Annotated in this window: 215 protein-coding genes, 1 tRNA gene and 1 pseudogene (2 of these 217 only partly in view); 153 read left to right on the top strand and 64 right to left on the bottom strand. The window is 39.1% G+C overall.

Annotation, left to right across the window (positions count from 1 at the left end):
- From PSF86_RS09670 to PSF86_RS09640, 7 genes are all read left to right on the top strand, one after another.
- Positions 1-597, top strand: partial view of a tRNA1(Val) (adenine(37)-N6)-methyltransferase gene (locus PSF86_RS09670; RefSeq protein ID WP_277899873.1) — the 3' portion only. It extends 123 nt beyond the left edge of the window; the window shows 597 of its 720 coding nt (coding positions 124-720); its start codon lies off the left edge, out of view; the stop codon is at positions 595-597.
- A 316-nt stretch (positions 598-913) separates the two neighbouring features.
- A complete protein-coding gene (locus tag PSF86_RS09665) occupies positions 914-3,976 on the top strand; it encodes a SusC/RagA family TonB-linked outer membrane protein (protein ID WP_277899872.1) in 3,063 nt (1,020 codons plus the stop codon).
- 18 nt (positions 3,977-3,994) lie between these two features.
- The gene (locus PSF86_RS09660; protein ID WP_277899871.1) at positions 3,995-5,491 is read left to right on the top strand and encodes a RagB/SusD family nutrient uptake outer membrane protein; all 1,497 of its coding nucleotides are present in this window, start codon (positions 3,995-3,997) and stop codon (positions 5,489-5,491) included.
- Between the two features lie 225 nt (positions 5,492-5,716).
- Positions 5,717-8,002: a GH92 family glycosyl hydrolase gene (locus tag PSF86_RS09655; RefSeq protein WP_277899870.1), complete on the top strand. Its 2,286-nt coding sequence runs from the start codon at positions 5,717-5,719 to the stop codon at positions 8,000-8,002.
- A 97-nt stretch (positions 8,003-8,099) separates the two neighbouring features.
- Positions 8,100-10,484 carry a GH92 family glycosyl hydrolase gene (locus PSF86_RS09650; protein WP_277899869.1) on the top strand — a complete coding sequence of 795 codons (2,385 nt, stop codon included), beginning with the start codon at positions 8,100-8,102 and terminating at the stop codon, positions 10,482-10,484.
- A gap of 45 nt (positions 10,485-10,529) precedes the next feature.
- Positions 10,530-12,272: a GMC family oxidoreductase gene (locus PSF86_RS09645; protein ID WP_277899868.1), complete on the top strand. Its 1,743-nt coding sequence runs from the start codon at positions 10,530-10,532 to the stop codon at positions 12,270-12,272.
- Between the two features lie 12 nt (positions 12,273-12,284).
- Positions 12,285-12,998 (top strand): gluconate 2-dehydrogenase subunit 3 family protein, encoded by a 714-nt coding sequence (locus PSF86_RS09640; RefSeq protein ID WP_277899867.1) that lies wholly within the window; start codon positions 12,285-12,287, stop codon positions 12,996-12,998.
- A gap of 72 nt (positions 12,999-13,070) precedes the next feature.
- On the opposite strand, the gene PSF86_RS09635 is transcribed toward PSF86_RS09640, so the two are convergent.
- Positions 13,071-13,529: a hypothetical protein gene (locus PSF86_RS09635; RefSeq protein ID WP_277899866.1), complete on the bottom strand. Its 459-nt coding sequence runs from the start codon at positions 13,527-13,529 to the stop codon at positions 13,071-13,073.
- 206 nt (positions 13,530-13,735) lie between these two features.
- Between PSF86_RS09635 and PSF86_RS09630 the strand changes: the two genes are divergently transcribed.
- From PSF86_RS09630 to PSF86_RS09600, 7 genes are all read left to right on the top strand, one after another.
- On the top strand, positions 13,736-14,914 hold the full coding sequence (locus PSF86_RS09630) for an acyl-CoA dehydrogenase family protein (RefSeq protein WP_277899865.1): 1,179 nt from the start codon (positions 13,736-13,738) through the stop codon (positions 14,912-14,914).
- 124 nt (positions 14,915-15,038) lie between these two features.
- Positions 15,039-16,301, top strand: coding sequence for a Y-family DNA polymerase (locus PSF86_RS09625; protein WP_277899864.1), 1,263 nt, complete (start codon positions 15,039-15,041; stop codon positions 16,299-16,301).
- Positions 16,301-16,738 (top strand): LexA family protein, encoded by a 438-nt coding sequence (locus PSF86_RS09620; RefSeq protein WP_277899863.1) that lies wholly within the window; start codon positions 16,301-16,303, stop codon positions 16,736-16,738. The genes PSF86_RS09625 and PSF86_RS09620 overlap by 1 nt, the downstream gene beginning before the upstream one ends.
- A 26-nt stretch (positions 16,739-16,764) precedes the next feature.
- Complete coding sequence (locus PSF86_RS09615) at positions 16,765-17,223, top strand: hypothetical protein (RefSeq protein ID WP_277899862.1); 459 nt, start codon at positions 16,765-16,767, stop codon at positions 17,221-17,223.
- Positions 17,224-17,308: 85 nt separating this feature from the next.
- Positions 17,309-18,073 carry an exodeoxyribonuclease III gene (locus PSF86_RS09610; protein ID WP_277899861.1) on the top strand — a complete coding sequence of 255 codons (765 nt, stop codon included), beginning with the start codon at positions 17,309-17,311 and terminating at the stop codon, positions 18,071-18,073.
- Between the two features lie 6 nt (positions 18,074-18,079).
- Entirely contained in the window at positions 18,080-19,039 is a 960-nt protein-coding gene (locus PSF86_RS09605; protein WP_277899860.1) for an OmpA/MotB family protein, read from the top strand.
- A gap of 102 nt (positions 19,040-19,141) precedes the next feature.
- Entirely contained in the window at positions 19,142-20,182 is a 1,041-nt protein-coding gene (locus tag PSF86_RS09600) for an NADP(H)-dependent aldo-keto reductase (protein ID WP_277899859.1), read from the top strand.
- A gap of 218 nt (positions 20,183-20,400) precedes the next feature.
- Here PSF86_RS09600 and PSF86_RS09595 read toward each other — a convergent pair whose 3' ends face one another.
- Positions 20,401-21,186: an META domain-containing protein gene (locus PSF86_RS09595; protein WP_277899858.1), complete on the bottom strand. Its 786-nt coding sequence runs from the start codon at positions 21,184-21,186 to the stop codon at positions 20,401-20,403.
- Positions 21,187-21,197: 11 nt separating this feature from the next.
- Positions 21,198-22,559 carry a DNA repair protein RadA gene (gene radA, locus PSF86_RS09590; RefSeq protein ID WP_277899857.1) on the bottom strand — a complete coding sequence of 454 codons (1,362 nt, stop codon included), beginning with the start codon at positions 22,557-22,559 and terminating at the stop codon, positions 21,198-21,200.
- Between the two features lie 173 nt (positions 22,560-22,732).
- On the opposite strand from radA, the gene PSF86_RS09585 reads away from it, so the two are divergent.
- Positions 22,733-23,245 (top strand): DinB family protein, encoded by a 513-nt coding sequence (locus PSF86_RS09585; protein WP_277899856.1) that lies wholly within the window; start codon positions 22,733-22,735, stop codon positions 23,243-23,245.
- Positions 23,246-23,269: 24 nt separating this feature from the next.
- On the opposite strand, the gene PSF86_RS09580 is transcribed toward PSF86_RS09585, so the two are convergent.
- The 6 genes from PSF86_RS09580 to panC form a co-directional block, all read right to left on the bottom strand.
- On the bottom strand, positions 23,270-24,415 hold the full coding sequence (locus PSF86_RS09580; protein WP_277899855.1) for an alpha/beta hydrolase: 1,146 nt from the start codon (positions 24,413-24,415) through the stop codon (positions 23,270-23,272).
- Between the two features lie 196 nt (positions 24,416-24,611).
- Positions 24,612-24,857, bottom strand: a complete 246-nt coding sequence (locus PSF86_RS09575) for a hypothetical protein (protein WP_277899854.1) — start codon at positions 24,855-24,857, stop codon at positions 24,612-24,614.
- Positions 24,858-24,877: 20 nt separating this feature from the next.
- Positions 24,878-25,021, bottom strand: a complete 144-nt coding sequence (locus tag PSF86_RS09570; RefSeq protein WP_277899853.1) for a hypothetical protein — start codon at positions 25,019-25,021, stop codon at positions 24,878-24,880.
- 242 nt (positions 25,022-25,263) lie between these two features.
- Positions 25,264-26,241, bottom strand: coding sequence for a lysylphosphatidylglycerol synthase transmembrane domain-containing protein (locus PSF86_RS09565; protein WP_277899852.1), 978 nt, complete (start codon positions 26,239-26,241; stop codon positions 25,264-25,266).
- A gap of 1 nt (position 26,242) precedes the next feature.
- Positions 26,243-26,593: an aspartate 1-decarboxylase gene (gene panD, locus PSF86_RS09560; protein ID WP_277899851.1), complete on the bottom strand. Its 351-nt coding sequence runs from the start codon at positions 26,591-26,593 to the stop codon at positions 26,243-26,245.
- 12 nt (positions 26,594-26,605) lie between these two features.
- Positions 26,606-27,454, bottom strand: a complete 849-nt coding sequence (gene panC / locus PSF86_RS09555) for a pantoate--beta-alanine ligase (protein WP_277899850.1) — start codon at positions 27,452-27,454, stop codon at positions 26,606-26,608.
- Between the two features lie 108 nt (positions 27,455-27,562).
- Here panC and PSF86_RS09550 point away from each other — a divergent pair, with 108 nt between their 5' ends.
- From PSF86_RS09550 to PSF86_RS09520, 7 genes are all read left to right on the top strand, one after another.
- Positions 27,563-28,372 carry a glycogen/starch synthase gene (locus PSF86_RS09550; RefSeq protein WP_277899849.1) on the top strand — a complete coding sequence of 270 codons (810 nt, stop codon included), beginning with the start codon at positions 27,563-27,565 and terminating at the stop codon, positions 28,370-28,372.
- Positions 28,373-28,385: 13 nt separating this feature from the next.
- Positions 28,386-30,035 carry a BamH family beta-barrel-assembly machinery protein gene (gene bamH / locus PSF86_RS09545; RefSeq protein WP_277899848.1) on the top strand — a complete coding sequence of 550 codons (1,650 nt, stop codon included), beginning with the start codon at positions 28,386-28,388 and terminating at the stop codon, positions 30,033-30,035.
- Between the two features lie 16 nt (positions 30,036-30,051).
- Positions 30,052-31,899, top strand: coding sequence for a glutamine--fructose-6-phosphate transaminase (isomerizing) (gene glmS, locus PSF86_RS09540; RefSeq protein WP_277899847.1), 1,848 nt, complete (start codon positions 30,052-30,054; stop codon positions 31,897-31,899).
- An 86-nt stretch (positions 31,900-31,985) separates the two neighbouring features.
- Entirely contained in the window at positions 31,986-34,733 is a 2,748-nt protein-coding gene (locus tag PSF86_RS09535) for a TonB-dependent receptor (protein ID WP_277899846.1), read from the top strand.
- A gap of 22 nt (positions 34,734-34,755) precedes the next feature.
- Positions 34,756-36,252: an SGNH/GDSL hydrolase family protein gene (locus tag PSF86_RS09530; protein WP_277899845.1), complete on the top strand. Its 1,497-nt coding sequence runs from the start codon at positions 34,756-34,758 to the stop codon at positions 36,250-36,252.
- A gap of 556 nt (positions 36,253-36,808) precedes the next feature.
- Positions 36,809-38,317, top strand: a complete 1,509-nt coding sequence (gene atpD, locus PSF86_RS09525) for a F0F1 ATP synthase subunit beta (RefSeq protein WP_277899844.1) — start codon at positions 36,809-36,811, stop codon at positions 38,315-38,317.
- Positions 38,318-38,407: 90 nt separating this feature from the next.
- A complete protein-coding gene (locus PSF86_RS09520; RefSeq protein WP_277899843.1) occupies positions 38,408-38,686 on the top strand; it encodes a F0F1 ATP synthase subunit delta/epsilon in 279 nt (92 codons plus the stop codon).
- A gap of 57 nt (positions 38,687-38,743) precedes the next feature.
- Here PSF86_RS09520 and PSF86_RS09515 read toward each other — a convergent pair whose 3' ends face one another.
- The 4 genes from PSF86_RS09515 to PSF86_RS09500 all read right to left on the bottom strand — a co-directional run bounded on the left by PSF86_RS09515 (position 38,744) and on the right by PSF86_RS09500 (position 41,688).
- A complete protein-coding gene (locus PSF86_RS09515; RefSeq protein ID WP_277899842.1) occupies positions 38,744-38,947 on the bottom strand; it encodes a helix-turn-helix domain-containing protein in 204 nt (67 codons plus the stop codon).
- Positions 38,948-38,949: 2 nt separating this feature from the next.
- The gene (locus PSF86_RS09510; RefSeq protein ID WP_277899841.1) at positions 38,950-39,507 is read right to left on the bottom strand and encodes a DUF2975 domain-containing protein; all 558 of its coding nucleotides are present in this window, start codon (positions 39,505-39,507) and stop codon (positions 38,950-38,952) included.
- A 108-nt stretch (positions 39,508-39,615) separates the two neighbouring features.
- On the bottom strand, positions 39,616-40,296 hold the full coding sequence (locus PSF86_RS09505) for a response regulator transcription factor (RefSeq protein WP_277899840.1): 681 nt from the start codon (positions 40,294-40,296) through the stop codon (positions 39,616-39,618).
- A 24-nt stretch (positions 40,297-40,320) separates the two neighbouring features.
- Positions 40,321-41,688, bottom strand: a complete 1,368-nt coding sequence (locus tag PSF86_RS09500; RefSeq protein ID WP_277899839.1) for a sensor histidine kinase — start codon at positions 41,686-41,688, stop codon at positions 40,321-40,323.
- 136 nt (positions 41,689-41,824) lie between these two features.
- On the opposite strand from PSF86_RS09500, the gene PSF86_RS09495 reads away from it, so the two are divergent.
- A complete protein-coding gene (locus PSF86_RS09495) occupies positions 41,825-42,241 on the top strand; it encodes a hypothetical protein (protein WP_277899838.1) in 417 nt (138 codons plus the stop codon).
- A 71-nt stretch (positions 42,242-42,312) separates the two neighbouring features.
- Positions 42,313-44,790, top strand: a complete 2,478-nt coding sequence (locus tag PSF86_RS09490) for a DUF5916 domain-containing protein (protein ID WP_277899837.1) — start codon at positions 42,313-42,315, stop codon at positions 44,788-44,790.
- Here PSF86_RS09490 and PSF86_RS09485 read toward each other — a convergent pair.
- Positions 44,785-45,324 (bottom strand): GNAT family N-acetyltransferase, encoded by a 540-nt coding sequence (locus tag PSF86_RS09485; protein ID WP_277899836.1) that lies wholly within the window; start codon positions 45,322-45,324, stop codon positions 44,785-44,787. The two genes, PSF86_RS09490 and PSF86_RS09485, sit on opposite strands and share 6 nt — an antisense overlap.
- The gene (locus tag PSF86_RS09480) at positions 45,309-47,090 is read right to left on the bottom strand and encodes a M61 family metallopeptidase (RefSeq protein WP_277899835.1); all 1,782 of its coding nucleotides are present in this window, start codon (positions 47,088-47,090) and stop codon (positions 45,309-45,311) included. The genes PSF86_RS09485 and PSF86_RS09480 overlap by 16 nt, the downstream gene beginning before the upstream one ends.
- A gap of 103 nt (positions 47,091-47,193) precedes the next feature.
- Between PSF86_RS09480 and PSF86_RS09475 the strand changes: the two genes are divergently transcribed.
- From PSF86_RS09475 to PSF86_RS09440, 8 genes are all read left to right on the top strand, one after another.
- A complete protein-coding gene (locus PSF86_RS09475; protein ID WP_277899834.1) occupies positions 47,194-48,366 on the top strand; it encodes an aminotransferase class I/II-fold pyridoxal phosphate-dependent enzyme in 1,173 nt (390 codons plus the stop codon).
- A gap of 38 nt (positions 48,367-48,404) precedes the next feature.
- Positions 48,405-49,055, top strand: coding sequence for a dethiobiotin synthase (bioD, locus tag PSF86_RS09470; protein ID WP_277899833.1), 651 nt, complete (start codon positions 48,405-48,407; stop codon positions 49,053-49,055).
- A gap of 141 nt (positions 49,056-49,196) precedes the next feature.
- The gene (bioA, locus tag PSF86_RS09465) at positions 49,197-50,465 is read left to right on the top strand and encodes an adenosylmethionine--8-amino-7-oxononanoate transaminase (RefSeq protein WP_277899832.1); all 1,269 of its coding nucleotides are present in this window, start codon (positions 49,197-49,199) and stop codon (positions 50,463-50,465) included.
- Positions 50,466-50,504: 39 nt separating this feature from the next.
- On the top strand, positions 50,505-51,092 hold the full coding sequence (locus PSF86_RS09460; RefSeq protein WP_277899831.1) for an SET domain-containing protein: 588 nt from the start codon (positions 50,505-50,507) through the stop codon (positions 51,090-51,092).
- Between the two features lie 196 nt (positions 51,093-51,288).
- Positions 51,289-52,446, top strand: coding sequence for a beta-ketoacyl synthase N-terminal-like domain-containing protein (locus PSF86_RS09455; protein ID WP_277899830.1), 1,158 nt, complete (start codon positions 51,289-51,291; stop codon positions 52,444-52,446).
- Positions 52,447-52,721: 275 nt separating this feature from the next.
- Complete coding sequence (gene bioB / locus PSF86_RS09450; RefSeq protein WP_277899829.1) at positions 52,722-53,822, top strand: biotin synthase BioB; 1,101 nt, start codon at positions 52,722-52,724, stop codon at positions 53,820-53,822.
- 131 nt (positions 53,823-53,953) lie between these two features.
- On the top strand, positions 53,954-54,820 hold the full coding sequence (locus PSF86_RS09445; protein WP_277899828.1) for a cupin-like domain-containing protein: 867 nt from the start codon (positions 53,954-53,956) through the stop codon (positions 54,818-54,820).
- A 20-nt stretch (positions 54,821-54,840) separates the two neighbouring features.
- A complete protein-coding gene (locus PSF86_RS09440) occupies positions 54,841-55,191 on the top strand; it encodes a YciI family protein (protein WP_277899827.1) in 351 nt (116 codons plus the stop codon).
- 60 nt (positions 55,192-55,251) lie between these two features.
- On the opposite strand, the gene PSF86_RS09435 is transcribed toward PSF86_RS09440, so the two are convergent.
- Complete coding sequence (locus PSF86_RS09435; protein WP_277899826.1) at positions 55,252-55,725, bottom strand: regulatory protein RecX; 474 nt, start codon at positions 55,723-55,725, stop codon at positions 55,252-55,254.
- 466 nt (positions 55,726-56,191) lie between these two features.
- Between PSF86_RS09435 and PSF86_RS09430 the strand changes: the two genes are divergently transcribed.
- A complete protein-coding gene (locus PSF86_RS09430; RefSeq protein ID WP_277899825.1) occupies positions 56,192-57,292 on the top strand; it encodes an acyltransferase family protein in 1,101 nt (366 codons plus the stop codon).
- Positions 57,293-57,425: 133 nt separating this feature from the next.
- Here the strand turns inward: PSF86_RS09430 and creD are convergent, their stop codons facing one another.
- Genes creD through PSF86_RS09415 form a run of 3 tightly spaced genes read right to left on the bottom strand, consistent with a single transcriptional unit; the run spans position 57,426 to position 59,723 of the window.
- The gene (gene creD, locus PSF86_RS09425; protein WP_277899824.1) at positions 57,426-58,772 is read right to left on the bottom strand and encodes a cell envelope integrity protein CreD; all 1,347 of its coding nucleotides are present in this window, start codon (positions 58,770-58,772) and stop codon (positions 57,426-57,428) included.
- Between the two features lie 52 nt (positions 58,773-58,824).
- Positions 58,825-59,112 (bottom strand): winged helix-turn-helix domain-containing protein, encoded by a 288-nt coding sequence (locus tag PSF86_RS09420; protein WP_277899823.1) that lies wholly within the window; start codon positions 59,110-59,112, stop codon positions 58,825-58,827.
- A 2-nt stretch (positions 59,113-59,114) separates the two neighbouring features.
- Positions 59,115-59,723, bottom strand: a complete 609-nt coding sequence (locus PSF86_RS09415) for a hypothetical protein (protein WP_277899822.1) — start codon at positions 59,721-59,723, stop codon at positions 59,115-59,117.
- 148 nt (positions 59,724-59,871) lie between these two features.
- On the opposite strand from PSF86_RS09415, the gene PSF86_RS09410 reads away from it, so the two are divergent.
- From PSF86_RS09410 to PSF86_RS09390, 5 genes are all read left to right on the top strand, one after another.
- A complete protein-coding gene (locus PSF86_RS09410; RefSeq protein ID WP_277899821.1) occupies positions 59,872-61,194 on the top strand; it encodes a gluconate:H+ symporter in 1,323 nt (440 codons plus the stop codon).
- Positions 61,195-61,212: 18 nt separating this feature from the next.
- Positions 61,213-62,559: an alpha-L-fucosidase gene (locus PSF86_RS09405; protein WP_277899820.1), complete on the top strand. Its 1,347-nt coding sequence runs from the start codon at positions 61,213-61,215 to the stop codon at positions 62,557-62,559.
- Between the two features lie 22 nt (positions 62,560-62,581).
- Entirely contained in the window at positions 62,582-63,049 is a 468-nt protein-coding gene (locus PSF86_RS09400; protein WP_277899819.1) for a RidA family protein, read from the top strand.
- Between the two features lie 83 nt (positions 63,050-63,132).
- Complete coding sequence (locus PSF86_RS09395) at positions 63,133-64,245, top strand: D-TA family PLP-dependent enzyme (protein WP_277899818.1); 1,113 nt, start codon at positions 63,133-63,135, stop codon at positions 64,243-64,245.
- A 168-nt stretch (positions 64,246-64,413) separates the two neighbouring features.
- Positions 64,414-65,484, top strand: coding sequence for a dipeptidase (locus PSF86_RS09390; RefSeq protein WP_277899817.1), 1,071 nt, complete (start codon positions 64,414-64,416; stop codon positions 65,482-65,484).
- Between the two features lie 55 nt (positions 65,485-65,539).
- Here PSF86_RS09390 and PSF86_RS09385 read toward each other — a convergent pair whose 3' ends face one another.
- Positions 65,540-67,087, bottom strand: coding sequence for a ribonuclease E/G (locus PSF86_RS09385; RefSeq protein ID WP_277899816.1), 1,548 nt, complete (start codon positions 67,085-67,087; stop codon positions 65,540-65,542).
- Positions 67,088-67,436: 349 nt separating this feature from the next.
- A complete protein-coding gene (locus PSF86_RS09380) occupies positions 67,437-67,757 on the bottom strand; it encodes an HU family DNA-binding protein (protein WP_493559035.1) in 321 nt (106 codons plus the stop codon).
- 103 nt (positions 67,758-67,860) lie between these two features.
- Between PSF86_RS09380 and mutY the strand changes: the two genes are divergently transcribed.
- The 4 genes from mutY to gldD all read left to right on the top strand — a co-directional run bounded on the left by mutY (position 67,861) and on the right by gldD (position 71,381).
- Positions 67,861-68,898: an A/G-specific adenine glycosylase gene (gene mutY / locus PSF86_RS09375; protein ID WP_277900211.1), complete on the top strand. Its 1,038-nt coding sequence runs from the start codon at positions 67,861-67,863 to the stop codon at positions 68,896-68,898.
- Positions 68,899-69,011: 113 nt separating this feature from the next.
- Positions 69,012-69,488, top strand: coding sequence for a single-stranded DNA-binding protein (locus PSF86_RS09370; protein WP_277899815.1), 477 nt, complete (start codon positions 69,012-69,014; stop codon positions 69,486-69,488).
- Between the two features lie 25 nt (positions 69,489-69,513).
- Complete coding sequence (locus tag PSF86_RS09365) at positions 69,514-70,833, top strand: gliding motility-associated protein GldE (protein WP_277899814.1); 1,320 nt, start codon at positions 69,514-69,516, stop codon at positions 70,831-70,833.
- Entirely contained in the window at positions 70,830-71,381 is a 552-nt protein-coding gene (gldD, locus tag PSF86_RS09360) for a gliding motility lipoprotein GldD (RefSeq protein ID WP_277899813.1), read from the top strand. Before PSF86_RS09365 ends, gldD begins: the two co-directional genes overlap by 4 nt.
- Before the next feature lie 28 nt (positions 71,382-71,409).
- On the opposite strand, the gene PSF86_RS17860 is transcribed toward gldD, so the two are convergent.
- From PSF86_RS17860 to PSF86_RS09335, 6 genes are all read right to left on the bottom strand, one after another.
- The gene (locus tag PSF86_RS17860; protein WP_407933324.1) at positions 71,410-71,571 is read right to left on the bottom strand and encodes a DUF3667 domain-containing protein; all 162 of its coding nucleotides are present in this window, start codon (positions 71,569-71,571) and stop codon (positions 71,410-71,412) included.
- Between the two features lie 358 nt (positions 71,572-71,929).
- Positions 71,930-72,352, bottom strand: coding sequence for a hypothetical protein (locus PSF86_RS09355; protein ID WP_277899812.1), 423 nt, complete (start codon positions 72,350-72,352; stop codon positions 71,930-71,932).
- Positions 72,353-72,364: 12 nt separating this feature from the next.
- Positions 72,365-73,612: a PepSY-associated TM helix domain-containing protein gene (locus PSF86_RS09350; protein WP_277899811.1), complete on the bottom strand. Its 1,248-nt coding sequence runs from the start codon at positions 73,610-73,612 to the stop codon at positions 72,365-72,367.
- Between the two features lie 3 nt (positions 73,613-73,615).
- On the bottom strand, positions 73,616-75,952 hold the full coding sequence (locus PSF86_RS09345; RefSeq protein WP_277899810.1) for a TonB-dependent receptor: 2,337 nt from the start codon (positions 75,950-75,952) through the stop codon (positions 73,616-73,618).
- Positions 75,953-75,968: 16 nt separating this feature from the next.
- Positions 75,969-76,979: a transporter family protein gene (locus PSF86_RS09340; RefSeq protein ID WP_277899809.1), complete on the bottom strand. Its 1,011-nt coding sequence runs from the start codon at positions 76,977-76,979 to the stop codon at positions 75,969-75,971.
- Between the two features lie 238 nt (positions 76,980-77,217).
- The gene (locus PSF86_RS09335; protein WP_277899808.1) at positions 77,218-77,541 is read right to left on the bottom strand and encodes a hypothetical protein; all 324 of its coding nucleotides are present in this window, start codon (positions 77,539-77,541) and stop codon (positions 77,218-77,220) included.
- 148 nt (positions 77,542-77,689) lie between these two features.
- Here PSF86_RS09335 and PSF86_RS09330 point away from each other — a divergent pair, with 148 nt between their 5' ends.
- From PSF86_RS09330 to PSF86_RS09295, 8 genes are all read left to right on the top strand, one after another.
- Positions 77,690-78,574 carry a DMT family transporter gene (locus PSF86_RS09330; protein ID WP_277899807.1) on the top strand — a complete coding sequence of 295 codons (885 nt, stop codon included), beginning with the start codon at positions 77,690-77,692 and terminating at the stop codon, positions 78,572-78,574.
- A gap of 137 nt (positions 78,575-78,711) precedes the next feature.
- The gene (locus PSF86_RS09325; protein ID WP_277899806.1) at positions 78,712-79,173 is read left to right on the top strand and encodes a DUF4199 domain-containing protein; all 462 of its coding nucleotides are present in this window, start codon (positions 78,712-78,714) and stop codon (positions 79,171-79,173) included.
- A 95-nt stretch (positions 79,174-79,268) separates the two neighbouring features.
- A complete protein-coding gene (gene rplU / locus PSF86_RS09320) occupies positions 79,269-80,033 on the top strand; it encodes a 50S ribosomal protein L21 (RefSeq protein WP_277899805.1) in 765 nt (254 codons plus the stop codon).
- Positions 80,034-80,065: 32 nt separating this feature from the next.
- Positions 80,066-80,326, top strand: coding sequence for a 50S ribosomal protein L27 (gene rpmA, locus PSF86_RS09315; RefSeq protein ID WP_277899804.1), 261 nt, complete (start codon positions 80,066-80,068; stop codon positions 80,324-80,326).
- A gap of 156 nt (positions 80,327-80,482) precedes the next feature.
- Positions 80,483-82,084, top strand: a complete 1,602-nt coding sequence (locus PSF86_RS09310; RefSeq protein WP_277899803.1) for a tetratricopeptide repeat protein — start codon at positions 80,483-80,485, stop codon at positions 82,082-82,084.
- Between the two features lie 168 nt (positions 82,085-82,252).
- Positions 82,253-85,123 carry a TonB-dependent receptor gene (locus PSF86_RS09305; RefSeq protein WP_277899802.1) on the top strand — a complete coding sequence of 957 codons (2,871 nt, stop codon included), beginning with the start codon at positions 82,253-82,255 and terminating at the stop codon, positions 85,121-85,123.
- Between the two features lie 89 nt (positions 85,124-85,212).
- Positions 85,213-86,217 carry a phytase gene (locus PSF86_RS09300; protein WP_277899801.1) on the top strand — a complete coding sequence of 335 codons (1,005 nt, stop codon included), beginning with the start codon at positions 85,213-85,215 and terminating at the stop codon, positions 86,215-86,217.
- Between the two features lie 66 nt (positions 86,218-86,283).
- Positions 86,284-86,871 carry a DUF3332 domain-containing protein gene (locus PSF86_RS09295; protein ID WP_277899800.1) on the top strand — a complete coding sequence of 196 codons (588 nt, stop codon included), beginning with the start codon at positions 86,284-86,286 and terminating at the stop codon, positions 86,869-86,871.
- 54 nt (positions 86,872-86,925) lie between these two features.
- On the opposite strand, the gene PSF86_RS09290 is transcribed toward PSF86_RS09295, so the two are convergent.
- Entirely contained in the window at positions 86,926-89,184 is a 2,259-nt protein-coding gene (locus PSF86_RS09290; protein ID WP_277899799.1) for an acyl-CoA dehydrogenase family protein, read from the bottom strand.
- Positions 89,185-89,319: 135 nt separating this feature from the next.
- On the opposite strand from PSF86_RS09290, the gene ruvB reads away from it, so the two are divergent.
- The 23 genes from ruvB to tsaB all read left to right on the top strand — a co-directional run bounded on the left by ruvB (position 89,320) and on the right by tsaB (position 115,779).
- Complete coding sequence (gene ruvB, locus PSF86_RS09285) at positions 89,320-90,342, top strand: Holliday junction branch migration DNA helicase RuvB (RefSeq protein ID WP_277899798.1); 1,023 nt, start codon at positions 89,320-89,322, stop codon at positions 90,340-90,342.
- Positions 90,342-91,289, top strand: a complete 948-nt coding sequence (gene queG, locus PSF86_RS09280; protein WP_277899797.1) for a tRNA epoxyqueuosine(34) reductase QueG — start codon at positions 90,342-90,344, stop codon at positions 91,287-91,289. The genes ruvB and queG overlap by 1 nt, the downstream gene beginning before the upstream one ends.
- Before the next feature lie 223 nt (positions 91,290-91,512).
- Positions 91,513-93,798: an NADP-dependent malic enzyme gene (locus PSF86_RS09275; protein WP_277899796.1), complete on the top strand. Its 2,286-nt coding sequence runs from the start codon at positions 91,513-91,515 to the stop codon at positions 93,796-93,798.
- Between the two features lie 86 nt (positions 93,799-93,884).
- The gene (ruvA, locus tag PSF86_RS09270; RefSeq protein ID WP_277899795.1) at positions 93,885-94,466 is read left to right on the top strand and encodes a Holliday junction branch migration protein RuvA; all 582 of its coding nucleotides are present in this window, start codon (positions 93,885-93,887) and stop codon (positions 94,464-94,466) included.
- A gap of 5 nt (positions 94,467-94,471) precedes the next feature.
- Positions 94,472-101,578: a T9SS outer membrane translocon Sov/SprA gene (sov, locus tag PSF86_RS09265; RefSeq protein WP_277899794.1), complete on the top strand. Its 7,107-nt coding sequence runs from the start codon at positions 94,472-94,474 to the stop codon at positions 101,576-101,578.
- Between the two features lie 73 nt (positions 101,579-101,651).
- The gene (gcvH, locus tag PSF86_RS09260; RefSeq protein ID WP_277899793.1) at positions 101,652-102,035 is read left to right on the top strand and encodes a glycine cleavage system protein GcvH; all 384 of its coding nucleotides are present in this window, start codon (positions 101,652-101,654) and stop codon (positions 102,033-102,035) included.
- Positions 102,001-102,396: a VanZ family protein gene (locus PSF86_RS09255; RefSeq protein ID WP_277899792.1), complete on the top strand. Its 396-nt coding sequence runs from the start codon at positions 102,001-102,003 to the stop codon at positions 102,394-102,396. Before gcvH (PSF86_RS09260) ends, PSF86_RS09255 begins: the two co-directional genes overlap by 35 nt.
- Before the next feature lie 64 nt (positions 102,397-102,460).
- Entirely contained in the window at positions 102,461-103,171 is a 711-nt protein-coding gene (locus tag PSF86_RS09250) for an energy transducer TonB (RefSeq protein WP_277899791.1), read from the top strand.
- A gap of 110 nt (positions 103,172-103,281) precedes the next feature.
- Complete coding sequence (locus tag PSF86_RS09245) at positions 103,282-104,061, top strand: energy transducer TonB (RefSeq protein ID WP_277899790.1); 780 nt, start codon at positions 103,282-103,284, stop codon at positions 104,059-104,061.
- A 64-nt stretch (positions 104,062-104,125) separates the two neighbouring features.
- Complete coding sequence (gene cyoE / locus PSF86_RS09240; RefSeq protein WP_277899789.1) at positions 104,126-105,031, top strand: heme o synthase; 906 nt, start codon at positions 104,126-104,128, stop codon at positions 105,029-105,031.
- Positions 105,031-105,612 (top strand): cytochrome c oxidase subunit 3, encoded by a 582-nt coding sequence (locus PSF86_RS09235; RefSeq protein WP_277899788.1) that lies wholly within the window; start codon positions 105,031-105,033, stop codon positions 105,610-105,612. Before cyoE ends, PSF86_RS09235 begins: the two co-directional genes overlap by 1 nt.
- Before the next feature lie 50 nt (positions 105,613-105,662).
- Positions 105,663-106,640, top strand: coding sequence for a cytochrome c oxidase subunit 3 (locus tag PSF86_RS09230; protein WP_277899787.1), 978 nt, complete (start codon positions 105,663-105,665; stop codon positions 106,638-106,640).
- 18 nt (positions 106,641-106,658) lie between these two features.
- Positions 106,659-107,006, top strand: coding sequence for a cytochrome C oxidase subunit IV family protein (locus tag PSF86_RS09225; RefSeq protein ID WP_277899786.1), 348 nt, complete (start codon positions 106,659-106,661; stop codon positions 107,004-107,006).
- Positions 107,007-107,083: 77 nt separating this feature from the next.
- Positions 107,084-107,764 (top strand): hypothetical protein, encoded by a 681-nt coding sequence (locus tag PSF86_RS09220; RefSeq protein ID WP_277899785.1) that lies wholly within the window; start codon positions 107,084-107,086, stop codon positions 107,762-107,764.
- A complete protein-coding gene (locus PSF86_RS09215) occupies positions 107,754-108,437 on the top strand; it encodes an SCO family protein (protein WP_277899784.1) in 684 nt (227 codons plus the stop codon). The genes PSF86_RS09220 and PSF86_RS09215 overlap by 11 nt, the downstream gene beginning before the upstream one ends.
- Before the next feature lie 2 nt (positions 108,438-108,439).
- Positions 108,440-108,973 carry a DUF420 domain-containing protein gene (locus PSF86_RS09210; RefSeq protein WP_277899783.1) on the top strand — a complete coding sequence of 178 codons (534 nt, stop codon included), beginning with the start codon at positions 108,440-108,442 and terminating at the stop codon, positions 108,971-108,973.
- Entirely contained in the window at positions 108,963-109,193 is a 231-nt protein-coding gene (locus PSF86_RS09205) for a hypothetical protein (RefSeq protein ID WP_277899782.1), read from the top strand. The genes PSF86_RS09210 and PSF86_RS09205 overlap by 11 nt, the downstream gene beginning before the upstream one ends.
- Before the next feature lie 188 nt (positions 109,194-109,381).
- Positions 109,382-110,086 (top strand): ABC transporter ATP-binding protein, encoded by a 705-nt coding sequence (locus PSF86_RS09200; RefSeq protein ID WP_277899781.1) that lies wholly within the window; start codon positions 109,382-109,384, stop codon positions 110,084-110,086.
- On the top strand, positions 110,076-111,305 hold the full coding sequence (locus PSF86_RS09195; RefSeq protein ID WP_277899780.1) for an ABC transporter permease: 1,230 nt from the start codon (positions 110,076-110,078) through the stop codon (positions 111,303-111,305). The genes PSF86_RS09200 and PSF86_RS09195 overlap by 11 nt, the downstream gene beginning before the upstream one ends.
- A gap of 3 nt (positions 111,306-111,308) precedes the next feature.
- Positions 111,309-112,565, top strand: a complete 1,257-nt coding sequence (locus PSF86_RS09190) for an ABC transporter permease (RefSeq protein ID WP_277899779.1) — start codon at positions 111,309-111,311, stop codon at positions 112,563-112,565.
- An 11-nt stretch (positions 112,566-112,576) separates the two neighbouring features.
- Positions 112,577-113,698, top strand: a complete 1,122-nt coding sequence (locus tag PSF86_RS09185; RefSeq protein WP_277899778.1) for an efflux RND transporter periplasmic adaptor subunit — start codon at positions 112,577-112,579, stop codon at positions 113,696-113,698.
- A 29-nt stretch (positions 113,699-113,727) separates the two neighbouring features.
- Positions 113,728-115,086, top strand: coding sequence for a TolC family protein (locus PSF86_RS09180; protein ID WP_277899777.1), 1,359 nt, complete (start codon positions 113,728-113,730; stop codon positions 115,084-115,086).
- 21 nt (positions 115,087-115,107) lie between these two features.
- The gene (gene tsaB, locus PSF86_RS09175; protein ID WP_277899776.1) at positions 115,108-115,779 is read left to right on the top strand and encodes a tRNA (adenosine(37)-N6)-threonylcarbamoyltransferase complex dimerization subunit type 1 TsaB; all 672 of its coding nucleotides are present in this window, start codon (positions 115,108-115,110) and stop codon (positions 115,777-115,779) included.
- 3 nt (positions 115,780-115,782) lie between these two features.
- On the opposite strand, the gene PSF86_RS09170 is transcribed toward tsaB, so the two are convergent.
- Positions 115,783-116,595: a mechanosensitive ion channel family protein gene (locus PSF86_RS09170; RefSeq protein WP_277899775.1), complete on the bottom strand. Its 813-nt coding sequence runs from the start codon at positions 116,593-116,595 to the stop codon at positions 115,783-115,785.
- Positions 116,596-116,768: 173 nt separating this feature from the next.
- The gene (locus PSF86_RS09165; RefSeq protein WP_277899774.1) at positions 116,769-116,969 is read right to left on the bottom strand and encodes a dodecin family protein; all 201 of its coding nucleotides are present in this window, start codon (positions 116,967-116,969) and stop codon (positions 116,769-116,771) included.
- A gap of 192 nt (positions 116,970-117,161) precedes the next feature.
- On the opposite strand from PSF86_RS09165, the gene PSF86_RS09160 reads away from it, so the two are divergent.
- The gene (locus PSF86_RS09160) at positions 117,162-119,426 is read left to right on the top strand and encodes an inorganic phosphate transporter (protein ID WP_277899773.1); all 2,265 of its coding nucleotides are present in this window, start codon (positions 117,162-117,164) and stop codon (positions 119,424-119,426) included.
- A 186-nt stretch (positions 119,427-119,612) separates the two neighbouring features.
- On the opposite strand, the gene PSF86_RS09155 is transcribed toward PSF86_RS09160, so the two are convergent.
- The gene (locus PSF86_RS09155) at positions 119,613-120,533 is read right to left on the bottom strand and encodes a NifU family protein (RefSeq protein WP_277899772.1); all 921 of its coding nucleotides are present in this window, start codon (positions 120,531-120,533) and stop codon (positions 119,613-119,615) included.
- Between the two features lie 88 nt (positions 120,534-120,621).
- Between PSF86_RS09155 and PSF86_RS09150 the strand changes: the two genes are divergently transcribed.
- The 5 genes from PSF86_RS09150 (at position 120,622) to PSF86_RS09130 (ending at position 123,756) form a co-directional block, all read left to right on the top strand.
- On the top strand, positions 120,622-121,617 hold the full coding sequence (locus PSF86_RS09150; RefSeq protein ID WP_277899771.1) for a PorP/SprF family type IX secretion system membrane protein: 996 nt from the start codon (positions 120,622-120,624) through the stop codon (positions 121,615-121,617).
- 27 nt (positions 121,618-121,644) lie between these two features.
- Positions 121,645-122,157: a gamma carbonic anhydrase family protein gene (locus PSF86_RS09145; RefSeq protein WP_277899770.1), complete on the top strand. Its 513-nt coding sequence runs from the start codon at positions 121,645-121,647 to the stop codon at positions 122,155-122,157.
- Positions 122,158-122,302: 145 nt separating this feature from the next.
- A complete protein-coding gene (fabD, locus tag PSF86_RS09140) occupies positions 122,303-123,178 on the top strand; it encodes an ACP S-malonyltransferase (RefSeq protein WP_277899769.1) in 876 nt (291 codons plus the stop codon).
- A 186-nt stretch (positions 123,179-123,364) separates the two neighbouring features.
- On the top strand, positions 123,365-123,526 hold the full coding sequence (locus tag PSF86_RS09135; protein ID WP_277899768.1) for a DUF1328 domain-containing protein: 162 nt from the start codon (positions 123,365-123,367) through the stop codon (positions 123,524-123,526).
- 41 nt (positions 123,527-123,567) lie between these two features.
- Positions 123,568-123,756, top strand: a complete 189-nt coding sequence (locus PSF86_RS09130) for a hypothetical protein (RefSeq protein WP_277899767.1) — start codon at positions 123,568-123,570, stop codon at positions 123,754-123,756.
- A 76-nt stretch (positions 123,757-123,832) separates the two neighbouring features.
- Here PSF86_RS09130 and PSF86_RS09125 read toward each other — a convergent pair whose 3' ends face one another.
- Positions 123,833-124,024, bottom strand: a complete 192-nt coding sequence (locus PSF86_RS09125) for a hypothetical protein (protein WP_277899766.1) — start codon at positions 124,022-124,024, stop codon at positions 123,833-123,835.
- Between the two features lie 299 nt (positions 124,025-124,323).
- Between PSF86_RS09125 and PSF86_RS09120 the strand changes: the two genes are divergently transcribed.
- The 8 genes from PSF86_RS09120 (at position 124,324) to PSF86_RS09085 (ending at position 132,345) form a co-directional block, all read left to right on the top strand.
- The gene (locus PSF86_RS09120; protein WP_277899765.1) at positions 124,324-124,716 is read left to right on the top strand and encodes a hypothetical protein; all 393 of its coding nucleotides are present in this window, start codon (positions 124,324-124,326) and stop codon (positions 124,714-124,716) included.
- Positions 124,717-124,828: 112 nt separating this feature from the next.
- Complete coding sequence (locus tag PSF86_RS09115) at positions 124,829-127,054, top strand: TonB-dependent receptor (RefSeq protein ID WP_277899764.1); 2,226 nt, start codon at positions 124,829-124,831, stop codon at positions 127,052-127,054.
- Positions 127,055-127,356: 302 nt separating this feature from the next.
- On the top strand, positions 127,357-127,998 hold the full coding sequence (locus PSF86_RS09110) for a hypothetical protein (RefSeq protein WP_277899763.1): 642 nt from the start codon (positions 127,357-127,359) through the stop codon (positions 127,996-127,998).
- 44 nt (positions 127,999-128,042) lie between these two features.
- Positions 128,043-128,495 (top strand): DUF1569 domain-containing protein, encoded by a 453-nt coding sequence (locus PSF86_RS09105; RefSeq protein ID WP_277899762.1) that lies wholly within the window; start codon positions 128,043-128,045, stop codon positions 128,493-128,495.
- Positions 128,496-128,651: 156 nt separating this feature from the next.
- On the top strand, positions 128,652-129,473 hold the full coding sequence (locus PSF86_RS09100; protein ID WP_277899761.1) for a helix-turn-helix domain-containing protein: 822 nt from the start codon (positions 128,652-128,654) through the stop codon (positions 129,471-129,473).
- Positions 129,474-129,544: 71 nt separating this feature from the next.
- On the top strand, positions 129,545-130,114 hold the full coding sequence (locus tag PSF86_RS09095) for an NAD(P)H-dependent oxidoreductase (RefSeq protein ID WP_277899760.1): 570 nt from the start codon (positions 129,545-129,547) through the stop codon (positions 130,112-130,114).
- 402 nt (positions 130,115-130,516) lie between these two features.
- A complete protein-coding gene (locus PSF86_RS09090; RefSeq protein ID WP_277899759.1) occupies positions 130,517-131,728 on the top strand; it encodes a site-specific integrase in 1,212 nt (403 codons plus the stop codon).
- Positions 131,729-131,973: 245 nt separating this feature from the next.
- A complete protein-coding gene (locus PSF86_RS09085; protein ID WP_277899758.1) occupies positions 131,974-132,345 on the top strand; it encodes a YkvA family protein in 372 nt (123 codons plus the stop codon).
- 47 nt (positions 132,346-132,392) lie between these two features.
- On the opposite strand, the gene tnpA is transcribed toward PSF86_RS09085, so the two are convergent.
- The gene (gene tnpA / locus PSF86_RS09080; RefSeq protein ID WP_277899757.1) at positions 132,393-132,836 is read right to left on the bottom strand and encodes an IS200/IS605 family transposase; all 444 of its coding nucleotides are present in this window, start codon (positions 132,834-132,836) and stop codon (positions 132,393-132,395) included.
- Between tnpA and PSF86_RS17855 the strand changes: the two genes are divergently transcribed.
- The 31 genes from PSF86_RS17855 to PSF86_RS08930 all read left to right on the top strand — a co-directional run bounded on the left by PSF86_RS17855 (position 132,786) and on the right by PSF86_RS08930 (position 166,916).
- Positions 132,786-133,271: a DUF6660 family protein gene (locus tag PSF86_RS17855; protein ID WP_407933318.1), complete on the top strand. Its 486-nt coding sequence runs from the start codon at positions 132,786-132,788 to the stop codon at positions 133,269-133,271. The two genes, tnpA and PSF86_RS17855, sit on opposite strands and share 51 nt — an antisense overlap.
- 98 nt (positions 133,272-133,369) lie before the next feature.
- A complete protein-coding gene (locus PSF86_RS09075; RefSeq protein WP_277899756.1) occupies positions 133,370-137,833 on the top strand; it encodes a CusA/CzcA family heavy metal efflux RND transporter in 4,464 nt (1,487 codons plus the stop codon).
- An 11-nt stretch (positions 137,834-137,844) separates the two neighbouring features.
- A complete protein-coding gene (locus PSF86_RS09070) occupies positions 137,845-139,077 on the top strand; it encodes an efflux RND transporter periplasmic adaptor subunit (protein WP_277899755.1) in 1,233 nt (410 codons plus the stop codon).
- A gap of 190 nt (positions 139,078-139,267) precedes the next feature.
- Entirely contained in the window at positions 139,268-139,606 is a 339-nt protein-coding gene (locus PSF86_RS09065; RefSeq protein WP_277899754.1) for a P-II family nitrogen regulator, read from the top strand.
- A gap of 13 nt (positions 139,607-139,619) precedes the next feature.
- Positions 139,620-140,036, top strand: a complete 417-nt coding sequence (locus PSF86_RS09060) for a Fur family transcriptional regulator (protein WP_277899753.1) — start codon at positions 139,620-139,622, stop codon at positions 140,034-140,036.
- Between the two features lie 9 nt (positions 140,037-140,045).
- On the top strand, positions 140,046-140,477 hold the full coding sequence (locus PSF86_RS09055; protein WP_277899752.1) for a Fur family transcriptional regulator: 432 nt from the start codon (positions 140,046-140,048) through the stop codon (positions 140,475-140,477).
- A 15-nt stretch (positions 140,478-140,492) separates the two neighbouring features.
- On the top strand, positions 140,493-140,849 hold the full coding sequence (locus tag PSF86_RS09050; RefSeq protein ID WP_277899751.1) for a SpoIIAA family protein: 357 nt from the start codon (positions 140,493-140,495) through the stop codon (positions 140,847-140,849).
- Between the two features lie 2 nt (positions 140,850-140,851).
- Positions 140,852-141,748 (top strand): cation diffusion facilitator family transporter, encoded by an 897-nt coding sequence (locus PSF86_RS09045; protein ID WP_277899750.1) that lies wholly within the window; start codon positions 140,852-140,854, stop codon positions 141,746-141,748.
- 10 nt (positions 141,749-141,758) lie between these two features.
- Positions 141,759-143,723, top strand: a complete 1,965-nt coding sequence (locus tag PSF86_RS09040) for a heavy metal translocating P-type ATPase (RefSeq protein ID WP_277899749.1) — start codon at positions 141,759-141,761, stop codon at positions 143,721-143,723.
- Between the two features lie 369 nt (positions 143,724-144,092).
- The gene (locus tag PSF86_RS09035; RefSeq protein ID WP_277899748.1) at positions 144,093-144,509 is read left to right on the top strand and encodes an HYC_CC_PP family protein; all 417 of its coding nucleotides are present in this window, start codon (positions 144,093-144,095) and stop codon (positions 144,507-144,509) included.
- A 135-nt stretch (positions 144,510-144,644) separates the two neighbouring features.
- Positions 144,645-148,472 (top strand): efflux RND transporter permease subunit, encoded by a 3,828-nt coding sequence (locus tag PSF86_RS09030; protein ID WP_277899747.1) that lies wholly within the window; start codon positions 144,645-144,647, stop codon positions 148,470-148,472.
- A complete protein-coding gene (locus PSF86_RS09025; protein ID WP_407933323.1) occupies positions 148,472-149,701 on the top strand; it encodes a TolC family protein in 1,230 nt (409 codons plus the stop codon). The genes PSF86_RS09030 and PSF86_RS09025 overlap by 1 nt, the downstream gene beginning before the upstream one ends.
- 3 nt (positions 149,702-149,704) lie before the next feature.
- Positions 149,705-150,271 (top strand): helix-turn-helix domain-containing protein, encoded by a 567-nt coding sequence (locus PSF86_RS09020; RefSeq protein ID WP_277899745.1) that lies wholly within the window; start codon positions 149,705-149,707, stop codon positions 150,269-150,271.
- A gap of 67 nt (positions 150,272-150,338) precedes the next feature.
- Entirely contained in the window at positions 150,339-152,759 is a 2,421-nt protein-coding gene (locus tag PSF86_RS09015) for a multicopper oxidase domain-containing protein (RefSeq protein WP_277899744.1), read from the top strand.
- Between the two features lie 11 nt (positions 152,760-152,770).
- On the top strand, positions 152,771-152,974 hold the full coding sequence (locus tag PSF86_RS09010; protein ID WP_277899743.1) for an SHOCT domain-containing protein: 204 nt from the start codon (positions 152,771-152,773) through the stop codon (positions 152,972-152,974).
- A gap of 56 nt (positions 152,975-153,030) precedes the next feature.
- Positions 153,031-153,351: a four-helix bundle copper-binding protein gene (locus PSF86_RS09005; RefSeq protein WP_277899742.1), complete on the top strand. Its 321-nt coding sequence runs from the start codon at positions 153,031-153,033 to the stop codon at positions 153,349-153,351.
- Between the two features lie 119 nt (positions 153,352-153,470).
- Positions 153,471-154,061: a DUF3347 domain-containing protein gene (locus PSF86_RS09000; RefSeq protein WP_277899741.1), complete on the top strand. Its 591-nt coding sequence runs from the start codon at positions 153,471-153,473 to the stop codon at positions 154,059-154,061.
- Positions 154,062-154,514, top strand: coding sequence for a heme-binding domain-containing protein (locus PSF86_RS08995; protein WP_277899740.1), 453 nt, complete (start codon positions 154,062-154,064; stop codon positions 154,512-154,514).
- 197 nt (positions 154,515-154,711) lie between these two features.
- On the top strand, positions 154,712-154,849 hold the full coding sequence (locus PSF86_RS08990; protein ID WP_277899739.1) for a hypothetical protein: 138 nt from the start codon (positions 154,712-154,714) through the stop codon (positions 154,847-154,849).
- 15 nt (positions 154,850-154,864) lie between these two features.
- The gene (locus tag PSF86_RS08985; RefSeq protein WP_277899738.1) at positions 154,865-155,530 is read left to right on the top strand and encodes a DUF2231 domain-containing protein; all 666 of its coding nucleotides are present in this window, start codon (positions 154,865-154,867) and stop codon (positions 155,528-155,530) included.
- 53 nt (positions 155,531-155,583) lie between these two features.
- Positions 155,584-156,813 carry a permease gene (locus PSF86_RS08980; RefSeq protein WP_277899737.1) on the top strand — a complete coding sequence of 410 codons (1,230 nt, stop codon included), beginning with the start codon at positions 155,584-155,586 and terminating at the stop codon, positions 156,811-156,813.
- Positions 156,814-156,815: 2 nt separating this feature from the next.
- Positions 156,816-157,373, top strand: a complete 558-nt coding sequence (locus tag PSF86_RS08975; RefSeq protein ID WP_277899736.1) for a helix-turn-helix domain-containing protein — start codon at positions 156,816-156,818, stop codon at positions 157,371-157,373.
- A 77-nt stretch (positions 157,374-157,450) separates the two neighbouring features.
- Positions 157,451-160,192, top strand: coding sequence for a heavy metal translocating P-type ATPase (locus PSF86_RS08970; protein ID WP_277899735.1), 2,742 nt, complete (start codon positions 157,451-157,453; stop codon positions 160,190-160,192).
- Positions 160,193-160,210: 18 nt separating this feature from the next.
- A complete protein-coding gene (locus PSF86_RS08965; RefSeq protein ID WP_277899734.1) occupies positions 160,211-160,699 on the top strand; it encodes a DUF305 domain-containing protein in 489 nt (162 codons plus the stop codon).
- Positions 160,700-160,719: 20 nt separating this feature from the next.
- Positions 160,720-162,453, top strand: coding sequence for an efflux RND transporter periplasmic adaptor subunit (locus PSF86_RS08960; RefSeq protein ID WP_277899733.1), 1,734 nt, complete (start codon positions 160,720-160,722; stop codon positions 162,451-162,453).
- A gap of 44 nt (positions 162,454-162,497) precedes the next feature.
- Positions 162,498-162,989 carry an asparaginase domain-containing protein gene (locus tag PSF86_RS08955; RefSeq protein ID WP_277899732.1) on the top strand — a complete coding sequence of 164 codons (492 nt, stop codon included), beginning with the start codon at positions 162,498-162,500 and terminating at the stop codon, positions 162,987-162,989.
- A gap of 5 nt (positions 162,990-162,994) precedes the next feature.
- Positions 162,995-163,915: a helix-turn-helix transcriptional regulator gene (locus PSF86_RS08950; RefSeq protein WP_277899731.1), complete on the top strand. Its 921-nt coding sequence runs from the start codon at positions 162,995-162,997 to the stop codon at positions 163,913-163,915.
- 180 nt (positions 163,916-164,095) lie between these two features.
- Entirely contained in the window at positions 164,096-164,935 is an 840-nt protein-coding gene (locus PSF86_RS08945; protein WP_277899730.1) for an RteC domain-containing protein, read from the top strand.
- A 294-nt stretch (positions 164,936-165,229) separates the two neighbouring features.
- Entirely contained in the window at positions 165,230-165,514 is a 285-nt protein-coding gene (locus PSF86_RS08940) for a helix-turn-helix domain-containing protein (protein ID WP_031428464.1), read from the top strand.
- Positions 165,515-165,517: 3 nt separating this feature from the next.
- Entirely contained in the window at positions 165,518-166,270 is a 753-nt protein-coding gene (locus tag PSF86_RS08935) for a hypothetical protein (protein WP_277899729.1), read from the top strand.
- Positions 166,254-166,916: a P-loop NTPase family protein gene (locus PSF86_RS08930; protein WP_277899728.1), complete on the top strand. Its 663-nt coding sequence runs from the start codon at positions 166,254-166,256 to the stop codon at positions 166,914-166,916. Before PSF86_RS08935 ends, PSF86_RS08930 begins: the two co-directional genes overlap by 17 nt.
- A gap of 75 nt (positions 166,917-166,991) precedes the next feature.
- Here the strand turns inward: PSF86_RS08930 and PSF86_RS08925 are convergent, their stop codons facing one another.
- From PSF86_RS08925 to PSF86_RS08910, 4 genes and pseudogenes are all read right to left on the bottom strand, one after another.
- Positions 166,992-167,198 carry a GDCCVxC domain-containing (seleno)protein gene (locus PSF86_RS08925; protein ID WP_277899727.1) on the bottom strand — a complete coding sequence of 69 codons (207 nt, stop codon included), beginning with the start codon at positions 167,196-167,198 and terminating at the stop codon, positions 166,992-166,994.
- Between the two features lie 12 nt (positions 167,199-167,210).
- A pseudogene (locus tag PSF86_RS08920) lies at positions 167,211-168,558 on the bottom strand (dihydrolipoyl dehydrogenase family protein).
- A gap of 1 nt (position 168,559) precedes the next feature.
- Entirely contained in the window at positions 168,560-169,162 is a 603-nt protein-coding gene (gene merTP, locus PSF86_RS08915) for a mercuric transport protein MerTP (protein WP_277899726.1), read from the bottom strand.
- Positions 169,159-169,533, bottom strand: coding sequence for an ArsR/SmtB family transcription factor (locus PSF86_RS08910; protein WP_277899725.1), 375 nt, complete (start codon positions 169,531-169,533; stop codon positions 169,159-169,161). Before PSF86_RS08910 ends, merTP begins: the two co-directional genes overlap by 4 nt.
- Positions 169,534-169,718: 185 nt before the next feature.
- Between PSF86_RS08910 and PSF86_RS08905 the strand changes: the two genes are divergently transcribed.
- On the top strand, positions 169,719-172,070 hold the full coding sequence (locus PSF86_RS08905; protein ID WP_277899724.1) for a TonB-dependent receptor: 2,352 nt from the start codon (positions 169,719-169,721) through the stop codon (positions 172,068-172,070).
- Between the two features lie 12 nt (positions 172,071-172,082).
- Entirely contained in the window at positions 172,083-173,132 is a 1,050-nt protein-coding gene (locus tag PSF86_RS08900) for a PepSY-associated TM helix domain-containing protein (RefSeq protein WP_277899723.1), read from the top strand.
- A gap of 121 nt (positions 173,133-173,253) precedes the next feature.
- Here the strand turns inward: PSF86_RS08900 and PSF86_RS08895 are convergent, their stop codons facing one another.
- Positions 173,254-173,913, bottom strand: a complete 660-nt coding sequence (locus PSF86_RS08895) for an N-acetylmuramoyl-L-alanine amidase family protein (RefSeq protein WP_277899722.1) — start codon at positions 173,911-173,913, stop codon at positions 173,254-173,256.
- Positions 173,914-174,102: 189 nt separating this feature from the next.
- Here PSF86_RS08895 and PSF86_RS08890 point away from each other — a divergent pair, with 189 nt between their 5' ends.
- A complete protein-coding gene (locus PSF86_RS08890; protein ID WP_031428457.1) occupies positions 174,103-174,390 on the top strand; it encodes a hypothetical protein in 288 nt (95 codons plus the stop codon).
- On the opposite strand, the gene PSF86_RS08885 is transcribed toward PSF86_RS08890, so the two are convergent.
- Positions 174,370-174,570 carry a hypothetical protein gene (locus tag PSF86_RS08885; protein ID WP_277900220.1) on the bottom strand — a complete coding sequence of 67 codons (201 nt, stop codon included), beginning with the start codon at positions 174,568-174,570 and terminating at the stop codon, positions 174,370-174,372. The two genes, PSF86_RS08890 and PSF86_RS08885, sit on opposite strands and share 21 nt — an antisense overlap.
- Positions 174,571-174,698: 128 nt before the next feature.
- Here PSF86_RS08885 and PSF86_RS08875 point away from each other — a divergent pair, with 128 nt between their 5' ends.
- From PSF86_RS08875 to PSF86_RS08845, 7 genes are read left to right on the top strand one after another with little or no spacing between them, the layout of a single operon-like run.
- Entirely contained in the window at positions 174,699-177,101 is a 2,403-nt protein-coding gene (locus PSF86_RS08875; RefSeq protein ID WP_277899721.1) for a TraG family conjugative transposon ATPase, read from the top strand.
- Between the two features lie 4 nt (positions 177,102-177,105).
- On the top strand, positions 177,106-177,675 hold the full coding sequence (locus tag PSF86_RS08870) for a TrbJ/VirB5 family protein (RefSeq protein WP_277899720.1): 570 nt from the start codon (positions 177,106-177,108) through the stop codon (positions 177,673-177,675).
- Between the two features lie 2 nt (positions 177,676-177,677).
- Complete coding sequence (locus PSF86_RS08865) at positions 177,678-178,520, top strand: hypothetical protein (RefSeq protein ID WP_277899719.1); 843 nt, start codon at positions 177,678-177,680, stop codon at positions 178,518-178,520.
- Positions 178,521-178,530: 10 nt separating this feature from the next.
- The gene (locus PSF86_RS08860) at positions 178,531-179,145 is read left to right on the top strand and encodes a conjugal transfer protein TraK (protein ID WP_277899718.1); all 615 of its coding nucleotides are present in this window, start codon (positions 178,531-178,533) and stop codon (positions 179,143-179,145) included.
- A 54-nt stretch (positions 179,146-179,199) separates the two neighbouring features.
- Entirely contained in the window at positions 179,200-180,129 is a 930-nt protein-coding gene (traM, locus tag PSF86_RS08855; protein WP_277899717.1) for a conjugative transposon protein TraM, read from the top strand.
- Positions 180,126-180,959, top strand: a complete 834-nt coding sequence (locus PSF86_RS08850) for a DUF4138 domain-containing protein (protein ID WP_277899716.1) — start codon at positions 180,126-180,128, stop codon at positions 180,957-180,959. Before traM ends, PSF86_RS08850 begins: the two co-directional genes overlap by 4 nt.
- A gap of 7 nt (positions 180,960-180,966) precedes the next feature.
- On the top strand, positions 180,967-181,332 hold the full coding sequence (locus tag PSF86_RS08845) for a hypothetical protein (RefSeq protein ID WP_277899715.1): 366 nt from the start codon (positions 180,967-180,969) through the stop codon (positions 181,330-181,332).
- A gap of 5 nt (positions 181,333-181,337) precedes the next feature.
- On the opposite strand, the gene PSF86_RS08840 is transcribed toward PSF86_RS08845, so the two are convergent.
- The 16 genes from PSF86_RS08840 to PSF86_RS08765 form a co-directional block, all read right to left on the bottom strand.
- A complete protein-coding gene (locus PSF86_RS08840; protein WP_277899714.1) occupies positions 181,338-182,126 on the bottom strand; it encodes a nucleotidyl transferase AbiEii/AbiGii toxin family protein in 789 nt (262 codons plus the stop codon).
- Complete coding sequence (locus PSF86_RS08835) at positions 182,123-182,911, bottom strand: type IV toxin-antitoxin system AbiEi family antitoxin domain-containing protein (protein WP_277899713.1); 789 nt, start codon at positions 182,909-182,911, stop codon at positions 182,123-182,125. The genes PSF86_RS08840 and PSF86_RS08835 overlap by 4 nt, the downstream gene beginning before the upstream one ends.
- Before the next feature lie 68 nt (positions 182,912-182,979).
- A complete protein-coding gene (gene arsB / locus PSF86_RS08830; protein ID WP_277899712.1) occupies positions 182,980-184,017 on the bottom strand; it encodes an ACR3 family arsenite efflux transporter in 1,038 nt (345 codons plus the stop codon).
- Position 184,018: 1 nt separating this feature from the next.
- Entirely contained in the window at positions 184,019-184,399 is a 381-nt protein-coding gene (gene gcvH, locus PSF86_RS08825) for a glycine cleavage system protein GcvH (RefSeq protein ID WP_277899711.1), read from the bottom strand.
- A gap of 11 nt (positions 184,400-184,410) precedes the next feature.
- Positions 184,411-185,184 carry a metallophosphoesterase family protein gene (locus PSF86_RS08820; protein ID WP_277899710.1) on the bottom strand — a complete coding sequence of 258 codons (774 nt, stop codon included), beginning with the start codon at positions 185,182-185,184 and terminating at the stop codon, positions 184,411-184,413.
- Between the two features lie 20 nt (positions 185,185-185,204).
- Positions 185,205-185,672, bottom strand: a complete 468-nt coding sequence (locus PSF86_RS08815) for a DUF6428 family protein (RefSeq protein WP_277899709.1) — start codon at positions 185,670-185,672, stop codon at positions 185,205-185,207.
- 46 nt (positions 185,673-185,718) lie between these two features.
- The gene (locus PSF86_RS08810) at positions 185,719-186,048 is read right to left on the bottom strand and encodes an ArsR/SmtB family transcription factor (RefSeq protein ID WP_277899708.1); all 330 of its coding nucleotides are present in this window, start codon (positions 186,046-186,048) and stop codon (positions 185,719-185,721) included.
- A gap of 57 nt (positions 186,049-186,105) precedes the next feature.
- Positions 186,106-187,686 (bottom strand): type IV secretory system conjugative DNA transfer family protein, encoded by a 1,581-nt coding sequence (locus PSF86_RS08805; protein ID WP_277899707.1) that lies wholly within the window; start codon positions 187,684-187,686, stop codon positions 186,106-186,108.
- Between the two features lie 9 nt (positions 187,687-187,695).
- Positions 187,696-188,727 (bottom strand): MobB family relaxase, encoded by a 1,032-nt coding sequence (gene mobB / locus PSF86_RS08800; protein ID WP_277899706.1) that lies wholly within the window; start codon positions 188,725-188,727, stop codon positions 187,696-187,698.
- 11 nt (positions 188,728-188,738) lie between these two features.
- Positions 188,739-189,119 (bottom strand): BfmA/BtgA family mobilization protein, encoded by a 381-nt coding sequence (locus PSF86_RS08795; RefSeq protein ID WP_277899705.1) that lies wholly within the window; start codon positions 189,117-189,119, stop codon positions 188,739-188,741.
- Positions 189,120-189,551: 432 nt separating this feature from the next.
- Entirely contained in the window at positions 189,552-189,749 is a 198-nt protein-coding gene (locus PSF86_RS08790) for a hypothetical protein (RefSeq protein ID WP_008615565.1), read from the bottom strand.
- Positions 189,750-189,771: 22 nt separating this feature from the next.
- Positions 189,772-189,978 (bottom strand): DUF6876 family protein, encoded by a 207-nt coding sequence (locus PSF86_RS08785; RefSeq protein WP_277899704.1) that lies wholly within the window; start codon positions 189,976-189,978, stop codon positions 189,772-189,774.
- A complete protein-coding gene (locus tag PSF86_RS08780) occupies positions 189,971-190,153 on the bottom strand; it encodes a DUF6876 family protein (protein WP_277899703.1) in 183 nt (60 codons plus the stop codon). The genes PSF86_RS08785 and PSF86_RS08780 overlap by 8 nt, the downstream gene beginning before the upstream one ends.
- Positions 190,154-190,232: 79 nt before the next feature.
- Positions 190,233-190,577, bottom strand: a complete 345-nt coding sequence (locus PSF86_RS08775; protein ID WP_277899702.1) for a single-stranded DNA-binding protein — start codon at positions 190,575-190,577, stop codon at positions 190,233-190,235.
- A gap of 849 nt (positions 190,578-191,426) precedes the next feature.
- Positions 191,427-192,587, bottom strand: a complete 1,161-nt coding sequence (locus PSF86_RS08770) for a restriction endonuclease (RefSeq protein ID WP_277899701.1) — start codon at positions 192,585-192,587, stop codon at positions 191,427-191,429.
- Between the two features lie 109 nt (positions 192,588-192,696).
- Positions 192,697-193,533 (bottom strand): DUF932 domain-containing protein, encoded by an 837-nt coding sequence (locus tag PSF86_RS08765; RefSeq protein WP_277899700.1) that lies wholly within the window; start codon positions 193,531-193,533, stop codon positions 192,697-192,699.
- 315 nt (positions 193,534-193,848) lie between these two features.
- Here PSF86_RS08765 and PSF86_RS08760 point away from each other — a divergent pair, with 315 nt between their 5' ends.
- The 5 genes from PSF86_RS08760 (at position 193,849) to PSF86_RS08740 (ending at position 197,784) form a co-directional block, all read left to right on the top strand.
- A complete protein-coding gene (locus PSF86_RS08760) occupies positions 193,849-194,196 on the top strand; it encodes a hypothetical protein (protein ID WP_277899699.1) in 348 nt (115 codons plus the stop codon).
- Between the two features lie 3 nt (positions 194,197-194,199).
- A complete protein-coding gene (locus tag PSF86_RS08755; protein WP_277899698.1) occupies positions 194,200-195,201 on the top strand; it encodes a type II TA system antitoxin MqsA family protein in 1,002 nt (333 codons plus the stop codon).
- A 237-nt stretch (positions 195,202-195,438) separates the two neighbouring features.
- The gene (locus tag PSF86_RS08750; protein ID WP_277899697.1) at positions 195,439-195,882 is read left to right on the top strand and encodes a multiubiquitin domain-containing protein; all 444 of its coding nucleotides are present in this window, start codon (positions 195,439-195,441) and stop codon (positions 195,880-195,882) included.
- A gap of 2 nt (positions 195,883-195,884) precedes the next feature.
- A complete protein-coding gene (locus PSF86_RS08745) occupies positions 195,885-196,256 on the top strand; it encodes an E2/UBC family protein (protein WP_277899696.1) in 372 nt (123 codons plus the stop codon).
- 7 nt (positions 196,257-196,263) lie between these two features.
- Positions 196,264-197,784, top strand: a complete 1,521-nt coding sequence (locus tag PSF86_RS08740) for a ThiF family adenylyltransferase (protein ID WP_277899695.1) — start codon at positions 196,264-196,266, stop codon at positions 197,782-197,784.
- Positions 197,785-197,943: 159 nt separating this feature from the next.
- Here PSF86_RS08740 and PSF86_RS08735 read toward each other — a convergent pair.
- Positions 197,944-198,025: transfer RNA gene (locus tag PSF86_RS08735), tRNA-Leu, on the bottom strand.
- A gap of 246 nt (positions 198,026-198,271) precedes the next feature.
- On the opposite strand from PSF86_RS08735, the gene PSF86_RS08730 reads away from it, so the two are divergent.
- From PSF86_RS08730 to pth, 3 genes are all read left to right on the top strand, one after another.
- Positions 198,272-199,213, top strand: a complete 942-nt coding sequence (locus tag PSF86_RS08730) for a ribose-phosphate pyrophosphokinase (protein ID WP_277899694.1) — start codon at positions 198,272-198,274, stop codon at positions 199,211-199,213.
- Between the two features lie 23 nt (positions 199,214-199,236).
- Positions 199,237-199,872 carry a 50S ribosomal protein L25/general stress protein Ctc gene (locus PSF86_RS08725; protein WP_277899693.1) on the top strand — a complete coding sequence of 212 codons (636 nt, stop codon included), beginning with the start codon at positions 199,237-199,239 and terminating at the stop codon, positions 199,870-199,872.
- Between the two features lie 80 nt (positions 199,873-199,952).
- Entirely contained in the window at positions 199,953-200,567 is a 615-nt protein-coding gene (gene pth / locus PSF86_RS08720) for an aminoacyl-tRNA hydrolase (protein ID WP_277899692.1), read from the top strand.
- A 3-nt stretch (positions 200,568-200,570) separates the two neighbouring features.
- Here pth and PSF86_RS08715 read toward each other — a convergent pair whose 3' ends face one another.
- Both PSF86_RS08715 and PSF86_RS08710 read right to left on the bottom strand, forming a co-directional pair.
- The gene (locus PSF86_RS08715; protein WP_277899691.1) at positions 200,571-201,272 is read right to left on the bottom strand and encodes a fibronectin type III domain-containing protein; all 702 of its coding nucleotides are present in this window, start codon (positions 201,270-201,272) and stop codon (positions 200,571-200,573) included.
- Positions 201,273-201,277: 5 nt separating this feature from the next.
- Positions 201,278-205,096 carry a reprolysin-like metallopeptidase gene (locus PSF86_RS08710; protein ID WP_277899690.1) on the bottom strand — a complete coding sequence of 1,273 codons (3,819 nt, stop codon included), beginning with the start codon at positions 205,094-205,096 and terminating at the stop codon, positions 201,278-201,280.
- 310 nt (positions 205,097-205,406) lie between these two features.
- On the opposite strand from PSF86_RS08710, the gene PSF86_RS08705 reads away from it, so the two are divergent.
- The 12 genes from PSF86_RS08705 (at position 205,407) to PSF86_RS08650 (ending at position 217,012) form a co-directional block, all read left to right on the top strand.
- Entirely contained in the window at positions 205,407-206,345 is a 939-nt protein-coding gene (locus PSF86_RS08705; protein ID WP_277899689.1) for a bifunctional riboflavin kinase/FAD synthetase, read from the top strand.
- On the top strand, positions 206,335-207,666 hold the full coding sequence (locus PSF86_RS08700) for an HTTM domain-containing protein (RefSeq protein ID WP_277899688.1): 1,332 nt from the start codon (positions 206,335-206,337) through the stop codon (positions 207,664-207,666). Before PSF86_RS08705 ends, PSF86_RS08700 begins: the two co-directional genes overlap by 11 nt.
- Positions 207,667-207,800: 134 nt before the next feature.
- On the top strand, positions 207,801-209,072 hold the full coding sequence (gene serS, locus PSF86_RS08695) for a serine--tRNA ligase (protein WP_277899687.1): 1,272 nt from the start codon (positions 207,801-207,803) through the stop codon (positions 209,070-209,072).
- A gap of 342 nt (positions 209,073-209,414) precedes the next feature.
- Positions 209,415-211,160, top strand: a complete 1,746-nt coding sequence (locus PSF86_RS08690) for a tetratricopeptide repeat protein (RefSeq protein WP_277899686.1) — start codon at positions 209,415-209,417, stop codon at positions 211,158-211,160.
- Positions 211,161-211,248: 88 nt separating this feature from the next.
- On the top strand, positions 211,249-211,560 hold the full coding sequence (locus PSF86_RS08685) for a DUF4286 family protein (protein WP_277899685.1): 312 nt from the start codon (positions 211,249-211,251) through the stop codon (positions 211,558-211,560).
- Positions 211,561-211,647: 87 nt separating this feature from the next.
- Positions 211,648-212,511 (top strand): 16S rRNA (adenine(1518)-N(6)/adenine(1519)-N(6))-dimethyltransferase RsmA, encoded by an 864-nt coding sequence (rsmA, locus tag PSF86_RS08680; RefSeq protein ID WP_277899684.1) that lies wholly within the window; start codon positions 211,648-211,650, stop codon positions 212,509-212,511.
- A 57-nt stretch (positions 212,512-212,568) separates the two neighbouring features.
- Positions 212,569-213,924 carry a magnesium transporter gene (gene mgtE / locus PSF86_RS08675; protein ID WP_277899683.1) on the top strand — a complete coding sequence of 452 codons (1,356 nt, stop codon included), beginning with the start codon at positions 212,569-212,571 and terminating at the stop codon, positions 213,922-213,924.
- Between the two features lie 212 nt (positions 213,925-214,136).
- Positions 214,137-214,598: a hypothetical protein gene (locus PSF86_RS08670; protein ID WP_277899682.1), complete on the top strand. Its 462-nt coding sequence runs from the start codon at positions 214,137-214,139 to the stop codon at positions 214,596-214,598.
- Positions 214,599-214,708: 110 nt separating this feature from the next.
- Positions 214,709-215,644, top strand: coding sequence for a 2-hydroxyacid dehydrogenase (locus tag PSF86_RS08665; RefSeq protein ID WP_277899681.1), 936 nt, complete (start codon positions 214,709-214,711; stop codon positions 215,642-215,644).
- A 50-nt stretch (positions 215,645-215,694) separates the two neighbouring features.
- Positions 215,695-216,153 (top strand): DUF1801 domain-containing protein, encoded by a 459-nt coding sequence (locus PSF86_RS08660; protein WP_277899680.1) that lies wholly within the window; start codon positions 215,695-215,697, stop codon positions 216,151-216,153.
- A gap of 89 nt (positions 216,154-216,242) precedes the next feature.
- On the top strand, positions 216,243-216,614 hold the full coding sequence (locus PSF86_RS08655) for a TM2 domain-containing protein (protein ID WP_277899679.1): 372 nt from the start codon (positions 216,243-216,245) through the stop codon (positions 216,612-216,614).
- Between the two features lie 86 nt (positions 216,615-216,700).
- Entirely contained in the window at positions 216,701-217,012 is a 312-nt protein-coding gene (locus PSF86_RS08650) for an ArsR/SmtB family transcription factor (protein ID WP_277899678.1), read from the top strand.
- A 41-nt stretch (positions 217,013-217,053) separates the two neighbouring features.
- Here the strand turns inward: PSF86_RS08650 and PSF86_RS08645 are convergent, their stop codons facing one another.
- The 3 genes from PSF86_RS08645 to PSF86_RS08635 are packed head-to-tail and all read right to left on the bottom strand — an operon-like array spanning position 217,054 to position 220,677.
- Positions 217,054-218,886, bottom strand: a complete 1,833-nt coding sequence (locus tag PSF86_RS08645; protein WP_277899677.1) for a lysophospholipid acyltransferase family protein — start codon at positions 218,884-218,886, stop codon at positions 217,054-217,056.
- A gap of 58 nt (positions 218,887-218,944) precedes the next feature.
- Positions 218,945-220,195, bottom strand: coding sequence for an aspartate kinase (locus PSF86_RS08640; RefSeq protein ID WP_277899676.1), 1,251 nt, complete (start codon positions 220,193-220,195; stop codon positions 218,945-218,947).
- Positions 220,195-220,677, bottom strand: a complete 483-nt coding sequence (locus tag PSF86_RS08635; RefSeq protein WP_277899675.1) for a GNAT family N-acetyltransferase — start codon at positions 220,675-220,677, stop codon at positions 220,195-220,197. Before PSF86_RS08635 ends, PSF86_RS08640 begins: the two co-directional genes overlap by 1 nt.
- Before the next feature lie 114 nt (positions 220,678-220,791).
- On the opposite strand from PSF86_RS08635, the gene fbp reads away from it, so the two are divergent.
- Positions 220,792-221,799 carry a class 1 fructose-bisphosphatase gene (gene fbp, locus PSF86_RS08630; RefSeq protein ID WP_277899674.1) on the top strand — a complete coding sequence of 336 codons (1,008 nt, stop codon included), beginning with the start codon at positions 220,792-220,794 and terminating at the stop codon, positions 221,797-221,799.
- 48 nt (positions 221,800-221,847) lie between these two features.
- Here fbp and PSF86_RS08625 read toward each other — a convergent pair whose 3' ends face one another.
- Entirely contained in the window at positions 221,848-222,279 is a 432-nt protein-coding gene (locus tag PSF86_RS08625) for a tellurite resistance TerB family protein (protein ID WP_277899673.1), read from the bottom strand.
- 274 nt (positions 222,280-222,553) lie between these two features.
- Between PSF86_RS08625 and PSF86_RS08620 the strand changes: the two genes are divergently transcribed.
- Positions 222,554-223,003, top strand: coding sequence for a ferritin-like domain-containing protein (locus PSF86_RS08620; RefSeq protein WP_277899672.1), 450 nt, complete (start codon positions 222,554-222,556; stop codon positions 223,001-223,003).
- Positions 223,004-223,178: 175 nt separating this feature from the next.
- Positions 223,179-227,561, top strand: a complete 4,383-nt coding sequence (gene dnaE, locus PSF86_RS08615) for a DNA polymerase III subunit alpha (RefSeq protein ID WP_277899671.1) — start codon at positions 223,179-223,181, stop codon at positions 227,559-227,561.
- A gap of 19 nt (positions 227,562-227,580) precedes the next feature.
- On the opposite strand, the gene PSF86_RS08610 is transcribed toward dnaE, so the two are convergent.
- Complete coding sequence (locus PSF86_RS08610) at positions 227,581-229,482, bottom strand: redoxin domain-containing protein (RefSeq protein WP_277899670.1); 1,902 nt, start codon at positions 229,480-229,482, stop codon at positions 227,581-227,583.
- Between the two features lie 117 nt (positions 229,483-229,599).
- On the bottom strand, positions 229,600-230,022 hold the full coding sequence (locus PSF86_RS08605) for a 3D domain-containing protein (RefSeq protein ID WP_277899669.1): 423 nt from the start codon (positions 230,020-230,022) through the stop codon (positions 229,600-229,602).
- A gap of 254 nt (positions 230,023-230,276) precedes the next feature.
- Between PSF86_RS08605 and trxA the strand changes: the two genes are divergently transcribed.
- Together trxA and PSF86_RS08595 are read left to right on the top strand one after the other, a co-directional pair.
- A complete protein-coding gene (trxA, locus tag PSF86_RS08600; protein ID WP_277899668.1) occupies positions 230,277-230,594 on the top strand; it encodes a thioredoxin in 318 nt (105 codons plus the stop codon).
- A gap of 91 nt (positions 230,595-230,685) precedes the next feature.
- Position 230,686, top strand: partial view of an HIT family protein gene (locus tag PSF86_RS08595; RefSeq protein WP_277899667.1) — a 1-nt sliver only. It continues 389 nt past the right edge of the window; just 1 of its 390 coding nucleotides falls inside the window; the start codon is cut by the window's right edge — 1 of its three bases falls inside, at position 230,686; its stop codon lies off the right edge, out of view.

Raw genomic sequence — 230,686 nt, 5'->3', positions numbered from 1 at the left:
GTTTTGGATATAGGTGCTGGCACCGGGCTGTTGTCTTTAATGATGGCACAAAGAAGTACCGCAGAACTTATCGATGCCATTGAAATAGACGACAATGCCTATGAGCAGTGCACGGAAAATTTCGAAGCATCGGCATGGAACGACCGTCTGTTTTGTTATCATGCGGGATTTGATGAATTTGTAGACGAAATAGACGATAAATATGATTTGATTATATCCAACCCACCATTTTATTCTGAAGCGGTAACTTCTGGCAGCATGCAAAGAGATGTGGCCAGGAACAACTTTTCATTACCCTTTGACGAATTGATGAAAGGGGTGGCCAAATTGCTGGATCCCAAAGGCACATTTAATGTTGTTGTCCCATACAAAGAAGAAGCAAATTTTAGAGAAATAGCCTCAAAATATAAGCTCTTCCCTTCCCGAATTACACATGTAAAAGGCAATGTTGCCGCCGAAACCAAACGAAGCCTGTTGGAGTTTACATTTTCTAAATTGCCTAATTGTGTAAAAGATGAGCTGGTTATAGAGCATGCAAGACATGAGTATACAGCTGATTATGTTCAACTTACAAAAGATTTTTATTTAAAAATGTAGCATACCGGAGGAATTAAATTTATTTACGGATATATTGTTATAATTCATCTTTTGTTATATGAAATTGATTTTTCTTTAAAATTAATGGAATTATTTTGTGACAATCTTATTTTTTCGTAATATAGCATTTCATACTAAATCGTTTTAACACAAAATGGTCCTAACCGGCTGTTTTTTTAGCGGTCTCGGCTAAATCGTTTTAGCAATTGTTAAAAAATCAACTATATAAATGGTAGTTGAAAGTTGCGAAACCGATGGTTGTTGCGCTCTATAATAAAACGTTTTAGTATAATGTAATTTTTAACTAGCTACACAAATGAAAACAAATCTATTCAAGAGGTTTGTGTTACCAATTGCATTGTTATGCTTTGGGTATACACAGGCACAGACAGTCTCAGGAACTGTATCAGATGAAAATGGCCCGCTACCGGGCGCAAACGTATTGGTTAAAGGAACAACCAATGGAACTCAAACAGATTTTGACGGAAATTACCAGCTTGCAGACGTACCAGACGATGCTACACTGGTTTTCAGTTATGTCAGTTTTAAAACAAAGGAAGTTGCTGTTAACGGACAAACGACAATTAACGTTACACTACAGCCAGATACACAAGCGTTAGACGAAGTTGTGGTGGTAGGTTACGGTACGCAGCGTAAATCAGACCTAACAGGTTCTGTGTCAACAATAAGTAGTCAGTCGATAGAGGAAATGCCTACTACAAACCCGGAGCAGGCCTTAGCAGGTAGGGCTGCTGGGGTTAATGTATCGACAAACTCGGGAAGACCAGGGGGAAATACAAATGTAAGAATACGTGGTAATAACTCCATAAATGCAAATAATTCTCCTTTATATGTTGTTGATGGTGTAATTGGAGCTGGACCGATAAACTACTTAAACCCTAATGACATAAAGTCAATGGAGGTGTTGAAAGATGCTTCGGCTACGGCAATATATGGTGCTAGAGGTGCTAATGGTGTTATTATTGTAACTACAAAAAGGGGATCGCAAACCGGAGGTCAAGTAAGTTATGATTCTTTTATTAGCATCGGGGAAATGGTAAGAAAGCTCGATGTGCTTAATTCCGAAGAATTTTTACAAGTTGAAATGAACTCATATAATAATGCCCAAAAATACGACCCTGTCGGTTGGGCTAATGGAAAGTATGAGAATCCAATGAACTACAGGAGCGACAGGACTCTATTTGATGCTGAAGGTAATCCGTTGTACGATACAGATTGGCAAGAAGAAGCTACTAGGACTGCTATAACACAGAACCATAACTTGTCTTTTACGGGAGGAAATGAAAAAACTTCTTATGGGTTGTACTTAAACCATTCAGATCAAGAAGGGCTTCTTTTAGAATCTTATTTAAAAAGGTATTCTGGAAGGTTAGTGCTTGATGGGCAAGTAAAAGATTGGCTAAAAGTTGGAGGGAGCTTCACTTTTAACAATGTAGAAGAAAATAGAGTTGATGGTGGCGTTGGAGGTTTAACGGCATTAAGAATGATGGTTGAAACATTGCCGATTGTGCCTGTTAAATACCCTGATGGAGAATATGGAACAAATGCCGATTATCCAAATATGGAGGGTGGTGAGAATCCCGTTAATATTCTTTTAAACCGTACCAATATATTAAAAACACAAACTTTCTTAGGAGACGTATATGCAAATATTAATATAACCGATAACTTAGAATTAAGAAGTAGTTTAGGGGCTAATATTAATAATATACAAGATGATTATTATTCAGGAAGGGACCTAAATAATCTAAGCGCCAATGTTCAAGGTGAGGCAGCTATTAGAAATACAAGAACAAACTATTGGCAATTTGAGAACTATTTAACGTATAACTTGGAAATTAACGAAAATAATAAAATTACAGCGTTAGGTGGTTTGAGTTGGCAACAATACGATTATTTTACTTCACGCGGTGGGTCTCAAGGGTTCACAGATGATTTTTATCAATACAATAACTTAGGTGTAGGCGCCAATCCATTAACTCCAGAGTCGGACACGTATCAATGGACCCTTAACTCTTTCTTCGGAAGGGTTAATTATAACTTAATGAATAAGTATTTGTTCACTGTAACGGGACGTTTGGATGGTTCTTCAAAATTTGGAGAAGATAATAAGCGGGCATTCTTTCCTTCGGCAGCATTTGCATGGAAGGTTTCGGAAGAAGATTTCTTGAAAGACAGTGAGGCCATCTCAAACCTTAAATTTAGAACAAGTTATGGTGAAACTGGAAACTCTGAGATTGGAGTATACCAGTCTTTGGCTAGCTTGGGGTCAAATACCGCAGTTTTGGGAGGCGAAAGATATCCTGGGGTAGGAATCGGGACGCTTGCAAATCGCAATTTAAAGTGGGAAAAAACTGCACAGTTTGATGCAGGTATAGAATTAGGGCTATTTAATAACAGAATAGAACTGGAAACTGATGTTTATTACAAGAAAACAACAGATATGTTGCTAAATGCTCCTATACCTACGTCAAGTGGTTACTCAAATATTTATTCAAACATAGGTAGTATGGAGAATAAAGGTTTGGAATTTACCTTAAATACCATAAATGTACTTACAGACGATTTTTCTTGGTCAACTACATTCAATATATCATTAAATAAAAACGAAATATTGGCATTGGGCGAAGAAGATGATGATATTTTCCCAGGCCCAGGATTTTTGTCTGATACAAATATTTTAAGAGTAGGCGAATCGGTTGGCTCTTTCTATGGTTTGGTAAGAGAAGGTACATGGGGAAGCGATGAAGCCGATGAGGCAGCTGTATATGGGTTGTTGCCGGGAGATATTAAGCATAAAGACTTAAACGATGATGGAGAAATAAATGCTGCAGACCGTGAAATAATTGGAAACGGTTATCCAAAAGGGTTTGGATCCTTGTTTAATACATTTAAATACAAAAATTTAGACTTAACATTAGACCTTCAGTTCTCTTATGGAAACGATGTTTTAAATTTGTCCAGACACTCTGGCGAGGATAGAACCGGACAAGCAAATAGTTATGCTACTGTGTTGGATGGATGGACTCCAGACAACCAAGATACCATGATAGCACAAAACAGACCGTCAAGTGCTTATTATAGGTCGACTATAGATTCCCATATGGTTGAAGACGCTTCTTTTATTAGAGGTCGTAACTTGATATTAGGTTATAATTTTTCACAAGATATACTGGATAAATTTAAGCTTAAAAGACTGAGATTATATGCATCTGTTCAAAACTTCTTTTTGGTAACAGACTATACAGGATATGATCCAGAAGTAAGTACATATGGAGACGCTTTTTCTCAAGGAATTACATTCTTTGATTATCCCAAGCCTAGAACATTTACATTAGGATTGAATCTTACTTTTTAAATAGAAAAACTAATAGTGATGAAAATTAACAAAACATATATCAACATTCTACTTTGCCTAGTTTTATTGGGGGCGAGTAGTTGTTCAGATTTTTTAACTGAGGATAATAAATCTGATTATACCCAAGAAAATTACTTTCAAACAAGAGAGCAAGCAGAATCTGCAATAAACACACTATATGCTTCATTGAGATTTGTAAGTGATGGTTCAGGAACTTATGGGGAAAGCCCATTCATGATGTTAGAGTTTATAACAGGTTTGTGCAATACTGAAGTTGGTCAAAGTCAGTTCAATAATGCATATAGAAACTTGACGGCCAACTCGGAAGATTCATATGTGTTGTCATGGTGGCAAAATTCATATAGAGCAATAGCAAACGCAAACCTAGCGATATCTAGAATTCCGGAGATTGATATGCCCCAAAGTGACAAAGATGATTTGATAGCTCAGGCAAAGTTTATACGGGCGTTTTATTATTTCCATTTGGTGAGGTTGTTTGGAGACGTGCCGTTAATTGTAGAACCGGTAGACGCCTCTTCAGAATTGCTATATCCAGCTAGAAGCTCACAACAAGAAGTTTATGACGCTATTGTATCCGATTTGACGGATGCTGAAAAATCTGGACTTCCTTTTTCTGATCCCTCAGGGCGCGTAAGCCAAGGAGCAATTAAAACCCTTTTATCTAGTGTGTACCTTACAATGGCTGGATATCCATTACAGGCAGGGGATAATTACTACAAATTGGCAGCCGATAAAGCAAAAGAAGTAATAGATAGTAATGCTTTTTCTCTTTTTGAAGATTATGACCAGTTGCATGATCCAGCAATAACAAATACAGGTGAGCTGATTTTTCAAAGCCAATATTTGGTTGGGTTTGCAACAAGTGGATTAACTGCTTGGATGTTGCCTAGATCTAGAGGGATATCTCAATTCTCTGATGAATATGGGGCATTATATCCTACCCAGCAATTTATAGATGCACATGAAAGCGGAGATAAGCGTTTAGAAGAACAGGAATTTTATTACACAAAGTATCCTTCTATTGAAGATCCAAATGATACAGTAGACTTTAGTGCAACTTATATCTACAAATATTTTGATGAAGATGCTGTGTTAAGAACAGCTCAAAGTAGTTTGGGGTGGACATTCTTTAGATATGCCGAGGTTCTTCTTACATATGCCGAAGCTGGGTATAAAGCTTATGGCGCAACAGCAGAAGTGCTTGATGCAATAAATCAAATAAGGGAAAGGGCAAATTTGCCTCTTTACGATGCCAGTATTACAGAAGAAGATATTTGGAAAGAAAGATTTTATGAGCTTTCTTTCGAAAATAAATATTGGTTTGATATGGTGAGGAGAAGAAAGGCGTTGAACCTTGAAACGGGTGTTTTTGAAGATTATGTCGGACATGAATTTTCTTATGGCCCTACTTTAACCGAAAAATATTTGTTGTTCCCTATTCCGTTAAGAGAAGTAAACAACAACAAAGAACTAACACAAAATCCAGACTGGTAAAACATTGTTCTTTATAATTAGTTAGTTGAGGATCCTCCCGTTTTTAGAATTAAAAGCGGGAGAATCACTTTTTTAGAGGGGTTTTCAATGGGAAAGGAGTATTTTTATAAATCAATTTAAAACAAAAGGACAGGCCCTTTTCAAGGCTAATTAAATTTTGAATATCGACCGGAATTACAATAGCGGCACATTACCCAACCGTTGAAAAACAATAAACAATAACAGATGAAATCTTTATCAATTACAATTTTTCTACTTTTTTGCGGCTTTTCTTTTGGCCAGCAACAACAAATTAACGCCATAGACAACCCAATAGATTACGTTAACCCGCTTATGGGGACAGATTCTAAGCCGAGCATGTCCAACGGAAATGTATATCCGGCCATTGCAATGCCTTGGGGCATGAATTTTTGGACACCGCAATCGGGAAAAATGGGCGATGGATGGGCCTATGTCTATGATGCTGATAAATTAAGGGGTTTTAAACAAACACATCAACCTTCCCCGTGGATGAACGATTATGGCCAGTTTGCCATTATGCCCGTTACGGGTAAGCTCGTTTTCAATGAAGATGAAAGGGCAAGTTGGTTTTCGCATAAATCAGAAATTGTAAAACCGCATTATTACAGTGTATATCTGGCAGATCACGATGTAACTACCGAAATTACCCCAACCGAAAGGACAGCACGTTTTAGGTTTACTTTCCCGGAAACCGATAGCTCTTACGTGGTTATAGATGCATTGGATAAGGGCTCGTATATTAAAATTCTCCCGGAAGAAAACAAAGTTATAGGGTACACAACTAAAAATAGCGGTGGTGTTCCAAAAAACTTTAAAAATTATTTTGTAATTGAGTTCGATAAGCCTTTTGCCAACACACATACTTTTAATGGCGGAAATTTAAGCGGTGACATGGAGGCAGAAGCCGATCATGTGGGCGCCGTAATTGGCTTTAAAACCAATAAAGGTGAAATTGTAAACGCAAGAGTAGCTTCTTCTTTTATTAGCCATGAACAGGCGGCCCTTAATTTAAATGAAATCGGGGCTAAAGACTTCGATGCCTTAAAAGCTGAAGGGAGGAAAATTTGGAACAAAGAGCTAAACCGAATTAAAGTCGAAGGCGGCTCCATAGATCAATTCCGTACTTTTTACTCCTGCTTGTACAGGTCGCTGCTTTTCCCAAGAAAATTCTTTGAATATGATAAAGACGGGAACGTGGTACATTATAGCCCCTACAATGGAAAAGTGCTTCCGGGATATATGTTTACCGACACCGGGTTTTGGGACACCTTCCGTTCGTTATTTCCTTTCTTGAACCTTATGTACCCAGAATTGAACAACCAAATGCAGGAAGGCTTAGCAAATGCATACAAAGAAAGTGGTTGGTTGCCGGAATGGGCAAGCCCAGGTTTGCGCAACGTAATGGTCGGGAACAACTCGGCTTCTGTAGTTGCAGATGCTTACCTAAAAAATAAAAACGCCAAATACGATATTGAAACATTATATGAAGCCGTAATACACGGGGCCAACAATGCAGGGCCACTAACTGCTGTTGGGCGTGCCGGAGCATCATATTACAAAGAATTAGGTTATGTGCCTTACGATGTTGATATTAATGAAAATGCTGCTCGGACTTTAGAGTATGCTTACGATGATTTTGCCATTTATCAATTGGCAAAAGCCCTTGGAAAACCTAAAAAAGAAATCAAACTTTACAAAAAACGCAGCTTAAACTATAAGAAATTATTTGATCCCGAAACAAAATTAATGCGTGGAAAGAACAAAAATGGCGACTTCATGGCGCCCTTTAACCCATTTAAATGGGGCGATGCCTTCACCGAAGGAAATAGCTGGCATTACACATGGTCTGTTTTTCACGATATTCAGGGGTTAATGGACCTCATGGGGGGCAAGGAAGCATTTGCTGCCCAATTGGATGAGGTGTTTTCATTGCCACCTGTTTTTGATGAAAGTTATTACGGGGGCGTAATTCACGAAATCCGTGAAATGCAAATAGCCAACATGGGGCAATATGCACATGGAAACCAGCCCATCCAGCATATGATATATTTATATGATTTTGCCGGACAACCCTGGAAAGCGCAATATTGGATCCGTGAAACAATGGACAGGATGTACCGACCAACTTCAGATGGATATTGTGGAGATGAAGATAATGGCCAAACATCAGCATGGTACGTGTTTTCAGCGATGGGCTTCTATCCTGTTTGTCCTGCTACCGACGAATATGTAGTAGGAACGCCTTTGTTTAAAAAAATGACATTGTCGCTTCAAAATGGTAAAGAAGTTACTATAAATGCACCTACAAACGACCATGAAAATAAATACATCCAGAAGATGACTTTCAACGGAAAGGAATATTCAAAAAATTATGTTAGTCATCAAGAACTAATGAAAGGCGCAACAATAGATTTTGAGATGGGTACCGCACCAAACAAAAAAAGAGGTACAGCAAAAGAAGATGCACCTTATTCATTATCAAATGAATAATAAAAAGCTTCATATAAAATTATTGAGTTGATAATTCTACGAATGCTGAAAAAGTGATAAATTGGAGCGAAGTTGAAAATAGAAGTAATAAATTAAAATGAAAAGATTTCGACAATATATAGGCGGAGCTATTATAAAGGGTTTCGCAATGGTTGTTATAATAACTGCGGTTGGATGTTCTTCAGAAGAAAAAAAAACAGGTGCTAATGGAACATCAGAAACCAAAAATTTTGATGAAAAAGATTTGGTACAATACGTAGACCCCATGATTGGCACCGCCAAAATGGGGCATACCTATCCCGGCGCCACCGTTCCTTTTGGGAGTATACAGTTAAGTCCGGATACCGATACGATTCCGTATGGGGTAGATGGGCATTACAATCCGGATGTGTATAGATATTGCGCAGGATATCAGTACGACGACCCTACAATCGTAGGGTTCAGTCATACGCATTTTAGCGGTACGGGCCATTCTGATTTAGGAGATTTCCTTATTATGCCAACAACCGGGGAGCTCCAAATGAATCCGGGTACCGAAACCAATCCCGATAGTGGCTATCGTTCCCGTTTTTCTCATGATAAGGAAGATGCCGAGCCGGCTTATTATAGTGTAATTTTAGACGATTACAATATTAAGGCCGAATTAACGGCAACTACCCGTGTGGGAATGCATCAGTATACATTTCCAAAGTCGGAGCAGGCGCATATCATTTTAGATTTAACATCGGGGATCTATAATTACGATAACAAAAATGTATGGACCTTTGTACGCGTAGAAAACGATACACTGGTAACAGGTTATCGCCAAACCAATGGGTGGGCACGGACCCGTACCGTTTATTTTGCCATGAGTTTTAACAAGCCTGTTGCCAAATATGGGCAGGTTAATTATGACAATAATGTGTATAAAGGGTTTTGGAGAAAGTTCGACCAGAACACAAACTTCCCCGAAATGGCCGGCGAAAACTTAAAAACATATTTCGATTTTAATACTTCTGAAGGAGAAAAAATAAAAATCAAATTTGCCATATCACCGGTTAGTACAATAGGGGCCATTAAAAATATGAAAGCAGAAATTCCGCATTGGGATTTTGATAAAGTAAAAACAGAAAGTCAGGAAAAATGGAACAAAGAGCTTAATAAAGTTCAAATAGAGCCCATAAACAATGCCGAAATGATTAACTTTTACACCGCCATGTATCATGCCTTTTTAGGGCCAACCGAATATATGGATGTAGATGGAAAATACCGTGGATTGGATATGAACATTCATCAAGCCAACGGGTTTACCAATTATACAAGTTTTTCGCTTTGGGACACATACCGGGCCTTGCACCCATTGTTTAATGTATTACAGCCCAAACGAAATTCAGACATGATTAATTCCATGATTGCACATTACGATCAAAGCGTGCATGGAATGTTGCCTGTATGGTCGCATTATGCCAACGAAAACTGGTGCATGATTGGTTACCATAGCGTGTCGGTTATTGCCGATGCCATTGTAAAAGGCAATACAGGTTTCGATGCCAAAGCAGCTTTGGCCGCTAGTGTACACACGGCTAAAGTGCCCTATTACGACGGATTGAAATATTATATGGAAAAAGGCTATGTTCCAGAAGATAAAAATGGAGCTTCGGTTTCTAAAACCCTGGAATATGCATACGATGATTGGGCCATAGCACAGGCAGCCAAAAAAATGGAGAATGAAGCCGTTTATGATGAATTTATAAAGCGTTCTGAAAATTATAAAAATGTATTTGATAAAAACAGTGGTTTTATGCGTCCTAAATTAGACGATGGCTCTTTCAAGAAACAATTCGATCCATTGGATACGCACGGGCAAGGTTTTATCGAAGGAAATTCATGGAATTATAGCTTGTATGTGCCGCACGACCCTAAGACCATAATAGAATTGATGGGCGGAAAAAAGCAATTTTCGCAACATCTGGATTCGTTGTTTTCCATGGAATTGCCCGATAAATATTTTGCCAATACCGAAGACATTTCCAGAGAAGGGATAATAGGGAATTATGTACATGGTAACGAGCCCTCTCACCACGTAGTTTATTTGTACAATTGGACAGATACACCATGGAAATCGCAGGATAAAATTAGGATGATCCTTAAGGCCATGTACCAAGCAAAAGAAGATGGATTGGGCGGCAATGACGATTTTGGGCAAATGAGTGCCTGGTACATTTTTAGTACGCTAGGATTTTACCCCGTAGCACCGGGATCTGATGTATATGCTCTTGGGAGCCCAGCCATGAAAAGTGCAAAAATTCAACTGGAAAACGGCAATACTTTTACAGTCGTAGCCGAAAATCAATCAGAAAAAAATGTGTTTGTCGATAAGGTAACCCTTAACGGAAAGGAACTAAAAGCACCTTTTATAAAACACAGCGATATAATGCAGGGCGGGGAATTGCATTTTTATATGAGCAATAGCCCCAACAAAAACCTGTATACAACCAACTAAGCATAGAAAGAACGTAATAGAATATTAATTAAACACAAACTCAAAATGTCTTTTCAAATTAAAGAAGCTTCCAAAGTCTACGATGTACTTATTGTAGGATCGGGAGCGGGTGGTGGAATGGCTACAAAAATACTTTCTGAAGCTGGCTTTAACATAGCGGTTTTAGAAGCAGGTCCAAATTTCGACCCCGCCAACCCAGAACAACAAACTCAGTTTAAATGGCCATACGAATCGCCGAGAAGAGGGGCAAGTACTACCCGTGCCTTTGGTGATTTTGACATGGCCTACGGAGGGTGGGAGCTGGACGGAGAACCGTATACACATAAAAATGGAACTAAGTTCGATTGGTTCCGTTCCAGAATGTTGGGTGGTAGAACCAACCATTGGGGGCGTATATCGCTTCGCTTTGGACCTTTGGACTATAAAAGAAAAGATTTCGACGGTAAGGGAGACAATTGGCCTATTGGCTACGAAGATGTAAGGCCTTATTACGATAAGGTTGATAAACTAGTGGGTGTTTTCGGTACCAAAGAGAATATTCCAAACGAGCCCGATGGATACTTTTTGCCGCCCCCAAAACCGCGTTTGCACGAATTGTATTTACAAAAAGCAGGCGGGAAAATGGGGCTTCCTGTAATTCCTTCCAGATTGTCCATCTTAACCAAACGTGTTGATAATCGCAGAGGTGCTTGTTTTTATTGTAGTCAATGTTCGCGTTCATGCAGTATTTATGGAGATTTTTCGTCTTCTTCAGTACTTGTAAAACCCGCGTTGGAATATGACAATGTAGACCTGTACGTAAATGCAATGGTACGTGAAGTTTTAACAGACGATAGCGGCAAGGCAACAGGCGTTTCATATGTAAATAAGGAAGACCTTCAAGAATATACCGTAAAGGCCAAAGTGGTTATTTTGGCGGCAAGTGCTTGTGGTTCTGCCCGAATTTTACTGAATTCAAAATCAGAAAGGTTCCCTGAAGGATTGGCAAATTCAAGTGGTGTTGTGGGAAGATACCTGCACGATTCCACCGGAGCATCAAGATCGGCTATAATTCCGGAGTTAATGGATAGAAAACGTTATAACGAAGATGGAGTTGGCGGAATGCACATGTACGTGCCATGGTGGCTAAACGATAAGAAAAACCTAGGCTTTTCTAGAGGATACCACATTGAGTTTTGGGGAGGCATGGGCATGCCTTCATACGGAGCAGGGATGGGCATTCAAAACCTAAATGGAAGATTTCAGCGCAAAGGTGAAAACAAGAAGAAGGCAGGAGGATATGGTGTAGGGTTAAAAGAAGACGTCTACAAATATTACGGAGCCATGGTTGGAATGGCCGGAAGGGGCGAAAGTATCCCTCAAAAAGATAATTATTGTGAGATAGATCCTAATGTAGTTGATAAATTCGGTATTCCTGTACTTCGTTTTAACTACAACTGGACAGACGACGAGCGTAAACAAGCCAAGCATATGCAGGATACCTTTGAAGAGCTGTTCCATAACATGGGCGCTACGCCACTTGGCGATAAACCGGGCGAAGAAAGCGACCACGGCTTGGAAGCTCCCGGTAGAATTATTCACGAAGTAGGTACAACCCGTATGGGAGACGATCCTAAAACCTCTGTATTGAACAAGTACAACCAAGCACACGATGTCCCCAACTTATTTGTAATGGACGGTGGTGCTTTTGTATCGCAAGCTGATAAAAACCCGACATGGACTATCTTGGCCCTTGCCTGGAGAGCATCAGAGTATTTGACCCAAGAGATGAAAAAAATGAATATTTAAAACATTAGAATCATGGATAGAAGAAAAAGTTTAAAGGCTATGGTAGCTGGAACCGTAACATCCGGATTTATGTTTTCGGCATGCCTCACGGATTCCGAAGAAAAAACGATTGCCAAAACCGATGCCCCTGCCGATAGTGACAATAATTACGACACTACCCGGACTGTCGAGGAATTAGCTCGCGAAAAGGAATTAAGGGACCAAAAATACTTTAACGACCACGAACTGGAAACACTTACCGTTCTGGCCGATATCATTATCCCCGCAGAAGGAGAATATCATGCGGCCAGCGAAGTGGGCGTAGTCGACTTTATAGCATATATTGTGCTTGACATGCCGCACCATCAATTGCCATTACGCGGCGGAATTATGTGGATAGACCATGAAAGCAATAAGCGCTACAATAAAGTGTTTAAAAACGCTTCAAAAGAAGAACAGATCGCCATTGTGGACGATATTGCCTATCCAGAGGAAGTAAAACCGGAACACGTCCAAGGGGAACGCTTTTTCTCTCGGTTAAGGGACCTAGTTTCAACAGGATATTTTACCAGCAAGGAAGGAATTGAATATCTGGGCTATGTTGGTAATACACCAAATGTTTGGGATGGTGTTCCAGACGATGTATTGTCACAGTACAACATGAAATACGACCAGCGTACACTGGATGTGTGTATTAAACCGGAAGAGCGCCAAGAAATAGCCAATTGGGATAATTACGAGGTGTAATTATCATATAAATAGAAAAGAGTTTTAGAATGAGTTTAATACTAAAGAGTGTCCAAAATTTTTGGATGCTCTTTATTCTTTTATAAAGGTTCTTGTACTTACGTGGTGATATACATCATCAATATCCTTTTGTTTGTAATCGTTAACAGTGGTAAGCTTGTTTTCATTGATGGTATACAACAAAGCAATTACGTTTTTATCATTGTGAACGCTTCCGTAGGTAAGAATTACTTTATCCCCCTCAACGGTATAAGTTCCCTTTTTGGTTGTTTTTTCCAAGGAATTATTTTGTATATCTTTTGAATGTTCGTTTTGTATAAAATTTCCATTTTTCCTAAATACCATATAAAACGCATTGTCGCCGTTGTAAGAAAAATCATCTTCATTTATCAGTTTGTCATTCTCATAAAGCTTTTCGGTATATGTAAGGGCTTTCCATTTTCCAACAATATTATGGGCGCCCTTTTTATCGGGCGTATCAATATTTAATGTGGCGGCAATTTTAGACAGTATGGAAGTAAGTTTATTCATATGTTAACTAGTGAAAGGGGCTATGCAATCTTACTTAAAATATTTATCAACAGCAAGAAAATTTTTCTATATATGACTTAAAATTATATTAAAAATTTCCCATACTTGTCTTATTTGCACGATATTGCCTTAGTTTTATAAATATAACACCAAGACCTTGTTTTGTTAAATTACTTATATTTATATTTGAGAAAACCAATTTCGCAATGAAACCAGACCTTTTTGAAGCACCCGATTATTATAATTTAGACGACCTTCTTTCAGACGAACATAAATTGGTTCGCGATGCGGCCAGAACATGGGTGAAGAAAGAAGTATCTCCTATCATTGAAAATTTTGCCCAAAAAGCAGAATTTCCAAAGCAATTATTAAAAGGATTGGCAGAAATAGGGGCTTTTGGGCCCTATATTCCGGAAGAATATGGAGGGGCTGGTCTTGACCAAATAAGTTATGGCCTCATTATGCAGGAAATAGAACGTGGCGATAGCGGTGTACGTTCAACAGCATCAGTTCAATCGTCTTTGGTAATGTACCCCATTTGGAAATATGGAACTGAGGAGCAATGTAAAAAATATCTGCCAAAATTGGCTACGGGCGAATTTATGGGGTGTTTTGGCTTAACCGAGCCCAATCACGGTTCGAATCCGGGTGGAATGGAAACGAAGTTTAAAGATGCTGGGGATTATTATGTGTTGAATGGTGCCAAATTATGGATTTCCAATGCACCTTTTGCAGATATTGCGGTGGTATGGGCAAAAAACGAAGAAGGTCGTATTCATGGTTTAATAGTAGAACGGGGCATGGAGGGCTTTTCTACGCCGGAGACACATAATAAATGGTCGCTTCGTGCTTCGGCAACCGGAGAACTTATCTTTGACAATGTAAAGGTCCCCAAAGAAAATTTATTGCCGGGTAAAAACGGATTGGGCGCACCGCTTGGCTGTTTAGATTCGGCACGTTATGGAATAGCCTGGGGCGCCATTGGCGCAGCAATGGATTGCTACGATACGGCATTGCGTTATGCCAAAGAGCGAATTCAATTTGACAAGCCCATTGCCGCTACACAATTGCAACAAAAAAAATTGGCCGAAATGGTCACTGAAATAACAAAGGCACAACTGTTGGCCTTTCGTTTGGGGCAGCTAAAAAATGAAGGACGTGCAACCACTGCCCAAATATCGATGGCCAAACGCAATAATGTAGCAATGGCTTTAAATATTGCACGTGAAGCACGACAAGTATTGGGGGCCATGGGAATTACCGGAGAATATAGCATTATGCGCCATATGATGAATTTGGAAAGCGTAATTACATATGAAGGCACACACGATATTCATTTATTAATTACAGGAGCCGATATTACCGGTGAACAAGCATTTAAGTAAGTTGGGTTAAAAGAGAAGAATTAAGGGGTTAAGCGCTACATTTTTCGGAGGTATATTTTAATCGTATCCTCCATAGTCCATAGCAACATAGCATAATAAAATCCCAAATCAGTATCTTTGCATTATGTATGCTTTGGTAGATTGTAATAATTTTTATGCTTCATGTGAGCGGGTGTTTCAACCGCATCTCAATAATAAACCTATAGCCATACTTTCCAATAATGATGGGTGCGTAATTTCCCGAAGCGATGAAGCTAAAGAGCTGGGATTACCCATGGGAGCTCCGGCTTTTAAGTATAAAAGTTTTTTTGCTGAAAAGAGTATTCATGTGTTTTCTTCCAATTATCCGTTGTATGGCGACATGAGCACACGGGTGATGAATATTTTACGGCAATTTACCCCATTGGTGGAACATTACAGCATAGATGAAGCTTTTCTAAAGTTTGATGTTGATAAGGCAACCGATTATACTTCCGTAGGAAAACAAATAAAAGAACGTGTTTTTAAATGGACGGGAATGCCCATTAGCATCGGGATAGCCCGTACCAAGGCCTTGACCAAAGTGGCCAATAAAATTGCCAAGAAATATAAAGACAGGACAAATGGCGTTTATGTAATAGATGCTGAAGAAAAACGCATTAAAGCATTACGATGGATCGCAATCGAATCGGTTTGGGGTATTGGAAGAGGGCACAGTAAACGATTGCAATCAAAAGGCGTAAAAACGGCTTTCGATTTTACATTGTTAAGCGATGTATGGGTGCGCTCAGAAATGGGAGTTACGGGACTTCGTTTGAAAAAGGATTTGGAAGGACAGCCCACATTAGAATTGGAGAATGATGTTACGGCACCCAAAAAAGCCATTGCAACTACCCGAAGTTTCGAATATACATATTCCAACCTGGATAACCTTAAAGAACGCATTTCTACCTTTGCCGGAAGTTGTGCAGAGAAATTGCGCAAACAACATAGCAGTTGTAATTTTATGTATGTTTTTTTAAAGAGCGATCGGCATAAAGCAGATGAAGAACAGCACCGCGGCGGACTTTTGGTTACCTTGCCCTATCCTACCGATTCGTCGCTTACCTTGGTAAAATATGCAGTGAACGCCGTAGAGGGCATTTATAAATATGGAATAAAGTATAAAAAAGCAGGGGTAATTGTTTCCGGGCTGGTGCCCACCAATGCACGTCAGCTGGATATGTTCTTGGAAGAAGACCCCAAACACCACAGTTTGATGAAAATCATAGATGGCATCAACAATAAGTATGGAACCCTTAAAATAAAAATTGCCAATCAAGATTTAAAGCGTACCTGGAAAATGCGCCAAGAACATCTTTCGCCAAGATATACTACCAATATAGACGAAATAATACGGGTGAAATAATGGATGACAAAAAAAGAAATCTTCAATTTTTTAAACCGGACAAAACAACCCGGTCGTCATTAGAATTGGTAGATGGCGGGATTTCCGCCGGATTTCCATCGCCTGCCGAAGATTTTAAGGAAACACGCATAGACCTCAATAAAGAACTAATAAAAAATACCGAAGCAACCTTTTATGCACGTGTGAGCGGTCAATCTATGGAAGGTGCCGGCCTCGACGATGGCGACCTTTTAATAATTGATAAAAGTTTGGAGCCTATTGATGGAAAAATAGCCGTATGCTTTATCGATGGCGAATTTACCGTAAAACGGTTAAAAATAGGGAAAGAAGGATTGCTTTTAATGCCAGAAAACAAAAAGTATAAGCCGCTAAAAATAGAAGAAGAAAACAAGCTTATTATATGGGGCATAGTTACCTATGTTATTAAAAAAGTGTAGGGTTTTTAATTATAAAAGAAATAAGCATGGACGCGTTTATAGGAATCTCGATTATTGCTTTTCTAACATTTTTTTTCTTAAAATGGATTTTGAAGAAATTAAAGGTTGGAAGTAAAAACAGTAGGAATTCCACGGCTATTTTTTCAGCATTAATAGCAAGTCCTTTTATTTATTTTGGCATTATTTTTTTATGGATGTTTTCGGCCTCGTATTACCCTTCAGAAGAATTTTATAAAAAGGAATGGGATACAAATGTCGAAGAAAGATATAAAATGTCTAAACATATTATAGAAAGCCAAATGTTAATAGGTAAAACCAAAGCAGAAATAATAGTCTTGTTGGGAAAAGAATTTTATATATATAATGAAAATCATATAGCTTATACCCTTGGTTTTGTGCCGGGATTATTTAATATAGACCCAGATGTTTTAGATGTAATTTTTAAAAATGGAAAAGTAATTGAAGTAGCACAGCACGAATCCTAAATAATTTATCTTCTTATCAACAACGCTATTACTTTTTCTTAAACTATCCTTATTTTAGCTTTTTTACATTTAAATATTTAGGAGAGTGAAAATTATATCGTACAACGTAAACGGAATACGCGCAGCTATTAATAAGGGATTTTTAGATTGGCTACAATCGGCCGACCCAGATGTAATATGCTTGCAGGAAATAAAAGCAAACAAAGAGCAACTGGACCTTTCGGTTTTTGAAAATGTCGGTTATCCGTATCATTATTGGTACAGCGCCGAAAAAAAGGGGTATAGCGGGGTTGCTATTTTGTCCAAAACCCAGCCCAATAGCGTAACCTATGGAACAGGAATCGATTATATGGACGCCGAAGGAAGAAACCTGCGCGCCGATTTTGATACATGCTCGATTATGAGCCTTTACTTACCGTCGGGGACCAACATTGCCCGGTTGGAACATAAATTGACGTACATGGCAGATTTTCAAAAATATATAAATGCACTGAAGCATGAAGTTCCTAATTTGATTATTTGTGGCGATTATAACATTTGTCACGAAGCCATAGACATTCACGACCCGATACGAAATGCCAAGGTCTCCGGTTTTTTACCGGTGGAAAGGGAATGGATTGGCGAATTTATCGACAGTGGATTTATCGACAGCTTTCGTTTTTTCAACAAAGAACCACATAATTATAGTTGGTGGAGCTACCGTGCCAATGCTAGGGCCAATAATAAAGGATGGCGTATAGACTACAACATGGTAGCCAAACCCTTACAAGAAAAGTTGAAAAGAGCCGTTATATTACCAGAGGCAAAACATAGCGATCATTGCCCTATTTTAGTTGAAATAGAAGATTAATTTAATATGATAAAGAAAGTTTTTATAGGATTGTTCCTTGTAGCAATAAACGCATCCTGTGTATCTTCAAAGGTATATAACGACCTTCAGGGCAGGTACGATGCTTTAAAAGAAGAAAAAGAAAATCTTTCGGCAGAAAACCAACAATTGGATACCGATAACAATCGGTTGCAGAACGATCTTGACGCGCTTCAGAAAAAATATGATAAAGTTTTGGCCGAACGCAATCAATTACAGCAAGATTATACGGCCACAAAGAATAATTTAGACAATCTTCAGGCTTCCTATAATGCATTGGAAAAAAACAGCAGTGCAGCAATTGCGGCCAATTCTGAAAAAAACAGGGAACTGCTCCGCCAATTGGAAGAGAAGGAAAAAGCCCTGGCCGCAGAAAACGCAAGGCTTGAAACACTTAAGCAACAGCTGGACGCGCGGTCTAAAAGGGTAGACGAACTCGAAGGGCTTATTGCCGCTAAGGATGCGGCCATGAAAAATTTAAAAGATGCCATTTCCAGGGCATTGCTTGATTTTGAAGGAAAAGGGCTTACCGTGGAACAACGCGGCGGAAAAGTGTATGTTTCCATGGAGAATAAATTATTGTTCCAAAGTGGTAGTTGGGCGGTAAATGCCAATGGTCGCAAGGCGGTACAACAATTAGGGAATGTGCTCGCCCAAAACCCGGATATAAATGTGCTTATTGAAGGACATACCGATAATGTGCCATACAGGGGCAATGGACCTTTGCAAAACAATTGGGATCTTTCTACAAAAAGGGCAACTTCCATTGTACAGATTTTACAGGAAAATAGCCAAATAGACCCTGCAAACCTCACCGCGGCGGGAAGGGGCGAATATGTGCCGGTTGCCAGCAATACAACTACCGAAGGGAAAGCAAAAAACCGTAGGATTGAAGTAATCTTGACACCAAAGCTCGATGAGGTTACCAAACTGCTAAACGATATGTAGGAATTACTATTCCTTAATTTTGTATTTTTGAGAAGATTTCTGAAAGTGGAGTTTTTACAATCCCTTTTAGAAATCTTCTTTCATTATAAAAAATCGCATTCAATGAAGTATACAAAACTACCCAACTCCAATATAGAAGTAAGTAAAATTTGCCTCGGGACCATGACATGGGGTAAACAAAATACCAAAGAAGATGGCCATGAACAAATGGATTATGCCTTGGCAAACGGGGTGAATTTTTTTGACACGGCCGAATTGTATGCAATTCCGAAGGAAAAAGAAACACAGGGCGTAACCGAGACAATTATTGGAGAATGGTTTAAAAAAACCGGAAATCGGGATAAAATCGTGCTGGCTTCTAAAATTGCCGGCCCATCCGAGTTTAACGAGCATTATATACGCAACGGCGGCTTTACCAAAAAAGCATTTAACGAGGCTATACATACAAGCTTACAAAGACTGCAAACCGATTATATCGATTTGTACCAATTGCATTGGCCCGACCGAAAATCCAATTTTTTTGGCAAACGCGATTACCAATATGACCAAACCGAGCAATGGAAAGATAATATCCATGAAATTTTAAATATTTTGGAAGGATATATAAAAGAAGGTAAAATTAGGCACATTGGACTTTCAAATGACGTACCGTGGAGCGTAATGCGCTATCTGGAAGAAAACAAATACAATGGCCTACCACGTATTGCAACAGTTCAAAACCCATATAATTTATTGAATAGGACTTATGAAATTGGCCTTGCAGAAATATCAATGAAAGAAAATGTTGGGCTACTCCCATATTCTCCTTTGGCCTTTGGAAGGCTTACCGATAAATTTATCGAGAAAAAAGGGATAGAAGATGCAAGGATTACCTTGTTTCCCGAAATGGGCAGATACAATGGTGAAAATGCCTTAAAAGCCACGCAAAAGTATTATGCATTGGCCAAAAAACACAAGATTTCCATGGCTACTTTAGCTTTGGCATTTGTAAATTCCCGGCCTTTTGTTACCAGTAATATTATTGGAGCTACCAAAATGGATCAGCTTAAGGAAAATATAGCAAGTATCAACATGGAATTGGATGCTGAAGTTATAAATGAAATTAACAGCATACACGCAAGCATTCCAAATCCCGCGCCATAGAAGTTAAAAACTAATACTTTTGAAGGTTGCTAAGTTGCTCTGTTTTTAATTAACATGGGTTCTTCGGCATGTTTGTAGTTGAGATATAGTTGGTTGCAAATTACCAATGTACGGTCGAGCTATTGGCTTCATAGTTGTTTTTAACATAGAGGTTTTTAAAACACACCTTAAATCGAAACTCAGGTTAATGAAGACTTTTTTTCAGCTGAATCTAATCATCAATCTACTTTTCTAAAAGTAAGTGTATGTTCTGCTGAAGTAAGGGTTAAAATGAGGTTTTTATATTTGTAGTGAAACTTCATATTGTTTACAATCTGCAAAAACTGGGTTTCAAGTTCGGCATTCGGGCACATCATTTTTGTGCTGGCCAAAGCCCCAATTGCAAGCGAGTCCTTTTCAACCACCAGTGTTCCGTTAATACGGTTGCAACCACCAAACCCAAAAACTTGTCCGTTTCTTAAATTGAATTCCAAATTAGGGCGTTTCATGGTTTTATCTATTGCCTTGCCATCAATGGTTTCCAATGCCCAGATATCGTTTAGCCTATAATCGCCAATATATTTTCCGCAGCCTTCAAAAGTTTTGTAATTTTCCATGTCTTTTTCTTTGGCTTCGATATAGACTTTGTATGAAAAATCTTCGTTGGCATTGGTAATGCAGGGCTTTTTAAAGATTGTTACCTGCAAAATACCCGCTTCTGTTTCTGCCAAATAGTTTAAAGCATTTGTGTCTTGAGGAATGTTTGGCTCCGGTACCGGGGTTGTTAATTTTTTTGGTCTATCGAGCGATGTAAAATTCATGGCATTATCAAAATCTATCAACAGGCTCCAGGATGGGTTGTCTCCCGAAGCAATAAAATCTACACCTTCCGGGATTTTGGTTTTTTCTTTTTGGGTTATTTTTACCACTTCTTTGGTTTCAAAAGTGTTTTTTTGATTCTTTTTAGCGTCTTTACAAGCCATTAGGCTTACAATTACTACAAATGTTACTATAACTTTTTTCATCATTACATATTTTATCCAAATAAATATCCGACTACATCTTCAATTTTACTAACCTTTCTAATATTTATTTTTGGATTTTTAATTGCTATTTTATTCAGTTTAGATACAAAAATAGTCGAAAACCCTAATTTTTCGGCTTCCAGAATTCTTTGTTCCACACGTTGCACTGGTCTTATTTCCCCAGCAAGGCCTATTTCGGCGGCAAAACAAATATCTTTTTCTATGGCAATATCTTCATTGCTGGAAAGTATGGCAGCAACAACGGCCATATCTATTGCGGGTTCGTCTATGGAGATACCCCCGGTAATATTTAAAAAAACGTCTTTTGCGCCCAGTCTAAACCCTGCACGCTTTTCCAGTACAGCCAAAAGCATGTTCAGGCGTTTTACATTGTAGCCCGTGGTGGTGCGTTGGGGCGTGCCATATACAGCCGTGCTTACCAGCGCCTGTACTTCAATCATTAACGGGCGCATGCCTTCAAGGGTTGCGGCAATAGCCGTGCCACTGAGGTCTTCTTCGGTTTTGGAGATTAATATTTCAGATGGGTTGCTTACCTCCCGGAGCCCTTTTCCCAGCATTTCGTATATGCCAAGCTCGGCCGTAGAGCCAAAGCGGTTTTTTAAGGAGCGTAAAATGCGGTAAACATGATTTCGGTCGCCTTCAAACTGAAGTACGGTATCTACCATATGCTCCAATATTTTGGGACCGGCAATGTGCCCATCTTTGGTGATATGCCCAATAAGTATTACGGGCGTACCCGTTTCCTTGGCAAATTTTATGAGCTCGGAAGTGCATTCGCGAATCTGGCTGATGCTTCCCGCAGACGATTCTATATAATCGGTATGCAGGGTTTGGATGGAATCTATAATTAAAATATCGGGCTCGATACCTTCAATTTGTTTATAAATATTCTGTGTTTTGGTTTCGGTAAGGATGTAACATTGCTCACTGTCGGGAAAAATACGTTCGGCACGCATTTTTATTTGTTTCTGGCTTTCTTCTCCCGAAACATATAAAGTTTTAAACGGCAAATGCAATGCTATTTGCAACAGGAGGGTACTTTTGCCTATGCCTGGTTCTCCGCCCAAAAGGATTACTGAACCCGGAACAATGCCACCTCCCAGCACACGATCGAATTCCATGCCGCCGGATGACATGCGCATTTCCTGCGAACCGTCTATTTCTTTAATTTTTAGCGGTTTTGCGGTTCTTTTAGATGAAGTGTCAGTGGTTTTCCAACCTTTTTTGTCTTCTTTTTGTACAATTTCCTCTACAAGGGTATTCCATTCTTTACAAGAAGAACATTGCCCTTGCCATTTAGCGTATTGAGCGCCACAATTCTGGCAGAAAAAAGTTGTTTTTACCTTTGCCATTCGGGTTTTTAATTTTTAAAGCTGAAAGATACAAAGAAGATAAGTAAGTTTTGAGTTACATGCCCGTACCAATGAATAAAAACAGTTTATGTTTTGTGAAACTGTAATAACCAAACAAAGATGAATAGTTAAAAATAGCTATATTCAACTAATAAAAAATAGACAAAAGACTTATGTGTGAAATTAAAGAAATAAACAAAAGATATATAGATTACGCTACCTATAATATTTGGGCCAATAATAGATTGATAACGGATCTAACATTATTAAACGACAAGCTTTTATACAAGGAATTTGTGGGAAGTTTTCCTACCATATGCGCTACTGTTAAACATATTTGGTATGCCGAAACAATATGGCTTTCCCGTTTAAAAGGAGATGGAAACGGTGCAGAAGCTGTTACAAGTTTTTCAGGAGACAATAAAGCGCTTTTTAGTCAATGGCAGGCAACGTCTAAAAATTTCAAAGAATTTACAGAAACCGTAGATTTGGAAAAAGAAATTCAATTTGAAAGCAAAGGCGATAATTTTTCAATACCATCAAGAGAAATCATACAAACGGTTTTTAACCATGGTAGTTTCCATCGGGGGCAAGTAGTTATGATGCTACGCCAATTGGACGTTGCCAAAATACAGCAAACAGATTATATAGAATGGGTTCGGGAAAAGGCACGGGGCAACATTTAAATTTTTTGTGAACCTTCAAAAAAATCACCAACCAAAATCGGCTTTTAAGGCATCGATGCGTTCCAGAGCCAAATCTTTGGTAGCAAAGTCTATTTCGGGCATGCCAAAAGCCTTTTCGTAGGTTCGCATAGCCTTTTTGGGTTCGCCCATTTGCTCAAAGTATTCGGCTTCCCAAAAGAATCCGAGCATGGTGTCGGGGTATTCCTTTTTTGCAATCTTGCTTAATTCGTTTAGAGATTCCAGGTCTTCTTTCTTTTTAGTGGCCGCATAAATTGCCATCATATCGTTAAGGCTTACCTGCTTTTTAAAGCCAAACAAGGTTTCAATGGTGTTGTATTTGTTGGTAAGGTAATCAATTACAGGTCCTTCATAAGCCAATACATCTTTTTTGTATTCTTCTACACTTATGGGCTTATAAATGGTAAAGAATTGATCCAGCGCTTTCGGGATGCCGTATGAAGCCACGCTGAAATGGCTGGCATTGGTAAAGTTATCATAATAATAATGCAAATTATCGTTGGTGTACCCTTTCATCTGGTTATTAAAAACATTGATGCGTTGCTGGCTTTCTTTAGCGTCGTGTTCCCCGGTAGCCAGGTAATAAAAAATCATTTCCTGAAGCTCGCTCAACCTTTTAGGGGTATTGCTTTCCATGGTCGGGGCAAATGTAGGAGAAAGAATTACGTAGGCATTAAACAATGGATTGTCCTTAAACAAATAATAATCGGCAAAATTGGCAGTAACGCCATGTCCAACAATTGCCTTGAAATTTGCAAGGTTGTAGTTTTTTTCAATCATCGGTATAAGCTCCATGCCGATAAATTCAAAGAAGGCATTTCCTTTTTTGTCCGGAAGCCCGTTTTCATCACTGTAAAAGCAATCTTCGTATCGGGTTTCATTTTGGTCAATTCCTACAATGATACTCTTGGGCATTTCATCTTTGTAGGTATAAAATTTAGCATTGCCCACTACCAGGTCGAATAGGTAATCGGCATCCAGAACAACAATAAGGGGATATACTTTTTCTGCTGAATAATCTTCGGGAACATACAAGCGTACATTTCTTTTTTCGCCTAATTTATATGAATCTAAAGAAGTGGTGGTAACCTGTGCAATGGCATTAAAAGCACATAAAATGATAAGGCCACAGCATAATGCGAACTTTTTCATAGTAAAATGGAATTAGATTTGGTGACCGAAAGATAAAAAATTATTTGCTTTTATGGCATGTTGAAAGAAAAAGAAACGCCACACCACCAAAAATTACGACAAATAGCTATGAAAAAGCTTTAGGGATGTACAACAAGGGCAAGAGTGATGAAATAAAGGCTAATAACCAAAGTCTGCTTTTAACTTATCTATGCGCTCAAGAAGAAACTCTTTGTCGAGAAAATCTATTTCTTCCAATACAAATGCTTTTTCGTACATGTGGATGTTCTTTTTTTGCAATCCTGCTCAATCCGTTTAATGACACCCATTCTTCCTTTTTCTTAATGCCTGCATAAATGGCCATCATGTCGTTGATGCTGACTTGATTTTTTAATCCGTATAAGGTTTCAATATCGTTGTATTTTTTGTTGTAGGTATAGAATTTTACATTGTCCACTAGCATATCAAACAAATAGTCGGCATCTAACACAACAATAAGGGGTATGTTTTTTCTTTGGAATAATCTTCGGGAACATAAAAGCTAATTTCCCTTTTCTCGTTCAGTTTGTACGAATCGCCCGTAACCAAGGTCACTTGCGCCTGAATTTGAACACTCAAAAAACTCATAAAAATATATACTATAACCGATTTAATAAAATACTGATTAACAATACTTAAATATGTGAATGTCGCTTATATTTTACACAAAAATAGTAATATGTATTAATTTTAAAATCAGCATACTGTTGTTTTGTATCAGTTTAGGCTGAACAAGGGCATTACTACGATTCAGAAATTTTAAAATCAATTATTTAAAAGGGAAGGATTAATTTATAAAAAACCAAGGGCTTGTTCTAAGTGCCCCCCTTTTACTTACTCGCTTTTTTCGAAGAATTGTATATAGGAAGAAAAAGAAACGACAATGCGCCAAAAATCACGACCATTAATGTCTGTGCGCTCCACATAATCCAACCAAAAGCATCTCCGGAAGCTTTGCCAATACCATAAATAAGCAATATCTTGCTTACCGCTAGCGGGTACAGGCCAATACCGCCATTTGTAGCGCTCATGGCAAAGGCGCCGGCAACAAAAGCTGCCAAAATAGCACTTATGGGCAGGTTTAAGGTTTCGGGAAGGGAAAATTTAATAACCCAGAACATGGCAATGTACAATGTCCAGATACAAAGCGTATAGAAAAGGAAAAGCCATTTGTCCTTCATTTTAAAAATACTGGTAAGACCTTCTATGATACCAAATACAAAGGTTTTTATTTTGGCCAGAAAGCCGCTTTTTGCCCTTTTGATCAGCACCAAAAAAGTTATGCCAATTGCCGCGGCGGCAACTCCTAAGAGAATTAATTGTACATAATTAATGTTTTTGCTCAGGAAAAAATCGGCAATAATTTCTGTTTGCAGGATTCCGGTTACCAAAACTACCAGAAGCAACATGATAACATCTATAACGCGTTCGGCTATGATGGTGCCAAAGGCTTTCTGGAAAGGGATTTTTTCGTAGGTACTAATGGTGGTGGCCCTTAATACTTCCCCAGAACGGGGAACGCCAAGATTTGCCAAATAAGCCACAAAAATAGCCATGATGTTATTGGCAAGACTGGGTTTGTAGCCCATGGGGGCCAATATTAAATTCCACCGCAGTGCCCGCGATAAATGGCTTAGGAAGCCCAAAAGTAATGAAACCAATACCCAGACGTAGTTGGCTTCTTTTACGGCGTTTATAATATTGGTACGGTCTTCGGGCGTGGTATGCGAGTACGAATACCAAATTAAAAAAACTCCCAGCAATAGTGGGAGTGTGTTTTTAAGTATGTTGACAAGCTTTTTATTCAACTTATGTAAGGGTATTGTCTTTTTCGTTCGGGAAAATAATGGAAGGCTTAAAGTTTTTTGCTTCTTCAAAATCCATGATTCCGTAAGAAATAATAATAATAACATCACCACGTTGTACACGGCGGGCAGCAGGGCCGTTCAACGTTATTTCGCCACTGTTTTTAGTTCCTTTAATGGCATATGTTTCGAGCCGTTCGCCGTTGTTGATATTGACAATCTGTACTTTTTCGCCTTCAATAATGTTGGAGGCTTCCATCAGCGCTTCGTCAATGGTAATGCTCCCTATATAATTTAGGTCGGCACCGGTAACCGTAACTCTGTGAATTTTAGACTTTACTACTTCAATTTGCATGTTACAAAGGTATTAATTTAGAGCAACATTATCTATTAGCCTTATGTCATTTGCATAAACTGCAACAAAAAGCCGGTAGTGTTTGTTTTCTTCTTTCGTTTTAACAGGTTTTAACGTATTTTCATCAGCAATCTCAGCATATTCCAAGCTTAAGCTTGGATTATTGCTAAACATGCCTTCAATCCATTTTACCGTATCTTCTGCACTTTCTGTGCCAAACTTATTTTTGGCCGCTGTGATGGTTTTGTATATAAACGAAGCTTCTTCGCGCAGCTCGGCAGAGAGTCTTTCATTACGGGAGCTCATGGCCAGTCCGTTTGCTTCCCTGCTAATGGGGCATCCAATTACATTAACGGGAATGCGGTGCTTTTGCACCATTTTTTTAATGATTTGGAGCTGCTGAAAATCTTTTTCACCAAAATAAGCATTATCGGGCATGACGATACTAAATAATTTTTTTACAATCGTTCCAACACCGTCAAAATGGCCGGTCCTGAACTTTCCTTCCATTTCATGTTCCAAACCATCAAAATCAAACTTTTCCGATGCAATATTGTTATCGTAAATTTCATGGGCGTTTGGAGTAAAAACAACAAGGTTGTGACTTAAATCTTCAAGAATTTTTAAATCTTTTTCCATTGTTTTAGGGTATTTCTCAAGATCCGTTTTATTGTCAAACTGTGTGGGGTTTACAAAAATACTCACAACAACAATATCGTTTTGGTTTAAAGCATTGTGTACCAGTGACAAATGACCTTTATGAAGGGCGCCCATAGTGGGGACCAAACCAATGGTTTTATGTTCCTTTTTTTCCTTTTGAAGGAATTGGGTTAATGCTTCTTTTTGATTAAAAATTTGCATTTTATAAAAAATTAACAGCGTGCAAAGCTATATAAATTAAACTAATTAGGCATATTTTTTGTATTTTTGCATGCTTTAACCCTTAGTCTAAAGAAACAAATTGATTTTATGACAGACAAAAGAGTATTATTTGTCGCTTCTGAAATGGTTCCTTATTTACCTGAAAATGAAGTGTCATCAATGGCTTATGAGAGTCCAAGAATGGTGAATGACAGAGGAGGACAAATACGAATCTTTATGCCTCGTTTTGGTAATATTAATGAAAGAAGGCATCAACTGCACGAAGTAATTCGCTTATCGGGAATGAATTTGGTGGTAAACGATATGGATATGCCGCTTATCATTAAAGTTGCCTCTATTCCCAAAGAAAGAATCCAAGTTTACTTTATAGACAACGAAGAATACTTTAAAAGAAAGGCAACTTTTACCGATGAAGAAGGTAATTTATTTCCCGACAACGATGAACGCGCAATTTTCTTTGCCAAAGGGGTTGTGGAAACGGTAAAAAAACTCAATTGGAATCCAGATATTATCCATGTTCATGGATGGATGGCTTCTTTATTGCCGTTGTACCTTAAAAAATATTACGCAGACGAGCCCCTTTTTGCAGAAAGTAAAATAGTTACGTCTGTATACAACAAAGGTTTTGAGGGAACGTTAGATAAAGAAATGTTGGCGAAAGTTAAATTTGATGGTATAGAGGAAGGAGCAATAAAAGCACTGGAAGACCCTACGTACAGCAATGTTTTAAAAGTTGCCGTAGATCATTCGGATGCGGTAGTTGTTGCCTCTGAAGAACTCCCCGACGACCTAAAAAAACATATCGACTCGCTTTCAAAACCAGTACAGCCTTATGTTTCAATTTATGAATTTGAAGAGGCGTACAATCAATTTTACGAAACAAAAGTATTAAGTTAATCCAGCGGATACAATGAAGAAGATTTTTAAAGGAAGTTATATGCTTACGGCACTACTTGTAACGGGTAGTGTTATTTTTTTTACAGCATGTGAAAGAGACTACAATACCATTGGCGTAGACCTTATAGACGATGGAAGCACGGTAACAAATAGTGTAAAATACGATGTGTTTACCTATAACCGAAAACTGGAAAGTGTAAGGACAGATGGCCTTACGGCCTATCAACTGAGCGACTTTAACCAGCCCGTATACGGACTTGAGCAAACATCGTTTGTGGGCCAGATGCTTTTAGGTACGACTGATCCAACTTTTGGAGAAAAGAGCCAGATCGATGAAAATGCCGAAGGACAGGAAAACGAGCGTGCAACGGCAGTATATTTATACATTCCTTTTTTCAGTACGGCGTTAACCGATACCACCGATTTGGACGAAAATGAACCAAAACCCTATCGTATAGATTCAATTTACGGGAACCGAAACACGCCTTTTACGTTAAAGGTACAGGAATATACCAAGTTTTTACGTGACCTTGACCCCGGGTCAAATTTTCAAGATGCCCAGGAATATTTTTCAAGCGAAGACCCTACGTCTTTTGTGACTACTGTTTTGTATGAAGACAGTTACACAATAGACGAAGAGGAAATTTTATTTTTTAACGGGGAAGACGATCCCGATACTGAAGATGAAGACGAGTCGGTTACCGTTCCTTCAGAAAGACTTTCACCTGGAATATGGGTTGAATTGGATAAACAATTTTTTCAGGAAAAAATATTGGACAATGAAGGGGCGAGCGTTTTGGCCAGTCAGAACAACTTCAAGGAATTTTTGCGCGGGCTTTATATTTCCATGGAATCTGCCAACCACGAACTGGCAATGCTCTTAAATGTAGCAAACGCATATGTAGAAATTCAATATGACTACGATACAACAAACGATGATGATGAAGCCGTTGTGGAAAACTCGACTTTTAAGTTAAGCTTGAACGGTAACAAGGTAAATTATATAGATGAAGCCGCATATCCTGCCACTGTTTTAGATCAGTTTAACAATGCCAATGCTTCAAATTTATATGTACGGGGCGGAAGTGGGACATATGTAGAGTTGGACATGTTGGGCGGTCAAGACCCCGATGTTGCATTTCAAGAAGCCGAAGAAAATGATTGGTTAATAAACGAGGCAAACCTTGTTTTTTATGTAGATGAAGAAAGCCTGACAGAGGAGTCAAAATTAACCCTGCCAAAACGATTGTATTTGTATGATCTCAGCAATGAAAGGGTTTTGGTCGATTATAATAACGTTTTGGACACAAATACAGGTATAGATTCTACCACTAAGACTATATTTGGGGGTATATTGGATGCAGATAATGAAAAAGGGATTCAATATAAGTTTAGGATTACAGAATATATAAATGATATTATCCGTAAGGATTCAACCAATACACGATTGGCCTTGACAACGACTAATAGTATCTTAAACTCAACGAACGTTTCAGCATATAAGGTTCAAGATGGTAGTGCAGAAACCGACGAAGACCTAAAAATAAAAATTCCCCAAGCCTCCATACCAAACCAATACGGAACTGTGTTGTTTGGAAACAATGCAGGTAATGATAAAAAGTTACAATTAGAAATTTTTTATACCAAACCAAAAGAAGACTAAATAAAACTTAAAAAAAATGTGTGGAATTGTAGGTTATATAGGTGCACGGCAAGCATATCCAATTATTACCAAAGGCCTTGAAAGGTTAGAATACAGAGGGTATGACAGTGCAGGGATTGTTCTTTACGATGGTGAAGACACAAATTTGTGCAAAACAAAAGGGAAGGTAGCCGATTTAAAAGCTAAGGCAGAAAGCGAAAATACAACCAATGGAAGTATTGGCTTGGGCCATACCCGTTGGGCAACGCACGGTATCCCAAACGATGTAAACGCACATCCGCATTATTCAAATTCCGGGAACTTGGTGATAATCCATAACGGAATTATAGAAAACTACGGATCTATAAAAAAAGCACTCCAGAAAAGAGGCTATAAATTTGAGTCTGATACCGATACCGAGGTGTTGGTGAACTTAATTGAGGACATCAAAAAAAATGAGAACGTAAAATTAGGAAAAGCAGTTCAAATAGCTTTAAACCAAGTAATAGGGGCTTATGCGATTGCAGTTTTCGACAAATCTAAACCCGATGAAATAGTAACGGCTAAATTAGGGAGCCCATTGGCCATTGGTGTGGGCGAGGACGAATTTTTTATCGCCTCCGATGCTTCTCCTTTTATTGAATATACCAACAATGCCATTTATCTGGAAGACGAGCAAATGGCCATCGTCCGTCTGGGACGCGATGTTAAAATACGGCAAATAAAAGACGATAAGGCGGTAGCCCCATATGTGCACGAGCTTCAGTTGAGCCTTGAGCAAATTGAAAAAAATGGGTACGACCATTTTATGCTGAAAGAAATCCATGAACAGCCCGAAGCGATAAAAGACACTTATCGGGGTCGTTTAAGGATAAACGAAGGCATTATAAAAATGGCCGGAATAGAAGATAACCTTGAAAAAATATTAAAGGCCAACAGGATAATTATTGTGGCCTGCGGGACATCGTGGCATGCTGGTTTGGTGGCCGAATATATTTTTGAAGACTTGGTGCGTATTCCCGTTGAGGTCGAATATGCATCAGAATTTAGATATAGAAACCCCGTAATTACTTCAAACGATGTGGTTATTGCCATATCGCAATCTGGGGAAACTGCCGATACACTGGCTGCTATAAAATTGGCCAAACAAAACGGAGCTTTTGTATTTGGCGTATGCAACGTGGTAGGATCTTCTATCGCAAGGGAATCCCATGCAGGGGCCTATACCCATGCCGGACCAGAAATCGGGGTAGCTTCAACCAAAGCGTTTACAACACAGATTACTGTTTTAACATTGATCGCCTTGAAGTTGGCACAGTCTAAAGGGATGCTTTCCAAAACAGAATTTCAGCAATACCTTGCAGAAATGGAGGCCATTCCTGCCAAAGTGGAGAAATGTTTAAAAATAGACGACCATGTAAAATATATTTCATCAATATATAAAGACTCTCCTAATTTTCTGTACTTGGGAAGGGGTTACAACTTCCCGGTAGCATTAGAAGGTGCTTTAAAGCTTAAGGAGATTTCTTATATCCATGCGGAAGGATATCCGGCCGCCGAAATGAAACACGGGCCTATTGCCTTAATTGATGAACAGATGCCGGTTGTAGTAATTGCTACCAAAAAAGGGCATTATGAAAAAGTGGTAAGTAATATTCAGGAAATCAAATCCAGAAAAGGAAAAATCATCGGAATTGTTACCGAAGGCGATGAGGAAGTTCGTTCAATGGCCGATTTTGTCATCGAAGTGCCTGAAACATTAGAAGGCTTGACGCCATTGTTAACTACAATTCCACTGCAATTGCTTTCTTATCATATTGCAGTGATGAGAGGGTGTAATGTAGATCAACCCCGTAATCTTGCAAAATCTGTAACGGTTGAGTGAATGAGTGATAATTTCGTAATTTTTTAATTAAAAAGTTACGTAATTGAAAAAATATGTATATTGTTCTTATCAAAAACTAACATATTATGATAAGAACAATTTTTTTTGTGCTCACTTTTCTCTTTAGTGCATTGGGAGTTGCCCAGACTACTATTTCCGGAAAAGTGGTTGATGAACAAAACCAGCCCATTCCCGGAGCAAATGTGCAAGTGATGGGAACAACAGTTGGAACCGTAACCGACTTTGAGGGGAATTTTTCACTATCAATAGAAGATGAATATCCGTTCAATATTAAAGTTTCTAGCATTGGCTTTGCTCCGCAAACGATTGCGTTGTCAACGGCACGGTCATTGCAAATTCAACTAAAAGAAGAAACTACCAACTTGGGAGAAATTGTTATCTCGGCATCGAGGACACCCGAACGTATTTTTGAGTCGCCCGTTACAGTGGAACGATTTGGCCTGAAAGAAATAAAAAATACGGCTTCTGTCGATTTTTACGATGGCCTGGAAAATCTTAAGGGGGTAGATATCAATACCAATAGTTTAACCTTTAAATCAATTAACACCCGTGGATTTGCGGCTTTTGCCAATACACGTTTTGTCCAGTTAATTGATGGAATGGACAATGCGGCACCGGCCTTGAATTTTCCTTTGGGTAATTTATTGGGAATGACAGAGATAGATGTGCAAAGCGTGGAATTATTGCCCGGTGCATCGTCTGCCTTGTATGGAGCCAATGCGTTTAATGGAATTTTGTTTATGCGGAGTAAAAGCCCGTTCGATTTTGAAGGAATAAGCGCTTATGCCAAATCGGGAATGACATCACAAGAAGCTGCCGGAGATAATGTTTTTTGGGACTTGGGAATACGCGTTGCCAAAAAGTTTTCTGATAAATTTGCCGCCAAAGCCAACTTTTCTTATTTAAAAGGAACCGATTGGTTTGCGGTAAGTCAAGAAAATGTACTAAATCCGGGAACTGGTCGTGAAATGCCCGATTACGATGGGTTAAACGTATATGGCGATGAGGTAAGCACCAATATTCGCGCTGTAGGTATTGCCCTTGCAGAAAACGGGATCATTCCGGAAGGAGCGGTTAATTTACTGCCCAATGAAAATGTAAGTAGAACAGGTTATCTTGAAAGCAACTTAACAAATTACGAAGCAGAGAGCGTAAAGTTTGATGCAGCGTTACATTATCGCCCATTTGCCGATGATTTGGAAATTATTTACCAAGGAAAAATTGGTAAGGGAGCTACTATTTATCAAGGTTCCAATAGATATTCATTGAAAAACTTCTTCTTGCAACAACACAAAATAGAAGTCCGTAATGACAATTTTTTTGTAAGAGGATATATGACCGATGAGGATGCGGGAGATTCCTACGATATGCGATTCACCGGGATTAACGTAAATCGTTATTGGAAGGGAGACCAACAATGGTTTGGCGAATATGCAGGTGCATATGTGCAAGCAACTTTAAGTGGGGCATCCAGCGAACAAGCGCATACAATTGCCAGGCAAACGGCCGACACAGGCAGGCTTATTCCAGGGACGCCGGAATTTCAACAGGCATTTAATACCGTAACTACCAATCCCGATTTGGCTTCCGGGTCTCAGTTTAGGGACGGATCGCAATTGTACCATGCAGATGCCAATTACAACTTTTCGCATTTGGTTGATTTTGCCGACATTCAAGTGGGCGGTTCTTTTAGGACGTATCGTTTGAATTCCTTCGGAACTATTTTTACTGATTACGATGGCCCCATAAGTTATAATGAATTAGGGCTGTATACGCAAATTCAAAAACAATTAATGGATGAGCGGTTGAAGCTTACCGGTTCGTTGCGTTATGATAAATCCGAATTGTTTAACGGGCAGGTAACGCCCCGTTTTTCTGTGGGATATACAGCAGGCGAAAATAGAAACCACAACTTTAGGGCATCTATACAAACGGCCTTTAGAAACCCGACCACACAAGATTTATATATTGGGTTAGATGTAGGAAGGGCTATATTGGTAGGTTCGGCCGAAGATAATCTGGACAGATATGTACGCACCTTTGACGTAAATAATCAAGCAGCCAACGGCGGAAACCCTACTGCAACCATAAGTGGAAGAAATGCTTACGAAAATTCATTTTCCGCAGCTTCGGTCCAGGCAGGTGCTCCGGTAGCTTCAGATGTCGATTTGGTAAAACCGGAACAGGCCATTGCATACGAGATTGGCTATAGAGGTCAATTAGGGAAAGTAAGCATTGATCTAAGCGGGTATTACACCGATTATACCGACTTTATTGCAACTCAAAATGTAGTTGCTCCATTATACGGAGAAGTTGGAGACAATTCGCAATCATTGGTAGCCATACAAAGTGGCGACTATAAAGTGTTTCAAACCTACACCAATGCAAAATCCGGTGTACAATCGTATGGAGCTTCTATTGCTGTTTCGACTAAAGTTTTTAATGGATTTGATTTAAGCGGAAATTACACCTATGCCGATTTTGATCAAGACGATCCCGAATTTAGAGCGGGATTTAATACGCCAAAACATAAATTCAAAGCTTCTTTTGGGCATACAGAACTGGTGAAGAATTTTGGGTTCAACTTTAGTTACCGGTGGAGCGATGCCTTTTTCTGGCAGGCAGGTTTTGGCGATGGAAACATCCCTTCGATTACGGTTATGGACGCACAGTTAAACTATACAGTGCCAAGCATAAAATCTATTTTTAAGGTGGGTGCCGCTAACCTGTCTGGAGAAGAATATTACACTGCTTACGGAACAGGGTTAATAGGAACACAACTCTACGTGTCTTGGACAATCAATAACTTTTAAGCTAATTATAATACGATATTTTATGAATACCAACTATATAAGTTTGCTATTGCTGTTGCTTTTAGGATTATATTCCTGTAGCTCTGATGACGATTCCGGAACAATGCACGGTCCTGAAGAAGAATATTCTGCCGGAGCAGCCGATTTTTCAAATTATGTGTCGGTGGGAAATTCCCTAACCGCTGGATATACCGATGGGGCTCTTTTCATTGCCGGACAAACAAATTCGTTGCCCAATATATTGGCAACACAATTTTCTTTAGTGGGAGGAGGAGAATTTAATCAGCCCTTAATGAACGGTAATTTGGGAGGATTGCTTTTAGGGGGTAATCCTTTGCCCGGATTTGAAAACCGACTGTATTTTAATGGCTCGGGCCCGGTACGCTTACCGGGCATGCCAACTACCGATATATCGCAAATACTTTCGGGGAACTATAATAACATGGGGGTCCCGGGTGCTTTAAGTTATCATTTGGTAATACCGGGTTATGGTAATATCGCTGGGCTACAAACTGGGAGCGCCAATCCCTATTTTGTGCGTTTTTCGTCAAGCCCATCAACCAGCGTTATTGCCGATGCGGTTGCGCAAAACCCTACTTTTTTTAGCCTTTGGATAGGGAACAATGACGTGCTGGGCTATGCTACTGGCGGGGGCGTTGGTATAGATCAAACGGGCAACCTTGACTTTACCACCTATGCCACCAACGATATTACCGATCCAGATGTGTTTGCGCAAATGTATGCCAATATTGTTTCTCAATTGGTGCAAAACGATGCTAAGGGAATTGTGGCCAATATTCCAGACATAACATCGATTCCTTATTTTACAACCGTGCCTTATAACGCCATTCCTTTAGATGAAAATACTGCCGATGCCATTAATGGGGCTTACGCTGCATATAATGGCGGATTGGTGCAGGCGCAAGGTTTTGGTTTGATTACTGCTGAAGAAGTAGAAAAACGGACGATTAATTTTAGTGCCGGACAAAATGCAGTTGTATTGATAGACGAAGATTTAACCGATTTAACAGGTGTAAATCCTGCCTTGATAAATATGCGGCAGGCAACCGAGGAGGATTTGATACCCCTGCCGGTGTCTTCTGTTTTAGGTACACTGGCCGACCCGAACAATCCGCAGTCTGTTATTGGTGTTGGTGTTCCGTTAGACGACGGCCAGGTATTGATACCATCTGAACAAATGCACGTAAAAACCGCAACACAGGCATACAATGCCACAATACAGGCGGTTGCAGAACAGCATGGATTGGCATTGGTGGATGCAAACGCAATATTAACCGCATTGTCTCAAGAGGGCGGGGTGCCTTTTGATGAATTTGTTTTGAACGACGATCTGATTTTTGGGGGCGCCTTTTCGTTGGATGGGATCCATCCAACGGCAAGAGGGTATGCCTATCTGGCCAACAAATTTCTAGAGGCCATCGAAGTTGAATATGAGGCTACTTTACCAAGATTGAAGGCGGCAGACTATAATACGCTTTACCCAGCACAATTACCATAAAAAAAGAGCAGGGCATTGAAAAGGAAGGCTTCCCGTTTGCCATGCCATATGGGCAAGGAAGCATTCTAGTGCTTTATCCGATAAACACCGGGGTCGCTGCGTGAGTAAAAAGCATAAAAAGAACAAATTTGTTATAAAAGTATGCACCAAGCCAACGAGTGTGCTATGAACAATAAAATGTAAAGCGGTGTTATGTTCTTTGTTGGTAAAAGTAAAAAAGCCTTGGCTGCTAGCCCTGATTGAGCCAACTACCCCGCCCCAATCGTGAGCATCGGGGCGTGTAGTGGGGGAAGCAGGCAAATACTAAAATAAATAAGCGCATAAAAGATGCTTCTGACAAGAATGTGAAACGGGAAAAACAGGGCGGGAATATATTTTTTGGACAAGCGGTATAACCCTCAAAAAAACAAGCTGATAGCACAGGAAAAAAAAATGTTTAAATCGGGTTATTTTTTCAATTAAAAATATATCTTTGCACCGCGAAAAAAGGATGATTAAAATTATTTTTATGAATCCTTTTCTGCAAATAATAAGCTTAACATTAAACACTTAAGTAATGTCTAAAATTACAGGTAAAGTTGCACAAATTATTGGTCCGGTTGTAGACGTAGCATTTGAATCGGGATCTGAATTGCCAAAGATTTACGATTCTTTGGAGATCGAAAGAAAAAATGGTTCTAAATTGGTACTTGAAGTACAGTCTCATATTGGGGAAGATACGGTAAGAACTATTTCAATGGATTCTACTGACGGGTTGAGTCGGGGCGTAGAGGTACTTGCTACCGGAAACCCAATACAAATGCCAATTGGCGACGATGTTTATGGACGTTTGTTTAATGTAATTGGAGATGCCATTGACGGTCTTGGAGAATTGCCGAAAGCCGGAAAAGATGGTTTGCCAATTCACAGGGAAGCACCAAAATTTGAAGATTTAACAACTTCTACAGAAGTACTTTATACGGGTATTAAAGTAATCGACCTTATTGAACCTTATGCAAAAGGAGGTAAAATTGGTCTTTTTGGAGGTGCCGGTGTAGGAAAAACGGTACTTATCCAGGAGTTGATTAATAATATTGCAAAAGGTCACGGAGGTTTATCTGTTTTTGCCGGAGTTGGTGAAAGGACCCGTGAAGGAAACGACCTTTTGAGAGAGATGTTGGAATCTGGGATTATTAAGTACGGAGACGATTTTATGCACTCTATGGAAGAAGGCGGCTGGGACTTGTCTAAAGTAGATAAGGCGGCCATGAAGGAGTCTAAGGCAACTTTTGTTTTCGGACAGATGAACGAACCTCCAGGAGCGCGTGCGCGTGTAGCTTTGTCTGGATTGACTATTGCCGAATTTTTCCGTGATGGAGCAGGCGATGGCCAAGGTAAGGACGTACTTTTCTTCGTAGACAACATCTTCCGTTTTACACAAGCAGGTTCAGAGGTGTCTGCACTTCTTGGACGTATGCCTTCTGCGGTAGGTTACCAGCCAACATTGGCCACCGAGATGGGAGCAATGCAAGAGCGTATTACTTCAACAAAAAGAGGTTCCATTACTTCGGTACAGGCGGTTTACGTACCTGCGGATGACTTAACGGATCCCGCTCCTGCAACAACATTTGCCCACTTGGATGCAACTACGGTGCTTTCCAGGAAGATTGCCGAGCTTGGTATTTATCCTGCGGTGGACCCATTGGAGTCTTCTTCAAGGATTTTGGCCCCCGAAGTTTTGGGTAAAGACCACTATGCTTGTGCACAACGCGTAAAAGAGCTTTTACAACGCTATAAAGAATTACAGGATATTATTGCCATTCTTGGTATGGAAGAACTTTCTGAGGAAGATAAAATGGCTGTATCAAGAGCAAGGCGTGTACAACGTTTCTTGTCGCAACCTTTCCATGTTGCAGAGCAGTTTACTGGACTTAAAGGGGTGTTGGTAGATATTAAAGATACCATTAAAGGCTTTAACATGATTATGGATGGTGAATTAGACCACCTTCCTGAAGCTGCTTTCAACTTAAAAGGAACTATCGAAGAAGCGATTGAGGCCGGAGAGAAAATGTTGGCTGAAGCATAATTGGCTTGAAGTTAATAGTTATATGTTAATAAGGTAGTATTTATCTTGTTGATAAATAACAATTGATAATTAACAAATAAACAAATAACTATGATTCTTGAAATAGTAACCCCCGAGGCTACATTGTTTAAAGGAAAAGTTACTTCGGTTGTTGTGCCGGGCGTAGATGGGGAATTTCAAATGTTGGATAATCACGCGCCTATCGTATCTTTATTGGGCAAGGGGAACGTGAAAATCTATGGGGATATTCAATTAGGGAAAGAAGTTGCCTCTAAATTTTCGAAAGGCGAAAAGGGGATAACCTTATTGCCAATAAACAGCGGAACCGTAGAAATGAACAACAATAAAGTGATTGTTTTAGCAGATTAATTTAGCATAAACAAACAAAAATATATAAAAAAACGTCCCGCAATTGCGGGACGTTTTTTATTGGTTGTATTCCAAAATATCACCCGGTTGACAGTCTAACTCCTTGCATATAGCTTCTAAAGTTGAAAACCGGATAGCCTTAGCCTTTCCCGTTTTTAAAATTGAAAGGTTTGCGGTCGTGATGCCTATTTTTTCGGCAAGCTCATTGCTCTGCATTTTTCGTTTGGCAAGCATTACATCAAGATTAATAATTATGGGCATAACTATATGGTTAAGTCGTTTTCGGTTTTAATAATGTTACCTTCTTTGATCAATTTTGAGATTAGCATAAAAAAGAGTGCCGGAATAAAAATGGGAAATAGCAAAGAAGTTAATTTTCCAACGAATAGTCCTAAATTGTATACCCATCTAATTGTATTGTCATTGGCATTAGATATTTCATAATTAGTCTTATAAGGGAAAAATATTAGAAAGACCGTTAATATGGTCAAACCAATTATAATTAATCCAAAGGCTATTTTTCTCAATTGCTTTCCATTTTTTTCGGTAAAAACAAATTCTTTTCTAAAATCCAAAATGACTTTTCTAAATAAATTTAAAAGGTAAAACAAAAGGCTCATTACTAAAATAGTAATACAAAAAACAATGATATGTGTTAATGGGGTGTCACTTTCTGATAAATGAATGCCAAAAAAATAATCGTTGTGGATTTTATCAAATTTTTCTGCAAAATGAATAATTTCTCCAATAGTTAAAAAGAAAATAAATATTTGAAATACAAGTAGCATTATATGTAAAATGTTGGATATCTGTTTCACCATGACACATGATTTAAAAAATGAAATATATACAAAAATAATATAAAATTATTGAAAAACAATAATTATTTATTGAAAAAGGGATAATATGTAGTTTTTCTGCTTTATGAATTATTCAGTTAAAAACCGAAACCCAATACCGCGAAGACTTTCAATTTGAATGGATCTGTCTGCTGAAAGGTATTTTCTTAACCGGCTGATAAACACATCCAAGCTCCGCCCGGAAAAGAAGTCGGTTTCTTCCCACAAATGATTGAGAATGTCTTCCCGGCGTATAACCTGTTTCTTGTTTTGATATAAAAAATTCAAAAGCTGAGCTTCTTTTTCAGTAAGTGTTTTTTCTGAGTCCGAAGTTTTAAGCAATAAATTTTTAGGCTCAAACGTGTATTTCCCGATGGTGTATACTTCGGCTTTAATTTCACTAATAAGGGGTTTGCGTTTCAGTATATTTTTTATACGAAGAATAAGTTCATCGGCATCAAAGGGTTTGAGAATGTAATCATCGGCACCAAGTTTCAGCCCCGTTAAAATGTCTTCTTTCATTTTTCGGGCCGTAACAAAAAGAAAGGGCAATCCGGGATATTGAAGTTGAAGCTTTTGAGCTAATGTAAAGCCGTCTTCTTCGGGCATCATTACATCCAGAACGAGTATACTAAAGGTGCTTTCTTTTAAAGCTTCGCGTGCCTCAATACCATTAAATACCCGCTGAACCTTAAATTTATTTAATTCCAGGTATTGCTTTAGCAAATCGCCCAAGTCCAGATCGTCTTCAACTATTAATACCTTAATCATTGTTTTATGAATAATTATTATTGCTTAAACGGGGATTTTTAAAACAAATGTACTTCCCTTTTTTGTGCTGTTCTTTATATAAATAGCCCCTTTTAAGGCTTTCATGATCTGTTTGCAAAAGTAGAGGCCGAGCCCCAGTCCTTTTATATCGTGCCTGTTGCCTTGCGGGATACGGTAAAATTTATCAAAAACCCTTTTTTGTTCGGGAGCCGGGATTCCATGTCCATAATCTGTAACTTCAATAAAGTAAAATGTATCCTTGGCATAGGATTTTATTAATATTTCTGTTGCTTCCGGACTGTATTTTACGGCATTTTCCAACAGGTTTTGGACAACCCTTTCCATTTGATGGGCATCTGTTGTTAAAATGAATGTATCTGGATATATTTCATTTTTTAAATCATGTGTCGGGGTATTAAAATCAGAGATAACATCTTTTAAAAGCCGAACAATGTCTATTTTCTTTTCTTCTATTTTTTGTGGCTCCAAAGAGCTTTCCGTTACCCGGTCTACAATAGTCTGTATACGTATGTTTTGCCGGGATAGGGCGTTTACAAGCCCTCTTGCCGAGGCTGAGTTTTGAAAAGCGCTTTCTTTTTCCAGTGATTTTGTAATGAGATTGAGCGAAGTAAGCGGAGTTTTTAATTCGTGGCTTATATTATTGGCAAAATCGGTTTTTATTTCTGCAATTTTCTTTTGTTTGATAAGAGAACGGTACATATAGAAAAACAATAAAATAACCGAAAAAATTAGTACAATACCGGCAATGAGTACCCCAAACATTTTCTCCCATATTTTCTGTTGAAAATTGGAAATATCCATGTCGGTTGTTTGATGATGCTTATAAAAATAATTAAGGTTTTTGTTGACGGAATCCTTCTTTTGGTCGGCAGACGACTGTACAATGCCGGTGCTAATGTTGAAAGCATTTCCTTGAATAGCATCTCCGAAGAAAATAATAGGATTTTCGGTAGCTTTTAGCAGTGTGTCGTATATTCCGTTGGTCTCAAAAATAATCTGGGTTATTTGCGCACGGAGGCGGATTTCTTTTAAAATGGGGTAATCTTCAAACTGTGATTGCAAATAAAGCTGACTTAATTTCTGAATGGAATCTGCCATAAACTTAGCCTTTGACCGAAATTGCATTAATGTAATGCTGTCATTTACTCTTTGAAGGCAGAGGTTTTTAAATTCATCAAAAAACTGTTCTTCAATTGAGTCCATTTCGGTTGATTCAATAACTGGGGCAATTTGTTTTTTAACCTCGTTGATGTAGGTTTTAGAGTTAAGCTGGTATGTATTTTGAACGAGGTAGTATTGAATTGACACGAGCCCTGCCAATACGAGCAGGCAAAAAAACAACAAAAATTGTATCTGCTTTTTCCGTTTCATTCAACTACAAAAATAAGCAACTTGATAAATTACGTAATTACTAAATGGAGGCGTTAACCCTTCGTTAACCTTCGGTTAACCCATTTTGTTAGGCGTGTTGTAGAAATTTGCTTCAAGAACTTTAAAATTAAGTATCATGAAAAAATTAATTTTTGCCTTTGCACTTTTGTTCCTTTCAGGAGGATTGTGGTCGCAAACCACTTCGGTTTCAACTTCAACAAGTAAAAACTCATATGTATCAATTTCTAAGAGCGAAACCACCTCTGAATATAATTTTAAGGCTTCGTTTGATAAAGAAAACACCGCAAAAGTATTACAGGTTATAGAAAAAAATTTAGGAGCCGCAATAGAAAAAAGTGACCGTTTTGCCTATTGGGAAGGAACGGGCTACACTTTGCAACTGCGCCAAGGGAAAGTAAAAATTGAAATACAAAAAGAAGAAACAACAAAATCTTTTCAACTAAAAATGGAGGACTTGAGCGAGCAGATTTCCGAAATACTGGGTCATGAAGATGCGCCACGACCACCAAGGCCACCCAAGACAAATGGATGAAATTAAACTTTTTTCTTTTGCCACTGTAACAATGACCCTTTTAAATTGTCTTTAAAGAAACAGAGCCATTAATGAAATCCCTAGCTTTAATTTTGCTGCTTTTTAGTTTGCAAATTGCCGTTTCTCAAGAAACAGATACCATTCCAAGGAAAAAGATAAATGCCATGCGAATTACCGAAGCTCCAAAAATTGACGGAGTTTTGGACGAGGCGGTTTGGAAAGATGTGCCCATTGCCACAAATTTTGTAGAACGCATGCCCAATAACGGAGCACCGGCTCCAGATAGTTTGCGTACCGAAGTAAAAATATTGTACGACGATCTCGGTATTTATTTTGGTGCGGTAATGAAGGACCCCGAAATAGATAAAATTACAAAAGAACTTACTGAAAGGGACGATTTGGGCAACGACGATTTTTTCTTTATTCTTTTAAACGGCTATAACGATCACCAGCAGAGCTTTGAGTTTGTAGTTACGGCTGCTGGGGTGCAATGGGACTCTAAAATTACCAACGACAACGAAGACTCTTCGTGGAATGCGGTTTGGTATAGCGATATTAGGATAAACGAAACCAATTGGACGGTAGAGATATTTATCCCGTATTCTCAATTACGTTTTCCCGAAAAAGACGTCCAACTTTGGGGGTTGAACATGGAACGGGAGTTTCGCCGAGAGCGGAAGCGTTTTAGTTGGAACCATGTTGATAATTCCAAAGGTGCCTTTTTAATTTATGATGGCGAATTGCACAATATAAAAAATATCAATGCCCCCTTTCGTTTGTCTTTTCAACCGTATGTGTCTTCATACGTAACCAGTTTTGATGGCAAAACCGAGGTGAATTTCAATGGGGGAATGGACTTAAAATACGGTATTACCGATGCTTTTACGCTGGATATGATTTTAATCCCCGATTTTGGACAAACAAAATTCGACGAGCGCGTGCTTAACCTTACCGCTTTTGAAGTGCAATACGATGAACAGCGGGCTTTTTTTACCGAAGGCACTGAGTTGTTCAGCAAAGGAGATTTGTTTTATTCGCGCCGTGTAGGAAGCGCTCCAACTGGCGATGTGGATTTAAGCATACACGAAGAAATAGTAGAAAATCCCGCAACAGTCGATTTAATAAATGCCATGAAAATTTCCGGAAGAACCAATGGCGGGCTAGGGATTGGTATATTTAACGGGATTACCGAGCGTACTTACGCCCAGGTAAAAGATAGTATAAGCCAAGAAAAACGAAGCGTTTTGGTAGAACCGTTGACAAACTACAATGTTTTGGTGCTCGACCAACGTTTTGGCGGTAATTCTTCAATTTCTTTTGTAAATACCAATACCACGCGCGAAGGTGATTTTAGGGATGCAAATGCCTCGGGACTCTATGCTGATATTACCAACAAGAAGAATACCATGCGCTATTGGGGCCGGACCGAAGGAAGCTGGGTAATGACCAACCATACGCAATTTGGTATTGAAGGCGGTGCCGGGCTTTCTAAAATTAGCGGAAGCCATCGTATGTCGGGCGAAGTAAATTTTAGGACCAAAGATTATAATATTGACGACTTGGGTTACACGGGAAGGACCAATTATATTAATTATTACGGATATTACGGGTTCAGGTATTTAAAACCAAAAGGAGGACTGAATAACTTATACCTTAATTTTAACCTTAATTTTACCCGCAGGTTGGAACCCGATTTGTACAATGAATTCAACTTTAATTTTAATTCCAGCTTTACCACAAGAAAGTTTATCTACTTTGGTGGTGGTTTTGAAACAACCCCTTTTGGGGTTAACGATATTTACGAGCCCCGTGAAGAAGACCGGTTTGTAAAGGTGCCTGGTTATTACGACGGATGGGCTTGGTTTGAAACCGATTACAGAAAGAAATTTGCCATGGGGCTTACTTACGACTGGTATGTGTACAGCGAAGGTTGGAGGGATGAAAAACGGATTGATTTTTATCCGCGCTATCGGTTCTCTGATAAATGGAAATTGTTTTTAACCACCAACATTATTTTAAACAACGAAGACCGGGGCTATGTAAATAATCTGGACGGCGATATTATTTTTGGCCAACGGGACAGGAATACAATTAAAAATGCCATAGAATCGCAATATATTTTTAACAATGTCATGGCGCTCAACCTTTCGTTTCGGCATTATTATTCGGATGTAAGCTATGAAAAGTTTTTCACGCTGGATACAGATGGAGATTTAATCTTGAACCCCGATTACCATGAAAATCATAATACCACTTATAATAACTGGAATATAGATGTGCGTTTTTCATGGTGGTTTGCTCCCGGAAGCCAGTTAACTTTATTGTACCGCAATGCCATTGAAAGTTACCAAGAAGAAGCCGTGCACGATTTTAACAGGAATTTCGATAACCTTTTCAACGAGCCTCAATTGCACAGTTTATCCCTTCGGATTAGTTATTTTCTAGATTACAATCGGGCCAAAAGCTGGTTTGGAAAGAAAAAAAATATACCCAATACAGCACAGGCTTCGGTATATGCAGACAAAAGAAAGTACAGGATGAAATTATAATTGCAATTTTAATAACACCCATTCTTGTTGGTTGGTTTTATAGGTCTTTATGTTTATAAAACCAATTGAAAAATGAGCGTCCAAAGAACGTTTATTGGTAGCATCAACTTCGGTAACAATGCAATTAAAATCTGTTTTCAAAGCCATGCTCATCTCTTTGTATAATTGTTTAAAAATACCTTGCCTTCTAAAATCCTTATCGATGCATATTTGCCCCATGACCATGTAGTTTGTATTTGCCAACACCTTGTCCAAGATTTTAAACATGGGTTTTAATACCTCGATTTTATCTTTAAAATACGGGTGCATGGCCAAGGCATACCCAACCACACAATGATTGTATTTGGCTATAAAATGAGCACATTTCCCGTTTAATTGCTTCAACATTTTATAAGAATGGACAACAGTAACAAAACCTTCGTTTCTTTTTTCTTCGGAAGTTAATTTGTCAGGAAGGTTTTCTTGTTGAAGCTTTAGTATTTGCGCTAAATCGATTTTAGATGATGCCCGGGAAAATTCTATTGCTTCAACCACGTTTCCCTGTGCTTTTCAATTTTTCTTTTGGCTTTTTCATTAAATGAAATATGGTAGGTAGGATCGCTTTGTAGTGTTAAATTCGTTGTTTTTTCTTCTCCGTACCGACTGTATTTCACTTTAATGACATCGCCTACCTTTTTTTCTGAAATAATTTTATCTATGGTTTGAGCATTATCTACCGTTGTGCCATCAATAGCAAGAATAACATCGCCATTTTCCAGTCCGGCCTTGTACGCGGGGCTTTCTTTTTGTGCGTTTCGGACAATGGTGTTGCCTTTTATGTACATTCCGGTGTATGGTTTGTTTTCATCTTGGGTAAAATTAAAACCAACACTTTCAAACAAAACAGCATAATCGGGCATTTTACTTTTATAAATATAATTGTTGAAAAAATGGTCAGCAAAGCTTTTCCCGGCATATAGGCTTAAATTAAAATGAAGGTCGTCTATTGTATAGGGATCTTCTTCAATGCCTTGTGCTTCCCACATTTTTCGCATAAAATCGTCTAGGTTCAATCCGTTTTGCCGTAAAGAGAGGTCTAATGCCAAACCGAGCACACTTCCGTAGGAATAATAAGAAATAAACGTGTTTTCCCGGTTAACGGGATCGACCGAGGTAGCCGCATCTACAAAAGGCGCTTGATAACTCATCTCGATAGGATTAAAATATTCGTGCGCCGGTGAATTCCATACATAATTAAAAGTACCGTTCAACCGTTTTGCATATTCTTCGGGGCTTATAATGCCTGCACGGCATAAAATTAAATTGGTGTAATAACTGGTAAACCCTTCGGCAAACCACAATTCGCCACTCATATTTGCTTTGGAAAAATTAAAAGGTTCCAGACTTTTTGGCCGAAGGCGCTCTACGTTCCACGAATGAAAATATTCGTGAGAAACCGTACCTATATTTCCATCCATACCGCCGTTGGCAAGGCCTTCCCTATCGGTTAAAATGGTAGAATTTCTATGTTCCATACCATCTCCGCTAGCATTGGCAACATAGCAGGCAAGAAAGGTGTATTTACCATAATCATAATCCGGAAGTGCCCCGAATACATCTTTTTCGGCCAAGACAATTCGTTTTACCTTTTCAAAATAAGTGTCCAAAAGAGCTTCAGTGCTATTGTCGTGCAAAACAAATTCAATGGTGTAATCTTTTCCATTAGAATCAACCGTAAAAGATCTCTTTTTGTAATTGCTTATTTCCGTAGGGCTGTCAAAAAAATATTGAAAATTTGGAGCAGTATACGTAAATCCTTCTTTGTTGGGCAGTTGTGTGGCCACTTTCCAGTGTAGGTCTTCTCGCACATTAAAGGTAACTTCAACCGGATGGCTAAAAAAAGCATCGGCATACATAAACGTAGCCGGTATATTTAAATGCGCATGGATTTCGTCAATTTGGCTGTAGGTCCCATCGCCACGGTTCCCAAAAAGCGTATAATTTACGATGGTTGCCCCTTTCGGGTTTACTAAAACCCACTCGTAAGGATTATGGCGGACAATTTTCAAGGTATCGCCTTTTTCATTTGTGGCAGTCACGCCATAGACATTTTTTGCAAATTCGTGCAGCGCATACCTTCCCGGGGAGCTTCTGCTCATTCTAATATGCAAAGAATCTGATGAAGTTTTTGGGAAAACCACAGAAATTTGCGCTTCGTGGTGCACGGCATTTTTAAACGAAATAGCATATTTTACAGGAGTTTGGGCATTTACCAAAAACGAAATTAAAAAAACCAGGGAAGTGCAAATTGTCTTTTTCAAGGGTACAGGCTTTAAAATGGTTATTAAATAAGTAGATTATGGAGCTCAAGATACCAATTTTAATTTTTGGATGTGTAATTTTACACTTGTAATTTGTAGGGACATGCAACAATTTCCGAAGAAACTATTGAAAAAAATACGGCAAAGACAAGACGAAAATGCACTTCGGAAATTACCTGAAGACTGCTTGAAAGTAGACTTTTCTTCTAATGATTATCTGGGGTTTTCGCGCTCGGCAGAAATTTTTAAACAGACATCTTCCTTACTCGAAGAAAGGAAAATTATGCAAAATGGCGCCACGGGTTCGCGCCTGCTTACCGGAAACCATCAACTTTATACCGAAGTTGAAGCATTGCTGTGCGATTTTCACGATGCTGAAGCTTCACTGGTGTTTAATTCTGGCTACGATGCCAACATTGGCTTTTTTGCCTCCGTTCCGCAACGTGGGGATGTAGTTTTAGTTGATGAATACATCCATGCCAGCATTCGCGATGGTTTACAAATGGGCAATGCCAAATCTTTTAAGTTTAAGCATAACGATTTAAACGATTTAGAGTCAAAATTAAAAAAGCATGCCCAAATAATAGAAGGCGATGTCTATGTGGTAACCGAGTCGGTTTTTTCAATGGATGGTGATTCACCCGATTTGATAAGTCTGACTGTTTTGACAAAAAAATACAACGCACATTTAATTGTAGACGAAGCTCATGCCGTTGGGGTATTTGGAGATTCGGGTGAAGGCTTATTGCAGGAATTACAGCTTCAAAACAAGGTCTTTGCCAGAATTATAACTTTTGGAAAAGCCCTTGGTTGCCATGGAGCGACCATTTTAGGGAGCATTGAGCTTAAGAATTATTTGGTTAATTTTGCACGGAGCTTTATTTATACCACCGGGTTATCTCCACATTCCCTAGCAACGATTTTTGTCGTTTATCAGGAATTAAAAAAGCAGCATACAGATTCATCATTCAAAAAAAATAAACAAAAATTACTGGACAATATAGCATATTTCAAGCATGAAATTGCTAAAACTCATTCCCCGGGATTACAATACATTTCAAGTCATTCGGCAATACAGTGTTGTGTAGTTCCCGGCAATGAAAATGTAAAAAAAACAGCGGTCGGACTGCAACAAAAGGGATTTGATGTTAAGCCCATTTTATCGCCAACAGTAAAAAAAGGAGCAGAGCGTTTGCGCTTTTGCATGCATAGTTTTAATACTTTTGACGAAATTTCTGTAGTTTTAGACCTGTTAATGACCGCAAATTGCAGGTGATTTTGTAAATTAGATTAACACTACTAACAGTACCAACTATGAAGCCTAGATATTTTGTAACGGGAATTTCTACTGAGGTAGGAAAAACGATTACATCTGCAATTATTGCCGAAGCTTTGGAAGCAGATTATTGGAAACCAATCCAGTCGGGAGATCTGGACAATTCAGATACGCATAAAGTAAAAGCATTAATCTCCAATACGCAAACTAAATTTCACCCTAATAGTTATGCGCTAAAAGTGCCTATAAGTCCGCATGCGGCAGCTGTAATAGATAACATTCATATTGACATTGATAAAATAAAGCTGCCCGAGACTGCAAATACATTGGTGATTGAAGGCGCCGGAGGTTTATTGGTCCCCTTGAACGAACAAAATACCATTATGGACATTATAGCGCCAAATTACAAAATAATTGTAGTTTCCAGGCACTATTTGGGAAGCATCAACCATACACTTTTAACCGTAAACCTATTAAAACAGCAAGGTTTTGATGTGGCCATAATTTTTAGCGGAAAAGAACACCCAACGACCGAACAAATTATACAAAAAATGACGAATGTTCCGGTTATCGGTAGAATCGATGAAGAAAAAGAATTTACACAAGAAACCATTCGTAAATACGCCAAAAAATTTGCAAAAAACTTGACAGAATTTTCCGAAGCTATTCTATCGAATAAAGTTTCCTAAATAGTCATCGCCCTCAAAAAGGGATTCTATTGTACCAAAATGACTGATTTTTTGCTTCCATAAAAAGTTAAATGAGTTCATAGTTTTTTTTGCTGAATAGAATACGCATCTTTGTTGTGTATTTTGTTTAAATAATAGTAAATGGCACTTTCAGAAAGAGACAAAAAACACCTTTGGCACCCATTAACACAGCATAAATTACACCCCGATAGTATTGCAATTACCCATGCAAAGGGCGCTGTCTTGTATACCGAGGACAAACAAGAATATATAGACGGGATTGCTTCTTGGTATACCTCGGCATATGGGCATTGCAATGCTTATATTGTGGAACGGGTAAAAAAACAAGTAGAAACGCTCGACCAGGTTGTATTTGCAGGGCTCACACACGAGCCAGCGGTACACTTATCTGAAAAACTTATCGGTATTCTTCCCGATAATCAAAACAAACTATTTTTTTCTGATAACGGTTCTACTTCGGTTGATGTAGCTATTAAAATGTCGCTTCAGTATCATTTTAATCAAGGAGATAAGCGCAATGTGCTAATTGCTTTTGAAGAAGGTTTTCACGGTGATACTTTTGGTGCCATGTCGGTTTCCGGGCTTTCGGTTTACAATGGTCCGTTTGAAGAATTTTTTCTTTCGGTAAAACGCATTCCCGTACCAAATGGGAAGAACAATCACGAAGTGTTGTATAGGTTACAAACTATTATTGCAGAAAATAACGTAGCTGCTTTTATATACGAGCCTTTGGTACAAGGAGCCGCCGCCATGAAGATGCACGATGCATCGGGGCTCGAATTATTGATAAAAGAATGCAAAAAGCAAAACGTATTGACCATTGCCGATGAGGTAATGACAGGTTTTGGCAAAACCGGGAAACACTTTGCTTCGTTGCACTTAAATACATATCCGGATATTATGTGCTTGAGCAAGGCCTTAACCGCTGGAATGGTGCCCATGGCCATTACCAGTTGCACAGAGGCAGTATATCAGGCATTTTATAGCGACGATATTGGTAAAGGGCTGTTTCATGGCCACACATACAGCGCCAATCCTGTCGCTTGCGCCGCCGCCATAGCAGGAATAGAGTTATTGCAATCGGAGGAAATGCAGCAGCATATCCAACGGGTTATCAAATCGCATCAAAAGTTTGACAAGCATATTAAAAGCCACCCTAGAATTGCCCAGACAAGGCAATGTGGAATTATTTATGCAATGGATTTAAACCTGGAAATGGAACGGTACGGAAACCTTCGTGATAAACTATTGAATTTCTTTTTGGATAATAAATTGTTTATGAGGCCTTTAGGGAATACGATATATATTGCAGCACCTTATGTGATAACCGATGAACAATTGCAAAAAATTTATGATAAAATTGAATATTTGATTGAAAAAATACTATAAATTAGCTATAGAGATCAAAACTTATTTGCTTATCATTCAATGATTCATCCGCATACCGAGCTGCGATTTATTTCTGATGAAATAGGTCATGGCGTTGTGGCTACACAATTGATTCCTAAAGGAACAATTACCTGGGTTCAGGACCAACTGGATGTTGTGCTTACCCCTGCCCAAGTTGCCAACATGAGCAACGATTACCAACATATTATAGACTACTTTACCTTTAGGAATAACAAAGGCGAGTATGTATTATGTTGGGACATGGCAAAATTTGTAAATCATAGCTTTAAAAGCAATTGTTTAACCACTCCATACGACTTTGAGATTGCCGTGCGGGACATTTACCCCGGCGAAGAACTTACAGACGATTACGGATATTTAAACATAGCCAGGCCATTTAAGGCAAAAGACGAGGGCACCAAACGAAAAATTGTTTATCCGGACGATCTGTTAAAATACCACGCCGTTTGGGACGAGGTTTTAAAGGAAGCTTTCCGGCATATCAATGCGGTTAACCAGCCTTTGTTTAAGTTTCTAAATGAAAGCATGCTGAAAAAAGTGCGTAAAATAGAAAAGGGAGAAGCCGTTCTGGATTCCATACTTACCTGTTATTACGCCGAAAAATAACAGTATAAGCAACCTTATTTTTAGCTATTGCCACCAAGTTTGTCTGTATACTTGGCGGTGATGCACTTATTTGCATAGACCGACCCTAAACAAAAGCCTACCTTATAATCAAATACTTTTATTAATTCTGACTTTGTTATAATAATTGAGCTCAGGTTAGTAGCTTTGCAAATGCAAAATGTAGATTGAATTATAGATGAAAACTAAAATTGCCATTACGGCACTATCTTCAATATCCGCGCTTGGCAGTACTGCACGGGAAACCTGGGAAAACTATTTAAACAACCACCATTTTTTAACCGAAAAAGATTTTGGCACGCACAAGGCATTGGTGGCGGCACTATCGGGCGGGAGTAAAACCGAAATAGAAGCCATTAGGGCGTCTGATGTTAAATACAAAAGCCTTGACAACTCTGTATTATATGCAATGCAGACGGCCCGTAAAGCCGTTGAACAGGCAGATTGGAAAAAGGGGGACAACTTTGGTATCAATATTGGGTCTTCCCGTGGGGCAACTTCGCTGTTTGAAAAGTATTACCAAGAATATTTAACCGATAAAAAATCGAGCACACTTGCTTCGCCTACCACTACCTTGGGCAATATTTCTTCTTGGCTGGCGCACGATTTGCAATCTCAGGGACCTGAGCTGTCGCATTCCATTACCTGTTCCACCGCGCTGCACGCACTGGTAAATGGTGTGGCGTGGATTAAAAGCGGGATGAGCAACAAGTTTCTGGTTGGCGGGAGCGAGGCTTCGTTAACGCCATTTACCATAGCCCAAATGAAGGCATTGAAAATCTATGCCGAAAATCCGCAGGATGATTACCCCTGTAAGGCATTGGACTTGAACAAAAAACGCAACTCCATGGCACTGGGCGAAGGCGCCGCCGTTGTTTGCATGGAAGCAAACCCAAGCGGGGAGGCATTGGCCTATGTAGAAGGGGTTGGTTACGCTACGGAGGTATTAAAGCATAACATTTCTATCTCCGAGGAGGCCGAATGTTTCCAGAAATCCATGAAAATGGCACTAAGGAACACCGATCCCTCTCTGGTAGATGTTGTTGTCATGCACGCGCCGGGTACCATTAAGGGAGATAGTACCGAAGTAAAGGCGATTGAAAAGATTTTTGGGGAAGACATGCCCGCTCTTACTACCAACAAATGGAAAATAGGACATACGTTTGGAGCGTCGGGAATGCTGAGCCTGGAACTGGCCGTATTGATGATGCAGCACCAAGCGTTTATAAAGGTACCTTATATTGAACACAAAAAAATGCCCGGGCACATAAAAAAAGTGCTTGTAAATGCGGTAGGGTTTGGGGGAAATGCGGTAAGCGTGCTGCTTTCGGTATAAAGTATAGATTGGGCAAATATATGTTTTGTGAGGAGGTTCAGGGTGTAGGGTAAAGGCTTGAATCTCTTTGAGGAATTTATTGATTTGATAATAAATTATGAGCTGATCTTAACGTAACCCGAAATGAATTACTATTTTTGAACCTGTAAACCGAATTGGCTTAGGGATTGAGTGCATGTTTGAGCTTTCCCCGACATTTTCGTTGGGGAAGCGAGTAACGAAAACCCGCCTCCCGACATTTTCTGTCGGGAGGAAGCCCCGAAAAATTAGTTTCTATGAGTGCGATAAGACACAACTGGACCAAGGAAGAAATATTGGAAATATATAACAGGCCGTTAATGGAGCTGCTCTACCAAGCGGCAACGGTACACAGGGAATACCACGACCCGAATACCGTACAGGTGTCTACCTTGCTCTCTATTAAAACCGGGGGCTGCCCGGAAGACTGCGGTTACTGCCCACAGGCCGCCAGGTACCATACCGATATAGAGGGGAACGACTTAATGACGGTACCGCACGTAAAGGCACAGGCACTGCGCGCAAAAGCCGCGGGGAGTTCGCGCGTTTGCATGGGAGCGGCATGGAGAAATGTAAAAGATGGGCCCGAGTTTGACCAAGTGCTGGAAATGGTACGCACCATAAACAAACTGGAGATGGAGGTGTGCTGTACGCTGGGCATGCTTACCGAAAATCAGGCGCAGCGCTTGGCAGAAGCTGGGCTGTATGCGTATAATCATAACCTGGACACATCTGAAGAATACTATAAAGAGGTAATTTCTACGCGTGGTTTTGAAGACCGCCTGCAAACCATAGACAACGTGCGCAAAACCAATGTTACGGTTTGTAGCGGGGGCATTATTGGTATGGGCGAAAGCGTTGAGGACCGCGCAGGCATGCTGGTTGCTTTGTCTACCTTGAGCCCGCAGCCAGAATCGGTGCCCATTAATGCGCTGGTAGCCGTAGAAGGTACCCCAATGGCCAACGAGAAGCCCGTGGAAATATGGGAAATGATACGCATGGTAGCCACCACCCGTATTGTTATGCCACAAACACAGGTGCGCCTCTCGGCAGGACGCACAGAGATGAGCCGCGAAGGGCAGGCCATGTGTTTCTTTGCTGGGGCCAACTCTATTTTTGCCGGGGACAAGCTGCTTACCACGCCAAACCCCGACGTGAGCGAAGATATGCAGATGTTTAAAATGCTGGGGCTTAACCCGCAGAAACCATTTGTTAAAAAAGCACAGCCAGAAACGGTCGAAGCCACGGAATCTAAACTTCAAGAGCTTGGAGAAAACCCTAAATGGACACGCCCCGGCCATAAAATCCAGAAAAACGAACTGGCCAAGGAAGAAGCCCAAAAAACCAAGGCCATATAGCGGGTTTTATAGCTGCTGTACATGCATTTTTTAACTCCGCATAATGCCAATTGTTTGTAATTAAAGCTATTCTATACGCTATAATTGCAAACAATTTGTACTTTTATAAAGTTTATTTCAAGTTATTTTTTATGAACTTAAAGGAAATACCTCGCCTACAAACAATTAGTAAAGAGGACTTTGTTGCCAATTATGTAAAGCCCCAAAAACCTGTTGTAATTGAAAGGTTGACAGAAGATTGGCCGGCATACAAGAAATGGCATTTAAGTTATATAAATCATGTGGCGGGAGACAAAACAGTACCGCTGTACGACGACAGGCCGGTTACGCATGAAGACGGTTTTAACGAGCCGCATGCAAAAATGAAGATGGGCGAGTACATAAAACTACTGGAATCCAAGCCTACCAGCTATAGGATTTTTCTCTATAATTTAATGAAGGAAGTGCCTTCTTTGCAAAACGACTTTAATTGGCCCGATCTTGGCATAAAGCTTGTAAAGCAGTTGCCCATGCTGTTTTTTGGTGGGGAGAATAGCAAGGTATTCATGCATTTTGACATAGATTACTCCAATATCCTCCATTTTCACTTCCACGGGAAGAAGCAGTGCATTATTTTTCCGCCAGACCAGTCCAAATACATGTACAAGGTGCCACATTCGTTGATATCGCGCGAAGATATAGACTTTGATAACCCCGACTACCACAAATGGCCGGCATTGAAACAGGCACAGGGCTATATTGCCAACCTGGAGCACGGCCAAATGCTGTATATGCCAGAGGGTTATTGGCACTATATGAAATATGTTACCCCTGGGTTTTCCATGAGCCTGCGATCGCTGCCCAAAAAGCCCGCTCATTTTATCAAGGCTGCCTATAATCTTGTTGTAATGCGCAGTTACGACAATTTAATGCGCAAATGGAAGGGGCAGGCATGGATAGACCATAAAAACGAGCGCGCCATAGCCAAAACGCACCAAGAGCTCGGGATAAAAACATAGCACATACCTGTTTTTTACTTATGATACGGTACTTTATGCCCCATGTTTTTAGTATCTTGGGCATGAACACTGCTTTAATATCTTTTTGGCATGAATTATTATGCACTATTTTACCAAACGGTTTCCAATTACCTAGAAGAACGTTCCCAGTACCGCAACGAACATTTAAGGCTAGCACAAAATATGTAGGGAACGGACATTTACTCCTTGGGGGCGCTCTTGAGAACCCTGCCGGTGGTGCCTTGCTGGTATTTGTTGGGGAAACAGATGCCATGGCCAAGGCTTTTGCCCAAGAAGACCCTTATGTTGTAAACGGACTTATAAAATCGTGGCAGGTACGGCAGTGGAACGTGGTGGTAGGCAACAAATAAATTCTTTTTCCCTATTTTTACAAAAAAGTTGTTTCATTAAGGTGCTCTATGGGACGGGCTTTAGCCCAAGAGATCGTTTATTTTTTCGTAGACAAGATCGCTTTCCCATCCACGGTATAGCAGGTAATTTGCCAGTTGCTGCTTTTTCTTAAACAGGTTTGTCCCGGTAAGTTGCCCGGCCTTCTTTTCGGCAAGCTCGTTAAAGGTTTTATGGTAATCGGCGTCGGGTATTTCCTTTAAGGCAAGGTGTATGTTAAAGCGGGAGATATTTCTATGCTTAAGTTCGCGTACAATACGGTTTTTCCCCCATTTTTTTATGTTGAATTTCCCCCTGGCATAGCTGCGTGCAAAGCGTTCTTCGTTCAGGAAGCCATGCTCGATAAGGTGTGCTACAACGGTGTCTACGGCAACGGGTATCATGTGCATGGACCGCAGTTTTTTTACCACATCGTCATGGCAACGTTCTTGGTAGGCGCAATAAGCTTCCAGTCTTCGTTTGGCTTCTTCAACCGTATATGTTTTTTTGTTTTGCATCACCTGAATATGTAGAAAAATAATTCTTAAATTAGAGTAGTATTATATGTTTATACAAAAATAACTGCTTTTTATAATTGGACAGTTGTTTGCCTGCCTATTGTTTTTGTGCAATGTTACAATTCCTATGGCATAAAAGGAGGCAGAAACCTATCCTTCTCAAAGGGGTAATTCGCTTCGAAAAGATGGTATACGAGGGGAGACTTTGTACAGCACCTAGTGTATGCTACTTGTAAGTAGACCGGTTTTAATCTTTTCGGGTGATGCCCTAGCATAGGGATAGCAGAACTTATAAAATATATAGGTACAACTATGGGAGGGAGCATGGCAAACGATGAACAGATAAATGCATATATGCGATGCCCTACTAGAATAGACGCTAAAAAGTATAACGTTGACTTGTTTTGGGTATATATAGTTTTAACAAATTAATTATATTTAAGGCTATTTAAAAACCCAACCTATTTTGAAAGCACTTAAAGAACGCTATTTATCCCTCGATGTACTAAGGGGCCTTACCCTTTTTTTAATGATTATCGTTAATACGCCCGGTTCTTGGGCCACTATTTACAAACCCCTGCACCATGCGCACTGGCATGGCTTTACGCTTACAGATTTGGTATTTCCTACCTTCCTTTTTGTGGTTGGTAACGCCATGAGCTTTAGCATGCGCAAGTTTGAGGCGCTAGGCAGTGCGGCTTTTTTAAAGAAAGTCTTTAAAAGAACGTTCCTCATCTTTTTAATAGGCTTTTTGCTGTACTGGTTTCCGTTTGTCAAGGACGGGCATTTAAAACCACTGGCCGAAACCCGTATATTTGGTGTATTGCAGCGTATTGCGCTGTGTTATTGTTTTGCATCGCTTATAATTTATTACTGGAAGGCCAAGGGCGCACTTATATTTAGTATTGTTGCCCTGGTGGGCTACCATATATTGATGTATGCCTTTGGCGATTATACCATGGAAGGCAATGCCGCCATTAAAACAGATCTATGGCTTATCGGTGCCGACCATATGTATAAGGGAGAAGGCTTTCCTTTTGATCCCGAAGGCCTTTTAAGCACCCTGCCATCTATTGTTAATGTAATTGTTGGCTATTTTGCGGGGGCGTTCCTTCAAAAAAACGGGAAGAACTACGAAACTATCGCCAAGCTGATGATGGCTGGCGCCGTATTGACCTTTGCTGCCCTTGGGTGGGATTTGTTGTTCCCCATCAACAAAAAAATATGGACAAGCTCGTATGTGCTCTTGACCGTGGGCATAGATTTAATGGTTATAGCCGTTTTGGTATATGTTATCGAGCTGTTAAACAAGAAAAGCTGGACATATTTCTTCGAGGTTTTGGGTAAAAACCCGTTGTTTATCTATATACTCTCTGGGATATTCGCTACTATTTTGTTCAGTGTCCCAATGGGAGATACATCGGCCTACGGATGGATAGCACACCATGTTTTTATGTCGTGGATGGGCGATTACTTTGGCTCGCTTATGTTTGCCCTCGTGTTTGCAATGGTTTTATGGGGCATAGCGTACTTTATGGATAAAAAGAAGATATATATAAAGGTATAGTTAGAAAAGAAAAGCACCCCGTGCAAAGAATAAGCCAATATATTTGAGGCATTTCTTTGCACGGGTGCTTTAAAAATATATGTGCAGGCATACATTGTTTATGGTAAGCAGTTTTTTGCCTGCTGTTTTAGTGCTATTTGTTTTCCCAATCTATTTTTTTGGAGAAGAACATAATAGTGGCCAGGATGATAAACAGGCCAATGCTACCCACCAACAGTGCATAATCCTCCAGTTGGATAATAACATAGATAAACCCGTATAAACACATCAATGAAGCCCCGACCAGTATGGCAAACTTAAAATTTTTAAGGATTGTCCTGGAGTAAAGGGTAACGAGCCCCAACACAGCTGCCGATGCCAACAAGTATGCCTTTAAAAACGAGCTGTGCTCGGAGATGGAGATTAATAAGGTATAAAACATTACCAATGCAAGGCCTATCATGACATATTGAAACGGATGGATATAGATTTTGCTAACCAGTTGGATCAATAAAAACACCAATAAGGTTAAAGCAATGACCAAGATGCCATATTTTGAGGCGCGTTCGCTTTTGGCATACTCGTTTACCGGAACGATGAGCTTGGCGCCAAAGGCAAACGGTGTGAGGTCGGGTATTTTATCGTAAAAGGATTGTTCGAACTGCCTGTTTATCTGTAAAATTTTCCAAGAAGCCTTAAAACCGTCGCTGGAGATTTCCCTAGAGCCGTCTTCGGGCAGGAACATCCCGTCGAAGCTGGGCGAAGCCCAGTTGGAGGCCATAGAGGCTTGGGTAGTTTTGCCTATGGGTACAAACTTCATGGTTTTGCTTCCGTTTACCTTTAAATTAAACCGGAAAGATGTTTCTTGGGCATGCATAGTTGCAAAATTTGTTATGGGAACGCTTTCAATGGTATTTAAAACGGCATTATTGTATACGGGAGCCATGGAAAGTGTTTGGTTGTTAAGGGTTGTTTTTACGGTGTTCCGTATTCCTTTTAAGTTAGACGTTTGTATAAGTATGGTGGCTTTGTTCCAAAGTATGTTTTCGGGCAAAATACGATCCTTTTCAAACTCGATTTTAGGAAAAACCCCTTTCACATCTACATCAGAAGTATATACAACCGATTTGTAGATGCTTCGGTTGAGCGGTTTTGTATCAACTTGTGCATTGATGTTTAAATCCATCGGAAAGAAATATGCGTAATCTATATGTTCTTCATTTTTTATTTCATAAGAATTTGTTTCGCTGTTAAAAGACTTCACTTCTTTTATTTCCTTATAAGGGACTTTGAGAATGGGCCCCGAAAGGACTACTTCGTCTCCCCATTTGTCGTTAATTTCGTTCACCACGTCTTCCTGTCTGTGTTTTCGTTCCTTGATGAGCTCTTTTACAAAAGCCAGGGGGATTAATAAAACGAGCAATAAAAACCCTACAATGAGCATTCTTGCTGTAATGGATTCGCGGATCCATGTTGATAGTTTACTTCTTGTCTGTTCCATTCTTATGTATATTAAAGTACTTTGTTTTTCAAAGTAATTGATTAAAAAAATATTAATTGATTAATTTTTCCAGTGCTTCAATGTGCTTTTTAAACTCAGCTTTTCCTAGTTGAGTTGCATTGTAGCTGGTATTTGGCTTTCGGTTTACAAATGTTTTGTTTACCGATATGTATCTTGCTTTTTCGAGTGCTTTTAAGTGGCTAGCCAAATTGCCGTCGGTAACACCCAAGAGTTCTTTTAGGCGGTTAAAGTCGGCATCGTCGTTTACGGCCAACACCGACATGATCCCCAACCGTACCCGATGGTCAAAAAGTTTATTTATGTTGTCTATAATTCCCAATATTACCCTTTTTTTTCCTCAGCAAACATAATGCTTCCGTAAATAATATGAAAAAGGCCAAAACCTATTAACCAAAACCAAAAACCATAACCGGGGAACATGGCGCATATGAGTCCGGTTATAATTTCGACATATCCTAAATATTTAATGTTGCCCACAGTATATTTTGAAGCATTTACCAAAGCCAGTCCATAAAAAATAAGCATAAGAGAAGCCGTTAGGCCATAATGTTGGCTATTGAGTTTTATTAAAATGTAAATGCCACCGGTAACGAGGGGGATAAGAAAATTAATAACAAGCCTGTAAGTGGTAATGTCCCATATTTTGGCATTATGTTTTTTAGCTTTTCTGGAAGTGAGCCAAATGGCGGTAACAATGCTTAGCAACATTACGGCAACAGCAACGATAATGAGCCAGCTAAAATTCCAACTATGTATGTATAGTTGTTCCCCGGGCTTTGGAAAAAGGTAAAAGTATGCAAATAAGGCACCAACAATGGCATAGCAGCCGGCAAAAACCCCAGAGATACCGCTTAATGAGATAAAACGGGAAGAACGGTCCATCATATCTTTAATATGATTAATGTCTTTAAGATAATCTTTTTTGCTCATTTTTAAAGTACTTTGAAAAACAAAGTAAAATAAAAAAATTCTAATATCAAAACGAAAAATTTATGTTGATTACTCTTTTTTAGCTTCTTTATAAGAATTGTTCTATTTTTATTAAGAATTATTAATCAATTTAAACTACCGCCAATCCATGCCATTATTAATTGTACTTCTTGGAATTCTTTTACTTTTTATACTTATTGCCAAATTTAAACTCAATGCCTTTATTTCTTTTATTATAGTTTCCCTGTTTGTTGGGATCACGGGCGGAATGGAATTACTTACCGTTATAGATTCCATTCAAAAGGGAATTGGAAATACCTTGGGCTTTCTCGTGCTGATTTTAGGTTTGGGCGCCATGCTGGGTAAATTGGTGGCCGACAGCGGGGCCGCACAACAGATAACAGGAAAACTGGTTGAAAAATTTGGGAGGAAAAACATTCAATGGGCGGTAGTGCTTACCGGGTTTATTGTGGGGATACCTATGTTTTACTCGGTTGGATTTGTTATTTTGATTCCGCTGGTTTTTACAGTTGCCATTTCCACTAGGATGCCATTACTTTATGTAGGCTTACCAATGATTGCATCGTTGTCTGTTACGCATGGATATTTACCTCCACATCCGGCACCAACCGCTATTGCCGACCAATTTAATGCCGATATTGGCAAAACATTATTATATGGAATTGTTATCGCTGTCCCTGCAATTGTAATAGCCGGGCCTTTGTTATCCAGGACAAAATGGATGCAACGGGTTAACGCAACACCTTTAAAAGAATTTTACAACGCTCAAGAATTGGAAGAAGATCAAATGCCCGGAATGGGAATAAGTATTTTTACAGCTTTATTGCCGGTTATTCTTATAGGAATTACAACACTTGGGAGTCATTTTTTACCAAAAGAATCGGTTGCGGTTACCATTGTTAATTTTATCGGGAACCCCGTAATTGCTATGTTAATAGCTGTTTTGGTGGCAATTTATACACTTGGACTTTCCCGGGGAAAGAAAATGCCCGAAGTAATGGATTCTTTATCAACTTCTATTTCGAGTATTACCATGGTTTTGTTAATAATAGCAGGAGCTGGTGCGCTGAAACAAATTTTGGTTGATAGCGGTGTAAGCGATTATATAGCCGATTTGATAAAAGGCTCCAGTTTGTCGCCACTATTATTGGCATGGCTTATTGCAACGGTAATCCGGGTTTGTGTGGGTTCGGCAACAGTTGCTGGGCTAACAACAGCCGGAATTGTATCTTCTTTGGCACAAAGCCAAGGTGTAAACACCGAATTAATGGTGCTGGCAATAGGCTCGGGAAGTTTAATGCTTTCGCATGTCAACGACAGTGGCTTTTGGTTGTTTAAGGAATATTTCAACTTATCGGTTAAAGAAACGCTTTCTACGTGGACAGTCATGGAAACCACAGTTGGTGTAATGGGACTTATCGGAGTTTTGGTGATGAACCTTTTTGTTTAAGTGAAAAATATAAAGTTGATGGTAATATCATTGGTTAAAAAAATCATACTTATGTGCTGTTTGTTTCAGGGAATAATAGTTTTTTCTCAAACTACAAATTCAGTGTCTGGAACTGATAAAATGGAGTGGTTTGGCGATGCCAAGCTAGGGATATTTATTCATTGGGGTTTGTATGCAGTGAATGGAATTGACGAATCGTGGTCGTTTTACAACAGGTATATTTCGCATGAAGATTATATGAAGCAAACCAAAGGTTTTACGGCAAAAAATTATGATCCAAAAGCTTGGGCAGACTTAATTAAAGAGTCGGGAGCAAAATACGCAGTAATAACTTCTAAGCATCATGATGGATTTGCACTTTGGAATAGTAAATATGGAAATTTGAATGCTGTTAAAAATTCAGCGGCAAGAAAAGATGTTTTAACACCTTATGTAGGTGCAATTCGAGATGATGGATTAAAAGTAGGGATCTATTATTCGTTACCCGATTGGTCGTATCTCGATTACACGAACTTTACTCGCGATAGTATTCGGTACAATATAGCTGACGAACCAAGACGTTGGCAACAATTTTTACAATATTACGAAGGACAATTAAAAGAATTATCAGATGCCTATAATCCTGATTTATATTGGTTTGATGGTGATTGGGAACATAGCTCAGAAGAATGGGAAGCACCGAAAGTCAGACAAATGCTATTGGACAGAAACCCTAATACAATTATAAATTCCAGATTGAAAGGTTATGGTGATTATGCCACACCCGAACAAGGAATGCCCATTGTGAAACCAACAGACGATTATTGGGAATTGTGTATGACCATGAATAACTCGTGGGGTTATCAAAAAAATGACAACGATTACAAAAGTTTAGACCAAATTATTGGCATTTTTACTGATGTTATTGGTAATGGTGGAAATCTGTTATTGGATATAGGGCCCAAAGCCGATGGAAGCATTCCGATTGAACAAATTGAAATTTTAAAAGGTTTGGGAAGATGGACAAGTAAACATAAAGAGGCTATTTATGAAACGGTTGCGGGAATCCCTAAAGAACATTTTTATGGAACGTCAACTTTATCAAAAGATAAGAAAATACTATATCTATTTGTGAAAGGAAACCCCGAAGGAGAAGTAGTGGTAAGAGGCTTAAAGAATAATATCAATCGCATTTGGGTGGTTGGAGAAGGCACAAAACTATCACATAAAGTGGTTGGTAAGGTTTATTGGAGTGCGTATCCGGGTATAAAATACATTCAACTTCCCGAACATGTTTTAGACAAAAATATGACTGTTTTAGCGTTATTGCTCGATGGCGAAGTAAATTTATACAGGGAAGACGGGACTGTTATTGAAAGTAATTAGAATAAAATTTAAAAATAGGAACATGATAAAACCTTCAGAAAAAATAAAAGAATTAGGATTGATTTTACCACCGGCTCCAAAACCGGCAGGCGTTTACCGCCCGGTTTTAGTGGTCGATAACTTTTTATACATATCTGGCCAGGGGCCGGTTTTGCCCGATGGAAGTTTAATGAGTGGACGTGTTGGAGATGATATCGATTTGGAAGTAGGTTACAAAGGTGCGCGGCAAGTAGCATTGACCATGCTTTCGACCATTCAAACTCACTTTGGCGATATAGACCGCGTTAAAAGGGTGGTTAAAGTCTTGGGAATGGTAAATTGCACCCCCGATTTTAAAAAGCATCCTTTGGTAATTAATGGTTTTAGTGAACTTATGGCCGAAATTTTTGGCGAAACGCATGGAATAGGCGTTAGAAGTGCCGTAGGAATGATGCTCCCCGATAATATTCCGGCAGAAATAGAAGCAATGTTTGAACTACACAAAGAATAATTGATAATTTAAAATAATCACTTCCGCGAGAAGAGAAATCTTACTTATTACATTTGTATAGTGAAGAGTTAAAGACTGAAGCAATGAAGGAAAAAAATTGGTTTGAGATAGAAAATGCTGATGAAATAGCAACACCGGCGCTTTTGGTGTATCCCGATAGGATTCAACATAACATAAAACGGATGATCGAAATAGCAAGCGATGTTTGCCGGTTACGGCCACATATAAAAACCCACAAAACTGCCGAAATTATACAAATGCAACAGGCATATGGGATTCAAAAATTTAAATGTGCTACCATTGCCGAGGCCGAGCTTTTGGCGCAATGCAAGGCGAAAGACGTTTTATTGGCCATGCAGCCCGTAGGAATTCATATACAACGCTTTTTTAAGTTGATGCGTACATATCCAGAAACACAATTTTCAACTTTGTTGGATGATATGGAAAATGCAAAAAATATAACCGAAGCTGCGATTAAAAAACAAATGAAGGTTTCACTCTGGATGGATATCAATGTTGGGATGAACCGGACCGGGATTGAGCCGGGTGAAGAAGCTCGAAAATTATTTCAATTCCTTGATGTTAATGAAAATGTGGAGGCTAAGGGCTTTCATGTCTACGATGGGCATTTAAGGGACTCTAATTACGATCAACGGAAGAAGGATTGCAATACAGCCTTTGAAACAGTGGTTGCTTTAAAAGAAAGTTTAAAGAAAATGGGAGTTGAGGTTAAAGAAATTATAGCCGGAGGTTCGCCATCGTTTCCTGTTCATGCCATGCGCAATGATGTAGATTTAAGCCCGGGAACTGTATTGCTTTGGGATGCCGGTTATGGCGATTTATTTCCGGAGATGAAAATGTTGCCCGCCACAGTTTTGATCACACGCATTATCAGCAAGCCATCAAAAGGAATAGTAACATCCGATCTGGGGCATAAATCCTTGGCCTCTGAAATGCCTTTTCCACGCGTAGAATTATTAAATGCACCTGATTTGGAACAGCTAAGTCAAAGTGAGGAACATTTGGTTTTCAATACCAAACATCCTGAAAATTATAAAATAGGCGACCTTTTGTATGCAATTCCCAAACATATTTGTCCAACGGTAGCCAAATATCAATATTTACAGGTGGTTGAAAAAGGAAAAGTGGTAAATGAGTGGAAAGTGGTTGCGAGAGACCAAGTAATTTCGGTGTAAAAATTTGTAAATACGAAAGCTGTTACCCTGAGCTTATCGAAGGGTTATTGGAAGTGGGCTTCGACAAGCTCAGCCTGACATCGTTATAATTCGAAATTATTATGGCAGGTATCCAGATAATAATGCTCTCGCTTAAAATATAAAATCCAACATTTAAAAGAATAAAACATGTTTATACTCGATGCGCATTTGGATCTTTCCATGAATGCAATTGATTGGAACCGGGATCTCCGTTGGACGGTAGACGAAATCCGTGAATTTGAAAAAGGCATGACCGATCTGCCCGGCCGTTCACAAAATACAGTTTCTTTAGATGCCATGCGAAAAGGAAATATAGGACTTTGTGTTGCAACGCAAATTGCCCGCTATGTAAAAAAGGATAATCCGTTGCCAGGATGGAATTCGCCCGAACAAGCTTGGGCACATACGCAGGCACAATTGGCATGGTATCAAGAAATGATGAGACAGGGAGAAATGCAGCAAATTTCCAACTCAAACGAACTAGAAAATCATCTTAAATATTGGAATTCTAATGATGATAACCGTAAAAAAGCGATAGGTTTTATTTTAAGTTTAGAAGGCGCCGATTCAATTGTTACGCTCGATCATCTTCATAAAGCTTATGAATATGGCTTGCGCGCAGTGGGTCCAGCGCATTATGGATCGGGGACTTATGCTTTTGGCACTGATTCTATAGGGGGTATTGGAGAAAAAGGAAAAGCTTTGTTAAGAGAAATGGAAAGACTAAACATTATTTTGGATGCTACGCATTTATGCGATCAAAGTTTTTGGGAAGCAATGGATGTTTTTAACGGTGCGGTTTGGGCAAGCCACAACAATTGTAGGGAATTGATAAACCATAACAGGCAATTTAGCGACGAGCAATTAAAAGAACTCATAAACAGAAAAGCAGTTATAGGGGTTGTTATGGATACTTGGATGATGGTGCCTAATTGGGTTCGTGGCAAAACAACACCACAAAGTGCCGATGCATGTTTGCGGCAGATTATCGACAATATAGACCATATATGCCAATTGGCAGGAAATACCAACCATGTAGGGATTGGTTCCGATTTAGATGGCGGTTTCGGTAAGGAGCAGACCCCACACGATATAGATACCATAGCCGATTTGCAAAAAATCCACCAAATGCTATACAATAGGGGCTATTCAAAAAAAGATATTGAAGGTATTATGCATGGAAATTTTTTAAGATTTATTAGGGATGTTTGGAGTTAAAACAAAAAAACCACGCTTCCCAATGGTCATCGGGATGGCGTGGTTTTTTAATAATTTATTTTAAGATTTTTCCGTCTTTATCTTTAAAACGGTACTCTAAATATGTGTAAGCATCTCTTGGTAAAATCTTGACCCATTTTTTGTGTTCTAAAAACCATTTAGAACGAACGGATGGAAATCCTTTTGTTAAATATGCTGCAATAAACGGGTGTGTATTTAATACAATTCCGTTTTTACTGCTCTTGCTTTGAATAATGCGTTCGAGCTCGGTTGTAATCTTATTTATCAAAACTATGGGGGCTTCTATTTCGCCACCGTTTCCGTTAGGGTCTACCTCACGGGTTTTAATGTTTACTTCCGGTCTTACGCGTTGTCTTGTAATTTGTATGAGGCCAAACTTGCTTGGAGGTAGGATTTTATGTTTGGCTCGATCGTCACGCATTTCTTCTCTTAAATGTTCGTATAGTTTTCTTCGGTTGTCTGCATTGGACATATCGATAAAATCTATAACAATGATCCCTCCCATATCTCTTAGCCTTAATTGCCGAGCTACTTCACTAGCGGCAATCAGGTTAACCTCTAAGGCTGTGTCTTCTTGAGACTTGGCTTTGTTGGAACGGTTGCCGCTGTTTACATCGATAACATGTAAAGCTTCGGTATGTTCTATAACCAAATAGGCCCCTTTGCTGGAGGAAACGGTTCGTCCAAAAGAAGTTTTGATTTGCCTTTCAATTCCATATTTTTCAAAAATAGGAATATTAGACTCATACAATTTTACAATAGATTCTTTCTCTGGTGCAATTTCATGCAAGTAATCTTTAATCTGATAATAAAGCGTTTCATCATCTACATAAATCCCGGTAAAATCATCGTTGAAAACATCTCTTAAAATAGATGCCGCACGGTTCATTTCACTGAGGACTTTTGAAGGATAGTTCGCTTTGTAAATTTTTTTGCACAAACCTGTCCATTTTTTTAACAGGTTGTTTAAATCTTTGTCTAGTTCGGCGACTTTTTTGCCTTCTGCCACTGTACGTACAATTACACCATACCCTTTTGGACGGATGCTTTGTACCAACCGCTTTAAACGGTCCTTTTCATCTTTGCTTTCTATTTTTTGTGAAACTGAAACGCGGTCAGAAAAAGGAACCAAGACCAAATAACGCCCGGCTATGGAAAGCTCGGAGCTTATTCTTGGCCCTTTGGTTGAAATTGGTTCTTTTACAATTTGTACTAGAATAGATTGATTGGCCTTTAATACGTTATTAATGGTACCATTCTTATCTATGTCTTTTTCAAATGGGAAGTCTTTTAAAGAAAAATCTTTTAATTTACCTGTGCTTACACGTTTAATGAATTTTAACAAAGAACTGAGTTGCGGCCCCAGGTCATGGTAATGCAAAAATGCATCTTTTTCATACCCGACATTTACAAATGCGGCGTTTAGGCCTGTTACCGGCTTCCTCACCTTGGCAAGCATGATGTCACCAACCGAAAAGTTGCTGCTCTCTTCTTCTTTGTGTAATTCAATAAGTTTTCCATCCTTTAATATGGCAAAATCAACGTCAGAGGAACCAGATCTTACAATTAATTCTTTATTCACTCTGAATGAATTTTTATCTGTACCGCGCTTAAAGTTAAGCGTAACGGAACTGATGGATTAAACAATAAATTTGTCCCGCCGGTTAAGGCGAAATAAATTTTTATTACAGGTTTTTTTGAATAAACCCAGCGAAATTCCTGTTATAGCCTTAAGCTACAACAAAATTTCTTTTTCAATGAACGTTCTGTATGTAAAGTATACAATACTTTATAAAGAAAAAGTAGTTAATCTAACTACTTTTTCTTGTGACGGTTAGCTCTTCTTCTCTTCTTACGCTTGTGCGTAGCTACCTTATGTCTTTTTCTTTTTTTACCACTTGGCATTGACTGTAATGTTTTATATTAATAATTTATTTTACTTCTACGCTTGTCTTAACACCCTCTACAAATACTTTTGCGGGCTTAAAAGCTGGGATATTGTGAGCAGGAATTTTAATGGTTGTGTTTTTAGAAATGTTCCTTCCCGTTTTTTCTGCTCTGGTTTTAATAATGAAGCTACCAAAACCTCTTAGATAAACATTATCACCGCTTTCCAATGAGTTTTTCACCTCTTCCATAAAGGATTCTACAGTTGCCTGAACATCTCCTTTTTCCATGCCAAGTTTCTCTGAAATCTTGGCTACAATGTCTGCTTTAGTCATTTTTATATATTTGTTTACAGTGTTATAAATTTAGGGGATGCAAATATATAAATTATTTACCCAATAAATAAAGTGTAAATAATTAAAATTTAACCAAATAAAGCTATTATTTTTGAATTTAACGGCAAAACATATGGATTTTCAAGGGGTCATCGTGCATTGGTACAAAGAAAATAAAAGGGATTTGCCCTGGAGAAAAACGAAGGATCCGTACCGTATTTGGCTGTCCGAGATTATGTTACAGCAAACCCGGGTAGAACAGGGATTGCCATATTACCAGAAATTTACAGCCGCATATCCAACGGTTTTCGACCTGGCCAAAGCCCAAGAAGAAGAAGTGTTAAAATTATGGCAGGGGTTGGGCTATTATTCCCGTGCACGAAATCTACACACGACTGCCCAAGAAATTGCGTATAATTATAAGGGAACTTTCCCTAATGGTTATGATGCACTAAAAAAACTAAAAGGCGTTGGCGATTATACGGCCAGTGCCATTGCTTCCATATGCTTTAACAGACCCACGCCCGTTGTAGACGGAAATGTTTACAGGGTTTTGGCCCGGTATTTTGGCATAGCTATTCCTATAAATTCTACAGAAGGGATAAAATATTTCAAGGCACTGGCCAAAGAACTTATATTAAAAGATCAACCCGGCGACTATAACCAGGCAATTATGGAGTTTGGCGCCCGCCAATGCAAACCGCAGTCGCCAAACTGTAAGCTTTGTAACCTTCAAAATAGTTGCGTGGCTTTTGCCGAAGGAAAAATGGGGGAATTGCCCGTAAAACTGAAAAAGACAAAAGTTAAAAAAAGATATTTCAATTATTTGATTATTACAGATAATGAAAAAACAATCCTTCAACAAAGAAAAAACAAAGACATCTGGCAAAACCTGTATGAATTTCCTTTAATAGAAACTTCAAAAGAAGTAGAAATAGAACATATAGCCGGGCATGATACCTTTTTAAAACTGATACATGGAAATGCTTATAACATACGGCTGTTCAACGAGGAGCTCAAAGTTCATAAATTATCGCATCAGCATATATATACTCGATTTTGGATTGTAACTTTGCACGGCAAATTAAAATCGGGCACTGTAATAGAAAAAGTTAAAGATTACCCCGTGCCTGTATTGATTGCCAATTTTGTTGAAGATTTTGGTTTTTAGATTTAGTTATTTTTAATACATTTATAATTGCATTGAACGGTTGGCAAGGTTTAAAATAAAACCACAACCTTAAAAGTGCTGAAAATAAAATAGAACAGATAAAAAATTGATAAATGAGTGGAACGTTAAATAAAGTAATGCTAATAGGTCACCTTGGGGACGACGTGAAGATGAATTATTTTGAAGGGGGTAACTGCATTGGGCGTTTTCCGCTGGCTACCAATGAATCGTATACAAACAGACAAACGGGAGAACGTGTTACCAATACCGAATGGCACAATATAGTTGTAAGGAACAAAGCGGCCGAAGTCTGCGAAAAATATTTAAGCAAAGGAGATAAGGTATATGTGGAAGGACGTTTAAAAACACGGCAATGGCAGGGCGATGACGGGAACATGCGCTATACCACCGAGGTACAGGTAACCGACTTTACGTTTTTAACCAATAAGGCAGACTCCCAAGGAGGCACGTCGCAACCGTCTTCGGGCCAAAACCAAGGGCCTGTGAGCAACCAGCAATCTTCCCCTCAATCGCAACAACAGCAATCGCCCGCTTCTTACGAAGATGAGGACGACGATTTACCATTTTAACCAAGTTTAACTAAAATACCATACTTTGGACCCGGAGCCCTCGAGTTTTATTTTAATCTTATTATTTATAGATACAGCTTCAATTATTAAATTGATAGTTTTATTTACATTGTTAGTATGTTCTGCACTTATTTCGGGGGCAGAGGTGGCTTTTTTCTCACTTTCGCAAACAGATGTCAACGAAATAAACGAATCACGCACATCCATAGGGAGCATTATTGTAAAATTGCTGGACCGCCCTAAAAAGTTATTGGCAACCATATTGGTAGCCAATAATTTTATAAACATTGCCATTGTACTGCTTTTTACTTCGCTCGGAAATTTTTTCTTTGGCTCCATAGATGGTTATGTTTTAGGAATTATCCCGATCAGGTTTATCCTTGAAGTAGTTGTGGTAACTTTTTTAATTTTACTTTTTGGAGAAATACTTCCAAAAATATATGCAAGCAGGAACAGGATGAAATTTGCACATTTTATGGCATATCCCTTAAATGTCCTGGATACGGTATTTTATCCACTAAGCATGCCAATGCGTTCCACAACCTTATTCTTACAGGAAAGGCTGGGAAAACAGCGAAGTAATATATCCGTAGACCAGTTATCGCATGCTTTGGAGCTTACCTCGGAAGAAGATACGACCGTTGAGGAACAAAAGATATTACAGGGAATTGTTTCTTTTGGAAATACCGATACACGGCAGGTAATGCAGCCCCGTATTGATGTTTTTGCCCTGAACGAAGAAATGAAGTTTCAGGAAGTGGTGAGCGAAATTGTTAAGAACGGATATTCCAGAATCCCGGTCTTTAAAGAAAATATGGACAATGTAACGGGCGTATTATATGTAAAAGACTTATTGCCCTACCTGGACAGGAAAAATTTTGATTGGCCCACCTTAAAAAGGGATCCGTATTTTGTTCCGGAGAATAAAAAGCTGGACGACCTCTTAAAAGAATTTCAGGAGAAAAAAAACCATTTGGCCATTGTAGTAGACGAATATGGCGGAACATCCGGATTGGTTACCCTTGAAGATATAATTGAAGAAATTGTTGGCGATATAAGCGATGAATTTGATGATGAAGACTTGGTATATTCAAAATTGGACAACAACAACTTTGTGTTTGAAGGAAAAACAGCACTTAAGGATTTTTACCGGGTTATAGAACTGGAAAACGAGATGCCTTTTGAAGAAAATAAAGGAGAATCCGAAACCATTGCAGGCTTTGTTTTGGAGATAGCCGGAAGTTTTCCAAAAAAAGGCGAGAAAATAACTTTTAATAATGTTACGTTTGTAATAGAAGCGTTAGACAAAAAACGTATCAAACAAATTAAAGTTACAGTTAATTGAGCAGAATAGTCCTTGCATTTATAAGCGTTTTTTTATTTTTTTCCTGTGGAAATGACCCCGTTCCAAAGCCAAAAGGACTTTTGCGACTGGAGTATAAGTCCCCGGAATACACTGCCTTGTCTACCCAATGCCCATATGTTTTTTATAAAAACACTGCCGCAGAAGCTTCCATAAAGCCTGATTGCTCCATGAACCTGGATTATTCCCAGATGAATGCCCACATTTTTATTACCTATAAACCAATTAACAACAATATTGATAAACTATTAAGGGATGCCCAAAAATTAACATACGAGCACGTTGCAAAGGCCGATAATATTCAAGAACAGCCTTTTGTAAACCCAGATAATAAAGTATATGGAATGTTTTATTTGGTGGCTGGGAACGCCGCATCTGCTTCGCAGTTTTATGTAACCGACAGCACTTCTCATTTTTTAACGGGTTCATTATATTTTAATGTTAAGCCCAATTACGACTCTGTACTTCCCGCTGCCAAATACTTAGAAGAAGACATACGGAAGATCATGGAGACCATTCGGTGGAAATAAAGATTTTACCTAAAAAAGAATAAAATTACTACTGCACATAAAAGTACAAGATATGTATAAGGTCTAAATCTAGCCAATGGTATAAAAGGCCATAGAAAGTGGCGGTGATAATTAATAGGCTAATGGGGCGAAGATAGCGGACTGTTTTGCCTTGAATAAATTCCCGGATAAATGTTCGGGGCGTGAAAATAATTGTATTAGAGTATACAAAATACCAGTAAAATCAATAGGACATTCTATTTTTAATGCTTGACTAATTAAAATTTCAGGAGTTGAATATGTGCTATAGGCTGCTACTGAAGTGATTAATAAAGGAACTTTTAGTTTTGGAAACGAATCTTCTACCTATAAATAGAAGGAAAAAAGTAAAGACCGTAACAAGAGTGAAACTAAAGGAACAAATGTATCTTCTTCAAGCTTTTCTAATGATAAGGGGGGAATATTTATGCCGATAATCGCAAATCTTTTGGTCACGGTTGGAAGTAAATATGAAAAGTGATGATAAAAGATGGTGTTCTCTTTATTGAAAACACCATCTTGGTATTTTTTTAATTTTCACCTAAAAGGACTTCGGCATTTTTTATGCTTGTGTCGATTTGTTCTTTTAAGCCCTCTACTTCTTTTTCTTCTTCATTTAGCAATTCTTTTTTCTCCGGGGTGAGCTCTTTTCTTTTTAAAATTTCCTCATGGTCGAATTTTGTGCCAAAATCCTGCATCCAGTCCATCATGGACTTATGCGCTGCTTGTAGGTCCTTTTTTGCGGCTTCATATTTCATCCCTGTTTCTGTGGTGTCTGCCTTTTCATTCAGTTCGGCCACAAGTTTGGTTAATGTATTCATCTTGGGCATTAAACTGTCGTGCACGGCCATGACTTTTTCCATTTGCGTTGGTCCTTGGTCTTTTTTGGGCGTTTGCTTACATGCGGTTGCTGATAAAAAAACAATAGATAGTATGAGAATTAAATTTTTCATTATAACTTAAATTTAAATGAGCGTTGTTTTCTTCTTCCGAAGAAACTCAAAAATACAGATTAATATAACACTAATGCCAAACAAGGGCAAGATTATACCCAAAATGCATATAATTAAAACAATGCCCTTTCCCGTTTTATACGAAATGGGGACTTTGGGGGTGCCCCAATTGCCTTTACGCTTTCTCGATATATAAGAAACAATGGCTGATAAGCTCATTAAGAACAACATGCTCCCAGCAAAAACCATAATGAGGAAGTTCCATTTACCAAACTGTCCTTGATGAAACGCCATTACCCACATACGTGCCCGCATTAAAATACCCACATCTTCCCAGTCGTATTTTAAAACTTGCTTGCCGGTATAGGGATTGAAGTGATATTTTTTTTGTTGGTTTAAATCTGAATAATTGGTATTGGAAATACTAAACACTCCCTTTTTTCCTTTGGGAAATTCAATAGTAATTTCCCCTGGAAGGTTTAACAATTTTGCCGATTGGACAATATGGTCTAAAGAAACCATTTTTGTGTTAGAAGGGTTTTCTTCTATATTGAATTGGTTCCATGTGTCGGGATAACCTGTGTTCGTGATTTTTTGCACCCATTTAAAACTAGCTCCAAAAACATCCGTCCATGGTAATCCTCCGGCTAGGATTAAAAGGAACAAAGCCGATAGCCAAAATCCGGTAATGGCATGAAAATCTCTAAAAAAAGTACGTCTGCCCATTTTTGTCCTGGGTATAAAATATCCTTTTAGGCTCCATTTTTTTTCCGGCCACCAAACGTACAGTCCCGTAATAATAAGTACCACCATCCAACAGGCAACAAGCTCTACTATTTTGGTGCCGTATTTGCCCATTAACAGTTCGCCGTGCAGTTTTCTAACTTTGAACATAAATGACTGCTGAGGAAGGATTTGCCCCGAAACCTCTCCTTTGTACGGATTTACAAACAAACTGGTAGCACCGCCAAACATGCCCGATACAAACTCGGTAGCCCGATCTGCCTTTGAAGGAACAATCATGGAATTGGGCTTTTTTATCGCATTTGCTTTGGCAATTTCCCATTGTTGTTGGTAGGTAATAGGAGCATCTTTTGCCACAACTTCTTTTATGGGTTTATAGATGGGCGCTTCGTATTGGGCCTTAAACAAGTATATGACACCGGTTATGGATAAAATAAGTATAAAAGGCAACGATAGTAATCCGGCAATAAAATGCCATTTCCAGAGCCATTTGTTTAGGTTTTTATTTTTTTTCATTGTTTAGAAATTAAATCGGATGCCTGCATGGAATGCCCTTGGGTTTCCTATGGAGTAATTGTTTTCTTTTGTGTATATATTATATGAAACCCTTGTAGCATATAAGGTGTCAAAAATATTAAGTGCCTGTGCCCAAACTTCAAATTGTTTTAACCTGTAGCTTGCTCTTAAATTGAAAACATTATAACCTCCGTAAGTAGCCGTAGAGAACGTTCCGTCGCCATTATCTATTTGCCCTTCAAAGCTGGTATTGTATTTTTCCACCATTTCGTATTCCACCCCAAAATTAAAATTATCGATAAATGTTGGTTGGTAATTTACCTGAGCGTTCCCAAGTAAATTAGGCGCAATGTCTTGGTCGGTGCCCGAATAATCTATGCCCCCTTCATAAAAAGTGACATATCGGTGTTTGGCATAGCTGCCGTTGTAAGCAATGCTCAATTCTGGAACGGGTTTAAATGTAACTCCATACTCTATTCCATAAGACCTTGTTTTCCCGGCGTTGGCATTGTAATATTCATCAGTGTCATTTCTCAATGTTACCAAGGTATTTTTTCCGTCCAGAATGTATAGTGCAGCATCGAGTTTCCATTTTTCAGAAACAAAATAACCCCCGGCTTCATAATTGTTGTAATTGCTGGGTTTGAGATTGAAAACGTCGCCGTTTACACCTACATAACTATTTCTGTATAGGGTAGAGGTTTCGGGCGGCGTAAATCCGTTCGAATAGTTTACATACAGTCCCGACCTATTGCTAAGATTGTAGTTAAAGCCTATTTTTGGCGCCCAGTTTTCGTATTGGTTATTAGAATCTTTCGGGCCTGCTTTTCCATCCAGTAGGTTGTTGTAATGATATTCAAAATGGTCGTAACGGAGCGCGGCCGTAATTTTAAAGTTTTCAAAGGGAGTTATTTCATATTGAAGGTATCCGGCCGTATTTAAAATGTCTGCATCATAGTTTAATATGTAATCTCCGTTGTTTAATCGATATCCTGTATTTATTCCCGTAAGGGGGTCTACATAAACATCAATGGTTTCCGCGTTGTAGGTTTGTGGTGAAAAATCCACTGATGCCCCTGCAATAAGCGATGAATTTAAAAAGTTAAAAGAAGTTTTATGCTGAAGCAGGCCTACGAAACTGTTAAATTTATTGGTGTTGCTTTCACCAGACCCATAACCGGTAAGCTGCCCGTTTTCCCGAAACTGACGAATTCGGTACGACGGAATCTGGTCCATCTCATTATTTCTGAAAACAAAATTGAAAGACGTTTTGTTGTTGGGGTTCCATATTTTATCAACCGTGGTCCTATACCTAAAGGCTTTTGCAACACGCTCGGTAAAGGTTTGGTCGCTTTCGTAATTCCCGGCCTTATAATCTTCTTCGGAGAGTGCCCCGGTCATATCAGACCTGTAATCAATCATATCAAAAACCTGTATCCATGTAATTGAAGGATTAACATGATAAACAGTTTTAAAGGTAACGGCAAATTTTTCGTAATCGCTATGCTGAATGGGGCCATTGTTGCGTTGCACATATTGGGTGCCCAGATAAAAGCCAAATTTGTTATTGGTGTAATTTGAAGCTTCAAAATCGTACTTGGTAAGCCCCAGATCATTCGCTTGAAAGCCGAGGCTCCCGTGAAGTTCTTCGGTGGGGTTTTTTGTAATAAAATTAAAACTGCCGCCAATGGCTTCGCTCCCGTAAATACTGGAAGCAGGGCCTTTTAAAACTTCAACCCTTCCAAAAGTAACATCGTTCATTTCCAAGAGGGCATTGTGGTTAAATACGGCCGTTGGCCGGATGGGCAACCCGTCTTCCAGATACAAAAACAACGATTTTGTAGAGATAGGAGACCGTACCGCCATCATATGCTGCTCGTTGCTCGACGCTTTGGAGGTCGACATGTATACCCCCGGGGCTTGGTTTACCAACTGTTCGATGCCAAAAGGCTTGGTTTGTTCAATGTTTTTGGCGCTTATTACCGAGATTGCACCAGGGACTTCAGAGCGTTTTTGTTCTTCCCTGCTTGCCGAGATTATAATTTCGGAAAGGTTTTCGGTGTTTTCATTAAGCGTTAGTGCATTAAAACGTGGTTCAAGCCGTATCTTTTTTTCGGTAAAGCCTATGTACCGCAAAATAACTTCCGGGTTTTGTAATGAGATGCTAAAATTTCCGGAGGCATCGGTCGAAACGCCTTTGTTTGCATTTGTTGCCGATAAAATTGTTACTCCCACCAAAGGATTCTGTTGCGAGTCGGTTACTTGCCCTTTATATTCAGTTTGGGCATTAAGCGAGTAGCCTGCCCAAAAAAGGAAGGCTGTTATAATTATATGTTTCATTGTTTGTTTTCTTGTCTTATAAAGAATATTGGAGTCCGAATGTTAAGGTTTCCTGGTTTTTAAGTTGAATGCCGTTCATGTTCTGATAAATGGGCAAAGTGGCTTCAAATCCAAAGCGCACATCTTTCAAGCTTCCTTTAAATGCGTAAAGGTTAAAGCCCAACCCGGCTTCGGCATATGTTTTGCCACTGTTGGCGGTGTCTGCGGTGACCACCATCATGGGGTTGAGGTCTGGATTGGCACCGTGAATTTTTTCAACAGCGGCCCATTTTACCCTTCCGGAGAAGCTTAGCCAACTGTTTACGGGAACCGCCATCCAGTTGTTAATGCTATATTCGTTTCCTAAAAGGTAATCGTTGCTGTTTTCCCCTGTTCGGAAAATTCCCATAAGTTGAGATCCAAACGATAGCTTATCCCATTCTTTTAAATAGGTAAGCCCCAGATTGGCATCGAGGGTCCCGCTACCTATTTGCATGGGATAAGGGAGTATTGTTTTGTTTGGTGCCGACATGGGGGTAACATCTTCTTGGTTGATGCTTCCCGTTGGAAACGAAAAACCTACTTGGGCATGTAGCTTTTGTCTGTTTTTATTGAAGAAAGTGTACAATACCGAAATTTTTAAATCGCCAAAACCAGAAGATGCTGTGTTAAACTCGTTGCCCATCCTGTTTTGAAGCTCCATTTCTTGCGATTGGTAATTGGCCATGGCCATGAGTGTTATTTTATTGCTTGGCGCATACATAATGCCCAGCATGTGCATGTTCATGGGCATATTTTTGGGTGTTACCATATATTGGGAAAGGGCATCTTGCATGGATGCTTCGCTACTGCCTTGATGGAGGTCTTTCATGTTCATGTGCATATAGCGATAGGAAAACATCCAATCGCCTTTGCTGTGGGTATGGTCACCCATAACGGAGATTGGCGCATGCCCGTCGGGCCTGTCGGAAGTCCATAAACCGGTTTCTTCTTGTGCTTGAATTATTGTGGTTGCCATACATAAAATGGCAAGAATATGTAGTTTCATGTGTTTATAATTATTTTCTTAATGCTAAATAAATGCTTCGATGGCTTTATTAAACCCTCGTTTTTATATGGCTAAAATGGTTTTTGATGGGTGTTACCTTTTCCTGCGTTAGGGATTGCAGCGGCATCCTTTTTTTAAAATTGTCCTTCGACATGCTCAGGATGACAATTTTAAAAAAAAATATAGTGGAAAGCCCGGTGCCAAAAATTTTTAGCACATAACGGATTGGTATATGTTATCAAGAAAATATGGGAGGATGGAACAACTGGTAATTTGGTTGAAAATTGTACAGATTGTTGTAAAAAGAATGGTCGGCCTTGGGTGAAGCCGGCTCGTTTATTTTTTTTATTGATAAAAAACTTACAAAACCAATGGGATATTCCCTTAAATCGATTGGGGGGAGGTTTTGCTTTTTACTGCTGTTTTGTTCTTCCAGCATTTGCATAAGGTAACATTTCCCGTTACAATGCATTTCGGGTTTGTCCTTATTGATACACAAGTATTCTGCAATGTAGTCTTGGTTTATTACATAGTCGAAAACTGGCAATACCGGTTTGAGCATGGCAAGCATGTATAAAAAGGTAAATAATATGGGATAGATTTTAAGCAAACCGTATCGATATTTGTTATAAACCGATTGCAAAAATATATAAAAAGGAAGGAGTTTTTGACTTAAAAAGCACAATTTTGCAGCTTAAATGTCAATTTTTATGATGAACGACCAAAAAAAATGGATTTACCTTATTGTTTTATCGCTAATTTGGGGGAGTTCATATATTTTGATAAAGAAAGGCTTAGTTGGGTTAACGCCCATACAGCTTGGCTCTGTCAGGATAATTTTTTCTACCGTATTCTTGTTCCTCATTGGGTTTAGATCGGTTTTAAAAATAAAAAGACAAGAATGGAAATGGGTGGCGGTATCGGCTTTGTGCGGTACTTTTGTGCCTGTTTTTTTATTTTCTTTTGCCGAAACGGAGATTGATAGTAGCATTGCCTCCATACTCAATTCTTTGGTGCCGCTTTTTACCATTTTTATTGGTTTTGCAGTGTTTAAGGTAAACTTTAGCAAAAATCAGGTTATAGGTGTTATAATAGGCTTATTGGGTGCCGTGGTTTTAATTTTTCAAGGGGCAAATGTAAATCCGGACCAAAATTACTTTTTTGCGCTCCTGGTGGTCGTTGCTGCCATTTGCTATGCAATTAATGCCAATATTGTTAAGTCTAAACTACAGGAGGTATCCCCCATGGCTATTGCCGTTGGCAACTTTGCCGTTATGGTGGTCCCAGCAATTCTGGTGTTGAGTTTTTCAGGTGTATTTAATGAAAGTACATACGAAAACAAAGAATTTCAAACCTCTTTGGGATACATTGCCGTGTTGGCAGTTTTTGGCACCGGGCTAGCCAAAATTCTTTTTAATAAATTGATACAAATCTCGAACGCAGTTTTTTCTACTTCGGTTACCTATTTAATTCCCGTTGTCGGGATTTTCTGGGGTGTTTTGGATGGAGAGAAGTTTACCGTAATACATTTGCTAGCTTCGGGGATTATCCTTTTGGGCGTTTATATTGTAAATAGAAACAGAAAGAAGAAATAACAAGGGTGAATTTTAGGGGAAATACGGTGCTTGTATTTGATGGAATGAGTGCGTTGGTTTTTAAAATTAGAACAACTTTAACGCAGCGAAATATATTTTTTCGTAACTTAATATCGTTAATTCCAAATACATAGCTCATGAAACCTGATAAATTATATTTAAGATACGGACTTTTTATAGCTGTTGGCCTAATTGCCTATTTTTTAATTTTGAAACTAATAGGGTGGCATCAATACATATGGTTGCGTTTGTTTAACGGGGCCATTGTTGCTTATGGAATATATGCGGTAATACGCTTAAGGAGAATTCTGGAAGGCGATACCTTTGATTATTACAAGGGGTTTAAAACGGGTATTATGGCGGGTTTTCTGGCAACGCTTGTCTTTACGTTTTTCATGGCAATTTACATGTATCATATAGACCCCAACTTTCCGGGAACCATTATGGACAGTTGGATAAAAGACTACAATCAAGGGCCCGGAATATTAATATTTATATTGTTGATCGAGGGTTTTGCATCGACCGTAGTGCTTACTTTGGCATTTATGCAAAAATTTAAACCCAGCTGGAACACAAAAAAAACTATTCAAAAGGCATAAAAACATTTGTTCTTTAATGATTTAGCAGTATATTTGCACCCGCTTAATTTAATTAGGCCAAGTTTATATTAGTTAAATTTATTAATTATTACGCTATGTACGCAATCGTAGAGATAGCAGGGCAGCAGTTTAAAGTTGCGAAAGACCAAAAAGTGTTTGTACATCGTTTAGCTTCAGAAGAAGGAGATAAAGTATCGTTTGACAACGTGCTTTTACTTGATGACGAAGGTACGGTTACTATTGGCGCCCCGGCTATAGACGGAGCTTCTGTTGAAGCAAAAGTCGTTAAGCACCTAAAAGGTGATAAAGTAATTGTTTTCAAAAAGAAAAGACGTAAAGGTTACCGTAAGAAAAACGGGCACAGACAATCTTTAACAGAAATCATTATTGAAAGCATTGTGGCATCTGGAGCTACTAAAAAAGCCGCTCCTAAGAAAAAAGCCGAACCAAAAGCTACTGCTAAGAAAGCTGAGCCAAAAGCCACAGCTAAAAAAGAAGAAGCCAAGCCGGCCAAAAAAGCTGCGCCAAAAGCTAAAAAGGAAGCAGAAGTAAGTGAGAATTTAGTTACACGTGCCGAGCACCGTGCAGAAGACGCTCACATAGAGATCAATGTTGATAAACTTCTTCACAGCATAGGTACTGCAACTAAAGCCGATGCAGACGACCTTAAGCAAATTAATGGTATTGGGCCAGCTTACGAAAAGAAATTGAACGAAGTAGGCGTTTATACGTGGACGCAAATAAGCAAGCTAAAAGCCGCAGACCGCGATGAACTTTCTGCTATTGACGGGATTACCCGTGAAAAAATTGAGTCAGAAGAGTGGGTTAAGCAGGCAAAAGAATTGCTTAAAAACAAATAAACAGAATTATTAATTTTCAAAAGATATAAGCCATGGCACACAAAAAAGGTGTTGGTAGTTCCAAGAACGGTAGAGAATCAGAATCGAAACGCTTAGGTGTTAAGATATTTGGTGGTCAAGCCGCTATTGCCGGAAATATCATCGTAAGACAAAGAGGTACCGCGCATAATCCTGGAGAAAATGTATATATGGGGAAAGACCATACATTACATGCCAAGGTAGACGGTGTTGTTAAGTTTGAAAAGAAAAGAAATAATAAATCGTACGTATCCATAGAGCCTTTTGAAGCTTAAGATTGTACAGTTTTTCTTTTAAAATATTTAAAAGCCCTTCCTCGACCAAGGAAGGGCTTTTTTGTGTTCATTATTTAACAACTTTTTCTTAACACTGTGGTAATCTTTTGGTCTTTTTGGGCGTGTACTTTGTAGAATTTTATAAAAGTAAGCTGCATGAAAAACATCAACTATATAGAAAAGACCTTATTTTTTATTTTATTTATTCCCGCCACACTTTTGAACGCCCAGCATTTAACAACCGATTCCTTGCTTTCCAAGCAAGTGAATTCGAGATATCTTGAATTAAAACATGCATTGGAATCTGCCAGGGCAAGCGAGAATGACAGCTTAATTGCCAACTCCTATTTACAATTTGCCCATTTTTATAAAAAAACAGGCGCGATCAACGAAGCCTTGGCCAATTATCAACAAGCCGAAAAATATAAGCCACACATTAAAGATACTGCCTTGGTTGATTTATACCTTCAAATGGGAAAAATCCATTTCTCAGTAAAGCATTACCAAACGGCCAGCAAACAGTTTTTAAAGGCACTGCAACTTTCCAAAACCATTGAGTATATAAAAGGAAGGGCGATGGCAAATGGTTACGTGGGAAGTTGTTTTGAAAAACTGTCCAATTACAAAGATGCACTTAAATATCAAAAAACAAGTTTGGAATTGTTTGAACAGATAGAAGATAGTTTAGGGCTTGCATTGGTGAATGAAAACATTGGGAGTATTTATGAGGATAAAGAACAGTATAAGGTGGCCTATCAGTATTTTAAAAGAGCATTGGATTATATGGAGCGGCAAGATGGCCAATTTGACCGGAAGCTAAATATCATTAACAACATGGGGGATGTCAATAGAAAAAAAGAAAATTACAAAGAGGCATTAATGTATACCCTAAAGGCAAAAAACCTAGCGGAAAAAAGCCATAATTACCATCAACTGGAGAGTGCTTATAAAGACCTGTCCAAAACCTATGGGCTGCTCAACGATTTTGAACAGGCATATATAAACTTGGGTATTTCAGATTCTATTAACGAAACTATTATACGCTTGCAGAACGTACAACAAATAAACGCGCTTCAGGCTTTGTACGATGCCAATAGCAAAGAGGCCAAAATAGATTTATTGACAAAGGAAAACGAGGTAAACAAGGCTCAGGAACGGTTAATGCTAATTTTTATCATTGCTTTGCTGGGATTAATATTTGGTGTGTATGTGTATTTAAAAAAGCGTAAACAGCACGAGCTGAACATAGAAAAGTACAAACAACAGGCCTTGGAGGCTAATTTGGAAAAAAAGAAGCTTATAGAGGAAAACTTGCAGCGGGAAATAGAATTAAAAACATCTTCATTGTCCAAATATAGCCTTAATCTTGCGCAGAAAAATAGGACATTATCGCAAGTGGCACATACGCTTACCAATATAAAAGGAAGGAAGAAAATAGATGTTGATGCTAAACTAAACGAAATTGTATTGGTTATAAACGAAGATCTTTCAGAAAAACAGGAATGGAACCAGTTTATGGATTATTTTGAGCAGATACATCCTAGTTTCTTTAAAAACCTAAGGTACCGTACCGAAGAAGAGCTATCCATAACCGAACTACGGCTGTGCATGCTTTTACGGCTCGGGCTTTCGTCAAAAGAGATTGCTTCAATATTACGGGTAACACCAGATAGTATACGAGTGGCCAGATACCGCCTTAGAAAAAAACTATCCATTAACCAAGGGGACAAATTAACAAGGTTTTTACAGCAGCTATAAACCAATCCTATGTTTCTTAAACCCATTATTAACTCAATGTTAATTAAATATAAATGTTGCCTTTCCATAGCATTGTCATACGCGGTTTCATTACATTTTGTTCTCATCAATTTTATACGCTTAAGTACCGTAAAATATAGCTTTGTTAAAAACAACAAACCTAATTTTATGAACGCAACTAAACTCATATTGGCAATACTATTTGTTGCCTTTTTTACAAACATGGCCACTGCCCAAAATGGGCAAATACAAGGAACAATTGCCGATGAAAACGGTATTTATGTACCCGGGGCCACGGTTTTGTTAGAAGATTTGGACGAAGGTGTGGTGTCGGGTATTGATGGAAAATTCACCTTTTTGTCAATTCCGGAAGGAACCCACGAATTATTGATTAAGTACCTTGGTTTTGCCGATACTAAACAAACCCTGACCGTACAAGCTGGCAAAACAACTTCAATTTCAATAACGCTTGCTTTAAAGAGCTTGGAACTGGAAAGCGTAGAAGTTTCGGCATATACATTGAGTGGGCAGGCACGGGCATTGAACACTCAAAAAAACAATACAAATATTACAAATGTTGTATCTACCGACCAAATAGGCAAATTTCCCGATGCCAATATTGGAGATGCCGTAAAGCGCATTCCAGGGATTACGATGCAGGTAGATCAGGGGGAGGCCCGCAATATTATAGTTAGGGGGTTATCGCCACAGTTAAATTCGGTTACCTTAAACGGAAGCCGCATCCCGTCGGCCGAAGGCGATAACAGGAACGTGCAAATGGACTTAATCCCTTCAGATATGATCCAGAGCATTGAAGTAAGCAAGGCCGTTACGCCCGATATGGACGGGGATGCACTTGGTGGATCGGTAAATTTGGTAACAAGAACGGCTCCTCAAGGCTTTAGGGTTTCGGCAACTGCCGGATCGGGAATTAATTTTATCAACAATAAACGTATCTGGACAGGATCTTTTTTGGTTGGCGACAGGACCAACGACGGTAAATTTGGCTGGATGTTGTCTGCCTCTGTAAACGATAACGATTTTGGTTCGGACGATGTGGAGGCAGAATGGAGCAATGAATTTGAATACAATACCGGAAACCAAGATAGCGAAGGGGAAGATATTATAGAAGAAATGGAAGTAAACCCATACAATAGTGTTTATGAAATGCGGACATATCTGGTGCAGCGTATCCGTAGGAGTTTTTCTGCCAATTTTGATTATAAATTGGATGCAGATAACAGCATATACTTAAAAACCATGTACAACTGGAGAGACGACCGCGAAAACAGGTTGGCATACAGCAATGAAATTTTAGATGGTGAAGATATTGTGGCAGGAGATTTTACCATTGATGCAAATAATAACTTGATTAGTTTTCCAGTTGAAGCCAAGCGCGAAACCAAAGGAGGGATTTCCAGCGGAAGGAACGATAATGCCCGTTTGGAAGATCAGCGTATGCAAAATTATAGCATTGGCGGGGATCATTTATTCGGAAGCATGAAATTCGACTGGATGGCTTCTTACGCCAATGCTTCCGAAGATCGTGAGCATGAAAGGTACATAACGTATGCAACCGATTTTGGCATCAATAGAAACCTCGACACGAAAAAACCGTTATTCACCCCTCAAAATATAGATGACAACGACTTGAATAATTACGAGTTTGACGAGCTTACCGAAGAAAATCAATATACAGAAGAAGAAGATATAAATGCTTTTTTAAATTTCGAGTTGCCATTAAATTTTTTTAACGACAATGGGCTGCTCAAGTTTGGTGCCCGTACCCGGTTGAAAACAAAAAACCGCGACAATAACTTTTTTGAATATACTCCTTTATCCTCTCAATTCGATACCATGGACTTGGTGCAGACCAAAGATTATACAGATCCAAATTATCTGGCCGGAAGTCAGTATCAGGCAGGATATTATGTAACTCCAGAATTTTTGGGGAGTCTAGATTTAGAAGATCAAAATCAATTCGAGCAGGAATCTGTGCCCGATGAATTTTTAAGGGCCAATTTTAATGTAGACGAAGATGTTTATGCAGGTTATGTAATGACTACACAAAACATTACCGATAAGTTAAGCGTGCTTGCGGGTGTGCGTATCGAGAATACGCAAATTACGGCTACTGGAAACAGTATTATAGACGAAGAAGACCTTATTGGTGAGATAACCAAAGAAAGCTCTTATACCAATGTATTGCCCGGCCTGCATTTTAAATATAATTTTTCGGACCAAACGCTGTTGCGCCTGGCATGGACAAATACTTTGGCAAGGCCCAATTATGTAGATCTTGTTCCCTATATAGACGTGGTTACCGAAGATGAGGAGATTTATTTGGGGAATGCCAACTTGGACCCCACGACCTCGATGAATTTCGATATAATGGCAGAGCACTATTTTAAATCGGTCGGGATTATTTCAGGAGGGCTTTTTTATAAAGATATCGAGAAATTTGTTTATACATCTGTATTCAATGTGCCAGACGATACGTATGGCGACGCTACCAATGGATACGAAGTTTACCAGCCGCAAAACGGAGATAACGCCTCGGTATTTGGAGCGGAGTTTTCTTTTCAACGTCAATTGGATTTTCTTCCCGGATTTGCCAGAAACTTTAATGTTTACCTAAATTATACGTATTTAAAATCGGATGCCAAGGGGATAAAAAACGAAGACGGAGACGAGCGGGACGATTTGGACTTGCCCAATACAGCGCCCAATATATTTAATGGCTCGATTGGGTACAACGACAAAAAATTCAGTATCCGTTTATCTGCAAATTATTCTGATGCTTATATTGACGAAATTGGCGGAAATGCTTTTGAAGACCGTTATTACGACGAGCAATTTTTTCTGGATTTTAATATCAGTTATGCAATTACAAACAATTTGAGGGTTTTTGCCGACCTTAACAACATTACCAATCAACCGTTGCGTTATTATCAAGGAGAAAAAAAAAGGACCATGCAAATGGAATATTATGAAAAGCGCTTGACTTTTGGTTTGAAGTACGATCTTTTTAAAAAGTAAATCATAAAATATAAATTGAAGGAGCAATTCCAAAAGATTTTAATTCCACCAAAATGGAATTGCTTCTTTCCATAAAAAAATAATTCAGAATGAAAAAACTACTTTACCTATATGTTATTTTAGGAGCAGCAATAGGATGCAAAAAGAACGACCTGCCTATTATAACCCCCGATGTAATTACCGAAAAGGTAAAACACGATACCGATGATCCGGCAATCTGGGTAAATAAAAAGGATCCTTCAAAAAGCATTGTCTTTGGTACCGACAAAGATACCGATGGAGCTATTTATGCTTTCGACCTGGAGGGAAAAATTATTGAAAACAAAACAATACGGGACCTTAAACGTCCAAACAATGTGGACATACGCTACGGTTTTAAGCTTAACGACTCGGTAACAACAGATATTTTGGCTTTTACCGAAAGGGAAAAGCAACAAATACGCCTGTTTTCGGTTCCCGACATGAAACCATTGGACAATGGTGGTTTCGATGTTTTTGAAGATGCAACCGCACAAGATCAAAATTTACCCATGGGGATTAGCTTGTACCATTCCCCAGAAGGGAAAATGTATGCCATTGTTGGAAGAAAATCCGGGCCGTTGGACGGGTATCTGTATCAATATGAGTTATTGGCGGACAGTACAGGTGTAAAAACCAAACTGGTAAGGGAATTTGGAGCTTTTAGCGGGAAAAAAGAAATCGAGGCTATTGCTGTGGATGATGAGGAAGGAATAGTATATTATTCGGACGAAGGAAAATGTATTAGAAAGTATTATGCAGACCCATCCAAGGGAAATAAAGAACTGGCTTGTTTTGGCGGGGAGTTTTTTGTTGATGATATTGAAGGTATTGCTGTAGCAAATAACGTACATAGCACCGATTATATTATAGTTTCCAATCAGCAAAAAAATTCTTTCAATATATTTAATAAAAGCACTTTGGAGTTTGTAAAGGAATTGAATTTAACTACAAAAGAAACTGATGGCTGCGAGGTGGTTACAGAACCATTAAATAGCGTTTTTAGAAATGGATTATTTGTAGCTATGAATACTGAAAAGAACTTTTTCTTCTTTGATATAGGTAAATTACTATAAAAAAAACAGGATTTTTTGTAATTTAATTAATATCTTAGGCATACTAATTAATCAAATATTTATATCATGAAAAAAGTTGTCATTTCAGGGGCATTAGCTATGTCCATACTATGCTCAAGCTGTTTAGGTTCTTTTAGTGCTTTTAATGGTTTAAAAGACTGGAATCAGGGGATTTCGGGAAACAAGTTTGTGAACAACCTTGTTTTTTGGGCATTGTGGATCGTACCGGTTTATGAAATATTCATGTTGGGAGATTTAATCATTTTCAACGTCATTGAGTTTTGGACGGGCTCCAACCCAATTGCAATGAAAGAAGGTGAAAAAGAGACCCAGGTTGTCGAAAAAGATGGAAACACTTATAAAATGACGGCAACTAAAAACAGAATGCAAATAGCCATTATAGCAGGTCCTAGAAAAGGGGAGAAAGTAGACTTGGTATACAAGCCGGACCAAAAATCGTGGAGTGCAATTAAGCCAAACGGCGAGGTTATCGAACTGGCTTCTTTTAAAGATGGTTTCTATGTGGTAAACCTTCCTAACGGAGAAAAAGTACAAATAGACCCAACAATGCCAAGAGATGAAGCGGTTGCTTACTTAAAAGAAAAGATAGCTTGCGATTATAGCGATGCTATGCTTGCTTTATCAGAAGAATAAATATTCATACCATATAATTTTAAAGAGAGGTAAAAGTAATGTTACCTCTTTTTTTTATTCTGTAATGGGTGTGTCAATACAGTGCTCCGGAATTCCATAGCCATCTACCAACGTGTTTACATGGGGCCTTAATTCCGTGCACAGGCGTTCCACACGTTTTCTTATGGCTTTGGACTTATTGCCGCTTATATACCCCCGTTCCAAATACCAACTTGCGTTTTCTTGAATCTCGCTTAAAGCAAACAGGGCCCCGATTTTCTTGAACAAAAATCGGTTTTTTTCATCTTCTATCGTATCGGCAAAATTGTTGAACCCTAAATAACACAATTCTTCTGCATAAGCACCTCCAAGTGCAACCAGATGCGTTTGTACTTTTAGGAAAGCCTGATAAGACGGCATGCCCTTTTTAATGTATTTCTGTATTCTGGAAGCCGCAGAAAAAGTGAGTCTCCGCCTTCTGTATTCCAATGCCTCTTTATGAAATTCGGGGTCGAATAGATGCTCTTTGTCAGTTTTATTAGTAAATATGGGGTTGAAGGTAGTCAATCGATCGGATAATTGCGCTCCAACATATTTTAAAACATCCATGAAACTGTCACTGTTAAATTCGGTCTTAAAATCGGTTAAAAGCCCCTTGGCCGCCAATTGTATCAGTACAGTGTTGTCTCCTTCAAAAGTGGTAAAAATATCGACATCGCCTTTTATGTTGGCGATTTTGTTTTCAAGCAAATATCCTTTTCCGCCACAAGCTTCCCTGCATTCCTGAATGGTTTGATTGGAAAACCATGTTATCCCGGCCTTAAGTGCTGCGGCCTGGGTCTCTATTTCCCTTCGTTCGTTTTCATTTGATACAGAATAATCTTCTATCAGTTTGGCCAAGGCAAAATGGTATACATATGTTTTTGCAATTGGTTTAATAAGCCTTAGCTGATGCGTTGGGTAATCCATGATTAAATCTTCCTGAAGCTTTTCGCTGCTGTTAAATTGCCTTCTTCTCAATGCATATTTAACGGCAATGGCCAATGCTTTTTTAGCGCCGCTCAGGGCGCCCTTGGCTACACAGATTCTTCCGCCTACCAAAGTGCCGAGCATGGTAAAAAAGCGTTTGTTGGGATTTTCAATAGGAGAAGTGTATACGCCATTTTCATTAATGTCTCCAAACTTGTTCAATAAATTTTCCCTTGGCACGGCAACGTTGCTAAACCATATTTTCCCATTGTCAACGCCATTCAAGCCAAGTTTATACCCATTGTCTTCAATACGTACTCCCGGCATTAAGGCTCCTTTTTTATCCCGGACAGGAACTAAAATAGCATGCACGCCATGATTGGTGCCATCTACAATAAGTTGTGCAAAAACGGTTGCCATGGTAGCGTGTAGTGCATTGCCAATATATTCTTTGTTATCGTCTTTTCCGGGGGTGTCTATTACAATACTGTCGGTTTCCTTAACATAAGTTGCGGTGGTTTTTACTCCGCGTACATTCGAGCCATGACGGGTCTCGGTCATGGCGAAACAGCCCAAAAGTGTAGCATTTCCGGCTTTTGTTAAATAGCTGTCGTGATGCTTTTTTGTTCCGAGGTTATAGATGCTCCCGCCAAAGAGCCCAAATTGTACACCAAATTTTATGGTAAGGCTCCCGTCAACATACATTAAATTTTCAAAAACACTGGCATAGGCCGGCATGTTGCCAATCCCGCCATATTCTGGACCATAGGCCATGGCACCATATCCTTCTTTTGCCAAGTTTTCGACCTGTGCGAGCACCTTGGTCCTAAAAATGTCTTTGTCCCTTATAATATTCCAATGAAAAGTGTCGCTGCTTATTTTCTTTCTAAACCGGTCCACCTCTTTAGCATAAGTCCCTTTGAACAAGATGTCAATTTCTTTAGCTGAATAAAAAGAAGACGAACTTACGGCCTCTATCTTTACGTTGAATAAATGGTGGTAATGGTTTGGCTGGATGCCCAAGTTAATTTCAATAAACTTTAGGCTTTCATCCACATTTTTAACACTTTGGCTGTTTAAAGCCATCCGCATGCTAAAATAGGTGAGCGGGTATGGATCGCTTTCCACAAGTTTTACTTCGGCTTCATCAATCATTTTCTTCCAGGTTACCATAATTTCATCCGAAGGGTTATTGGCATCGATCCAGCTTGTTAGCGAACGTTTTTCGTCTTGTGATAGTGTATCTTTGTCCAGCCCTTTTTTAAAAATGGATACCTCGGAAGGAGAAACAAGGTCATCCGACCAAATAACATATAAAAAAGGAATGTATTTTAAAACGTTTGTAGTGTATTCTGTAGTTTTCATTTAATGAAGGATTTAATGCCATTTTTAGGAGAAACAAATTACAAATTTTAAAAGAGAAAGGATGGATTTTAACCAATTTATAACTTGCAGGTGCATTCGTCGTTGATAGTTGCTTTTATTTTATCTTTGTAATCTATGAATGAATATTTAGACCCAACAGGCGAACATTTCTCACCTGAAGAAGTAGATATCGAAAAAGCGTTGAGGCCTTTGAGCTTTAATGATTTTGCAGGCCAGGAGCAGGTGCTGGAAAACTTAATTGTATTTGTCCAAGCGGCCAATTTAAGGTCGGAGGCCCTAGACCATACCTTGTTTCATGGTCCGCCGGGCCTGGGAAAGACCACTTTGGCGAATATCCTGGCCAACGAACTGGGTGTTGGCATAAAAGTAACCTCTGGCCCGGTACTGGACAAACCGGGCGACTTGGCGGGACTGCTTACCAATTTAGAAGAACGCGACGTACTTTTTATTGATGAAATTCATAGATTGAGCCCCATTGTAGAAGAATATTTGTATTCGGCCATGGAAGATTATAAAATAGATATCATGATTGAGAGTGGCCCTAATGCACGTACCGTACAGATTAACCTTAACCCGTTTACATTAATTGGGGCCACCACGCGTTCAGGTTTGTTAACAGCCCCTATGCGGGCACGGTTTGGCATTAGTAGCCGTTTGCAATATTATACAACCGAACTGTTAGCGGATATTGTTCAGCGGAGCGCACAAATTTTAAAGGTCCCCATCTCTATGGAAGCCGCTATTGAAATTGCCGGTCGTAGCCGCGGTACACCACGTATTGCTAATGCGCTATTGCGCAGGATTCGTGATTTTGCACAGATCAAGGGAAATGGAAACATCGATATGGAAATATCCCGATTTGGGTTGAAGGCGCTGAATGTAGATGCTTTTGGCTTGGATGAAATGGACAATAAAATTCTCACGACCATTATCGATAAATTTAAGGGTGGCCCTGTGGGGATTACCACGTTGGCAACAGCGGTGTCGGAAAGTGCAGAAACCATAGAAGAAGTATACGAGCCCTTTTTGATTCAGCAAGGTTTTATTATGCGGACCCCGCGAGGTAGGGAAGTAACCGAACTGGCTTATAAACACTTGGGAAGAAACAAAGGAGGGGTTCAAGGAGGTTTGTTTTAATGGCGAGAAAAGAAACATACACACAACTTATAAAAACCGAAGCTAAACACCTCGGTTTTTTGTCATGTGGAATCTCTAAAGCCGATTTTCTGGAAGAAGAAGCACCGAGACTTGAAGAATGGCTCCATAATAACATGCACGGGGAAATGCATTATATGGAAAACCATTTTGACAAAAGATTGGACCCGAGAAAACTGGTTGAAGGCTCAAAATCGGTTATTTCATTATTACTGAATTATTTCCCGGCAGAAACACAAAAAGACTCCAATGCCCCTAAAATTTCAAAATACGCCTACGGAACCGATTATCATTTTGTAATTAAAGACAAGTTGAAGCGGCTGCTACAATTTATGCAAGAAGAAATAGGAGAAGTTGGAGGAAGGGCTTTTGTAGATTCGGCACCGGTACTCGATAAGGCCTGGGCTGCCAAAAGCGGTCTGGGATGGATTGGGAAAAACAGTAATTTGCTATCCAAACAAGTAGGTTCTTTTTTCTTTATTGCCGAGTTGATTGTTGATATAGAATTGGAGTACGACATGCCCGTAACCGATCATTGCGGGAGCTGTACCGCATGTATTGACGCCTGCCCCACCGAAGCAATTACAGAACCCTATGTGGTAAATGGCAGTAAGTGCATTTCGTATTTTACCATTGAACTAAAAGATCAAATACCAAATGAGTTCTCCGGAAAGCTCGATAATTGGATGTTTGGCTGCGACGTTTGCCAAGACGTATGCCCATGGAACCGATTTTCCAAACCGCATAATGAACCGCTTTTTAGCCCACATCCGGAGTTGCTTTCCATGACCAAAAAGGACTGGGAAGAAATCACACAAGAAGTTTTTAGCGGAATATTTAAAAAATCGGCAGTCAAGCGCACTAAATTTTCTGGTTTAAAGCGAAATCTTGAGTTCTTGAAAGCCGGCAAGCCGCTAAATTCAAACTAAAACTTTTAATCGTTTCTTATTAGGGGTAATGTAAATATGTTTCAATTGCTTGTGCTGGGCTCCATGCCATATAAAAAAACAAAAAACATTTCACCTTCCAGATATCCTATTAGAGCAAGATTCTTATACCTTTGTAGTTTATTTATAAAGTTTCATTGAATGATTTTTTGAGACCTAATTTTATATATGAATGTTTGAAAGTTCCAATAGAAAAAACAAAAATATGAGTAAGGAAAGCCGAAGAAGGGAAGCCTTAGTATATCATGCAAAACCACAGCCCGGAAAGATAAAGATTGTTCCAACCAAACGCTATTCCACCCAACGCGATTTGGCATTGGCATATTCGCCCGGTGTGGCAGAACCTTGCCTGGAAATAGCAAAAGATACAGATAATGTATATAAATACACCACGAAGGGTAACTTGGTGGCGGTAATTACCAATGGAACAGCTGTTTTAGGGCTTGGTGATATAGGTCCAGAAGCCTCCAAGCCAGTAATGGAAGGAAAGGGTCTATTGTTTAAGATTTTTGCCGATATCGATGGAATAGATATTGAACTCGATACCAAGGACGTAGATAAATTTATTGAAACGGTAAAAACCATAGCACCAACTTTTGGAGGAATCAACTTAGAAGATATTAAAGCCCCAGAAGCTTTTGAAATTGAGCGCAGATTGAAAGAAGAACTGGACATTCCGGTGATGCACGACGATCAACATGGAACCGCCATCATTTCTGCTGCGGCCCTTTTAAATGCACTGGAACTGACCAAAAAGAAAATTGAAAAAGTAAAAATTGTTATCAGCGGTGCCGGTGCCGCGGCAGTTTCATGTACACGTTTATATAAAGCATTTGGTGCAAAAGCCGAAAATATTGTAATGCTCGACAGTAAAGGTGTAATTCGCAAAGATCGCGAAAATCTTTCAAAAGAGAAATTGGAATTTGCTTCCGATAGGAAAATAGATACACTGGAAGAAGCTATGAAAAATGCCGATGTGTTCATTGGCTTGTCAATAGCAAATATTGTATCGCCAAAAATGCTCGAATCCATGGCCAAAAACCCAATAGTTTTTGCGATGGCAAATCCAGATCCGGAAATAGATTACGAGCTGGCCATGAAAACCCGCAAGGACATTATTATGGCCACGGGAAGGTCCGATCATCCCAACCAGGTAAATAATGTGTTAGGTTTTCCGTTTATTTTTAGGGGCGCTCTGGATGTGCGCGCCACAAAAATAAACGAAGCCATGAAAATGGCTGCTGTAAAAGCCTTGGCAGAATTGGCCAAAGAAGCCGTTCCCGAACAAGTGAACATTGCTTATGGCGAAACCAAATTAAACTTTGGAAGGGAATATATTATACCAAAACCGTTCGACCCTAGATTAATTGCGGCCGTACCCCCGGCAGTAGCAAAAGCAGCCATAGAAAGTGGTGTGGCAAAAGCACCCATTGAAGATTGGGGGAAATATGAAGAAGAGTTATTACAACGTTTAGGAAACGATAATAAATTAGTACGATTACTGCACAGCCGGGCAAAAACCAACCCTAAAAAAGTGGTATTTGCAGAGGCAGACCATTTAGACATCCTCAAAGCGGCTCAAATAGTTCTGGAAGAAGGCATTGCAGAGCCGATACTTTTAGGCCATAGGGAAACCATAATCGAGTTGATGAACGAAATCGATTTTGAAGCCGATGTTACCATTATCGATACCAAAAATGACGATTGCAATGAGAGGAAAAATCAATACGCCGAAAAATACTGGCAAGCCAGAAAACGGCACGGTGTAACATTATATGATGCCCAGAAAAAAATGAGGGAACGCAACTATTTTGCGGCCATGATGGTTAACGAAGGCGATGCAGATTGCCTGATTTCGGGATATTCAAGGGCTTACCCAACTGTAGTTAGGCCTATGTTGGAACTTATAGGTAAGGCAAGTGGTGTAACAAAAGTAGCGGCCATGAACCTCATGATAACCGAACGCGGCCCCATGTTTTTGTCTGATACGTCCATTAATATAGACCCAACGGCCAAAGAACTTGCCAAAATTGCGCAGATGACTGCTACTGCTGCAAAAATGTTTGGTATCGAGCCAGTTATTGCAATGCTTTCATACGCAAATTTTGGATCTTCAAAAGACGAAAAGGCTACTAAGGTAGGAGATGCCGTAGCATATCTGCACCGTCATTATCCCGATATTATTGTGGATGGGGAACTGCAATCTGATTTTGCACTGAACAAAGAAATGCTTCAAAGTAAGTTTCCTTTTTCAAAATTGGCAGGAAAGAAGGTAAACACACTTATTTTCCCAAATCTGGATTCGGCCAACATCACCTATAAACTAATGAAGGAGCTTAATCAGGCCGATTCTATTGGCCCTATTCTATTGGGAATGAAAAAACCTGTCCATATTCTACAATTAGGGGCAGGAGTAGAAGAAATTGTAAACATGGCTGCGGTGGCAGTGGTAGATGCCCAAGAGAAAGAAAAAAAACAAAAAGCAATTTAGTAATTTTTTTTCTATATAAGATGGTTGATTAATGCTTCAAGTGTAAATAAATTTATTACATTTGAAGCATTAACGTTTTATTAAGAATGATTACACAAATTAGCGGAAGGCTTATTGAGAAAAACCCGACAGATGTGGTTGTCGAGTGCAATGGTGTTGGTTATGAGGTACATATCTCATTATATACCTATTCTAAAATAAGTTCTGATGAGAATATTAAACTGTATACACACCTTCTTATTAGAGAAGATTCTCATACGTTATTTGGTTTTTTTGATAAGGGAGAGCGAGAAATTTTTAGATTATTAATCTCTGTTTCCGGTATCGGGGCAAGCACTGCCAGAACAATGTTGAGTTCTTTGGAGCCACTTCAGGTAAGGGACGCCATAGCCTCTAATGATGTAGCTACTATTCAATCCATAAAAGGAATCGGGGCAAAAACAGCACAAAGAGTTATAATCGACTTGAAGGATAAAATCGTTAAAATATATAATATTGATGAAATTTTAACATCTGTTAACAATACTTATAAAGGTGAAGCGTTATCAGCATTAGAGGTTTTAGGTTTTTCCAGAAAACAAGCCGAAAAGGTGGTGGATAAAATTGTAAAAACCGACCCTAACCTAAGTGTTGAAGATATAATAAAAAATGCCCTTAAAAATTTGTAATTGGCTTGAAAACTACTACATGTCCTAAATTAATGAACAAGAGGCTTAAGGCTATTTTACTTTTATGTAGCTTGCTTATTAGCATAACCGCTTTTTCTCAAGAAGAATCAGAGCGACAGCAAGATTCTACTCAAAGTGGTGTTGCCCTAGGGAAAATAAAGCTTCAAGACCCGGAAAGTATTTCCTCAAAATATACCTACGATCCGGTAACCGATAAATATATTTTTACAGAAACCATTGGCGATTACGATATTTCGTACCCAGTAATTTTAACCCCGGAAGAATATGAGAAACTTGTTCTAAAAGAGCAAATGAAAGATTATTTCAAAGAAAAAATAGATGCAGTTTCCGGGAAAGAAGGTACAGAGGAGGCGCAAAAAAATTTGCTCCCCAGTTTTTATGTAAATTCAAATTTCTTCGAAAGTATTTTTGGCGGGAACACTATTGAGGTCATCCCTCAAGGTTCGGTAGCGATGGATTTGGGAGTGCGGTTTCAAAAAAATGACAACCCTGCATTATCCCCCAGAAACCGAAGCAACATCTCTTTTGATTTTGACCAAAGGATAAGCTTGAGCTTATTGGGTAAAGTGGGTACTCGGCTTTCCATTAATGCCAATTACGATACCGAAGCCACTTTCGATTTTCAAAACCTGATAAAACTGGAATATACTCCTAATGAAGACGACATTATCCAAAAAATTGAAGTAGGTAACGTTAGCATGCCATTAAACAGTACGCTAATCAATGGGGCTCAAAGTTTATTTGGGGTGAAAACCGAATTAAAATTTGGAAAGACAACCGTTACAGGTGTCTTTTCAGAGCAGCGATCGCAAAGCAGGAGCGTAACCGCACAAGGAGACGGAACAGTAAACGAATTTGAAATACTGGCACTTGATTACGACGAGGACAGGCACTTCTTTTTGTCTCAATTTTTTAGGGACCAATACGATCAGGCACTTGAAAGTTATCCGTTTATCCGTAGCCAAGTACAAATAACCCGAATAGAAGTATGGGTCACCAATAGGGCGCAACGCACCGATAATGTAAGGAATGTGGTTGCTTTGCAGGATTTGGGCGAGCCAACCCCAGAAAACACAAGAATTAATCAAAATGCCCCTCCAGGATTTTTTGGTACCGTAAACAACTTGCCCCGTAACGGTGCCAATGCATACGACCCTTTTAACATTGGTGGAGCCGGTTCTGCATTGACGCAATCAATAAGGGATATCGCAACGGTGCAGCAAGGATTTAACGTTCCCGGGTACAACCCTAGTCAGGGGTTTGATTACTCCATACTTGAGAATGCCAGAAAACTGGAATCGGGCAGGGAATACCAACTGGATACACAATTGGGGTATATTTCATTAAACCAGCGGCTTAGCAACGACGAGGTGCTGGCAGTGGCTTTTCAGTATACGTACCAAGGACAGGTTTATCAAGTGGGGGAATTTGCCAATGATGGGGTAAACGCCACAGAATTTGAAGAAAACAATGGTGTGGTGACACAGGTAAATCCGCAGGCATTGGTATTAAAAATGCTAAAAAGTAATATTACCAATGTTTCCGATCCTGTTTGGGACTTGATGATGAAAAATATATATTCTACAGGAGCCTTTCAACTTTCGCAAGAAGATTTTAGGCTTAACATCTTATATACAGACCCTTCGCCAATAAATTACATAACCCCGGTAGATGAAGCCACTTGGCCACAAGGTTTGGAAGAAAGAATATTATTGGACGTGTTTAATTTTGATCGGTTAAACGTATACAACGATCCGCAAAGTGGCGGCGATGGTTTTTTTGATTTTTTGCCGGGAATTACCGTAGACACACAAAATGGATTGATTAAGTTCACAAAAGTAGAGCCTTTCGGAGAATATTTATATGATGTGCTTGGAGACGACTCCAATTACGATGCCCCTAATTACACGCCAAATAACGATAACCAAGCTAAATATGTATACCGAAATATGTATAAACTTACCAAGGCTGCTTCTTTGGAAAATGCCGAGAAAAACAAGTTTGTACTTAAGGGACGATACAAGGCACAAAGCTCTGGCGGAATTCCATTGGGTGCATTTAATGTGCCAAGAGGGTCGGTACGGGTAACAGCTGGTGGTAGGGTGCTCCAAGAAGGAATAGATTATACGGTAAATTATCAAGCGGGAACGGTTCAAATTCTGGACGAAAGCCTTCGGGCATCCAATACACCCATTGAAGTCTCAGTAGAAAACAATGCCGTTTTTGGTCAGCAAACAAGAAGGTTCTCCGGTGTACACGTGGAGCATCAGTTTAACGAGAACTTTATGTTAGGGGGTACTTTTTTAAACATGAGCGAGCGACCGCTAACGCAAAAAGCCAATTTTGGAGTAGAGCCCGTTAACAATACTATTTTGGGAATAAACGGAAATTACTCCAAAGAAATCCCGTTTTTTACAAGATTGGTCAATAAATTGCCTAGTATCGATACCGATGTAGCATCAAACCTTTCCATAAGAGGGGATTTTGCATATTTAATTCCGGGTTCTCCAAAAAGTTCCGATTTCGATGGGGAAACCACTTCTTACCTAGACGATTTCGAAGGAGCTCAGGCGTTTATAGATATCCGGTCTTCATTGGCATGGACACTGGCGAGTGCGCCAATTGGTTATGGAGGAGAAATAGAAAACGATAATGTGGCATCAAGGGGAAAACGTGCTAAAATGGCCTGGTATACCATAGATCCTATTTTTTATAGCAACCAAAGACCAGGTGGCGTTACCGAAGACGATATATCAACAAACCAGACACGTCGTATTTTTATAGATGAAATTTTTCCACAACAAGATGTAGCACAAGGCCAAACCCTTGTTCAGCCTACTTTGGACATTGCTTATTACCCGGAAGAAAAAGGGCCGTATAACGATAATGGAAGTTTTGAAAGTTTGGCAGACCAAGACCGGTGGGGCGGTATTATGCGCTCGGTAAGCAGTACCAATTTTGAACAGTCTAATGTGGAATTTATCCAGTTTTGGATGCTCGACCCTTATTATCAAGATGGGCCATTGCCCGGGCAAGGCGGAGATTTGGTTTTCAATTTGGGAAATATAAATGAAGACATCCTCAAAGATGGTAGAAAACAATACGAAAATGGATTGCCTTTAGATAGTAATCCGGCTTTAGTGAACACGACCGAATTTGGTAAGGTGCCTTCAACACAATCGCTTGTATATGCTTTTGATGCCAATACTTCCAACAGAAATACACAAGATGCCGGTTTTGATGGATTACTCGATGCCGAAGAAGCTTCGTTTTATAACAACCCGGGGCCCGATCCTGCTTTGGATAATTATCAGTTTTACCTAGAGGCCACCGGAAGTATTTTAAATAGATATTACAATTATAACAATCCGCAAGGGAACTCTCCCGTACAGGTAGGAAACACAAACAGGGGCTCCACTACATTGCCCGATGTGGAAGATATAGACAGAGACCTAACCATGAATACCGTGGACAGCTATTTTCAATACCGTATTCCTATTCACCCCAACATACAGCGTACAGATACATATGTTACCGATATCCGTGAAGTTGATGTGGAAACGCCCAATAATGATAGCTATCGGGTTCGATGGATACAATTTAAAGTGCCAATTGATGAATATGAAGAAGCCATAGGCGGTATTACGGATATTCGATCCGTTAGCTTTATGAGAATGTTCCTAACTGGATTTAGCAACCCGGTAGTACTTCGTTTTGGTACCCTAGACCTTGTAAGAGGAGACTGGAGAAATTATTCAAGCAGCTTGCAGCCCGAAGACGATCCAGACCCGAATGACGATGGGACATTTGTGGATGTAAATACAGTGAACATTCAGGAAAACGAACAACGTGAGCCAATACCGTACAGATTACCTCCCGGTGTAGTTCGAGAACAACTAAACAATAATAATACCATCATCAGGCAAAACGAACAATCGCTGTCTTTTGCAGTGTGCGATTTGGAGACGGAAGATTCTAGGGGCGTTTTTAAAAACATTAATATTGATGTAAGGCAGTACAAACGTATTAAAATGTTTGTTCATGCCGAACAATACGAAACCACTCCGGTTAGTGATGGGGACTTGGTTGCCTTTTTAAGGTTGGGGACAGATTTTACCGAGAATTATTATCAGGTGGAGGTACCTTTGCAAATAACCCCGCCCGGAACAACCGATCCAGAAACCATTTGGCCGGATATAAACAACATCGACCTGCCCCTGTCCTTGCTTTCAAAAATAAAGGCGCAGGGAATAAACGATGGTACATTGCAGGATGTAACTTATTACGACGGAGACGGAAATGTAATTGATGAATTTGCGCCAAGGGAACTTGGGCAAATGCGTGTGGCAGTAAAAGGGAACCCGAGCCTTGGTAATATCCGTGCGGCAATGGTCGGGGTAAAAAACCCGAGCACCGTTGTGGGGGACAATGTCTGTGGAGAGGTTTGGTTTAACGAACTGCGCTTGGCAGAACTCGACAATAACGGTGGATGGGCCGCTGTTGCCGCAATGGATTTAAATTTAGCCGATTTTGCCAACATTTCCGCTACCGGAAACATGAGCACCTCCGGTTTTGGAAATATAGACCAGACTCCCAACGAACGCAGCCGGGAAGATGTAAGGGGATATGCACTTAATACCAATGTTAATCTAGGGCAGTTATTGCCAAAACAATGGGGGATTCAATTGCCCATGAATTATAGCGTTTCAGAAGAATTGATTACCCCTGAATTCGATCCGCTTTATCAGGATATAAAACTGGAAGATAGGCTTGATGCCGCAGAAACTCCGGAGCAGGAAGACCGCATAAGAAATCAATCGGAAGATTATACCAAAAGGAAAAGCATCAACTTTATTGGAGTAAGAAAAAACAGGGGTGCCGAACAAAAGCCCAAAGTATACGACATTGAAAACTTTACCTTGAATTTTGCATACAATCAGGTTGAACACCGGGATTTTGAGGTAGAAAACTTTAAAGACCAGAATGTCAGGACAGGTTTTCTGTACAATCATAATTTTCAGCCTGTGGAAGTGATTCCGTTAAAAAATGCAGATTCCGTTCTTAAAAGTAAATATTGGAATTGGTTAAAAGAATTCAATTTTAACCTATTGCCCACAAGCGTTTCCATAAATTCAAATTACACAAGAACGTTCAACCGTCAATCGTTCAGGCAGGTATTCGAAGCGGGCGACACGTCAGATTTTCTTAGCTTACCCGAGGTACAGCAACGAAACTATATGTTCGACTGGCAATATGCCGTAAATTACAACCTGACAAAATCACTTCAATTTAACTTTACAGCTTCCAACAACAGCATCATAAAAAATTATTTTGATGTTGACGAAAATGGCGATGAAGTGGTGAATCCCGATCTGGCCCTGTGGAACGATTTCTGGAACGTGGGAGACCCGAACAGGCATGCACAACAATTGCAGATAAATTACGACATTCCTTTTGACAAAATTCCATTCCTCAGCTTTTTAAGCGGAACCTATGCCTATACGGGAGATTTCGATTGGCAGCGGGGCAGCGACGTGCTTAATGACATAGCCGGAGAAAATTTAAATACCATTCAAAATGCAAATACCCATAACCTTAATGGGGCATTGACCATGGATAAACTATATAGCTATATTGGGTTGACCAGAAAAAGCGGCAATGGTGGGGAGCAGTCCTCAAGAGGGGCATTGCCTATAGCCGACCCCGATGGCAAGCCACAAGAGGAGGATAAGAAAGATAAGAAATACGGGGCTTACAACACATTTATCGATTTGGCAACCATGGTGAAACGTATTAATGTGAGTTACTCCAGCAACAGCGGAAAGGTATTGCCGGGATATACAGAATCTATTGGTTTCCTTGGAACATTGCGCCCATCTTGGGGGTTTGTTTTTGGTAGCCAGGCAGATGTTCGTTTTGCTGCGGCACAAAAAGGGTGGTTAACAACCTTTCCAGAGTTCAACCAGCAATATATGTCAAGAGAGGCCACGCAGTTAAATGTTTCGGCAAGTCTACAACCGTTTAAGGACTTGACAATCGATTTGGTGGCCGATCGGCAATATTCCGAATCGTATGCAGAGAATTATAAAATTGAAGATATAAATGCAGATGGAGTTTTGGATTATAATGCGCTTATTCAAAATCAGTACGGCGATTTTTCTATCTCCACCATTATGATAGGAACTGCTTTTGATGCAGCCAAAGAAGCATCATCAGAAACATTCGACAAGTTTAGTGAAAACAGGATAATCGTGGCGCAGCGTTTGGCAGGCGAAGCAGAAAACCCCAATGCGGCGGAATATCCCGAAGGTTACGGGCCAACCAATCAGGCTGTATTGTTGCCTGCTTTTTATGCAGCTTACACAGGGCAGAGTGCCAGCTCGGTTTCCTTGAAAGCTTTTAGAGATACTCCTTTACCCAACTGGACGGCCAAATATACAGGTTTAATGAGGTTGCAGTGGTTTAAGGATAATTTCAGGCGTTTTTCATTAGGCCACGGGTACCGTTCAAGCTATAGCATAAACAGTTTTAGGTCGAATCTAGATTATGGCCAAGGAAGCCAATTCGATCAGGCGGGGAATTATAAAAACGAAATTTTATATACCAACGTAACCCTGGTGGAACAGTTCAACCCACTATTACGAGTAGATTTTGAAATGAACAACTCGGTGAGCATTTTAGCAGAAATGAGAAAAGACAGGGCCCTGTCTTTGAGTTTCGATAACAACCTACTTACCGAAATGTCGGGCAAAGAATATGTGGTTGGATTGGGGTACAGAATTCCCGATCTCCGGTTTGTTACCAATATTGGCGGAAGACGAACCGTATTGAAAGGAGATTTAAATTTAAAGGCAGACCTGTCGCTCAGGGATAACATAACCGTTATACGGAACCTCGATATAAACACCAACCAGGTCACTGCCGGGCAGAACATTTGGGCATTGAAGTTTACGGCAGATTATGCCTTGACCAAGAATTTAACAACCCTGTTCTTTTACGACCATACGTTTTCAGAGTTCAAGGTTTCTACGGCATTTCCACAAACCACTATCCGTACAGGATTTACCCTGCGATATAATTTTGGAAATTAACACCTTTTCTGTTTGAAATCAATCCTATAAAGAATTACATTTGTCCAGCTAATAAATTAATCTTTTATATCTTATGAATATTCCTTCAGAATTAAAATACACAAAAGACCACGAATGGGTTAAGATCGAAGGGGATGTAGCAACTGTAGGCGTTACGGACTTTGCGCAAAGCGAATTGGGAGATATTGTTTACGTAGAAGTGGAAACCGTTGACGAGACCCTTGAAAGAGAAGAGGTTTTCGGTACCGTAGAAGCAGTAAAAACCGTTTCAGACCTGTTTTTGCCCCTTTCTGGCGAAATAACCGAGTTCAATGAATCTCTTGAAGACGAACCTGAAAAAGTAAATACCGATCCTTACGGTGAAGGATGGATGATAAAAATTAAAATTTCCGATACATCAGAAATAGACGATTTGTTAAGCGATGCCGATTATAAAGAACTTGTTGGCACTTCATAAAAACACATATCTTTTTTTGGCCGTAAGCTGGCTATGCCTCATTACTTTGGCAAGTTTGGTTTCTGTTAAGATTGTACAGGAAGTAGAACATGGAATGGAAGTCCCGGATAAATTGGTGCACGGGGTTTTTTACTTTGTGAACACCCTGCTTTTTTTCCTCTATTTTAATAAAAGCCAAATTAAAAATGCCATCGTTAAAGTTTCGCTGTTTTCTTTTGTATATGGTATAATTATTGAGGTATTACAATATGTGCTTCCATATGAAAGATCTTTCGATTTGAAAGATATTATAGCAAATTCAATGGGAATTTTAATAGCTATCTTTTTGATAAAGTACGCTTTAATCACCAGATTGCGTTAAAAAGGGAAATTAAATTGGAAATTATCTAAATAAATAATTAAATTAGCAAACAAATAAATAGATTATGGAACCTAAAAAGAATCCAAAAGCCGATTTAACTCGTAATAGCGGTTTATACTTCGCTATAGGGTTGGCTTTGATTTCATTTCTAACTTGGCGAGCTATCGAGTGGAAAAAGTACGATAAAGTTGAGGCTTTTAATTATACACTGGATGTAGATGATCAGTTAGAGGAAGAAGTGCCTTTAACCGAACAAATTAAAACCCCACCACCTCCACCACCACCAGCTGCGCCAGAAGTTATTGAAGTGGTTGAAGATGAAGAAGAAGTTGAAGAGACTGTAATTGAGTCAACCGAAACATCACAAGAAGAAGAAATCGTTGAGGTTGAAGAAATTGAAGAAGTAGAAGAACCGGTAGATGTAGATGTGCCATTTACGGTAATTGAAGATAAACCAATGTTCGAAGAGTGTAAAGGGGTGCCAAAAGCTCAGCAGTTTGCCTGTTTTAAGGAAAACCTTGATAAGCACGTAAGAAAAACATTTAAATACCCCGAAATGGCTCAAGAAATGGGTATTCAAGGAAGGGTATATGTAAATTTCCGTATCAATAAAGATGGTACCATTACCATTCTTAACACAAGGGCTCCGGACAAATCTTTGGATGAAGAGGCAAGGCGTATTATTAATAAATTGCCTAAACTTATTCCTGGTAAACAACGTGGAAGGCCTACACCGGTAACTTTTGCATATCCAATTGTGTTTAAATTGAATTAATAAGAAAACTCCTTATTATATACAAAGCCTGGGCATTTGCCCGGGCTTTTTTTGTTTGGTACGCTTGTTGAGAATGTTTAAGAGAACATTAACATTTAAATCAATGAGTTATGAAAAACTTTAAACCATTTAAGCAAAAGAGTGCTTCCGCACCAAATCAGTCAAGAACAACGAAAAAAGATTTTTCTATTAAAGGAGGAGTCTTTAGGTTTCAAATCGGCCTCGTAATCGGGCTGGCCGTATGTTATGCTTTAATCGAATCGGCCTTTGCGGTACCAAACATCCCCGTAAATAACCCCAAGACAGTCCTGGAAGATGATAAAGTGTATGTAATGCCCGATTTCGAGATAGAAGAGGTCAAGAACAAAAAGATAAACAATGAACCTGTTGCAAAGTCACAAGTTACCGATGAAGTAAAAGTGGTTGATAACGATACCAAAGTAGAGGCAAAAAAAGAATTTATAAATAAAACCGATGCCGTAGAAGTTGATGTAGACGATATCGTGGTTCCTACAATAGAAGAAGACCCGGGGCCAATTTCAATTGTATCTGTAGAGTTTGTGCCAGTATACCCGGGATGCGAATCTTTGGCTTCTAATGATGAAAAAAGAGAATGCATGAGCGAAAAAATAAATAGAATTGTTCAAAAAAACTTTAATACTTCAATTGCTTCCGATTATGGTTTAAGCGGAAGACTTCGTATTGACGTACAGTTTAAAATAGATAAACAAGGCAACGTATCCGATGTAAAGGTAAGGGCGCCCCATCCATCATTAGAGCATGAAGCAGAAAGAGTGACCAAACTGATACCGCAAATGAAACCCGGAAAGCAAGGAAATAAAGAAGTAGAGGTGGTGTTTTTAAAACCGATAATTTTTAAAGTAGAGTAATTCCTTAAATCATTGCATAAAAAGCTTTTGTGAGTTATCTTTGCACCCGATTTAGAAAGGATAGATGAAAACCGTATTGGATACAACTACAAAAACAAAACCGCTTTCCCTGATATTTGATGATTTTAAACAAATTACCAAAGCGGGACTTGCGTTTAGCGTTGTTTTTTCCTCTATTGCCGGCTATTTATTGGGTGCAGATAATTTTAGCCTAAAAATATTGTTGCTACTGGTCTTTGGCGGTTACTTTATGGTCGGGGCTTCCAATGCATTCAATCAATTAATAGAAAAAGATTTGGATGCACTTATGAAGCGTACCCAAAACAGGCCTATCCCATCAGGAAGAATGTCGGTAAATACAGCTTTTTCCATAGCGGTGGTTTTTACCATTTTAGGTGTAATAACATTGTATATAGTCAACCCTAAAACGGCCATGTTTGGCGCCATTTCCATATTTTTATACACCTGTGTCTATACGCCGTTAAAGACCAAAACCCCCTTGGCGGTTTTTGTAGGGGCATTTCCGGGCGCCATCCCTTTTATGTTGGGCTGGGTAGCGGCAACAAATGATTTTGGAATAGAACCCGGGACTTTGTTCATGATACAGTTTTTTTGGCAGTTCCCCCATTTTTGGGCAATTGGCTGGATGCTGGATGAAGATTACAACAGAGCAGGTTTTAAAATGTTGCCAACCGGAAAAAAAGATAAGGCCACGGCACTGCAAATAATAATGTATACTATCTGGATGATATTGGCTTCCGTGTTTCCGGTAACGGGGCTTACGGGAAAATTGGATCTTTCTATTTTTGCGGCAGTCATCATTTTTGTCATGGGTATAGGGATGTTGTATTTTGCATTCAAATTATATCATAAAAGAGACAATAAAACAGCAAGGGCACTAATGTTGGCAAGCGTAAGCTATATTTCGCTCATGCAAATTGTATATGTACTAGATAAATTTATAAGTTGATGGATTTAACCCAAGGAAGTAACGAACTGAAGAACGCCAGAGCAAAAAAAATGATGCTTTGGTTCGGGATGATAAGTATAGCAATGATGTTCGCGGGCCTAACAAGTGCGTATGTTGTAAGTAAATCAAGGCCTGATTGGGTTTCTGAAATAGAAATACCCGTTGCCTTTGTTATAAGTACCGTTGCTATTGTAATAAGTAGCATAACCTTTTACCTTTCAAAAAAAGCCATTGAAAAAAGCGATAGAAAAGCGGCAACCTTGTTATTGTTAACCACCTTTGTGTTAGGGTTGTTGTTTGTTTTTTTTCAATTTCAAGGTTTTTCACAAATAGTAGATGCCGGTTATTATTTCACCGGAAGCGAAAGTACCATTACCACATCTTTCCTGTATGCCATTGTCTTTTCGCATTTAGTGCACGTATTTGCTGGTTTATTGGTGCTTGTGGTAGTAATTTATAATCATTTTAAAGAAAAGTATAAACCGGGGCAAACCCTTGGTTTAGAACTTGGTGCGATGTTTTGGCACTTTTTAGACTTTTTGTGGGTATATTTGATTTTATTTTTCTATTTCTTTAGATAAATAAAAAACGTAAATTTGACAAATTTTAAAATAAGAATACTTTAACATTTATGGAAGCTACTGTTACTACAGGTTCTGAAGAAAAAGTTTGGAGTGGGGGAAACGAACCACTTGGCGCAAGTTATGGTAAAATGATGATGTGGTTTTTTATCGTATCCGATGCGTTGACTTTTTCTGGTTTTTTAGCCGCTTACGGTTTTTCAAGATACAAGTTTATAGAAACTTGGCCAATTGCCGATGAAGTGTTTACACACTTTCCGTTTTTACACGGTGTTGACGCCCCAATGTATTATGTGGCGTTTATGACATTTATCTTAATATTTTCATCTGTTACCATGGTATTGGCAGTAGATGCAGGTCACCATTTAAAGAAAAACAAGGTTATTTGGTACATGTTTGCAACCATTATAGGTGGTTTAATATTCGTAGGCTCTCAGGCTTGGGAATGGAAAAACTTTATCAAAGGCGAGTATGGTGCAGTAGAGTTAAGATCGGGCAGGATACTTCAGTTTCTAGATGCAACCACGGGAGAACGCGTGGCTTTGGCAGATTTTGCAAAACCATTGCATGGCGAAAGGGTTACCCAGCATTCCAACGAAGGAGTATGGTATGAGTCTGAAACCACATTGTCTTCTTTTTCGGTTGAAGAAGTAGTAGCCGGTTTTGAAGCAAATAAAAATATTGTTGCCAGAACTGAACAATCTGACGAGCATGGCAAAAAAATAATACTTTCGAGAGAGCAAACCGCAGAACGCCTTTCTCAAGCAACATTGGTTGTAGAAGGTGCAAATTTAGTCCATAACGAATATGGAAATCGCTTATTTGCAGACTTCTTCTTCTTTATTACAGGGTTTCACGGATTCCATGTATTCTCTGGGGTAATTATCAATATCATTATCTTTATCAATGTTATTTTAGGAACATACGAAAGAAGAAAAAGTTACGAAATGGTAGAAAAAGTAGGTCTGTACTGGCACTTTGTAGACCTTGTATGGGTATTTGTATTTACCTTCTTTTACCTTGTATAAATTATTTAGTTAAAAAAAATGGCACACGCACACGAATCAAATACAAAAAGAATCTGGACAGTTTTTGGAATTATGTCCGTTATTACAATTGTAGAAGTTATTTTAGGTATTGTACGTCCCGAATTTTTAGAAGGCCATGTGCTGGGGATGAAAATGCTCAACTGGATTTTCATCATCCTAACCTTGGTAAAAGCATATTACATTGCATGGGCCTTTATGCACCTTGAAGGAGAAAAGGGAAGTTTTAGGTGGTCTATTGTATTGCCACTTTTAATCTTAATTCCGTATCTGGCATTTATCTTGCTCGTGGAAGGAAATTATATCCACGATGTATACCATGACGGCTTTGTAAGTTGGGATTTTTAATACTTTAACAATACAAATAAGGCGGTTTTAAACCGTCTTTTTTATTTTTGCACCAGTTTTAAACATACTACTGCCAGATGAAGAAATATATTGTTCTTGGAGTGCTTTTTATACTTCCTATAGTTGTTTACCTTTTTTTTGCTTCGGGCGTGAATAATTTTGGGAAATTGCCAGTTCTTCAACAAAAAGTAGAAAATATAGGGTATCTAAAAGACTCTGAAGGAGAGGCGGTCGATTTTAAAGGGAATATCACTGTTTTGGGCTTTCTTGGCAAAAAAATTGAAAGTAAAAAATTAAATGCCTTTAATTTAAACCAAAAAATATACAAAAGATTCAATGGTTTTAAAGACTTTCAGTTTATAACATTGGTCCCAGCTGGTACAGAAGAACAGGTGCAAGCTTTAAAAAATGAACTTAGCCCGTTGGCAAATGTATCTAATTGGCATTTTGTATTTGCATCAGAAGAAAAAATAGAATCTGTTTTCAAAAGTTTGCAAACCCCTTATTCTTTAGATGAAAACCTTTATACACCTTATGTCTTTATAATTGATAAAGATGTAGCCCTTAGGGGTCGCTTAAAAGATGATGATGCCAAAAAAGAATTGTTTGGCTACGATGCAACTTCTGTAGCGGTAATCAATAATAAAATGATTGACGATATTAAGGTGTTGCTGGCAGAATATAGATTGGCACTTAAGAATAATGGAAGTCCGTCAAAAAGGGGCTCATATTTAAAATACAATCAAGATGAAGAATAAATCGTACATACTTATAGGCTTTGTAATTCTGGTCTTCGGAATTATTTTTATTCCTGAAATTGTAAACAGGATAAAAACCGGAACGGTGGTAGATGGGGATAGGCATTCGGTAGGCATGAAAAAAGCAAATGCCGAAGACTTGCTTACCATGGGTAAAGTACCTTCTTTTAAATTCATAGATCAACATAAAGACACCATAACCAACGAAGATTATAAAGGGAAAGTATATGTGGTTGAGTTTTTCTTTACAACCTGCCCTTCCATATGCCCTATTATGAACGCTAATATGGTAAAACTTCAAAATAAATTTAAAAATCAAGAAGACTTTGCTATTGCTTCATTTACAATTAACCCAGAAAACGATACGCCCGAGGTATTAAAAGAATATGCCGACAGGTATGGGGTAACCAATCCAAATTGGCACATGATGACCGGGGATATGACCAAAATTTATGCACTTTCCAATACAGGGTTTAACCTTTTTGCCGGTCAGGATGAAAGTGTTAACGGAGGGTTCGAGCATTCGGGGCTTTTTGCATTAATTGACAGAAAGGGCAACATCCGTTCAAGAGCCGACGAGTTTGGAAATCCTATAGTGTATTACGACGGAACTACCGATGAAGGGGTAAAAATGATTGAACAGGATATAGAAGCATTACTAAAAAGCAAATAAAAATGGAGCCGAACGTATCTGTAGAGAAAAAGTATAATAAATGGATAATTGTATTGTCTATTGCTATTCCATTGGCTGTGGCCGTTTTGTTCGGCATTAAAATACCCGATGTAGAGCCTTTATCTTTCCTGCCACCAATCTATGCTTCAATTAATGGGGTAACAGCCATTGTTTTGGTTTTGGCCGTGGTGGCCATAAAAAACGGGAACAGGAAGCTGCACGAGCGCCTAATGAAGCTTTGTATAGCATTTTCCATTGCTTTCTTGGTAATGTATGTGGCCTATCATATGACTTCCAATTCTACTCCATATGGCGGGGAAGGCGCTGTTAAATATGTATATTACTTTATATTGATAACCCATATTTTATTGTCCATAGGTATTATCCCGCTGGTATTGATAACCTATGTTAGGGCTTTGTCGCAACGTTATGACAAGCATAGAAAAATAGCAAAAATAACTTTTCCGTTGTGGCTTTATGTCGCTGTTACAGGTGTAGTTGTTTATCTTATGATATCTCCATATTATGTGTACTAAGGTTCAGCTAAAAAATATAAAAACAATAATACTTATCGTTCTTCTGCTGAGCATGCCAAGCTTGAGCCATGCCCAATGTGCTATGTGCAGGGCGGTACTGGAAACGGGTGGCGGAAAAGAAGTGGCAGAAGGCATTAACAATGGTATTGTGTATTTAATGGCGGTACCGTATGTTTTAATAGCTGTGCTGGGCTATTTTATCTTTAAAAGGATGAAGTAACAAGTAAAAATCCCCATTTAAGACACCTAATCGTATTGGTGTGTTAAATTTTAACAATTATTTTACATTTATTTCGTAACAAATTAATTCTTTAGGAGTCTTATTGATGTAAGCTTGTGTGAAAAGCAGGGTTACTTTAATGTTTTCATTGCAATATGTAATGTAGTACCTAAGAAAACCTAACCATCATGATTGAAATAAAAGACCTTCACAAGTCTTATCACATGGGCAGTAACTCGCTTCACGTGCTAAAAGGTATTAACTTCTCTGTAAAAGAAGGTGAACTTGTGGCGATTATGGGCTCCTCGGGATCTGGAAAATCAACATTGCTTAATATTTTGGGCATGTTGGACAATCTTGACGAAGGCGAATACCTTCTTGATGGTGTGCCCATTAAAAATCTTAGCGAGACAAAAGCTGCAAATTACCGAAATAAATTTCTCGGCTTTATTTTTCAATCTTTCAATCTAATTAATTATAAATCTGCTTGGGAAAATGTGGCACTCCCACTTTATTACCAAGGGGTCAATAGAAAAGAAAGAAAGGAGCGTGCCGTAAAACATTTGGAATCTGTTGGACTGGGGCCTTGGATAGACCATTTGCCCAGTGAACTTTCTGGTGGGCAAAAACAAAGAGTTGCCATTGCGCGAGCATTGGCAGCAGAACCAAAAGTAATGCTTGCCGATGAACCAACCGGGGCATTGGACAGTAAAACATCGTATGAAGTAATGGACCTTATCCAGAAAATCAACGATGAGGGCAAGACCATTTTAGTGGTTACCCATGAAGAAGACATTGCCAATATGTGCAAACGTATTGTACACTTAAAAGATGGTGTAATAATGGAAGATACATTAGTCAATCAAGTAAGAGCTTCAGCACATGTTCAGTAGGGATCTCTGGTCAGAAATATTTCACAGTATCAAGAACAATAAACTCCGTACTTTCCTTACGGGATTTTCCGTAGCATGGGGTATTTTTATATTGGTGCTTTTGCTGGCTTCGGTAGATGGAATGAAAAACGGTTTTACCAAACAGTTTAATGACGATGCCACCAACTCTATCTTTATTTATCCGGGAGCGACCACAAAGCCTTATGGTGGTTTTGAAGCTGGAAGAAGGATACAATTCGACAATGAAGACCTGGATTATATAAAACAAAGCTTTAAGGGATATTATGAGTACATCACACCTAGATTTACCAAAAGCGTAACGGCTAGGTATGGAAATGAAACAGGCACCTACTCCGCACGTTCTGTAAACCCCGATCATCAAAAAATAGAACGAACCCTAATAAACAATGGACGCTACATTAATGAAAACGACATTAAAAATACCTTAAAAGTAGTTGTAATAGGTAAAGTAGTAGCCGATGAATTATTTAAGGATGAAGACCCGGTAGGACAAAACCTTATTTTAAACGAGCTTTCTTATAAGGTTATAGGTGTTTTTTCAGACGATGGAAACGAACGGGAAGAAAGAAACATGTACGTGCCGGTATCAACATTTCAACGTTTGTACGGAAATACCAATCAAATAGATGAAATAGCATTGACATACAACCCGGAATTTAATTTTGCCGAGGCCATTAATTTTTCAGATAACCTTGAAGAAGTTTTAAAAAGAAGGTTAATGATAGACCCCGACGATCAAGGGGCACTATACATGAATAATTATGCCGAGGGTTTTTCTGATGTTTCCAACTTTACAACCATGCTTTCAGTAATAAGTATCGGTATTGGAATGCTTATTTTAATTGCGGGGATTGTAGGAATTGGCAACATTTTAGTTTTCATCATTAAAGAGCGAACTAAAGAAATAGGGGTGCGAAAGGCATTGGGCGCTAAACCTTTTGATGTAATTAAACTTGTTTTACTGGAATCGGTATTTATTACATCGATTTCCGGTTTAATCGGGATGATTTTTGCCATGGGGGTCGTTGCGGCCATTTCGCCTATTGTAGATGCACCGGCATTTTCAAACCCTTCTGTAGATACGGTAACGGTAATTACTTCTACCATTGTATTAATAGTAGCAGGATTGTTGGCGGGATTAATACCGGCCATTAAGGCGGCCAAAGTTAAACCAATTGTAGCACTAAGAGCAGACTAAACTATGGGAATATTAGACAGAGACCTTTGGAGCGAAGTTTTTAGTACCTTAAGCAAGAATATGTTAAGGACCTTCCTTACTACACTTGGTGTTATTTTCGCTATTTTAATCCTTATTCTTTTATTAGGGGCCACAACGGGAATGTCCAACGGATTTAATAAAATCTTTGCTGGAACAGCTACCAATAGTATGTTTATGTGGACCCAGACCACATCAATACCCTATAAAGGGTTTGAGCGTGGCCGAAGAATAGACTTTACCCTTGAAGATGTAGCCCTAATTAAACGCCAGGTAAGCGAGGTCGATATTATTGCCCCGCGGATACAACTGGGTGATTTTGGCGGTACTTCAACCGTAATAAGGGAAGGAAGGTCTAGTGGATCGGGAGTTTATGGAGATTACCCCAGCATCGATTTAGTATCAAAAAAGCGAATTGTAGAAGGAAGGTTTATCAACCAAAATGATATAGAAGAATCGAAAAAAGTATGTGTAATAGGCCTCGATGCTTATAAATTGCTTTTTGATAAAGGAGAAAAGGCCATTGGAAAATCAATTCAGATTAACGGGATTTATTTTTCTGTTGTGGGGATTTTCAAGAAAAACGACAATATAAATTTTGAAGGGGAAAATGCAATTTTTGTTCCCTTTACTACCTTTCAGAAAGCTTTTAATAGTGGCAATAAAATAGGGTGGATGGCCATTTTGGTAGATCCCGACAAACAAGTTTCCGTGGCAGAAGGCAAAATAAAGAAACTTTTAAAGCAAAAATACAATATACACCCCGATGACGTAAGGGCTATTGGGTCTTTCGATTTTTCTGAAATATTTAAAGGAATAAGCGCATTTACATTTGTGCTTCAGGGTTTTTCGTTTTTCGTTGGAATTTTTACACTTCTGGCCGGGGTTATTGCCGTGAGCAATATTTTATTGATTACGGTAAAAGAACGAACCAATGAAATTGGCGTGAGGCGTGCCCTGGGAGCGACCCCGAAAATTATTAAACGTCAAATTATATTAGAATCCATCGTACTTACAACCTTTGCTGGATTGGTAGGTTTTGTAATATCAGTGGCAGCATTGCACTTTTTGGATTATAAATTTGGAGGTTCCGACGAGTTTCCGTTTGTAAACCCCACCGTAAGTATTCCACAAATAGTATTTTCGTTTATCCTAATGGTAGGGTTAAGTATGTTAATAGGATTAATACCGGCCAACAGGGCTGTAAAAATAAAACCAATAGAAGCATTAAGAGAAGAATAAACTAAATAACTATGAAGAAAATTTTAAAGTATGTTCTAATTGCATTAGGAGTAATATTAGTTCTATATGCTGTTGCAAGAATAATAAAAACTAATAGCAAACCCGCTGTAACCTTCAAGACTACATCGGCAACCGAAGAGTCAATTACCAATAAAGTTATTGCCACGGGAAAGGTAATCCCGGAAGATGAAGTATTAATAAAACCACAGATATCCGGTATTATTGATGAGATTTTTGTTGAAGAAGGCGATAAATTAAAATCCGGAGATCTTATAGCAAAGATCAAAGTAGTTCCAAACGAACAATCGTTAGTAAGTGCAAGGGGCCGTGTGAGCAATGCCGAAATAGCTTTGAGCAATGCAAAAATAGAATACGAAAGAAATAAAAAATTGTTCGATAAAGGGGTGGTGGCAAGCCAGGATTTCTTGACAGTAGAACTGCAATACAACCAGGCCAAACAAGAACTGGAAAATGCCAAGAACGACTACCAAATAATACGTGTAGGTTCGGCAGGAGGTTCGGCAACCGCCAATACCAATATCCGAGCAACAGTGAATGGTACCGTTTTGGAAATACCCGTAAAAGAAGGGGACCAAGTAATTGAGGCCAATAACTTTAACGATGGGACTTCTATTGCAACCATTGCTGATATGTCTAAAATGATTTTTCAAGGAAAAGTTGATGAGGCTGAAGTGGACAAACTTAAAATGGGGATGCCTATTTCTATTAATTTAGGTGCGGTACAAGACAAAGAGTTTGATGCCAAACTCAAGTTTATTGCCCCAAAAGGGGTTGAAGACCAAGGGGCGGTACAATTTACCATTGAAGCCGATTTAACCTTGCCGGAAGATGTGTTTATTAGGGCCGGATATAGTGCCAATGCTTCAATTATTTTAGAAAAGAAAGAAAATGTACTGGCAATAAAAGAGGCCATACTTCAATTTGATAAAGATACCGAAAAACCATATGTGGAAGTAATGACCGGAGAAAATGAATTCGAGAGACGTGATGTGGAGCTCGGCGTTTCCGATGGGATTAACGTAGAGATACTGTCCGGGATTACAAAAGATGATAAAATCAAGGTTTGGAACAAAACCGAACCTATGGACGATGAAAAAGAAGAAAATAACTAATGGTCCAATACATAAAAAAACGAAGTTTTATGAAGTTTAAAATATTAGTTATAGCATTGTTGTGCGCTATTGCGGTTAAAGCCCAGGAGAACCAAGAGGTTGAGGGCAAGAAACTATGGACGCTGGAGGAGTGCGTGCGCTATGCAGAAGAACATAACTTAACCATTCAACAAGCAGAGTTGGATTTGGAGAATGTTAAAATCGATAAGTCGGATGCCATTGGTAACTTTATTCCAACGTTAAACGGAACTTTAAGGGCGTCGGGTAACTCAGGTTTGACGATTGACCCAACGACCAACGATTTTGTAAACACTTCCATATTTACTGCTTCGGGAGACATTACATCCAGTATTACACTTTTTGATGGCCTACGTAACTTCCATCAATTAAACCGGGCAAAGCTAAATGCCATAGCCACACAGTACCAAGCCGATGATATTAAAGACGATATTCGTTTGGGGGTGGCCAATGCATACCTTCAGATATTGTCGAACAGGGAAACTTTAAATGTGCTCAATGCCCAATATAGGTCTACGCAACAGGATTTGGAAAGGACCAAGGAACTGGTAGATAATGGTGTATTACCAAAAGGCGACCTGCTAGAGATTGAAGCTACGGCGGCCAACCAAGAACAACAAATTGTTGTTGCCGAAAACAGTGTGTTGATTGCCCGCATAAGCTTGGCACAATTGCTACAAATTAGCGATTATGAAAATTTTGATGTGCTGGATGAAGGTTATGTTATTCCAGACGATGCCGTACTAAATGTAACACCCCGGGAAATCTATGAAAAAGCACTTACTTTTAGAAACGATATACAAGCTTCTCAGGCTAATGTAGACTTGTCTAAAGAAGACCTTAAAATTGCCAAAGGCGCAAGGTACCCATCTTTGAGTGCATTTATTAATTACAATACACGTTATTCAGATCAAAACAGGGATCTTGTTACCGGGGAATTAATCGGTTTTAAAGATCAGCTTTGGATTTATGACGGAATATCGTATGGGGCCCAAATAAATGTTCCTATTTTGAATGGTTTTAGTGTTGAAAACAACATTAAAAGAAATAAAATTGGTGTAGAACGTGCAAAATTACAATTGGAGCAAGACAAATTACAATTGGAAACCGATATTAATCAGGCGTATGTAGATGTAAAAGGGGCTTACAAAAGTTATGAGGCTGCCGGAAAAACCGTTGAGGCAAGACGCTTGGCTTTTGACTATGCCAAAGAGCGCTATAATGTTGGCTTGATGAACAGTTTCGACTTTACCCAGGCACAGGCAAGACTGGACGATGCCGAAGCAACGCTTATTCAAACTAAATACGACTTTATCTTTCGTTTAAAGGTGCTTAAATTTTATTACGGAATTCCTTTGGAAGAATGGTAGTAATGCAGGTATTTTTGCATTATGGCAATTATCCTAAATTTAGAAACGGCAACAACCAACTGTTCGGTTAGTGTCAGTAAAGAAGATAAAGTAATAGCGTTAAAAGAAATTAACGACAAAGGTTATACACATGCCGAGAATCTGCATGTTTTTATTAAAGAAGCACTCGATAGTGCTTCTTTGTCATTTTTAGATATCGATGCCATTGCCGTAAGCGAAGGTCCGGGCTCGTATACGGGTTTGCGTATTGGTGTGTCTGCCGCAAAGGGTCTATGCTATTCATTGGGAAAACCCCTTATAGCTTTACCTACATTGTCTGTTTTAGAGATGCAATCTCCAGAAGAAGATAATATAGCCGTTGTTCCTTTATTAGATGCCAGAAGGATGGAGGTATATGCCGCTGTATATAAAAACCATGCACAAATAAGAGAGACCAAGCCCGAAATAATTACTTCAGAATCATTTTTATCTTATTTAAACGAAGGAAAAGTATATTTTTTAGGTGATGGAGCCGAAAAATGCAAAGGTGTCATCACGCATGAAAATGCTGTTTTTCAAGAAGAAGTCTGCTTTCCTTCGGCTAGGGAAATGGCTGTTCTTTCTAATGAAAAATATAAAATAGGCGACTTTGTGGATGTCGCCTATTTTGAACCTTATTATTTAAAAGATTTTGTTACTACAAAACCTAAGTAAACATTAACCTTGTTTTTGGATTTCTACTTGGTGAGGATAAGGAATTTCAATGCCTTCTGCATCAAACCTATGTTTCATTTCTTCTATTACATACCAACGGCAGTCCCAAAAATTTGCATTGGTTGCCCAATACCTTAAAGATAAATTTACAGAGCTGTCCGCAAGTTCGGCAACCATTACCTGTGGTTCGGGGGTTTTCAAGACTTTTTCATTGCTGGTTACAATATCGAGCAATATTTCTTTTGCTTTTTTAATGTCGGAATCATAACTAATGCCAGCCGTAATGTTTTCGCGCCGTGTTTCTTCGGCACTGTAGTTTACAATATTATCGTTAGACAATTTTCCGTTCGGGATAATGGCCAGTTGGTTGCCAAATGTGTTTAAAGTAGTATTGATGATGCCTATTTCCTTAACAGTCCCCGATAGTCCTTGGGCTTCAATCCAATCGCCTATTTTAAAGGGCTTAAAGATGAGTATAAGTACACCGCCCGCAAAATTCGACAATGAACCCTGCAAAGCTAGACCCACTGCTAAACCGACCGATGCTAAAACTGCTGCAAAAGAAGTGGTTTCTATGCCTAAAGTGCCAAGAACTACCAAAATAAGGATTATCTTGAAAGTCCAGTAAAACATGTTCGCTAAAAATTTACGCAGACTAATATCATAATCGCGTTTTTCCATTATTTTCTTGACAATTTTTAGAATGCGCGAAAAAATAATGTTTCCTATAATCCATATTAAAATGGCCATAACTATTTTTGGGGCATACTCCATGGCCATTTTATAACCTTCTTCTATCCACTTATCTGTTTCCATAAAATTTTCTTTTTTGTTTATTTTCAAAATTAGAACCTACTTTTTGATTAAAAAAAGATTTTCCTTAAAATAAAAACTGTTTAATAGTTTTCCTACTAAACAGTTCCCCAAATTAGGGTCATTAAATATAAATAGTGCTTCTTTTCAGACAATTTAAACAAATTGCGTTTTATTTAATCTATTTCAAAAGTTATTTTAACATTTACCCTGTATTTGTCTACATCGCCGTTTTTTACGGTAACGCTTTGCTCGTTGATGTAAACCGACTTTATATTATTAACAGATGTTGATGCCTTTTTTACTGCATTTCTAGTGGCATCTTCCCAACTTTTTTCTGAGTTTGCCAATACCTCTATTACTTTTAATACTGCCATGATGTTTAATGTTTATAATTAATACTACTTTCTTCTTAAAGATAGCTGAATTTTTTTACAATTAAAAGTTTTGTTGCTTTTAACTATAAGGGTAAGAGACGGTTATTAATTTCAATGTAATGGTTTGGTAACCTTAAGTTAACTTTGTTTTTAATTTCTTGATGGACTTTTGCTCCTAGTATAAATGTATTTATGGAGCAGTTTTATATTTTTATGTTGGTGGCCCTTTTTGCGTTGGCCATTACAGATTTGGTAGTTGGTGTAAGTAACGATGCTGTAAATTTTTTAAATTCCGCAGTGGGGTCTAAAGCAGCTTCTTTAAAAACAATACTTATAATAGCAAGTATTGGGGTGGCCGTGGGCGCCATATTTTCGTCTGGATTAATGGAAGTGGCACGAAAGGGCATATTTAATCCTGGGCAGTTTTATTTTAACGAAATCATGGTCATATTCATGGCCGTTATGATCACGGACATCCTGCTTCTGGATCTGTTTAATTCCCTTGCGCTTCCCACATCTACCACAGTATCTATAGTTTTTGAGCTTTTAGGGGCCTCGGTGGCCATTTCGTTTATTAAAATTATAAACAGCAATGGTGCCCTGGGGGAAATTTCAAACTACATAAACGGTGCAAAAGCAGGAGAAATTGTTGTGGGCATATTATTGTCGGTAATAATAGCATTTACCGTTGGTGCCATTGTACAATGGATCTCAAGGTTTGTTTTCTCATTCCATTATCAAAAGAGAATAAAATATGTAGGCGCCGTTTTTGGCGGTGTGGCAATAACATCTATTGTATATTTTATATTGATAAAGGGCATTAAAAGCGTAGCCGCAATCCCGCAGTCCTTTTTAAGTTTTGTAGATGGCAACAAACCACTTATTGTTATTGCTTGTTTAATATTTTTTACCGCAATTTCGCAGGCAATTATAAGTTATACCAAATACAACCTGTTACGGGCAATAATTTTAATTGGAACCTTTGCCCTTGCGCTGGCATTTGCTGGAAACGACCTGGTAAACTTCATCGGGGTCCCTATTGCCGCATACCAATCGTATGAAATATGGCACGGGGCATACCAATCTACCGGGGTGCTGCCCAATGAGCTTGTAATGAGCGGGCTTTCGGGAAAGGTAGAGACACCTACCTATTTGCTTATACTTGCCGGGCTGGTTATGGTTGTAACTTTATGGCTTTCTAAAAAGGCACGCTCGGTAATGTACACCGAGATTAATTTGGCAAGGAGCAGTGAAGGGGCAGAAAAGTTCGAGCCCAACTTTTTGTCAAGGATAATCGTTAGAGCTTCTGTAAACATTAACGGGGCAATAGCAACGGTACTGCCCAACAGCATTCAAGATAAAATAGACCTTAGATTTTCTACAGACGATAAAAAGGCCGTAAAGCATCATAACGACGAGCCGGCCTTTGACATGGTACGGGCTTCGGTAAATTTAATGGTTGCCAGTATATTGATTTCCCTGGCAACTTCCTTAAAGCTACCATTGTCTACCACATATGTCTCCTTTATGGTGGCCATGGGTACATCGCTCTCTGACAAGGCCTGGGGAAGGGAAAGTGCCGTATACCGTGTGGCGGGGGTGTTTAATGTTATTGGCGGATGGTTTGTAACCGCCATTGTGGCCTTTGTTGCCGCGGCCCTGTTTGCAACGTTGATCTATTTTGGAAAGGGAATAGCATTGGTGTTGTTGTTAATACTGGCCGTGTTGTTGCTTGCCCGGAGCTTTATGGTTTATAAAAAGACCGAAAAGGAAAAAGAAGCATCACAAAAAATAGACAGGACATCGCTTATTACCATTAACGAGATTATAAGTGAAAGTTCAGACAATATATCCAAGGTAATTAAAAGAATCAATAAGGTTTATACCGAAGTAGTCGATAGTTTGGGGCTACAGGACCTAAACAAGCTCAAGAAACTTAAAAAACAGTTGAGTAAACTTGAAAATGAAGTAGATACCTTAAAAAGCGATATTTTTTATTTTATTAAATCGCTCGATGAGAGATCTGTTGAGGCCAGTAAGTTTTATATTTTAACACTGGATTACCTTCAAGACATGGTACAGTCTATTGGTTATATAAGTAAAAACAGCTATGCCCATGTTAATAATAACCATAAAAACCTTAAGTTCAACCAGATTAGGGACCTAAAAAAGATAGACGACAAACTTCATGTTTTATATGAAAGGATTAAAGATGATTTTGATGGCGATACTTTTGAAGACATAGCCGATATAATTGATGAAAAGAAAGAATTGCTCGAATATGTCTCAGGGCTTATACAAAAGCAGATTGAAAGGATACGAAGCACCGAGACAAGCCCTAAAAATACCAAGCTGTATTTTAGTATTTTGCTGGAAACAAAAGACCTTATAACTGCTACCATTAATTTATTGTCCTTGTTTAAGGAATTTCATAGTGATTTTAAAAGATTAAGGTAAGAACAGGCATTATGTAGCGGCTGTAGCACATAAAGATTGGTATCAACCGCTTGTTCCATACCATAGACCTATAGCATATTTGGAGTAGCTTTTAGCATACAAACAGCCTCGGTTTTTGTGCAGATGTTAAAGAAAAGCCCGGCAAGAATTACTCAAGCCGGACTTTTTGTATGAGATGTTTATTTTTTATCCGTTAATGGCAACAACTTCGTTTACCTTATCGTTAAGCATGCTTTTAAGCATGTTCTCTATGCCGTTTTTTAGGGTAAAGGTAGAAGATGGGCATCCGCTACAGGCACCCTGTAATATTACATTTACGGTTTTAGAGCTTTCGTCATACGATTGAAACAAAATATTACCCCCGTCGCTAGCCACGGCAGGCTTTACATATTCTTCAAGGATATCTACAATTTGCTTGGAGGTGTCGTCCAGATTGGCAGTATCCACACTTTTATTGTTGGCTGCCGTTGTTGTTTGCGATTTTGTAGATTTTGCGGTGGCGTTCTCGTTAACAATATCTTTTCCTTCTTCAATGTGGAGCCTGATGTATTCCCTTAATTCTACTACAATATCATCCCATTGGGCAATATCGTATTTTAATATGGAAATATAGTTTTCATCAATAAAGACTTCTTTTACAAAAGGAAAATGGAAAAGTCCCGTTGCCAGTGGCGAATCTTTGGCTTCTTCAATATTCTTGAATTCGTAGGTAACCAATACCAGTTTTTTATTGCATACAAATTTAAGGGCCGCGGGGTTTGGCGTACTTTCGGCATATACCGTAACCGGAATTTTAGAGGGGGTATTTTCATCTTCAATAATTACCGGTTCCCCAGAATTTAAATAATTTTCAATTTGTTCGGCCACTTCGTTTTGCACGTCCGGCCATTCTACTATGTCGTAACGTTCTATGGCAACAAAATTGCCGGAGATATATACCGTTTTTGTAAAGGGCAGATAAAAAAGCTGTTTTGCCAAGGGCGAGTTTTTGGCCTCGTCAACGTTTTTAAACTCGTAGTTTTGTTTCCGCGTTAAAAATTTATTGGCTTCAAATTTTATAATAGCGGGCCTGTTTGTGGGCTGTATTTTTATTTTAAAGGCTTCCATTTCATCGAATTTGATGCAAAATTACAAAACCTATGGCATCTTTTAATACCTTTGAAGGATTAACCTACAAAAATAATTATACTTTTTTATGGGGACATATAAAAGAATCTTTATAGCCTTATCCTTTTTCTTTACAATAAATTGTATTGCCCAGGAAGGTATTCCGGTATATTTTGATTACCTATCGGACAATTATTATTTGATCTTTCCTTCCATGGCGGGAGTGGGTCATGGCGGGAAGATACGCCTAACGGCCAGAAAGCAATGGTTTGATGTAGAAAAGGCCCCGGCATTGCAAACATTGAATGCCCATGTACGGGTTGGGGGGAAAAGCGGGATAGGCGCTATTTTGTATAACGATAGGAATGGGTACCACTCCCAGACCGGGATGAAGTTTACTTATGCGCACCACATAACCTTATCGGAATACCGCGACGGTGTAAACCAGTTGTCTTTTGGGCTTAACGTAGGTTTTTTGCAAAGCAGGCTGGACGAATCGGAATTTACTTCCATTATCCCCGATCCTATTATAACGGGCACCAGTACCAATGTGAACTACTTTAATATGGATGTTGGGATGTCTTATAATTTTCTTGAATTTTATGCGCATGTTGCCGTTAAGAATATATTGGGGAGCGGTAGGGACTTATACTCTGCCGAAGAAATAGATAATTTAAGGCGGTATCTTTTTTTAACGGGATATGTGTTCGGGCGGTCGCAATGGCAGTTTGAGCCATCGGTAATGTTTCAGTTTTCAGAATATACAGAAGAATCTTCGGTTGATATAAATGCCAAAGTATATAGGGAAATGGAATTTGGTAAAATATGGGGCGGACTTTCATACAGAAGAAGTTTTGACGGTGCCGAATATGACATTGCAGGAAGTACGCAGACCCAAAAACTACAGCTTTTTACCCCAATTATAGGAGTAAACGTGAACAAGTTTATGTTTTCTTATAATTATTCTTATCAAAGTGGGGACCTCAGGTTTGACAATGGAGGGTTTCATCAAATTACCATTGGATACGATTTCTTGCAAGACGACGGCGGCTATAAATGTAAGTGCCCGGCGGTAAATTATTAATAGGGTTTTAATCTTCAGAAAAAATATATGGTTATTAAGGCAGTTAATGGCAAAGAACCTGTGTGGGGCAGCAATGTTTTTATGGCAGAAAATGCCACGATAGTGGGAGATGTTACCATGGGAGACGATTGTAGCGTTTGGTTTAATGCCGTAATAAGGGGCGATGTGCATTATATAAAAATAGGAAACAGGGTAAACGTCCAGGATGGGGCCGTAATTCATTGTACCTATAAAAAATGTCCGACCACAATAGGCAATAATGTATCTATTGGGCACAATGCCATTGTGCACGGTTGTACCGTACAGGATAATGTGCTAATTGGCATGGGCAGTATTGTAATGGACAATTGTATTGTTGAAAGTAATTCTATAATAGCCGCCGGTGCCGTAGTTACACAAGGTACAACAGTAGAGTCTGGGAGCATTTATGCTGGGGTTCCCGCCAAAAAAATAAAGGAGATTAGCAAAGAGCTTAGTAAAAATGAAATAGAGCGTATAGCAAACAGTTATGTAACCTATGCTTCTTGGTTTACTCGGTAGGTAGCTCCAATAACCACGGGAAGTGGCAAGTTTCCATGTTTTTTTAACTAGACCGGCCTGGCCGAAGTAATTGATGGATGAATAAACTGCCAAAAAGCAATATAATTTCTATTTTTGCTGAACAGAATTTGAAAAAACAACACTTATGAACGCGTATATTTTTCCTGGTCAAGGGGCTCAATTTGTAGGAATGGGGCAAGAGCTCTATGAAAAATCCGATTTGGCAAAAGAGCTTTTCGAACAGGCAAACAACATTTTAGGTTTCTCCATAACCGACATTATGTTTCAGGGAACGGCAGAAGATTTAAAACAGACAAAAGTTACCCAGCCTGCGGTTTTTTTGCATTCGGTAATATTGAGCAAGGTCCTTGGCAATACATTCAAGCCAGCTATGGTTGCCGGGCATTCATTAGGAGAGCTATCGGCCTTGGTGGCCAATAATACCCTGACTTTTGAAGATGGACTGCAATTGGTTTCCCGAAGAGCCATGGCCATGCAAAAGGCATGCGAGATTACACCAAGTACCATGGCAGCCGTTTTGGGGCTGGAAGATGAGGTTGTAGAACAGGTTTGCAATGAAACAGAAGGCATTGTAGTTGCCGCAAATTACAATTGCCCCGGGCAATTGGTAATTTCTGGGGAAATAGAAGCCGTGAACAGGGCATGCGAAACATTGAAGGAAATGGGTGCCCGGAGGGCATTGGTATTACCTGTTGGCGGGGCTTTTCATTCGCCTTTAATGGAGCCTGCACGAGAAGAACTGGCGGCGGCCATAGAGCAAACCCAATTCAATAATCCCGTATGTCCGGTATATCAAAATGTAACAACCACCGCCGTTACAAGCCCGGACGAGATTAAAAAGAACTTAATAGCACAATTAACGGCCCCGGTTAAATGGACACAAAGCGTACAGAACATGGTTAAAGACGGTGCCCTTTTGTTTACAGAAGTAGGCCCGGGCAAAGTTTTGCAAGGTTTGGTAAAGAAAATAAGCAAAGAGGCAGAAGTTGCTTCGGCATAAAAAATAAAATAATAAGTGCTTCAAGGCCCTGCAAAAAATGCAGGGCTTTTTATTTTAAAAAAAACACCAAAAAAATAATAAAGGCTGATTAACAGCTATTTAACATGTTAAGTTAAAGTTAATTAAAAAGAAGTCGGGAAAAACTTTATATACGTATATTTAGATATAACCATAAAAATTTAAATTATGTTACGTTGGACAATTATTTTTCTAATAGTGGCATTAGTTGCAGCCGTTTTTGGCTTTGGAGGTATTTCTGAGGCATCGGCTGGGATTGCCAAAATTTTATTTTTCATATTTATCGTACTGTTCTTGATATCGTTGATAAGTAGGATAGCGAGACGATGATTTTTTTAATTTCATATTATTAACCCATAAAACTAAACAACATGAAAAAAATATTTTTAACACTTGCACTAATCTGTTCGTTAACAGCATTTACATCTAGCTGTAAGGAGAAAAAAGACACTCCGGCAGAACAAGTAAAAGAAGCGGCAGACGATGCCGGTGATAAAATTGAAGAAGGTGCAGAAGAAGTGGAAGACGAAATTGATGATATGACCGATGACAATAATTAACAATCGGAAACCTGATATTGTTTAAAGCAAAAACCACGTCCTTGGGCGTGGTTTTTTATTTTTAAAGTTTATACTTTTATGCAGTCAATACACAATCTTCACAATCTTTTATGTTACCATAATAGGTTTCCCTGTATTTGTGAATAGTTCTAAGCGGTACACCAAAAAAATGCTTTTTTACATAAGTTACTTTTACACTAATGCTCCCCATTTTTTTACTGTACCTTTTTTCTAATTTTGTTTTTCTTTTAATTTTTATAAAAGCCATATTTTTTGTTTACACCACAAAGAACGTAAATATGTGGTTAAAAGTCAAATAGTTATATTTTATCTTATTGATGATTCGAAAGATAAAATCTATAGTAGCAATGTGAAAACACTAAAAACAGTTATAGTTTATTGAAGAATTAACGGTATAACGTACTGCTTTTTAATACCTCTGGAAAAGATAGTGTGGCCATTCTTTTTTATAGATTTGTAATTGCTAATTTTTTATAAGATATCTTGTTGAATTTATTGGCCAACATTAAGGGTTTTCTCTATAGGAGCTTGGTTGTCGTAATGGTTATGGTATACATTTTTGCCCCATTGCACAACCCATTGCTTGATGTTGCCCATATAGTATCGCATCAATTGGAAAGTATTGCTAAGGGGCATGCGGCACATTCTCACCCACACTCCCATTCTTTTCAGTATGGCGGGCACCCTCATGAACACCAGGTAAAATCTCATTCGCATAAATTAATATCTTTTTTTGCTGAATTATTGAATGATTCAGATGGAGATAAAAACAAAAGAAATTTTATTTTTCAGCATACAATAGATAAACACATAGTGGTGCAGGCCCATATCCATACCAAAAATATTTTGATTGTTGACTTTTTGCCCGTATGGAGTTTACATATGGTCTTTAATTCCAGTCCACTAGAGGTAATTACACCGCCGCCCAAACTTCTTTAATTTACATAAAACAGTTATGTGCCCCTTTTTTAGGGGTAAGATAGCTATGTACTATTTTAAAATGTATAAGGTATCATTCTTTTGAATGTAAATGTCAATTAAAGATTAATTTATGAAATATATAATAACAGCATTCTTTATGCTGCTCATTAATGCGCAATATGCCCAAACATTGGCGGGAAAGGTTGTCGATAATTTCGGAGAGCCATTGGTGGACGTTGCCATATTTAACAAAACAACGGGTAGCCACACACATTCCAATGAATCTGGGACCTATGGTTTGGTAAAAACATCGGTAAACGATTCTGTTTATTTTTCATCTTTGGGCTATCAAACGGTTTTGGTTGTTGTAAAGGCTTCAGATCTTTCAGCAGCTAAATTGGTAACCATGAATGAGGCAAGTATTTCCTTGGGACAGGTCGTATTGGTGTCAGAGGTAAATGCGCTAAGCCGTTTGGTAGATGTGGACATAAAGACCAACCCGGTAAAATCTTCACAGGAGATCTTGCGGAAGGTTCCGGGCCTTATTATTGGTCAGCATGCCGGAGGGGGAAAGGCAGAGCAAATATTTTTGCGTGGGTTTGATATTGACCATGGAACCGATATATCCATTAATGTAGATGGTTTGCCGGTAAATATGGTTTCCCATGCACATGGGCAAGGGTATTCCGACCTGCATTTTGTCATTCCGGAGACCATTGAAGATATTAATTTTGGCAAAGGGCCGTATTATGCAGATCATGGAGATTTTACAACGGCCGGTTATGTTGATCTTCACCGCAGGAAAAAGCTAGACGATAATTTAATATCCTTAGAAGCGGGCCAATTTAGTACCATGCGTTTTATGGGGATGCTAAAAGTGCTTGAAAGTCAAAAAAGCAATGCCTATATAGCTTCGGAATTGTATTTAACCGACGGGCCTTTCGACTCGCCACAAGATTTTAACCGTGTTAACATCATGGGAAGGTATACCTATGCCGTGGCTGATGACGAGGAGCTGATGTTTACCGCATCTCATTTCCAGAGCCGCTGGAACGCATCGGGTCAAATACCCCAACGCGCCATTGATGAAGGCCTGATTGATAGGTTTGGGGCCATAGACGATACCGAGGGCGGGGAAACGAGCAGGACCAATATTTTGGTTAACCATGTTAAAATGTTGGACGAAAACCGTACGATTAAATCCAAAGCATATGTCTCTCAATACAATTTTGATTTATACTCTAACTTTACCTTTTACTTGTACGATCCTGTAAACGGAGATCAAATCCATCAAAAGGAAAATAGGGTAATAGTAGGGGCCGAAAGTATTTTTGAAAGGGAAAACCTTAACCTTGGCAGAGGAAGTTTTGAATATCAGGCCGGTGGCGGTTTTAGGTACGATAATGTGGATGATGTAGAGCTTTCGCATACCGTAAACAGAAAAGAAATACTAGAGCAATTGGCCTTTGGCGATGTTGATGAGGTAAATGCTTATGGTTTTTTTAGTGCAGAATACCGTATTGGCAAATGGGCGTTCAATCCGTCTGTCCGGTTGGATTATTTTCAGTTTCAGTACATGAATGCACTTTCGGAAACCTATGATGATAAAAGTGAAGATAAAGTGGCCATAAGCCCTAAATTGAACACCATTTATAGTATAAATTCAAATTGGCAGCTTTTTTTAAAGACCGGCCTGGGATTTCACTCAAATGATGCAAGGGTGGTAGTGGCTAATAAAGGCTATGAAATTCTTCCGACGACTTATGGTATGGATTTGGGAACAATTGTGAAACCATTGGACAAACTGGCCTTGAACGCTACTTTATGGTGGCTGTACCTCGATCAGGAATTTGTATATGTGGGAGACGCAGCTGTTGTGGAGCCAAGTGGGCAGACCAGGCGTTTGGGGCTAGATATTGGGGCACGTTACCAAGCTTTGCCCTGGCTCTATGTGTATGCCGATGCTAATTTTGCAAAAGGCAGGAGCGTAGGTGCACCAAAAGGAGAAGACTACATTCCCCTTGCGCCCGATTTTACAACGGCAGGAGGGATAATGGTGGACAACCTCGGAAAATTTTCCGGGGCATTAACATACCGGTATATCGACGACCGTCCGGCAAACGAAGACGATTCTATTGTAGCTGAAGGTTATTTTGTGACCGATTTTAACATAAACTACACTTGGAAAAATTGGACCTATGGCATTATAATAGAAAATCTTTTTGATACCGAATGGAACGAAACGCAATTTGCTACCGAAAGCCGTTTATACAATGAACCCAAACCCATAGAGGAGATTCATTTTACGCCCGGGACCCCTTTTTATTTGAGGGGCAAAGTTTCGGTACAGTTTTAAGTTGAAATAAGGAGGACAGATAGAAACCAAGAAAAACCCTGTAAAATATTAGATTTTACAGGGTTTTTTCCAAGCCTATTGTTGTTGTTTACTTAACGCAACAATTGTTTTTAGTCTTTTTCTTGATAGGTTAACGCGTATGTTCTATGTAAAAATGGTTTTTGACAAAGCAACGAATCGCATCTTTATTTTTTACTACCTTTATACTCCGTTTGTAAAATATTTTAAATAAAAACAACCAGTTCAACTTATTTTGATATGAAAAGAGTTTATTGTATTCTACAATTAATTGTAATTGTTTCTTGCAACAATGTAGAGCAAAAAATAAGACAGCCTCTCTTGATATTAATATTATCAACAACAAATCATTTGATAAAAATAAAGGGGAAATCATTGATAACGAATATGTAAATACTGATATTGGTTGGAGCATAATAATTCCTCAAAATAATAAGGTTTATTATCCGGAAGCTATCAATGAAAAAAATGATGAAATCCCCGATTTGATTAAAGAAGAGTTATCAAGCAATTATTTAGTTTGCTTTGGGATGGATGACAATAATTTTTTTTCAGCTTATAATATAACATCCTCTACAGAGGGTAAAATGAACGAGATAAACGATATGAAGGAGGGTATTAAAAATTCATTTAATAATTATAAAAGATATTCAAAATTATTGTGTGCAAACCTTGAAAAAAAATATTCAAAAAATCAAAAAGTAGCATTCAAACAAAACTGGAGCAGTATAAACATAGAAGAAAATGATTATGATGTTTATGAAATTCAAATGGTTTCATTCCCGGATGACAAACCTATTATAAAGCAGCTTGTTTATGTGAAAAAGATGAATAATTATGATACTTTTTTTTCCATTCTATATACTGATGAAATATATAAGGATGTAACCATGCAACATTTAAAGTCTTCGCTAAAAAGTAGTTGAGATACACTTATTAACTTATATATAAAGAGCCTTAAATTGAACAAATGAAAACAATCTTTGATAAAAATATTCGGGAACAATTAATCGACAGGATTGACAAAATCAGTGAAGAAAATAAAGCCGAATGGGGTAAAATGAACGTTTTCCAAATGCTCAAACACAATACTTATTGGAACAAATGGATTCTCGGGAAAGAAAATCATTCATACAAGCAAGCTTTTCTGGGAAAGATATTTGGAAAAATAGCTTTGAAAAAAATGATAAAGGACGAAAAGCCATTTGACAAAAATGTTCCTACTTCTGCCCAATTCAAAGTAAAAGAATCTAATGGAAATATTGAATCTGAAAAAGCCGATTGGATTTTATTGCTGAACGAATATGAAAGATTTAACAATCCAGAGTTTATACACGGCTTCTTCGGCAAAATGACAAAAGAACAAATTGGAGTATTGGTTTATAAACATACGGACCACCATTTAAGGCAATTCGGAATATAAAAAAAGCCTGTTGCCAATATTGTATGTGTAATACGGGCTAAAATGTTAGATTTGAATGAATTGAACATCAATAAACATATAGCCAAACCGAAGGTGAAATGCTTCTAATCCCATACTACGCTTATACTTGACAATAGCACCAAGGCCGAAAAAGTAATGTCGCATAAAGATGAAACATACAAAAACTTTAGGATAGCTGTTCCGACAGCCTATGAAAATGTGTTTTCTCATTTCTATTTTGCTGAAAATCAATCCAACGAAACTATAACAAAAACGGTATTGCCTTCTTATCAAACCATTTTGATTTTCAATTTCGGAACAAAAGCGTTGCTCAATTCCAAGCATAATACACGAATAGAAATTGACAAATGTCTTGTATTGGGAACAATTAGAAAAGCATTTGATTATTCGTTACCGCCACAATCAAAAATTTTGGTCGCCAACTTTAAAAACGATGCATTTTATCGGTTCTTTGGAAACACTTCACTTGCTGAAAATTTACCGATGAACCCTGATGAACTGTTGAACGAAAATTGCTTTACAGCATTGTGGCATGAACTCAGTAAAATAGATGATGAAAACCAGCAAGTAAACTACATTCTTAAGTTTTGTAGACCCTATTTGCAACCGCACGACAAGATTGCTGAAAAGTTGACAAATTTTAAAGAACAATCGCTAAACCCAATCAAAGCAATTGCTATCGAGAGTAACCAGACAGAGCGAAATATACAAATTAAACAAAAAAAGCATTTTGGGTATTCTGCAAAAGAAATTAACCGCTACCAACGATTTTTAAAAGCAATTGAATACATTGAAAACATTGCTTCAAAGCCATCAAAAGAAGATTGGTTTGCTATCATCAACCATTGCGATTACTATGACCAAAGTCAGCTCATAAAAGACTTTAAATATTACCTTAATCTCAGCCCGACAAAATATTTGAAATTCCAAAAAGACATATGTAATCCTGTAAACTGATTTTCGTTTTCTTACAATTTTAGCAAAATGTGAAATTATACTTTTGAGATATCAAATTTAAAAAGTAGAAAATGAAACATTTAATTATTTATGCTCATCCAAATACACGGAGCTTGAATGGACATATAAAACAGGTAATTGTAGAACACCTTGCCAAAAACGGACATGAAGTTAAAGTTCGGGATTTATACCAACAGAATTTTAATCCTATTCTTTCATTGGAAGATTTGGAAGGACAGCGAATAGGGCAGGTTGAGAAAGATGTAAAAATAGAGCAGAATTGCATTGTCTGGGCAGATTGCATTATATTCATACATCCAATTTGGTGGACAGGGCTACCCGCAGTGCTGAAAGGCTACATTGACCGGGTTTTCAGCTACGGCTTTGCTTACCGATATGACCATGGCATTCAAAAAGGATTGCTTGAAGGCAAGCAGGCTGTTGTTATCAATACTCAAGGAAAATCACATGCCGAGTATGGTGATTTAGGAATGGATAAAGCCCTCAAACTTACGTCAGACAGAGGGATTTACACCTATTGCGGTTTAGATGTTAAGCATCATTTATTCTTCGACCAAGCAGATAGAGCCACTTCAGAAACTATTGAAAAATGGGGAAGAAAAATCAAATCTATATTTTAAAATTTTCTCTAAAGTCGAGAATAGCTATAAACTAGATGTTTATTTTTCAGGTGTTTTTCTCAATAAAAAGTCATTGAGATACACTTATTTATTCATGTATAAAATGCCTTAAGTTGAATTATTCTCGTTTATTTCAAATGAATTTAAAGAATTAAAAACCCCTGTAAAAACAACGTTTTACAGGGGTTTCGTACTCGAGGTGGGAATCGAACCCACACTCCCGAAAGAACTGGATTTTGAATCCAGCGTATTTTATACTAAACTTCATTAACTTAACTTATAATCAACTGATTAACATATATCTAATAATATTTGATATCATTAGATATCGTTTAAAATCAATAAATGTTGTACCTATATTGTACCAAAAATGATTATCTTTATATTCTAAAATTCAATGGTATGGCCTCAAATGCAAAAGTAGTCGTAAGAAAGAAACCAAACAAAGAAGGGCTTTACCCTTTGGCAATCCGTATAACAAAGAACCGTCGGTCAACGTACCACTATGTCGGTCATTATATAGATTTAAAGGATTGGGATGAGAAGAACTTACGGGTTAGGAAATCCCATACCAATGCGGACAGATTAAATAATTTGATTTCCACGAAACTTCTAGAGGTAAACAAAACACTTATAGATTTACAGTCCGACAAAAAGGACTTTTCCGCAAATCAGATAAAAGAAGCTCTTTATTCAGATTCGAAGTCAAGTACTTTTTATGAAGTCGCAAATGATTTTCTTTCCGAACTCGAATCAAATAAGAAGCTATCTCAACTGTCAACAGATAAGGCTCGTGTAAATCACGTCATTAACTTTTACAAGTCAAAACAGCTGACCTTTCAAGAAATAGACGAAGCTTTTTTAAGAAAATTCAAAATTTATCTGAAGAAATTAAATCTTTCGGATAGGTCAATCGTTAATAATCTTGTAGTTATAAGAACGATTTATAACAGGGCTATAAAAATGGGTGTTGTGGATAGAAAATTTTACCCATTTGGCTCAGGTAAGATTAGGATAAAATTTCCTGAAACGGAAAAAATAGGATTAACCAAGAAAGATATAATGGCATTTGAATCTGTTAAAAATCTTACTGACAATGAAACACACGCACGCAATGTCTGGTTGTTCAGTTTCTATTTTGCGGGAATTAGGGCTGCCGATTTACTTAAAATCAAATGGTCAGATATTTATGATGATAGACTTCATTACCGTATGAACAAAAATTCCAAATTACTATCACTCAAAATACCCGAAAAAGTATTTCCGATTTTGAAATGCTATGAATCTGAAAAACAGAACAATGACGATTTTGTTTTCCCTGAAATGAAAAAGGCAGATTTCAAAGATGCAAAAGATGTATATGCCAAGACCAAAACGGCTACAAAAAAATTCAATAAATATTTGATAGGGGTTGCGAAGAAAGCAAAAGTTTCCAAAAAAGTAACTATGCATATTGCCCGACACAGTTTTGGTCACATTTCAGAGGACAAAATTCCTATTAAAATGCTTCAAAAACTTTATAGACACTCTTCCGTAACCACTACGATAAAATATCAAGCCAATTTCATCCATAAGGATGCTGATGATGCTTTAGATAGTGTAATTAATTTTTAGAGATTATTTATTGGGAATATATCTTAGTAAAAATCCATCTCACAACAATACCTCAATGAACAGACACTTATGTTGTTTCAATAAAACGAGGTAGCCGAATAGGTAACCTTTGCCTCGATTTTATTCGTGGAAACAAAGATATATGAATATCTTAAACTAAAAAACAATAAATACCTTCAAATTTTATTTGCTGTCTATTTTTGTGTATGCTAATCTCTTAGCATCTGTTTACCTCTGGTATAATTATGAAAAAACTAAAAATATGGGCCAAAAACCTAAAAGAGCAGTTGGTAATGCTCCATTTGGCATCTAAGGATAAGCGAACCCCTTGGTATGCAAAGGCAATCATTTTTTTGATTATCGCTTACGCATTGAGCCCCATAGATTTAATCCCGGATTTTATTCCTGTAATCGGGTATATGGACGATTTGATAGTATTGCCCATTGGCATTTATTTTGCCCTAAGGCTTATTCCCGAAACTGTAAAAGAAGACTGTCTTAGAAAGGCAAAGGATTATAACTGGAACAAAAGAAAAAGCTGGTTAACAGGGGGGATTATCATACTTTTTTGGTCGATTATTGTTTTATGGATATTTCGCGATTATTTCAAAATTTGAAATAATCGAATGTAAATGAACTACCCCGAGGCAGAGCCGTCGGGGTATCAAAATAATTTTAGCTGATTTCGGTGCAACTTGGTATATTCTGATTTCCCTTGGTTCTGGATGTACTTTTGTATCACTTCTTCGTTTACATATTGCCCTACAGTATTCACATAATAACCACTTGTCCAAAATTTACCCCCCCAAAGCATTTGCTTGACCTCAGGATGAAGTCGAAAAATTTCTTTAGCAGTTATACTCTTTACCGCTCCGATAATTTTTTTTGGAGCGTTCATTGGTATGCTCTGTATCAAAAAATGAACGTGGTCACCATCCAGACCAATCTCAAAAAAATGGATTTCGTACCTCTCCTTTATTCCAAGACAAATTTCTTTGAATGTCTTGGCAACAGTATCATTTAGAACTTTTCTCCTATACTTGATAGGACAAACAAAATGATACAAAAGCAATGTCTTATTGTGACTCTTATGGATATGCTCACTCATATCAACAAATCTATATATCTTTACGCAACACCCGAGGCAGAGCCTCGGGGAATTCTATCGATTAAAAAGGAACACATTAACCTTTGCATACCCTGTGCATCACAATTTTGTTATCTTTGCAACGTGAAATTATTAACATTCATATTTGGTCTCTACGTATTGACGCTCAATGCGTTTCCCTGTACGGATGCAGATGTCTTTTCCGATAATTCTCAAACTGAGATAGTGGCCGCTTCAAATTTGGATCATAACCATAGCGTTTCAGATACTTGCCCCCCTTTCTGTACCTGCCATTGCTGTCACGTACATACGGTGGAATTTGCATCAGCGAATTTTAAGCCAATTAATACAGCAATATCTTCTAAGGTTTTCCTTCATTTTGATAGTTTGGGCGAAGAGCCTATTTCGTCCCTTTTAGATCCTCCAAGAGTTTAATTCAGTTTTTATAGGATAGCTATATCCTTTTTCGACAGGTCAAGATTCTTTTGGCCACTCTTTTACATTTCAAAAACTGAATTAAATCCTTAATTTTTATGATCAATAAAATCATCGCTTTTTCCATTCGGAACAAGCTTATCGTGGGACTGATGGTACTCGCACTCGTGGGAGTGGGCGTCTATTCAATGTCCACCATTAACCTGGGCGCACAACCAGATATTACCAATAACCAGGTACAGGTAATCACGCAATCGCCCAACTTGGCCACCGAAGACATCGAGCAGTTTGTAACCTATCCCGTAGAGTTGGCGATGGCCAACCTGCCGGGTGTTAACGAAATACGTTCCGTTTCCCGTTTTGGGCTTTCGGTAGTGACCATCGTCTTTAAGGACGATATGGGCACGTACCTACCCCGTCAATTGGTTGCGGAAAAACTCAACGAGGTCAAATCCGAAATCCCTGAACAGTTCGGTAGCCCCGGAATGGGGCCGATCACTACCGGCCTGGGGGAAATCTATCAATATACCCTTAAAGCCGAAAAAGGTTACGAGGACAAATATTCCCCTACCGAGCTGCGAACCATACAGGACTGGATCGTAAAACGCCAATTGGCCCTAACGGAAGGTGTTGTGGAGGTCAATGCCTTTGGCGGAAAGATCAAGCAATATGAAATAGCCATCGATCCCGCCAAATTGAACGCGATGGATGTAACAATGACTGAAGTCTTTGATGCCCTACAGGAAAACAATGTGAATACTGGAGGTGCTTATATCGAAAAGAACAAAATGGCCAATTTCATCCGTGGGGAAGGTTTGGCTCGTTCGCTGGACGATATCCGTCAGATCGTGATCAAAAACGAAAATGGCCTGCCAATTTTAGTGAAAGACGTTGCCGAAAAAGTACATTTTGGCAGCCAAGTGCGCTACGGTGCCTTTACCCAGGATGGCCACGAAGCTGTTGGCGGGATGGTGCTGATGCTGCGGGGCGACAACCCCAATTCGGTGGTCAATACCGTTAGGGATCGGATAAAGGAAGTGCAAAAATCGCTACCGGAAGGACTCAAGATCGTTCCCTTTTTAGATCGAAGCGAACTCATCGGAAGGACTACGGCAACCATAGAGAAAAACCTTATAGAAGGGGCACTTATCGTGATTTTTGTGCTGGTACTGCTCCTCGGTAGTTTTCGAGGTGGTTTGGTTACTGCTTCCTTAATTCCACTTTCCCTGCTGTTCGCCTTTATTTTGATGAAGGCTTTCGGGGTCTGGGCCAACCTGATGTCCCTCGGTGCAATCGACTTTGGGATCATTGTCGATGGTGCCGTGATCATTGTGGAGGGAACGGTACACGAGATTGAAAAGCGCATTAAGCGTGGGAAACAAAGTTTTAATCAATCCGAAATGGATGAAGTGGTCTATGACGCGAGTAGTACCGTGATGAATTCGGCTTTCTTTGGACAGATCATTATCCTGATCGTATTTACCCCTATTTTATTCCTGACCGGGATCGAGGGCAAGATGTTCCGCCCTATGGCGTTTACTTTCGGGTTCGCGGTCCTGGGCGCAATCATCTTATGCCTTACCTACGTACCGATGATTGCCTCGCTTACAATGAAACCGGCGACCAAAAAGAAAAACTGGTTTCATAAGGTGGAAGATAAAATCTCTGGTTTCAGCAACGGGATGATGACCCGTATCAATAATGGCTACCGGCCGGTAATCCTGAAATCTTTGAGCCACCGCATTATCGTCCTGGTCGTTGCAGTAGTATTGCTTGTGGGTGCCGGGTTTACCTTTAGCAGAATGGGCGGGGAATTTATCCCCAGTATCGATGAAGGCGATATCGCGATGCAGGCCTTGTTAAGGCCGGGAAGTTCCTTGACCGAATCCATCGAGACTTCAAAGAGGATAGAGAATATTGTGCTGGACAACTTCCCCGAGGTGGAAACGATGGTTTCCCGGATCGGGGTGGCCGATATCCCGACCGACCCAATGCCGATGGATATCGCGGACACCTACATTATTTTGGACAAGGACAAGGATAATTGGACTTCGGCGGAAACTAAAGAAGGGCTGATTGCAGAAATAAAAGAGAAATTAGCAGTCGTGCCCGGGGTCAACTTCGTCTTTAGTCAGCCCGTGGAACTGCGTTTTAACGAACTGCTTACCGGGGTTCGGGAAGATGTAGCGATTAAATTGTATGGTGAAGATCTGGATGTGCTTTCCGAAAAAGCGGCCAAAATGGCCAATATCATCAAAACGGTTCCCGGCGCCGGCGATGTGAACCTGGAGGCCACCTCGGGATTGCCACAGATGACCGTGCGCTTCAATCGAAGAAAGGTAGCCCAGTACGGCCTGAACATCCAGAAACTGAACCAATATGTGAGTACCGCATTTGCCGGAGGTACGGCGGGCGTCATCTTTGAGGGCGAAAAGCGTTTTAATATGGTGGTGCGCTTGGATGAGGAACATCGTCAAAGCATCGATAATCTAAAAAACCTCTTGATCGACCTGCCCGGCGGAAACCAGATCCCCATAAAAGAGGTGGCCGATATTAGTTACCAGCCCGGCCCGATGCAGATTTCCCGGGACAATACCTCCCGAAGGATTTATGTAGGGGTGAATGTACGGGGCCGGGATGTAGAATCAATGGTGCACGATATTCAGGCCAAAATGGACGCGCAATTAGACCTGCCGCCCGGCTACCATATTGAATACGGCGGTGCTTTTGAAAACCTGCAACGGGCGAAAGACCGTTTAATCATTGTGGTTCCCATTGCTTTGGCACTTATTTTCCTATTGCTCTATTTTGCGTTGGGCTCGTTCTCACAATCCATTATGATCTATATGGCGGTTCCGTTGGCGGCCATAGGTGGCATTTTCGCCCTGGCCATTCGTGGGATGCCCTTTAGTATCTCTGCGGGTGTTGGGTTTATCGTACTCTTCGGGGTTGCGGTATTGAACGGCCTGGTACTCATCAGTAGATTGAACTCATTAAAAGAAGAAGGTGTTATGGATATACAGGAACGTATTTTAATAGGGACACAGGAACGGATCCGTCCAATTTTATTGACGGCTTTGGCCGCGATAATGGGCTTTTTCCCGATGGCACTTTCCCACGGGGCGGGTGCTTCGGTACAGCGGCCTTTGGCCACGGTGGTCATTGGCGGATTGATAACCGCAACCTTGCTTACGCTGATCGTTGTGCCCATTTTGTACAGTTTTGTGGAAAAAACGGGAAAAAACAACAACGGAAAATCGGGTAAAGTTGCCATAAATCCTGCCCTGATCGCCGTTTTATTGGGTCTTGGATCAATGGCCATCCCGGCAAGTGCAAGTGCGCAAACGCTGGATAGCCCCCAGCAAAATGCGCCCCGGCAGGACAGCCTGAAAGTTGAACAAGGGTTTACCCCAATTTCTTTACAGGACGCAGTAGAAAGGGCCCAAGCGAACTATCCCAAATTGAAGGCGGCCCAACTGGAAGTCGAGAACCAGGAGGCCCTGAAAAAAACCGCCTGGGATCTTGGGACCACCCAAATTTTTACCGGTGGCGAAGAACTGCCGGACAACGGTACAAGCGATGAAGGTATCTATCAAACCATTGGCGTCCAGCAGCAAAATATCGATGTGTTCGGTATCGGTGCCAAAAATAGGGTGCAAAATGAGAAAATTGCGCTAAGTGAAACGGCACTCGATCTTACCTCTCTTCAAGTGGAACGGGAAGTGAGCAAGGCCTGGGGCGATGCCTACACCTCCAAACGGAAGTACCAATTGTATGTGGAACTCGATTCCATTTTTAGCGATTTTGAACGGGCGGCGCGTTTACGTTATGAGACCGAGGCTTCCTCGAAGCTGGAATATTTGGCCGCCACCAATCAGGCCCGGCAGGTAAGCCTTCAGAAAATGCAGGTATATCGGGATTATCTGGGCAATCTTCAAAAACTGAACCTTTGGTTGGTGAGCGATACGCCCTTTACCGTTGCGGATACAGGTGTAGATGAAATGGACACGCCCATACTACAGCGAAAGGATTCGATCACGAGCCACCCGATGCTGCAATATTATGAGCGGCAGATCGACGTGGCCGATGCCGAGCGTAATCTCAGCACCAAAGCGTTTTTCCCAAAGTTCAACGCACAATATGGGCGGCAGAAAATTGCGGGACAGAACGGATTTTTCAACTTTCAGGTCGGGATTTCCATTCCACTCTTTTTCGGGCCGGAATTGGGACAGTCTCAGTCGGCCAAAATACAGACCCAGATTGCGGAGCAGAATTTCAGGGAAAAACAGCTTCAGGTCAATTCAAAATATCAGGACCTGCAACAGGACTATCTAAAATGGCTGGAATCTTGGCAGTACTATGAACAGGAAGCCCTTCCGCTTGCCAAAGAGCAACGGGACGGGGCGGTTTTTGCCTATAAAGAGGGGGGTATTGATTATACCACCTTTCTGCAAACCGTACGCGACGCCATAGGCATCCAGAGCAAGTCCTGGGACGCACTTAACAATTATCTGAGATCAAAATACGAACTGGAATTTTTCCTCAATTCCGCTAAACAATAAAGACAGAAACTATGAATTTCAATATAAAATCGATTTTTTACGCAGCCCTGATCCTATTCAGTTTAAATTCCTGTAAACAGGAAAAAACCGCTGAAAGCGGGCAAGAAGACCACAACGAAACAGCTTCTGCCGAAAATGGTGGCGAGCATCAGGAAGAAAACGCAGGTTTGGAGGGCAAAAAACTGCACCTGTCCCAACAAAAATTCGAAGCGATGGGATTGAAGGTAGATAGCCTGCCCACCAAAAGCCTTACCGGGCTGGTGGAGGCGAATGGCCAACTGGAAGTGCCCCCGCAAAATGAAGCTGCGGTTACCGCCATTATCGGTGCCAATGTGACGAGTATAAAGGTCATTGAAGGCGATAAGGTAAGCAAAGGAAGCATTCTGGGATATTTGAGCCATCCCGATCTTATCAAATTGCAGACCGATTATTCCAATGCCTATAACCGGATGAACTTTTTAAATAAGGAATATGACCGTCAAAAACGCTTGTACGATGCCGAAGTGGCTTCGGGAAGAAAATTTCAGGAAACCGAGTCGGAATATAACAGTATGAAGGGGATGGTCAGGGGACTGGAATCCCAATTACGCTTATTTGGGGTTAGTCTGGACCGCATTAGGAACGGGAATGTATATAGCCAAGTTCCCGTGGTAAGCCCAATTAACGGTTACGTGGAAAAAGTGAATATCAAGGTAGGGCAGTTTGTACAACAACAGACCGAAATGTTCGAGATCGTGAATACCGAACATATCCACGCCGACCTAATGGTATATGAAAAGGACGTCAGCAAGGTTAAAGAGGGACAGACGGTGGAATTTAATATCGAATCCCTTCCCGAATCCGATCTGAGTGCAAAAATCTATTCCGTTGGAAAGACTTTTGAGATGAACCCCAAAGCGGTTCACGTGCACGCAGAAATAGAGAACAAGCAGGGAAACCTCTTCCCGGGAATGTACCTTACCGCAAAAATAGCCACTTCCGAAAACAAGGTGACCGCGCTTCCCGAAGAGGCGATCATTACCGAAAACGGGGAACCGTATATTTTTACGGCCAAAAAGGTAACCGAAGGTGGCGAGGAAGAATGGGCGTTGAGCCCCTTAAAAGTCGTAACCGGTCAGGCAGATGATGGCTGGATGGAGATCAAGTTGCTACAGCCGCTGGAAAAAGGGCAAATGGTAGTGTGGAACAAAGCCTATTACCTGATCTCCGAAATGAAGAAAGGCGAAACGGAACACGGGCATTAAGCCCCCTAACCTCCGAAGGGGGAACTCCAAGCAGACGTGTTATACACTGTACCTACAGCACCTTTGCTTGGCGTTCCTTCGGTAAATTAAGTCCGGGCTTGCCAAAGACTGTTTGTCAATTGGTTAGTAAAAAGTTTGGTGGGTCCGGTTTTTAAAACAATTGACAGTATAACTAATAAAATTTAAAAAAATGAAAGAAATAAAAGCATTTATAAAGCCCAACAGGGTACAAAAAACAATTGAGGCATTGAGTGATGCCGGATTTAAAAGTATGACCCTATCCCAGGGCGAAGGTACGGGCAAATTCAAGGCTAAAGGAGCTTCCCCATCTTTGGACTTTCATATTACCGATAGCCCGGTGGTCAAACTGGAACTGGTGTGCCAAAACGAAGAAGCAAAAAGTGCCATTGATATTATTATTGAAAATGGCAAAACGCCGACCCCAGGTGATGGCATCATCTATCTTTCCAATGTAGAAGATGCTTTCCAGATCAAGACCGGAAAGTCGATAAAGAAATCCCAGAAGTAAAATGTATTGAAATATGAGTGAAATCGAAACCCTTCTGAACAAACATAATGTGCGGCCCACCGCAATGCGCATCCTTATTTATAAGTTTATGGCGAAAAAGGAAAGGGCCGTAACCTTGACCGAGATAGAGCAGGCCTTTGTGAAATCGGACAGGGCTACGCTATCCCGAACCATTAAAACCTTTGAGACCAACGGAATTGTACATCAAATAGACGATGGCACCGGCATACCCAAATATGCCCTCTGTGAAAGCGGGTGCAATTGTGAGGTAGATCAGGATCTGCATATTCATTTTCATTGTACCAACTGTGATGAGACGGTTTGCTTGACCGATCATAAAATACCCCACATCAACCTGCCGGAAGGGTATATGGCCGAAAATGTCAATTTGGTCGTTAAAGGTATATGCGAAAAATGTAGTGCCGTTTAATTTTCAATAATGAATAAAGCCGAAAAAATACTAAAAAGTAAAGGGATTAGGCCTACCGAAATGAGGTTAGCTATTTATAAATACCTCAAAAGAAAGTTTTATGCCGTAACCCTGAAAGAAATAGAAATGGCTTTCATCAAAAAAAGCGACGACAATAAAACCGCGGACAGAACAACAATTTATAGAACCCTAAAACTATTTCAAGAGAAGGGCGTAGTACATCAAATAGATGTTGGAACAGCAATCGCCAAATATGCGCTTTCCGATGAAAAAGATTTGGATATGCATCTGCATTTTCATTGTACCCATTGTGGCAACACATTCTGTTTGTCCAATAAAGTAAGCCGAGATAGCCTACCGGATAAGTACAAAGTAGCCGATGTGAATTTGGTTTTAAAAGGCGTATGTACAAAATGTTTAAAAAGAGAAAAAAGAAAATAACAAAAAACCTAAAAAATGATACAGATATTAGACTCTGAAAAAGAACAGGTCATTTCGGTAAAAATTGAAGGCAACATCACTAAAAAGGATATTCAAAAAATTCATCCTCTTATCCATAATATAAGGAATAACGGAATGAAAGTTCGTTGGTATTTTGAATTGGAAGATTTTACGGGTTACGATCTAAAAGGCTTATGGCAAGATTTAAAAGTGGATGCTGCCCATTTTGACGATTATGGAAAAATGGCAATGGTAGGCGACAAAAAATGGCAGGAATTGGCTGCGGAAGCTACCGATTTTTTTACTGGTTCAGAAGTGCGGTTTTTTGAACCGCACCAAAAAGACCAAGCGAAACAATGGATAAATAACTAATTATGGCACACGATCATTCACACGGTTCTCAGAACTACGGAAAGGCCTTTGGGATAGGCATAGCCCTAAACACTATTTATGTAGCAGTCGAACTCTACTACGGGTTTGTGGCAAATTCTTCCGCGCTCTTGGCGGATGCGGGCCACAACGCGAGCGATGTTTTCAGCCTTATACTGGCGTGGGCGGCCATTAAAATAGCCACAAAAAGGCCTTCAAAACGCTATACCTATGGCTTACGAAAAACGACCATTCTAGCCTCGATGATCAATGGCGTCATCATTATTGCCGCGGCCGGATTGATTGCGTGGGACGCCATCCAAAAATTTCAGGACCCGGCAGAGATTTCCGGCAATCTCGTAATGATTGTGGCCGCCATTGGTTTAGTGGTAAATACCGGTACGGCTTTCTTATTTTGGAAAGGTTCAAAAGGCGATCTGAACATACGCGGGGCATTTTTACATATGGCTGCCGATGCCGGGGTAACCTTAGGAGTGCTGCTTGGCGGTCTGGCCATTAAATACACGGGATTAACGTGGATAGACCCTGCGCTTAGTTTGGTCATTGTTCTGGTCATTTTATACAGTGCCTGGGGACTTCTTAGGGATTCCGTAAAAATAGCCATCGATGCCGTTCCCAAAAACATCGACATCGATGAAGTGGAAAAGTTCCTAATGGATATCGAAGGGGTCGAAGAAGTACACGATCTGCATATCTGGGCAATGAGCACCACGGAAACGGCACTATCTACCCATCTGGTCGTTCCCGATGGGCACGAGGACCAATTTTTATATGATATACGGGAACAATTACACGATAAATTCGAAATAACGCATATCACCCTGCAAATCGAAAAAGAATTTGGGGACAAAGAATATAAGCCCTATCAAGGTCTGGAATAATAAAATCACGATGAAAAAAAAACAAAATCTAAGGGATATCGATACCCGGAAACATTCTGGCGAACACAGCCACGATGATGGCCATAACCACAATAGTCCGGAAAAGGCATCAAAATTTAGAACTTACCTCCCCGCTATTTTCAGTTTTGTAATGCTGATTGCGGGTATTGCCGTCGATTTTTTCGATGCCTTCCCATTTTTCACGGGTTGGATTCATATTCTTTGGTATGTTGTAGCCTATATTCCTGTTGGGTTTCCCGTTATTATTGAAGGCTGGAAAAGTATAAAAAACGGCGATTTCTTTACCGAATTCCTATTAATGTCCATCGCCACATTGGGGGCATTTGCCATAGGCGAATATCCCGAGGGCGTGGCCGTGATGCTTTTTTATGCTGTTGGCGAACTTTTCCAAAGTGCTGCGGTTAAAAAAGCGAAGGGTAATATAAAGGCTCTTTTGGATGTGCGTCCCAATGAAGCCTTGGTATATCGAAAAAACGATTTTGTTTCCGTCAACCCCGAAACGGTCGAGGTTGGTGAAAAGGTTCAGGTACGTGTAGGCGAAAAAATCCCTTTGGACGGTAAACTGTTATCTGAAAAAGCTTCGCTTAATACTGCTGCCATTACCGGCGAAAGCAAACCTGATACCATTGCAAAAGGCGAAAAAGTATTTGCTGGAAGCATAAACTTGGACGGTGTAATTGAAATAAAAACTACTAAAGAATTTAAGGATAGTTCTATTGCAAGAATTCTTGATATGGTGCAAAACGCCACCGCCCGTAAATCAAAAACGGAACTGTTCATCAGAAAGTTTGCGAGGGTGTACACCCCTATCGTGGTATTCCTTGCTATTGGACTGACCTTTTTACCCTATCTATTTGTCGAGAATTACATCTTTGAAGATTGGTTATACCGTGCCTTGATCTTCCTTGTTATTTCTTGTCCTTGCGCCCTGGTTGTTTCGATTCCATTGGGATATTTCGGTGGCCTTGGTGCCGCATCCCGAAATGGAATATTGTTTAAAGGTGCATCCTTCCTCGATGCAATGACTAAAGTAAACACGGTGGTAATGGATAAGACCGGAACGGTTACCAAGGGCGTGTTTAAAATCAAGGATGTTGTTAACAATGATGCTTTCCCGGAAGCGGAATTTATGAAATACCTGATGGCGATGGAAGAACAGTCCACCCATCCCATTGCCAAGGCGATTCTGGAATATAAGGCTGAGGGGGCTGATTTTGAAGCTTCCGAAGTATCCGAGGTTGCCGGAAAAGGCTTGAAAGGCACCGTAAACGGTAAAACGGTTTTAGTGGGTAACGAGGCCTTAATGACCTCAAACAATATCAAAGTCCCAGCGGAAACTGATACCATTGTAGAATCTATTGTAATGGTTGCCATTGATGGTCAATTTGCAGGCTACGTAACCATTGCCGATGAATTGAAGAAAGATGCCCACGAGGCAATCGAACAAATCCGTAAAGCCGGAATATCGAGAATCATAATGCTTTCTGGCGATAAGGATTCTATTACCAAGGAAGTTGGTAGGGAAATGGGCATCGACAGCGCGATGGGCGGATTGTTACCGGAAGACAAGCTCAATGAAGTGGAGCGGCTCCAAAAAGAGACAGGCACTACGGTGGCTTTTATCGGCGATGGCATCAACGATGCTCCTGTACTTGCGACCAGCGATGTAGGTATGGCAATGGGGGGCTTGGGAAGTGATGTGGCCATTGAGACGGCAGATGTCATTATCCAGACCGACCAGCCTTCTAAAATTGCCCGGGCCATTAAGATTGGCCGATCCACAAGGAAAATTGTATGGCAGAATATCGCCTTGGCATTTGGTGTTAAAATTGCCGTTATGATCTTAGGTGCTTTCGGAATGGCGACAATGTGGGAGGCCGTATTTGCCGATGTCGGCGTAGCCTTTTTGGCCATCCTCAACGCGATACGTTTGCAGAAAATGAATTGGAAATAGTACAACAGGATGTCTCAAAGTAGAAGAAATAGAAGAAAGAAAAAAGTTCAAAAACCGCCTAAGAACAAAATCACGAAAAAAGATAAAATAAAAGGCATTATTGCCCTTGTTCTCTTGGTTATTGCCGCCTTTCTGCTCTACTTTTTTGTGCTGAAAGGGAATATTCACAAGCATTGATTGTATTGGTAGTTATAATTTAAAAAAAGAGTTTTCATTTTTTTTTAAGAAAAATCAAAAGTTTGAAAAACTCTGAGGGAGGATGTTATTTCCAAGTATATTGAATAGAAACATATAATGAACAACCCTGTCAAAAGATTAAAAAAATGTTAATACCAACCAAAACTCTTAAATTTTCGTAAATTTGCACTAATGAAAAAAACCTTCAATAAAATAGTATCTATTTTAATGGCGTCTATAGTGCTGTTTACTACAATGTCGTTTGCGGTAGATATACATTATTGTGGGGATTCACTAGTTGATTTTTCTTTATTTCATAATGTCAAGACCTGTGGAATGGAGAATCAACAACCTCAAAAAAGCTGTGAAAAAGGTTTCTCCGAGAAACCTTGCTGTTCTGATACGCAAATAGCAATAGATGGTCATAATGACTTAAATCCATCATTTAATAATCTAACTTTTGAGCAACAAGTATTTGTTGCTACTTTCTATTATTCTTATATAAATCTTTTTGAAGGCTTGGATGAAAATATCATCCCCTTTAAAGATTATACGCCACCCTATCTCATACGGGATGTTCAAGAATTAAACGAGACCTATTTAATTTGATTTTAAACAGTTCCCGATAATTATCGGGAAAATTAGCCCTGTGGTTCCTACCATTTTGGGCTCATTTTGTTGTGTTTAATTTTCTGAAACCATCAGGATTTTATTCAATGTATAACTGTTTAATTATCAATACCTATGCTAAATAAGGGTATAAAATTCCTCATAGAAAATAAACTTATCGCTGTTCTTATGCTTACGATCTTCGTAGGCTGGGGCATCGTTAACGCCCCTTTTAATTGGGACACTGGTTACCTTCCCACAGACCCCGTTGCCGTAGATGCCATCCCTGATATCGGCGAAAACCAGCAAATCGTTTTTACTAAATGGGAAGGCCGTTCCCCACAGGATATCGAAGATCAGATAAGCTATCCGCTTACCACCGCTTTGTTGGGCATTCCCGGGGTAAAGACCATCCGCAGCTCCTCAATGTTCGGCTTTTCCAGCATCTATATTATTTTTGATGAAGACGTTGAATTTTACTGGAGCAGGAGTCGTATCCTTGAAAAACTCAATTCCCTGCCCAGCGGTTTGCTGCCCGATGGCGTGAACCCAAGCTTGGGTCCAGATGCTACCGGATTGGGACAAATATACTGGTACACCCTAGAAGGGCGAGACAAAGATGGAAACGTGACCGGCGGTTGGGATTTACAGGAACTGCGCAGCATTCAGGACTATTATGTAAAGTATGCCCTTTCTTCCGCGAGCGGGGTTTCAGAAGTGGCCTCCATAGGCGGGTTTCAAAAGGAATATCAAATAGATGTAGATCCAGAAAAAATGCGGCAATACAACATTGGTCTGGGCGATGTCGTAAGCGCAATAAAAGAAAGCAACAAGGATATTGGTGCGCAGACCCTTGAAATCAACCAGGCTGAATATCTGGTGCGTGGTTTGGGTTATGTGAAATCGGTGGCCGATATTGAAAACGCAGTGGTCACTTCCGAAGATTATACCTCAATAAGGGTGAAGGATATTGCCCGAGTAAGCCTGGGACCCGCTCCCCGTCGCGGAATACTGGACAAAGAAGGTGCCGAAGTGGTCGGCGGTGTTGTGGTAGCACGTTATGGCGCAAACCCGATGGAGGTCATCAACAACGTTAAAGACAAAATAAACGAACTGAGTTCGGGCTTACCTTCCAAAGAATTGAAAGACGGCCGTACTTCCCAATTGACGATTGTTCCGTTTTATGACCGGACGGAACTTATAAATGAAACTTTGGGCACGCTCGATGAGGCCTTGACCCTTGAAATATTGATAACGATATTGGTCATTATCGTGATGGTCTTCAATTTACGGGCATCTATACTTATTTCGGGATTGCTACCTGTGGCCGTATTGATGGTTTTTATTGCGATGAAGTTTTTTAATGTTGATGCCAACATTGTGGCCCTATCTGGAATTGCGATCGCCATTGGTACAATGGTGGATGTTGGCGTGATCCTCTGCGAAAATATTATCAGATATTTAGATGAAGAAGAGCTGCGGGTATTGAACGGTGAAACTAGGCAACCCATCAATACGCTCGTCTATAACGCTACTGCCGAAGTTTCAGGGGCGATTGTTACAGCGGTGCTTACCACTATCATCAGTTTTATTCCCGTATTTACAATGATAGGTGCCGAAGGGAAATTATTCCGCCCATTGGCCTTTACCAAAACGATGGCACTTACCGCTTCCATTATTGTTGCCCTGTTCCTGATCCCTCCCTTTGCCGCATTCTTGTTTAGAAAAAAGAGCATTCGGAAAACAACCGGTTATATCATAAATGGTCTTTTAATGCTTTTAGGGATTACTGCCATTGTCTTTGGATATTGGTTGGGCCTTGTTTTGATTGCCTTTGGTATTGTGGGCTTTTTAAAGGATGCGAAAATTGCATCAAGGGTATCAGATAGACTTTTGCTTTCTGAAAAACGGGCGAATGTTGTAAATATGATTATTTCGGCCATAGCCATTGTTTTTCTATTGGCAGAATACTGGCGCCCTTTAGGCTTTGACCGTAGTATTTTGATCAATCTCCTTTTTGTAGGGATTATCTGTTTTGGTCTTTTGGCGGCTTTTTGGGTATTTAAACATTTTTATTCCCGCATTTTAAAGTGGGCTTTGCGCAATAAAATATTGTTTTTGTGCATCCCTACCACCGTTTTTGTTCTGGGTGTTTTAATAATGACCAATATCGGTAAGGAATTTATGCCCTCGCTCAACGAAGGTTCGTTCCTGTTAATGCCCACCTCGCTGCCACACGCTGGCGTAGCGGAAAACAAAAGGGTATTACAACAACTGGATATGGCCGTGGCAGGCATCCCCGAGATAAAAACCGTAGTAGGAAAATCGGGGCGCACAGAATCGGCCCTTGATCCCGCTCCCCTGTCGATGTACGAAAATATTATTCAGTATAAATCGGAATATATGGAGGATTCCGATGGAAGCCCCCAGCGCTATAAAGTGAACAAAGACGGCTTTTTTGTTCTAAAAGATGGTGGCTTGGTGACCAATCCCAACAATGAGGTTAGAAATTCTGAAAACTACGAAGACGCTGAGATTGAAGATCCGTTCCTTATTGATACAGGAAGCCTGATCCCCGATGAAGATGGGGAATTCTATCGCAACTGGAGGCCGGAAATACAATCCCCCGATGATATCTGGAACGAGATTGTAAAGGTCACCAAACTTCCCGGCGTCACTTCGGCACCCAAGTTACAGCCCATCGAGACCCGTTTGGTAATGTTACAGACGGGGATGAGGGCACCAATGGGAATTAAGGTAAAAGGTCAGGACCTGAAACAGATAGAAGCTTTTGGTTTAAAATTGGAGGATATCTTAAAACAGGCGAAAGGCGTAAAAAAAGAGGCCGTTTTTGCAGACCGCATCGTGGGCAAGCCCTATTTGTTGATCGATATAAAAAGGGAACGCCTTGCCCGCTATGGTATTTCCATTGAAGATGTACAGCAGGTCCTTCAAGTGGCCGTGGGCGGGATGCCTTTAACGCAGACCGTGGAAGGCAGGGAACGCTACGGCGTTAGGGTGCGATATCCCAGGGAACTTCGTGGTAATGCAGAGGCTATAAAGGATATTTACGTCCCCGTCTCAACTGGAAACCCGGTCCCCCTTGGGGAATTGGTGGACATCCGATATGAAAAAGGCCCACAGGTCATTAAAAGTGAGGATACATTCTTGGTGGGCTACGTCCTCTTTGATAAACTGGATGGCTTTGCTGAAACAAACGTGGTGGAAAATGCCCAAGCCGTTATCCAACAGAAGATCGATAACGGCGAACTGACCGTTCCAAAAGGGATCAATTACAAATTTACGGGAACCTATGAAAACCAGATCCGGGCAGAGAAAACCTTATCGATCGTAGTCCCGCTGGCGCTCATCATTATCTTTTTGATCCTTTATTTTCAGTTCCGTTCCGTATCAACATCGTTAATGGTATTTACCGGGATAGCGGTGGCTTTTGCAGGCGGGTTTATAATGATCTGGCTGTACGGGCAGGACTGGTTCTTCAATTTCAACTTCTTTGGGGAAAACCTGAGGGACCTTTTCAATATGAAGACCATCAATTTAAGTGTGGCGGTTTGGGTAGGTTTTATTGCCCTGTTTGGTATTGCTACCGATGACGGGGTCGTTATGGCCACCTATCTTACCCAGACATTTGATAAAAATGATCCGACGGACAAAGCGGCAATCCGGGAATCTGCATTGTTCGCTGCTCAAAAACGCATCCGTCCCTGCCTGATGACCACGGCGACAACCATACTTGCCCTGTTGCCTGTTTTAACTTCCACCGGCCGGGGAAGCGATATTATGATCCCAATGGCCATACCCAGTTTTGGCGGGATGATCATTGACGTTACCTCCTATTTTATTGTACCCGTATTATTCAGTTGGAAAAAGGAAGCTGCGCTTTCGCGGAAGCAGAAAGCAATAAAAAGCAATTCAGGAAAAACCAAAAACAGTTCTAGATGATGAAAAAAAGAGCCTATAAAATCGTGTTGATACTTATTGGTGTTTTGTGTGGAGGTTTTGCCGAAGCACAACAACTGGAATCCTACATTCAGGAGGCAGAATCCAACAACCCGGATATTCAAGCCTTTGAACTGCGGTACAACATTGCGGAAGAAAAAGTGAACGAGGTAAACGCGCTTCCCAATACCGAATTTGGGGCGGGCTATTTTATAAGTGAGCCCGAAACCCGTACCGGGGCACAGCGTGCCCGTTTTTCGGTGAAACAGATGCTACCCTGGTTCGGGACGATTACCGCACGGGAAAATTACGCTTCTTCAATGGCCGATGCAGAATACGTGGAGATTGCCATTGCCAAACGAAAATTGGCCCTTTCTGTTTCTCAATCCTATTATCAACTATATGCCATTACCGCCAAACAGCAGGTTTTGGAGCAAAACATCCAATTGCTCGAAACCTACGAACGTTTGGCACTTACCTCGGTTGAGGTTGGTAAGGCCTCCGCAGTGGATGTGCTCCGGTTGCAAATCAGACAAAATGAACTAGAAAAAGAAAGAGACATTCTATCGGAAGACTTTTTGGCCGAAAAAACCCAGTTCAACAACCTGCTCAACAAGGAAGAAAAAGCGCCAATATCAGTAGTAGATACGATGTTCGTTCCCTTAGAAAGCACCAACTTTTCTTCCGAAGGTCTAAAACTTCATCCAGAAATTTTAAAGTACGATAAGCTATTTGAATCAATAGCACAGTCAGAAGCGCTCAATCAAAAAGAGAGCCTGCCCAATATTGGTGTGGGGCTGGATTATATACCCGTTGCCGAACGGCCTGCGATGAATTTCAGCGATAACGGAAAAGACATCTTAATGCCAATGCTGTCCATATCCATTCCCATATTCAACAATAAATACAGCTCGATCACCAAGCAAAATGAATTGAGGCAGCAGGAAATAAAAGCGCAAAAACAAGACCGCTTAAATAAATTGAAGACCCTTTTTGCACAAGCCGTTCAAAACCGAAATTCAGCAAGGATAAGCTATGCAACGCAATTAAAAAATTTAAAGCAGGCCAATGATGCCGAAGATATTTTAATGAAATCCTATGAAACTGGAACGATAGATTTTAATGATGTACTGGATATTCAGGAACTGCAATTAAAGTTTCAGATGAACCAGATTGAATCCATCAAAATGTATTTCGTGCAATCTGCAATAATCAACTACTTAACCAACTAAAAGATGAAAACAACACTCTACATAAAAAATATGGTCTGTGATCGCTGTATCAAGGTTTTAAAAAACGAATTGAAAGATGAAAGCATTAAAGTTTTAGACGTAAAATTGGGAGAAATAACTGCCGATATTCAAACCAATAAAGAGAAAAAGACAATAAGAAAAGTAGTGGAATCGAACGGGTTTTACATTATAGATGGCGAAAATTTCAAGCTGGTTGAACAAACAAAATTAATATTGATCAACCTGTTAAAAAAGTTACCGTTAGCCGGAAATGAGAAGCTTTCTGAGATACTTTCAAAAGAAATACACCACGACTATTTCAAAATAAGCAAAATATTCTCCTACAATGAGAAGATCACGATTGAAAAATATTTCATCAAACTGAAGATCGAAAAAGCAAAGGAGCTTATTCATTATAAGGAACTCAATTTTACGGAAATAAGTCAGCTTTTAAATTACAGCAACCTAACACATTTAAGCAACCAATTTAAGACCGAAACAGGAATGAGCCTCACAGAATATAAAACAATGGAAAAAAATTTTAGGAATTCATTAGACCAAATTATATAAGTATAAACCAAAATTATTAAACAATAATTTTAAAGTAAACAATATTTTTAAGTTAAAAATTTCATCAATGAAAAAACTACTGATACCATTTTTGGCAATGTTAGCGCTTACTAACATACAGGCACAAACCGCCAATGGTTCCGAAGAGAACGTAGATAATTGGCCCGTACACGAATATAATCTAACTATCGATTACGAAACTGTAAATTTTACGGGGAAAGATGTAAAAGCGATGACTATAAATGGAGGGATCCCGGGGCCTAATCTGGTATTCACCGAAGGGGAATTTGCGGTAATCAACGTAACCAATAAAATGGATGAGGAAACATCCGTCCATTGGCACGGGATGATTTTGCCCAATTTTTATGATGGTGTTCCCTACCTTTCTACACCTCCTATTCGTCCAGGGGAAACGTTTCAATATAAATTTGCCATTAAGCAAACCGGAACGTACTGGTACCACTCCCATACCGGATTACAGGAACAACGGGGCGTTTACGGCTCCATCCAGATCAACCCAAAAGAAAAAACCTTGGACTATGATAAAGATTTGGTCTTGGTGCTATCAGACTGGATGGACGAAGATCCTGCCTCGCAGCTTAAAAACCTAAAGCGTGGGAATGAATGGTACTTGATCAAAAAAGGGCAAATCCAAAGTTGGGATAAGATTATAAAGAAAAAAGCAGTAGGTGCCAAGCTAAAAATGATTTGGCAACGGATGCCGGATTTCGCTATATCTGATAATTTCTATGAAAACTTTTTTATTAACGGTGCGGTCAAAAATGAATATCCAGACTTTAAACCCGGGGAAAAGGTGCGGTTGCGGTTTGTCAATGCTTCGGCAGCTTCTTATTTCTGGTTAACCTTTGGTGGTAAAGACCCGATGTTGGTGTCTGCCGACGGGAAAGACGTTGTACCCGTTAAGCACAATAAAACCCTAATTGGCGTGGCCGAGACCTACGATTATATTGTCACCATTCCTGAAAATGGCAAACTCGAAGTTCGGGCAATGGCACAGGACGGTTCTGGTTTTGCCACTGCCTATTTAGGGCAAGGCCGCATTCTAAAAGCTCCAGTAGTTCCCAAACCCGATCTTATCGAAAATATGAAAAGGATGATGGCAATGGATATGAAAATGGGAGCACCCGCTTCAAAATTCAATCCTTCAAAAAACGATTCTATAAAAGTGATGAAAAAATACAGTATGGATATGGGGGGAATGAAAATGGACGGTATGGATATGAAGGATGATGATATGAAGGACAAAATGGAAAAAGGAAAAATGAAGGGAATGAAAAAAGACTCCACGAAGATGGCACAAATGGATCATTCTAACCCGCCTGCCGGCAAGGCAGGAATGGATATGAAAAATAGGGAGATGAAAAAGGATACCATTAAAGATATGGATGAAATGGAGATGAAAATGGGCTATGTTGTCCCTGCCGATAAGGTTATTGGCGATAATATGAAAACTGGCGGAAATCCCCAGTTCAATTATGATTATTTGAAATCTCCCGTAAAAACCACTTTTGAAGGGGACAAACCCGTAAAAGAGATGCTTTTTAACCTGACGGGCAATATGAACCGGTATGTCTGGAGCATCAACGGTGTACCACTTTCGGAAACCGATAAGATCAAGATCAAGCAAGGGGAAGTAGTACGTATCACACTCAACAACCTTACGATGATGCACCACCCAATGCACCTGCACGGACACTTTTTTAGGGTGCTGAACAAAAATGGGGATTATTCACCGTTGAAGCATACCGTGGATGTTCCGCCAATGAAAAAAGTGGTAATCGAGTTTGATGCAAACGAAACGGGGGATTGGTTTTTCCATTGTCACATTTTATACCACCTGAATGCGGGTATGGCCCGTGTTTTCAGTTATGATGGTCCGCGAGATAAACGCCTTAAAGGATACCCGCTGACTAAATTGACCAACGAAGCCGATCACATATTTACCTGGGGTGAATTGACAGCTGCAAGCCATATGACGGAACTTTATGCCACAGCCACCAATATCAGGAACCAGTTCACTTTTCGTGGTGAATATGGATGGAACAAGAATATGGAGGTTGAAGCCACCTATGAGCGATACCTTAATGATTATTTCAGGGTATTTGGTGGTGTAAACGTTGAAAACGAGCTGGATGATAGTCTGGATGAGATCAACACCACGGCCATAGGTGGAATCCGATATTTAATGCCGCTGCTTATCAATGCCGATCTTAGGATAGACAGTAAGCTACGACCACAGATCAGTTTTTCTAAAGCCACGATGATCTTTCCCCACGTCCTACTTTATGGGGAATATGAATATCAAGCTGATTTTGGCTGGGTCAATGATTTTGAACCCGGAAGGGATTATGAGAAAGAAACCACTTGGCAGGTGGGCCTTGAATATATTTTGGGAAGGAACTTTTCCCTGATGGGCAGTTATGATAACCGTTTTGGTGTTGGCGGAGGGCTTTCCGCAAGATTTTAAAATTAAAAGTTATGATGTACGAATGGGATTGGCTGATTTTACTAGGGGTAGTAGTCCTCTGCATCTTTATTTATTCAGGCAAGAGGCAAAAAAAGATAAAAAAACGAAAGGATGCCCTAAAAATTTTGGATGAACGCTATGCCAAGGATGAAATTTCCAAAGAAGAGTATTTAGAGCATAAAGAAATCCTACAATCAAAAGATAAAAGGGGTTAAAAAGAACGGCCCTTACCTTAACAATTAACTCAATTATTAATTAAATTTTAAACAGTATGAAAAATTCAAAATTGATCGAAGCATTGAACAACTGTGTTGCGCATTGCAATTACTGCGCAGATGCCTGTCTGGATTCAGATGACATCAAAATGATGGTAGATTGTATCAGAACTGACAGGGCTTGTGCCGAAGTATGCAGCGCAACTGCAAAGCTGCTTGCCGCAAATTATTCAGATGCCAAAGAAATGGTGGAATACTGCCATAAAACCTGTAAAAAATGTGCTGATGAGTGTGCGAAACACGACGCCCAGCATTGTAAAGACTGTGCAGACGCGTGTAAAAAATGCGCTGATGCCTGTGAAGCTTATTTAAGCTAAATGTAATTAATAATCTTCCCCTTTAAGTAGGGGAAGATTATCATAAATCCAGTTTGAAAGGAATCCTAAAAAGAGTGATAAAAATTAAGTTTTCAAAGAACAATTAAAAGAATATCAAGATGAAAAAATTAAAGATTACAATGAGTATTTTGACAATGGCATTAGTTGCCCTGACGACAATGTCCTGTAAGGACGGGAAAAAAGAAGGGTCAACAGCTCCAATGTCCAATGAGATGCATCAGGAAGATGCCGGGTCTGAAATGATGGCCGATAATTCAAGTAATAGTGAATCATCCGCAATCATCGACAATTACCTTAAAATTAAAAATGCCCTGGTAGCCGATAATCAAGAAGATGCCGCTAAAGCAGGCGGAATGCTGATGGCTGACCTTAAAGATTTTGATAAGAGCAAATATTCTTCAGATAAGCAGCGCGAGTTGACTGATATCATTGAAGACGCCACGGAACACGCGGAACATATTTCAGAAAGCCCTATGGAGCACCAGCGGGAGCATTTCGATATTTTGAGCAAAGATATGATCGATATGATAGCCATAACAGGAACCAGTAAAAAGCTATACCAGGATTTTTGCCCGATGTACAATAACAACAAAGGTGCGCAATGGTTGAGCAGTACCGAAGAAATCAAAAACCCATATATGGGCAGCAAAATGCCGGGTTGTGGAAAGATGCAGAAAGAGATCAATTAATTGAAAGTTTTTAAGACTATAGCCTGGGTTTTGCTGATTGCATTTGTGGGGATCCAATTTTTCCCCACAGAGCGCAATCAAAGTGAGGCCGAGTACGCTTCTGATTTTATGGAGGTCAATACGGTGCCGCCAATGGTACAGAATAAGATAAAGGTGTCCTGCTATGATTGCCATAGCAACAATACCAAATATCCTTGGTACAATAAAGTACAGCCGGTGGCCTGGTTTCTTGAAGACCATATTGAAGAAGGGAAAAACGAACTGAATTTCAACGAATGGGGAGATTATTCCGACCGGAGGAAAAACAGCAAACTTCGGTCAATTATCAGTCAGATTGAAGATGATGAAATGCCGCTTGACTCCTACACGTTTATTCATAGGGATGCAAAATTTTCTGAATCGGAAAAAAAAGAGATCTTAAAATATATGACCCAGCTTAAAAATAAGCTGTAAAATTTAAAATTTAAACGATGTTCAAGAAATGAAATAAATACAATTATACCCGAAAAAAGGAAAGAGTTTTTTTCATTGATTGGTTAGTTAGAACTTTCCTTTTTAGGGTATGGTAATAAAGTCCTGTTAGGGAAGGGTATTCTTAATTTAACCCTTTAAAAAGTCCCTTCCCTTGGCAGGCACAAAAAAGAAAGCTGATGAAAGATTGTTGTAAAACAGGAAATGAAAGAGAACAAAAGAAAAGTGGCTTAAAAAAATGGTTCAGCTATATCATTTATGGAATTATAGCCATTGTCATTATCGGTGCTTTACTGCTCCAATTAACTGGAAACTAATTAAAAACAATAGAAATGAAAACAAGACAACTATTTCTTACCATATTGATGTTAGCTTATGTTGGGATTTTTACAACTGCGTTTGCCGCAAATAATTCCACAAGTTTAGATACAAAGACGGAAATAAAAGATGAGAAAGCCGCCGAAGCTGTTGGTGTAAGCAATTCTGTTCCCACCTTACAAACCGATCCAGAAGCTAGTTTGGACGAATTCCCCAATCTGCACCCCTTAGTGGTTCATTTTCCCATAGCACTATTGTTTTTGGCCGTTGTATTACAATTAATACAACTGTTTACAATGAACCGGACATTGGATTGGGTAGTATTGCTAACAGTTGGAGCAGGATTTATAGGGGCTTATGTAGCCGGTAACTTTGTACATCCCCATACTGAAGGACTTACCGAAACTGCAAAAAAGGTATTGGAACAGCACGATAAGTATGCAATGTGGGCGATGTGGTCCAGTGCTGCGGCCGCTCTACTCAAACTTGTTAGCCTTTTCTGGTTTAAGCAAAAAAGATGGTTTGAGATTTTAGTGTTTTTGGTACTTGCCTTTTCAGGGTATTCTGTTGGTTGGGCTGGGCATTATGGCTCCCAATTGGTTTATATAGAAGGTGTGGGACCACAAGGCAATTATCTGGGTAACGAAGCCGAAGAAGGACACGGAGGGCATTCACACTAAATTTTATTTTCATTAAGGTAAGCATCAGAATAGTAAAAAAATAAATAGTTGTTATGAATGATTTTTTAAAACAATGGGGAGAGGCCGCTTATACCACCACCGGATTTTTTTGGATGGCGTTGTGGGCATTCGTACTGGGCTATATCATAAGCAGTATGATCCAGATTTTCGTGACCGAAAAACGGATGCAAAAAACAATGGGCGGTGCAGAATCTAAAGGGGTTCTATTGGGTACTTTTTTCGGTTTTATAAGCAGTTCGTGCAGTTTTGCCGCCTTGGCAAGTACAAAGTCCCTTTTTAAAAAAGGGGCGAGTTTCATTTCGTCCATAGCCTTCTTATTGGCTTCGACCAATCTCGTTATCGAGCTGGGGATCATCATATCCATCTTTTTGGGATGGCAGTTTGTAGTGGGCGAATATGCCGGGGGAATTTTATTGATAGGGATCAGTTGGATTTTAATACGGCTTATCAACCCCAAAAAGCTTATTGATAAGGCAAGAAAAAACCTCGAAAAGGAGGATGAAGGTTCGGGAATGGATGATTCCAAAGATTGGAAGAAGCAGATGCAAAAAGAAGATAGCTGGGCGAAAGTGGGCAAAAAATATAAGATGGAATGGCAAATGGTCTGGAAAGATGTCACCGTGGGCTTTACCATTGCCGGTATCGTTGCGGCCTTTGTGCCCGATGCGTGGTTTCAGACACTCTTTATTGGGAGCGGTCAAGGAAATACGGACTTTTCGTTTTTTGAAATCCTGGAACATATCATCGTGGGCCCCGTCGCGGCGTTTGTAACCTTCATAGGATCTATGGGCAACATCCCCTTGGCCGCATTGCTCTTTGGGAAAGGGGTGAGTTTTGCCGGGGTAATGGCCTTTATTTTTAGCGACTTGGTCGTTTTTCCAATTTTAAGGATCAATGCCAAATACTATGGTTGGAAGATGTCCTTATTTATTCTTTTCCTTCTGTTTACTTCGCTGATTGGGGCCTCACTCATTTTGCACTATTCTTTTGACCTGATGAGCCTGTTACCAGATCCTTCACAGGTAAAGGTTCAGGATAGCGAATATTTCAAATTGAACTACACCTTTTATTTGAACCTTGCTTTTTTAGCAATATCGGGGTATTTGATCTACCTGGGTTTTTTCAAAAAGAAGGATGTGAAAAGCAAAATGGGCGAAATGGCGCCTAAAAGCCAATTGCTCGAAAACATTTTAAAATATGCGGCCTTTATAAGTTACATCTGGATTGCGGGCGGGCTAATTGTGAAATTTTTAATTCAATGATTATGAAAGTTAGACTAAAAAATATGGTTTGCGATCGCTGTAAGATGGTGCTCAAGCAAGAATTGGAAAACGCAGGGATAAATATAGTATCATTAGAATTGGGAGAATTGATTGTTTTAGATGAAGTATCGGTTAGCAAAAGTATTTTGAAAGAAATAGCCGAACGCAATGGATTTGAAGTAATTGATAGTAATACTTCCGTTTTAATAGAGAATGTCAAAACAGCTTTGATAAAAAAAGTCGAAAACTTGCAAGGCTTAAACGAAAAGACGTCCACCTTTCTTTCTGATGTACTCAATGTTGATTACTCTGTAATTAGCAAGTCTTTCAGCGCTTCAACAGGAATTACAGTTGAAAAATACCTGATAAAACTGAAAATGGAAAAAACAAAAGAACTATTGCAAATGGGTAATAAGACTTTTTCTGAAATAGCATATTCCTTGGATTACAATAGTGGAAGCCATCTCGCAAAACAATTCAAAAATATGACGGGTATGTCGATGACCCAATACAGGAAATTACAAAAATGGAATCGCAAGACACTTGATAGAATTGTATAAGAATTAACCTGAATTATCAAAGTAAGAAATTCAAGGTATAGATATATTGCTCTATTCAATCCTTAATAATTAGAAAAATGAAACATAAATATCAAATACAAGGAATGTCCTGCACAGGTTGTTTGAGAACCGTTAAAAATGCGTTGTCAGGCGTTACAGGGGTTACTGCCGTAGCTATTGATTTTGAAAACCAAAACGCTACCATTGAAATGGAGCAACACATCGACATCGAAGAATTTGAAAACGCAGTCCAAGAGAAGAAAGCTAAGTATCATATCCATCCCATTAAACCTAACGGAATAAAAACGCGCACGTTTCCTATCAATGGAATGACCTGCAACGGTTGCAGGTCGCACGTTGAAAAAACACTCGAGCAAGTAGATGGCGTCTTAGGCGTAACCGTAGACTTGAAAAAGGCAGAGGCTGTAATTGATATGAAAAGCATCATTCCCTATGAAACTTTTCAGGAAGCATTGAAAAAGGATGGCGATACTTATACCATTTATAAAGCTGGGAAACGTCCAGATGCTGAAGCCGAAAAACAAAAACCACAACCCAAAGGAAATGGTACTGGAACATTCTACTGCCCAATGCACTGCGAAGGTGATAAGACCTATGATAAGCCCGGCGATTGCCCTGTATGCGGGATGGATCTGGTAGAAGAACAAAGTCTTTCCGCAATAACTTCTGAACAATGGACCTGCCCGATGCACCCCGAAATTGTAGAAGATGAACCGGGAAGCTGCCCCATCTGTGGGATGGATCTGGTGCCTATGGAGCCCGATGTTTCTTCAGAAGAAAAAACCTATAAAAAACTGCTCAGAAAATTCTGGATTTCGGTTGCATTTACCTTGCCCATCTTTCTGATCGCGATGAGCGAAATGCTGACCAATAATCCAATATATGACCTTCTGGAACTGAAATACTGGAACTGGATTCAGTTTGGTCTTTCTCTTCCCGTGGTGTTTTATGCCGCTTGGATGTTTTTTGAACGCGCTTACCGCAGTATCGTGACCTGGAACCTCAATATGTTCACGCTCATCGGTATTGGTGCAGGTGTCGCTTGGTTATTCAGTGTATTCGGGATGTTTGTACCGGATTTTTTTCCTGCACAGTTTAAAACGGAGGCCGGTACGGTACACGTTTATTTTGAAGCTGCTACGGTTATCTTAACCTTGGTGTTATTAGGACAAATGCTGGAAGCCCGTGCGCATAGCAAAACGAATTCTGCCGTAAAGGAATTGTTAAAACTCGCCCCCAACAAAGCGATCAAGGTCGTTAATGGCCAAGAACAAGAGGTAGCTATCGACAAAATCGAACTGGGCGACATTCTACGGGTAAAACCGGGCGATAAAATTCCCGTGGACGGAGTGATTACCGAAGGGGAAACCTCGGTAGATGAATCGATGATTACCGGCGAACCTATTCCGGTAAGCAAAACCGCCGACGATAAAGTGAGCAGCGGGACTATAAACGGCAACCAATCCTTTTTGATGAAGGCCGAAAAAGTAGGTTCTGACACGTTGCTCTCACAGATCATCCAAATGGTCAACGATGCAAGCCGCAGCCGTGCGCCCATTCAGAAATTGGCCGATACGGTTTCGGGTTATTTTGTTCCCATAGTGGTGCTTATCGCCTTATTGACTTTCGCGGTATGGGCAGTTTGGGGGCCTGAACCTGCCTACGTATATGCCTTGGTCAATGCCATTGCGGTTTTGATCATCGCTTGTCCCTGTGCCTTGGGATTGGCAACTCCAATGTCCGTAATGGTAGGTGTCGGCAAAGGTGCTCAGAACGGGGTACTTATCAAAAATGCCGAAGCTTTGGAAAAAATGGACAAGGTAGATACGCTTATCATCGACAAGACGGGAACCATTACCGAGGGAAAACCAACGGTAGAAAAGGTAGGTTCTTTCGATGATTCTTTTTCCGAAGGGGACGTGCTTCAATATATCGTTTCCCTGAACAAATTGAGTGAACATCCACTCGCGGAAGCTACTGTAAAGTACGCGGAAGAACAAAAAACCGATCCCGAAACTTCGGGATTGAAAGCCGATGGCTTCAATGCTGTTACTGGAAAAGGTGTAGAAGGTAACGTAAACGGTGAAAAAGTAGCATTGGGCAACGCCAAAATGATGGAACAGGTAAACGCCACCCTTTCCGAAGAAATGGAAAACGAAGCCCAATCTTTTCAAAAGCAGGGGAAAACGGTTTCTTATCTGTCCATAAACGGTATGCCCGCTGGTTATGTGGTCATCGGTGATAAAATTAAAAGAACCAGTGCAAAGGCCATAAAAGAATTACAGGATAAGGGAATTTCTGTAGTGATGCTTACAGGCGACAATCACGATACCGCCCAATCCGTGGCCGGCGAACTAAACCTTGCCGATTTCAAGGCAGGGATGCTTCCCGAAAATAAATTACAGGAAGTTGAAAAATTGCAAAACGAGGGCAAAGTGGTTGCAATGGCGGGTGACGGGATCAACGATGCACCTGCTTTGGCCAAAAGCGATGTGGGCATTGCAATGGGCACGGGCACCGATGTTGCCATAGAAAGTGCGGCCATAACCTTGGTAAAAGGCGATTTGCACGGTATCGTAAAAGCGCGGAATTTGAGCGATGCGGTTATGAAAAACATAAAGGAAAACCTGTTTTTTGCCCTTATTTATAACACCTTGGGAATTCCCATTGCCGCAGGCGTGCTTTATCCAATCTTTGGAATTTTATTATCCCCAATGATTGCGGCCTTGGCAATGAGCTTCAGTTCGGTTTCCGTAATAGGAAATGCGCTCAGATTACGAACAAAATCTATCAACTAACCAATAAAATTTATAAAAATGAATTCAACTGAAAAAAATAACAACGGGACGAAGAAAAGCAACTACGGTAAATTAATAGTGATGCTGGTGCTATCATTTACAGCAATGTACATCACAATGTATTTGAATACCTATGAATGGGATCACGTTTATTTTAGCCTTACACGGTTTTATATGGCCTGCCTGGGGATTTCGGCAATGGCGGTAATTATGCTTTCATTAATGCTCCAAATGTACAAAAACAAAAAAAAGAATATAGCCATTTATCTCGGTAGCCTGGTGCTTTTTATTGGTGCTTTGTCCTTAGTCCGTGCTCAAAAACCCATTGGGGATGTACTTTATATGAAAGCTATGATCCCCCATCATTCCATAGCCATTCTTACCAGTAAAAGAGCGGCAATCAAAGATCCCGAAGTACGCAAATTGGCAGATGGGATCATTAAGGCTCAGGAAAAGGAAATCGCTGAAATGAAAGCTTATATCAAAAGATTGGAAAATAATGAATAGAAAAAGTAAATAAACAAGTTATGAACAAGAACATATTATATATAGGTATTGCAGTACTCGTTGGGCTGCTTGCGGGTTGGCTCATTTTTGGAACATCGACAGATAAATCAATGGCGGTAAAGGATGTGTCCACTATGTCTGATAATCACGACCATTCCGCTGAAACTACGGAAGAAATGTGGACCTGCTCGATGCACCCCCAGATTATGCAGCCCGAACCAGGCGACTGCCCCATTTGCGGGATGGACCTGATTCCGGCAGAATCAAGTGCAGATGGTCTTGCCGCTGACCAGTTTAAAATGACAAAAAATGCACTGGCCTTGGCCAACATCCAAACCAGTATAGTGGGGGATGCAGAAGGAAAAAATGGCAACACTATTTCGCTAACAGGAAAAATAGTGGAAAATGAAGAAGCCAATGCCGTTCAGGCAAGTTACTTTGACGGAAGGATAGAAAGTCTCAATGTAAGTTATGAAGGGCAGGAAGTTCGCAAGGGACAGCTCCTGGCAACTATATATGCTCCCAATCTTGTCGCAGCGCAACAGGAACTTATTACTACGGCATCGCTTAAAGAAAGCCAACCAGCACTTTACAAATCTGTAAGGAATAAATTAAAGCTTTGGAAACTTTCGGAAAGCCAAATCAACTCAATTGAAGAGTCAGGAAAAGTACGTGAAAATTTTCCGATTTATGCCACGGTTTCAGGAACAGTTTCTGAAAAAATGGCAGAAGAAGGCGATTACGTAAAACAGGGGCAGCCTATTTTGAAATTAAGCAACCTAAACTCGGTCTGGGCGGCGTTTGACGCCTATGAAAATCAAATTTCCCAATTTAAAATAGGGCAGGAAATTAAAATGACCACCAATGCCTATCCCAATAAGGAATTTGATGCTACTATATCTTTTATTGACCCGGTATTAAACACTCAAACCAGAGTGGTGACGGTAAGAGCTACGATACAAAATAACAACAACCTCTTAAAACCGGGAATGTTTGTTGCTGGGAATATAGAAGGTTTTGGTGTTTCCCAAAAACAGCAGCTTGTCGTTCCGGCATCAGCAGTAATGTGGACTGGAGAGCGTTCGGTGGTTTATGTGAAAACCAATCCTGAGGAACCCGTTTTTGAAATGCGGGAAGTGACCATCGGTAACAGAAATGGGGAAGCATACACGATTACCGAAGGTCTTGAAAATGGCGATGAAATTGTAACCAATGGCACTTTTACTGTAGATGCAGCTGCACAGTTACGCGGTAAAAAATCAATGATGAACCAGAGCAATTCTGCGGAGGAAGAAACGATACCAGAAACGAAGATGAAATTATCACAAGAAACACAGAAAGCTATTAAGAAAAGCTTAAAACCCTATCTGGATATGAAAGATGCTTTTGTAGAAGGAAATATCACCGCTATTTCTGTTTACGCAAAAAAAACACTGGAAGAAATAAAGTCAATTCCCGAAAGTGATTTGGATAAAATGGAACAATCCCATATTTCCAAAATTAAGCGAATGTTAGTGGCTATCAATGAAGCCGATAATATTAAAAATCAAAGGAATCATTTTGTGGTATTGAATCAAAATATAGTTCCTATTGTAATGAATATTCAAAATATCGATCCCGAAATTTTGATACAGAAATGTCCGATGGCCAACAATAATCAAGGTGCGTTTTGGCTGAGTGCAGATAAAGAAATCCGTAATCCCTATTACGGGGAGCAGATGATGACCTGTGGGAGCACAATTGATACCCTTTAACAATTATTCATCCCAAATTAAAGTTAATTAAATCTGTCGAAATTATGATACACATTCTTACAACAGGAGGAACCATTGAGGGCTTGGATTATGAAAAACAAGAAAATAAGCAAAAACAAAGTAATATAACTATTAGAGAACTTATTGAATCCGCCAATGTTTCTTTTCCTTACATCATTGAAAAGGCATTTGCTAAAGATAGCCGATCAATTACCGATGAAGATAGAAATTTTTTGCTAAAAAAAATAAAAGCTTCCAAGGCAGAAAAATTCCTAATTACCCACGGCACTTTTACGATGGAAGATACCGCATTTTACCTTGGCAATAAAGACCTTGAAAAAACTATTGTCCTTGTAGGCTCATTTATTATGGGAGACTCTAAAAATACGGATGCCCCCTTCAATTTGGGTTTTGCAGTCAGTGCATTACAATTTTTAAAGCCGGATGTGTATATCGCTATGAACGGTAGAATTTTTCGATGGAATAATGTCACTAAAAATATAACAACTAACAAATTTATTTCCAAAAATGAATAAACTGAATGTTTGGAACGTCGATACATTGGACAACTTTTTTCTATCTTTTAATTGATATATTCATTGTACTGTTTGCTCTCTATCAATCATCTAAAAAACTTAAAAACAATTTTTTCAGATTTATAAAACTGGGCTTACTTTTTATAGCCTATAATGGCACAGGTGGATTTTTGCCCATAGAAAATTTTCCTGATCCATTTATTTTTCAATATATCATTACATATGGTGTAGCTATAACACTTTGCCTTTATTTGATATACTACCTATATAAAGAGTATGATATTATAGTAGTTAAGTTTCATTTTTCAATCCAAAACCTTACCATTATAGCAATTGGTAGTTTTGTATTGCTGTTTTTGATCCCTTACTTCTTCACGCACTCATTGAGTTCTGCTAGATTTCTGTTTACCATTCCAATATCCATAATAGCTTTTGTATTTCTTTGGTTTTTTTACCAGAGGATTTCAAATTCGGTTAAACCAAATCCTTTTTTTCTGAGACGGAATAAATTGTCAGTCCTAAGCGTAAGTTGTATCGCGCTGCTTCCAGTTTTAACAGTCATTGGGGATTACCAATGGTTAACATTTACTGTAATGAACTTAGCTTTTTACGCTATTACTGCCATTGAAATAGACAGGTATCTTTACCTGCTTGAGAATAAAAGTAAAATGCATAAAATTTTTGATTGGAACAATAAACAAAACGAATATTCAGCAAAGCATAGAATAATTTATGAAAATTTAACCAGACGGGAAATTGAAGTCGCTTTATCTATTTTAAGCAATAAGACCTACAAAGAAATTTCCAAAGATTTATTTATCGCAGAAAGTACTGTTTCTAAACACGCCTCTAACATCTTCAAGAAAACGGACGTAAAAAATAGACGTCAATTTTTATCTCGTTTCCGTAAAAGTTTCAAGAGATAGACAGAGATATTGTCATATAATTCTCTTTTAAATAATATATTATAAATTTCCGTAGGAAAATACGGCATTTCCGTATCTAAATACGCTATAATTTACTTGTATTTTATAGTTCTAAATTTATCTTTAAACAAATGAAAACCTCCTTGAACCTTTTCAAAATGACCTGTAAAATGATTGGTGATGGATTTACAGTTACAAACAGAAATATTACTGGAACAACTGAACGAAATTAAGCTTAAAAACAATAATATTTTGAATAGGGCTTTTTGTTCTATTGAAATATGTCGTAATCTACTTAGTTCGTTTAAAAAAGAAATCATTGAAAATGACTTTGATTCCTTAGAGCAAGAAATAGACTTCTTTAAAAATATAAAGCAAGTCCCGCTGATACAACTCATTTATTTTTCAGAAATCCATTCTTTGGAAATACAGTTTCCTAAAGCTGATAAAAAAGCCCAGCTTAAGTTCTTGAAAAAGAAAATTGGCAAACTTAATCGCTTCTTTCTTTATAATATTGATTTTGGGCAGTATGTTAATTCAAAAGCTACCCATTTTGATAAGGAATATTATACGCGTGATTATTTAAGCACCTATCATATAACCACTTCAAAGTTCTACTTTCAGGATCCCGAATTTTGTACTCCCAGAGATATGCTTTTAGGTAAATTTAAAGCATACAATTTGTTGGTAATCTATTTGGATGAACGATTATTCAAGCTTAAAAATAATGGGAATGGAAAAAGTACTAGGTTGAATAGCATTCAAAAAATTCCTTGGCCGTTTTCCAATACCGATTGGGTAGAATTTGTCTATGCTTTAAGTGCTGCCGGAATTACAAAACAAAATGATTTGAGCATTATCAAATTGTCTAATACGCTTCAGAATATATTCGATATTAAACCATCTGAGAAAATCTACAAAACCTATCAGGATATAAAAAACAGAAAAAATAGTAGGACTTTATTTCTGGATTTACTCAGTACCTCCTTGATTTCTGAAATGAACAAAAGTGAAGAATAACTCTGAAAAACTGTTAAAAAAAGACCGTACTACGGTTTATACCGAAATCCTATTTCTTCGCTAGTCTCATTTAATTTGGTGGTATTTTCGATAATCTAAACCTTATATAAGGTTCAAAACCAATCAAAACGCATTAAAATTCAAGATGTTAAATTTTCACCGTACTACGGTCTTAATGGGGAACAAAATCCAATAATCCATCCCAAATTTGTAGAACGAAAGTCAAATCCTGCGAAGGGCTATCAAATTAGCTTAAAGCAATTTGGTGGCCCTTTTCTTTAAAATCGTTCTATTATGCCAACAAGTATCATTACCACAGACGATCTTCGGGAATTCAAAATGGAATTGCTCGATGACATCAAAAAGCTCCTTTCCCGACAAGCAACCGGTAAACTCAAAAAATACCTGAAATCTTCCGAAGTGATGGAATTGCTTCAGGTCAGTCCGGGAACACTTCAAAACCTTCGTGTCAATGGCACATTGCCCTACACCAAAGTGGGTGGTATCATTTACTACGATGCCGAGGAAATCCAGAATGTAATGACTGCAAACCGTGTGCAGCACGGATTAAATTCTTAGGCGATGAATTACATCAAGCTACTCAATGCGGCTTTTGAAAAATTTTTCTTCGATGACCGCTTGAACCCAACGCACATTAGCCTTTATATGGCCCTGTTCCAGGAATGGAACAGTAGCCGGTTTGCCGATGAGTTTTTCGTGAACCGCCGCGAGCTGATGCGTATGGCCAAAATAGGTTCGAAATCTACCTACCATCGCTGTGTTACCGACCTTAACTCGTGGAACTACATAAGCTATTTCCCATCGAACAATCCGTATAAAGGAAGTAAAATCAAGATGTCCATTATCGGGACAAGTGATGAACCGGATATGGGACGGTATAGTCCCGAATTGGAACAACTTGCGGAACACTACCATCCCATACGTGAACCTGTCGTGTACCAGCACCGTCCCACCAACGGACAAGCTGTGTACCAGCACCGTCCCGTGAGTGGACAAGCACTGGTATCTAATATAAACAATACCAAACAGGTAAACATTAATAAACGGCCAAAGGGCAGGCAGGCCGTTTTGGATTTTTTTATTGAAAAAGATTTTAATGTTGATGAAGGAAAGAAATTCTTTGCGCATTATGAAGCCAATGATTGGAAAACAAGCGATGGAAAAACAATCAGGGATTGGCGGGCCTTGGCCAAAAATTGGATGGATAGGACCGAGTTATTTGCCGAAGAAAACAAATCAAACAAAAAGGGAGCGTCCCAAAATCGGGACAACCTGCGAACCACTAAAAACAAGGATTATGGACAACCCCTCTAAAATAACCGAAGGCGGCGTTGAATATTCGCTGGGCAAGTTTGACGGGAAATGCGTGCTTTACGATTTCCCAAAAATCCTGATTTACCTAAATGCTAAGGGAAAGCTTCTCTTTGGAAAGAAATTCAAAATCTATGACGAGGACAAGGATATTTTACTAAAACTCTGTTCCTACTTCATCAAGGACACCGAAAACTGCCAAAAATATGAGATTGATGTTGAAAAGGGCATTTTACTATCTGGGCCCGTGGGATGCGGCAAAACCAGCTTGATGAAACTTTTACGGCATTTAGTGCCGTTGCAACGCCCATACGAAATGATCCCCTGCCGGAATGTGGCATTCAGTTTTAACCATCTTGGTTTTAAGACCATCGAGGATTATGGAAACACAAAGTTCTTCTGTTTTGACGATTTGGGCGTAGAACCTGCGGGAAGGTTTTACGGGAAGGATCTGAACGTAATGGGCGAAGTCCTCTTATCGCGGTACGAGCTTTATCTTCAGACAAAGCATAAAATCAAAACCCACGCAACCACCAATCTTAACGCAGAAGAATTGGAAGAGCGTTACGGCAATCGTGTGCGCAGCCGGATGCGGGAGTTATTCAATTTAATTGCTTTTGACGAGAAGGCTGGGGATAAAAGGAAGTGATTAAAGTGCCTTTTTATAAATACGTTGCACAAACTGTTATTAAATATGTCACTCTAAAGGCTGGTTGGAAAATTTTCAACAACAACTATTTCCTTCCTGAATTGGCGGGCAAGCAATTGTGCCATAAGAACAAAATACACAACAATCTCCTTCGTTTGGTTTTAAAACCGTTTTACAATTCTCACACTCATAAAAAAATTGACAAGCGTTTGTTGGCATATCTTCTACTTTTTTATGTCCGCAGTCTGGACAGGTAATTTCTGATTTTAATATAGTTTCCATTCGATTTTTTTATTAAAGCATATGTGGTATGTCCGAAGCCAATGTTGGATATGAGAAAATCATTGTTCTAATATCATTAACCTTCATCTTTGTTTTTATGGGCCATTGCAAAGAGATTTATTGTTTCTTCTGTATGTGATCCGATTAAATGCGCTCCCAAAATTGTTTGAGTTTCTTCGTCAATTATAGTTTTGAACGCATATTCTTCTACATTCAAGCGTTTAGCATTGAACCAATTGCCAACCTCTTTATAATTTATCCTAATGTTGTAATTCAGTTCTTTCGCTTTCAATTCAGTACAGCCAACAGAAGCCATCGTAGGCAATGAAAAAACTACCGTTGGCATTGGTGGATAACTTATTTCTTTAGAATTGCCTTTAATTATATTTGAAGCAACTGTATGACCTTCCAAAACTGCAACTGGGGTTAAAGGCAAACCTTCTGAATCTGCGGCATCGCCCGGTGCATAAATATTTGGATTTGAAGTGCTTTGAAGGAATTTATCTACCGTCACACCTTTTTTAGTAAAGGCTATGTTGGCTTTATCTAAATTCAAATCAAATATTGCTGGTGGTCTTCCAGCGGAATTAAAAACAGCTTCAGCTTCAAAATATGCTGTTTTCTCTGCGGATTTACCTTTCACTCGATATTGGCTATCCACTTTCTCAATAGCGGTAACATCTGTATTAAGGATGAGTTTTATACCTAACTCTTTTGTGGCAGAAACAAGATGTTTTACAATATCCTGTTCAAAATTTTCCAAGGGATTTTCTCCACGATGAACAATAGTAACTTCTGCACCACATCGAGCTGCAATATGTGCAAACTCAAAGGCGATATAGCCACCACCAATGAATAATAACGATTTTGATAATTTTTCTAAATTCAAGAAATCGGTACTGGATTTGGCAAAATGACCACCTTCAAATTCTAAAACCCGAGGTTTGGAACCCGATGCGATTACAATTTTTTTAGCTTGTACATTATCGTTCCCAACCTCTAATGTGTTTTCTGACAGAAATTTTGCTGAACTATGAAAGGTATCTATTCCGTTCTTTTTATATCCTTTTTCAATTTTTGGTGGCATTTCATCCACAAAGGTTTGTTTAAAGGCCATTATGTCCTTCCAATTTACTTTAGGTATGGTATCAATGCCATTACCTTTAAGCCTTTTGGCAAAATCTCGGATTTCAGTAGCGCCAATAATTACTTTTTTTGGGTCACAACCTCTCAAAGCACAAGTACCACCGTAGGGTAATTCATCTGTGATTCCGACTTTTAGTCCTTTTGAGGCGCATTTATTGGCAATGGTCATTCCCGCCATTCCCGAACCAATTATAAATACATCATATTCTTTCATACTAATTGATTTGTTTTTTGTCGGTTACTTTATAGCCTGTTGAGTTAATTGCTTTCTCAATTTCCGTTTCATTAGATTTGGTTCTGTCAAATTCAATGATTGCGTTTCCATTTTCGTAGGACGCTTTTGAATTTAAAATACCGTTGAGTTTGTTTACTTCGTGATTGACGTGTTCTTCGCAACTCGCACAGGTCATTCCGCTGATTTTAAATTCAGTTGTTTTAATGTCCGATTTGTCAACTAAGATTATTTGCTTTTCTGCGTTTTGGTAAAAAATTCCTGAATAGTATGGGAAAGCCAACATCACAATTGCAAATGCGGTTACAATTCCTAAAAAGGTTTTTGATTGAATAAATTTTGGTTTCTCGTCCGTCTCACATTCGCAGTCAATTTCTTTTTTAGGTTTTAGCTTTTGATACCAAGCAAAACCCAGAACTAAAATTGTCAGTCCGATTAAATAAGGTCTAAAAGGTTCTATCCAAGAAAATGTTGAAGCAATTCCGCTTGTTCCTGCGATTAGAGCCAAAACTGGTGTAATACAACATAATGATGCTGTAATTGCAGTTAACACACCTGCACCTATTAATTTGTTGTCACTTTTCATATCGTTTCTAAAATTTTGTTTTTATCAAGTATCTCAAAAAACGGATTTAGCATTTTTTCGTATTCAGTTGTGAGTGAGTAAAAAATCGTTTGGGCTTCTCTATCGGTTTCCAATAGATTTCGGTCTTTCATTTTCCTTAAATGTTGAGAAATAGCAGAAATGTTCATTCTGAGAATATCACTTAAATCACAAACACAAAGTCTTTTTTCCTCAAAGAGTAGGTAAAGTATTTTCAGCCGAACGCTATTTCCGACCAATGAAAGTCCATTCGCTAAATAGTCGAACGATTCACTTAATTTCGAAACTGTGTCTTTGCAACGGTTTATTTGTTCAATATCCGCTTGTTGTCTTATGCAAGAATTATTTTCCATAAAACAAAATTACGATTATTTCTTATTTAAGCTAATTCTTAAATAATACAATTATAATTCTTTCAATTTAATTGCCTTTTATGAGATGTCTGGGGATAAGAGAAAATAAAAATAATTTTCATTTGTTTATAATAAGTCTAAATAAAAATAATTTTTATATTTGGCAAAAATTAAATTATCGACCAATGAAATTCAACTTAAAATTACTAGTTGCCACGCTTAGCTTATTTAGCTCTATTACATATGCACAAACTACAATATCAGGTACTGTCAAAGATGGAAGTGGTGATCCTCTTATGGGGGCTAATGTAACGTTAACTAACACCAAGGGCACTATTACCGATTTTGATGGAAAGTTCTCTTTTAAGAAAATTGAAAATGGAAATTATAACGTAAAGGTTTTCTTTATAGGGTTTAAATCACAGACCAAAACTTTAAACGTTTCCAGTCAAGAGATTATCACACTTGATTTTGTCCTTTCTGAATCAAATCAACAGTTACAGGAAGTTGTAATCACTTCCAATAGGACCCGTGAAACTTTGGATGAAGTGCCTTCTTCCGTCTCGGTATTGAACGCTCGCCAAATCGAAAATCTAGCTCAAACGAGTAATTCTGTCGCAGATGTACTGACTGAAGTGCCGGGACTGGCCTTAAGTTCTAACCGAACAAGCAGTACCGGGCAGACACTAAGAGGAAGGAATATGCTTATATTGATTGACGGAATCCCACAGTCTACACCTCTTCGTAAAGGAGGAAGGGATGTAAATACCATTGACCCGAGCACCTTGGAAAGAATTGAAGTGATAAAAGGTGCCACCGCAATATATGGGAATGGTGCAGACGGTGGCATTGTAAATTACATCACCAAAAAACCCAACGCCACTAAAAAATTGGAAAGCACTACTTCTATTGGGGCTGAAGGCGCTTTGGCGGATATTGATAAAACCGTAGGGGCCAATGTGACCCAAACATTTTCTGGGCAGCTTGGCAAGTTGGGATACGTGACAAGCGGAAGGTTTAGGCAAACAGGTGTTTATAAAGATGCGAATGGTACGGTTTTGTCGCCATTTTATGGTTTGGGGGAGACAAGTCAGTACAGCCTATTTGGCAAATTAAATTATCAAATTACCGAAAAACAACGGGTTGAGTTAATGTACAATTACTTCAGCAGTAACCAGGATTCCGATTATATTCCCGAGGTTGGCGTTTATGGCCAAATCCCAACCATTGGGATCCTTGGGGAAGACCTGGGGGAAGATCAGGGCAATAGGTACAATCATAATGCACAATTAACCTATGATTACGATGATATTTTTGGGAATTCCGATTTCAGGTTAAATCTCTATTTGCAGGATTTTAAAACGGTCTATGGTTATACAGACAGTTTTTACGATCCCAATTTGGGTTTCGATGGCGGACAATCATCAATATTATCTACAAAAAAAGGGGCAAGATTAAACTTTAAAACCCCGTATTCTTTCGGTAACGTAACGGGGAATATTCTTTATGGAGTTGATATTTTAAATGATAAAACTTCTCAGGAATTAGTTGATGGCAGGAAATGGGTGCCGCAAATGGATATGAAAAATTTTGCGCCTTATGCACAATTAAAAACACTTTATAAAAATTTTGTCCTAAAGGCAGGGATCAGATTAGAAAATATCAATATTCAGGTTCCGGATTATACCACACTTACCAGGTATAATGTAGGCGAAACAACTCCCAATAGTGGCGGGATAGATATTAAAGGGGGGGAATTAAATTACAATGCCACGGTATTCAATGCGGGGATACGTTATAACAAATGGCAGGTGTTTAAACCTTTTGTTAGTTTCTCCCAAAGTTTTTCGGTTGCAGATTTAGGAAGGACATTACGCTCTGCAACAGAAAATACTATCAACCAGATAAACTCTGAAGCCGTGATAGCAAATAATTATGAAGTTGGTTTTAATACCCATTTAGGAAGCACAAATTTGAGCGGTGCATATTTTATCAGTACCTCAGATTTGGGTTCTACTTATAGGGAAAGCCCAAGTGGTGCCTTTGAAATATTAAGGCAACCTGAAAAAGTGTACGGATTTGAGCTTTCTTTGGATACCGAACTTTTGAGGAACGTAAATGTTGGAACTTCGGCTTCTTATACAGAAGGTAAAATAGATACCCAGGATAATGGGGATTATGACACTTTTATAGGAGGGGATAGAATCCCGCCACTAAAGCTTGTTTCCTATGTTTCCTACAAATGGAACAATAAGTTTGATGCACGTCTAACCCATATTTACAGTGGCGATAGAAATCGCTTTGAACCAAATGAAAATGGGGGGTATACGTATGGTAAAGGCCCGGTAAACAGCTTTAATATATTTAACCTTACCACAAACTATCAACTTACCCCTACTACAGAAATAGGCGTTGGTGTCAGAAATTTATTGAATGAAGATTACTACCCGCCAATTTCCCAATGGAATGCAAGGGACTCCAATTACATAAAGGCCAATGGGACGCAATTTGATGTGTCGCTTACCGTACATTTATAGTAGTGTGACTTTATGAAAAACAGGGTCCTATTAAAATATCATTCCTATTTCGGGATTATTGCAGGCACATTTTTGTTTGTTATGGGCATTACGGGCTCTGTATTGGTTTTTACAGAAGACATAGACCTTCTTCTTTTTAATAAGTATGAAGTTGAAAGTAATACAACCGACTTAAAATTAGATAGAGCCACCGCGGCGGTCCAAGAAAAATTTCCTGATTGGGGCACCAGGATAATTAAGTTCGGGAAAGGCAAAACTATTCTATTTAATTTAAGGAGACCGGAAGCTAGAAAATATGTTTTTGTCAATCCCGGTACAGGTAATATTATCAAGGTTATAAATGCGAACACTCATTTTACGAAATGGATTTTAAAATTGCATTATTCGCTGCATTCCGGGATTATCGGTAGGTTTCTGGTGCTTTTTGCAGGAATTGTTTTCTTTCTTTCATTGCTTACGGGAATTATCCTTTACCGTAAAATGATCTTTAAAACGGTTTTATTTAAAACAAAAATAAAAAAGAGTAATAAAAGGACATTTTATTCAGCCCTTCATAGATATGTGGGGGTCTGGGCGTTGTTATTGAATCTTGTAATTGCAATCACCGGGATCTTTTTGGCGTATAAAGTTGTCAATTCAGGGTTGAGTGAAAGTATAGAACCTTCGCCCCCCATAGTAAAAACATCTTTGGAAGCATCTTTAATTAAACTTGAAAAAGAATATCCTAATTTCAAAGCAAGCTACATTAGGTTGCCCTCTTCAGAAAAAGGGGATATTATTTTTAATGGCACTTTCAAAAATGATCCATTTTATCTAAGTAAATATTACAATAAGGTCTCCGTTGATTATAAAACCGGAGCTGTTGTCAGTATCGATAGAATTAATGAAGCAGACTTTATTACTAAGTTCAATAGCAGTATCCTGCCGCTCCACTTCGGTCAATACGGAGGTTGGGTCAGTAAAGTTATGTACTGTATCGTCGGGCTTTCCGGTCCTTTTTTATCCATATCTGGTTATTTCATCTGGTTAAAACGAAAAAAATTACGTCATTTAAGAAATTGAATGATGAACCCTATGCAGTACCTGATTAATCCCTCATTTTAATTTCGGCATTTCAAAATCACTATTATATAGGTCAATATCAATTCACGAATAATTCTTATCACTTTTAGAAACAAATCTTTCATAGTTGTATTTTTAAGTAGTTATCCATCCCCAACAAAATAGCCAAAGCAATAGCATTGACATTTGAGGTTTCTAAAAAATAGGCACTTTCATCGCTATTGGTAAGAAACCCCAATTCAACCAAAATAGCTGGACAATACCCAATTGTTTCCCTTAGCACTTGAAAGTTGGCAAATTTCATCCCCCTGTTCTCAATTTTGAGATGGAGGTTGGCTTCGCCCAAAATTTCCGTCCCCAGGGCAATCGATTTTTTAATGTTCGGCCCTGAATCTTCAGAAAAGGAATTCAGGGTATAAACCTCCATTCCTCTGGAATTGTTTGTGGAAGCATTGCAATGCAGGGAAACGAACATACAAGCGTTTAAGGACTTCGCCAATCGACTTCTGTCTGAAATCAGTATAAATCTGTCATCGTATCGCGTAAGATAAATATCGTACCTGCCTTTGAAAATCATTTTATTCAGCACGCATATTTCTTTTGCAATCCCAAGAACCACATCTTTTTCTTTAATCCCATTTATCCCTATCGCACCGGAATCTTTTCCACCGTGTCCAACATCAACCGCAATTACTTTTCGGGAGTGCACTTCTTGCCCAAAAATCAAACAGATTTTCAAGAGCAAAAAGACAAAACTGACGTTTTTGAGCACTTTTTTCATTTTCACTTTTCGAGTTATCAACAACCTACCTTCCAAAATCCATAGAATCTGATATCAAATAATATCATCCGAATTCAATTTAACATAGATAATATTTTATTCACAAATATTTGATTATCAGTTATTTGTAAACAAATATATGTATTTTTCCCTTAACGAAAACAAATCAAAAATTTAAACTGTTCCGTTATGAAAAAATCAATCTATCTGGCAACTTTTTTGTCTTTGCTCTCAACTTCGCTTTTTGCCCAAATTGGAGGTATCGAAGATTCGGTCGATGATGTTTCCAATACCATCAGAACCATTTTTCCTATAATTCTCGGGGTAATCTTCCTGATCGGTTTCTTGTTCAATGCAGGACACTTTTTCGGGGAAAACGCTGATCTTAAAAAAGGGATTACCCGTGTACTTGTATTTGTTCTGATTGCTGGCGCGGTCGTGGGCATCTTTACCTATCTAATCGGAATCGTGGTCTAAGCTCCTAAGAGGCATTTTAAAGTAATCAACCGTACTTATGAAAAAGTTCGAAGTATATAAAAACATCAGGAAAAGGGCGGTCATTTTTGGGCTGCCCATATCCCTGTTTGCAATAATGATGGTTTCCATCCTCGCTTCGCTATTGGTCATCATCTTCTCGTTCAGCTTTGGGATCATCATTGGCGTTTTGGTTCTCAATTCAGTTTTGTATATCGCTTTGACCCGAATAACAAGCAATCCACAGCTATTCCAGATGGCGAAAGCTTTCCCAAAAATCATCAGTAACAAACGAAACTCCGGCATCCACTATGAACAAGATTAACCTTTCGGCATACCGACCCATTGCAGATATCCGGGACAATATCATTTTTGCCAACAATGGCAATGTGGTCTTGTGCTATGAAGGCAACCTGCCTGAAATCTACTCCCTGTCCGAAAAAGATTTTGAGGATATGCACGGGGCTTGGTTTCAGGCCTTGAAATCATTACCAGTTGGTACGGTGGTGCATAAACAGGATGTTTATTTAAAAAAGTCCTACTCTTCGGAACAATTGCCCAACAGAACCTTTTTGGAAAAGGCTACCCACGACCATTTTAAAGGGCGCGGGTATATGGAGCACCGCTGCTTCCTGTTCTTTATCCTGACCAAGAACAAAGCGCTCAACAACCCCAAATATGTCAATCCTTTCCGTAAGGTTTCCAAGGGTATTATCCGGGAACTCGATAATAGCGTACAACGCTTTATCGGCTCGGTCAGCGATTCGGTTTCCTTTATCAATAATAGTCGTAAAATGGAGTTTACTCCACTTGATGCGGATGCAATCCAAAATTTGACCAATGGCTATTTCAACGGCTTCAATGAAGGTTTTGATACCGATATTCTGCTGGAAAAGAAAAACGTCAATATAGGCGAAAACTATTTTGATGCCCTGGCCATCAACAGCGAACTGTGCTTTGGCGAAAGTGTACAGAGTAGCAAGACCAACGAGAAATTCACTTCTGACGATTTTGTATTTCATCAAGGGTTTATTGATGGTTTAGGGCTTACGCTAAACGAGAACCATATCGTCAATCAGATCTTGTATCTGGATGACAAACAGAAATGGCGCAAGCTGCTCGATAAGAAAATCGAGGAACTGAACAAAAGCTCCAACTTTGGTTCACAGAACAAAGTTGTTCTTGGCAAGATCCAGCACATTCTTGACCAGATCAATGCTGACGACAATTCCCGAATTATCCGTGGTCATTTAAATATTGTCTATTGGGATAAGCACCCTGCCAATCTTGGCCGTATCGGTTCCAAGATCAAGACTGAGTTTAAGGAACTGGACATCATCCCTTATTATCCACGAGGCGAGGAACGGAAGAATTATATCCTGAACAGCTACTGCTGCTTTTCTTCCAATTTTTCAAACAACGATTTGTACGTAACCGACTTAAAGCACGCTTTATGCCTGTTCATCAACAATACGAATTATAAATCCGATGCTACCGGGGTCATCTTTAACGACCGGGAACATAACATTCCTGTTCTAAAAGATGTCTGGGACGAGCGCAAGAAGCGCATCAAGGCACGAAACTTTGCCATTTTCGCACCGACCGGTGAGGGCAAATCTTTTTTGGCCAATAACATTCTGCGCCAATATTTTGAAAGCGGCGTTCGCCTGGTGATCATCGACCTTGGTGGATCCTACACCAAGTTTGCAAAACTCTATCCAGAAAAGTACACGGTACTTCGCTACGAAAGCGGAAAGAATCTGGGTATCAACCCATTTTACATCAGCAACCACAATGATCTCACTCCTGAACGTTTGGAAGATTTATCGGTCTTTCTATTTGAACTTTTTGCTTCTGACCTTAAAGTGACCAAGGCACAATCGGTTTCGGTCAAGAAAATACTGCGCCACTATTATGATAACACTACCGAAAACCACTCCTTGGATGGCTTTTACCATTTCATCGAGCGCAACCAAAAAGACCTTTTGGATAAACTTAAAATCCATCCCGACTACTTCAATGTTACGGGCTTTCTACACATAATGTCGGAGTATGTTGGTGATGGTCTATATAGCTTTCTCTTTGAAGTTAGCGAAGACCAGACCTATAAAATTGAGGACAAACGATTGATAGTGTTTGAACTGGACGAAGTAAAGGACAATAAGGAAATCCTGTCCGTAATGTTGAAGTTGATTAAGTCTGCAATTCAACGAACCATCTGGAAGAACCGCGCCGAAAAGGGTATCATACTTTTTGACGAGTTCGCCAAGCAACTAAAGTTCGAAAACGTACTGGAAAGCGTGGAATTCTACTATCAGGCGATCCGTAAACAGAACGGGGCTATTGGGATTATCCTTCAATCCATCAATCAACTTCCGAACAACTCTACTTCGGCAAGCATACTGGAAAACACGCAGGTCATCTATAGCCTGAACAACGAGAAAGGCTATGCGGAACTGGTCAAGCGGCTCAACCTTTCGACCCACGATCTGAACCAGTTAAAATCAATTAAGAACAATCTTTCCGGGCCACGCAAGTACACGGAAATGTTTATCAAAATCGGTAAGGAAAGTAACATTTTCCGGTTAGAAGTCCCCAAAGAGGTCTATGCCGCCTACCTAACGGATGGACAGGAAAACGAGGCCATAATGGCCATTTATAAAAAAACACAAGATATGCAACAAGCTATAAAAGAATTCACATCTAAAAAATAAAATTATGAGAACAAAACTTCTAATACTCGCAATGGCACTTCTGTTCAGCTTGAACATTAAAGCCCAGGGAATGCCGGTCTATGATAATACAAACTTTATAAGTTTGGTCAAATCCCTCGTGGAATCGGCAAAACAGACCTCAAACCTTGTCAAGACCGTGAAATTTCTGAAAACCCAGAAAGAGAATCTTGAAAAGGTGAACAATGTGGTCAAGCAGTTAAAAGCAGTCCGTGAAATAGGCCGGAACAATCAACGCCTGATCAATGTGATGCAGAGTGATCTTAGGGATATTCTCGATTCGCCCTATATCAAACCGAACGAAATAGAGCGGGTATCGGAATCCTTCAATTCCATTGTGGAAAACTCTTTGGAAACGATGGACTTTATCGATCAGATCCTGTCCAGCGATTACCTGAAAATGAGCGATGCCGACCGTGCGGAAATCCTAAAAGAAAAGGAAGAAGAATCCAAAAATATGGTTTCGGAAATCACATTAAAAACCAAACGATACCGTGACATTATCTCTTTCCGCAAGATGCAGGATAAAATCAATAACCGCGAAACAGAATATTAGGTATGACCGCGACTATCATCTTAGGGATTGGGCTGGAATACGTTGATACGGTTTTTCAGACCATACAGAACAGCAGTTTCTCACAATATACCATTGCGGGAATGAAAACCCTTGCGGTGCTGTTCTTCCTGATCAACATCCTCAAAAAATATAATGAGGGCGTTGCAGATCAGGGGGGTTATACCTGGGGATTGAGCCCAGGAGAACTGATTAAAAATTTTGCGGTCGTTCTTGTGGTCATTTTTTCCACACAGGTATTGGGCTTTTTTGATGGTATCTTGGTGGCCATTGAGGGACAATATCGGGGAACCGCTCCGGCTTTGTTGCCCTTGCAGATGCAGGATATTCCCATTGAAGAGGAAGTCAACATCATAAAAGCAGCTCAGGCCGCAATGTCCTTGCTCTATGAAGCCTTGGTTACACCACTGTTTGGGTTTAAAATATTTGCTTTCATCGTAAGCACGATCCTGTGGATTCTCGACCTGTTTATTTATCCGCTGTTCTTGGCCGAACGTTTCTTCTTGTTGGGGATTATGCAGGCGTTCTTTCCTTTGGTCATCAGTCTTGCCGTGTTCGAAAAATTTAGGTCATTGGCCTATAACTTTTTTAAACTCTACGCAGCGGTCTATATGCTTGTTCCCGCGTTCTTCTTGGTCAATGTATTCGTCAATGCGCTCTATACCGAGATCAATACCAACTTCTGGACAAATTTGTTCGGAACGGATGTGGGCAGCGGCTTTTTTGCCCCGGTCGTACAGCTCGGTTCTGTGGGGTTTATCGTCTTCCTAAAGTTCAAGCTGTACCGGCGCGCTACATCATTTACCCTGAAATTATTTACTGCCTAAAAAAGATACAATGAAAACACCCTATAAAAATATCTACTCCGTCCTTAGAATAAACCGGTTCATCGTCTTGGCTGTTGTCATCTGTTCCGCCTTGTCCAGCTTTTTTGCCGTTTGGATGGTATTCAACATCAATAAAAAAGCCCTGAACAACGCTTTTGCCATCAATACCGATGGAAGCATCATCCCGTTGAAGCTCGTTACCCAAAAAGAAAACTTTAAGGTGGAAGCCTTGGCCCACTTGGAGCTCTTTCACAATTACTTCTATAACATCGATGCAAGCAATTATGAAAAGAACTTGGAAAAGGCGCTATGGCTTGGAAACAGTTCCGTGGACAACCTCTATAGGCAAAAAAAGGCAGACGGGGTTTATAACCGTCTCTTGCAGTATTCCCTTGTCCAAAAGGTATTGAGCATCGATTCCCAAATCGATGAAAATAATGGGGTTTACAGTTTCAGAACGGTTACCCTGTTTGAGATCAACCGGGGATCAATTGTCGATACCTATGAGCTGATCTCCACCGGAAACCTCATTGCCGTTGATCGGAACTTCCCCAACAATCCACACGGATTGCTAATCACCGATTATTTCGAAAAATCCCTTAAAAAACTGAACGATGAAAATTGAAAGCCCTAACCTGCCCGACAGTCAGGCGGGTGGGTATTTAAAAAACCAATGATTATGAAGATTGAAAAAAACAAAATAGTATTTGCGGCCGTCTTGGCCGTGATATTCCTATTCCTGATTTCTTATTCCATAATGGTAATGGGCGATGACGAAAGCGGGAACGAGAACCTTAAAGAAACTTCGGTTCCTGCATTGGAAGAAGATCAAAAGGAATATGATTCCAAACTGGACGCCATCAATGATCTGAAGGAAGTGCGGGAAACCAACGCACCGAGCATATACGATGAAAAATTGATCGACTCCCTGGGCTTTTATGATGAGGATTTACCCGAAAAAGAAAAGGAGCGCATTGTGGATAGTATTTACTCCGCAGGGAAAATCAGGTATTCCGAAAAAAATTATCGGAATATTGGCGTTAAAAAAACTGTTACCAAGGTCGCAAAAACAGTTGATTCGGCAGCAATAAAGGCCGAGCAAAAAATTGATGCCAAGGAAATGGGGTTGGATCACCAGCTGTTCTTTGCCTCTGATCCAAAAGAAAGCGATATTTCCGTTTCCGGTACAACGGATGCCGCTATTTATGCGGTTGTAGAGGGCGACCAAGTGGTTAAGGCCAATTCGCGCTTGCGGATGCGCCTGACCAAAACTGCTACCATTAATAGCAAACGGATCCCTAAAAATACTCCGATTTACGGTTTTATCAGTTTTGGGCCCAATCGGGTTTTGATCGAGATCGAGAATATCAAACACCAGCCCACAAAGTTGAAAGCCTTCGACCTACAGGATGGTAGTGAAGGGGTTTATGTGGAAAATAACTTTCGCGCACAGGTTTCCACCGAGGTTATTGGCGATATGGTGGACGATATCAATATCGCCGGAGTGCCACAGATAAGCGGCTTCAAAAAGATATTCCAGCGAAATAACCGGAATGTAAAGGTTACCGTGCTCAACAACTACAAACTGATCCTAAAACCTAAACTATGAAAACTTATATCCTATTTCTTGTATTTATTTTGGCCGTTGGCAAAGCTTCTGCGCAAGCAATCAAACCACTTGACACCATTTATGCCAATGATCTAAAAAATGTCGCCTTGTTCTTCCCAGCACCCATCCGCCAAGGGATTACGGGATCGGACAATTTTGTGTTTACCTATAACCGCGAGAAAGAACAGTACTTCGGACTGCTCCAGGCAAAACCGGGAAAGGAAAGTAATCTTCTGGTGGTCAATAGAAATGGTTCGGTTTTTTCGTATATTGTAAAGTATAAGAAACAGCTTGACAGACTGAACTATTTTATACCGAAGGCTAAAAGCATAGGTAATGAAAAGCCAATTGTTGCTGATTCGGCAAAAGTAGATGTGTCCAAGACAGAGTTAAGAAACGAAGTCTATTATTATGAAAAATTCTGTTCCTATCTAATTGACCGAAAGCAACGGATTGGCCGGATAAAAAAACGAAATGAGGGCATCATTTTAAGTGTTGAAAACATTGTTTTCGACAAAGAAGAACTGTATTTCGTGATCCAGATTGAGAATAGATCTACCTTGGATTACGATTTGAATTTTTTGAACTTGTCCGTTGAAACGAGGAAAAAAGGTAAAAAGAAATCCTTGCAACACATTTATCAAGAGCCGATTTTTAAATATAACCTGCCCTCAAAAATAGCCGAAAACGAAACCGTAAGATTGGTTTATGTACTGCCAAAATTTTCGATAAGCAATGACCGCAGGGCGGTTTTAGAGCTCAATGAAAAGAACGGGGAAAGGAACTTAAAGTTAAAAATATCGCATAAGTTTATCAATAACCCAAATTAATATCGTTATGAAAAATATCGCTATATACTCCGTAGTTTTTCTGTTTTTGGCCTGTGCCGGGAAACAAGACCTTTCGCCCAGCGAAACTTCAAAAATCGTGGTGGAAAGTTTTTACAATAATGATAATACGACCCTAAAAAAGCATACCACTACAGAAGGTTATGAGGGGCTTAAATCGATACAGGATTTGATGACCGCAGGGAAGTCGGGCGATTCCGATTTTAAAGTGTTGGAAGAAACTGCCGATGATAAGACTGCTTGGGTCAGGTTTACAACATCCTATGAAGAAAATCCTGAATTATTCAAACTGCTCAAAGTCGATGGCCAATGGAAGGTTACACAACAAGGCCCAAGGGAGAAAGGGTCTTTTTGAACTACTTACATTTTTGGAATGACCATTTCTTTCAACCAATGGAAAGCTGCTTTTTGATCATATTGAATTTCTGGTCGCAACAAACCTTCCATATCGCCTTCAAAAGCCGCATCGTTTTCCTTCGCTTCCATATTTTGAAGGAACTCTTTTTGCGAAGGGACTTTTCCAACGGAAAATTCTATGTATACCCTAAAGCACTTGATAATTTCATCAATGTCGATAGCTGTATGTTGTCTGGAATAATCCAGATCGAACAGATCCCTTCCTTTACTTCGCTGATAAAGTGCCCTTAACTTCGTGCCCAGAAGTTCATTGAGACCATATGTTCTAATATCCGCACTACCCGTAAACCAAGGATTATCGACTATGAAAGGAAAATTTTTCCACTCTAGCACTTTAAAATGTTCCTTACAGTTTATTTCCAATTTGAGCCGGCGACGTTCATTTTCATATTCCGAATTAAAACGGTATAAAGCCTTTGCACCGTGCCCCCTTACCTGTGTGCGCCTATCTTCTTCAAAAAAAGTAATGACTTCGCCTATGCGCTTCATAATGGGTTTGATCGGGCCCTCCTTAACCTGTACAAGGTCGATATCCTCGGAGTATCTAGGGGCGGGATTTAGATATAGTTTATGCAGAGCGGTGCCGCCCCGAAAAGCAATATTTTCCCTAAGAAAATCATCAGAAAATAGTTCTACCAGCGTCCTAGCGATAATCAAATCTTGCTCAACCTGTGCAAATTCTTTCCAAGGTGCGTATTCCCGCCATTGGGCAATATAGGGTCTTGAAATCATAAATCGTTTTCTAATTGGAGGTTGGTATCCACTTTCCATTTATTATCCACCGAACCGGGCCTTTGTTGATTGGTTGGCTTCAATAAAACCGGATGTATATTTTGTTTTTCCAAATGTTGCAAAATCAAATTCGATAAACTGTTCTCTCGATCTATTTGATCCAACAAAAACCCCAGTCGTTGAAGTGTTGCCTTATTGCCGTACCAACTCAATAAATCCTCAAGGTCATTTGGGGTAACTTCTTCCAACAATTCTTCGATGGTGGATAGCATTCGGTTCAGTCCCCCCAATTTATTTTGATAATGCACCAGGTCTGCCAAGGTCAAAGCCGGACTGGAAATATGATAAATACCGGCATCCGATTTTTTGGAAAGTATATTTTTTTCCGGCCAAGCGGAAGTGGTCAAAAAACGGATATCAATGGCCGACTTTTGAATATCCAACAGTTTGGGGGAAGATGTCATTACATAATCCCGCTGGGCTTGTTGATGGCTTGCGCCGTACACTTTTGCCGCGCTGTAAAAACCTAAATAGTATTTACGCCCCAAATAATCGAAAAGTTTATTGATATAGAGACTGATGGGAAGTTTTCCGAAATTGGAATATCTGGGGGTAAGTATAAGGTAAAAGCTTTTTCTTAGATTAATGACTTTGTTCTTTTCAATCAAATGGGCCAATTCCAGCCAAATTGCATTTTTGCTCTTTGTGGTCTGTCCCATTAGTTCATCAAGGGAAAAAGAATATTCTTCCACAGACAGTAATTTTTCGATATAGTCCGCTATCATCGTTTAGTAATTATTAGAGCAATATATGCTTTTTAGACATAAAACTAAAATAAATACTATAAAAGTGATCAGGATGCAAAATATTTTTTTCGCAACCAAAAGGAAACCTTAACCAATAAGATTAATGCAGGAACTTCTACCAAAGGGCCAATTACCCCTGTAAAGGCTTGTCCCGAATTTAACCCAAAAACGGCAATAGCTACCGCAATGGCCAATTCAAAATTGTTTCCAGCTGCCGTAAAGGCTACAGAAGCCGTTTTATCGTATTCGATTCCCATCGCTTTAGAGAAAAAGAAACCTATAATAAACATTACGGTAAAGTATAAAAGCAATGGTACGGCAATAATCAGTACATCCATTGGGATTTCCACGATTAATTCACCTTTTAACGAGAACATCACCACGATGGTAAACAAAAGTGCAATCAAAGTCATCGGTGAAATCTTAGGTATAAATACGTTCTCATACCAGTCTTTACCCTTTAGTTCAACTAAAATCAAGCGGCTTAAAATACCCATCAGAAACGGAATCCCCAAATATATTGCTACACTTTCCGCAATCGTACCTATAGAAATATCTATAATAGCACCTTCAAAACCAAAGTAAGGAGGGAGCACGGTAATAAAAATCCAGGCATAAAAACTATACGCAAAAACCTGAAATATACTGTTCAGAGCTACAAGTCCCGCACCGTATTCGCTACTTCCCTCGGCAAGGTCGTTCCAGACCAATACCATAGCCACACAGCGGGCCAGGCCAATGAGAATGAGGCCAACCATATATTCCGGGTAATCTCGTAAAAAAGTAATTGCAAGGACAAACATCAAAGCGGGACCGATTATCCAGTTTAATAAAAGGGAAATGCCTAGAATTTTTGTGTCTTTAAAAACCTTTGGCAACAATGAATAATTAACCTTTGCCAATGGTGGGTACATCATTAATATCAGGCCGATTGCTATCGGGATATTAGTTGTTCCGCTACTGAACGAATTTATGATATTTGGAAAGGTAGGAATGAAATATCCAGTTCCAACTCCTATTGCCATTGCAATAAATATCCAAAGTGTCAGATTTTTATCAAGAAAACTTAGTTTTTTCTTAGTCATATTATTTTTCGATTTTTTTTTGATAGTCGGCTTCGCTCAAAAGGTTTGATAGTTCTTCCATATCCTCAATTTCTATTTTAACCATCCAACCTTCCTCAAAAGGTTTTTCGTTTACGAGTGTGGGGCTGTCAAGCAAATCCTCATTGATAGCCGTCACTTCCCCCGTCAGGGGCATAAATAAATCGCTAACTGTCTTTAACGCCTCAACGGAGCCAAAGACTTCGTCTTGGTTGAACTCATCGCCAACGCTGGGCAGGTCAACATAAACTATTTCGCCGAGCTCGCTTTGAGCGAAAGTGGTAATCCCCACAGTTCCTGTTTTATTTTCTATTCTAATCCACGTGTGTTCTTTGGAAAAATAGATATCATTAGTGTTTTTCATTCCTTCTAATTTTAAAATCCATTTCTTAAATTTTCGGCATAGTCGTTTGGTAGGATACTCTCTTCAATTGCCTTGGCAGCTTTTTCAATATCATATTCAAATTTTACAAATTGTACCGAAATACTGTCTTTGTTTAAAACAGAAGCATTTTTGTTGATTTCCAGAATCACGTAACTACCCCGATTATCGTTGTCTTTTGGTTTACCTACTGAACCTATATTGATAGCGTGTCTAAAATGTGGTGCGTCTTCATCTGCCGAATTGAAAGTTCTGTGATAGGGTTTATGGGTATGACCAAAACACATAATGTCCGCATCGGCTTGTTCCATAATGCGGATCATACTCTTTTCGGCTCTGTCCTCAAAAAGGTATTCGTTTATTTTCCTTGGGCTGCCGTGAACCAACAACACATTCAATTGATCGTCATTCAGTTTAAATTCAATCTTGATATGTGCAGGAAGGGTTCTCAAATAAGCTCTATTGTCATCATTTATCAATTCATTGGTCAACGAAATAGAAACCGCTCCATTGGCTTTTTCTTCGTCTGTTTTGTAGGCACAACCACAATCATCACTACTTCTTCCGATACCAAAATCGTAGTTTCCAGCTATGGTCAGGATTTTTCGTTTCTTGATTTCTTCGATGACTTCGTTTGGCCAAATATTATAGCCCACTAGATCGCCAAGACAATAGATGGCGTCTGCATCCCTTTCCTCCACATCGTTAAAAAAGGCCTGCAACGCAGGTAAGTTTGAGTGAATATCACTAAACAGGATAATTTTCATAATTAGTATTATTTTTAAGTTTAACAGCAACCGCTTCCTGGTGCGCAAGAAGTTTCGGTTTGAATTTCGGATAATTTCATTTTAGGTTTTTCTGAAGGAATGCCACATTGGTCTTTAGCCAAACAGTCGGTTTGTTTGGATGTCAGTAAGAAATTCTTTCCGTTAAAGTCAAGTCCGAATTTCCCAATTGTATCTGCTTGATATTCCACTTCGATTTCCAAATCGCCTAATTCCAGTACTTTTTCGGAAAGCTCGATAATGTTCAACAGTTTTTCGGGATGCAATCTGTGGTCATAATCGTTTGCATTCCAAAGTTGAAAGTTTACTACTTCTTCAGTTCTTTCGGTTCCGCCACAGTCAATAAAATGCTTTGTGATCTTACCGACTTCGGTAACGTGAAAATGGTTGGGAACCAGTTCGCCATTTGGTAGTTGGAAGGCGATTTCTTCCAATTGGTTCAGTTTGTTCTTTACTTCTAGGAGTTTCATATTTATTGTTTTATTGCAATTATACGATTAATATATTTAAATTTTTTTAACAGCAATCTGGTTTTGGAATGTCCTTATCTAAAAAACGAATCATAACTTCTTTCATTTTGACCCAATTTTCAGTGTTGATACAATAGCATACACTTGTCCCTACCACATTCCCTTTAATTAAGCCTAAATGCTTCAATTCTTTTAGGTGTTGTGAAATGGTCGGCTGGGCAAGTCCAATTTCGTTAACCAGATCGCCACAAACACAACGGTCGATTTTAAAAAGGTGTTCTAAGATCGCTACCCTTGCCGGATGTCCAAAGACTTTTGCGAACAAAGAAATTTCGTTTTGCTCGTCGGTAAACATTTCTGTTTTGGCTAATCCCATTTTGCTTCTATTTATTCATTGCAATATTACGATAATATATCGATTTTAAAAAAAAAATTATTCAAATATTGACCGCGCCTCCTCATAAACCCGCTCAAAATTAGCTTCTAAATCAGTCGCGGTAAATTGCTTTGATTCCTCGGGAAGCTCCCTTTGAATCTTCTGCAATTTAAACTGTACCTTTTTATCCTTCCCATCCGCATAGGTAATAAATTCGCCTTGTTTCAAACGAAAGAAAACATCAGCGCGTATTTTGGGAATTTCTTTTTCCCCTGTGGTTATACGGGTATCAAAATCAAGATTATGTCCCCGGCTTACGCTTTTGGTGGGGTCTTTAATGATCTCAAAAAAGCGTTCGTAATATTTTGCGGTGTCGGGGTCATTCACTTTGCCAAAAAATTGATAGGAAAGGTTGCTCAATACGGCTTTGCTCGCCTTATCGCCGTACATCATATCGTTTTGAATCTTGTCCTGCATTACGTAGATGGTGGCAATGTTATAACTCCGAAGTGTGGCCGGGATCCGGTGCATATTCAATAAACGTATGGTCGGAGCTTCTTCCATCAACAAAAACGATGATTTGGAATTGCGCACACTCATTTGCTTGGTGATGGTATGGATGATTGTGGCTATAACGGGCGAATAGGACGTTTCAAATTTTGGATTATTCACAATCGAAATAACCGCTGGATTTTCAGGATTATTAATATTCAGTGGAACTTCATCTGCGGACAAAGTCATAAAAATCCGTTGGGTACTGATCCGCTTGAGGGCATTGGCCAAGGTACTTTTTACCCCGGCGGTCTGCCTTTCGGAATCCTTACCACTGATAAAGGCATCTGCCATTGCCCGTGATGTCGTATTGGTTTCCAAGAACTGGATGAGACTGTCCGTGTCCAGATACTGATAAATGGCAATCAAATGGGGCAGGGTACAGTATTCGGGATAAGATGTTTTAAGCTTCCAGATCAGACCACCGATCAATCCTTCGGCAGCATCGTTGAAAAATTTGGTCGTGCCGCTCGTGCCGGATTCTCGTTGCTCCAACAAGTTCTCGATCAGCACCCGGGAAACCTCGTTTACGCTTTCCTCGTTCTCTAAATATCGCGGGGCAATGGGATTTACCCTGTGGATGATTTTATCAAAGGAAATGACCTTAAAAGGGACCTCGCTATCCCTGAAAAGCGGATAGGCCATTTCTGTCAGCTCAAAATCCTTATAGTCGTGAATAATTCCGCAAAAGCCTTCTTTCTGGAAATGCCTTAGGAAACCGTACACCACGCTTTCGGTCTTTCCACTTCCGGCAGACCCTATGATGGAAGCACCTCGTTTGACATTTTCCAATGTAAAACTTCCCTTGCTCGTTGCAAAGCTTACACGATACTTGCTCTCGGCACTTTTTGGTTCATCGGTTTTGTGCAAGAAAACGTACAGTCCCGTATTGATTAGCATCAGCGGACAGACCAGAACCAATGAAATAATAATCAGTTCGTTGCTGCTCGATAGGTAAAACACCAAAGCCACGAGCAAGACCACGTTTAAAATAAAGGCAAAACGCGTCAACCTGTACAGCATATAAAATATTGTACTTGCTAAGCCAAGAATTAAGAGTACCGTTGTAAGGTTGTCCAGTTGCATAACAAAGATTTAGATTCCGATGGAACTTGATTTGATGGCAACGTCCAAACCTTTGCGCAGCTTATTGAAAACCTTTAGGGCAAGCTGCGCCTGATTGGTCGGGATGCTCGGCATTATCGGGATGCCCGTTTCCCGGATCAGTTTGAAAGCGATTGCCTTTTCGTTGGTGGGCAGTTTCATCAACGAGGCAAAATAGATTTTTGGGTTTTTTACACAATCCTTCCGTGCCTTGTAGGTTTCCGCAAAGTTCCGTTGGTAGCCAAAAGTCCTGTCAAAGGTCTTTTCGGCATTTTCAAAAAATTTATCCCGATCAAACCCCCGTTTGACTTTTTTACCTCTCATCTCGACATCGGAAGCCTTGTATTTACTCCCGGGCGAAAGACTGAACGAATTGGAAGCATCCTTACGGCTTACAATGATATGGATATGGCTTTGATTTCCCGATTTTGGCATTCCCTGGACGATACGTTTCCCGTCCTGCTGGTGTGGGGCTTGTTTTTCCAGTTTGGCGATTTCCCGTTCCCGCTTTCTGATACTTCCTTCCATTGAGCCGCTTTCAATACTTCTGATCTCATTTTTTAGCTGCAATATTTTGGTGGCACAGGGCTGGTTTTCCCTGATCTGTTTGTCAGTTCCCTTGAAGGTGCGTTGGTGCTCTATTTTTGCATAATACTTTACATCATTTATGTTTACAGGTCGGCCGTTGATCTCCCGGTTGAACGATGCCACATAATCCTTCATCAGCTCGCGGGTGTACCTTTTCAGATCTTCGCTGCTGTTCTGTAATCGGTTCAATTCATATTTGGACGGACTGACCGTTATCGAATAGAATTTCGGTTCTTTCTTTTTCAGTTTGGCACCGTTTCCGTCAATATCCTTTACCACTTCCTCGGCCGATATTTCATCCCCATATTGGTTGAAAAAGTGTTCCATATCCTCCTGCTCCAGACCTTGGTTTTCCTTTTCCAGATAGCCCACAAAATCGCCTGAACTTTGGGAATAGTTCCCACCCAGTTTTTGAGGTGTGATCGTGATGTACATAGCTCAAAAATTTAGAGTTCGTTTTTTTGATTTTTCTTTTCTCTGAAACGTACTTCCTTCTTTTCTTCCACAAATTTCTTTTCTAAAATCAGGGGTTTCTTTTTGGGTTCTTCGGTCTGAAAAAGGGATTCGATCATCGCCACGGTGGGTTTGGTCTGGGTCTTTTCCATATCCCGCATTATGGCGATCACCGCATTGATCCGTTTTTTTAAATTGGCCTCGATGGTCCTGCCGGTCGGGCCCAATTTTTCCCGTGGCGAGATTTCGTTGTAGAAGAAAAAATCGAGCATCACCGCCATTGCCTCGGTGTGCGATTTGAAGTGTGCTCTTGAAAATTGCTGGAAACGTTTCGCCGTTTCCTTTTTGAACCTAATGCCGATAAATGAGTCCATAATTCGCCGATTTGTCGCAAATTCCTCCCTAAAAATGGGCGCTTGCAGGGCATTTGTCGCAAATTGTAGAAATTTAAATAATCGACTTATTTTTAAGTGTTTAAAAATCAGGTGATTAACAAGTAAAAGGAGTGCTTAACATCGCATCGCGTGTTACCCTCTTGCTACTCCTTTTCGTCCCGCCCGGCGGGACAAAAATTTCGTACAATTCGGCTAAAAAGCCAATTGCCAATTTCAGGGAAAAGATTTCCCGTTATGTAATTTTTCGATGGGCAGGGTTATCGGCGAAAGTCAAAAATTGGATGACCCTGCATAAAATTGAATGCTGAATTTCAGCGGAATAAAGATAAGGCTTTTTATTGAATTGATGCCAATGGAATGAAAAAAAACCCTTGAAATTTCAAAGGCCTTTCCGTTCCTATTTGGACAATTTCAGATATTAAACACATAGGTATAACTGTACAGGTTCCGTAGTGCTTCCTCTTCGATCATCACCTCAAAATTGGTGCAATGTTCCTTTGCGTAATTTCGGATATCATCGCCAAATTTTTGTTCAACGTCCTTTTTGGAACTTTCCAAAAGGCGTTCTTGGGCTTCCCCGTTCAGGTCTGAAAAATTTAAGTAGATCATAATTTTTAGGTTTTTGAACGGGTTAATATTCGCTTGGCAGCATCAAAGTATTATCCACAAAAAACAACCGCAGTTCATCCAATGGAAAATCCGTTATCCGATAACCGTGTTTTCCAAAAATGTTCCCGTTTCCATCGCTGTACGTTATCTCGGCTTCGTACCCAGAATAATCCTGTTTTTCCTTAGGCAACCGTTTAAAGTCGATGGTTACAAAATAGCTTTTATCCATCAAGGTTTTGGCAAATGCCGATGTATCCGGTTATCAGCCAAAAGCATTCCGCAGCTTCCGCCAAATATTTCAGTCCGTTGGTGTATCGGGTTCTCAATAATGGGATTTGAAACACGGTTTCCGAACCGTGAAAATGTTGTAAACCCTCTTTGATTTCGTTAACTTGTGCTTTCATTTTGATTTCTATTTAAGGAGTTAATAATGAAAAAGAGGGCGCTACTTTAGACGGAAACGCCCTCTTTAATTTTTAAAATTTACTTGTCATTTTTACTTCCAAGTAATAGGATTTCGTTTGCTTCCACTTCGGTAACATATCTTTTGATACGGTCCTTATCCTCGTAGCTTCGGGATTTCAATTTTCCCGTTACCCCGATTTCCTTACCCTTTCCGGCATATTTCTCGATAATTTCGGCAGTTTTGCCCCAGGCTACAATCGTGTGCCATTCGGTGTTTTGAACTTTTTCGCCATTGGTATCTTTGTAATACTCATTGGTGGCGAGTGAAAAACGGGCTACCTTTTTGCCGCTTTCAAGGTTCGTGATCTGTGGCTCTTGGCCAACGTTTCCGATCAACTGTACGTGATTTTTTAAAGTGCTCATAATAAAAAATTTAAAGATTAATTAAAATGCTACCCGAACCCTTCGGATAGTTTGCGTTTATGTTTTTTTGAAGTGATTTACTTATTATATCCAGAGCGTTTTCCTTTTTTTGTTTTTTTAGTCCCGCTTCCTTTTTGATGTTTTTGTAAGATTTCATAATTTTCGATTTAGATTTACTTCCCATAGAGCCGTCCGCTGTTACCTTTTTTTGTTGCTGATACATTTTCAATATTTGGAATTAATAAGGAGTTATAAAAGGGAGGCACGACCGGTTATGCACTCCGTTTAACTTCCAAATGTTGGTATTTTGCTTACAAAAAAACGGTAGGGACAGCGGTGGCTCGGGAGTATTTCTAAATGACTTTTGTGAAGTACCAAAACATAGGAAGTGGGACTAAATGATAAATGGAATTCCTATCAGGCGGACTTAACTTTAAAGATGTAGATTGGGAATGAAGTGTCCCTGCCATTTTTCAGGCAGGGTTAACGCAATGGAAATCGGAATCTTTAGAGTTGTGTCCAAGATCTTTGCAGGGAAGATCTTTGCCCGGAATGCAGCTTTTCGCGAAATGCAGCGGCAATGTGCTGACCGGGCTATGAAAACCGATTATCCTCTTGAAGTAGGATTTAAAGCGGACTTGACTTCAAAGGTGTAGATGGGAATGTAGCTTGGCCGCTTCCCGACTTTTCTTGGGAATGAGCGGGCAAGTGGAATGGGAATCGGAAGCTTTGGAGTTGTGTCCAAGACTTTTGTAGTGAAGCGCTTTTCCCGGAATGGAGCTTTTTCTGCGGAATGCAGGGGAATGGGCTGAGTGGGATTGAAAAATGAATTTATCGAGTTAAAATATTCTAGTCGTCCAATAATTCAAGATAATCCTCAATAGTCACACGATCATTCTCATCCAGTAGCAGGGGAGAATCATCATCGACCGGCACTCTCTTGATAATGGTATCTGGTTTAATATGCAAAGTTAAAGTGCCATTCTCTTTGCAATTTCTGGACACTAACTTCCAATTTAGTTTCAGAGTGATATTTTCCGTTATGGCTTTTAGAAATAGTGGTTCAGAACCAAAACTATCATCACCGACCAATATTTTTTTTCTAGGTTCTATCTCAACAAGATGTTTTTCCATATCAATATATGTGTCATATTTAACGTTATTTGGCATTGGAATTATAGAATATCCTTTCTTTCGATAATTTTTACGGGTAACTTCTATAATTTGTTTTGGCAGACTCAGAATGAGTTTCCAATGTTCCAAAGGTTCTGAACCATCATTGGTCACGAGAATAGTCCCATCAATTAAACTCCTATTGAATTCAGTCTGTTTAACAGGAGAGGAAATACCGGTATCAAAAATTTCAGGAGTTATCCAATGCTTATTTACCATTTTATCTATCCAATCTGGAATCAAATCTTTGGCTCGCTTTTCTAATTCATCATACTTCGATTGAGCAATCCTGATTTTCTTTACGAATTTAGGTTGAACTCTCATTTCAGTTTTTCCATTCTCAAAAGTTACTTTTACGGACTGATTTTTTTTAAATGTATGGCTGTTTAAATAGTAATCATAGGTTGACCTATTCTCAAAGATGAGATCAACAATATCCTCCCAAGAATAAAGATGGATTTCAAAAAGACCTTGATCAATGTGTTCAATATTTTTTTTACGGATTATGGTTTCTATTCCGGCATCCTTAACAGCCGTTGTAGCGAAATACATTTTCTTCAAATTGGGCTCAAAATTTTTAGCACTTTCGATTTCATCAAGAACCTCTTTTTCTCCAAGTTGTTTGTTGGTATATTCATCCTTGCCCTTACATTGAATCCCATAATATGAATCTTCATTTTGAGGTATTCCATAAATATCAATTCCCTGCTGTTTCTGTCCAGAACGCCCATTCTTTTTAATTTCCGGACAATTCCATATTTCGCCCCAAAGCTTTTTGCAAAGACTTTCAAAATCCTGCCAATTTTCCGGTCGTGGTAATGATTGAGATGCTTTCATAGTAAATGTAAATAGACCCCTAAAATAATAATCTGAATTGGAAATCATTCCAAATTTCGGATAATCTAAAAAATCCAGTTTGAGGTACTGGATAAACCTTTAAATAGTATTAAGCCATTTCATAGACAGCATTGAACAGTTTTTTGTCCAAGCGTTCCTGTTGTGAAAAGCTTTTCTTCAATGTATTGTGAAGCATTTGATTAAAAGCATTATAGCCTATCCACAAATTAGGTTCTTCATTGAGCAGCAGAGCTTCATTATCCAGAATTTCAAGGACTTCACGAGATTTCTTTGAAGGATCATTGTTCTTATCACTACATTCATACCGGAACAATTTCGTTCTGTCCAAAATTACCTTCACAAATTCTTTGGTATCGATGATCTTGAATTCCCTCATTCTGTTGAACTTCTTGGTAATGGTGTAAAATTCATTGTCCACGAATTTGTCGAACAGATTTTTCAACCTTGGCATTATCAGGTCGGTATTGTTCTTACTATGCTTGATTGCAAACTCAATTTCCGCTTGTGAAACGTGTAGGCCATTGGAGCATACTTGCCGGTAAAAGCCAAAATGCCCGGAAGTTTTTTCGCTCCCATCATAGGAATTCTTGAACCGTAGCATTGGCAGTATCAAGTCTTTTTCATTCTTTACCGAGAATTGGCTGTTGTCATCGATAATAAAGTCGGTTATAAATGATCTGTCATCCCTATTGATCGTGCGCTTCTGATAATTCAGCTCGGCATCGGTCAACATTTCTTCGGCTTTCTTGAAGAAAAGTTCATTAGGTACGTGGCCGTAACTGTTGGAAACCACGTTGACAATTTTGTCATTCGAGATAATGACATTTTCAAGTCCCCTTCGGGATTCCATCTGTGTCAGGCTTTTTAAGGACTTCATTTCTGATGGAACGAAGATTTCATCCTGCTGTAAATTTGATAAATACATAACATTTGATTTTAGTTAAACAATAAATATTTAAGCTAGAACCAAACGGAAGATAAAATCTCAGCTCAAAAGGAAACGGAATAAATAGCGAGTGCGGGAGCGGCTTTATGCCGTAAGCTTTTGATGGGAGTATTTTACGAGTTTACCTTTGTGCCGATATTGATTGAATACCCTCTCTTTTAAAGTGGACTTGATTGTATAGGAGTAAAAAAATTATCAACCTTAAAGTTGTTTTTAATCCATTAAAAACATTTTTTTTAACTTTAAAGTTGTTTTTAGAAAAATATTCGTATATTTGCCCTATGACTTTAAAGTATGAGTTCGAAACAGCAAGTAAAAAATTTTTTAAAAGAGTTCCGCGTCAAAATGAAAATGTGGGATATTTTATTTCTCGATGATCGAAGTAAAAACTCCCAAACCCTTTCGGACCTTGAACTTATGCCGAATGAAAGAAAAAAAATTATTGAAAATTTAGAAATTGATGATTACTGCGAAGGCCCTTTAAAAGAAACTCAGTATGGAGGTTCTGAAATGTGGGTTTTTGGCAGGATGTTACGACGGAAGGAAATATACATCAAGATTACTCTAGGAGCATCTAATACGAGTGTAATCTGTATCTCTTTTCATATTGCGGAGTACAAAATGAACTATCAATTTAAGTAATTTATGAAAAGCCCAATTACAGGTAAAGAAATGTCGATTGAAGTTAGGAATATGGAATTGACTTTTAGGAAAGAATCATTTCCGGTAAGTTATCCCAGTTTCTATTGTCAGGACAGCAACCAGTATTTTACATCTACTGAATTCGATACTATTAAAATGAAACAAGTTTATAACCAGTATCGAGATAAGTATAATCTTCCATTCCCAGAGGAGATTAAGGAAATCCGTTCCAAATACAAGCTTTCAGCTTCTAAAATGGCAGAAATTTTAGGTTTTGGAATTAATAGCTACAGAAATTATGAAAATGGTGAAGTACCAAATCAATCTAACGCTAATTTAATTCAATTAGCTAATGATCCTGTTAAATTTAGGTCGCTTGTTGAAATGAGCAATACTTATGAGAGCGGTTCAAAAGAACAGAAAGAACTATTAAACAGAATAGATCATTTAATACAAAAAAAACGCAATAAACGTTTTGCTTTGATATTTGAAGATTATTTGCTGGGGGATAAGCTACCGGATAATCATACGGGATATTTAAGGCCCAGTATAAAGAAGTTGACAGAAATGGTCGTTTTTTTTGCGGAAACTATGAATCCGTTTGTAACTCAACTGAATAAATTATTGTTCTACGCTGACTTTCTTCATTATAAGCAGGAAGCTGTTTCGATGAGTGGAACAAGATATCGTGCTATTAATATGGGCCCAGTACCAAATAATTATAACAGCATCTATGACTTTATGAATACTAAGAATGCTATTGATATCATTGAACGAGAATATGACTGGGGATATAGCAAAGAATTCAAGGCAAAAAAAGATTTTGAAGAAAATTTATTCAGCGATTTGGAATTAGAGATTTTAAACAAAGTGAAGAACAGGTTTGAAAAGATGTCCACCACAGAAATAGTAAATTTTAGCCACTTAGAGGATGCGTGGATTGAAAACTATGAGAATGGTAAAAGTTTAATTGATTACAAATATGCATTTAATCTAAAAATATGAGCCGATAAAAAAAGAAAATCCAACCCATTGCGGTAACAATAGATTGGATTAATAAAAATTGGGATTTAAAGTTTTGCGGACTCTATGTATAAGGTTTATCTCCTTATAACTCCCATTATTAGTTGTACAAAGGTATCAAAATTTGCGTAATAAGCAACATTGCCTATACAACTCTTACCTGAATAGTATTCTCAAACTATTTTAAAGAACGAGATAATCCCAAAAAAACAAAAAAAGATGGGACAATTTAGTTTAAGAGTAAACAGAAAAAAATATGAATCTGAAAACTCGACAATAACAGGAAAAGAGATATTGATTATAGCTGGTTGTGAACCGGTTGAGGATTTTGAACTCCTTAAAAAAATCAATGAAGCAGGTTTTGAACCTGTCCAATTAGATGAGGTAATTGATTTGAAAGAACCTGGAATTGAAGGTTTCAAAGCGAAGCTTTTCAAAAAGTTAACAATTTATGTGGACGATGAGCCTCTAGATGTTGATGAATTCATTATGACCCCTAATGAGATTATCGAAGAAACAGGTAAAAACTCAGAAGGTTTTTATTTGAAGCAGATCGATGGTCATAAAGAGATTGGGTATAAAAATGACAGGGATTATCAAATCAGAATAGAGAAAGGACAGAAGTTTATTACCTGTAAATTAGCTCCTACAACTGTTTCATAGCAATGGGAAATCAAGAAATTTTGAAACAATTGATTGAGCGAAATTTTGAAGCTTGGATGCACACAAATGGTTTTGTGTGCTTCAAGTTCAAAATACCTCTTGGCAAATTTAAAAATAAGGTGGTTGAAATTGCGCTAGATGCAAAACAATTTCCTCTTAATCCACCATCAGGTCCTTACATAAAACCTCACTTGTTGCCAATTTCAGGAGGAGGAGGAAATCATCCTTACGGGGCAATCCACGACAGAAAATTACCAGATTCAGAATTTCAGTATTGGAGTAGACCGCTCAATGGCTGGAAGTCTGGAATGGATATGGACGATTATTTGGCATTTATCAGAACTTTATTCGATTTTACAGATGAAAAAGTATAGTGTCGCAATGACAGAAGATATAAATGTATCGCTCTCAAATCATCTTATTAGAGATGACGAACAAGAGGATTTATGCTTTGCATTTTATAAGGCTTCTACGGGTAATCAAAGAATTACCGCCCTAATTAACGAGGTGATTTTTCCTGAAATTGATGATAGGAATATTCACGGTAATGTGAGTTTTAATCCTGATTATTTTGATAAAGCAACCTCATATGCCTTGAAAAATGAGTACGGGATAGTATTTATACATAGTCATCCTTTCCCTGGTTGGCAACGTATGAGCACGGATGATATAGAAGCCGAAACTATGCTTGCACCAAGAGTTAAAGCCATTACAGGCTTACCGGTAGTTGGTATGACAATTGGCTCAGATGGAACTTGGAGCGCAAGGTTTTGGGAAAAAACTGCATCCAAAACCTATGATATAAAATGGTGTGAAACCGTAAGGGTTGTAGGGAATGGTTTAAACATTCACTACAACGAGAACCTGAAACCTAAACCCAAATTTGGACAGGAATTTTCGAGAACTATATCTTCTTGGGGACCATCAAAACAAGAGAGCATTTCAAGAATGAAGGTTGGAATAGTTGGAATGGGCAGTGTAGGTTCAATTATTGCGGAAGCACTTCTCAGAACAGGAATTGAAAATTTAGTTTTTATCGATTTTGATACTATTGAACGTAAAAATTTAGATCGTCTACTTGCGGCTAGCGAAAAAGATATAGGTAAGTTTAAAGTAGATTTTCAAAAGAACAGACTCTTCGATGTAAACCTTAGAAAAGGATTAGACATTGAAGCACTGCCATATAGTATTACTGAAAAAACAGGTTTAGAGGCTGCCCTTGATTGTGATCTTTTATTTTCTTGCGTAGATATGCCACTTCCCCGGTTTACTCTGGATGGCATAGCTTATTCCAACTTCATACCTGTAATTGATGGTGGTATTGATACTAATCCAAACTCGGACTTATCAAATATTGAACAAGCAAGATGGAAAGCGCATACCGTAGGTCCACAAAGAATATGTATGCAATGTTTAGGACAATATACTCCATCAGATGTTTCTTTAGAACAAAGTGGGGAATTAGACAACCCTTACTATATTAAGGGGTTGCCAAAAGATCATTTTGTAAACCGAGGGGAAAATGTGTTTGGTTTTAGCTTAAGTTTAGCGGGTATGGAAATTCAACAATTTCTCTCAATGGTTTTACAGCCCAAAGGGATTTATTATGGTCCAAAGGAGATGGACTTCAATTTTGGAAATATTGATTTTGATTTTGAAAATTCTTGTGAAAAAGATTGTCATATCAAAGCACAGCTTGGTCAAGGCGATAGTTTCAACAAAATTTTATTGTTTGATCATCCCAATGCGGAAAAATCAAGAAATAAAATCCAAGAACCTACAATGCCGAAAGTAAAAAAGGCAAATCCCAAAACAAGTTCCGGTAAAGATTCAATTATCAAAAAGGCGATTAGAAAATTAAAGAATCTGTTTGATGATTCGAAAGGTACATTCCCTTTTTAACCTTAAAAAGTAGCTTAACCTAAATGAAACCATTTTGTTTAAACCTAAATAATCCCAATTGATGATCTTTGCTATGGGAATTAATAAATGAATAAAATGTTGTACCTATGTTGTACCTGAATATAAAAAAAGCCGAGATTTTCATCCCGGCTTTTTTCGTACCGAAGGAGGGACTCGAACCCTCACGCCTTATCAGCAATGGATTTTGAATCCATCGTGTCTACCATTCCACCACTTCGGCCTTTAATTCTGCGCGATTTCAAATTTGGATTTTGAATCCAGCGCGTCTACCAATTCCGCCACTCGAGCGTTTTTATTTGATTAAATTATAATGTTCAATCAAATTCGGAATGCAAAACTATAAAATATTTTTAATCCACAAACTAAAAATAGTCACAATTATACTTTAAGAGTTCGAAATAATTTCTAAATTTGCACCTCGTTTTACGAGTTACAGCGATAAATAACTATTAAACAATATATTAGAATGCCTTATTCGGTGCCAGATCCAAAGATATTTGCTTGTACACAAAGTCAAGTTTTAGCTGAAAAAATTGCAAAAGCCTTTGGAGCAGAATTAGGAAATGTATCGTTTTCTAGATATAGTGACGGCGAATTTCAGCCTTCATTTGAAGAGTCGGTAAGAGGTACAAGGGTTTTTATCATTGGCTCTACCAATCCAAGTTCTGAGAATTTAATGGAAATGTTGCTTATGCTCGATGCCGCGAAAAGGGCATCGGCAAGGCATATTACGGCTGTAATGCCATATTTTGGGTGGGCAAGGCAAGATAGAAAAGACAAACCAAGGGTGCCGATAGGCGCAAAATTGGTGGCCAAGTTATTAGAGTCTGCTGGAGCAACAAGAATTATCACAATGGACCTCCATGCAGATCAAATTCAAGGTTTTTTCGAGAAACCGGTAGACCATTTATTTGCCTCAACCATATTTTTGCCATACTTGCAAAGTTTGGGGCTGGACAATTTAACGATAGCTTCACCAGATATGGGTGGCTCAAAAAGGGCATATGCATATTCTAAATATTTAAGCAGCGATGTGGTTATTTGTTATAAGCAACGTAAAAAAGCCAATATAATAGACCACATGGAACTAATTGGTGATGTAACGGGAAAAAATGTGGTTTTGGTAGACGATATGGTCGATACGGCAGGCACCTTGACCAAGGCGGCCGACCTTATGATAGAAAAAGGAGCATTGAGCGTACGGGCCATATCCACACATGCATTGCTTTCAGGAAATGCATATGAAAGAATAGAGAATTCTAAGCTTACCGAATTGATCGTGACCGATTCTATTCCGCTTAGAAAACAGAGCGAAAAAGTAAAAGTATTGAGTTGTGCCGAACTGTTTGCAGACGTAATGCACAGAGTACACCACAATACTTCAATCAGCTCTAAATTTTTAATGTAAATTAATAATTTAATTTTTATATAATGAAGTCAATTACAATCAAAGGATCTCAAAGAGAAAGCGTGGGCAAAGCATCGACTAAGGCCTTACGTAATGCTGGAAAGGTTCCTTGCGTATTATACGGAGGGGATAAGCCATTACACTTTTCAGCTGATGAAATAGCATTTAAAGACTTGGTGTACACTCCAAATGCGCACACCGTAGTTATTTCATTGGAAAAAGGGGGTAAGCACAATGCTATCCTACAGGATATTCAGTTTCATCCTGTAAGCGATCAAATCTTGCATATTGATTTTTATCAATTGTTTGATGACAAAGAAGTTACAATGGAGATTCCTGTAAGGAAAAAAGGAAATTCACCAGGGGTAATCGCCGGTGGTGTTTTACGTATAAACCAACGTAAACTTAAAGTAAAGGCGTTGCCTGCAAACCTTCCCGATTATATCGATGCAGATGTTTCTGGATTGGAAATAGGCAATAAACTGTATGTTACTTCTTTGGTTAGCGAAGATTATAAGATAATGCACCCGGACAATACGGTGGTATGCCAGGTAAGAGTATCGCGTGCCGCAATGAAAGCTGCTCAAGATGCCGCTAAAGAAGAAAAAGCTGCAACTAAAGCTGCTGCTCCTGCCGCCGCTGCTCCAAAGGCAGAATAATTCAGCTTAAACGAATATATATTAAAAAGCATCTCATTTTCGGGATGCTTTTTTAATTTTGTATCATACCGTACCGGCATATGATTCATTTTATTAAAAAACTATTTGGCAAAGAAGAAATAGATAACATGAAAAAATTTTTAGTTGTTGGGCTTGGCAACATTGGTTCTGAATACGAAAATACAAGGCACAATATAGGCTTTAAGGCTCTTGATTTTTTTGCTGAAAAAGAAGCCATGACTTTTGAAGCCAATAAACTGGGGTCAACTTCAACCTATAAATTTAAAGGAAGGACATTTATTTTTTTAAAGCCGGCCACTTATATGAACTTAAGTGGAAAAGCCGTTAAATACTGGATGACAAAGGAGAAAATAGCATTAGAGAATCTTTTGGTTATTACCGATGATATCAATTTATCTTTTGGCACAATCCGGTTAAAAACAAAAGGGAGCGATGGCGGCCATAACGGATTAAAAGATATTCAAAATCAATTGGGCACACAAAACTATGCGCGCTTTCGTTTTGGGGTCGGTGCCGATTTTTCAAAAGGGAGACAGGTTGATTATGTGCTGGGTGAATGGAGCGAAGAAGAATACGGTAAACTTAAAGAACGTTTGGAACGTGCTGCCGAACTGATAAAATCTTTTGGTACGGCCGGCGCTAACAACACCATGAACCATTTTAACAATACTTGATAATTATTCTATTTTAAATTGAGATACTTCTGAAATCGAGGAATTTCCTTGGGAATCGGTCGATATAATTTGCCAATAATAAATTCCTGGAGTCGTAAGCAAAGAGTGTGTGTAACTTTCTTCTGTAATATTAGTGGCAACGCTTATCGTTGGCGGGTCGTTAGGCCCCAACAACAATTCAAAGCCACTAATGTCGTTATCTATGTCGGTGGCGTCCCAGCTAAAATATATGGTATTATTGGACTCGTATAAAGTGGCACCAGACTTTGGTTCCAGTAAATCGGCTGGGAAAGGTGGGTAATTTATGGTTCCTTCCCCTGCATTGTAAAATTTCCAGGTATTACTGTTAACCGATTCGTTCGCGCTGGTATTGAGTGAGGTGACAAACCAGGAATATGGCACGCCCCTTTCCAGGGCAACTTCCATAAAAGGGGTGTTACTTGTATACGTTTCGGTGTTATTTGTTGTGAGATTTCTTATGGATAATTGGTAAGTGTCTGTATTTTCTGAGGCATTCCACTCAAATGTAATGGTGCTTGTGCTTGGGTTGGAGGCGTTTACAACACCTTCGGTACACTCTGAGTTTTCTTCTGGAAAAACCAAGGTAACGGCAGTAGGTGGAGAGGGAGGGGAATCGTCACTATCTCCACAACCCGATAAGGAGATTATCAAAAAGAAACCATATAATGGAAAGTATTTTTTCATCAGGATTATTGTTTTATAATTTTCATGGTATTAGAGCCCAATTGGTTCTTTACTTGCATTAAATACATCCCAGAAGTTAAATCTCCAAGGTTCATTTTTACTTTTCCGTTATAATCGGCTTCATATTTCATGCTTTTTATCAGTCTTCCCGTGGCGTCAAAAAGGCTAATGTTGTTGTTGCCGTTTTCCAACCCTGTATATATGGTAATCCTGTCTTGAAAAGCGTTCGGGTATACCGAAATACTCCCCGGTGTAACAATAAGCTCTTGATAAGTTCCCTGACAGTTTTTATGGGTGCTGACCTTTAAGGTATTTATGCCCTTTTTTAAGGAAAGCTCAACGTTTTCCCTGTTTGTTTTAGAAATTACCCCGTTTAATTCTATAACGTATAAATCGCTACCCGATAATTCTAAAGAAACGCTATCCTCATTCTTGTTTTTACTCGAAAAAACCGTTAATGGTTGTGGTTCGTGTATGTTAATGTTGAAGCATTGCTGGTATTCGTTGTTTTCATCAACATAAAAGCAAAGCTCATAAGCTCCGGTAGGCAAGTCGGTAAACTTGGTATTTTGTGTAAACGGATTTGAAGATACTAGACCATTTCCAGTTAGTATGGCCGTATAATTATGGGCTTCTGCGGTTTCAATGGTAACGGTTCCGCTTATGTCGCCCATACATGGCTGATCGGTTACGGAAATGGTATAATTGTTTTCGGCGATACTAAAAAGTTCGCATCCATGTACATCTACTTTGGTTCCTTGTGGTGTATTGGGGCAATTATCGTTGCTATCCAAAACACCATCGTTATCTGTATCTGGTTGAAAATTACCATTAACGCATAAGTTTAAGGTGAAGGAATTGATGTTTCCACCGTCCCCGTCGTTCGAATCGTCCACTTGAAGCCTCCAAGTTCCTTGGGCTAACTTACCCATTAAACCTGTCAGTGGTTGGTTGGGTTTTATATCGCCTGAAATAGTTGGGGAAGAACTCGAGCATATAAATGTGTTTCCTTCATCCGTGAAGGTGGCTTGTATATTGTCCCTATCACCACATTGTTCGGCAAGTAAGGTAATAGTAGTCCCGGAAGGCGATATTAAATAAATAGTAAGATCTTCCATCCATGTGTGAGAAATATCTACCGTTACCGTTGCATTGTTTATAATTCCTTGTTCATTGATGTTCAATGTAGCTGAAGCCGAGTTACTGCCGATACTTGAAATAGCTACATTGGCATTGCTGGTAAAACTCTCGCAGGTAATATTTACGGTAGTAAATGAAAAAGCATTGCTGAAAGTTCCTTCACCACAATCGTTTATAGGTTTTATGTGCCAATAATAAGTTGTAAGTTCTTCAAGGTTGGTTGGCTGAAATTGATTGATAGAAATGGTATCGGATAATAATATTGCAGTAAAGTCCGGGGTTTCGGAAACTTCAATTTCATATGCGCTTGCATTGTTGTACGGGGCCCAGCTTAAAATTGTGTTTAAGGGGATTTCTATGGCATTGTTTGCTGGGGAGTTTAATGTTATGAGATTAAATGTAGGCGAATATATGGATAGCTCTATGGGATATTCTTTAATCTCGCCGCCCGAGGCGGTCGCAACAATTGTAAAATTATTTGTCCCGAGCGATAAATTTGCAGAACCACTTAAGCTAGCCGTTATAACTGTACCGGAAGTAGACGCCTGTGTTTGGTCGAAAGTAACAGTTAAACCACTTGGAACGTCTTCTGCTGTAAAGGTAACTGTTTGGTTAAAGCCATTATAAGCATTGTACGTAAAAGGGATGTCCCTATTGTCGGATTGGCAAACATTATGTTCTAAAGTATTGAAGATGAGCGCAAAATTGGAAGGTTGAATTTCTAGAACAGCTTCGTTTAGTGCAAAATAGATATTGTCCACGGCCTTTACCATAATCCTGGCGTTGGCAGTGGTAATATCGCCTGGAATTACAACTTGTTTTACGCCATCGTTTTTAGTGTTTTGGGCCAATGAAACTAAGTTCTCAAAATTGTTGTCGATAATTAAATAGATGTCTACAAAACCTGTTCCAATGGGTAGTTCATCGGTATCTGCAACATTCCAGTTAATGGTGTAAACTGATCCTCCCTGTAGGCTTTGGGGCGTGTTTTGCGAAGTTACTGCAAACGCGTTTCCGGTATCTATTGTATGAACGGTAAGATCGGCTCTTGCCGTTTGTCCTCCTTCTGCATTATTGTCCCTTACCAATAAAGAAAAATTAAGGTTTCGGGAAACTGTAGGAACCACTTCCCACCTAGGGGCAAGGTCGTTGTTTAGAATAGCGGCTTTCTCTGGAAAATACCTTTTAGAGGACAAAGATGGTGGTTTAGACCTAAACATAGGGCCGCCTTCTGCATCGGGTTGGGGTGGCTGTACAGAAACTTCATTATTTTGTTGTTCCCAACAATAGGTAAGCATATCGCCATCTATATCGGTAACCGAAGCATCAAGGGCAAATGGTGTGCCGGCAGGAATATTATAATTATTTAATGATGCAATTACGGGTGCTTGATTATCCAGCGTAGAAGTAGAAGCACAAGTGCTGTTTCCAGCGGTAATATTATCCCAGATTTGAGAAATGCTTATGGCATGAAAATAGGCATCGCTGTTTCCTTGCACATTGTTAGGGCATATTCCGGCATATCCCATAATGGTAGATCCACTTCCGGGCTCTACCGATGTTGCGGCACTTCTATTGGAATTACACGAATTGTTAAAAGTGTGTGTGGCCCCAAATTGGTGCCCCATTTCATGAGACACGTAATCAATATCAAAGGGGTCGCCAACAGGATTTACATAGCCTGTTACGCCACGGGCTTTGGTAGAAGTACATACCGATGCCACCTGAGCTATGCCATCGCCGCCATTGGTTGTTTTGGTAAAAACATGGCCAATATCATAATTGGCCGGGCCTATTGCCGTATCTATTAAATCCTGTATTTCATTATTTATTATTGTTTCAGAATTATTATTTGTCAACCCATCTGTGTCGGGATCGAGAAAAACAATTTCATCGTCGTTGGCAATAAGCTGTAGTGTAATGGCAAGGTCGTTTTCATAGACACTGTTTACACGGGTTATTGTTGTATTCATTGCCGAAAGTACAGCTGTTTTTTGCTGTGCTGTTGTGCCATTGGTAAGGCCGGCCTCGGCAATTTGAAATTGGGCATATTCACCGGTACAGGCCAAAGCTAACCTGTAGGTTCTTAACTGGCTGTCGTCTACAGGTTTTAATGAGGTGTTTGTTTTGTTGCTTTTGCTGCCCATAGCCTCTTTATTGATAACCTTACATTGAAAATTTTGGCTTTTAAAATCGCTTTTTTGCGCTAAATAATAGGTGTCTTTTTGATTTTTTGCGGGATTTATATAGGTTCTTTTATTTCCGTCAAGTATCATTCCATGAAAGCCTAATGCATCGACAGAGAAATAAATTCTTTTAAGTGGGTTTTCCACAGAAACCCCAACATATGATTTTATGTCTGGGTATTTTTTTGCCAGCTCCTCACTTAATACATTGCTTTCAACTACCCTAAATTGTCCATATTTGTTTGCCGCTATCGGAAAGTCAATAAGTATATCGGAAACCTTTCTTTGTCGGGACTCGCTTCTTTTTGGGCTGTTTTTTAATTTGGTTTTTAAATTTTTAACATTGAGTTTATAACCAATATTAGTCGCTCCTTTTTTTAAAAGAAGGCTTTTTTGTTTTGTTTCAGCGGAAGTCCAAACAGACTTATCTTGCGATAAAACCGTAGAGCAACATAATAAAGCACTAAAAACAATAAGAAAACGAGTAATTTTTATCATTTTTATAAAAAGTCTGGGAATAAAAATAGTCAAAATTGCCGACTGATATTTAAAAAATTAATAAATCCCGATTATTATTTAATTAAATATTCACTTTTAAATTCGTTATTTTGTGATGTGTATCCGTCAAGGGATTAAATATGCAGTTGATGATGGATGCATGGTTGCATTACATGTTCATTTTTATTTTTTTTTGATTGCTGTATAAGGCAATCCATAGATAAGAATAAAAAAAGGACGAAAATTATATAAGTTCAACAGAAATATAACCTATTGAAGTTGATGTAAGTTTAACATTAAATGCTTATAAGTGATTATAAAGCGTAACCTTTTTGATAAAGAAGAAAACTATTACACAGTTGTAACTGTAGGAACTTTTGATGGTGTTCATGTGGGGCATAGAAAAATTATAGAAAAACTCGTTGCCAATGCCAAGGCAAACGATTTAAAATCTACCATCCTTACTTTTTTCCCACACCCGAGAATGGTGCTTCAGCAATCATCAGACCTGAAACTACTGAATACCTTGGAAGAAAAAATTTCAATATTGAAAGAAACCGGGTTGGACCAATTGATCATCCATCCCTTTACCAAAGAATTTTCCAGGTTAACGGCCGAGCAATACGTAAAGGAAGTACTTGTGGATAGCATTAACGCCAAAAAGGTTATTATTGGCTACGATCATAGATTTGGAAGAAATAGAACGGCAACGATTAAGGATTTGATAAAATTTGGGGAAAAGTACGATTTTGAAGTCGAACAGATTTCAGTAGAAGAAGTAGACGAAGTTTCCGTAAGCTCTACAAAAATTAGAAAAGCCCTAAACGAAGGGGATATAGAAACGGCAAATACCTTTTTAGGGTATCCCTATATGCTGTCGGGAACCATTACAAAAGGTAAGGGGCTCGGTAAACAAATTGACTTCCCCACAGCCAACATTTCTATTAAGGAAAAATACAAATTGGTGCCCAAAAAAGGAGTGTATGTGGTAAAAAGCAATTACAATGATGTGGTTGTTTACGGAATGATGAACATTGGCTATAACCCTACCGTAAACGGGCAGAAAAAGACCATTGAAGTACACTTTTTAAACTTTGATGAAGATTTGTACGATAAGGAAATTAGAGTGGAGTTGCTTGAAAGGTTGCGCGACGAAAAACGGTTCGACTCTATTGAGGATTTAAAAAAGCAGCTTATAAAAGATAAAGAGACGACCATGGCCTATATTTCTAAAAACGATGCTCAATAAGTTTCTTTTTACCAGGGTAGACAATTCCCCGCTTGTTGTTTTTAGGGTAATCTTCGGGTTGCTCATCTTTTTGGAGGCAACCGGGGCAATTTTTACAGGCTGGGTAAAAAAAACATTGGTCGATCCAAAATTTACATTCAACTTTATCGGGTTGGATTTTTTACAGCCTTTACCCGGCAATGGAATGTATTTTTATTATGCCGTTATGGGTATTTTTGGATTGCTGGTAATGCTTGGTTATAAATACCGTTTTAGCATGGGGGCTTATACGGTTATGTGGGCTGGCGTTTATTTTATGCAGAAGAGTTCGTACAACAATCATTATTATTTATTGCTTTTGCTTTGTTTTATAATGTTTTTATTGCCCGCAAGCCGATATTTCTCCTTAGATGCCAAGTACAATCCGTCCTATAAAAAAATATCCATGCCAAGATGGTGTACATTGATCGTTATTCTTCAGGTCTGGATTGTATATATCTATGCAGCGGTTGCAAAACTCTATCCCGATTGGTTAGACTTATCGGTAGTTAAAATGTTAATGGTGCCCCGGGAACATTATTTTTTAATAGGTGGGCTGCTTCAACAAAAATGGGCACATATTGTTATTACCTACAGCGGTATTTTGTTCGATCTGCTTATTGTGCCATTGTTGCTTTGCAGAACAACCCGAAAATGGGCTTTTATTGCTTCTATTTTCTTTCATTTATTCAATTCGTTTGTTTTTCACATCGGTATATTTCCGTATATGTCCATGGCATTTGCTCTTTTCTTTTTTGAAGCTGAAACTATTAGAAGTCTATTTCTTAAGAAGAAAAAACTGTATACTGACCACGAAGTTATAATACCTAATTATAAGAAACCGCTTTTAATTTTTGGAAGTATTTACTTCATGGTTCAAATTGCACTCCCGCTCCGCCATTGGTTTATAAAAGACAACGTGCTCTGGACAGAAGAGGGGCACCGCTTGAGTTGGCGCATGATGCTCCGGGGAAAATCGGGAATGATCTCCTTTCAGGTGTTAAATCATACAACGGGCAATAGGTACAAAGTTAACCTAGATGATTATTTGTCCTCTAAACAACGTCAACGAATTGCAACAAAACCAGACATGATTTGGCAATTTGCCCAATACCTGAAGAAAGAATATGCTAAAAAGGGAGACAGTATTTCTGTGTATGTTTCCACCAGTAAAGTTAGTGTAAACCGTGGTCCATGGCAGGATTTTGTAAAACCGGATATCGATATTGCCAACAAGCCGTGGCACTATTTTAAGCACGAAGACTGGATATATCCATATAAGCAGGATTCAATTAAAGATTAAGTGCATGGATATTAGTAAAAAAGACTTAAAATAGATTTCTTTATCACTTGTAAACCTGTAAATTTGTGGCTTGGTTTTTGGTTAAACAAAAGCTAAACCATAGGCTTTTTTTAATTTAATTTTTAAGTATTATCATGCTTCAAGTACAATTTATTAGAGACAATAAAGAAGAGGTTATTAAGCGTTTAAAAGTAAGGAACATAGATGCTTCCTCTTTGATAGGACAGGTAATTGTTTTGGATGAAGAGCGTAGATCGCTCCAAACAAAACTGGACAACACTCTTGCCGAGTCCAATAAATTGTCGAAGGAGATAGGGGCACATTTTAAAAGTGGGGCCATCGATAAGGCCAATGCCTTAAAAGCACAGACGGGAGAATTAAAAGAAGCTTCAAAAACATATAATGAACAGCTTAATGAAAAAACGGAAGCGTTAACGGCGTTGCTGTATCAAATCCCCAATGTTCCACATCCGTCTGTTCCTGACGGGAAGTCAGACGAAGATAATGAGGAAATATATAAAGAAGGGGACGTGCCAACATTGCACGGAGATGCATTGCCGCATTGGGAACTGGCAAAAAAATACGACATTATCGATTTTGATTTAGGCGCAAAAATAACTGGTGCCGGTTTTCCCGTATACAAAGGAAAAGGGGCCCGGTTGCAGCGTGCCTTAATCGCATATTTTTTAGATAAAAACACCCAAGCGGGATATAAGGAATATCAAGTACCACATATGGTGAACGAAGCATCTGGTTATGGAACCGGTCAGTTGCCCGACAAAGAAGGGCAAATGTACCATGTTGGGGCAGACGATTTGTACTTGATTCCAACTGCAGAAGTTCCAGTGACCAATTTCTTTCGGGACGAAATTTTAAACGAAGCCGATTTTCCAATATGTTGTACGGCCTATACGCCATGTTTTAGAAGAGAAGCCGGAAGTTATGGGGCCCACGTTAGGGGTTTAAATAGGTTGCATCAATTTGATAAGGTCGAGATTGTTCGTGTTGAGCATCCGGACAATTCCTACAAAGCTTTTGACGGGATGTTGGAACATGTAAAAGAAATCTTGCGAGAGCTAAAGTTGCCATTTAGAATATTGCGGTTATGCGGTGGCGACCTTACTTTTACGGCAGCATTGACATTCGATTTTGAAGTATATTCAACGGCGCAAGAAAGGTGGCTGGAAATTAGCTCGGTATCAAACTTCGAAAATTACCAGGCCAATAGGCTAAAACTGCGTTATAAAGACGAAAACGGAAGAAGTGTTTTGGCACATACACTAAACGGAAGCTCCTTGGCCTTGCCAAGAGTATTGGCAGGAATATTGGAAAATTGTCAAACCCCGGAGGGAATTAAAATTCCAGAAGTTTTGGTACCGTATACAGGTTTTGACATGATTTCTTAATGTAGTAGTAATATTACAATTTTATTAATATTAAATCAAAAATAGGGGAGTATAATAATTTTTGTGTAAAAAATCGTATATTTAGTGTGGTGATATAGAATCGGAATTAAGGAATAATCCTATATTTTAGATTGGTTAATAGCATTATCATCAAATCGGGGCCCAGGCAATGCTGTTTTGGGTCCTGTATTTTTAAATCTCCCTTGACTCCTAAACTTCTTTTTCGTTTTAATGCATTATCTTTGAATAATAAGCCGTTCCTTATCTAAAACAACACGGCAAACCATAAAAAGTATACCGGTGAAGCGCTCAATTCTATTCATATTTGTTTTATTTCAATGTATGGCCCTTTTTGCTCAAGATGAGGCAATAGCACGTCAGTATTTTGAAAAAGGGGAATTTGAAAAGGCGATTGTTTATTATAAAAAATTATGTACAAAAAACCCAAACAACAGAAGTTATCTAATGGGGTTGGTGTCTTCATACCAACAATCGGAAAAATATGTCGAAGCCGAAAAAGTATTGCTGCAAAAATTGGACAATGGGAATGTATATCCGGTATTGTATGTAGAAACGGGCTATAATTACCAATTAATGGGGAAAATGCAAAAAGCCGAAACATATTACAACAAGGCCATTGCCACGTTGGACGAAAACCCAAATTATGCTTATGCCGTTGGAAATGCATTTAAAGGCAAAACATTACTGGATAATGCTATTGCCACCTATAAAAAAGCAATGATGCTCAATCCTGAATTTAATTTTAATTACGACCTGGCTTATATCTATGGCGAAAAAGGAGATATTGAAAATATGTATGAAATGTATCTCGACCTTATGGTTGAGCGGGCAAATTTGGTGGGAAACATAAAAAGAAATCTATCTAGGTTTATAGATAGCAATGTAGGAAACGAAAACAGCGCGCTGTTTAAAAAGTTGCTCTTAAAACGTGCCCAGACCGACCCAAATGTCCTGTGGAACGAACTGCTTAGCTGGTTGTTTGTTCAGCAGGGACAATACAAAAGTGCCTATGCCCAAGAAAAAGCCATTTACAAAAGGTCTCCGGAAACTTCGTTGAACAGTATTGTTGACCTTGCCAAAATTGCATTGGAAAATAACGATGCCGAAACCGCTAAAAGCATATACGAATTTATAATAGCCGAAAGCCGCGACACACAATTGTTGATTCATTCCAAACTGGAATTGATAAATATCGACCTTGCAAATGCACGTAAAAAAGATAATGCTAAAATCGAAACGGCATTTAAGCAACTTTTGGCCGAATATGGCGAGAATACACAAACATTACCAGTCCAAATAGCGTATGCGCGTTTTCTGGCATTTAAGCTCTCAGAAACCGATATGGCCGAAGCACGTTTAAAAAAAGCGCTGGAACTTCCTATAAATAAATATGCAGAAGCACAGATAAGAATGACCTTGGCCGATATTTTGGTATACGATGAAAAATTTAATCAGGCTTTAATATATTATTCGCAAGTGCAAAAAGACCTTAAAAATGATGTATTGGGGCAAGAAGCACGCTTTAAAGTTGCCCAGACAAGTTTTTATAAGGGCGATTTTGAATGGGCCGAGACGCAGTTAAAAGTATTAAAATCGTCCACGTCCCAACTTATAGCAAACGATGCGCTGCAATTAAAACTTTTAATATCCGACAATAAGCTGGGAGACACCACACAAGTTGCCTTGAAACTTTACGCCGAAGCCGATTTGTTGGCCTATCAAAATAACGATGATGGGGCCATGGCTATATTAAGCACCATTTTAAGCGACCACAAGGGAGAACCTATTGAAGATGAAGCTTTGTTTAAGCAGGCTTCGCTCTTTGAAAAACATGGCGATTATGAAAAGGCCGTTCTTGATTATCAAAAAATAATAACCTTTTACCCTACCGATATATTAATGGACGATGCCCTTTATAAATTGGCAATGCTCTATAAAAACGAATTGTCTAAACCAGATGAGGCAAAGCAATTGCTTGAACGGATTATTTATGAACATCAGGATAGTATCTACCTTATAGACGCAAGAAAAGAATACCGTTCCATAAGAGGGGACCAAGTGGAATGATGATTTACAAATAGGTAAAAGAAATAAGTTTCCCCAAAAATTAAAACTGGTTAAAACATATTTTAACCTTAAACAACAAAAACTACAAATGTACATATACAACGTAACCGTTAATATAGAAGAACAAGTGCACAATGAATGGCTGGACTGGATGCAAAAAGAGCTCATTCCCGACATGCTTGCTACCGGAAAGTTTACCAGCGCCAAAATAATAAAGGTATTGGTTGAAGAAGAAATGGGAGGGATAACCTATTCTGTACAATATTTTACCAAAGACAGGGAAACCCTGCAACGATATTATATAGAGGACGCCCAAGATTTGCGTAATAAAGCACTGCAAAAATTTGCTGATAAATTTGTTGCTTATAGAACGGAGCTGGAAATTGTAAGCGAGCATTAAAATAAATGTATAGGAGGCGAAGCGGCTACGGATATTTGTAAATTTTATAATGACTTTTTTAGGGAGTGGCCGTGAAATATTAATTGAATGAAAAAGAAGAAGAAATTTGGGCACAAAGCTGCACATAGGCCCAGTAAGCAACAAGAAGGCACTGTCCGTGCAAAAAAACATCTGGGTCAACATTTTTTAAAAGACGAAAATATAGCTCAAAAAATTGGAGATACATTAACACTGGCCAACTACAAACAAGTTTTGGAGATAGGCCCCGGGATGGGGGTGTTGACAAAATACCTGTTGAAAAAAAACATAGACGTATATGCAATGGATCTGGATACCGAGTCTATTGCTTATTTACAACAGAATTTTATGTTGGAGCATGCCGGTGCTGCAAATACTAAAAATGTTTTTAAAGTAATAGAGGGTGACTTTTTAAAATACGATGTGTCCAAAATTTTTGGAAAAGAGGCATTTGCCATTACCGGGAATTTCCCTTATAATATATCATCGCAAATTGTTTTTAAAGCACTGGAACTTCGCGATCAGGTCCCAGAATTTACCGGGATGTTTCAAAAAGAAGTGGCCGAACGTATATGCGAAAAAAAAGGTAACAAAACCTATGGCATACTTTCGGTATTGGTGCAGGCGTTTTACCGGGCAGAATATTTGTTTACCGTTTCCGCGGAAGTATTTAACCCACCGCCAAAAGTACAGTCGGGGGTTTTACGTTTATCAAGAAAGGAAGATTATACCCTGCCGTGCAACGAGAAACTGTTTTTTAGGGTAGTGAAAGCTGCATTTGGGCAAAGAAGAAAAACATTGCGAAACAGTTTAAAAGCATTTAATCTGACCGATAATTTAAAAGAAGATATTATATTTGACCGACGACCGGAACAGATGAGTGTAGAAGACTTTATAGCACTTTCAGTTAGAATTGAAAAAGATATAACGTAAGTTGCGCAAGGGATATAGCGGATAGCCAGGCTTGTGCGCCCAAAAAGAAAAGTAAGTATGGTTCCATTTAAACTTAGCGACGAGCTTATCGAGCAAATAGAGCAACTCATTGAAACCAATGCGGATGCTACCCTATTGCATATGATGGAGGAATTTCATTATGCCGATGTTGCTGAGATTATCCACGAACTGAACCTGGACGAAGCTACGTATATTATTAAGCTGCTCGATAGTGAAAAAACTTCGGATGTACTTACAGAGCTGGATGAAGATATAAGAGAGCAGGTTTTGGGCAATCTTTCGGCCAAGGAAATCGCAGAGGAGATTAGTGAACTGGATACTGATGATGCTGCCGATATTATTGCCGAGCTTCCGGAAGAGCGCGTTAATGAAATTATTGCCCAGATAGACGATAAGGAGCATGCCCGGGATATCGTGGAGCTTTTGCGTTACGACGAAAATTCTGCTGGTGGGCTAATGGCAAAGGAACTGGTAAAGGTTAATGAAAACTGGAATGTTCTTACCTGTGTCAAGGAAATGCGCCGCCAGGCCGAGAATGTTACCCGGGTGCATTCTATTTACGTGGTGGATAATGATGAAAAACTTAAGGGAAGGCTCTCCTTAAAAGATTTATTGACCACTTCTACCAAAGCCGAAATTAGCAGTGTGTACATACCAAAAGTAGACTATGTTACAGTAAATGACAAGGCCGAGGATGTGGCCCGCTTGATGTCGAAATACGATTTGGAGGCCATTCCGGTAATAGACGAACTTGGCAGATTGGTTGGGCGTATTACCATTGACGATATCGTGGACGTTATTAGGGAAGAAGCAGAAAAAGATTACCAGTTGGCAGCGGGTATTACACAAGATGTGGAAGCCGATGACGGTATTTGGGAACTTACACGCGCTAGGCTCCCGTGGTTGCTCATCGGAATGTTGGGCGGTCTGGGTGCGGCCAGTATTATAGGGAGCTTTCAGGGAGCTATGAATAAATTCCCGATTTTGTTGAGCTTTGTGCCGCTTATTCAGGCAACAGCCGGAAACATGGGCGTGCAATCGTCTGCAATTGTAGTGCAGGCCTTGGCCAACGATAGTATTCGGGGCGAACTTTTAAAACGTTTGGCGAAAGAGTTCATGTTGGGGCTTATTAACGGTATTGCCATTGCCTTTGTAGTTTTAATTATAAGTCATTTTTTGTTTAAAACCCCTTATTTGGTTTCGGCTACCATTGGCGTTGCCTTAATTACCGTTATAATTATAGCCGCTATTATTGGTACCTTTGTGCCCATATTCCTTGATAAAAAGGGAATAGACCCGGCGGTTGCTACCGGGCCTTTTATAACCACCAGCAATGATGTATTTGGTATATTGATTTACTTTACCATTGCTAAGATTATTTTAGGGTTTTAAAAAATTTAACATTCTATCCCTAAAATAAATATTAAATCCTACGTTTTTTTAATGATACAATCCCCTTAACGTATTTTTTGTGCATATAACACTTAAAAATATCTAGATAAATGTTAAATATTAATAAAAATATTCTCACATTTAGCGGCATATATTATTTTTACGTAAAATTAAATCCTAAAAGGAGCGTTTAGGCTTCTTTAGGTTTTGAGATGAAAGAAGAAAAAAGAATAAACATATCTACTAAGAAGCATGTCAGGCAACTATATACTGTAAACAGTAACCTTAAAGAGGTATACAACGAATGTCAGTATTATATGTCGCATACCGAGTTAAAGGAATTTTACGAAAAGAGTTTTTTTTCTAAAAATAATTTTTCAAACAACCTATATTCTTATTTAAAGGTCAGGAACAAAGGTGTTCTTTTTATAACCGATTTAAAGACTTCCTATTTTATAAGTTGCCTTACTTTTCAATTGATTTTTCAAAAGAACAAAATCAGGTTTTTGTTTAAAAAAGCTTTAAAACTGGAAGAGCGCAATTTTGAGCTCCTAAAAAAATTGCTTAAAACCAGTGTCCTGCCCGAGAGCCTTGTACCGATTCTTAAAAATCATCACGACAGTCAGGCAACACGAATTGCTGCCATTAAAAAAGTTTTAAAGGACCAACAATAAAAAGTGGTTATGTTATGTAAACTACTGCGTCCAAAAGGCTTGGTTTTTTAATTTTCATAATACCTTTGCATAGCATTATATTAATAATCGAACTCAGGTTAATAGCACAAATGAATATTTTACACATCGATACAAACCATGAGCTTCTTATAGATCAATTAAACGAAGCGGGTTTTACAAATGAAACGGATTATACTTCGTCTAAAGAGGAAATTGAAAAAAAGATACATCAATATGACGGGATGATAATCCGGAGCCGTTTCCCCATAGATGAAAAGTTTTTAAGAAAAGCCACTAATTTGAAATTTATAGGCCGTGTCGGGGCCGGGCTTGAAAATATTGATGCAGAAGTAGCCAAAGAACTCGGCATAAAACTGTTTAACGCTCCCGAAGGTAATAGAAATGCCGTGGGAGAGCAGGCATTGGGCATGCTCTTGTCTTTGTTCAATAACTTAAACCGTGCCGACAGGGAAGTACGCAACGGAATATGGAAAAGAGAAGAAAACAGAGGCTTGGAGCTAGAAGGTAAAACCGTGGGTATAATTGGTTATGGAAACATGGGGAAAGCTTTTGCAAAGAAGCTTAAAGGTTTTGATGTTGAAGTTGTTTGTTACGACATAGTTGGAGGTGTAGGTGATGATAATGCAAGGCAAGTTGGTATTTTGGAATTTAAAAAGAACGCTGATATTGTAAGTTTGCATACCCCACAAACGCCGGAAACTTTAGAAATGGTCAATATGGAATTTATAAATAGTTTTCAGAAACCTTTTTGGCTTATCAATACGGCCCGGGGTAAAAGCGTAGTAACCAAAGATATGGTAGCTGCATTGAAATCTGGAAAAATACTGGGTGCCGGACTGGATGTATTGGAATATGAAAAATCTTCTTTTGAGAATTTATTTACAGGAGAAATGCCTGATGCGTTTAAATATTTAATTCATGCCAGTAATGTATTGTTAACGCCACACATTGCGGGTTGGACCGTTGAGAGCAAAGAAAAATTGGCACAAACCATTGTTGATAAAATTAAGGAGAATTTTTCTTAACTTTATAAAGCATGTGTTAGGGTTAATGCATGTCCATAAATTTTAAGGAAATGCAAATACAGGCAGCCACAGTCCAAGATTATATAAATGCCGTTCCGGTAGATAAGAGGGCTGCATTTAAAGAATTGCGCCGTGTTATACTAGATAATTTGCCCGAAGGGCTAGAAGAAACAATAAGTTATGGAATGATAGGCTATGTTGTTCCGCATAGTATATACCCAAATGGGTATCATTGCAATCCAGATTTGCCGTTGCCTTTTATTAACATTGCATGCCAGAAAAATTTTATAGCGTTATACCACTCGGGGATTTATGCCAATAAAGATCTTTACAACTGGTTTGTAAATGAGTATCCGTTATACACCAACGATAAGCTGGATATGGGAAAAAGTTGTGTCAGGTTCAAAAAAATAGACAGGATACCATTAAAACTGGTTGTGGCACTATTAACTAAAATGACGGTAGCAGAGTGGATATCATTATATGAGGAAAATATAAAGCAAAAATGAAAATAGAAAAACCTTATATTTAGCTATTAATTTTATTATCAATCTTGCTTTTTTAGTAAATTAGCCAAACTAACCAATTTAAAAATACAATGAGCGAAAACGAAAAAGATTTTGAAGGAAAAGCGAAACAATTTGCCAAAGAAACTTCAGATGAAGCCAAGAAAACAGCCAATGAATTTTCTGATGGCGTAAAAGATGCACTAAACCAAGACAATAAAAAAATATTGGCTGGTATTTTGGCTATTGTAGTGGGCGCCTTAGGAATCCATAAATTTATATTAGGCTACAACAAAGAAGGTATAATAATGCTTGCGGTAAGTATAGTACTAGGGGCTTTTACCTGCGGGGCCGGAGCCGGTTTGATGGGTATTGTTGGCCTGATTGAAGGGATTATCTATTTAACAAAGTCAGACGAAGAGTTTTACAACACATACCAAGTGGGTAAAAAACCTTGGTTTTAACATAAAAAAGTGCCTGAATATCCATTTGGGCACTTTTTCTGTATTCCCCTATTTACTATTATTGCATAAAGAAGAAAAATAAAATCATGGGGTTTACAAAAAAGTTGGCACATACATTAGAGCAGAATGAACTTTCCGTTATTTTCAAGGCTTTGGGTCATCCTGCCAGGATTTCCATTTTACAGTATATTAGCAACCATCCCAATTGTATATGCAACGATCTGGTTAGGGACATAGATTTGGCCCAAGCAACCATATCCCAGCATTTGGTCGAACTAAAGAAAGTTGACCTTATTCAGGGAAAGCATACAGGAAAAAAAACCTGTTATCACATCAATATCGATAAGCTATATGAAGTTAAACAGTCGGTAGTTACTTTTTTTGATGAGACGCAGTGATATATTTTCCATGGTTTGTTGTATTGCCCAAAACAGGCAACCTATTCTAGCTCTTTTTCCCCTTCTTCGTTGTTTTGGTCGTCCATGAATTTTCGTTCCAGTTCTGCCTGAAATTCTTCCATAACAGGTTTTACGGTGCTTTCCGGAAGGTCGGCTATTTTTATATACATCAGTCCGTCCACAGAATTATTAAAAAGCGGGTCTACATTAAAGGCCACGACTTTGGCGTTCTGTTTGATGTATTTTTTAATAAGCACGGGCAACCTGAGGTTGCCGGGCTCTACTTCGTCTATCATCCGGTCAAACTTGTTCAGGTCGGCTTCTGTTTCATCAAAAACAAACTCTTTATCGGCATCTTTGAGTTTTACCTTGAACTCTTTTTTCGGACTTATATATTGCGCTACATAGGGATCCCAATAATGAGATTTCATAAACTCTATCATCAGTGACTTAGAAAAGTTTGAAAATTGGTTGCTTATGCTCACGCCACCAATAAGGTATTTATGATTGGGATATCTAAGTGTAGTATGCACGATTCCTTTCCATAAAAGAAAAAGCGGCATGGGTTTTTGTTGGTAATCGCTTACAATAAATGCACGCCCCATTTCTATGGATTCGCTCATCATCTTGTACAGTTCGGGCTCAAACTTAAAGAGGTCCTGCATATAAAAACCGTCAATGCCCCTTGTTTTAAATATTTCCGACCCCATTCCCATTCTGTATGCGCCTACAATAGCTTTGGCGTCGTCGTCCCATAAAAATAAGTGGTGGTAATATTCATCAAATTCATCAATATCAATAGCTTGATTGGTGCCTTCGCCAACTTCCCGAAAGGTAATTTCTCTCAACCTGCCAATTTCACGAAGGATATAAGGCATTTTTTTAGCTTTTGCGAGGAAGACTTCGTAGTTTTTACTTTGCAACAGGCGCAGGTCCAGCTCCCGAAGCTCGGTTACTTCACGGTCCATTAGTTTTTTGCTTACCGGGGTAATGATTTCTTTTGGCGATCGTGGGAACTTAAAGCTTGTGGGAACTTTGTCGAACAACCTTCCTTCTTCAAAAGCATTGGAGAGCATGTAGGTTTTTCTTCTTAAAAACTCTGTAAATTCAGCTAGGTTATCATGCTCCTGTTGTGCTTCTACACTAATGGGCCGACCAATCCTTACACGGATTACACGATTACGTTGCGTTAAAAGCTCCGAAGGTAATTTTGCCGTGCGTAGGGTATCGTTCATCTTGGAAAGCCGGTAGAACAATTTACTGTTCTTGGCATGAAAATATATGGGGACAACAGGTACCTCTGCCCTTTTTATAAGTTTCATGGCTGCCTCTTCCCAAGGACGGTCTACAATTAATTTTCCATCACGGTATGTCGAAACTTCACCTGCGGGAAAAATGCCCAGCGGATGTCCATCACGTAAATGTTTTAGCGATTGTTTAAACCCTGTAATGCTGCTTTTGGCATCCTTGTGTTCTTCGAAGGGATTTACGGGCATGATAAAAGGAACCAATGGTTTAATGCGGTGCAGTAAAAAATTGGCTATAATTTTATAGTCGGGACGCTGTTCAAGAAGCAGTTTTAAAAGTAAAATTCCGTCAATGCCACCTAGCGGGTGGTTTGAAATGGTAATATAGGCTCCGTCTTTTGGGAGCCTTTTAAAATCTTCTTGGGGAATCTCGAAATTAATTTCAAATTCTTCTAATATAGAATTTAAAAAATCAAGGTCGGATTTATCCTTGTGCTTGTCGTAAATTTTATTAAGTGCAGATATGTTGAGTATTTTCATGAGGGCCCAACCACTTAGTGTGCCTAAAAACCCATATTTATCTGCCTTAATTACTTGTGCAACTTCTTTTGCAGTAACTAATCCCATTTAAAACTGTATTGGTCTCATCAATACAAATATAGAAAAACTAAACTTAGCCTTGGCTTTATTTTACTACCAACTGAACGGTTTCTTGAGTGCGCTGCTCTAATAGAACCTCTCTTCCGTTTTGTAATGAAGCAATTGCCTTTTCATTAAAATGACGTATGGTATAAAGCGATACATCTTCATAATGGGTTACTTTAAATTTAGACTTTAAGACCTTTAAAAGATCGTCAAGTTTGTTGAATTTATTATCAACGCAGACCGAAAAACTTATGGCCGAATTTTGAATGAGGTCTACCTTCATACGGTTGTCGTGAAACAGTTTAAATATCTCGCTGATGTTTTCTTCAACAATAAAAGAAAAGTCCAAAGAAGAAAGTCTCATTAAAATTTGGTCTTTTTTTACAATAAAGCACGGAATATTGGGGGAAATCCCTTTGCACTTCATTACCGCGGTACCCTCTTCGGTTGGGTTGACAAAAGATTTTACGTACAATGGTATTTCTTTTCTTTGTAACGGTTGAAGGGTTTTGGGGTGAATTACCGAAGCCCCGTAAAAGGCAAGTTCTATGGCTTCCCGGTACGATATAGTGTTAAGAAGCTCGGCATTTTTAAAGTAGCGCGGGTCTGCATTTAGTACACCGGGTACATCTTTCCATATGGTTACCGAATCTGCATTGAGGCAATAAGCAAAGATAGCAGCGGTATAATCCGAGCCTTCTCTTCCTAAAGTAGTGGTGAAGTTGTTCTCGTCGCTGCCTAAAAAGCCCTGTGTAATGTTAAGGCTTTTTTCGTCTATTTTTTCTGAAATATTTTTTTGCGTCTGTTCCCAATTAACGGTTCCTTCCCTGTAATTGTCATTGGTTTTAATGTAATCTCTAACATCCAGCCATTTATTTTTGATGCCCACTTCTTCAAAATAGGCACTAAGGATGGTAGTCGAGATCAATTCTCCATAACCTACTACTTGATCGTAGACAAAACTATATTTGGGAGATTTGTTCCAGGCCAAAAAGCCTTGAACCTGCTCTATAAGCCCTTTTACCTTTGCATAAATAGGATGCTTGGTATTGGGGAACAAATCGTTAAGAATATTATTGTGGTAGCTTATTATTTCTTCAAAAGCTGTATGGATTTCGGCTTTGTTTTCAAAGTAATTTTTTACAACTACTTCCATGGCATTGGTGGTCTTTCCCATAGCCGAAACCACCAACAAAGTATTTTCATGGCCAACGGCCTGTAATACGTTCACTACATTTTTTATGCTTTCGGCATCTTTAACCGATGCGCCTCCAAACTTAAAAATTCTCATTAATTATGTTTTGCTATAAAATTCTTAATTCCTTGCTCGTCCAATTGTACCGTGTCCCAGTCTCTTAGAATAACCGCACCGTTTTTTTTGTAAAATTCCACTGCCGGCGTGTTCCAGTCCAAAACAACCCATTCTATGCGTTTTACACCTTCTTTGTGGCCTTGTTTTATAACTTCAGCAAAGAGGGCGCTTCCTATTCCAGATCCTCTGGACGTGTGCCTAACTACAAGGTCTTCCAAATGGATGGTTTTTCCTTTCCAGGTAGAGTACCTTTGGTAAAAAAGGGCAATGCCGTCAATCTTTCCGTCCATTTCGGCCACAAAACATTTAAACAGCGGCCGGGGCCCAAAACCGTCAGCAATTAAATCTTCAACGGTAATCTCCACGGCATTGGATTCTTTTTCAAAATCTGCGAGTTCTTGGATAAGTTCCAGTACCTGCTTCATGTCTTTTTTTAGTGCTATTCTAATTGTATGCTTCATGTGTGTTACAAATATAACTTATAGTTATAAATATTTAAAAATGAAATTTAACGAAAACGTTGTAGTTTCACAAAAATGCCGATATTTGTGACTCAAAAAACACAAAAAAATACCATGACCAAGAAAAACAAGACCCTGGGAGAGTTTATAATAGAAAACCAGAAAGCTTTCCCATATTCTACAGGAGAATTATCCAAGCTTATTAATGCCATCCGCTTAGCGGCAAAAGTGGTCAACCATGAGGTGAACAAGGCGGGTCTCATAGATATTTTAGGTGAAAGTGGCGATATTAATGCCCAAGGCGAGAATCAACAAAAGCTGGATGTGCTGGCTAATGCAAAGTTTATTCAATCGTTGACCAATAGGGAAATTGTATGCGGGATTGCATCTGAAGAAGAAAATGATTTTGTGGTAATTAACAGTCAGGACAATAATCACCAAAATAAATATGTGGTGTTGTTCGATCCACTGGACGGTTCCAGCAATATAGACGTAAATGTTTCTGTGGGTTCGATTTTTTCTATTTATCGGCGTGTTACCCCAATCGGGACCCCGGTTACCATGGATGATTTTTTACAGTCCGGCCGAAAACAAGTAGCTGCCGGGTATATAATATACGGTACTTCTACAATGCTCGTGTACACAACGGGGCATGGCGTTAACGGATTTACCTTAAACCCCGCAATCGGGACTTTTTATTTGTCGCATCCCGATATGCAGTATCCGGAAGACGGAACTATTTATTCGGTAAACGAAGGGAATTATGTGCATTTTCCGGAAGGTGTTAAAAAGTACATTAAATATTGCCAGATGGAAGAAGGGGACAGGCCGTATACGTCCCGTTACATAGGGTCTTTGGTGTCCGATTTTCATAGGAACATGATAAAGGGCGGAATCTTTCTATACCCAAAAAGCAGCAAGGCGGCCAACGGGAAATTGCGTTTGCTGTACGAATGCAATCCCATGGCCTTTTTGGCCGAACAGGCGGGCGGCAAAGCCAGCGACGGTTTTCAGGCGATCCTCGATATAAAGCCAAGCGAGCTGCACCAAAGGGTTCCCTTTTTCTGCGGAAGTAAAAATATGGTAGAAAAAGCAGAAGAATTCATGGAAACCTTCGGATAAAAAAAAGACTGCCTTGTTCGGGCAGTCTTCTGTTTTGTCACTATTTTATTAGTGGTTCATGCGTTTTATTTCTTCCATGAAAGTGTCAAGGTCTGCGCCGGTATGGATAAGGTCCATTGCCTTTTTATTGATGAGGTCTACATTATCGGGACTAAACCCTAGTCCAATGCTTAAGCGCCTCATAATGCGCAGTTCGTCTTCGTCTTCAATATGGTCGACAAAGATCATCCGTGCTATGTCGAACAATCTTTCAAGTCGTGCTTCGTATAAAGAAGGGGGGTTTACCGGAAAGGCCGAAGGGTTTTCCAGTATCTGGTCGTAAAGCTCTTGAGAAATATCTAAATTTCTTGCTAGACGGTCTAAAAATGCTTTTTCTTCTTCTGTCATTTCACCATCAGAAAGGGCAACCCTAACAATGGCCGCAAAATGATCACGGTTTCTGTTTCTAAAACCAGAAGAATATAAATCTGAAATTGACATCAATATGATTTTTTAATGTGGGCACAAAGATAAATAAACCCTTAAATTATTTTGTGGAAATTTTCTATTTTTTCACTAATTGAAGTCTTTTCTGTCAATATACGTCCATGAATGTTTACTTATCCTGTAAAATAAAAATAAGACGAAAGATTAATATTACAATTCCTTTAAGAGTTTAAGTTAAAATAGGCACAAACATGTATGGATTTTTGTGGTTGGAGCATCGTATCAGTAACTTAAGGAAAAACAATTATAAACTTTAAATTATAGTAAAATGAGTTATACAGACGATGTTGGCAAAAAAATGAATGAGTTGCTCGAGAAAAATATTGATGCCAAAAAAGGATTTTTAAATGCGAGCGAAAACGTAGAAAGCACCAATTTAAAGACCTATTTTAAAAGCAAGGCTACAGAGAGAGATGTGTATGTTGACGAGCTAAAGCGGGAAATTATTTCTTTTGGGCAGAAACCCGAAAAATCGGGGAGTTTCACCGGGGATGCACACCGTGCATGGATGGATATAAAGTCTACGTTGTCCATGAATGATGAAGAGGCTATTTTGGAAGAAGTTCAACGTGGCGAGAAGGCCAGCTTGGAAGATTACGACAAAATTTTAAAGGAAACTTCTTTTCCGCGCTCAACCGAGGCCATGTTGTTAAGGCAGCGCAATGCCATTAAAAATTCTGTAAACAATGCCAAGCGCTATGAGAGCATAGTTTCTTGATAAATTAAAAAAAATAGTTGTGTAAAAGCCGCTCCTGTTGTAGGGGTGGTTTTTTTATGCCAAATAGTTAATAACTCGTAAAAACTTCTCCTTTTATCTCCTTTAAATTATGCTTAATTTTAAGGTTTGAGTCTGCTTACGACTAACTATTTCAATTCTAAAGCGATAGCATTTTATGTACCTGATTTTTGATACCGAAACCACCGGATTGCCGAAACGTTGGGATGCCCCCATAAGCGATGTTGACAACTGGCCACGCGCCGTACAGATTGCCTGGCAATTGCACGATGCAATGGGGAACGTAATAGAACATCAGGATTATTTAATAAAGCCCGAGGGCTTTAATGTTCCTTTTGATGCAGAAAAAATACATGGAATTTCTACCGAATTGGCGCAACAAGAAGGTATTGAACTTCAAGAAGTATTAGGGAAATTTAATGTAGCATTGTCAAAATCCAAATTTATAGTCGGCCAAAATGTAGGCTTTGACGTAAACATTATGGGGGCCGAGTTATACAGGGCCGGCATTAATAGCAATCTAACCGATCTTCCCGTTTTAGACACCTGTACCGAAACAACTGCCGAAATGTGCCGCATACCTGGAGGTCGTGGAGGAAAGTTTAAACTTCCCACCCTAACCGAGCTTCACGAATACCTGTTTAACGAGCCTTTTGCCGAAGCCCATAATGCCACGGCCGATGTGGAGGCGACAACGCGTTGTTTTCTGGAATTAATAAGGAAAGGGGTTTTTACTGCTGAAGAACTGGATGCTTCCCCCGACTATTTCAGAAATTTTTCTGAAGCCAACCCACAACCAATAGAATTGATCGGGCTGAGGCACATCAATTTAAAAAAGGCTTCGGAAGAGATCAGAAAACAGTTGGCAAAAGAAGAACCTTCAGAAGAAATATCTAAAGAAGAGCTTTATCAAAACATAAAAGAATTAGAAGAAGTAGAGTTTGCCCACCTTCATAACTATTCTCAATTTTCAATCCTACAGGCCACATCGAGTATTGCAGATTTGGTAGCGGCAACGGCCAAGGCAAAAATGCCGGCAGTGGCCCTTACCGACATGGCAAACATGATGGGTGCCTTTCATTTTGTAAAAGAAGTGGGCAACCATAACAAAGCCGTAAAATCCAAAAACGAGGCGGCAATTGCCAAAGGCGAAGCTCCTACCGAAAAAGAAATTAAACCAATTGTGGGTTGTACCTTGAATGTATGCGAAAATCATTTGGATAAATCGGTAAAGGACAATGGCTACCAAGTGGTAATGCTGGCAAAAAATAAAAATGGGTACCATAATTTGGCAAAGATGTCATCGGTTGCTTATACAAAAGGATTTTATTACGTACCAAGGATCGATAAAAATATAGTTGAAAAATATAAAGAGGATATTATCGTACTTACGGGGAATTTATATGGGGAGGTTCCTAGCAAATTGCTGAATGTAGGTGAAATACAGGCCGAAGAAGCCCTTTTATGGTGGAAGGAACAATTTGGTGACGATCTGTATGTCGAGATTATGCGCCATGACCAAGAAGATGAAAACCGTGTGAATACCGAGTTGGTACAACTGGCCAATAAACACAATGTTAAGCTTATTGCCACAAACAACACCTACTATATCTCTAAAGACGATGCAAACGCGCATGATATTTTATTGTGCGTAAAAGATGGCGAAAAGAAAGACACACCCATTGGCCGTGGTCGTGGCTATAGGTACGGCTTGCCCAATCAGGAATATTACTATAAAGATGGCGATACCATGAAATCGCTCTTTAAAGATTTGCCCGAAGCCATTTTTAACATACAGGAAGTTATTGATAAGGTGACACCTTACGAATTGGCAAGAGACGTATTGTTGCCCGCCTTTAATATACCAGCAGAATTTTTGGTTGAAGAAGATAAAAACGACAATGGTAAAAGGGGCGAAAATAAATATTTAAAGCATCTTACTTATGAGGGGGCAAAACGGCGTTACTCCGAAATTACAGAAGAAATAAAAGAACGCCTCGACTTTGAGTTGAGCGTTATTGAAAATACAGGTTATCCCGGATATTTCCTTATTGTACAAGACTTTATCGCGGCTGCAAGGGAAATGGACGTGTCGGTTGGTCCTGGAAGGGGTTCGGCAGCAGGTTCGGCAGTGGCCTATTGTCTGGGGATTACCAATCTGGATCCCATTGAATATGATTTGCTATTTGAGCGTTTCCTTAATCCCGACCGTGTATCGTTGCCCGATATCGATATTGATTTTGATGATGAGGGGAGAAGCCGTGTAATGGATTATGTAATCGATAAATATGGCGCCAATCAAGTAGCTCAAATTATTACATATGGTACCATGGCAGCCAAGTCTTCCATTCGGGATACGGCCAGGGTTTTGGACCTGCCATTGCACGATGCCGATAGAATAGCCAAGTTGATACCAAACATGAAGCTGGCAAAAATTTTTGGTTTTGATGATGCCAAACTGAAAGAAGCCTTGCGCTCGGAGGAACTGGAAAAAGTATATCAACTAAAAAACATTGCCGAAGGCGACGATTTGGAAGCGCTTACCGTAAATCAGGCAAGGGTGCTGGAAGGGTCGCTTAGAAATACGGGAATTCATGCCTGTGGCGTAATTATTACCCCTGATGATATTACCAAGTTTGTACCAGTTTCCATTGCCAAGGATTCCGATTTGTACGTTACCCAGTTCGATAACTCTGTAGTGGAAAGTGCCGGTTTGTTAAAAATGGATTTTCTTGGATTAAAAACACTTACGCTTATCAAGGATACCGTTAAACTGGTAAAATACAAACATGATATAGATTTGAACCCGGATGAATTTCCTTTGGACGACGAAAAAACATACGAGCTTTTTCAGCGCGGGGAAACGGTGGGGATATTCCAATATGAATCTGCGGGGATGCAAAAGCACATGAAGGATTTAAAACCTACCGTTTTTGCCGACCTTATTGCCATGAATGCACTGTACCGTCCCGGCCCCTTGGAATATATCCCGAGCTTCATCCGAAGGAAACATGGAGACGAAGAGATTAAGTACGATCTTGAAGCCATGGAAGAATATTTAAAGGAAACATACGGGATTACGGTGTACCAAGAGCAGGTAATGTTGCTTTCGCAAAAATTGGCCGGGTTTACAAAAGGTGAAGCCGATGTACTGCGTAAGGCAATGGGGAAAAAGATTTTTGCCCTTTTGGAACAATTGAAGCCAAAATTCTTGGACGGAGGCGAAAAAAACGGCCATTCACGCGATATTCTGGAAAAAGTCTGGAAAGACTGGGAGGCTTTTGCGAGTTATGCATTTAATAAATCGCATTCCACATGTTATGCCTGGATTGGTTACCAAACAGCATTCTTAAAGGCTAATTATCCCGCAGAATATATGGCGGCCGTACTATCCAACAACATGAACGACATTAAACAGGTTACGTTTTTCCTGGAAGAATGCAAACGAATGGGAATAGAAGTGCTGGGCCCCGATGTAAACGAATCTTACTACAAATTTACCGTAAACCAAGATGGTGCAATCCGTTTTGGAATGGGTGCCATAAAAGGAGTTGGAAAGGGTGCCGTAAATACTATTGTGGATATTAGAAAAGACGGCAAGTACCGGTCGGTTTTCGATTTGGCCAAGCGTATAGATTTGAGGGCCGCAAATAAAAAAGCCTTTGAAAACCTAGCTTTGGCCGGGGGCTTCGATTCGTTTATAAATACACATCGTGCGCAGTATTTTCACGATGAGGGCGACGGCGTTACTTTCTTGGAAAAGGCCATTAAGTATGGCGCCAAGTTTCAAGAAAATCAAAATTCTTCGCAGGTAAGCCTTTTTGGAGAAGCCAGTGAAGTACAAATTCCTGAGCCGCAAATACCGCCTTGCGATACTTGGGGAACCATGGAAAAATTAAAAAGGGAAAAAGAAGTAGTCGGGATTTATATCTCCGGCCATCCTTTGGATGACTTTAAAACCGAAATAGGAGTATTCTGTAACGGAACAGTGGGTGCTTTTAACAATCTGGAAGAAATTGTAAACAGGGAGGTTTCTTTTGCAGGAGTTATATCGGACGTGCAGCACCGGGTCTCTAAAAATGGTAAAGGCTGGGCTGCCTTTACCGTGGAAGACTATACCGATTCTTATGAGTTTAGGATATTTGGGGAAGAATACCTTAAATTCCGTCACTTTTTAATGATTAATTCATTTATCTACATAAAAGCTTACATACGCGAAGGTTGGGTAAACAGAGAGACCGGGAAAAGGGGCGAGCCAAGGTTGCAGTTCAATTCTATGGAACAGTTGCAGGACGTAATGGAAAAATATGCCCGAAAATTGACCATTCACTTAAAACTGGAAGAAGTTTTGGAAGAACGTATTGATGCTTTAAAAGATGTAATTTCCATGCATAAAGGAGACCATACCCTTAACTTTGTTGTATACGAAATGGAAAACGAAATTAAGCTTACCATGCCCAGCCGAAAGCAAAAGGTGCAAATTTCAAATGAATTGTTGGCCGAATTAAAAAAGCAAGACGTTATTTATAAATTGAATTAAATGTATATAGAAAGTAAAATTATACGCTTTTTTCTTTTAACAGATTAATCAAGATGTCCATTTCTTCTATAAGTTTGCCATCGCCTTCATAACCTACCGAACGATAATGAATGTTCCCATCCGGGCCAATGATTATTTTGGTAGGAATTCCCCTAATTCCATATTGGTTGGCCACCTCAAAGTCACGGGAATTTTTTATTGGATTGTCCAGCAACACTTGAAAGTCATATTTGTTTTTTGAAATAAACTTTACAACGTCTTCTTTGCGTTTTGGGGTATTCTCGAATGTATTTACAAAAAGAACTACCACATTGTCGTTATTCTTATATTTTGTTACAAGCTCCTGCATTTCTGGAAACGAGGCTTTGCAAGGGCCGCACCAAGTTGCCCAAAAATCAAGTATGACTACTTTTCCCTTTAATGAAGAAAGGGCTATGTTGTTATTGTCTATATCTTTTAATGTAAATTGAGGAGCATCTTCGTTTATGAGTGCATTTTTAATTTTTTCTTCTAATATTTTATGCGACATGTCGTTTAATTCAGCAACTTTATTTTCAAGTCCTTCCTCACCATTTACTTCTTTGTAGGCCGTTTTGTAATAATCAAATATTTCTGGGTTGGATTTCCCTTTTTTGATAAAGTTTTCTGCTGTATTGATAACGGTTGCATATTGTTTGTCGGCTATTAAGAATTCTATATACCTTTTATTAACATCTACCGAATTTCCATCTCCAATAGCTTCTTTTTGGTATTTTATGGCTTCTTCTAGGTTCCCTTGTTTAAATAAAATAAGGGCATAGGTGTCTGCGTACATTTGGTACGTGCTTTCCAATCTTTCGTTGTATTGGTAAACAGATAAAAACTTTGGTTTACTCGATGGATTTTCTCTTAATGATTGTACAAGCTCTAAGGAAGATTTAGAAATATCGGCAGAAAAATCAAGGTTTTCTCCTTTTTCGACATTTTCCCATGCAATATCATTGTACATGCCGGCTTTATCTGCTTTTGATTTTATTTGACTTGCATATACCTTAAATTTATCGGTATTTCCATTTTTATAATTCAAACGGGCCATGGTTTGTAAGGCCCATGTCTTGCTCCAGCCACTGTCGTTGGGGAATTTTTTTGCATATGCTTCGTAAACCTTTGTTTTTTCTTCCAGATCTTTGGTTGCAAACAAGCTGTCCATATAACTTTCTTTTGCAAAATATCCGTTGGGGAATTTTTCGGCTGCTATAATTTTTATTGAATCCGTTTTCTTTTTGTCACGGGATAACCCGTACATCCTTGCTATGGATTGATAGTCTTCTTCGGTAAGTGTTTCTTTGGCAACGATAGATTTAACGTATTCATTAATAAGCTTTTTTCCTTTGGCCTGGTTCTGGTTGTATGTCAAGGTTATATAAGAGGTATTCCATTTTTCTTTAATTTCAGGAGAGGCCGCTATATCGTTCTCAATAGTGGTTACAAGGGAATCTTTATCGATTTCCAGACCAAAATTAGAACCTTTGTATATGGCGTAAGCCGCCATGGAAGCCCTGCTTCCCGGTAGTATATGCCCCTCGTTGTTGTATAGTGGAATTATATATCCTTTATTATTGTTTAAATCGTATGTGTCCCCTTTTTTAAAGTTGAAGGCAATGGCAGTGGCAGAGTCTGGGACATATACATTGCCAATGAGCTCGGGAGCACTTTTAAAATGAATGTCTACAGGATATGCTTGCATATCTACCATATAATAAAAATAGGCATCAATGCTGTCGGGGGCTGTTTCGGAGTATGTAATTTTTAAGCTGTCGCCGGGTGTTGGTCTTTCGTTATTGAGGGTTAATTTTCCTATTTTAAGATTGTTTTCTTTGCCCGCTTCACTTTGACAAGAAACAAGCAAAAGGATGGAAAATATATAAATTATGGTTTTCATGATTAAGCTTTTGTTAGTATCATTAAAAGTATGAATTTTTTTCTACGCGAAAAAAATTATGAGGTTTTTTGTCGAGAAGTAGATGTTTTTATAAGATATTTGTTTCTATATGTAGTATCAATCTTCTAGTTTCTTTGGCACCCCATACCATATCAATAGCCGCTGATTGCCAAAATTTCTAGCTTTTTGAATGTTGGTGCCCATATAAATATCGATTTTCATCCGGTAACGGGCATTCATTTTATCTTTTACAAAATAAATTCCATCATAGCCTTCTATTTTTATGGGAGTGTCCCTCGATATGCCCAATTTGAGTAAATCGCGGGATATGGCAACTGCTTTCATCCCAGGCTTTAAAGTATCTCCCCATGCGCCAACAGATGGGTTTCCAACGGTTTGTTTATGGGTGGAGTTATATGCAGATGCTTTTACCTTTAAAAGTTTCCAATCAAACAATTCTTCGTCTGTTAAAACAATTTCCTGTGCTTCAGTAAAAAAGCAGGTACAACAGAGTATAAAAAAACAAATAGATTTTTTCATCTAGTTAAATCTATAAAAAATTTCTGTATAATTTATACGTACATTTTGTACTTATAGATGTGTTTAACGATATTTAATGTTTTAGTTGAAGGTGGCAACTTTTCAAAAAATCAAAAATAGAATGTCAATAAAACTATCAGAAAACCCAATGGATTGATAGTCAAAACAAATACGGCTACTGTAAGGAATGGAAAAATAATTGACTAAATTTGCAGTATTAAATAACGTTGAACAAACATTAAAAATAAAATAAAATGGCTTTAGAAATAACAGATGCTACTTTTGATGAGGTAGTTTTAAAGAGCGAAAAACCTGTATTGGTAGATTTTTGGGCAGCATGGTGCGGGCCATGTAGAATGGTTGCGCCAATTATAGAGCAACTAAGCGATGAATACGAAGGAAAAGCAGTTGTTGGTAAAGTAGACGTGGACGCAAACCAAGAGTTTGCCGCCAAATATGGCGTGCGAAACATACCAACCGTACTTGTTTTCCAAAATGGAGAAGTTGTAGGAAGACAAGTGGGCGTAGCACCAAAGAATACTTATTCTGAAGCAATAGATTCTTTATTGTAAAAAATAATTTTACTTTTCAATTGAACAAAAGGTTTGGCAATTGGCCGAACCTTTTTTAATTTAGAGGTATTGTAACATTAAAATGTACTGAA

The sequence above is a fragment of the Galbibacter pacificus genome (genome assembly GCF_029603165.1).
Taxonomy (GTDB): Bacteria; Bacteroidota; Bacteroidia; order Flavobacteriales; family Flavobacteriaceae; genus Galbibacter; species Galbibacter pacificus.
Note: the sequence above shows the minus strand (reverse complement) of the source record. Positions and strands in the feature narration are given on the sequence as shown.

What these genes read in the sequence shown, in the direction of transcription:
- PSF86_RS08710 (WP_277899690.1), bottom strand. Translation starts at nt 205,096, where the DNA reads ATGATAAAAATTACTCGTTTTCTTATTGTTTTTAGTGCTTTATTATGT.
- PSF86_RS08870 (WP_277899720.1), top strand. Translation starts at nt 177,106, where the DNA reads ATGAGAACAAAACTTCTAATACTCGCAATGGCACTTCTGTTCAGCTTG.
- PSF86_RS08610 (WP_277899670.1), bottom strand. Translation starts at nt 229,482, where the DNA reads ATGAAAACCATAATTTATATATTTTCCATCCTTTTGCTTGTTTCTTGT.
- PSF86_RS09585 (WP_277899856.1), top strand. Translation starts at nt 22,733, where the DNA reads ATGTGTGAAATTAAAGAAATAAACAAAAGATATATAGATTACGCTACC.
- panD (WP_277899851.1), bottom strand. Translation starts at nt 26,593, where the DNA reads ATGCAAATTGAAGTAGTAAAGTCTAAAATTCACAGAGTTACGGTTACC.
- PSF86_RS08960 (WP_277899733.1), top strand. Translation starts at nt 160,720, where the DNA reads ATGAACAAGAACATATTATATATAGGTATTGCAGTACTCGTTGGGCTG.
- PSF86_RS09410 (WP_277899821.1), top strand. Translation starts at nt 59,872, where the DNA reads ATGCCATTATTAATTGTACTTCTTGGAATTCTTTTACTTTTTATACTT.
- PSF86_RS09305 (WP_277899802.1), top strand. Translation starts at nt 82,253, where the DNA reads ATGAACGCAACTAAACTCATATTGGCAATACTATTTGTTGCCTTTTTT.
- fbp (WP_277899674.1), top strand. Translation starts at nt 220,792, where the DNA reads ATGACCAAGAAAAACAAGACCCTGGGAGAGTTTATAATAGAAAACCAG.
- PSF86_RS09085 (WP_277899758.1), top strand. Translation starts at nt 131,974, where the DNA reads ATGAAAAAACTAAAAATATGGGCCAAAAACCTAAAAGAGCAGTTGGTA.
- PSF86_RS09605 (WP_277899860.1), top strand. Translation starts at nt 18,080, where the DNA reads ATGATAAAGAAAGTTTTTATAGGATTGTTCCTTGTAGCAATAAACGCA.
- PSF86_RS09335 (WP_277899808.1), bottom strand. Translation starts at nt 77,541, where the DNA reads ATGCTCAAACCGGTATTGCCAGTTTTCGACTATGTAATAAACCAAGAC.
- PSF86_RS08770 (WP_277899701.1), bottom strand. Translation starts at nt 192,587, where the DNA reads ATGAAAGCATCTCAATCATTACCACGACCGGAAAATTGGCAGGATTTT.
- PSF86_RS09400 (WP_277899819.1), top strand. Translation starts at nt 62,582, where the DNA reads ATGATAAAACCTTCAGAAAAAATAAAAGAATTAGGATTGATTTTACCA.
- queG (WP_277899797.1), top strand. Translation starts at nt 90,342, where the DNA reads ATGGCGAGAAAAGAAACATACACACAACTTATAAAAACCGAAGCTAAA.
- PSF86_RS08670 (WP_277899682.1), top strand. Translation starts at nt 214,137, where the DNA reads ATGAAAGAAGAAAAAAGAATAAACATATCTACTAAGAAGCATGTCAGG.
- PSF86_RS09340 (WP_277899809.1), bottom strand. Translation starts at nt 76,979, where the DNA reads ATGAAACTACATATTCTTGCCATTTTATGTATGGCAACCACAATAATT.
- PSF86_RS09230 (WP_277899787.1), top strand. Translation starts at nt 105,663, where the DNA reads ATGGAAGCTACTGTTACTACAGGTTCTGAAGAAAAAGTTTGGAGTGGG.
- PSF86_RS08865 (WP_277899719.1), top strand. Translation starts at nt 177,678, where the DNA reads ATGACCGCGACTATCATCTTAGGGATTGGGCTGGAATACGTTGATACG.
- tsaB (WP_277899776.1), top strand. Translation starts at nt 115,108, where the DNA reads ATGGCAATTATCCTAAATTTAGAAACGGCAACAACCAACTGTTCGGTT.
- PSF86_RS08745 (WP_277899696.1), top strand. Translation starts at nt 195,885, where the DNA reads ATGGGAAATCAAGAAATTTTGAAACAATTGATTGAGCGAAATTTTGAA.
- PSF86_RS08885 (WP_277900220.1), bottom strand. Translation starts at nt 174,570, where the DNA reads ATGATGATCCCAAAGCTGAACGAGAAGATGATGACCAATAGCGAAGCG.
- PSF86_RS08845 (WP_277899715.1), top strand. Translation starts at nt 180,967, where the DNA reads ATGAAAAATATCGCTATATACTCCGTAGTTTTTCTGTTTTTGGCCTGT.
- PSF86_RS09160 (WP_277899773.1), top strand. Translation starts at nt 117,162, where the DNA reads ATGGAGCAGTTTTATATTTTTATGTTGGTGGCCCTTTTTGCGTTGGCC.
- PSF86_RS09190 (WP_277899779.1), top strand. Translation starts at nt 111,309, where the DNA reads ATGGGAATATTAGACAGAGACCTTTGGAGCGAAGTTTTTAGTACCTTA.
- PSF86_RS09130 (WP_277899767.1), top strand. Translation starts at nt 123,568, where the DNA reads ATGAAAAAAATATTTTTAACACTTGCACTAATCTGTTCGTTAACAGCA.
- PSF86_RS09105 (WP_277899762.1), top strand. Translation starts at nt 128,043, where the DNA reads ATGAAAACAATCTTTGATAAAAATATTCGGGAACAATTAATCGACAGG.
- rsmA (WP_277899684.1), top strand. Translation starts at nt 211,648, where the DNA reads ATGAAAAAGAAGAAGAAATTTGGGCACAAAGCTGCACATAGGCCCAGT.
- PSF86_RS09310 (WP_277899803.1), top strand. Translation starts at nt 80,483, where the DNA reads ATGAAAAACATCAACTATATAGAAAAGACCTTATTTTTTATTTTATTT.
- PSF86_RS08765 (WP_277899700.1), bottom strand. Translation starts at nt 193,533, where the DNA reads ATGTATTTATCAAATTTACAGCAGGATGAAATCTTCGTTCCATCAGAA.
- PSF86_RS09330 (WP_277899807.1), top strand. Translation starts at nt 77,690, where the DNA reads ATGATGAACGACCAAAAAAAATGGATTTACCTTATTGTTTTATCGCTA.
- PSF86_RS08715 (WP_277899691.1), bottom strand. Translation starts at nt 201,272, where the DNA reads ATGAAAAAATACTTTCCATTATATGGTTTCTTTTTGATAATCTCCTTA.
- cyoE (WP_277899789.1), top strand. Translation starts at nt 104,126, where the DNA reads ATGAAAACCGTATTGGATACAACTACAAAAACAAAACCGCTTTCCCTG.
- PSF86_RS09015 (WP_277899744.1), top strand. Translation starts at nt 150,339, where the DNA reads ATGAAAAAACTACTGATACCATTTTTGGCAATGTTAGCGCTTACTAAC.
- PSF86_RS09475 (WP_277899834.1), top strand. Translation starts at nt 47,194, where the DNA reads ATGCAACAATTTCCGAAGAAACTATTGAAAAAAATACGGCAAAGACAA.
- arsB (WP_277899712.1), bottom strand. Translation starts at nt 184,017, where the DNA reads ATGACTAAGAAAAAACTAAGTTTTCTTGATAAAAATCTGACACTTTGG.
- PSF86_RS09200 (WP_277899781.1), top strand. Translation starts at nt 109,382, where the DNA reads ATGATTGAAATAAAAGACCTTCACAAGTCTTATCACATGGGCAGTAAC.
- PSF86_RS09630 (WP_277899865.1), top strand. Translation starts at nt 13,736, where the DNA reads ATGAAACCAGACCTTTTTGAAGCACCCGATTATTATAATTTAGACGAC.
- PSF86_RS08965 (WP_277899734.1), top strand. Translation starts at nt 160,211, where the DNA reads ATGAATTCAACTGAAAAAAATAACAACGGGACGAAGAAAAGCAACTAC.
- PSF86_RS09170 (WP_277899775.1), bottom strand. Translation starts at nt 116,595, where the DNA reads ATGGAAACAGATAAGTGGATAGAAGAAGGTTATAAAATGGCCATGGAG.
- PSF86_RS08700 (WP_277899688.1), top strand. Translation starts at nt 206,335, where the DNA reads ATGCTCAATAAGTTTCTTTTTACCAGGGTAGACAATTCCCCGCTTGTT.
- PSF86_RS09290 (WP_277899799.1), bottom strand. Translation starts at nt 89,184, where the DNA reads ATGAAAACTACAGAATACACTACAAACGTTTTAAAATACATTCCTTTT.
- PSF86_RS08625 (WP_277899673.1), bottom strand. Translation starts at nt 222,279, where the DNA reads ATGTCAATTTCAGATTTATATTCTTCTGGTTTTAGAAACAGAAACCGT.
- PSF86_RS08620 (WP_277899672.1), top strand. Translation starts at nt 222,554, where the DNA reads ATGAGTTATACAGACGATGTTGGCAAAAAAATGAATGAGTTGCTCGAG.
- PSF86_RS09035 (WP_277899748.1), top strand. Translation starts at nt 144,093, where the DNA reads ATGAAAAAAACCTTCAATAAAATAGTATCTATTTTAATGGCGTCTATA.
- PSF86_RS08875 (WP_277899721.1), top strand. Translation starts at nt 174,699, where the DNA reads ATGAACAAGATTAACCTTTCGGCATACCGACCCATTGCAGATATCCGG.
- PSF86_RS09025 (WP_407933323.1), top strand. Translation starts at nt 148,472, where the DNA reads ATGAAAAAAAGAGCCTATAAAATCGTGTTGATACTTATTGGTGTTTTG.
- PSF86_RS09060 (WP_277899753.1), top strand. Translation starts at nt 139,620, where the DNA reads ATGAGTGAAATCGAAACCCTTCTGAACAAACATAATGTGCGGCCCACC.
- PSF86_RS09120 (WP_277899765.1), top strand. Translation starts at nt 124,324, where the DNA reads ATGGTATACATTTTTGCCCCATTGCACAACCCATTGCTTGATGTTGCC.
- PSF86_RS09350 (WP_277899811.1), bottom strand. Translation starts at nt 73,612, where the DNA reads ATGAAAAAAAATAAAAACCTAAACAAATGGCTCTGGAAATGGCATTTT.
- PSF86_RS08775 (WP_277899702.1), bottom strand. Translation starts at nt 190,577, where the DNA reads ATGAGCACTTTAAAAAATCACGTACAGTTGATCGGAAACGTTGGCCAA.
- PSF86_RS09455 (WP_277899830.1), top strand. Translation starts at nt 51,289, where the DNA reads ATGAAAACTAAAATTGCCATTACGGCACTATCTTCAATATCCGCGCTT.
- PSF86_RS08890 (WP_031428457.1), top strand. Translation starts at nt 174,103, where the DNA reads ATGAAAAAATCAATCTATCTGGCAACTTTTTTGTCTTTGCTCTCAACT.
- PSF86_RS09550 (WP_277899849.1), top strand. Translation starts at nt 27,563, where the DNA reads ATGACAGACAAAAGAGTATTATTTGTCGCTTCTGAAATGGTTCCTTAT.
- PSF86_RS08990 (WP_277899739.1), top strand. Translation starts at nt 154,712, where the DNA reads ATGAAAGATTGTTGTAAAACAGGAAATGAAAGAGAACAAAAGAAAAGT.
- rpmA (WP_277899804.1), top strand. Translation starts at nt 80,066, where the DNA reads ATGGCACACAAAAAAGGTGTTGGTAGTTCCAAGAACGGTAGAGAATCA.
- PSF86_RS08655 (WP_277899679.1), top strand. Translation starts at nt 216,243, where the DNA reads ATGAGCGAAAACGAAAAAGATTTTGAAGGAAAAGCGAAACAATTTGCC.
- PSF86_RS09625 (WP_277899864.1), top strand. Translation starts at nt 15,039, where the DNA reads ATGTATGCTTTGGTAGATTGTAATAATTTTTATGCTTCATGTGAGCGG.
- tnpA (WP_277899757.1), bottom strand. Translation starts at nt 132,836, where the DNA reads ATGAGTGAGCATATCCATAAGAGTCACAATAAGACATTGCTTTTGTAT.
- PSF86_RS09570 (WP_277899853.1), bottom strand. Translation starts at nt 25,021, where the DNA reads ATGAGTTTTTTGAGTGTTCAAATTCAGGCGCAAGTGACCTTGGTTACG.
- dnaE (WP_277899671.1), top strand. Translation starts at nt 223,179, where the DNA reads ATGTACCTGATTTTTGATACCGAAACCACCGGATTGCCGAAACGTTGG.
- PSF86_RS09195 (WP_277899780.1), top strand. Translation starts at nt 110,076, where the DNA reads ATGTTCAGTAGGGATCTCTGGTCAGAAATATTTCACAGTATCAAGAAC.
- PSF86_RS08840 (WP_277899714.1), bottom strand. Translation starts at nt 182,126, where the DNA reads ATGATTTCAAGACCCTATATTGCCCAATGGCGGGAATACGCACCTTGG.
- PSF86_RS08935 (WP_277899729.1), top strand. Translation starts at nt 165,518, where the DNA reads ATGAATTACATCAAGCTACTCAATGCGGCTTTTGAAAAATTTTTCTTC.
- rplU (WP_277899805.1), top strand. Translation starts at nt 79,269, where the DNA reads ATGTACGCAATCGTAGAGATAGCAGGGCAGCAGTTTAAAGTTGCGAAA.
- PSF86_RS09665 (WP_277899872.1), top strand. Translation starts at nt 914, where the DNA reads ATGAAAACAAATCTATTCAAGAGGTTTGTGTTACCAATTGCATTGTTA.
- PSF86_RS09145 (WP_277899770.1), top strand. Translation starts at nt 121,645, where the DNA reads ATGGTTATTAAGGCAGTTAATGGCAAAGAACCTGTGTGGGGCAGCAAT.
- PSF86_RS09235 (WP_277899788.1), top strand. Translation starts at nt 105,031, where the DNA reads ATGGATTTAACCCAAGGAAGTAACGAACTGAAGAACGCCAGAGCAAAA.
- PSF86_RS09440 (WP_277899827.1), top strand. Translation starts at nt 54,841, where the DNA reads ATGATACGGTACTTTATGCCCCATGTTTTTAGTATCTTGGGCATGAAC.
- PSF86_RS09615 (WP_277899862.1), top strand. Translation starts at nt 16,765, where the DNA reads ATGGACGCGTTTATAGGAATCTCGATTATTGCTTTTCTAACATTTTTT.
- traM (WP_277899717.1), top strand. Translation starts at nt 179,200, where the DNA reads ATGAAGATTGAAAAAAACAAAATAGTATTTGCGGCCGTCTTGGCCGTG.
- PSF86_RS08985 (WP_277899738.1), top strand. Translation starts at nt 154,865, where the DNA reads ATGAAAACAAGACAACTATTTCTTACCATATTGATGTTAGCTTATGTT.
- PSF86_RS09390 (WP_277899817.1), top strand. Translation starts at nt 64,414, where the DNA reads ATGTTTATACTCGATGCGCATTTGGATCTTTCCATGAATGCAATTGAT.
- PSF86_RS08635 (WP_277899675.1), bottom strand. Translation starts at nt 220,677, where the DNA reads ATGAAGCATACAATTAGAATAGCACTAAAAAAAGACATGAAGCAGGTA.
- PSF86_RS08725 (WP_277899693.1), top strand. Translation starts at nt 199,237, where the DNA reads ATGAAGTCAATTACAATCAAAGGATCTCAAAGAGAAAGCGTGGGCAAA.
- PSF86_RS08955 (WP_277899732.1), top strand. Translation starts at nt 162,498, where the DNA reads ATGATACACATTCTTACAACAGGAGGAACCATTGAGGGCTTGGATTAT.
- PSF86_RS09255 (WP_277899792.1), top strand. Translation starts at nt 102,001, where the DNA reads ATGCCGATTATAAAGAACTTGTTGGCACTTCATAAAAACACATATCTT.
- serS (WP_277899687.1), top strand. Translation starts at nt 207,801, where the DNA reads ATGCTTCAAGTACAATTTATTAGAGACAATAAAGAAGAGGTTATTAAG.
- PSF86_RS08980 (WP_277899737.1), top strand. Translation starts at nt 155,584, where the DNA reads ATGAATGATTTTTTAAAACAATGGGGAGAGGCCGCTTATACCACCACC.
- PSF86_RS09000 (WP_277899741.1), top strand. Translation starts at nt 153,471, where the DNA reads ATGAAAAAATTAAAGATTACAATGAGTATTTTGACAATGGCATTAGTT.
- pth (WP_277899692.1), top strand. Translation starts at nt 199,953, where the DNA reads ATGATTCATTTTATTAAAAAACTATTTGGCAAAGAAGAAATAGATAAC.
- PSF86_RS09045 (WP_277899750.1), top strand. Translation starts at nt 140,852, where the DNA reads ATGGCACACGATCATTCACACGGTTCTCAGAACTACGGAAAGGCCTTT.
- PSF86_RS09660 (WP_277899871.1), top strand. Translation starts at nt 3,995, where the DNA reads ATGAAAATTAACAAAACATATATCAACATTCTACTTTGCCTAGTTTTA.
- PSF86_RS09210 (WP_277899783.1), top strand. Translation starts at nt 108,440, where the DNA reads ATGGAGCCGAACGTATCTGTAGAGAAAAAGTATAATAAATGGATAATT.
- atpD (WP_277899844.1), top strand. Translation starts at nt 36,809, where the DNA reads ATGTCTAAAATTACAGGTAAAGTTGCACAAATTATTGGTCCGGTTGTA.
- creD (WP_277899824.1), bottom strand. Translation starts at nt 58,772, where the DNA reads ATGGAACAGACAAGAAGTAAACTATCAACATGGATCCGCGAATCCATT.
- PSF86_RS09535 (WP_277899846.1), top strand. Translation starts at nt 31,986, where the DNA reads ATGATAAGAACAATTTTTTTTGTGCTCACTTTTCTCTTTAGTGCATTG.
- PSF86_RS09445 (WP_277899828.1), top strand. Translation starts at nt 53,954, where the DNA reads ATGAACTTAAAGGAAATACCTCGCCTACAAACAATTAGTAAAGAGGAC.
- PSF86_RS09065 (WP_277899754.1), top strand. Translation starts at nt 139,268, where the DNA reads ATGAAAGAAATAAAAGCATTTATAAAGCCCAACAGGGTACAAAAAACA.
- PSF86_RS08930 (WP_277899728.1), top strand. Translation starts at nt 166,254, where the DNA reads ATGGACAACCCCTCTAAAATAACCGAAGGCGGCGTTGAATATTCGCTG.
- PSF86_RS08805 (WP_277899707.1), bottom strand. Translation starts at nt 187,686, where the DNA reads ATGCAACTGGACAACCTTACAACGGTACTCTTAATTCTTGGCTTAGCA.
- PSF86_RS09030 (WP_277899747.1), top strand. Translation starts at nt 144,645, where the DNA reads ATGCTAAATAAGGGTATAAAATTCCTCATAGAAAATAAACTTATCGCT.
- PSF86_RS09300 (WP_277899801.1), top strand. Translation starts at nt 85,213, where the DNA reads ATGAAAAAACTACTTTACCTATATGTTATTTTAGGAGCAGCAATAGGA.
- PSF86_RS09005 (WP_277899742.1), top strand. Translation starts at nt 153,031, where the DNA reads ATGAAAAATTCAAAATTGATCGAAGCATTGAACAACTGTGTTGCGCAT.
- PSF86_RS08795 (WP_277899705.1), bottom strand. Translation starts at nt 189,119, where the DNA reads ATGGACTCATTTATCGGCATTAGGTTCAAAAAGGAAACGGCGAAACGT.
- PSF86_RS08730 (WP_277899694.1), top strand. Translation starts at nt 198,272, where the DNA reads ATGCCTTATTCGGTGCCAGATCCAAAGATATTTGCTTGTACACAAAGT.
- PSF86_RS09125 (WP_277899766.1), bottom strand. Translation starts at nt 124,024, where the DNA reads ATGGCTTTTATAAAAATTAAAAGAAAAACAAAATTAGAAAAAAGGTAC.
- PSF86_RS09225 (WP_277899786.1), top strand. Translation starts at nt 106,659, where the DNA reads ATGGCACACGCACACGAATCAAATACAAAAAGAATCTGGACAGTTTTT.
- PSF86_RS09295 (WP_277899800.1), top strand. Translation starts at nt 86,284, where the DNA reads ATGAAAAAAGTTGTCATTTCAGGGGCATTAGCTATGTCCATACTATGC.
- PSF86_RS09215 (WP_277899784.1), top strand. Translation starts at nt 107,754, where the DNA reads ATGAAGAATAAATCGTACATACTTATAGGCTTTGTAATTCTGGTCTTC.
- PSF86_RS08790 (WP_008615565.1), bottom strand. Translation starts at nt 189,749, where the DNA reads ATGATCTACTTAAATTTTTCAGACCTGAACGGGGAAGCCCAAGAACGC.
- gcvH (WP_277899711.1), bottom strand. Translation starts at nt 184,399, where the DNA reads ATGAAAAACACTAATGATATCTATTTTTCCAAAGAACACACGTGGATT.
- PSF86_RS09325 (WP_277899806.1), top strand. Translation starts at nt 78,712, where the DNA reads ATGAAACCTGATAAATTATATTTAAGATACGGACTTTTTATAGCTGTT.
- PSF86_RS09650 (WP_277899869.1), top strand. Translation starts at nt 8,100, where the DNA reads ATGAAAAGATTTCGACAATATATAGGCGGAGCTATTATAAAGGGTTTC.
- PSF86_RS08665 (WP_277899681.1), top strand. Translation starts at nt 214,709, where the DNA reads ATGAATATTTTACACATCGATACAAACCATGAGCTTCTTATAGATCAA.
- PSF86_RS08755 (WP_277899698.1), top strand. Translation starts at nt 194,200, where the DNA reads ATGAAAAGCCCAATTACAGGTAAAGAAATGTCGATTGAAGTTAGGAAT.
- PSF86_RS09100 (WP_277899761.1), top strand. Translation starts at nt 128,652, where the DNA reads ATGTCGCATAAAGATGAAACATACAAAAACTTTAGGATAGCTGTTCCG.
- PSF86_RS09115 (WP_277899764.1), top strand. Translation starts at nt 124,829, where the DNA reads ATGAAATATATAATAACAGCATTCTTTATGCTGCTCATTAATGCGCAA.
- PSF86_RS09640 (WP_277899867.1), top strand. Translation starts at nt 12,285, where the DNA reads ATGGATAGAAGAAAAAGTTTAAAGGCTATGGTAGCTGGAACCGTAACA.
- PSF86_RS09275 (WP_277899796.1), top strand. Translation starts at nt 91,513, where the DNA reads ATGAGTAAGGAAAGCCGAAGAAGGGAAGCCTTAGTATATCATGCAAAA.
- bioB (WP_277899829.1), top strand. Translation starts at nt 52,722, where the DNA reads ATGAGTGCGATAAGACACAACTGGACCAAGGAAGAAATATTGGAAATA.
- PSF86_RS09575 (WP_277899854.1), bottom strand. Translation starts at nt 24,857, where the DNA reads ATGCTAGTGGACAATGTAAAATTCTATACCTACAACAAAAAATACAAC.
- PSF86_RS09010 (WP_277899743.1), top strand. Translation starts at nt 152,771, where the DNA reads ATGATGTACGAATGGGATTGGCTGATTTTACTAGGGGTAGTAGTCCTC.
- PSF86_RS09395 (WP_277899818.1), top strand. Translation starts at nt 63,133, where the DNA reads ATGAAGGAAAAAAATTGGTTTGAGATAGAAAATGCTGATGAAATAGCA.
- PSF86_RS09185 (WP_277899778.1), top strand. Translation starts at nt 112,577, where the DNA reads ATGAAGAAAATTTTAAAGTATGTTCTAATTGCATTAGGAGTAATATTA.
- PSF86_RS08835 (WP_277899713.1), bottom strand. Translation starts at nt 182,911, where the DNA reads ATGATAGCGGACTATATCGAAAAATTACTGTCTGTGGAAGAATATTCT.
- PSF86_RS08640 (WP_277899676.1), bottom strand. Translation starts at nt 220,195, where the DNA reads ATGAGAATTTTTAAGTTTGGAGGCGCATCGGTTAAAGATGCCGAAAGC.
- PSF86_RS08970 (WP_277899735.1), top strand. Translation starts at nt 157,451, where the DNA reads ATGAAACATAAATATCAAATACAAGGAATGTCCTGCACAGGTTGTTTG.
- PSF86_RS09460 (WP_277899831.1), top strand. Translation starts at nt 50,505, where the DNA reads ATGATTCATCCGCATACCGAGCTGCGATTTATTTCTGATGAAATAGGT.
- PSF86_RS09165 (WP_277899774.1), bottom strand. Translation starts at nt 116,969, where the DNA reads ATGGCAGTATTAAAAGTAATAGAGGTATTGGCAAACTCAGAAAAAAGT.
- PSF86_RS09075 (WP_277899756.1), top strand. Translation starts at nt 133,370, where the DNA reads ATGATCAATAAAATCATCGCTTTTTCCATTCGGAACAAGCTTATCGTG.
- PSF86_RS09370 (WP_277899815.1), top strand. Translation starts at nt 69,012, where the DNA reads ATGAGTGGAACGTTAAATAAAGTAATGCTAATAGGTCACCTTGGGGAC.
- PSF86_RS09405 (WP_277899820.1), top strand. Translation starts at nt 61,213, where the DNA reads ATGGTAATATCATTGGTTAAAAAAATCATACTTATGTGCTGTTTGTTT.
- PSF86_RS08940 (WP_031428464.1), top strand. Translation starts at nt 165,230, where the DNA reads ATGCCAACAAGTATCATTACCACAGACGATCTTCGGGAATTCAAAATG.
- PSF86_RS09345 (WP_277899810.1), bottom strand. Translation starts at nt 75,952, where the DNA reads ATGAAACATATAATTATAACAGCCTTCCTTTTTTGGGCAGGCTACTCG.
- PSF86_RS09155 (WP_277899772.1), bottom strand. Translation starts at nt 120,533, where the DNA reads ATGGAAGCCTTTAAAATAAAAATACAGCCCACAAACAGGCCCGCTATT.
- PSF86_RS08785 (WP_277899704.1), bottom strand. Translation starts at nt 189,978, where the DNA reads ATGGATAAAAGCTATTTTGTAACCATCGACTTTAAACGGTTGCCTAAG.
- bioD (WP_277899833.1), top strand. Translation starts at nt 48,405, where the DNA reads ATGAAGCCTAGATATTTTGTAACGGGAATTTCTACTGAGGTAGGAAAA.
- PSF86_RS08690 (WP_277899686.1), top strand. Translation starts at nt 209,415, where the DNA reads ATGGCCCTTTTTGCTCAAGATGAGGCAATAGCACGTCAGTATTTTGAA.
- mobB (WP_277899706.1), bottom strand. Translation starts at nt 188,727, where the DNA reads ATGTACATCACGATCACACCTCAAAAACTGGGTGGGAACTATTCCCAA.
- PSF86_RS08740 (WP_277899695.1), top strand. Translation starts at nt 196,264, where the DNA reads ATGACAGAAGATATAAATGTATCGCTCTCAAATCATCTTATTAGAGAT.
- PSF86_RS09620 (WP_277899863.1), top strand. Translation starts at nt 16,301, where the DNA reads ATGGATGACAAAAAAAGAAATCTTCAATTTTTTAAACCGGACAAAACA.
- PSF86_RS08645 (WP_277899677.1), bottom strand. Translation starts at nt 218,886, where the DNA reads ATGGGATTAGTTACTGCAAAAGAAGTTGCACAAGTAATTAAGGCAGAT.
- PSF86_RS09095 (WP_277899760.1), top strand. Translation starts at nt 129,545, where the DNA reads ATGAAACATTTAATTATTTATGCTCATCCAAATACACGGAGCTTGAAT.
- PSF86_RS08760 (WP_277899699.1), top strand. Translation starts at nt 193,849, where the DNA reads ATGAGTTCGAAACAGCAAGTAAAAAATTTTTTAAAAGAGTTCCGCGTC.
- PSF86_RS08605 (WP_277899669.1), bottom strand. Translation starts at nt 230,022, where the DNA reads ATGAAAAAATCTATTTGTTTTTTTATACTCTGTTGTACCTGCTTTTTT.
- PSF86_RS09495 (WP_277899838.1), top strand. Translation starts at nt 41,825, where the DNA reads ATGAAAAAATTAATTTTTGCCTTTGCACTTTTGTTCCTTTCAGGAGGA.
- fabD (WP_277899769.1), top strand. Translation starts at nt 122,303, where the DNA reads ATGAACGCGTATATTTTTCCTGGTCAAGGGGCTCAATTTGTAGGAATG.
- PSF86_RS09090 (WP_277899759.1), top strand. Translation starts at nt 130,517, where the DNA reads ATGGCCTCAAATGCAAAAGTAGTCGTAAGAAAGAAACCAAACAAAGAA.
- PSF86_RS09070 (WP_277899755.1), top strand. Translation starts at nt 137,845, where the DNA reads ATGAATTTCAATATAAAATCGATTTTTTACGCAGCCCTGATCCTATTC.
- PSF86_RS09500 (WP_277899839.1), bottom strand. Translation starts at nt 41,688, where the DNA reads ATGAAACGGAAAAAGCAGATACAATTTTTGTTGTTTTTTTGCCTGCTC.
- PSF86_RS09055 (WP_277899752.1), top strand. Translation starts at nt 140,046, where the DNA reads ATGAATAAAGCCGAAAAAATACTAAAAAGTAAAGGGATTAGGCCTACC.
- trxA (WP_277899668.1), top strand. Translation starts at nt 230,277, where the DNA reads ATGGCTTTAGAAATAACAGATGCTACTTTTGATGAGGTAGTTTTAAAG.
- PSF86_RS09245 (WP_277899790.1), top strand. Translation starts at nt 103,282, where the DNA reads ATGAAAAACTTTAAACCATTTAAGCAAAAGAGTGCTTCCGCACCAAAT.
- PSF86_RS09645 (WP_277899868.1), top strand. Translation starts at nt 10,530, where the DNA reads ATGTCTTTTCAAATTAAAGAAGCTTCCAAAGTCTACGATGTACTTATT.
- radA (WP_277899857.1), bottom strand. Translation starts at nt 22,559, where the DNA reads ATGGCAAAGGTAAAAACAACTTTTTTCTGCCAGAATTGTGGCGCTCAA.
- PSF86_RS09490 (WP_277899837.1), top strand. Translation starts at nt 42,313, where the DNA reads ATGAAATCCCTAGCTTTAATTTTGCTGCTTTTTAGTTTGCAAATTGCC.
- PSF86_RS08650 (WP_277899678.1), top strand. Translation starts at nt 216,701, where the DNA reads ATGGGGTTTACAAAAAAGTTGGCACATACATTAGAGCAGAATGAACTT.
- bamH (WP_277899848.1), top strand. Translation starts at nt 28,386, where the DNA reads ATGAAGAAGATTTTTAAAGGAAGTTATATGCTTACGGCACTACTTGTA.
- PSF86_RS09520 (WP_277899843.1), top strand. Translation starts at nt 38,408, where the DNA reads ATGATTCTTGAAATAGTAACCCCCGAGGCTACATTGTTTAAAGGAAAA.
- PSF86_RS08685 (WP_277899685.1), top strand. Translation starts at nt 211,249, where the DNA reads ATGTACATATACAACGTAACCGTTAATATAGAAGAACAAGTGCACAAT.
- PSF86_RS09040 (WP_277899749.1), top strand. Translation starts at nt 141,759, where the DNA reads ATGAAAAAAAAACAAAATCTAAGGGATATCGATACCCGGAAACATTCT.
- PSF86_RS08750 (WP_277899697.1), top strand. Translation starts at nt 195,439, where the DNA reads ATGGGACAATTTAGTTTAAGAGTAAACAGAAAAAAATATGAATCTGAA.
- PSF86_RS17855 (WP_407933318.1), top strand. Translation starts at nt 132,786, where the DNA reads ATGATACAAAAGCAATGTCTTATTGTGACTCTTATGGATATGCTCACT.
- PSF86_RS08905 (WP_277899724.1), top strand. Translation starts at nt 169,719, where the DNA reads ATGAAATTCAACTTAAAATTACTAGTTGCCACGCTTAGCTTATTTAGC.
- glmS (WP_277899847.1), top strand. Translation starts at nt 30,052, where the DNA reads ATGTGTGGAATTGTAGGTTATATAGGTGCACGGCAAGCATATCCAATT.
- bioA (WP_277899832.1), top strand. Translation starts at nt 49,197, where the DNA reads ATGGCACTTTCAGAAAGAGACAAAAAACACCTTTGGCACCCATTAACA.
- panC (WP_277899850.1), bottom strand. Translation starts at nt 27,454, where the DNA reads ATGCAAATTTTTAATCAAAAAGAAGCATTAACCCAATTCCTTCAAAAG.
- PSF86_RS09135 (WP_277899768.1), top strand. Translation starts at nt 123,365, where the DNA reads ATGTTACGTTGGACAATTATTTTTCTAATAGTGGCATTAGTTGCAGCC.
- PSF86_RS08815 (WP_277899709.1), bottom strand. Translation starts at nt 185,672, where the DNA reads ATGAAACTCCTAGAAGTAAAGAACAAACTGAACCAATTGGAAGAAATC.
- PSF86_RS09515 (WP_277899842.1), bottom strand. Translation starts at nt 38,947, where the DNA reads ATGCCCATAATTATTAATCTTGATGTAATGCTTGCCAAACGAAAAATG.
- PSF86_RS09655 (WP_277899870.1), top strand. Translation starts at nt 5,717, where the DNA reads ATGAAATCTTTATCAATTACAATTTTTCTACTTTTTTGCGGCTTTTCT.
- ruvB (WP_277899798.1), top strand. Translation starts at nt 89,320, where the DNA reads ATGAATGAATATTTAGACCCAACAGGCGAACATTTCTCACCTGAAGAA.
- PSF86_RS08850 (WP_277899716.1), top strand. Translation starts at nt 180,126, where the DNA reads ATGAAAACTTATATCCTATTTCTTGTATTTATTTTGGCCGTTGGCAAA.
- merTP (WP_277899726.1), bottom strand. Translation starts at nt 169,162, where the DNA reads ATGAAAAGTGACAACAAATTAATAGGTGCAGGTGTGTTAACTGCAATT.
- PSF86_RS09600 (WP_277899859.1), top strand. Translation starts at nt 19,142, where the DNA reads ATGAAGTATACAAAACTACCCAACTCCAATATAGAAGTAAGTAAAATT.
- PSF86_RS09635 (WP_277899866.1), bottom strand. Translation starts at nt 13,529, where the DNA reads ATGAATAAACTTACTTCCATACTGTCTAAAATTGCCGCCACATTAAAT.
- PSF86_RS09595 (WP_277899858.1), bottom strand. Translation starts at nt 21,186, where the DNA reads ATGAAAAAAGTTATAGTAACATTTGTAGTAATTGTAAGCCTAATGGCT.
- PSF86_RS08860 (WP_277899718.1), top strand. Translation starts at nt 178,531, where the DNA reads ATGAAAACACCCTATAAAAATATCTACTCCGTCCTTAGAATAAACCGG.
- PSF86_RS08660 (WP_277899680.1), top strand. Translation starts at nt 215,695, where the DNA reads ATGCAAATACAGGCAGCCACAGTCCAAGATTATATAAATGCCGTTCCG.
- PSF86_RS08895 (WP_277899722.1), bottom strand. Translation starts at nt 173,913, where the DNA reads ATGAAAAAAGTGCTCAAAAACGTCAGTTTTGTCTTTTTGCTCTTGAAA.
- PSF86_RS09355 (WP_277899812.1), bottom strand. Translation starts at nt 72,352, where the DNA reads ATGAAAAATTTAATTCTCATACTATCTATTGTTTTTTTATCAGCAACC.
- PSF86_RS09510 (WP_277899841.1), bottom strand. Translation starts at nt 39,507, where the DNA reads ATGGTGAAACAGATATCCAACATTTTACATATAATGCTACTTGTATTT.
- PSF86_RS08975 (WP_277899736.1), top strand. Translation starts at nt 156,816, where the DNA reads ATGAAAGTTAGACTAAAAAATATGGTTTGCGATCGCTGTAAGATGGTG.
- PSF86_RS09205 (WP_277899782.1), top strand. Translation starts at nt 108,963, where the DNA reads ATGTGTACTAAGGTTCAGCTAAAAAATATAAAAACAATAATACTTATC.
- PSF86_RS08925 (WP_277899727.1), bottom strand. Translation starts at nt 167,198, where the DNA reads ATGGAAACTATATTAAAATCAGAAATTACCTGTCCAGACTGCGGACAT.
- mutY (WP_277900211.1), top strand. Translation starts at nt 67,861, where the DNA reads ATGGATTTTCAAGGGGTCATCGTGCATTGGTACAAAGAAAATAAAAGG.
- PSF86_RS09435 (WP_277899826.1), bottom strand. Translation starts at nt 55,725, where the DNA reads ATGCAAAACAAAAAAACATATACGGTTGAAGAAGCCAAACGAAGACTG.
- PSF86_RS08810 (WP_277899708.1), bottom strand. Translation starts at nt 186,048, where the DNA reads ATGGGATTAGCCAAAACAGAAATGTTTACCGACGAGCAAAACGAAATT.
- gcvH (WP_277899793.1), top strand. Translation starts at nt 101,652, where the DNA reads ATGAATATTCCTTCAGAATTAAAATACACAAAAGACCACGAATGGGTT.
- PSF86_RS08900 (WP_277899723.1), top strand. Translation starts at nt 172,083, where the DNA reads ATGAAAAACAGGGTCCTATTAAAATATCATTCCTATTTCGGGATTATT.
- PSF86_RS09020 (WP_277899745.1), top strand. Translation starts at nt 149,705, where the DNA reads ATGAAAACAACACTCTACATAAAAAATATGGTCTGTGATCGCTGTATC.
- PSF86_RS08780 (WP_277899703.1), bottom strand. Translation starts at nt 190,153, where the DNA reads ATGAAAGCACAAGTTAACGAAATCAAAGAGGGTTTACAACATTTTCAC.
- PSF86_RS09250 (WP_277899791.1), top strand. Translation starts at nt 102,461, where the DNA reads ATGGAACCTAAAAAGAATCCAAAAGCCGATTTAACTCGTAATAGCGGT.
- PSF86_RS09415 (WP_277899822.1), bottom strand. Translation starts at nt 59,723, where the DNA reads ATGAGCAAAAAAGATTATCTTAAAGACATTAATCATATTAAAGATATG.
- PSF86_RS09180 (WP_277899777.1), top strand. Translation starts at nt 113,728, where the DNA reads ATGAAGTTTAAAATATTAGTTATAGCATTGTTGTGCGCTATTGCGGTT.
- PSF86_RS09505 (WP_277899840.1), bottom strand. Translation starts at nt 40,296, where the DNA reads ATGATTAAGGTATTAATAGTTGAAGACGATCTGGACTTGGGCGATTTG.
- PSF86_RS09150 (WP_277899771.1), top strand. Translation starts at nt 120,622, where the DNA reads ATGGGGACATATAAAAGAATCTTTATAGCCTTATCCTTTTTCTTTACA.
- PSF86_RS09530 (WP_277899845.1), top strand. Translation starts at nt 34,756, where the DNA reads ATGAATACCAACTATATAAGTTTGCTATTGCTGTTGCTTTTAGGATTA.
- ruvA (WP_277899795.1), top strand. Translation starts at nt 93,885, where the DNA reads ATGATTACACAAATTAGCGGAAGGCTTATTGAGAAAAACCCGACAGAT.
- PSF86_RS09580 (WP_277899855.1), bottom strand. Translation starts at nt 24,415, where the DNA reads ATGAAAAAGTTCGCATTATGCTGTGGCCTTATCATTTTATGTGCTTTT.
- PSF86_RS08945 (WP_277899730.1), top strand. Translation starts at nt 164,096, where the DNA reads ATGGATTTACAGTTACAAACAGAAATATTACTGGAACAACTGAACGAA.
- PSF86_RS09220 (WP_277899785.1), top strand. Translation starts at nt 107,084, where the DNA reads ATGAAGAAATATATTGTTCTTGGAGTGCTTTTTATACTTCCTATAGTT.
- mgtE (WP_277899683.1), top strand. Translation starts at nt 212,569, where the DNA reads ATGGTTCCATTTAAACTTAGCGACGAGCTTATCGAGCAAATAGAGCAA.
- PSF86_RS09050 (WP_277899751.1), top strand. Translation starts at nt 140,493, where the DNA reads ATGATACAGATATTAGACTCTGAAAAAGAACAGGTCATTTCGGTAAAA.
- PSF86_RS08820 (WP_277899710.1), bottom strand. Translation starts at nt 185,184, where the DNA reads ATGAAAATTATCCTGTTTAGTGATATTCACTCAAACTTACCTGCGTTG.
- PSF86_RS08950 (WP_277899731.1), top strand. Translation starts at nt 162,995, where the DNA reads ATGTTTGGAACGTCGATACATTGGACAACTTTTTTCTATCTTTTAATT.
- PSF86_RS08910 (WP_277899725.1), bottom strand. Translation starts at nt 169,533, where the DNA reads ATGGAAAATAATTCTTGCATAAGACAACAAGCGGATATTGAACAAATA.